Source organism: Bradyrhizobium mercantei (assembly GCF_001982635.1).
GTDB lineage: Bacteria > Pseudomonadota > Alphaproteobacteria > Rhizobiales > Xanthobacteraceae > Bradyrhizobium > Bradyrhizobium mercantei.
The window spans coordinates 399,646-628,917 of the sequence record NZ_MKFI01000005.1 but is presented as its reverse complement, the minus strand read 5'-3'; the positions used below and the strand labels follow the sequence as shown (position 1 = coordinate 628,917).

Sequence of the window (229,272 nt, the reverse complement as noted above, 5' to 3'; positions counted from 1 at the left end):
GGAGCGGCGCGGCCTCAGCGAGGCGATGGGTGCGGTCGAACGCAGCATGGCGGACAGCATGTCCAGGCTCATGAAGGGCGCGGACGGCGCGAGCGAACTGCCGTTCAAGAAATTCGGCGGTCATTTCTCCGGCATTTTCCTGATCGACCAGACGCGGCAGCGCGAGCCGGACCGGCGGTTGCGCGGTGTCAACCAGCAAGCCCTGGAAAAAATGCTCGGCGAGCGCGCCCATGCCCTCGGCATCGAGATCAGGCGCGGCTGCGAACTGATCGATTTCGAGGATACCGGGGACTGCGTCATCGTGCGGGCGAAGGCCGCGTCGGGCGATGCCGAGCTGCACTCAGCCTATCTCGTCGGCTGCGACGGCGGACGCAGCACCGTGCGCAAGCGCGCGGGCTTCGACTTCCCCGGCACCGACCCAACCCTCACCGGACACCAGGCCATCGTCGACCTCGATCATCCCGATCGTCTGCTCCCGGTCGGCTGGCGGCGCACACCGGTCGGCATGATGGCGTATGGACCGATTCCCGGCCGGGTGTTCCTCGCCGAATTCGACGGACCGCCGGCCGATCGCAGCGCGCCCGTGACGCGCGAGGAGATCGAGACCACCCTGCGCCGGATCAGCGGCGTCGATATCAGCGTCACCGCGGTGAAGACCGCCACGCGCTTCACCGACAATGCGCGACAGGCCGCTTCCTATCGCAAGGGCCGCGTGCTGCTGGCGGGCGACGCGGCGCATGTGCACTCGCCGTTCGGCGGACAAGGCCTCAATCTCGGCCTGCTCGATGCGGTCAATCTCGGCTGGAAGCTTGCGGCAGTCGTCTGCGACCGCATGCCCGAAAGCCTGCTCGACAGCTACACCGAGGAGCGGCATCCGATCGCGGCAAGGGTGCTCGCCAACACCCGCGCCCAGGTCGCGTTGATGCGGCCTGACGTCATGACCGACGCGTTGCGCGACATCGTCGCTGATCTGATGAGCCTCGACGAGGGCACCCGCTATTTCGGCGAGATGATCAGTGGTCTCAGGATCCGTTACGATCTCGGCAGCGATCATCCCTTGGTCGGCCGGCTCGCCGGCAATGTCGCGCTCGGCGACGGCGACACGAAAACGACCCTGTTCGATCAGATGGAGGACGGCAGGGCCGTGCTCATCGATGCAACGGGCGGCGCTGCGTCAGCGATCGCAGCGCGCTGGGAGATGTTTGTCCGATGCGTGCCGCGACGTGGCGGCCCCTCGCTGCTGATCCGTCCGGATGCCTGCATCGCCTGGGCGGCCGAGGACACCGACACGACGGGACTCGAAGCCGCGCTGACGCGCTGGTTCGGGCCCGCCATGCATTGACCCCAAGGGAGGGACGCGCCGTCAGCGCGCGCCGAACGTGGTCTTGCCGAACAGCGCCTTCTGCGTCGAGGGCTGCGAGCGCCAATATTGCGGCGGCGCGCTTACCTCGCCGCCGAGCTCGGCGGCCGCGTGCCAGCCCCAGCGCGGGTCGTAGAGCATGCCGCGGGCGAGCGCGATCATATCGGCCTTCCCCGATGTGACGATCTCTTCGGCCTGCTTCGCTTCGGTGATCAGGCCGACCGCCATCGTGGTGACGCCGGTCGCCTCCTTGACCGCCTGCGCCGCCGGCACCTGGTAGCCCGGCCCGAGCGGGATCTTCTGCAGCGGCGACACGCCGCCGGAGGAGACGTCCATCCAGTCGACACCGCGCTTCTTCAGCTCCCTGGCAAACTCGATGGTCTGCGCGAGGTCCCAGGCGCCCTCGACCCAGTCGGTCGCCGATACCCGCATGCCGATCGGCTTGTGATCCGGGAATACGGCGCGCACCGCGTCGAACACCTCCAGCGGGAAGCGCATCCGGTTTTCCAGCGAGCCGCCGTAGCGATCGGTGCGCTTGTTGGCGATCGGCGACAGGAACTGGTGCAGCAGATAGCCGTGGGCACCGTGCAGCTCGAGCGCGTCGATGCCGAGCCGCTCGGCGCGCTTCGCCGACGCAACAAAGGCCTCGCGAATGCGCTTCAGGCCGGAATCATCGAGCGCCACCGGCGCGGTCTCGCTTTCCTTGTGCGGCACCGCCGATGGTGCAACCGTCTGCCAGCCGCCCTCGGAAATCGGGATCAGCTGCCCGCCCTCCCAGGGACGCTGGCTCGACGCCTTGCGGCCGGCATGGGCGAGCTGCATCGCGACCGCCGCCTTCGAATGCTTGCGCACCGAGGCCAGGATCGGCTTCAGCGCCGCCTCATTGGCATCGCTGTAAAGGCCGAGACAGCCCGGCGTGATCCGCCCGATATCCTCGACATGGGTGGCCTCGATGCAGAACATCGCGGCACCCGACAGCGCCAGCATGTTGATGTGGGTGAAGTGCCAATCAGTGGCCGAGCCGTCGACGGCCGAATACTGGCACATCGGCGAGACCATGATGCGATTGGAGAGCTTCAGGTCGCGCAGTTCGATCGGGGAAAACAGGGTGCTCATGCGGGGTATCCGGGATCGGGGAAAGGGCCACGATAAGATAGAGACCGCGGCCGCGATCACCAACGGCAGGCACGGCGGACCAGCCCGGATGCAGATCAGCAATGCGGATACGGCGTCCGTTCACCCTCCCCTGGAGGGGTCGAGACGAGCGGAGCTCGCTCTTGGATCGTATCGCATCGCGCGCAGCAAGATGCGATACGGGGTGGGGTGACGGTCCCTCCACTCGATAACTGTCCGTGTTGAGAGATCACCCCACCCCGGCTCACATTCCGCTGCGCTCCATGTGAGCCCGACCCTCCCCCTCCAGGGGAGGGTGAAGAGAAGCCTCACGCCATCAGCGTGAATTGCAGCAGCAGATTGCGCTGGATCAGGGAGAAATTGTCGTCGGAGATCATGGTCAGCACCGTCTCGCCTTCGGCCGTGACATGGGCGTCGATGCCTTCCATGTTGTCGATCTCGTTGCCGAGATCGGCGTTGAAGATCGCAGGGCCATCGACGATGGCGCCGGGTGCGATGTCGGACAGCGCGAGGCGGCGGATACGGATGCCGACGCCGCCGATCCAGGAGAATTTCCGCTCCAGGATCAAGAGATCGCCCGACGGCAACAGCACCCCATCACTGATGTCGAAATTCTCGGTGCGGCGGACGCTGAACTGACCCGTCGTCTTGCCGCCGACCAGGAAGGCAATCAGATTGCCGTTGCCATCGAGCCCGCGCTCGGAGAACGCGATCAGCGTGCCGGCAAGCGGCAAGCCCTTGGGCACGAAGACCAGCGCCTCCAGCCCCTTGTTGTTGGGAAGCTTGCGCGCCGCCGGCGGCAGCGCAATCACCTCGCCGCGCGCGCGGGTAAAGCCCTTGGCGAAATCGTAGCGCAGCACCTGGTTGACCCGCTCGAGCCCGACATAGGCGAACGAGCCGTCGAGCGCGAGCGATTCCGAATCGTACCAGCCGCGGGTCGAGGTGATCGGCCTGCCGTCGGCGCCGAGCAGCGGCGCTGCCTCGACATCGTCGAGCCCGGCCATCTGGCGGCCGCGGTAGACGATGCGGCCGGTGAACCAGCTACCCTGGTCGCTGACCGCGATGAAGCGCTCGCCCCTGGCATCGAGCCGCAGCGCGGAGAGGCCGCCGAAGCCGGAAAACGACGAGGTCAGAATGAGGCCGCTGCGATATTCCAGCGAGCCGAACCGCGTGCGCGCCCGATCGCGAATGTCGAACGACGGCAGCGGCCGTGCGTTGACCTCGATCGAAACCGGCTCATCGACACGGTAAGGGCTCGGCCTGGCGGCCGGTCTCGGCGTCGGCGGCGGTTGGGTCGCGCCCTGCGCCAGCACGAGACGCGGCAACGCGGCGGCCGACAGCCCCGCCGCCATACTTTGCAGCAAATGGCGGCGGCTAAAAGGTGAGCGCATGTCTCACGAGTGGAGGCGGCGACGGGTGCCCTGCGCAGGCGCCGAGCCGTGGGTCTCGCTGAACAGCTCGGCGAGCTTTTCGGTGATGGCGCCGCCGAGCTCTTCGGCATCCACGATGGTGACGGCGCGGCGATAGTAGCGCGTGACGTCATGGCCGATGCCGATCGCGATCAGCTCGACCGGCGAGCGGGTCTCGATCTCGTCGATGATGTGGCGCAGATGCCGCTCGAGATAATTGCCGGGATTGACCGACAGCGTGGAGTCGTCGACCGGCGCGCCGTCGGAGATCATCATCAGGATGCGGCGCTGCTCGGGACGCGCGAGCAGGCGCTTGTGCGCCCAGTCGAGCGCCTCGCCGTCGATGTTCTCCTTCAGGAGGCCCTCGCGCATCATCAGGCCGAGATTCTTCCGCGCCCGACGCCACGGCGCATCCGCCGACTTGTAGATGATGTGCCTGAGATCGTTGAGGCGGCCCGGATTGGCCGGCTTGCCGGCGGCAAGCCAGGACTCGCGCGACTGCCCGCCCTTCCAGGCGCGGGTGGTGAAGCCGAGGATCTCGACCTTGACGCCGCAACGCTCCAGCGTGCGCGCCAGGATGTCGGCGCAGGTGGCCGCGACCGTGATCGGACGGCCGCGCATCGAACCGGAATTGTCGAGCAGCAGCGTCACCACGGTGTCGCGGAAGGTCGCTTCCTTCTCATGCATGAAGGACAGCGGATGATAGGGATCGGTGACGACGCGGGACAGCCGCGCCGGATCGAGGATGCCTTCCTCGAGATCGAAATCCCAGGCGCGGTTCTGCTGCGCCATCAGCCGGCGCTGCAGGCGGTTGGCGAGCCGCGCCACGATGCCCTGCAGATGCGCCAGCTGCTTGTCGAGATAGGAGCGCAGCCGCTCCAGCTCGTCATGATCGCAGAGGTCTTCGGCGGCAATCACCTCGTCGAACTTCGGCGCGAACGCGTGATATTCCGGACCGCGCGGCTCGTTCTGGCCGCGCGAATTCGGCCGCGTCGCCTCGCCCGGCGTCTCGTCGTCGCCGAGCTCGCCGTCGTCGAACGTGTCCGATGTCGAGGCCTGCGCGCTTTCCATCGCGCTTTCGCTCATCTCTTCCGCAGTGGTCTGGGCCTGGTCGGCGCTCATCTCCTGCGCGGCGTCGGAATCGGGCGAACCCTCGGCACCGGACTGATCGCTCTCGCCGTCCTGGTTCTCGTCCTGATCCTCGTCATCGTCGGAATCCATGTTGCGGTCGTCGCCGAGATCGAGCGCCGTCAGCAGATCATGGACGAGGTCGCCGAACCGCGCCTGGTCCTCGGTGAAGCGGCTGAGCTGGTCGAGCCGCGAGCCGATCTTGTCCTCCAGCGTCGGACGCCAGAGATCGACCATCTTCTTGGCGGCCGCGGGCGGCGCCATGCCGGTGAGACGCTCGCGCACCAGCATCGCCAGCGCGTCCGACAGCGGCGCATCGGCGCGATCGGTGATCTCGTCATACTTGCCGCGATGGAAGTGATCGTCGAGCATCGCGGTGAGGTTCTTGGCGACGCCCGACATCCGGCGCGAGCCGATCGCCTCGACGCGCGCCTGCTCGACCGCCTCGAACACGCCGCGCGCCTGCGGATTGCCCGGCATCAGCTTGCGATGCACCTTGGGATCGTGACAGGCGATCTTGAGCGCGATCGAATCGGCGTGGCCGCGCACGATCGCCGCATCGCGCTTGGTCATCTTGCGCGCCGGCTCCGGCAGCCGCGCCTTGCCGGGCGCGAGCCCGGGACGCTCGGCGGCGAAAGAGATCTCAAGCTCCGGCTTCTTGGCGATCGCCTTCAGGCACGCCGACACCGAGCGCTTGAACGGCTCGGTCGGCGCTTCCTTTGATCCGGGACGGAATTTGATGTTGGAGGTTGTCATAGCGATTTCGTAAACCAGTGACGCGTGACGCCGCCGGGATACCCCTCAATCGAACCGAACTCTTTGTATCCATTGGCGCGGTAGAAGCCCGGCGCCTGGAAGCTCATCGTATCCAGATAGGCTCGCGTCGCTCCGAAGCGCCGCGCCTCGTCTTCGATCGCCTTGATCAGCTTGGCGCCAAAGCCCTTGTTGCGAAACTTCTGCTCCATCCAGAACAGCTGGATGAACAACACTGCGGTCCAGACCTCGCCGACGATACCGCCGACGATCTCGTCGCCTTGCCGCAGCGAGATGGCGAAGCGCTTGTACTTCTGCTTCCCCATCTTCCCGTTGTTGTAGCGGAGCAATCCGCCGAGCACCGCCTTCTTCGTCTGTGTGACTGTGCGCTCGACGGAGATTTTCGGCATGGACTAGCTGAGCGCCACGTTGACCGAGGATTCCGGCAGCTCGACGTTGAAGCAGCGCTGGTAGAACTCGGCGACCAGCGGCCGCTCCAGCTCGTCACACTTGTTGAGGAAGGTGACGCGGAACGCGAAGCCGATGTCGTTGAAGATGTCCGAGTTCTCGGCCCAGGTGATCACCGTGCGCGGGCTCATCACCGTCGACAGATCGCCATTGGCGAATGCGTTGCGGGTGAGATCCGCCAGCCGCACCATCTTGTTGACGATGTCGCGGCCTTCCTGCGTGCGGTAGTGGCGCGCCTTGGCCAGCACGATCTCCACTTCCTCGTCGTGGGCGAGGTAGTTCAGCGTGGTGACGATCGACCAGCGGTCCATCTGGCCCTGGTTGATCTGCTGGGTGCCGTGATAGAGGCCCGAGGTGTCGCCGAGGCCGACCGTGTTGGCGGTCGAGAACAGGCGGAACGCCGGATGCGGCTTAATCACCTTGTTCTGGTCGAGCAGCGTCAGGCGGCCGGAGACTTCCAGCACGCGCTGGATCACGAACATCACGTCCGGGCGGCCGGCGTCGTATTCGTCGAACACCAGCGCGATGTTGTGCTGCAATGCCCAAGGCAGGATGCCGTCACGGAATTCGGTGACCTGCTTGCCTTCCTTGACCACAATGGCGTCCTTGCCGACGAGATCGATACGGCTGATGTGGCTGTCGAGGTTGACGCGCACGCAGGGCCAGTTGAGGCGGGCCGCAACCTGCTCGATGTGGGTCGACTTGCCGGTGCCGTGATATCCGGTGACCATCACGCGGCGGTTCTTGGCGAAGCCGGCGAGGATCGCGAGCGTGGTGGCGCGATCGAAGCGATAGTCGCTGTCGACTTCCGGCACATGCGGATCGACTTCGGAATAGGCGGGAACTTCCAGATCGCTATCGATCCCGAAGACCTGCCGAACCGAAACCTTCATGTCGGGCAAGCCGACGGGTTCTTGCTCTTTGGTCTGGACGGCGGTCGTCATTCATCCTCCGAGGTCCCGGGCATTCCCGAAACCAGATTGTAGGTCATTTGGCTACGGATGGGGTGCTTCGCAAAGCCTAGCAGAGAGCAACGGCCGGCAGAAGCCCGCGGGCAAATCAAAGTTCCGTTGGTGTATCATAAAGATAGGGGCGAAACCCGGTTTTTGGAAGGCTGCCCTGCAAATCCCGCCGTACTTTCGCCGCAGCGCCACGGCGGCCGGCCCGGCCGGGCACTTTTCAGCCCGGCGAGGAGTTGTTAGCTCTCAAGGCGATATCACCGCCAGATGGGAATTTTGTGACTTCACTCCTCGACCCATTGATCGCCTTCGTTTCGGCTCACGCCTGGCTCGCTTATCTGACGCTGTTCCTGGCTGCCCTGCTGGAAGCGGTGCCGGTGGTCGGCTCCCTGGTCCCGGGCTCGACCATCATCCTGGCGCTGAGCGCGCTGGTGCCGGGCGGCGAATTGAAGCTGTGGCCGGTGCTGGCCGCCGCGGCCGCCGGCGCGATGCTCGGCGACGGCACCGCCTTCATGATCGGCTACCGCAGCCAGCGCGAGATCCTGTCAGCCTGGCCGCTCTCCAACTATCCGCGCGTGGTGGCGCAGAGCGAGGCCTTCTTCAACCGCTGGGGCGTGCTCGCGGTGTTCTTCGCCCGCTTCGTGCCGCCGATCCGCGCCTTCGTGCCGATCACGGCCGGCGCGCTCGACATGCCGCCGGTCCGCTTCTACGCGGTCAACATCCCCGCCATCCTGCTCTGGGCGCCGGCGCATGTGCTGCCCGGCGTGCTCGCGGTCACCGCGCTGCACGACTATGCCGGCCTGCCGCATCATGAACATGTCGGCAAGCATCTCTGGATGTTCGCGGTCGCGGGCGCCGCCGTGATCCTGGCACTCGCCGTCTGGACCATCCGCCGCCGCCATGGCGGCGGTCTGATCGAGACAGCAAAGCCCACGAAATAGCTAGATACTGTTGGTCGTGCCCGCCCGCCCGGGTGCCGGCCCGACGTAACGTGCGCGAGGCCTGATCAGCTTGCCGAGTTGCAGCTGCTCGCTGGCATGCGCGATCCATCCGACGCTGCGGGCCATCGCGAACAGCGCGAGCTCACTGCCGGCGGGCATCCGCAGCGCATGCACCAGCACCGCCAGCGCGTAATCGATATTGACGAATTCGCCGGTCGCTTCCGCGATCCGCTCCGGCACTTCCCTGGTGAATTTGCGCGGCGCACCGGCTCGCGTCAGGGCCTCGAGCAGCGAGATCGCGCGCGGATCGCCCTTCTTGTAGACGCCGTGGCCGAAGCCGGCGAAGCGCTCGCCGAGCGCGACCCGCTCGCGCACCACGGGCGCGACGTCATTGTCGATCATCGTCCTGACGAGGCGCGAAGCGAGCACGCCGGCGCCGCCATGCATCGGCCCCTTCAGCGCGACGAGCCCCGCGATGACAGCGTCGTACAGATTGAGGCCGGTCGATGCCGCGCAGCGCGCGGTGAAGGTGGACGCATTCAGCTCATGATCGGCGAGCAGCACCAGCGCGCGGCGAATAAGATCCGGCGCGTGCTTGTTATCTGGTGTCCAGACCCGCGCCACCTGCTCATGCAGCGGCGCGGCCGACGGCACCGCGTTGAGCATGGTCGCAACCAATAGCCGCAGGATGCGGCCGCCGACCATGGCGCGGCCGTCGGGCGCGCGGGTGAAGGCGCCGGGATCGGCACTTGCCGCCAGCGCGAACACCGCAACCGTGCGGTCGATCGGCTGGGCACGGCGCGCGGCGTCCGCAATCGCACGCATCTCATCCGAGACGTGCGGGCAATTGTCCGGCGCGAACGGGTCGACGTCGGTGACGTCCCACAGCAGCGTCGCGGTGTGCTCCAGCGTGTCGCGCTCGGCGAGATCGACGCAGTTCACACCGCGATAGATCGGGCCCTGCTCAGTGATGGTTGCAATCGCCGAATCCATCACCGGCAAATCGGCATCGAAATTGCGGAAGCCGCGCGGCTCCGGCGACGGCACCCGGCGCTCCTTCAATCCCCGGATGTCCTCGGCGCGGTAGCGGTGGCTGCGCGAATCCGGCGACGGCTCGGAGCGGATCAGGCCGCGGCTGACATAGGCGTAGAGGGTCGCCGGCGAGATCGCGAGCTCGGCTGCGGCTTCGCGGGCGGAGAGATAAAGCTCGACGGATTTTTTCATATTGATTTATATAATCAAGATTGATCAACTCGTCGAGAGGCCTGACCTTGAAGGGGTGAAGCAAGGAGATCGGGCCATGAATATGATTCTCACCAAGAGCCAGATCGGTCTGGACGGCGTTCCCGCCGCCGAGACCGTGTTGAGCCATGTCGACGGCGAGCGCGGCGAGTTGATCATCGCCGGCGAGCACGTCGCCAACCTCGCCGGCAAGTCGAGCTTCGAGGGCGTCACGGCGCGGCTGTGGAACGGCGCCACCGGCAAGTCGCTGAGCGAGGCCAATGTCCGCGCCAGCCTCGGCGCTGCCCGTGAGCGCGCCTTCGCGCGGCTGCCGGACCTGCTGCCGCCAACGCGCGGCATGTCGATCGTCGACGGCTTCCGGGCCGCGATCGCGGGCCTCCGCGGCGAGAACGGGCTGGAGCACGAGGCGACCATTGTCGGCGCCTTCCCGGTGGTCGCGGGGGCGTTGGTACAGCAAGCCAAGGGACATGCGCCGATCGCGCCCGATCCGAATGTCAGCCACGCCGCCGACACGCTGCACATGCTGCTGGGCCGCAGGGCCGCGCCGCGCGAGGTCGCAGCCCTCGACGCCTATCTCGTCACGGTCTGCGATCACGGCATGAATGCGTCGACCTTCACCACGCGGGTGATCGCCTCGACCCAGGCCGATCTGTTCGCGGCCATCACCGGCGGCTATTGCGCGCTGACCGGCCCGCTGCATGGCGGCGCGCCGGAGCCGGTGCTGGAGATGCTGGATGCGATCGGCAGCCGCGAGCGGATCAAGCCCTGGGTCGACGGGGCGCTGGCGCACGGCGAGCGGCTGATGGGCTTCGGCCATCGCGTCTATCGCGTGCGCGACCCGCGCGCCGACGTGCTGAAGGTCGCGATCGAGCGCCTGGAGGCCAGCGGTGCCGACCTGCCGTTTGCCGGCGAGGTCGAAGCCTATATCCGCGAGGCGCTGCGGAAGAAGAATCCGGAGCGGCCGCTCGAGACCAATGTCGAGTTCTTCACCGCGATCCTGCTCGACGGGCTCAAGATCCCGCGGCAGGCGTTCACGCCGATCTTCGCAGTGGCCCGTGTCGCCGGCTGGACCGCGCACGCACTCGAGCAGCGCCGCACCGGACGGTTGATCCGTCCGAGTTCGTCCTATGTCGGAGCAGTGCCGAAGGACTGAGACAGCGGGAAACATCCAACGGCGGAGCCACAAACTCCGCTGTCGTCCCTGCGAAAGCAGGGACCCATACGCCGCGGCCCATCAATGGGGCAGTCGGGCAGACATCTTGCGCAGACAATACCGGCCGGTGGTTATGGGCCGCTGCGTTCGCAGGGGCGACGGCGAGAGCTCAGGCCTCGCGCACCACGGTCTTGAGATAGTTATACGCCTTGATGATCTCGATCAGGCGATCCTCGGTGGAGCGGTCGCCGCCATTGGCGTCGGGATGGTGCTGCTTGACCAGCGCCTTGTATTTCGACTTGACGTCTTCCAGCGTCGCCTCGGCGCCGAGGCCCATCACCATCAGCGCCTTGCGCTCGGCGTTCATCACCTTGCGGGTCTCGGGCTTGGGCTCCGCGCCACCCGGTCCGGGGCGCCAGCGGCCGCGGCCGTTGAGCTCGGAGAACACGTGGAACGGATCGGAGGCGGCATCGAGACCGCTCTCCTTCTTGCCGTTGTTGGCGCCCATCTTCCAGGTCGGGCGGTGGCCGGTCAGCGCATCCTTCTGGTAGCGCGCGACGTCGTCGGGATTCATGCCCTGGAAGAAATTGTAGGACTGGTTGTACTCGCGGACGTGATCGAGACAGAAGTGCCAGTACTCGCGCGAATTCTCACGGCCCTTCGGGGCGCGATGCGCGCCCTTGTTCTGGCAACCCGCCCACTCGCAGGTCACAGCCTGCTCGCCGGCCTGCGCCTGGCGCTTCGCACTCACCTTGGTCGGCTTGATGCGAATGGAGTCGAAGAATTTTGATGAATCGATCGGCATGTTCTCTTTGACTACGCAATGCACAAATCTTCAAGTCTTGACATTGCGCAGACCTCGTTTCCCGCTTGTACCATTGACGAAAAGCCGTCGCGAAACTAACTCCGCCGCCATGAGCACCAAAGACGCTATCATAAACAAGTTGCGTGAAGCTTTCTTGCCCGAAAGCCTCGACGTGGTCGATGAGTCACATCTGCATGAGGGCCACGCCGGCCACCGGCCAGGCGGGGAGACGCATTTCAGGGTATATATTGTGTCTCCGGCCTTCGAAGGGAAGAGCCGGATCGAACGCCATCGCATGATAAATGCGACGCTGGCGCAGGAACTCGCTGGCTCGGTGCATGCGCTGGCGATCCATGCCCACGGCCCCGGGGAAAAGCCGCGCTAGGGCCTGCTTGGCTCAAGACGAAGCAGCGGTTTTCCGTTATGAGGATAGTACCTCCGGCGATGGACCTGCTCCATACGTGAGAACTACGGATGGCATCGCCGCTTGATATGGGGCCATTGATGATCCCTTGCTGGCCACGTTTTCGGTCGATTGTCACCGCCGCCGGCCTGCTCCTGATCTGCGCGATGCGCCCGGCCTCGGCGCTGGATATGCCGAGCCCGTTCGTCCAGGAGGTGCTGATCAAGAGCATCCTGGTCTCGCTCAACGACGCGGTGGCCGCGAACAATTTCACCGTGTTCCACGCCAAGATCTCAAAGCCGTTCCGCGACCAGTTTCCGCCCGACAAGCTGAAGACCATCTTCAAGGACCTGGTCGACAAGCACGCGGTGTTCGATGCGGTGGTCGCCAAGCCGATCGTGCTCGATGAGGATGCCAAGATCGACGACAAGGGCGTGTTGCGGCTGAAGGGCCATTTCGACACCACGCCCAAGCAGGTGAAGTATCAGCTCGGCTTCATCCCCTCCGACGGCGCGTGGAAGCTGTCGGGCATCTCGATCGATATCGAGTAACTTCCGGCAGACTGCCAGCCCCGTCATCCTGAGGTGCGAGCAGAGCGAGCCTCGAAGGATGCACGGCCACCGCTCGTGCCCGTCGACCCTTCGAGACGCCGCTTCGCGGCTCCTCAGGGTGACGGTGATAGCATGGGCGTCATTCGCGTCGCCTCAGAACGCCGTTCCCGCCCGCTTCGGCTTCTTCTCGTCGAGTTCGGCGGCCTCGCGCGGGACAGCCACGATGCGCAGCGCGGTGATGCGGTTGCGCTCGCGGCGGAGCACGCGGAAGCGGAAGCCGTGGAAGGTGAAGCTCTGGCCGCGCTCCGGGATCGAGCGCGCCTCGTGGATCACGAGGCCGGCAACCGTGGTCGCCTCCTCGTCCGGCAGCCGCCAGTCCATCGCGCGGTTGAGGTCGCGGATCGGCACCGAGCCATCGACCACGACCGAGCCGTCCGGCTGGGCACGGACACCGGCGACGACGACGTCATGCTCGTCGGAGATGTCGCCGACGATCTCCTCCAGAATGTCCTCCAGCGTCACCATGCCTTCGACCTCGCCATACTCATCGACCACGAGGGCGAAGTGGGTCTTGCGGCGGCGGAACGCCTTCAGCTGCTCGGAGACCGGACGCATTTCCGGCACGAACCAGGGCGGCAGCGCGATCGCCGAGGCATCGATCGCCGACATGTCGCCCTCATTGGCGCGGATCGCCCGCAGCAGATCCTTGGCGTGCAGCACGCCGACGATGTTTTCCGGCTTCTCCCGCCACAGCGGGATGCGGGTGTATTCGCTGGCCAGCACCTCGCGCACCAGTTCTTCCGGCGGCAGGTCGGCGTTGACCATGGTCATCTCGGTGCGATGGACCATCACGTCGGAGACCTGAAGCTCGCTGAGGTCGAGCAGCCCGCCGAGCATGTCGCGGTCCTGCTTCTCGACCTTGCCTTCATGATGCAGCAGATCGACCGCGCCACGCAGACGTTCGGTCGGCGACAGCACCGCCTGATGGGCACCGACCTTGATGCCGAGCAGCTTCATCAGCGCCAGCACGATGGTCTCGATGACGGTGAGCAACGGCCCCAGCACGAAGATCGTCAGCCGCATCGGCCGCGCGACCAAGAGCGAGATGCGGTCGGGCGCGTTGATCGCGATGGTCTTGGGCAGCACCTCGGCGAACACCACGACCATCACGGTCATCACGGCGGTGGCGTAGAGCACGCCGACATCGCCGAACCAGGCGGTGAACACGCCGGTCGCCAGCGCCGAGGCGCCGATATTGGCGATGTTGTTGCCGAGCAGCAGCGCGCCGATCATGCGCTCGCGCATGTTGACCAGCTTTGAGACCACGCCGGCCTCGCTGTTGCCCTGCTTCGACAGCCGCAGCATGCTGGCGCGCGAGGCGCCGGTCAGCGCCGTCTCACTCGCCGCGAAGAACGCGGAGATCAGGAGACAGAGCAGCACGATCGAGAAGGTCAACCATCCCACTGAAATGATCCGTGGCTTATTGATCCGAGGCTTCAGGCCTTGAGCTTGGCTTGCAGGAAGTCGCGCACCGGCTGCGGCTCGACATTGTTGGCGATCACGGCGCGGCCGACCGCCTCGAGCAGGATGAAGGTGAGCTTACCGCGCTTGACCTTCTTGTCCTGCGCCATCAGCGCCAGCAATGCGTCGGCATCGGCAAGGCCTTCCTGCTTGAACCCTGCGATATCCTGCAGGCGCGTCGGCAATCCTACCGCGGAAAGATGACGCGCGATGCGGGTCGCATCGTCGGACGAGATCATGCCGAGCTGCGCGGAGAATTCCGCGGCCAGCACCATGCCGACCGAGACGCCCTCGCCGTGGAACAGGCGGTCGGAGAAGCCGGTCGCGGCTTCCAGCGCATGGCCGAAGGTGTGGCCGAGATTGAGCAGCGCGCGCTCGCCGGTCTCGCGCTCGTCGCGGGAGACGACGCCGGCCTTGGCGCGGCAGGAGGTAGCGATCGCGTGCTCGCGCCCGGCGCCGCCTGCGAAGATGTCGGCATGGTTCTTCTCGAGCCAGGCGAAGAACGCCTCGTCACCGAGGATGCCGTATTTCGCGACCTCGGCGTAGCCGGCGCGGAACTGGCGCGGCGACAGCGTGTCGAGCACCGAGGTGTCGGCGATCACAAGCACCGGCTGGTGGAAGGCGCCGATCAGGTTCTTGCCCTGCGGCGAGTTGATGCCGGTCTTGCCGCCAACGGAGGAATCGACCTGCGCTAGCAGCGAGGTCGGCACCTGCACGAAATCGACGCCGCGGCGCAGAATCGCGGCCGCGAAGCCGGCGAGATCGCCGACCACGCCGCCGCCGAGCGCGATGACCAGATCGTTGCGCTCGATCTTCGCCGCGATCAGCGCTTCGCTGACCTGCGTCAGCGTCGCATAGCTCTTCGAGCCCTCGCCCTCCTCGACGACGATCCGCGACGTCGGCACGCCAGCGGCGGCGAGCGACGCCTCAGTCGGCTCCAGCCAGTGCTTGGCGACGGTACGGTCGGTGACGATGGCGGTGCGCACGCCGGGCCGCAGCGCCGCGACACGTTCGCCGAGCGAGGCCAGTACGTCGCGGCCGATGACGATGTCATAGGCGCGGTCGCCGAGCGCGACGTCGAGGGTAACGGAGGCGGAATGTTTCAGGGGCGCAGTCATGAGGTCGCGTTCAATCCATCAGATGGTGGCCCGTCGGCCGGACGCACGCCGCACAGATGCGCATGCAGGGCCTCGAGGCATTCGTCGACGATACGGTCGTGCGGTACGTCGCGGGAGGCGATCGTCAGATCGGCGGTGCCGTAGAGCGGCTCGCGCTCGCTGAGCAGCCGGTTGACGGTCGCCTCCGGGTCAGGGGTGTGCAGCAGCGGACGGTCGGCGCGGCGGCGGACCCGGCGCATGATGATATCACTGTCGGCCTTGAGCCAGATCGAGACCGCACGGGCGCGGATCCGGTTGCGGGTCTCCTCGCGCATGAAGGCGCCGCCGCCGGTCGCCAGCACGATCGGGCCGCTGTCGAGGATGCGAGCGATCACCCGCGCCTCGCCATCGCGAAAATACGGCTCGCCGTGGGTCTCGAAGATCTCCGGAATCGTCATGCCCGCGGCGGTCTCGATCTCGGTGTCGGCATCGGTGAACGGCAGCTTGAGCCGCGCCGCCATCCGCCGGCCGATGGTCGACTTGCCGGCCCCCATCATGCCGACCAGCACGATCGACCGCGTCCCCAGCGCGGCCGCAATATCGGCCTCCAGGGTCGGGTGGGTGGGCGCCGGGACGGCTGCGTCGGACATCAAAAAGCTCGGATATTGGGACGAATTGTTCAGAATTCGAGCCACCTATACTACCCCCGGCGATACCGTTACCAGCGACTCTTGCAACGGCGCGGGGAACATGTTGGATGATTTCATTGGTTAATTCGCCGCCCGAGTCGCCTCCATGCCCAGCCTGTTCCGCTTCCTGACGGTCGTCGCCGTGATTTTCGGGATCGGCTACGGCATCGTCTTCGCGCTGGCGAATTACGTGCAGCCGAAACCGCGGGAAATGACCGTGACCATCCCGCCGGATAAGTTCCTCAAGAAATAGGCGCTATGATTCTGGCATGCCCGTAGCAGCCAAGATTCCCGCCAAGCCTCAAATCAAGTCCTCCGACGCCAGACTGACCGCGTTGTTCCTCGACATGCTCGCCGCGGAACAGGGCGCAGGCCGCAACACGCTCGACGCCTACCGGCGCGACCTCACCGATTTTTCCGACTACCTCGCCCATGCCGGCGCCGATTTCACCAGCGCCGACACCGAGGCGCTGCGCGGCTACCTCGCCGACCTCGACACCAGGGGCTTCAAGTCGACCAGCGTGGCACGGCGGCTGTCGGCGATGCGGCATCTCTACCGTTTCCTGCTCAACGAGCGGGTCCGCGGCGACGATCCGGCTGCGATCCTGTCCGGCCCGAAGCGCGGCCGCAGCCTGCCCAAGGTGCTGTCGATCCAGGACGTCGACCGCATGCTGACCCGCGCCAAGGAGCTGACCCAGACCGACGTCTCGCCGGCGCAGCGGCTGCGCGCGCTGCGGCTGTATTGCCTGCTCGAGGTGCTCTACGCTACCGGCCTGCGCGTCTCCGAGTTGGTGTCGCTGCCGGTGTCCGCGGCGCGGCGCGATGCGCGGATGATCGTGGTGCGCGGCAAGGGCAACAAGGAGCGGCTGGTGCCGCTCAACGAGGCCTCGCGCCAGGCGATGGCGGATTACCTCGCGGCGCTGGAGGTGATGACACCGAAGGCGAAGAAGGCGGCGCCGTCGAAATGGCTGTTTCCCTCCTCCGGCGAGAGCGGCCATTTGACCCGGCAGCATTTCGCCCGCGACCTGAAGGAGCTTGCGAGCGCCTCCGGACTTGCGCCGCGGCTGGTCTCCCCGCACGTGCTGCGTCATGCGTTTGCCAGCCATCTGCTGCACAATGGCGCCGACCTGCGGATCGTGCAGACCCTGCTCGGCCACACCGATATCTCGACCACCCAGATCTACACCCATGTGGTCGAGGAGCGGCTGAAGAGCCTGGTCCGCGACCTGCACCCGCTGGCCGAGAAGTAAGTCCGGCGCATTCTGATCGCGTCGGGACATCGATACCGCCACCTGATCCGCCTTGACTTCCGCACCGTCTCCGCAGAAAGAGCGGGGCCTGCTTGCGATCCGAAGCGTGCATTCCGCCCGAATGCGCGTTAACCAATTGAAGTTACAAAACTTCTCGTCACACCGCCAAAACCGCTTCGCCCCTCGCACCGTTCCTCCCTATATTGAGTTGATGCCCGACCCGATGCGCAGCTATCTCGACTTCGAAAAACCCGTCGCCGAGCTTGAATCCAAGATCGACGAGTTGCGGGCGCTTGCCGCAAGCGGCAGCGACATCGGCGACGAGGTCGCGCGGATCGAGGACAAGGCGGCGCAGGCGCTGACCGACCTCTATGCCAATCTGACGCCGTGGCAGAAGACGCTGGTGGCGCGGCATCCGCAGCGGCCGCACTTCACCGATTTCATCGGCGGCCTGATCACCGAATTCACACCGATGGCCGGCGACCGCAAATTCGCCGACGACGAGGCGCTGATCGGCGGCTTCGGCCGCTTCCGCGGCGAGAGCATCTGCGTAGTCGGCCAGGAGAAGGGCGCCACCACCGACAGCCGCATCAAGCATAATTTCGGCATGGCGCGCCCCGAAGGCTACCGCAAGGCGGTGCGCCTGATGGAGATGGCTGACCGCTTCGGCATCCCGGTGCTGTCGATCGTCGATTCCGCCGGCGCCTATCCCGGCATCGGCGCCGAGGAGCGCGGCCAGGCCGAGGCGATCGCGCGCTCAACCGACGCCTGCCTGTCGCTCGGCGTGCCCAATGTCGCGATCGTCACCGGCGAAGGCATGTCGGGCGGCGCTATCGCCATCACCACCGCCAACCGCGTCCTGATGATGGAGCACGCGATCTACAGCGTGATCTCGCCGGAGGCGGCGTCCTCGATCCTGTGGCGCGACGGCACCAAGGCGCAGGAAGCCGCCAACAGCATGAAGATCACCGCCCAGGACATGCTGCGCTTCGGCGTGATCGACCAGATCCTGAAGGAGCCCTCCGGCGGCGCCCATCGCGACCCCGCCGCGATGATCACGACGACGGGCGACGCCATCGCCCAGGCGCTCAACGACCTACGAAATCTTGATCCGGACGCGATTCGCAAACAGCGGCGCCAGAAGTTCCTCGACATCGGCCGCAAGCTCGGCTGAGCGGCCCAAACAGCCCGATTTTTCGACCAAATCGGCCAATTTCGCCGTAATTGGGCCCCGAGCCGGGTCTTTAACGTTCCTTGAACCATGCCTGCTAGCGTGAGGGCTGTCAGCCCCGGTTCAGGTTGCGAGCAGGGGTGGTCGAAGGCTAATATTTTACACAATGGCTTCAGGGCATATTCGCCGTGTTGGGGTCGCGAAAATCGCCCGGTGGGTGTGGAGCTCGGACTTGACTCATCGCACGCTCGTACGCGCGCTTCTGACTTCGGCGGTGCTCGCCGCAGGCGTCATGCTCGCCGGTTGTGACAGCGACCAGATCTCGCTCGCGCAGAACGCCAAGGCCAACCAGCCGGTCCCGCCGAAGCTCGTCGCCGCCATGGCCGAGAAGGACATGGACCTGCAGTCGCCGATCCTGGTGCGGCTGTTCAAGCAGGAGGCCGAGCTCGAGGTCTGGAAGCAGACCCGCTCCGGCCAGTTCGCGTTGCTCAAGACCTATCCGATCTGCCGCTGGTCGGGCGATCTCGGCCCGAAGGTCCGCGAGGGCGACCGCCAGGCGCCCGAGGGGTTCTACTCGATCAATCCGAGCCAGATGAATCCGCAGTCGGCCTACTACCTGTCGTTCAACACCGGCTATCCCAACGCCTTCGACAAGTCGCTCGGCCGCACCGGCTCGGAGCTGATGGTGCATGGCGACTGCTCCTCGCGCGGCTGCTACGCGATGACCGACGAGCAGATCGCGGAAATCTACTCGCTCGGCCGCGAATCCTTCTTCGGCGGCCAGAAGGCGTTCCAGTTCCAGGCCTATCCGTTCCGGATGACGGCGGTGAACATGGCCAAGCACCGCAACAATCCGAACATGCCGTTCTGGAAGATGATCAAGGTCGGCAATGATCATTTCGAGGTGACGAAGCAGGAGCCGAAGGTCGACTTCTGCGAGAAGAAATACGTGTTCGACGCGGCGAAGCCGGCGGATGCTGTGCGCGATCCGGTGTTCAATGCATCGGCGAAGTGCCCGGCCTATGTGATCCCCGAGGAGATCGCGAGCGCGGTGCGCGAGAAGGAGCAGCGCGACGACGCCGAGATGACCAAGCTGGCCGCCAAGGGCACGCCGGTGGCGCGCCTCAACACCGGCATCGACGGCGGCATGAACGCGATCTTCGCCTCGAAGATTCCGGAAGGAAACACCGGCCTGTCCGAAGGCGGCGACAGCCAGGCGCTGGCATCGATGTCGCTGGCGCGCGCGCCGGGCACGATCCCCGGCACGGTCAATCCTCCGAAGCCCAATCTCGCGGTCCGGCAGGAAGAGCCCGTGGTGGCGACGACGTCGTCGACCTCGGTCGCGACGACGGCCTCGACCGCGCCGCCGGCCAACACCCGGGTTGCGTCAGCGAATGCGTCCGACAAGTCGGAAGGCTTCTTCTCGAGCTTTGCCCGCAAGGTCGGTATCGGCGGCGCCACCGCCGACGCCAGCAAGGCGACCGCGCCAGCTCCGGCTGCCGCCGCACCGGCCAAGCCGAAGGTTGCCGAGGCCAAGCCGCAATCCGTGGTTCGCGTCGCGCCGAAGGCGGAGCCGAAGCAGGCCGCGAGGCCCGCGCCGAAGCCGCAAGCGACCGACACCGCCGCAGCCGCGCCGGCCGCGACATCGTCGACCCAACTCGCCGGCTCCGCGCCTGTCGTGCAGACCAACTCGTTCGACACCCGCTTCTCCGCGGTGAAGTAAGCGCGGCGACCTCGTCGTCGCGGTGAAAGCCGGCGCGACGCGAGCCGCTTTTCACTGCGCGAATTAAGACGTCAAACAACCCAGTGTCATCACCCGCGAAAGCGAAAGCGGGTGATCCAGTATTCCAGAGGCCGCAGTGCTTGAGCCGAGAGGCCGCGGCGTACTGGATCGCCCGGTCGAGCCGGGCGATGACGAGTGTGAATGGGGATGCAGCTCGTCTCCTGATATCACCGCTGCCACATTCCCCTCGCCAATTGCGCGTACACAATCGTCAGATCATGCACGCACAGCCGGAGGGACTGCGATGGACGATCACACCGTACGCGCGGCGCTGCAACGCCATTGGGAAGCTTCTGACGCCAGCGATTTCGAACGCGAGCATGACATCTACCGCGACGATGCGGTGCTCGATTATCCGCAATCCGGCGAGCGGATCCGAGGCCGGCGCAACATTCAGCAGAGCCGGACGGTCCAGCCGAACAAGAAGCGCTTCGCGATCCGGCGCATGATCGGCGGCGGCGATCTATGGATCACCGAGTACATCCTCACCTATGACGACAGGCCATCCTACGTGGTGAGCATCATGGAATTCCGCGACGGGCTGGTCACCCACGAAACCCAGTATTTCGCCGACCGGTTTGACCCCGCGCCGTCACGGGCGCACCTCGTCGAGCACGTCGACGGGACATCGCCGCACTGAGCCGACGCGTGGCCGCAGCAGCGGCGGCTACATGCCGTGGCTTTCGAAAACCTTCTTGCAGCTTCGGCTCAAACTGTCGCGCTTCATCTGCAGACAGTTCTGGACGGCGCCGTCATTGCCGAGGTCCTTGCGGCAGAAGCGCTGCGCATCGCGCGAGCAGGCGGATTGTTCCGATTTGGTGCCGGCATGCTGTGCCAATGCGGCACCGCTGCTGATGACGGCGACGGCAAAAAGAGCTGCAATCGAGAAATAACGCATCGTGAATTCCTCCCGCTGCCTAAACGGCAGCCGGAGCTCTTCGTTCCCCCGGGAACCCTGGGATTCTACGGCGCAAGATACCGCAGCAGTTCCGGATCGTTGCGCACCTCGCTCGCGCCGCCCTGCAGCGCAACGCGGCCGCGGTCCAGCACATACGCGTAGTCGGCGACGCGCAGCGCGAGATCGAGATGCTGCTCGACGATCACGACCGAGATGGATTTGGCGAGCTCGATCAGCCGCTCGGTGATCTCCTCGATCACGCCGATCCAGACGCCTTCGGTCGGCTCGTCCAAGAGCAGCAATTTCGGATTGCCGAGCATGGCGCGGCCGATCGCCAGCATCTTGCGCTCGCCGCCGGACAGCGTGCCGGCCGGCTGGTCGAGGCGCTGGCCGAGCTTCGGGAAGATCGCCAGCACGCGATCGACCGCACTGGCATCCGAGTTGAACAGCGAGCCGACCGCAAGATTGTCGCGCACCGACAGGCGGGCGAACACCGAATGCTCCTGCGGCACGTAGCCGATGCCGGAGCGCACCCGCTCCTCGGTGCGGCGGCGCGTGATGTCGCGGCCGTCGAAGAAAAGTTCGCCCTGCGAGCTCGCGAGCTCGCCGACGATGGTCTTCATCAGCGTGGTCTTGCCGGCGCCGTTGCGGCCGAGCACGGCGACGCCGCCGCGCCAGGGAATGCCGATGTTGACATCGAACAGCACCTGGCTGCGGCCATAACCGGCATCGAGATGCCTTATATCGAGGAAGGTTTGCTCAGGCACGGCGAAGATAGATCTCCTGGACGCTCTTGTTGGCCTGGATCTCGGCGACCGTGCCCGACGCCAGCACCTTGCCCTGGTCGAGCACGGTGAGGCGGTCGCAGATGTCGCGGATGAAACCGAGGTCGTGTTCGACGATGACGAGCGAGCAATGCTGCTTGATCGGCTGCAACAGCTCGCCGGTGACGCGGCGCTCCTCGAGGCTCATGCCGCCGGTCGGCTCGTCCAGCAGCAGCAGCCGCGGCTTGCCCGCGAGCGCCATCGCGATCTCGAGCCACTGCTGCTGGCCGTGCGACAGCGCGGCTGCGGCATCGTGCGCGCGATCGGCGAGCCGGAACTGGGTCAGCATCGTCATCACCTGGTCGTGCAGCCTGTTGCGGGTGCGCGAGAGCACCAGATCGAACAGCGACGACTGCGCCTGCAGCGCCAGCAGGATGTTGTCATACAGCGTCAGCGTCGGCAGCACCGAGGTGATCTGGAATTTCAGGCTCATGCCGGCGCGGGCGCGCTCGGTCGGCGTGAATGCGGTGATGTCGGTATTGACGAAGGAGACCTTGCCCGTGGTCGGCACCTCGGCGCCGGCGACGCATTTCATCAGCGTGCTCTTGCCCGAGCCGTTCGGCCCGATCAGGCCGTGAAACTCGTTCTCGCCGACGGTCAGATCAGCGCCGTCAAGCGCGGTGAGCTTGCCGAACACCTTGCTGATGCCCTGCGCCTCAAGGAGCGGCATTGCCGGCCTCCTTTGGTGCTTTGCCGAAACGGCCGACCCGCTCGCGCTCGCCGAGCACGAAGGAGATCAGCCCGAGCGGACGGAACATGATGACGAGCAACAGCAGCACGCCGAGGATGATCGGCCAGACGTCGCGGTAATTGTCCGACAGCCAGAACGAGACGCCCTCGATGATGACGGTGCCGATCACGGCGCCGATCAGCGTGCCGGAGCCGCCGAACAGGACGTAGAGCACGACCTGGGTCGAGAACACGACGCCAAGCATGTTGGGCCAGACGAAGCCTTCGTGGAAGGCATAGAGGCTGCCGGCGAGGCCGGCGATGGTGCCGCCGACCGCGAAGATGATCGCCTTCAGATGCTGGGCCTTGTAGCCGAAGAAGGCGATGCGCTGCTCGTTCTCGCGCAGGCCCGCCAGCGCGAGGCCGAATTGCGAGCGGACCAGGAAGCGGCAGAGCAGATAGACCACGACGAGGATCGCGAGCACCATGTAGTAGTAGACCGGCCCTTCCTCGAACTCGTAGCTGCCGAGGGTGAGCGGCGGGATCGACGGGATGCCGTTCTGGCCGCCGAGATAGTACCAGCCGCGCGCCAGCCGGTCCGCGGCATAGGAGCCGGTCAGCGTGCCGAGCGAGACGAAGATCACGCTCGAGGGATAACGCCCGAGCAGCAGGAAGCCGCCGAGCAGCAGCGCCGCGGTGAGCCCAATTAAGGCGCCCGCCGGCAGGATCAGCAGGATCGAGGTGACGTTGAGGTCGCGCGCCATCAGCGCCACGCCGTAGCCGGCGGCGCCGAAGAACAGCGCCTGGCCGAAGCTCATGATGCCGGCATAGCCCCACACCAGATCGAACGACAGCGCGAACAGCGCGAGGATCACCACGCGCGTGGCAAACACCGTCAGATAGTCCTGCAGCACCCACGGCAGGACCAGCGCGATCAAGAGCACCAGCCCTTCCACGATCGGCAGGACCTTCCATCCTGCCGATGCCTGTCTCGCCGGCGCGCTTGCGGCCGGTGCACCCTCGCCCGTCACGACATCCTCGCTGATGCGTGCGACGGCCTCTCTTGCTCCACTCATTGATCGCTCAGCATTCCTTGGGATCAACGAGACCGTCGCTGCGCGCCACGATCTCATAGTTCCCGCCTTTGGCAACAGCGGTGTACATCTTCATCTTGCAGTGACGCTTGCCCGGCACCATTTCGGCCGGTCCGCCGGGTCCTTCGGCGATCTTGGCGTGATCGAGCGCGGCCGCCACCGACTCGCGGTCGACCTTGCCGGCTTCCTTGACCGCGGCTTCCCACAGCTTGAGGCCGCGATAGGTTCCGGTGGCGGCGCTGCCGGCCGCGAACAAAAAGTTGCCCGGGAAATCCTTTTCATAGGCCGCCTGGAGCTTGGCGTCGAACGGATCCTCCTTGGTCAGCACCTTGAAATAGTCGAGGCAGCTCGCCAGGCCCTCGATCTCGTTGGCCTGATTGATGTTGAGCGTGTTCTCGTCATAGTAGACGCAGGCGAGCCGCCCGCCGTTCTTGAGGAAGCCCGCTTCATAGAGCTGCTTGAAGAACGGACCGACGCCCGGCGGGATCACGGTGTTGAAGACGACGTCGACCTTGTTGGAAATAACGCGGTTCACCGTGGCCGAGAAGTCGACCTGGTCGAGCGGATAATACTCCTCGAACACGACCTCGCCGCCATTGTCCTCGATCACCTTGCGGGCGTAGACGTTGAGCGTGTGCGGCCAGACATAGTTGGCGCTCGGCAGCGCGAACTTCTTGCCGCCGTTCTTGATCAGCCAGGGAATGAAGGTGTCGCATTGCTGCGCCGGCGTCGGGCCGGTGCAGAACAGATAGGGCGTGCACTCCTTGCCCTCATAGAGCTGCGGATAGATGTAGAGCGTCTTGCCGCGCGCCACGATCGGGTCCTTGATCGCGTTGCGCATCGACGAGGTGATGCCGCCCAGCACCATGTCGACCTTGTCGCGCTGGATCAGCTTGCGGACATTGCCGACCGCGACCGATTCGTTCGAGGCGGTGTCCTCGATATAGAGCTCGAGCGGCCGGCCGAGCAGGCCGCCGCCGGCGTTGATCTCCTTGATCACCATCTTGGCGACGTTGGCGTCGGCGTTGCCGGCATAGGCGATCGGGCCGGTCAGGTCGGTCGCGATGCCGACCTTGATCGGACCCTCGGCGGCGTTGGCCCAGTCGGGCCTCACCACCCAGCTGCCGACCCCGGTCGCGAGCGCACCGGTCGCGAAGGCGAAATTGCTCATGAAGCGGCGGCGCGTCAGGTTCATGCGTTCAATCGACATGGTGATTAGACCCCTTTCCCAGCAATGAGGCCTTGCGGCCGGAATTTGATGAAGGCGATGGCGAGCACGAAGACCAGCACGTCGGCGACGACGGGCGACATCACCCATGGCAGCGCCGCGCTGAGCGTGCCGATCAGGCCGGCGCCGGCGACCGGACCGATGAAGGAGCCGACCCCGCCGACCATCACGGCGACGAAGCCCTGGATCAGGAAACGGATGCCGAGATCGGCAAACAGGCTGAACACCGGCACGATCAGCGCGCCGGCAAGCCCGGCCAGCGCCGCGCCGAACGCGAACGTCGCGCCGTAGATCAGAGGCGTCGAGATACCGGAGGCGCGCGCCAGCGCCGGGTTCTCCAGCGTGGCACGGACCCGAAGCCCGAACGAGGTGCGCGCCAGCAGCAGGTAGCAGGCGCCCATCACCAGCAGCGTGATCACGATGATGGTGAAGCGCCAGGCCGAGATGTGGACGGAGCCGAGGTCGATCGAGCCGCCGATCGGCTCCGGCACCGTGAGATAGAAGCCGCCGATCAGCCCGCGGACGCTTTCGCGGATGATCAGGCCGAGCGCATAGGTGCCGAGCATCGCCACGATCGGCGCGGCGTAGAACCGCCGGATGATCAGCGCCTCCAGCACGAAGCCGATCGCGCCGACCACGAAGGGCGCCGCGATCATGCCGGCCCAGACCGGCGCGCCATGGGCATACGCCAGATAGGTCACATAGGCGCCGAGCAGGACGAACTCGCCCTGCGCGAAGTTGAAGATGCCCATCATGCTGGCGATGATGCCGAGCCCGAGCACGACCAGCACGATGATCGCGCCGAAGCTCACGATCTCGAACACCGCGGCGAAGGTGCTAGCCATGGTGTTCGATCCCTCCGGCCTGCGACAAGCGGCGCCTCACATCTTCTTCCAGTCGCCGGCCTGCTCGAAGGCATGCGCGGCGCGGTAGATGGTGGATTCCTCGAACATCCGGCCGACCAGCATCAGGCCGACCGGCAGGCCGTCGACCATACCGCAGGGCAGCGACATCGCCGGGTGATGGGTGATGTCGAACGGCGCGGTGTTGGAGATCATCTCGAGCGCGCGGGCGACATATTCCTCGCGGCTGGCATTGGCCTCCGGCAACTTGGTCGCCTTCATCGGCGTGGTCGGCATCAACAGCAGGTCGTAATCCTTGAACGCCTTGTCGTAGGCCGCGGTCAGCCTTCGGGAGATGTTGAGCGCCTTGCCGTAGAAGCGCGGGCCGAAATTGTTGTTGATGTAGGTGCCGAGCATCATGAACAGCTTGGTGGTCTCCGACAACGAATCCGCCTGGCGCCGCCAGCCGCGATGGAAATCCATCAGCGAGGTGGAGTAGAGGTCGCCGCGGCTGAGGCCGTAGCCGTCGCCGAACATCATGGTCTGGGTCAGGCCCTCGGTGCCGATCGGCGTCCAGATCGCGCCGCCCAGCATGTGCATGGGGATCGAGACATTCTCGACCGATGCGCCGAGATCCTTGAGGCGCTTGGCCGCCTCGCGCACGCTCTCATTCACCGCGGCCTCCGCGGTCGGCTGCTCAAAGCCTTCCTTGACGATGCCGATCTTCATGCCCTTGACGCCCTTGCCCAGCGCCTTGGTGTAGTCCTCGACCTTCGGCGCCTTGATGCGCGGATCGTAGCCGTCGTCGCCGGCCAGCACTTCCAGCAGCAGCGCGTTGTCTTCCACCGTCGCGGTCATCGGGCCGGTGTGGTCGACGTAGATCTCGATCGGCATGATGCCGGTGTAGGGCACGAGGCCCCAGGTCGGCTTCATGCCGTAGGTGCCGCAGAACGAGGACGGCATGCGGATCGAGCCGCCCTGGTCGCCGCCGATCGCCATGTCGACCTCGCCGAGCGCCACGACCACGCCGGAACCCGACGACGAGCCGCCGGCCGAGTAGCCCATCTTGTGCGGATTGTGCACCGGCCCGTAGGAGCCGGTGTGGCTGCCGCCCGACAGGCAGAAATGTTCGCAGTGCACCTTGCCTTTGATCTCGGCGCCGGCGTCCAGCATGCGGGTCACGATGGTGGCGTCGAAGTCGGGCACATAGCCCTCCAGCGTCGACGAGCCGTTGGTCATCGGCACGCCGGCCAGCATGATGTTGTCCTTCAGCGCCACCGTCTTGCCCTTGAGCTTGCCGGAGGCGGCGCCCTTCACCGTCGACTTGCGGTACCAGGCGTTGTGCTTGTTGTCCTCCGGAGCCGGGCGATAGCCCGGCGTGCGCGGATACTTCACTTCCGGCAATTCGTCCGGCATCGCGGCGACGAGGTTATAGGCGTCGACCGAGCCCTGCATCAGGCCGCGGAACGAGGCCACGTCCTCATCGGTGAGAGACAGGCCGCACTGCTCGGCGACGGCACGAAGTTGCGTTGGCGTGGGAAGGACGACGGTCACGGCGCTCTCCTGAAGTTTTTGATCTTGGATTTGATCCCTCGACGCAGGGCCGCGGGCAGCGCGTCAAGACGCGCGAACCGCTCACCCCGCTGCTGTATTGAAAACGGAAATATTTTCCTTTTCAAGTATTATTTCGCAAAACCTTCCGACGAGGCTGTCGCACCTCGACTCAGATCGCCTTGATCACCCTGAAGTCGAGGCCATCGGCCTCGGCAAGGTACATCGGCATCCTGGCATGGCCGCTGCGCACCGTGACCGGACCGCGCGGGCCGCGATAGACGAGGTTGTCGGCGGCCGCGAGCAGCGGCCGCGTGTCGAGCGTACCGGCGCGGCTGGCGGCGGCCTCCAGCAGGCAGAAGCCTTCATAGGCGGACTCGCCGCACGATCCGACCGGCGGCGCGAACGCCCCGAACATCGCGCGATAGCGGTCCCGGAAATCATCGCCGGCGCGCGCGCCGACCGAGGGGAAATAGCCGGAGGCGCAGAACAGGTTCTCGGTCTTGTCGGCGCCGACACCGAGCAACGTCGTTTCGTCGACACAGACTGCATAGCGCAACGTGGTGCGGGCGAGCCCGGCATCGGCGAAGGCGCGGTTGAAGGTCACACTGTCGGTACCGATCAGCGAGATCAGCACGACATCGGGCTTTGCCGCACGGATCCGCTCCAACTGCGCCGCGTGATCGTCTTCGCCGACCGGCACGAACTCCTCGCCGACCACCAGGCCCCCGGTCTCCTTGATGTAGCACTTCACCGCGCGGTGCGACTGCCAGGGCCAGACATAATCGCTGCCGATCAGGTACCAGCGCGAGGCGCGCTTCGCCTCGGCCAGCCAATGGATCGATGGCCGGTTCTGCCAGCGCGGCGTCTCGCCGATCGCAATCACGCCCGGCGTCCGTTCGCCCCCCTCGTAGACCGGCGTATAGATGTAGGGGATCTTGCTGCGGGTGATGAGGTTGCGCAGCGCGACGCGCACCGCGCTGGTGTGCATTCCCATGACGAGATCGACGTCGTCGGAGGCGATCGCCTGCTCGGCGCGGTCGAGCACGTCCTCGATCGGCCCGCCGGCGTCGTAGACCTGGAACTCGATCTCCCGGCCAAGGATGCCGCCGCGCTGGTTGATCTCGGCGACCGCGAGTTGCGCGATCGAGGTCGCGGCTGGCCCCCACATCCCGGGCGAGCCGGAGCAGCAGACGAAGCCTGCGATCCGCAGCCGGTTGCGCGCGCCGCGCGGACCGAACCCGCTGCGATCCATCGGCGCCAGCGCGCGATCCGACGCCGCCGACGCCACGTTCCTGAACAGCAGGGACGGCGGGCATGGAAGGCTGGAATAGGCCGAGACGTTGAGCGTCGAATGCACACCTGCTCCTGTCTGGCACCGGCACGGCATCGCCCTCGCGGGCGGCGGTGCCACGCTAGATGGTCTTGATCACATTGAAGTCGAGACCGTCGGCCTCGGCAAGATAGATCGGCATTTCGGCGCGGCCGTCGCGGATGGTGACGCTGCCGCGTGCACCGCCGTAGACGAGGTTGCGCGCCGCAGCAGACAACGGCCCGATCGACAGCGAACGGGCCCGGTTGGCCGCCGCCTCGAGAAAGCGCATCCCCTCGTAATTGGACTGCCCGACCGAGCCGATCGGCGGCGCATGTGCCCCGAACATCGCGCGGTAGCTGGTCCGGAAGTCGTCATTGGCGCGGGAATCGACGCAACCGAAATAGCCGGAAGCGCAGAACAGGTTCTCCGTCGCGTCGGGGCCGATGCCGAGCAGCACGGTCTCGTCCATCGCGCCCGCATAGCGCAGCGTGGTGGCGGCGAGCCCCGCCTCGGCGAAGGCGCGGTTGAAGGTGATGCTGTCGGTCCCGATCAGGGTGATCAGCACGACATCGGGCTTGGCGGCGCGGATCCGCGCCAGATGCGGCTCATGATCGTCCTCGCCGAGCGGCACGAACTCCTCGCCGACCACCTGGCCGCCGGCCTCCTTGATGTAGCGCTTCACCGCACGGTGCGACTGCCAGGGCCAGACATAATCGCTGCCGATCAGGTACCAGCGCTGGGCCTTCTTGGCCTCGGTGAGCCAGTGGATCGCCGGGCGGCTTTCGGCGCGCGGCGTCTCGCCGATCGCCATCACCCCTAGGGTCCGCTCGCCGCCCTCGTAGACCGGCGTGTAGACATAGGGGATGCGGCCGCCGGTGACCTTGCGCAGCGCGAGGCGGACCGCCGAGATGTGCGAGCCCATGATGACGTCGATCTCGTCGAACGCGATCGCCCGCTCGGCCCGGCGCACCACCTCCTCGATCGGGCCGCCGGCGTCGTACATCGACAATTCGACTTCGCGGCCGCGGATGCCGCCGCGCCGGTTGATCTCGGCGACCGCCAGCATGACGCTGTTGGCGGAGATCGGCCCCCAGATCCCGGGCGCGCCGGAGAAGGTGATGAAATTGCCGATCCGAAGCTTGCTGTCGGTACCGCCACGGCGCGAGGAGCCCGGCTTGACGGTCAAAGCGAGATCGGCCGCGCAGGACGACGGGCTTCGAAACAGGTGCGGCGGCGCGACGGGCAAGCCGCCATACGCCTGGTAAGAGACCGTCGAGAGCACGCCAACTCCTGTCTGGGAAGCAAAACGCAACGCAGCCAGCGGGCGGTCGCGGCATCCGCCCCTTGGTTGGGGGAATATCCTAGGGGAAAATATTGAATATTCAACAATTGAAGTGCATATAGAAACGGCATGCGTTGCCGGACATTCATTCACCGGGTCAGGAACCAGGTCTCACGCCGTGGCTAAACCGCCGAAAGAAAATTCCCCGATCACCGAACATCTCACCTACCTGCTCGCGCAAGCGAACCGGGAGATCAACCGGCAGTTGGAGACGCGGCTCGCCAAGGAAGGCGTGCCGGTCGAGCAGTGGCGCATCCTGAAAGTTCTGTCCGACGGCAACGGCCACTCGATGGGTGAGCTTGCCGATGCCGTGCTGCTCAACCATCCGACGCTGACCAAGATGATCGACCGCATGGTGTCGGACGCCCTCGTCTACCGGGTCCAGGATCCCAAGGACCGCCGCAAGGTGTTGATGTTCGTCTCCGACCGCGGCAAGGCGCTGTGCCGGCGGCTGAACTCGCTGGCGGTGAGCCAGGAGGAGCACATCGTCGAGAGCTATGGCGACAAGTCGACCACCGAGCTCAAGCGCCTGCTGGAAAGCCTGATCGGCAGCGCCAATTGAGGCCGCGCCGGCCGGGCGCGCCGCGAGCGAAATCATCAAAAAAGACCGGCAGGGAATGTCGGGATGTGGCCGGTCGGTCCGTCCTCCGAGCGCGCCTGTAGCGCAGCCTTCGCGCGTCGCCGCGCAGGTTCCCCCGATTAGCGAGGACACCCCGCCATGACTTCGATCACGCCGTTCCTCTGGCTCGACAACAACGTCCGCGAGGCCGTCGCCTTCTACAAATCGGTGTTTCCGAACGCCGAGATCGCGACCGTCAGCGACTTCATGGCGAGCTTCGAGCTCGAGGGGCAACGGTTCTACGCGCTCAACGGCGGACCGCAGCACAAGTTCAACGAGGCGGTGTCGTTCTTCCTGAGCGTCGAGACCCAGGAGCAGGTGGATTACTTCTGGAGCAAGCTCACCGACGGCGGCCAGGAATCCCGCTGCGGCTGGCTCAAGGACCGCTTCGGCCTGTCCTGGCAGGTGATCCCATCAGCACTGAGCCGCTACCTCAGCGACCCCGATCGTAAGGCCGCCGACCGTGTCATGCAGGCGATGCTGAAGATGCAGAAGATCGTGATCGCCGATCTGGATAGGGCGTATGCGGGGTGACGGCGAGGCGGCTGTGACGGGCGGGCCGATGGCCCGTCGCATCTAGTGTCGCAGCGGCTCGCGCGTAGCTGCCGGGGAAGACATCACCCCTTCTTATCCCTCGAGAAGCTCACGGTGCAGAGCCGCCCTCCGATTCGTGTTGCCGTTCCGCCCGAATCCGAAAACGTTCCAGTTGCCTTCCAAGTGTAAGGCGTCCTCTCCGGTGCATTGTTCGTGGTCGACTTACTATCGCCGGTCAGCCCGCTCGCTACGAGCTCAAAGCTGCCGCTGGCAGCAATTCTTCCTTCGAACGTTCCCGATCCGGGTTTGCCTTCGCTCCCGAACTTTGCAGTAATTTGGCCGTTTTCAATCTTGCTGCTGGTGGTCCAATTTGCCTTTGCCACGCTTGGCGGAATGGCTGCGCACTCAGCTTCCGTCTGCCATTGTCCATCGAAGCGCCTAACATCTTCCGACTCATGAGCAGACGGTGAAATCTGGGCCCCCTTGAGCACCATGTCGAAGGCCGAACCGAGCCCTTTGAAAGACATCGGTATCCTTTGGTCCTTCTGCTCGGCATCCTTGAAAACCAGGAAGCCCTTCTGGTCGCCCAGCACTGTCAGCTCTCTGAGTTTCTGTTGGTTCACCTCGACGTCTGCCAAGCACCTTCCGGGAATGCACCATCGAAATGCAGCGACTATCCCGTTGTCATCACCAGCTGACATCAGCTTTATGCCGCTCGCTAGCCACACGTTCGGTGGAATCTGCACTGAGATTCGTATGGGCTTTTCCCTGCCGATGCCGCTCAGGGTTATTTGGCTAGCAACGACTAGTTGGCCTTGAGCTTGAGCTTGTTGAGTGGACGTTATTTCGCAACTCTTCGGTACTCCAACACATGCGACAGTCCAGTCGTCGTAAGTCGCCGTGATGCGTTGCTGCGCCTCTGCGGAGGCGAGACAAAGTCCTGCATGAAGAATTCCAATCAATGTCCACTTCGCAGGGATGAGCTTCATTGGACAACCTGTATTAGGGGGTCACTCTATAGACCATGCGGTTCTGGCCATTCGCGGACTGCCACCATAGATTTCCCTGGGGGTCATTAAAGAGATGACCGCTACCGAGGTTGGGGGTTTGGCCGGCTGATCCAAACCATGGGCTGTACCCTACCAGTTTTCCTCTTGTATAACTGGCAGAGGGGATGGGCGGCCCCACTCCCAAGCCAATAGCCACACCGTTTGGTATCCAACTGTCATTGCCGGGCGAGAATGAAACCGAGAGTCCTCCCTTGGTACCAAAGGTTATAGAATCTCCGTTCGCAACTTCTTGCGGCTTCCAAGCCAAGTATCCGGTTATACCTCCAGTCGGAGTACCACTCGAGTTTGCAGGATCGGTGGCGTACTGATGAATGCCGCTGCTATCGTAAGTGAAGGTTTGCCCACCACACTCCATGTTGCCCGTTGCGCTGCAACCACCAATATTGACCATACCACCGAACATCGGTGACGTTTGCTCGGGATCGGTCGAAGAGCTTGCGCTTGCCAGTTGTTGACTGACTGCTTGGGTGTTCTTATCCACTTGAGCCTTAAGGTCCACCAAGCTGACGTCGGAGCTCGCCGAATTGGCGGCAGTCGGGGGAGCCAATGTCCCGTCAGCGAATTGCGGCTGAATGCCTATGTCATTCAAGAGTTTTGGATCGTAGCAGCCAGCTGTGCAGTTCGGATCATCCCAAGATCCAGGTGTGTATGACTTGCCTTTCTCGCTGCCGTCCGTGTCCTGCTGCTCGGCCGGTGAAGCATTAGCCATCTGCTGGTTGCCGCCTTTGGGAGTATCGCCATTCGCTCCACTCCCATCATCCGCCGATTTTGGAAGTTTGGGATTTGGAGGATCATCGTCGCTCGGGTTGTTGCTCCCCTTTGAGGAGTTGGGGTTGCTATCATCGGCGAACACGGCATTGGGCGGCGGTCCGTTAGGATAATAGAACCCGAATGGCAAGACAGGCTGGCTTGAGGCTTCAGACAGAGGACCGTAGTTCGCCAGAACATCCGCGGGCGGCGCAAACCAATACGACTTGTGCCAAACGCCATTTGCGTCCTGAACGTAGATTGGTTGACGGCCGCCACCAGATACCGAGGGCATTTGTATCGCTGGCGTTGAGGTAGAGGCGGTTTGCGAATTGAACTGCAAAAACAGCGTGCAGGTCCCACCACCGCAACCTGTCATATTGCTTTCCATATAGTGCATACCCGGTGGCGGCGGCGGTGGTGTGTCGCCAGAGTATTTGAAGTTCACCTCGTAGAAGGGTTTGCCACCGACGCCGTTGCCGCCTTCATCCACGGTTGAACTGCATTGTTGGACCGGACAGATATTTGAGGGGGGCGTTCCGTAAGTCTTGCCGTTGTTGCCTCCTTGTCCTTGTTGCTGCTGCGCGACCGACATGGGTCCTGTGGAGACACCTGTGTTGGTCGATGGCGCAGCCGCGGCTGTTCCACTGGCAGGCTGGTTGTTGTTCTGACTGTTGGCCATCAGTGGCTTGAGAACCGTCGTGTCGCCGGCGGCTAACTGGTTCATCTGCTGCTTTGTCAGCTTAACGCTGCCAACGTTGTTAGAGAGAGTGATTGTTCCGTCAGAATTCATCACCACCTTGCCAAACGTTCCGTTCGGAAGCCGTAGCTCGGTCACATTCCCCTTCGAATTGACTAAGGATTGCGTCAATCCCTGGCCGGAAGCATTGTTACCATTTGCAACCAGAGGCTTGAGTGCAGACATATCCCCCGCCGCAACTTGATTCATCTGCTGCTTCGTAAGCGTAACCGTACCAAGGTTATTCGACACGGTGATCGATCCGTCTGGATTCAGCACTGCTTTGCCGAATGTGCCGTTTGGAAGGCGAATTTCTGCGCCCCTCGAAGGGGTGATCACCGAAGATGAACCGGAAAGAGAGTTTATCGAATTGCCCTGGCCGTTGCCGTTCAACGAGACGCCGTTTGAACCGCTCGCGGGAGCCGGAGAGGTAGGAGATGGACTTATCGCCGATCCACCGTTGGCAACGTTGGCCTGCGACGGCGATCTCGGCGCAGGGACGGGAGTTTTCGGTGCTGTCGTATCCGGACCGGCGACCTTTGGCGGATCAGTCGTCGTCACCGGTACCCGGGGAGTTTCAGCTATCGGTCTTGGTGAGGGAATGACCGGATCAACCGACTTGGGCGCATTGACGTCCCTACCGCTCTTCGGCGTCCCGCTTACGATGCTCGGAGGAGCCACCGTCTTTGGTATGGTTACCTGAACCGTGGACTTCGGCAGATCCACCTTCGGAGTATCAGCGACCGGCTTATGCACCTCCACCTTTGGGACGTTCACTACTGCTCTAGGTACATCTACTTTGGGGACGTTCGCCACCGGCTTGGGGACATTCACTTTCGGAACACTCACGACCGGCCTTGGTACGTTCACCGTAGGCTTCGGCACGTGTACCGTCACGTTCGGCCGCGGGACGTTAATCGTCGGCCGTGGGACATTGATCGTCGGCCGCGGGATATTCGGCTTTGGGATGTTGATGACAGGCTTGGGTATTTCAACAGCGCTGCAATCGGTCGTGAGGAATGCCGATAGCGCAACAGCAATTGCCGAACAAATCACGAGGCGGGATGCAATGCCCAAGGCAACCTCCCTGCAATGAATATGGCCAATTGCGCCGCGCTGGGCCTAAAAGCCCAAGGATAGCCCCCCTCAGCCAGCCGGTCTTCACCCGTTTGGGTTAAGGCACCGCACCTCAGCCCCTGAGAAACTTCGACAGGACGGCGACCAGTTCGGCCTGTCGGTGGCATCCGGTTTTCGCGAAGATGCTCTTGAGCTGAGTTCTTGACGTCTCCTTGGTAATGCCGAGCTTTTCCGCCACCTTCTCCAACGCCTCGCCAGCTGCAAGCTCAGCGGCGAGACGAGCCTCGGACGCCGTCAGACGGAATGCCCTTTGCAGGGCGATTGTCGGCGGCTGGGGCCCTTGTTCGGTGTCGACAAAGACGACCACCATCTGGCAATCCGCGAGCGCATTTTGGACCAGCTTCGCAAGCTTGAGCGGATAGGCCAGCAATGGACGCCGTCCAGGACGCGCGAACGAGACCGGAGGCTGCATGGCAGCCTTGTCGCTGTTCAGCAGCTTACTGACGGCCTGCTCGAAGGAAGCCGTGGCGGCCGAATCCTGAGCGACGAGGCGCCCCTTAACCACCGTCACGTCTTGCTTCAGAAGTTGTTCGGCCACGCTGTTCAGCCGGAAGATCTTCCCTTCGCGGTTAATGAGCGCCGCTCCCTGTCCGCTGATCTCGAACGCGTTGAGCGCGCCCAAGGCGGCAGATTCTCCAATCGTGCTGGCGACGGCAGCCGTGCCGGACAGTCGTTTCGAAAGATAGGCCAACTGGTCTTTCTCCTCTTCGGAGAACGGTCCCTGGGCAATGGATCGCTGAATGGACAGGCACCACAGGTGGGCGCCGCAGCTGATCGCGATGCCGCCGAACCACCGAAGCCCGTGCGGCGCGAGAAAGTCCTGATAGTAGGGATGTCGCTTGATTTGATCCGGGGTGAATATGTCGAGATCATCGACAATTCCCCTCTGCTTCATGAGCGTTATCCCACGAAATCGTTCGTCGCGGGTGAACCAGCTGTCCTTGGTATAAGTCTCGAACGACCTGCTCATCGGTTCGGTGAAAGGAAGTGCGGAGATCATTCCCCCGGCGACCGGCAGGAGCACCGCGCCATAACTGTCCGTGACAGTCGTGACGACGTCGAGCGCCTTCACCCATTGCGACGGATCGATCGCCGCCTCGACAAATGCTTCTTCGATCAATGATAGATTTCCGAGCGGCATGCGCGTCCCCTTGTCCGCTCTGGTCAAAGGCGGACAAATTGCCGCAGCGTATCAGTAGTTGTCCAGTCAGGATAACTACGGGGCTCGATGTGTCATTTTTGCATCGGACCATTTGAATCGCTTCGCTGTAGCAATTCCTACCCCAAACGGGTGAAGACGCTCGACTTATCGGCTTTTAGCTATGGTCGAACAGTTTATCGATTTGCATTTCGGCCGATCCAGGGGCTGGGACCGGCGGAGAACATTGGGGACGAGCATATGGCCAAGATCGCACGCAATGGCAAAACACACGTTAAAGTAGCATTTCTTGCACTCTCGGCATCGACCCTGATCGCGGCACCCGCAAAGGCGGACTTCATTGCGGACCGGGTCATCCAGAACGTCATTCAGAACGTTTTGCAGAACGTTCGCGATCAGATCCAAAGCCGCCGGCTGGCAACGTCTGCTCCGGGACGGATGCAGTTCACCGGCGAGGATGAAACTGCCGTGTCAGGCTCCGATCCGTTCGCGGCCTTGGCCTATGCGAAGGCTCCGGTCTACACCAAGGCTCCGCCGGCTCCGGTGCAGCCGACTTACATCTATGGCCTCAATCTGACGGGTTCGGCAGACTGGAGCCACTCTGGCGGCGTCACCACCAGCGCCTATGGCGTCACCGGTGCCTTCGACGTCACGAAGATCGGGATCTTCAATCAGTACGACGCGCTCACCATCATCCTCACCGGCGGTGGCGTGTGGTCGAATTCGATCGCGTCCGATGCGGACACCGGTGTTGGTGCCGGAACGATCGCTTACACCAATGGCGGCTTCTCGACTGACTTCACCCTGAGCGGGACCTGGACAACGTCTCGCACCCCGATCGCCGGTGTCGTCACCAGCATGGACAGCACAGGACTCAGCTACTCACCCAACGTGCAGTACAAGTTCGACCTGCCCAATGGCTGGTTCATCGAACCGACGATCGGCGTCAGCTACACTCAATCGTTCGACGCCAACTTCGCAAATCAAACCGGCGACAGCACCGAGGTGCACGGCGGCGTGCGGTTCGGCACGGATACGACGTGGAATGGCGTCCGCGTGCAGCCGTCGCTCAAGCTCGAGGCATTCTCACTGGTTGCCGAAAGCGGCGTCGGCGGCGTGGTGCTGATCAATGGAGTTCCAACAGCAGTTGGCACCGGCGGCGGTGTTGCTGTGGGCGAGGTCGGCGGACGGGCTTCCGGCAAGCTGAACGTGCTGTGGACCCAAAACTTCTCAAGCTTCATCGAAGGCCATGGCAGCAGCGTCACCGGCCTCACGAGCTATGGCACCACGGCAGGGCTTCGCTGGTCATTCTGATCAGTCTATTCGCTGATCAATCACTCGTTTTCCCGAACCTCCAGAGCCGCCTCATCGAGGCGGCTCATTTTTTTGCCAGGAGGTTCAGCACCGCGCATTCGTGGCGGGAAATCGACAAGCATCGCCGGGATCGAGATACTTCCAAGAGCCAGGCGAATTCACCTCCAAGGATGGACGCCTAAGTCGTCCACCTCGGTGATGGCTATGCGTACCTGCCGTGGCAGTGCTTGTACTTCTTGCCGCTTCCGCAGGGGCAGTCCTCGTTGCGGCCGACCTTGCCCCAGCTGGCCGGGTCGTTCGGATTGCGCTCGGCGGCCGGCATCATTCCCGGCGCCAGCGAGGCCTGGGCGTAGGTGGCTTCAGTCAGGCTGGCGCGGGCGAACTCATCCTCGCCGGTGTTGGGATCGAGCTTGTGCGCCTCCATCACCGGCAGCGGCTGCGGCGGCTCTTCCGGCGGCACGATCTCGACCCGCATCAGCTGTGCGGTGACCGCCTCGCGCAGATGCGAGCTCATCTCCTGGAAGAGGTTGAAGGCTTCGGTCTTGTACTCCTGCAACGGGTCGCGCTGGCCGTAGCCGCGCAGACCGATCACCTGGCGCAGATGGTCGAGCATGATCAGGTGCTCGCGCCAGAGATGGTCGAGCGTCTGCAGCAGGATGGTCTTCTCGACGTAGCGCATCACGTCGGGGCCCCATTGCGCGACCTTGGCCGCCATGCGCTCGTCGACATGCGTCTCGATGCGCGTCAGCAATTCCTCGTCGGCGATGCCTTCTTCCTTGGCCCATTCGTCGACCGGCAGATCGACATCGAGCACGCGCTTCAGCTCGTCCTTGAGGCCCGCGGTGTCCCACTGCTCGGCATAGGCGTGCTCGGGAATGTATTTTGCGACCACGTCCTCGACGAAGGCGTGGCGCATGTCGGTCACGGTCTCGACGACGCTGTCGTCCTTCATCAGGTCGACGCGCTGGTCGAAGATCACCTTGCGCTGATCGTTCTGGACGTTGTCGAACTTCAAGAGGTTCTTGCGGATGTCGAAGTTGCGCGCCTCGACCTTCTGCTGCGCCTTCTCGAGCGCCTTGTTGATCCAGGGGTGGATGATGGCTTCGCCTTCCTGCAGGCCGAGCCGCTGCAGCATGCTGTCGAGCCGGTCGGAGCCGAAGATGCGCATCAGATCGTCTTCCAGCGACAGGAAGAACTTCGAGCGGCCGGGGTCGCCCTGACGGCCGGAGCGGCCGCGCAGCTGGTTGTCGATGCGGCGGGATTCATGGCGCTCGGAGCCGATGATGTAGAGGCCGCCCGGCTTCTTCACGGTCTTGGCGGGCTTGTTGCCCTTGGCGGGCTCGACCTCGAAATCCTCTTCCGCCTTCAGCACGATCTCGCGGAAGCGCTCGATGTCGGCCTTGATCTGCTCGATCTTCTTGGCCTTCTCGGCCTCGTCGGTGATCCCGGCGGTTTCCTGCTGGATCCGCATCTCGAGCGAGCCGCCGAGCTTGATGTCGGTGCCGCGGCCGGCCATGTTGGTCGCGATCGTGATCGCGCCCGGCACGCCGGCTTCGGCGACGATATAGGCTTCCTGCTCGTGGAAGCGCGCGTTCAGCACCGCGAACAGTTTTGCCGGCTTGCCGGCGCGGGCCGCGGCGTAGAGCTTCTCCATGCCGGATTCGGACGTGAAGTCGATCTGCTTGTAGCCATGCTTCTTGAGGTAGTCGGCCAGCACTTCCGACTTCTCGATCGACGCCGTGCCGACCAGCACCGGCTGCAGCCGCTTGTTGGCGCGCTCGATCTCGGCAAGGATTGCGGCGTATTTTTCATTCTGCGTGCGGTAGACCTCGTCGTCCTCGTCGAGACGCGCCACCGGCAGGTTGGTCGGGATCTCCACAACCTCGAGCTTGTAGATGTCGAACAGTTCGTCGGCTTCGGTCAGCGCCGTGCCGGTCATGCCGGACAGCTTGGCATACATCCGGAAGTAATTCTGGAAGGTGATCGAGGCCAGCGTCTGGTTCTCGGGCTGGACCGTGACGTGCTCCTTGGCTTCCAGCGCCTGGTGCAGGCCTTCCGAATAGCGCCGGCCCTGCATCATGCGGCCGGTGAACTCGTCGATGATGACGACCTCGTCGTCGCGGACGATGTAGTCCTTGTCGCGGGTGAACAGGGTGTGCGCGCGCAGCGCCTGGTTGACGTGATGCACGACGGAGACGTTCTCGACGTCGTACAGCGAATCGCCCTTGAGCTGGCCGGCGTCGCGCAGCAGATTCTCGAGCTTCTCCATGCCGCCTTCGGTCAGCGTCACCGTGCGCTGCTTCTCGTCGACCTCGAAGTCGGCGGTCTTGGCCAGCTGCGGCATGAAGGTGTCGATGGTGTTGTAGAAATCCGACCGGTCGTCGAGCGGGCCGGAGATGATCAGCGGCGTGCGCGCCTCGTCGATCAGGATCGAGTCGACTTCGTCGACGATCGCATAGAAATGCTCGCGCTGGACCATGTCCTCCAGGCGGTACTTCATGTTGTCGCGCAGATAGTCGAAGCCGTATTCGTTGTTGGTGCCGTAGGTGATGTCGCAGGCATAGGCGGCCTTGCGCTCGGCATCGTCGAGCCCGTGCACGATCACGCCGGTGGTCAGCCCGAGGAACGCATAGATCTGGCCCATCCAGCCGGAGTCGCGGCGGGCGAGGTAGTCGTTGACGGTGACGACGTGGACGCCCTTGCCGGCGAGCGCATTGAGGTACACCGCGAGCGTCGCCACCAGCGTCTTGCCTTCGCCGGTCTTCATCTCGGCGATGTCGCCCTCATGCAGCACCATGCCGCCGATCAGCTGGACGTCGAAATGGCGCTGGCCGAGCGTCCGCTTGGCCGCCTCGCGCACCGTGGCGAAGGCCGGCACCAGGATGTCGTCCAGCGTCTTGCCTTGGGCGAGCTGCTGCTTGAATTCGGCGGTGCGGGCCTTGAGCTCGTCGTCCGTCAGTTTGACGAGTTCGGGCTCCAGGGCGTTGATGGCACTGACGCGGGACTGATACCCCTTGACCCGACGGTCGTTGGCGGAGCCGAAAAACTTGCGGGCGAGCGCGCCGATCATGCGAAATTCCTGTTCTTCGGTCTCGAGTTCGTCTTGGTCTTCGTTCAGTCTTGGTACGGTCTTGAATACAGCCTGAGATGGTCCGCCGGATCGCCTATCAACTCACCGTGACGCGCTACGGTTCGAGCCCCGCCCCGGGGCTCCCTCGCCAATTGAGTGGGAAACAGGCCATCCTGGGTTCAACGGCGAAAAACGCAGCAAAATAAGCGCTCTCACCGCCGAAACGGTTGGCCAGAGATATGGCCCGGTCGGGGGGTTGTCAACGCTGGCAAGATGTCAAGGAATTCATCATTTTGACACGACTTTCGCGTTGCCAATGTAACACGATTGGGCGAGTGTCCGCCCCGCTCGAGCTTCCCCCCTTTGAGACAAGGATTTTGCATGACCACCTCGCCTCCGGAATCCAAGACCGGCCTGCGCCTCGGCCTCGCCACCCTGGCCGCCACGGGCTGTCTTGTCGCAGTGCTGGCTGCCGGCCTTCCGGTCCGCGCCGCGGAGTCCGATCCGGTGCTGGCGAAGGTCAACGGTTCCGAGATCCATGCCAGCGACGTGGCGCTCGCCGAGGAGGAACTCGGTCCCAGCCTGCAGCAGATGGACCCCTCGACCCGCAAGGACAACGTGCTGTCCTTCCTGATCGACATGAAGATCGTGTCCAAGGCCGCCGAGGACAAGAAGATCGAGAACAATGACGACTTCAAGAAGCGGCTCGCCTTCACCCGCAACCGCCTGTTGATGGACAGCCTGCTTGCCAGCGAGGGCAAGGCCGCGACCACCGACGACGCCATGAAGAAGGTCTACGACGAGGCCTCCAAGCAGATCACCGGCGAGCAAGAGGTGCGCGCCCGCCACATCCTGGTCGAGACCGAGGACGAGGCCAAGGCGATCAAGGCCGAGCTCGACAAGGGCGCTGACTTCGCCGAGCTCGCCAAGAAGAAGTCCAAGGACCCCGGCGCCTCCGACGGCGGCGACCTCGGTTTCTTCACCAAGGAGCAGATGGTGCCGGAATTCTCCGCGGTCGCCTTCTCGCTCGAGCCGGGCAAGATCTCCGATCCGGTCAAGTCGCAGTTCGGCTGGCACATCATCAAGGTCGAGGAAAAGCGCAACCGCAAGGCGCCCGACTTCGAGCAGGTGAAGGCCCAGATCGAGACCTATGTAACCCGCAAGGCCCAGGCCGACTATGTCGCCAAGCTGCGCGAAGCCGCCAAGGTCGAGCGCATGGACAAGCCGGCCGAGACCGCCAAGGACGCCACCGCGCCGGCGGATGCCGCCAAGGACGCACCGAAGCCCGCCGACAACAAGATGGCGCCGGCGAAGAAGTAAGCTTCGCGAAGCTGAACTGATCGAAGTTGCGATGGCCGGGTTCGTCCCGGCCATTTGCGTTTGGCGACGTCTTAACCTCCCCTTGAAAAGGGGAGGTCGCTTTGCTCGCCAGAGCAAAGCGGGTGGGGATCTGCTCTCTCCACTAGCGTCGTCGTCCGCGGCTGACCCCCATCCCGACCTTCCCGCTTTCAGGGGGAAGGAGAAGTAGGAATGCGTAGCTCGGATGGAGCGCAGCGAAATCCGAGGCCGCTCTAACCGCGGATGGACTGTCCCGGATTGCGCTTCGCTGCACCGGGCTACGGCTCGTTGCTCTTTGAACGATTCATGACAACCGGCGTTCACGTCACAGCCCTCTCCCGCTTCAGCCGGTGAGATGATATGCAGCGCTTCCCTCCCCGTAGCCGGAAGCTTGCCGATGTCCACCGCCGTCTCCCCCCTCGCCCCGCCTGACGTTCCCGAGATGCCCGTGATCGCGGGGGTGCGGCTTGCGACCGCCGCCGCCGGCATCCGCTACAAGGGGCGCACCGACGTGCTGCTCGCGCTGCTCGACAAGGGCACTACGGTGGCCGGCGTCTTCACCAAGTCGAAATGCCCGTCGGCGCCGGTCGAATGGTGCCGCGCCAAGCTGAAGGGCGGCGCTGCGCGCGCGCTGGTGGTCAATTCCGGCAACGCCAACGCTTTCACCGGCAAGACCGGCAAGGCCTCCACCGCGCTGACCGCGCAGATCGCGGCGAAGGCGGTCGGCTGCTCGACATCGGATGTGTTTCTCGCCTCCACCGGCGTGATCGGCGAGCCGCTCGACGCCACCAAGTTCGACGGCGTGCTGGCGCAGCTCGCGGAGACCGCGACCCCCGACCTCTGGATGAACGCGGCCCGGGCAATCATGACCACCGACACCTTCCCGAAGGTCGCAACCGCGACCGTGAAGCTCGGCAAGGCCAAGGTGACGATCAACGGCATGGCCAAGGGCGCCGGCATGATCATGCCCGACATGGCGACCATGCTGTCCTTCATCTTCACCGACGCGCCGCTGTCGGCTGGCGTGCTGCAATCGCTGCTCAAGGCCGGCGTCGAGGACACCTTCAACGCGCTGACCATCGACGGCGACACCTCGACCTCGGACACGCTGCTCGCCTTCGCAACCGGTGCTGCGGCCGCCAACGGCGCCCCGAAGATCTCGCGCGCCAGCGATCCGCGCCTGAAGGCCTTCAGCAAGGCGTTCCAGCAGATCCTCGCCGACCTCTCCGAGCAGGTGGCGCGCGACGGCGAAGGCGCGCGCAAGCTGGTCGAGGTCGTGGTCGAGGGCGCCACCACCAAGCCGTCGGCGCGCAAGATCGCGATGTCGATCGCCAATTCACCGCTGGTGAAGACCGCGATCGCCGGCGAGGACGCCAATTGGGGCCGCGTGGTGATGGCAGTCGGCAAGGCCGGCGAGCCCGCCAACCGCGACAAGCTCTCGATCTCCTTCAACGGCATCCGCGTCGCCAAGAGCGGCGCGCGCGATCCGTCCTACAATGAGAAGGAAGTGTCGGAGGCGATGAAGGCGCCGAAGATCCAGATCAAGGTCGCGCTCGGCCTCGGCAAGGCCAAAGACCGCGTGCTGACCTGCGACCTCACCAAGGAATACGTCGCGATCAACGGCGATTACAGGTCGTAAGCGCTACCCATCGCCACAACCTCCGTCATTGCGAGGAGCGAAGCGACGAAGCAATCCATCCTTCCGAGCGTGCGGACAGATTGCTTCGCGGAGCCTGTCATCCGGCGGCGCTTCGCGCCGACCGGGTGGCTCGCAATGACGGAATCAGTCCCGTCATCCTGAGGTGCGAGCAAAGCGAGCCTCGAAGGGTGCACGGCCCCGCCGGCGCCGACCGGAGAGAGCCCGGCCGTCGACCCTTCGAGACGGCCGCTGCGCGGCCTCCTCAGGGTGACGGTGAGAAAGCCTCAGCTCGAGATCCGCGCGTCGGCGATCGCCTTTTTGAACAGCGCGTTCATCGCGTCCGCGATGCCCTGGGTCGGGCTGACCTCGAAATAGAAGCCCGGCGACGCGCAGGCCTGCATGTTCTGCGCGACCTGGCTGTTCGGCGACGGGCCGAACGGGCCCTGGTTGAACGGATCGATCCAGGTCATGTACCAGTTGTTGGTCGGCAGCTGCAGGTAGGTAGTGTAGAGCACCGCGATCTTGATGCCGCGGTTCTTGATTGCGGTGCAGAGAGCCGGATTGATCGGCGACTGGCAGCGATTGCTGCCGGTGATCGGCTTCAGGCAACTTGAATTCGGCTCGTCGGCGACCCCGTCGGAGACGAAGAACAGATATTTGAGCGGCGCCGACGAGGTGCCGGCGCCGGGGTTTGCGATCGCATTGCTGATCTGCGGAAAGATCGCGGTGAACTGGCTGTCCTTGTCCGCGGTGTAGGCATCGTTATTGCCGTAAACACCCATCAGGTCGATGTTGCCGGCCGCCGACTTTGCGCTCGACAGGCTCGACGACAGGGTGAACAGGCTGCGCAGGCCATAGGTCTTCGACGACGCGCCGAAGTCATAGATCGCCATCCGGAACTGGTTGGAATAGGTCTGCGTCGCCGCCGCGGTGTCCATCAGCTGCTGGGTCGCGCTGCGCAGCACGTCGATCCGCGTCGTGACGCCGAGCGTCTTCGCCAGATTGTAGTAGTTGTTGGGGTCGTTGTAGTCGTGGCAGGCGAAGGCGCATTGATCGTTCGGCTTGAAGCTGTTGCCGGTGGTGGCCGCGACCAGGGCGGCGACGTCAGTCGGCGTGGCGCCGACGCCCATCGACGGCGAATTGTCGAGCAACAGATAGAAATCGACATAGAGCGGCATGTTCGCGGTCGAGGTCGACGTGCCCGACACGGTCATCTTGCTTTGCCCGATCACGCCCATGAACATGGTCGGGACTTCGGCGGTGAACTGCACCGTCGAGGTGATCGTGCCGCCGCTCTTGGTCATGGTGGGCGTCACGCTCTTCAGCGTGAAGCCGTTCTGGTTGAAGATGTTGCCGTTGAAGATCGTCTTCGCATCGGCTTCGCCCGCCGAGATCTCGCCGTCCGAGGTCATCGCGCCGGCGGCGATGAAGCCGGGCGACGCCTTGGAGACCGATCCGACGCTCGCCGCGTCGGCGGCGGAAATCAGCTTGCTGCGGATCTGGTTGGCGCGGGAATAGTCGACCGCGCATCCGACGGCGACCATGAGCGGCAGCAGAGCGAGGCCAAAGATCATGGCGATGTTGCCGGAGCGATCGCGGCGGAAACGGCGGATGGTCCGGATCAAGGTGTGCATGGGTTATATCGGCAAAGAAGATGATGGGTCGATAAATGAGACGCCTCACTCTGCCGTTGGCGAATTAAGGCCGAATTATCGCGCGCGCAGAAAAGACCCGCAGATACAAATCGTTTGGCTGGCGGCGCGGAGCTGGTTAATGAAAGCTTGCAGACTATAAGGGACATCCGTTGCCGCATGGCTGACATCAAGCTGACTCTCGTCGTCGCCTGCGCGCTGGTCGACGCCGACAAGCGCGTGCTGCTGGCGCAGCGTCCCGAAGGCAAGGCGCTGGCGGGGTTGTGGGAATTCCCCGGCGGCAAGATCGAGCCCGGCGAGCGGCCGGAGCAGACGCTGATCCGCGAGCTGCATGAGGAGATCGGCATCACCGTGAGCGAGCCGTGCCTGGCGCCGCTGACCTTCGCGAGCCACGCCTACGAGACTTTCCATCTCTTGATGCCGCTCTACATCTGCCGGCGCTGGGAGGGCATGGCGGTGGCACGCGAGGGCCAGAACCTCGCCTGGGTGCGGGCCAACAAACTGCGCGACTACCCGATGCCGCCCGCGGACATCCCGCTGCTGCCGCATCTGATGGATCTATTGCTGTGACCTTCTTCGCCTCACCCACCCGGGGGAGGCACGTTGCCAAAATATCGAAAACAACCCCATGCAAAGGAGCCGGCGGCGGCCGGCGCTCGACGATTGCTCCTTGACACGTCGGGCAACTCGCGGGCATATTTCCATTATTCCGAAATCGTGCAGGCAACCGTCGCCCACCTTGTGAGAGAGGTTGGATCGGATCGGCAACTGCGATCAACCGTAAGGGACACACGGTGGACGGGCTCCCTCCCCCCTTGCGGGGGAGGGCTGGGGAGAGGGGTGCCACACGGCGCGCTCTCTCAGCATGCATCTTGAAGACGGGCGGAGAGTTGCGAAAGCGATGATCACGCTCGTATCTCGCCCGGGGCCACCCCTCTCCCCAACCCTCTCCCGCAAGGGGAGAGGGAGCCCTGGCATCCTGCGCCCCTAACAGCTCAACGCTTCAGACCCTTCACCGCAGCTGCCAAGCTCGCCTTCGCGGACCCCGGCCGCAGCGGCTTCGGCTGGCTTTCATGCGGCGCCCAGCCGGACAGCCAGACGATGTCGAAGGTGGCGCGGATGCGGCCGTCGGGATCGGCGAAGCGTTCGCCGTAGATTTGCGCCATGCGCAGCATGGTGGCGCGGCGGGTCGGGGCGTGACGGCGCTCGCGCAGCACATTGGTGGCGCCCATGCGCCTGAGGTCAGCCATCAGCGCGAACGCGTTTGAATAGCGCACCACGACGCGGTCGACGTCGGTCACCGGCAGCGCGAATCCTGCCCGCTGCAACAGCGCGCCGATGTCGCGGAGGTCGGCGAACGGCGCGACGCGCGGCGACACCCCGCCCTCGCACTCCGCTTCCGCCGCGGCAAAGCTTTGCCGCAGCTCGGTCAGCGTGTCGCCGCCGAGCATCGCAGCGAGCAACAGCCCGTCCGGCTTCAGCGCGCGGCCGATTTGCGCCAGCACACCCGGCAAATCATTGACGAACTGGAAGGCCAGCGCCGAGACCACGAGATCGAGCGACTCGGGCGACAGGCCGAGCGATTCGACCTCGCTGAAGCCAAGCAGATCGACCGCGGCGACACGCCCGCGCAGCGCGTCCGCAAGCCCGTCACCCGGCGTCCAGACATCGGCGGCCGCCGAAAAGCTCCGCGACACCGCCTGCAACCGGTCCGCCATGTCCTCGGTGGCGCGTTCGAGCAGGAACGTCGCCGCCCCCGCGGCCTGCGCACGCGCCAGCCGCGCGCCGAGCAAGGCGCGATCGAACAGAATGGGAGCTGAGGCCGGGGTCGTTGCCATCCGCGCTGGTTACGCCGGACCGCCGCCGCAGGCAATGCGCCTTGAGCCCGCGTTGCCCAAACGCTAGCCTCATCAGCCATGGACGCCGAGGCCTCACCGACACGCTCCATTTCCGGTCACCTGCAGCGCGCCCTCGGCGCGGTCGGCGGGGCTTGGCTGCGCACCGCGCGGCTCATGCTCGACATCGCGCTGCCGACGCTGTGCGTGTCGTGCCGCGAGCCGGTTCATGGCGAGGGCGTCTGCGCCGCCTGCTGGGCCAAATTGTCGTTCATCGCGCCGCCATTCTGCCCGCGGCTCGGCATTCCCTTTGTCTACGATCCCGGGCCCGAATTGCTGTCGATGGAGGCGATCGCCAATCCGCCGGCCTATCAACGCGCCCGAGCCGCGGTGCGCTATGACGACGTCGCACGCACGCTGGTGCACGCATTAAAATACCAGGATCGCACCGATCTGGCGCCGACAATGGGCCGCTGGATGGCGCGGGCGGGGAAGGAATTGCTACGGGACGCCGACATGCTGGTGCCGGTTCCCCTGCATTGGCGGCGCGGCTGGAGCCGGCGCTACAACCAGTCCGGCGCGCTCGCCAAGGTGATCGCGCGCCAGAGCGGCGTCAAAATGGTCTCCGAGGCGCTGCGGCGCACCCGCGCCACCGAGCAGCAGATCGGGCTGTCGCGCAAGGACCGCGCCAGCAATGTGCAGGGCGCATTCGGGGTCGCCGGTGAACGCAAGGCTGACGTCCAGGGCCGCCATGTGGTCCTCATCGACGACGTCCTGACCTCGGGCGCGACAGTGGATGCCTGCGCGCGGGCACTGCTGCGCGCCAAAGCGGCGCAGGTCGACGTGCTGGTGTTTGCCCGGGTTGTCGATACCCACCGTGCTCCCATATAATCTGACATTCTGGTTCAACCGAGTGCACCATGACCGCTGCCATTGAAATCTACACCCGCCCGGGCTGCGGTTATTGCACCGCGGCCAAATCGCTGTTGACGCGCAAGAACGCCGCGTTCACCGAATTGAGCGTCGCCAGCGACCCGGCCTATCGCGACGAGATGTACGACCGCGCCGGCGCGGGCTCGACCTTCCCGCAGATCTTCATCGGCAAGACCCATGTCGGCGGCTGTGACGAGCTCTACGCGCTCGATCGCGAGGGCAAGCTCGACGGCCTGCTCAGCAACGGAGGCGGCGCCTGATGACGGACAACATTTTCACCGCCGCCATGGTGCAGATGCGCACCGGTCTGTTGCCCGAGCCGAGCCTCGAGCAGGGCACGCGGCTGATCCGCGAGGCGGCGGCGCAGGGCGCCAAGTACGTGCTGACGCCCGAGGTCAGCAACATGATGCAGCTGAACCGCAAGGCGCTGTTCGAGCATCTGGCGAGCGAAGAGGACGACAAGTCGCTCAAGGCCTACCGCGCGCTCGCCGCCGAACTGAAGATCCATCTGCATATCGGCTCGCTGGCGCTGCGCTACTCGCCGGAAAAGGCGGTCAACCGTTCGTTCCTGATCGGGCCCGAGGGCAATTTGCTCGCGAGCTACGACAAGATCCACATGTTCGATATCGACCTGCCGGGCGGCGAGAGCTACCGCGAATCCGCCAACTACCAGCCGGGCGAGACCGCCGTGATCTCCGACCTGCCCTGGGGCCGGATCGGGCTGACGATCTGCTACGACGTGCGCTTCCCGGCGCTCTATCGTGCGCTTGCCGAGGCCGGCGCATCGTTCCTCACCGTGCCGTCCGCCTTCACCCGCAAGACCGGCGAAGCGCATTGGCACACGCTGCTGCGCGCCCGCGCCATCGAGACCGGCTGCTTCGTGTTCGCCGCCGCGCAAGCCGGCCTGCATGAGAACAAGCGCGAGACCTTCGGGCATTCGCTGATCATCGACCCCTGGGGCGAGATCCTCGCCGAGGGCGGCGTCGAGCCGGGCGTGGTCCTGGCCGAGATCGATCCCGCCAAGGTCGAGACCGCGCGCAAGACCATTCCCTCGCTACAGCATGGCAGGCGTTTCGGCATTGCCGACCCCAAGGCCGGCCCGGAGCATCTGCACCTCGTCCGGGGTTCGGCATGATCCGCTACACGCTGCGCTGCGAGCGCGGCCATCAGTTCGAGAGCTGGTTCCAGAGCTCCGCGGCCTATGAAACGCAGGAGCGACGTCACCTGATCGATTGCCCGGCGTGCGGCTCAGACAAGGTCGAGCGGGCGATCATGGCGCCGCGGGTCATCGGCAAGAAGGGCCGCGAACCGGCTCAGCAGCCGGCGCCGGCGGCCCCTGTCGAGCCGACTGCCAATGAATCGACCTCGCTGATGATGGCGCAGGAGCGCGAACTGCGCAGCAAGCTGAAGGAGCTGCGCGACCACATCGTCAAGAACGCCGACAATGTCGGCGAGCGCTTCCCCAACGAGGCGCGCAAGATGCATTACGGCGATATCGAGCACCGGCCGATCTATGGCGAGGCCTCGCCCGAAGAGGCGCGCGCGCTGATCGACGAGGGCGTCGAGGTCTCGCCGCTGCCGACCCTGCCGGAAGATCGGAATTAGGGCGAACCGCCTCCCCCTCGTCATTGCGAGGAGCGAAGCGACGAAGCAATCCAGCTTCGGACTTGCTGCGCTATGGATTGCTTCGCTTCGCTCGCAATGACGGGTGGGGCCAAACCGGCCGAGCGTCCCAGATGACCCCCGAGACGTTTTCCTCCTGGCAGGCCTGGGCGTTTCTCTCCGCCGTGTTCGCGGCATTGACCGCGATCTTCGCCAAGGTCGGCGTCGAGGGCATCAACTCCGATCTCGCCACCCTGATCCGCACCGTGATCGTGCTGATCACGCTGTCGGCGATCCTGTTCGCAACCGGACAATTCACCCAGCCCGGCCCGATCTCGGTGAGGAGCTGGCTGTTCCTGCTGCTGTCCGGGCTCGGCACCGGCGCGTCGTGGATCTGCTATTTCCGCGCGCTCAAGCTCGGGCCCGCCACACTGGTCGCGCCGATCGACAAGCTCAGCGTGGTGCTGGTGGCGCTGTTCGGCGCCGTCTTCCTCGGCGAGCGTCCCACGGCCTATGGCTGGATCGGGATCGCACTGATCTCGGCCGGCGCGGTGCTGATCGCGGTGAAGGGTTAATTACGCGGCGATCAGGAGCGCGACGCCGATCACGATCAGGACGATGCCGAACACCTCGCGCAGCGAGAACGGCTGCTTGAGCGAAAAATACGCCACACCCTGCGCGAACAGCACCTCGATCAACGCCAGCGTGCGCACATTGGCCGCTGCGGTGAGCGCGAACGCCAGGAACCAGAATTGCGAGGAGAACGCGCCCATGAAGCCCGCGAACATCGAGGGCCGCCACAGCTTGAGGATCGACTTCAGCACGTCGGGCGCGCGCAGCAACAGATAGACCGACAGGATCAGCGTCTGCACGAACAGGCTCCACATCAGCGTGTAGGAGGCCGCCGTGACAAACGAGACTGATGGCACCGCGATGATCGCGCCGCGAAAGCTCACCGCCGAGATCGCAAACACCGCGGCGGCGCCGAGACCGAGCACCGTCGGGCGCAGATCCGCAAAACTCCTCGAGCCGCCCGGCCGCAGCGCGGTGATGACGACGCCGACGGTCGCGATCACGATCGCGATCACCTTTGATGTCGTGAGGTGATCGCCGAGGAAGATGAAGCCGAAGATCGCGGTCTGGATCGCCTCGGTCTTCATGTAGGCCGTGGTCACCACGAAGGAGCGATCGTTCATCGCCAGCAGCATGAAGCCGGTGCCGACGATCTGGCTGAGCGCGCCGGACAACAGCCACGGCCAGAACGACGCCATCGGCCACGGCACGCCATCGCCGGTCGCGATGATCGCGAGCACGAAGAACACCACCGAGAACGGCAGGCCGAACAGGAAGCGGATATTGGTCGCGCCCCAGGTCCCGAGCGGCCCCGTCAGCTGCCGCTGCATCGCATTGCGCGCCACCTGCCCGAACGCAGCGACGATTGTGAAGGGGATCCAGAGCGAGGAGAGCGTGAGCATGCGGGATGAGGAAAGTATACGGGCGGGTATATGCGCGCAGCGTGACGATTGCGGCTGACATGGTCAACTGAGCCAGCGCATGACTGGATTGCGCGAGCGCCCCAAACTCGGTGTCGTCCCTGCGAAAGCAGGGACCCATAACCACAGGGTGTCGTTTGTGGCACGCCAGTCAGACAAGCAGGTCGCTGAGGTCCCGCCACTCCGGGTTATCACGCTCGATCAGCTCGATCTTCCAGTCTCGCTTCCATTTCTTGAGCTGCTTCTCACGTGTGATGGCCTCCTCGGCGCGTTGATATGATTCGACATGGACAAGGCGGTAGACGGCGTAGGTTTTGACGAACGACGAGCCTTTGCCGTTGCGATGCTGCTCTAGCCTTGTCTGAACGGAATTCGTCACGCCGATATAAAGCGTGCCATGGCGTCGGCTGGCGAGGATGTAGACGTAGTACATGCAGGGAACGCAGACCTCGCCCGATTATTCGGGCCGGTGGTTATGGGTCCCTGCTTTCGCAGGGACGACACCTCTCGGGAGGACACAGCGTCTCACATCTCCACCACTCGCGCCACAAGCTCCGCGTCGCCCCTGCGAAAGCAGGGGCCCATAACCACAAGGAGCTGATTGGGGCACACCGGTCAGACAAGCAGATCGCCGAGGTCGAGAATGTAGATGCAGTACGTGCTCGGAACGCGGACCTCGCCCTATTATTGGGGCCGGTGGTTATGGGTCCCTGCTTTCGCAGGGACGACACCGAATGTGTGGGTACGGTGCCCTACATCTCTTCCGCCACCACCATGTAATTCACGTCCATGTCGGTCGAGACTGTCCATTTGTCGGCGAGCGGGTTGTAGACCACGCCGGCCTGCTCGGTGACGGTGAGGTTGACGTCGCCGAGATAGCGCTCGAGCTCGGCGGGGGTGACGAACTTGCTCCACTCATGGGTGCCGCGCGGCAGCCAGCGCAGCACGTATTCGGCGCCGACGATCGCGAGCGCAAAGCTCTTCCAGTTGCGGTTCAGCGTCGAGACCACCATCAGCCCGCCGGGCTTGAGCATGGCGGCGCAGCGCTTGATGAAGGCGCCGACGTCGTTGACGTGCTCGACCACCTCCATCGCCAGCACGATGTCGAAGCGCTCGCGCGCGTCCATGTCCTCCACCGTGGTGCAGCGGTAGTCGATCGACAGATGGCCCTTGTCGGCGTGCAGCTTTGCCGCCGCGATGTTGGTCGCGGACGGATCGATCCCGATCACCTGGGCCCCTAACCGCGTGAACGGCTCGCACAACAGCCCGGCGCCGCAGCCGATATCGAGCAGGCGCAGGCCGGACAGGCAGTTCAGGCTCTTGGCGTTGCGCTCGAACTTGCGGCAGGCGGCGTCGCGAATATAGGTCAGGCGCAGCGGATTGATCTTGTGCAGCGGCGCCATCTTGCCGCGCGGATCCCACCATTCATCCGACAGCTTTGAGAACTTCGCGACCTCGGCCGGATCGACCGAGCTGGCGGAAGCATTGGCGGAGGAACTGGCGGAAGAACCGGAAAGAGTTGTTTGCGTGGCCATGATTGCGCGCGCCCCTATCGCGCGGTGATCGAATTGCGGAACGACAGCGGCGAGGCGATGGTCTTGATGATCTCAATGCCCTCGCCGACGCCGCGGATGGTGACGTCGCCATAATTGAGCAGGCGCCCCATGATGCTCTGGTTGACGTCGACGCTCTCGACCTTGTCGAGGCTCATCTCGAAGGTGCGCCGCTTGATGAAGCCGCTCTTGTGCACCACGCGGAAGTTGGTGACGTCGGTTTCCGTGGTCCAGCGATGGAACCAGGCCGCGCCGGTCCAGTACAGCGCCGCGACCGCGACCACGGCGGCGGCCGCCAGGCAGGCCAGCACGAGCCCGTCGACCGTCGTCATCCGCGACAGGATCAAGAGCGCCAGCACCACGATCCAGGCCCCGATCGCCGGCAGATAGTACATCCAGTGCGCGTTGGTGGAGTACAGCACCTTCTCGCCAGGCTGCAGGATTTCGTCGATATAGCGTCCCATCCAATCCGCCTTCGCGTTACCCCGAGTCGCCCCTGTGCGTCACACTTGCGCCACAGCCCGCCCGCAACCGGTAAAACACCCCCGAAGGACCCCAAATGAGCCCTACCACCGGCTTGCCCCCGGGCGCGGCGCTATGTATACGCGCCTTTCGGTCCCCGCGCTTGCGGTTTTCGGCGTGGGTTAACCTACTTATCCTCTTAAAGGAATAGACGCGTCGTCATGGGCCGCCTCGTGATGAAATTCGGCGGTACGTCCGTCGCCAATATCGATCGCATCCGCAACGTCGCGCAGCATGTGAAGCGCGAGGTCGACGCGGGCCACGAGGTCGCCGTCGTCGTCTCCGCGATGTCCGGCAAGACCAACGAGCTGGTGGCCTGGTGCACCGAGGCCTCGCCGATGCACGACGCGCGCGAGTATGACGCCATCGTCGCCTCCGGCGAACAGGTCACCTCGGGCCTGCTGTCGATCGTGCTGCAGGGCCTCGGCATCCAGGCGCGCTCCTGGCAGGGCTGGCAGATCCCGATCAAGACCTCGGACGCGCATGCCTCGGCGCGCATCCTCGACATCGACGGCACCGAGATCGTCACCCGCTTCAAGGAGCGCAAGGAAGTCGCTGTCATCGCCGGCTTCCAGGGCATCAATCCCGACACCGGCCGCATCACCACGCTCGGCCGCGGCGGCTCGGACACCTCGGCGGTGGCGATCGCGGCGGCGCTGAAGGCCGACCGCTGCGACATCTACACCGATGTCGACGGCGTCTACACCACCGATCCCCGCGTGGTGCCGAAGGCGCGCCGGCTCGACAAGATCGCATTCGAGGACATGCTGGAGCTGGCCTCGCAGGGCGCCAAGGTGCTGCAGGTTCGCTCGGTGGAACTCGGCATGGTGCACAACATGCCGATCTTCGTGCGCTCCAGCTTCGACAAGCCTGAGGATATCGACCCGCACGCCAACCAGCCGCCGGGCACGCTGATCTGCAGCGAGGAGGAAATCATGGAAATGCACGTCGTCACCGGCATCGCCTTCTCCAAGGACGAAGCCCAGATTTCCGTGCGCCAGATCGAGGACAAGCCCGGCGTCGCCGCGGCGATCTTCGGGCCGCTCGCGGATGCCAACATCAACGTCGACATGATCGTGCAGAACGTGTCGGAGGACGGCAAGACCACCGACCTCACCTTCACCGTGCCGGCCACCGACTACAACCGCGCCAAGGATACGATCACCTCGGCCAAGGCCAAGATCGGGTACGCCCGGCTCGACACCGCAACCGACGTCGCCAAGGTCTCGGTGATCGGCAGCGGCATGCGCAGCCATGCCGGCGTCGCAGCGAAGGCGTTCAAGGCGCTGTCCGAGCGCAACATCAACATCCGCGCCATCACCACCTCCGAGATCAAGTTCTCGGTCCTGATCGACGCCGCCTACACCGAACTCGCGGTGCGCACGCTGCACACGCTGTACGGCCTGGACCAGGCGTAACCCATGGAACCCTCTCCCCTTGTGGGAGAGGGTCGCTTCGCGCAGCGAAGCGGGGTGAGGGGTCTGCCTCCGCGGATAGAGACCTCTCATCCGTCTCGCATCTGTCGATGCGAGCCACCTTCTCCCACAAGGGGAGAAGGGAAGGCGGCTCCCCACCCCCGCCCCGGAGTTAGAATTTCTCTTAGCGGGCGCAGCATTGGGCTGACGCAGACGTTATTTGCTACTGGCAGGCGTTTTGCTTGGCAAAGCGAGCCTCGATTGGCTATACGGCCAGTCAGGTAGGCTGTCGCAAACTGTGGCACAGTTTAGTGATCCCGAATCGGCGGGAACTGGCGCGAGCGGCGACACCGAATGACTAAAATTGTTGTTTTTGACGAGATTTGCGCCAGCGGCCGGCCGCACCGGTGCGCCGGCCTCGTGGGGAGGGACTAAAGCACATGCGGAGCGCGTCGGGAGGCCCACGCATCCTGTTGAGACGGCTCCGCGAAACCATGGCGGAGCAAGTCTCCGCCCAGGAGCGCCTCGACAAGATCGTGGTGCTGATCGCGGCCAACATGGTGGCCGAGGTCTGCTCGACCTATGTGCTGCGCGTTGACAACACGCTCGAGCTCTACGCCACCGAAGGTCTGAACCGCGACGCCGTGCACCGCACCGTGCTGAGCGCGCATGAGGGCCTGGTCGGCCTCGTCGCCAGCGAGGCGACGCCGCTCAATCTGTCCGACGCGCAAAGCCATCCGGCCTTCGCCTACCGCCCGGAGACCGGCGAAGAGGCCTACCACTCGTTCCTCGGCGTGCCGATCCTGCGCGCCGGTAACACGCTCGGCGTGCTTGTGGTGCAGAACCGCGCCAAGCGCACCTATGTCGAGGAAGAGGTCGAGGCGCTGCAGACCACCGCCATGGTGCTGGCGGAGATGATCGCCTCCGGCGAGTTGGCCGCGCTGGCGCAGCCCGGCGCCGAGCCCGCCGCGCGGCACTCGCTGCACAAGACCGGCGCGGTGCTCTCCGACGGTATCGCGCTCGGCCATGTCGTGCTGCACGAGCCGCGCGTCGTCATCACCAATTACATCGCCGAGGACCTGCCGAAGGAGATCAAGCGGCTGGACACGGCGCTGGCGAACCTGCGCGCCGATCTCGACCGCATGCTGGAGCGCGGCGATGTCGCCGACGGCGGCGAGCACCGCGAGGTGCTGGAAGCCTACCGCATGTTCGCCAACGACCAGGGCTGGTCGCACAAGCTGCACGAGGCGGTCGCCACCGGCCTGACCGCGGAAGCCGCCGTCGAACGCGTGCAGTCCGATACCCGCGCGCGGATGCTGCGCTCGACCGATCCTTACTTGCGCGATCGTCTGCACGACCTCGAGGATCTCGGCCACCGCCTGATGCGGCAACTGGTCGGCCAGGATCATGCGCCGTCGCGCGAGCAGCTGCCCGACAACGCCATCCTGATCGCCCGCGCGATGGGCCCCGCGGCGCTGCTCGACTATGACCGCAAGCGGCTGCGCGGCCTGGTGCTGGAGGAAGGCACCGCCAATTCCCACGTCTCGATCGTGGCGCGCGCACTCGGCATTCCCGCGGTCGGCGAGGTGCCGAACGCGCCCGGCATCGCCGATCCCGGCGACGCCATCATCGTCGACGGCATCTCCGGCGAGATCTATGTCCGCCCCTCGACCGAGATCGAATCCGCCTACGCCGAGCGCGTCCGGTTCCGGGCGCGGCGGCAGGCGCAATATTCGGCGCTGCGCGACAAGGCCTGCGTGACCAAGGACGGCCAGCCGATCGAGCTTTTGATCAATGCCGGCCTGACCATCGACCTGCCGCATATCGACGACACCGGCAGCGCCGGCATCGGCCTGTTCCGCACCGAATTGCAGTTCATGGTGAGCCCGAACCTGCCGCGCTCGAGCGACCAGCTCGCGCTGTACCGCACCGTGCTCGACGCCGCCGGCGCCAAACCCGTCACCTTCCGCACGCTCGACATCGGCGGCGACAAGGCGCTGCCTTATATGGAGACCGTGGTCGAGGAAAATCCCGCGCTCGGCTGGCGCGCGATCCGGCTCGGCCTCGACCGCCCCGGCCTGCTGCGCGGCCAGATCCGCGCGCTGCTGCGCGCCGGCGGCGGCCGCGCGCTGAAGATCATGTTCCCGATGATCTCCGACATCGCCGAGTTCGACCAGGCCAAGGCGATCGTCGAGCGCGAGCTGACCTATCTGCGCCAGCACGGCCATTCGCTGCCCGAGCGGATCGATATCGGCACCATGGTCGAGGTGCCGGCGCTGCTCTACCAGCTCGACGAGCTCCTGAAGAAGGTCGATTTCGTCTCGGTCGGCTCCAACGATTTGTTCCAGTTCCTGTTCGCGGTCGACCGCGGCAACGCCAAGGTCTCCGAGCGCTTCGACATCCTGTCGGCGCCGATCCTGCGCGCGTTGCGCGACATCGTGCGCAAGGCCAAGACCGCGAAGAAGGCCGCCTCGCTATGCGGTGAGATGGCGTCGAAACCGATCGGCGCGCTGGCGCTGATCGCGCTCGGCTATCGCTCGCTGTCGCTGTCGGCGACCGCACACGGCCCGGTCAAGGCGATGATCCTCGACCTCGACGCCAAGAAGGCGGAGGCGATGATCAATCCGCTGCTCGACGCACCGGTCGGCAGCGTCTCGATCCGAGAGGCGCTGACGAAGTTTGCGGAAACCGAGGGGCTGGCCTTGTAGCGACGCTGCCGTCGCTTCCGCCGCCTCTTTCGCGCTTTCAGCAATTCGAGATACCGCCATGCTACCCGAAGCCAAACTCGACGTCCTGCTCGCCCATCACGCCTCGCTCGAGGCCGAGCTGCTCGGCGAGGTCAAGTCAGACCGCTACGTTGCGATCACGCGCGAGCTCGCCGAGCTCAATCCGCTGATCGATGCGGTGAAGCTCTATCGCTCGGCCCGGTCGGAGCTGGCCGACACCGAGGCGATGCTGGCCGATGCGGGCACCGACCCCGAGATGCGCAGCATGGCGGAGGCCGAGCTGGAAACCTTGCAGGCGCGGATCGGCGAGCTCGAGCAGAAGATCCGCGTCGCGCTGCTGCCCAAGGACGCGATGGACGACCGCAACGTGGTGCTGGAAATCCGCGCCGGCACCGGCGGCGACGAGGCCTCGCTGTTCGCCGGCGACCTGTTCCGGATGTACGAGCGCTTCGCGGCCTTGCAGGGCTGGAAGGTCGAAGTGATCTCGGCAAGCGAGGGCACCGTCGGCGGCTACAAGGAAATCATCGCCGAGGTGCAGGGCCGCGGCGCCTTCGCCAAGCTGAAATTCGAATCCGGCGTGCACCGCGTGCAGCGCGTGCCCGACACCGAGACGCAGGGCCGCATCCACACCTCGGCCGCAACGGTTGCCGTGCTGCCCGAGGTCGAGGATGTCGACGTCGACATCAAGGACACCGACTTAAGGATCGAGACCATGCGCGCCGGCGGCGCCGGTGGTCAGCATGTCAACAAGACCGAGTCGGCAATCCGCATCACCCATCTTCCGACCGGCATCGTTGTCATGATGCAGGACAGCCGCTCGCAGCACAAAAACCGGGCGTCGGCGATGAACATCCTGCGCTCGCGCATCTATGATGCCGAGCGTCAGCGCGTCGAGGCCGCGCGCTCCGCCGACCGCAAGGAGAAGGTCGGCTCCGGCGACCGCTCCGAGCGCATCCGTACCTACAATTTCCCGCAAGGACGCGTCACCGACCACCGCATCAATCTGACGCTCTACAAGCTGCCGCAGGTGATCGCGGGCGAGGCGCTCGGCGAATTGACCGATGCGCTGACCACCGAGCACCAGGCCGCGCAGCTCGCAGCACAGGGTGCGGCGGCGTAACAAGCGCCGCCGGAAAAGCCGTTCATGCCTCGTCGGGCTTCGGCGCAGACCGCAGCAGGCGGCGCAACGCCGGGCTCGCGGCGCGGCGGAGCTCCTCGATGTTCTTCTTCGAGATGGCCTGAAGCTTCTGCTCGCCCTTTGCCGTCAGCTTGAGCTGAACCCGCCGCGCATCCTCAGGATCGGTCACCCGGCTGATCAGCCCGAGCTTGGCCATGCGATTCATCAGCTCGACGGCGGAATGGTGCCGGATCAGCAGGAAGCGGGCGATATCGCCGACGGTCGGAGGGCCGGGCTCGACGAAGCCCTTGATCCCGAGCAGCGCCTGATGCTGCTGCGGCGTCAATCCGGCTTTCCGCGCCCCCTCCTCGCTGAACGCGAGAAACGTCCGCAACTCGTAGCGAAACTGCGCCAGCGCCGGGTAATCCACCGTCGCGGCCGCGGCATTGCGCTTCGCGGTTCCGACTGGCGTTCGTCGCTGCTTTGATGGAGGCATTCCGTCGTCCCGTTGCTCGCTCCGCCGGACGGCGGACGCGTGCGCGACGCTAGCAAGCCCGCGTCCGGCGGACCATCCTACCGGCGAGCTTTGCACTCATGTTTTCAACGGTTTGACGGCCGGGCGGAGATCACGGCTGCGGCCAGTGATCGTAGCTCGAGCTCAATATCTTCAAGAGCACGATCTGGAAGGCGACCGGAATCCGCGGGCTCCTGCGGCGGATCGACTTCTCGAGCGCCTCGGTGATCTCGCTCTTGGTGAGATGCCCGGCCGAGGCGCGCGCGACCAGATCGCCCCAGACCTCCGACAGCGATTTGCCGGTATGGTGCGGCGCCGGGATCGCGATCCCGCGCGCGGCGGCCCAATCGATGATCTCGCGCATGGTCTGCCGCCCGCAATTTCGTGCGGTCGCCAGATGGCGCGCAGTGAGCAGACGCAGCAGATCATCCGGCGGCGTCCAGCCCATTTTCGGCGGCACCTCGTCGAGCAGCTCGACCGAAAGTTCCTTCAGGACATTGACCGCGCGGATGCTCAGCCCGCCCGACGGCTCGGCGCCGCCGTCTCCGGCCGCGGCGTGCTCGGCGGTATTTGCGGTGCGACTTGAAGGCTCCTGGATCATCGCCCCCTCACTTACAGGACCGGCACCCGGGCGGTAAACCCTCGATACATCGTGAACCGATATTAATTCTATCGTAGGCCGATGTGATTCGACGAAAGGTGACATTGACTAAATATGCCGGTGGGGAATTGTAGCCATGACGGGCTGCCACATCGCAGCCGGCGCATCCTGCCGCCGATCGATCCGATCCGGCGACCAATGAACATGCGCGCCAACAATCAAATATAATTGGAGGATAGTAAGCGATGAGCACCAAGGATTTCCGGCCGGGCAGAACACTCAACGTCTCGCGTCGCACCCTGCTACAGGCCGGCGCAGGCCTGATCGGCGGCACCGTGCTGCCGGCCTCGATCGCAACGCGTGCATTCGCCGAGGACAAGCCGGCGATCGGGACGTTTCCCGCCGGCACTTCGGGCTCCTCGGCCTTCATCGGCATCTCGGTGCCGCGCACCGGCACCTATGCGGTGCAGGGCGAGGATGAATTGAAGGGCTACCAGCTCGCGATCGAGCACATCAACAGCGGCCACGATCTGATCAAGAAGATCTCGCCGAAGACCTCAAAGGGTGTGCTCGGCAAGGAGCTGAAGTTCGGCGTGGCGGATTCCGCGGCGAAGCCGAACGAGGCGGTGCAGGCGCAGCAGCGCTTCATCTCGGAGAACAAGGCGGTGATGATCACCGGCGGCACCTCGAGCGCGGTCGCGGTCGCGCTGAACAAGCTGGCGCAGCGCGAGAAGGTGATCTTCGTCTGCGGCATCTCCGGATCCAACGACACCACCGGCAAGGATTGCGTGCGTTACGGCTTCCGCCAGAACTTCTTCGGCCAGACCGCTGCCGCCGCGATCGCGCCGGTGCTGATCAAGCAGTTCGGCAAGGGCAAGAAGGCCGCCTATTTGACGCCCGACTACACCTACGGCCACACCGTCACCAAATCGATGCAGGACTTCCTCGCGCAGGCGGGCTGGACCACCGTCACCAACCAGGTGTCGCCGCTCGGCGCGCCGGACTATTCGTCGTACCTGCTCAACGTCGCGAATTCCGGCGCCGACGTGCTGATCAACGTCAACTGGGGCCACGACGCCGTGCTTTCGACGCAGCAGGCCAAGCAGTTCGGCGTGCTCGACAAGATGAAACTCGTGGTGCCCTACCAGGTGCCGTTCATCGCCCGCGAGACCGGTGGCCTGATGCAGGGCGTCTACGCCGCCACCGATTACTGGTGGACCATCGAGGACAAGTATCCGCTGGCCAAGATGTTCAACGAGACCTTCGAGAAGAAGTTCGGCTACAAGCCGGAATGGGGCGCCGAGAATGCCTATGTCAGCTTCGCGCACTGGGCCCGCATGGTCGAGGAAGCCGGCAGCTTCTATCCGCCCGATGTCATCAAGGCCTACGAGAAGGGCGAGACCATCCCCTCGCTGGTCGGCGACGTGCACTATCGTCCCGAAGATCACCAATGCGTCCGTCCCGTCATCATCGTCCGCGGCAAGATGGAAAAGGAGATGAAGAACAAGGAGGACTATTACGAGGTGGTCGAGATCGTCCCCGGCGACGGCCTGATGCAGAAGCCGGACGCGTTCGGCTGCCATCTCGGCGACTACACCTGATTCACGTGGGAAGACTCGGCGCCGTGGGCGGGGCGACCCGACCCGCGGCGCCGCTTTGTGTCGAACGCCAAGTCCAATAAGCGCCATGTCTATTAATCGGGCCAAGTGAACGCACGCCATGATCAACTGGCCAAATTTCGTTTCGCAACTCTTCAACGGGCTGGCACTCGGCGCGCTGCTCGCGCTGATCAGCTCCGGGCTGACGATCATCTATGGCACGCTCGGGGTGCTCAATCTCGCCCACGGCGCCATGTTCATGATCGGCGGCTACGCCGGATACGTGACCTATTCCTACACCGGCTCGTTCATCCTCGCGGTCATCGCGGGCTCGCTGTTCGTGATGGCGCTCGGGGTCGCGATGGAGCGGATCATCATCCGCCACTTCTACCATCGCCCGCATGAGGACCAGTTGCTGGTGACGTTCGGCCTCGGCATCTGCTTCGTCGAGATCGTGCGGCTGATCTTCACCAGCCAGTCGCAGGTGGTGCCGCCGCCGGCGCTGCTGCAAGGCATCACCTCGCTCGGCTTCCTGTTCTATCCGACCTACCGCCTCGCCGTGGTCGGCATCGTCGCGGTCGCGCTCGGCGGGCTGTTCCTGATCCTGTACCGCACCCGGCTCGGCATGATCGTGCGCGCCGGCATCGAGGATTCGGTGATGGTCGATTCGCTCGGCATCAACGTCTACCGCGTCTTCATGATCGTGTTCGGCATCGGCGCGATGGCCGCGGGCTTCGCCGGCATCATCAACGCGCCGGTGGTGTCGCTGACACCCGGTGTCGGCGACGACATCCTGGTCGAGACCTTCGTGGTGGTGGTGATTGGCGGCGTCGGCTCGTTTCCCGGTGCGATCCTCGGCGGGCTGATCGCCGGCGAGATCATCAGCGTCACCTCGATGTTCAACCCCGGTTACGCCTACGTCATGCTGTTCGCGGCGATGACGCTCGTGCTCGTGTTGCGACCGCACGGCCTGCTCGGCACGCAAGGCCGCGAATGACGACGGATTTTTAGATGCTGAAACAGCGCCCATACTTGATCGAATTCCTGACCGCCGCGGGCCTGATCCTCGCGCCCTTCGTGCTGCCGTGGCTCGGCTTCGCGCCCAACACGGTGAACCGGATCCTGGTCTGGGGCCTGTTCGGCCTCGGCTTCGACATCCTGTTCGGCTTCACCGGCCTGCTGTCGTTCGGCCAGTCGGCCTTCTACGGCACCGGCGGCTTCGTTGCCGCCTATCTCCTGACCCGCGCCGGCTTCCCCAACGTCGTGCTCGCGCTCGTCATCGGCATGATCGCGGCCGCAGCCGCCGGCTACCTGATCGGCCTGATCGCGCTGCGCCGCACCGGCATCTATTTCGCGATGATCACGGTCGCGATCGCCGAGGTGTTCTTCTTCGTCGAATTCAATCCGCTGTCGGACTTCACCGGCGGCGAGAACGGGCTGCCGGGCGTGCCGACCCCGAGCTTCAATCTCGGCTTCACCACGCTGCACTTCACCACCGGCTGGTCGCTCTACCAGTTCCTGGCGCTGTGCTACTTCATCGGCGTCGTGATCGCGCTGCGCATCGTGCGCTCGCCGGTCGGCGCCGTGTTCAGCGCGATCAGGGACAATCCGCTGCGCGCGACCGCGGTCGGCCACAACATCCACGGCTACAAGCTGACCGCCTTCGTGATCGCCGCCGCCTATGCCGGCTTCGCCGGCGGGCTGCTCGGCGTGCTGCAGGCCTTCATGCCGCCCGACGCCTTCACCTTCGACACCTCGGGCCAGCTCGTGATGCAGACCGCGATCGGCGGCCGCGGCACGCTGTTCGGGCCGCTGGTCGGCGCCGCGGTGTGGCTGTCGCTGCAGGACTTCCTGCAGGCGGCGCTCGGGCTCGGCGCGGCCTGGAAGCTCGTGCTCGGCATCGTGTTCGTGCTGCTGGTGTGCTTCCTGCGCCGCGGCATCATCGGCGGCCTCGCCGATCTCTATGGCCTGCTGACCGGGCAGCGCGGCACCCGCGAGCCGGACGAGAGCGAGCCGGAGGTGGTCGCCGTGGCAAGCACGCCGCACGCCGCGGTAGCCGCCGCTGCGCCGGCGCTTGCGCGGCCGCGGCCCGGGGGCAGCCCGTCCGGTCCGATCCTCCAGGCCAAAGGCCTGACCAAGCGCTACGGCGGCCTGCTCGCCAACAGCAACATCGATTTCACGGTCAATCACGGTGAGCTGCGCGGCATCATCGGCCCGAACGGCGCCGGCAAGTCGACCTTCTTCAAGATGCTGACCTGCGAGGTGCATCCGACCTCGGGCAGCATCGTGTTCGAGGGCCGCGACATCACCGGCATGAACGTCACCGACGTCTGCCAGCTCGGCCTGACCAAGAGCTACCAGGTCAACCAGCTGTTCGCCGGCCTGACCGTGCGCGAAAACCTCGTGATCGCGGCGCTGTCGGGGCTGCGCGGCAAGTTCAGGCTCGACCTGTTCCGCAGCATCGAGAGCATTCCCGGCCTGTCCGAGCGCGTGCAGCAGACGCTGGAGCTGGTCAATCTGACCTCGCGGCCCGATACGCCGGTGTCCGAGCTCGCCTATGGCGAGAAGCGGCGGCTGGAGATCGGACTGGCGCTCGCGACGTCGCCGAGCCTGCTGCTGCTCGACGAACCGCTGGCCGGCATGAGCCCGCGCGAACGCGTCGAGACCGTGAAGCTCCTGAAGTCGATCAGCCAGGGCCGCACCATGATCATCATCGATCACGACATGGATGCGCTGTTCGAGCTCGCCGAGCGCGTCACCGTGCTGCAGGAAGGCCGCGTGCTGGTCGAGGGAACGCCGGAAGAGATCAAGAACAATTCGACCGTCCAGGAAGCCTATCTTGGCGGCGTGCATGGAGTGCTCGCTGCATGAGCCTGCTCGAGGTCAACGGACTGAACAGCTATTACGGGGATTCCCACATCCTGTTCGACGTCTCCTTGCGCGTCGAGCGCAACGAGGTGGTCGCGCTGCTCGGCCGCAACGGCGCCGGCAAGAGCACGACGCTGAAGAGCCTGATGGGCGTCGTCACCCCGCGCCGCGGCTCGGTGAAGTTCGACGGGATCGATATCGCCGGCAAGAAGAGCCACAGAATCGCGCAGGCCGGCATGCAGCTGGTCCATGAGGAGCGCCGCATCTTCGGCAGCCTCAGCGTCGAGGAGAACCTCGTGATCGCAGGGCTGACCGCCTCGCAGCGCTGGCCGCTCGACCGCATCTACGAGATGTTCCCGCGGCTGCGGGAGCGGCGCGGCAACCGCGGCACGGACCTCTCCGGCGGCGAGCAGCAGATGCTGGCGATCGCGCGCGCGCTGGTGCGCGATCCCAAGATCATCCTGCTCGACGAGCCGTTCGAGGGGCTGGCGCCGGTGATCGTGCGCGACCTGATGAAGGCGTGCCGCGATCTCGCCGAGGCCGGACAGACCATCGTTCTGGTGGAGCAGAACCTCGCCGCGACGCTGGCGCTGGCGCAGCGCATCTACATCATCAACAACGGGCACATCGTCCACGAAGGCCCGGCGCAGGAGATCAAGGCCCAGCCCGACGTGCTGCAACGCTATCTCGGGGTGTAGAGCGAACCCGCCGCCGCGGGCGCGCGGCCAAAATATCGAAAACAACCCCATGCAAAGGAGCCGGCGGCTGCCGGCGTTCGACAAGGCGGCTTGACTCGTCGGGCAACTCAGGGATATATTTCTAATATTCCGAAATCGCGCGAACACCTCTCGCCCGCAACGGGCGTTTGCGGGGGAAGGAGCGCACCGCTTTCGCGGCTGCCTTTCGATCCAATCCCGTCATGCAGGCGTTCAGCCTGCCAGCGCCGCGATCATGCGCCTGGCATGATCGGCGAGCACGTCCATCTCCTCCTTGCGGGTCTGCGCCGGCAGCAGCGCGATGCCGGCCTTCACCGGCATCACATGCATATGCAGGTGGAAGACGACCTGCCCGCTGACGGGCTCGCTGAACTGCTGGATGATGATGCCGTCGGCGGCAAACGCCTTCATCGCGGCGATAGCGATGCGCTTGGCCGAGCGCGCCACCGCGGCAAGGTCGTCCTCCGCGATGTCGAGGATACCGCGCGCGGGCGCCTTCGGGATCACGAGCGTATGCCCGGGCGAGCGCGGCATGATGTCGAGAAACGCGAAGGTCCGGTCGGTCTCATGGACCTTGAAGCTCGGGATCTCGCCGCGCAGGATTTTTGCGAAGATGTTCTGGTCGTCATAACCCGTCATGGTCGCGCGTTCCGGATCGATCATTTGTGGCTTTGAGCGTGCGCGCCGGCAGCAAACGGCGCAAGCGATATCGACGCCGCATCGACCATCGGCTAACAACGCGCAATGAGCGCATCCGCCGAACATGGCAGCCAGACCGTCGAGAGTGCCCGGCGCACATTGGCCGCACGCCTCAAGGCGGCAGGCAGCGAGGCCGCCGAGCTCGATGCGCGGCTGCTGGTCGGCGCCGTGCTGGGGCTCGATCTGACCGGCATGGTCACCGGCGCCCGGCGCACGCTGACCAAGGACGAAGCGGATCGCGTCGAGGCCCTCGCGCGGCGCCGCCTCGCCGGTGAACCGGTCGCGCGCATTCTCGGCATCAAGGAGTTTTGGGGACTTTCGCTGCAGCTCTCCGCCGCGACGCTGGTGCCGCGCCCCGACACCGAGACCGTGCTCGAGCGCGCGCTCGAGCTGCTGCGCACCGACGGCGCTGCCGAGCGCGCATTGCGGATCGCCGATCTCGGCACCGGTTCCGGCGCGATCCTGCTGGCGCTGCTCTCGGAACTGCCCCACGCGCATGGCTTCGCGACCGACATCTCGGCGGAGGCGCTTGAGACCGCGAGCCGGAATGCCGCCGCGCTCGGACTGAGCGAGCGCGCGACATGGATCGAATGCGACTATGGCAGCGGACTGACCGGCGCATTCGACCTGATCGTGTCCAATCCGCCCTACATCCCCTCAGCCGACATCGCCGGTCTCGACATCGAGGTGCGCGCGCATGACCCGCGCGCGGCGCTCGACGGCGGCGCCGACGGGCTCGACGCCTACCGCGCGCTGATCTCGCACTGTGCGGGTCTTTTGACACCGGGTGGATTTCTGGTTGTTGAAATTGGACAGGGCCAAAGCGGCGACGTTGAAGCCCTGATGACGGCGTCCGGGTTATCCCCAACGGGGCCGCCCAAAGCCGATCTCGGGGGCGTCCCGAGGGCGGTTTCCGGCCGCCGGCTGCCCCGATAAAGTCCTATTGGAACGAAAAAAAACCTCTTGGATTATCCCCCGGGAACGACTACGTTCCGGCCACAACATCGGTGCTGGCCCCGTAACCTGTTACGGGTGATGACCAGGGTTCAGCAAGAGCCCGCCGATCGAAAGGTTCCAGGAACGCAGGTCTCATTGAGCGCAATAGCCGAAGCTGTGCTGCTCTCGACCGCCAAGCGAACGAAAGCCTGTTATTGCGCTTGAAGACTTACGCACGAGAACTGGGCCTGTCTCAACGGGCGGAATGATTTGGTCGCTGGCGCGTTTTGCCGGCGGTTGGGGAACGCGTCTTTGCTGAACGCGATGGTCGGCGACATCGAAGCCACTTCGAACGGTATTGCGATTCCGTGTGCCTAGGCGCGCGCCGAATCGGACTTTTGAGTATCGGACTTCTGAGAATCGCACTTCTGAGAAATCGGACTGTGGACTGCAATCACTTCAGGGCTGGAATAAAAGGCGACAGATGAGAAACGGTCAGAACAACAAGCGGATGCGCAACCGGAACAATAACAACAATAACAACAACAATAACCGGCGCGGCCAGAATCCCCTGACACGGGTGTACGAATCCAACGGACCCGACATCAAGATCCGCGGCACGGCCTCCCACGTGGCCGAGAAATACGTTCAGCTCGCGCGCGACGCACGCTCCTCCGGCGATCCGGTGGCAGCCGAGAACTACTACCAGCACGCCGAGCACTACTACCGCATCATCGCCGCCGCGCAGGAGCAGTTCCGGCAGAACCAGCAGCAGCCGCGCCCCGACGCCGAGCCGGTCGCGACCGAAGACAGCGACGACGACAGCGACGGCTATTCGAGCTTCGGCCAGGAGCCGGGCTTCGTGCCGCAGCAGCAGCAAACCTTCGTCCGCGAGAACGGCCAGCAGCCGTACCAGCGCGAGCAGCAGCAGCCGCGCGAGCATCGCGAGCGCGACCAGCAGCCGCGTGAACATCGCGAACGCGAGCATCGTCCGCAGCCGCAGTATCAGCCGCAGCCGCAGAACCAGCCGCAGCCCGTGATGGCCGACGCCGGCGGTGTCGATCGCCTGCCCTCGTTCATCACCGGCGGCGCGCAGCCGCAGGTCAACGGTGGCACCTATGAAGCCAACAATGGCGGCGCAGAACGTGGCGAACGCAGCGAGCGCTTTCCGCGCCGCCGCCGCCGTCCGCACGGCCCGCGTGCCGACATGGCGGCGCAGCCCGCGCCGAGCGACGACTTCAATCCGGGCAACGAGTAACGCGCACGTGCAGCCACCCTCCCCTGGAGGGGGAGGGTCGTTGCGCATGAAGCGTAGCGGGGTGGGGTGATCTCTCCAATCGGGCTCTGCCCGTGTTGAGAGATCACCCCACCCCGTCTCACATTCGCGCTGCTCATGTGAGCCGACCCTCCCCCTCCAGGGGAGGGTGCGCTCTTACGACTCCGAGTGGCTTGATTTGCGCGTCGCGCTCGACGACGGCACCAGCACCGGCCGCAATGACGGGATCAGTTGCGTGCGCTCGCGGCGCGCGGGGATCGCGCGATAGACCTGCTTGCTCGCTTCCACAATATGCACGCCGGCAAACGGCATCGACAGCGCGGCGCCGACGCGCTCCCACGCCATCGCCGAGCGCAGAAACCAGCTGCCTTGCACCGGCGGCATGAACAGCGCCTCGCCCCATGACGCCGGCGTGAACCAGGTCTGCCGCAACAGTTGGGTGATCTGCGCCCGCGAATAGGGCCGGCCATGGCCGAACGGCGTGGCGTCGGTGCGGGTCCAGACGCCGCGGCGGTTCGGGATGATCGCGATCAGCCGCCCCGACGGCGACAGCACCCGCCACACCTCGCGCAGCAGCCGCTCCGGATCGTCGGACATCTCCAGCGCATGCACCAGCAGCACGCGGTCGACCGCGGCATCCGGCAGCGGCATCGAGAATTCGTCGATCAGGGTCGCCAGCGCCGGCCGGCCGGTCGGCCATTTCAGCACGCCCTGGGCCGCCGGCATGAAGGCAATGCAGCGCTCGCAGGTCTCACGGAACAGGCCGAGATAGGGCGTCGGATAGCCGAGGCCGAGCACGCGCTGGCCGTCCGCGTTCGGCCAGCGCGCGCGGATACCGCGGTTGATCAGCTGCCGCGCCACGATGCCGAGGCGCTGCGAATAGAAATCGCGGAGGTCGATGACGTCCATGTTCGCCAGCCTACCATGCCCCCTGTCACCGGGGTGCGCCGAAATTTGCGTTGCCGCCGGAGCGTTAACGCCATATTTCACACCTATATTGGGCGCGTTAAGAGCATGATCCCAAAAAGTGGGCACCGGTTTTTCGAGAAGATCATGCTCTGAAGTGTCCGTCCCGTTTGTTCGTGGAGATATCATGACCGCCGAAATTCGCACCTTCAGCTGCCTCACCGACAATTTCGGGTACCTGATCCACGATCCCGTAACCAAGGCGACGGCGTCGATCGACGCGCCGGAGGCCGGCCCGATCATCAAGGCGCTGGAGCGCGAAGGCTGGACGCTGACCGACATCCTGATCACCCATCACCATGGCGACCATGTCGGCGGCGTCGCCGAGCTGAAGCAGAAATACGGCTGCCGCGTCGTCGCCCCGCACGACCAGTCGGCCAAGATCGCCAATGTCGACCTGCGCGCCGCCAACGCCGACGTCATCAAGGTCGGCAGCCTGCTGGCCCGCGTGGTCGAGACCCCCGGCCATACGCTCGACCACATCTCCTACGTGTTCGACAGCGAGAAGGCGGTGTTCGCCGCCGACACGCTGTTCTCGATCGGATGCGGGCGGGTGTTCGAAGGCACCTACCCGATGATGTGGGACTCGCTTCTGAAGCTGCGTTCGCTGCCGGACGATTTCCGTCTGTATTGCGGCCATGAATACACCGCCTCGAATGTGAAGTTCGCGCTCACCATCGAGGCCGACAACCCGCATCTCCAGGCACGCGCGGCGGAAGTGACCAAGTTGCGCGCCGAGAACAAGCCGACGATTCCCGTGCTGCTCGGCGATGAGAAGAAGGCCAACGTGTTCCTGCGCGCCGACGAGCCTGCGGTCGCGGCCAAGCTGCACATGAAGGGCGCCGATCCGGCGCTGGTGTTCGGCGAGCTCCGCGAGCGCAAGAACAAGTCGTGATGTCACAGCTCTCGGCTGCCGACATCATCGCGCGGCTCGCGCTGAAGCCGCATCCCGAAGGCGGGCATTATCGCGAGACGTTTCGCGACGAACGCGGTGATGCCGATGGACGCGCGCATTCGACCGCGATCTATTTCCTGCTCGCGCGCGGCGAACGCTCGCACTGGCACCGCATCGACGCGGTGGAGATGTGGCACTATTACGCCGGCGCGCCACTGACTCTGAAGATCGCGCGGGACGGCGGCTCGCAGCAACTGATCACGCTCGGCGCCGATGTCGCGCGCGGCGAGCAGCCACAGGCGATCGTGCCGGCGGACGCCTGGCAGGCCGCGGAGAGCAGCGGCGACTGGACGCTGGTCGGCTGCACCGTTGCACCGGGATTCGAATTTTCGACATTCGAGCTGGCGGCGAAAGGCTGGGAGCCGGCTTCGTCCCCGTCATCCCCGCGCAAAGGCTAAGCCTTTGTCGCTGGAGGTGCGAGCGGAGCGACCTCGAAGGATGAACGGCCCCGCTGGTGGCCGTCGACCCTTCGAGACGGCCGCCTTGCGGCCTCCTCAGGGTGACGGTGAAACAGGCTTCGCTCCACCCATCCTACGTTCTTTTTCCCAGCACCATATCCTTCGCCGCGATCAACCCGCCGCCGGCGATCAGAATCGCGGCGATCGCGATGTTGGCGCTCGGCCTGGCGAAACCCGCAGCGATCAGGAACGCGGTCGAGAGCAGCGGCGTGGCGTAGGACGCAGCGCCGAGCACGCGGATGTCGCCGCGCTTCATGCCGATGTCCCAGGCGAAGAACGCAGCCCCCACCGGACCGATGCCGAGCGCGATGACCGCAAGCCATTGCAGCGGGGTCGCAGGCCACACCGTGGTCTCCACCATGGCGTGCACCAGCGCAGCAAGCACCGCCGTCGCGAGGCAGAAGCCCGCGACCGCATCCGTCGGCACCGCCTTGAGCCGGCGCGACATCACCGAATAGGCGGCCCAGACGAACGCCGCGACGAACGCCGCCGCGAAGCCGGGAATCTGCTCCTTGGTGAAGCTGCCGGTGTTGCCGGCGAACAGCAGCACGGTGCCGGCGAGGCCGAGCAGCGCGCCGACGATGTGATGGATCGCAAGCCGCTCGCCCGGCAGCAGCGAGGAGAACAGCACGATCAGCAGCGGCCAGAGATAGTTGAGCAGGCCCGCCTCGGCCGGCGGCGCGAAGCGCAGCGCCAGGAAATACAGCGCGTGATAGCCGAACAGCCCGCCGACGCCGACGACCCAGGCGACCAGCGGCTGCTTCAAGGCGCCGAAGGCGGCCGGACGCAACAGGAAGCTTGCGAACGCGAACGCGGCGCCGATCGCAAAGGTCATGGCGGCGAGTTGGAACGCCGGTATCGCCCCGGTCGCGACCGTCATGACCGACAGCAGCGACCACATCAGGATGGCGGTCAGTCCGACAAGGGTAGCAGTTCGGGTCGTCATTGTCTTATCGTTGCGAGTCAACAGGCTATCACCGTCATCCTGAGGTGCTCGCGTAGCGAGCCTCGAAGGATGCACGGCCCCGCAGCCGCCGCGAGAAAGACCTTGTGTGCGGAAACACCCGGGCCGTCGATCCTTCGAGACGCGCGTTCCGCGCTCCTCAGGATGACGGATTACAGTTCCGAGTGGCTGCCGACAACGGCCCTGCTGATGAAAAGCGTTGCGAAGCAATCCACGCGGCCTCATACCGGAGTGGATTGCTTCGTCGCTAGCGCAAACGCCTGCATTTGTCGCAGGCAATGAATGTAAAAGCGACTAGGCGTGATACTGGCCGCCGTTCACGGTCAGCGTCGAGCCGGTAATGAAGCCGGCATCGTCGGCCGCGAGGAACACCACCGCGCGCGCGATCTCCTCGGGTTCGCCGAGCCGGTTGACCGGAATCTGCGGGATCACGTTCTTCTCGAGCACATCCTTCGGCACCGCCTGCACCATTTCGGTGTTGATGTAGCCCGGGCAGATCACGTTCACGGTGATGCCGCCCTTGGCGTTCTCCAGCGCCAAGGCCTTGGTGAAGCCGATGTCGCCGGCCTTTGCCGCCGAATAGTTGACCTGGCCGAACTGGCCCTTCTGGCCGTTGATGGAGGAGATCGAGATGACGCGGCCGAACTTGCGGGCGCGCATGCCCTCGATCACCTGGCGCGTCATGTTGAACAGCGAGCCGAGGTTGGTGTTGATGACGGCATTCCACTGCTCGAGCGTCATCTTGTGGAAGGCGGTATCCTTGGTGATGCCGGCATTGTTGACGAGCACGTCGACCGGGCCGAGATCGGCCTCGACCTGCTTCACGCCGGCCGCGCAGGCGTCGAACGACGCGACATCCCACTTGTAGACCGGAATGCCGCTCTCCGCCTTGAACTTCTCCGCCGCGGCGTCATTGCCGGCGTAGCTCGCCGCTACGCTGTAGCCCGCCGCTTTCAGCGCCTTGCTGATCGCAGCTCCAATGCCCCGCGTTCCGCCCGTCACCAATGCAACACGTGCCATGTCCGTCTCCTCCTTGGTCGTCTTTTATAACCGGATAACTCCGGTCTCCGCACTCACAACAAAGCGCGATGAGATCGTCGCGCTTCAGCTCCCTTTTTGAGCATGATCTTTTCGGAAAACCGCTCACACTTTTCCGGATCATGCTCGCCTGAAACAAAAATGCCCGGCGCAAAGCCGGGCATCTTTTCTATCAGCTCGCGCCGTGGTTGACAGATGATCTTTTCATCACCTAGCCGGCCTCGCTGCCTTTTGTTCAGTCGCGTGCAACGCACATAGCGATGCCCATGCCGCCGCCGATGCACAGCGTCGCGAGGCCCTTCTTGGCATCGCGCTTCTGCATCTCGTGCAGCAGCGTCACCAGCACGCGCGCACCCGATGCGCCGACCGGATGGCCGATCGCGATCGCGCCGCCATTGACGTTGACCTTGGCCGGATCCCAGCCGAGGTCCTTGTTGACGGCGCAGGCCTGCGCCGCGAACGCCTCGTTGGCCTCGATCAGATCGAGGTCGGCGATGTTCCAGCCGGCCCTCTTCAGCGCCGCGCGCGAGGCGGGAATCGGGCCGGTGCCCATGATCTTGGGGTCGACGCCGGCCTGGCCCCACGAGACGATGCGGGCGAGCACCTTCTTGCCCTGCTTGGCGGCTTCCTTGGCGGTCATCAGCACGACCGCGGCGGCGCCGTCATTGATGCCGGAGGCGTTGCCGGCGGTCACGGTGCCGTCCTTCTCGAAGGCGGCGCGCAGCTTGGCCATCGCGTCGAGGGTGGCGCCGTGGCGCGGATACTCGTCGGCGTCGACCACGATGTCGCCCTTGCGGGACTTGATCGTGACCGGGACGATCTCGTCCTTGAACCTGCCGGCCTTCTGCGCCGCCTCGGCCTTGTTCTGCGAGCCGACCGCGAACTCGTCCTGCTGCGAACGGGTGATCTGGTACTGCTTGGCGACGTTCTCGGCGGTGTTGCCCATGTGGTAGCCGTTGAAGGCATCCCAGAGGCCGTCCTTGATCATGGTGTCGATCAGCTCGAGGCCGCCCATCTTGACGCCGCCGCGCAGATACTGCGCGTGCGGGGCCATGCTCATCGACTCCTGGCCGCCCGCGACGACGATCGAGGAATCGCCGTTGAGCAGCGCCTGGTAGCCGAGCGCCACGGTGCGCAGGCCCGAGCCGCAGAGCTGGTTGACGCCCCAGGCCGGGCTTTCCACCGGGATGCCGGCCGCGATCGAGGCCTGGCGGGCCGGGTTCTGGCCCTGGGCGGCGGTGAGGATCTGGCCCATGATGACTTCGGAGACCTGACCGCCTTCGACGCCGGCACGCTCCAGCGCCGCCTTGATGGCGATCGCGCCGAGGTCGTGGGCCGGCGTGGTGGCGAAAGCGCCGTTGAAGCTACCGACGGGGGTGCGGGCGGCGCTGACGATGACGACATCGTCTGACATGGACATCTCCTATGGGTTGTAGCTGGGTTTCTCGACGGCGGGCGGCCGGTTTGGCGGGCCTGTCTCTTGGTGACTATCCTGTAAACCTCGTTGAGACATGTCAATCGCGCCGACGCGCAAATCGCGCCGCGGCGCACTCAAAATGACGCCCTTGGCACATTCCTGAGCAAATCCTATGCTTTGGAATTAACCGCACAGCACAAAACTGTAGCCGAAGCGCTTTGAAAATGCTTACCTTTGCTGCGATGCGTTGCATTTAGCCCTGCGGCGATGCCGTCGGGGTCCAGGTTCTTCGGTGTTGAAGTGAGAGCCCATGGCAAAATCTGAACAACCGACCACGATCAAGAAATACGCGAACCGGCGGCTCTATAATACCGGTACGAGCACCTATGTGACGCTCGAGGATCTCGCGGCGATGGTGAAGGAAGGCGAGGATTTCCTCGTCTATGACGCCAAGACAGGCGACGACATTACCCGCTCCGTGCTTGCGCAAATCATCTTCGAACAGGAGAACAAGGCCGGGCAGAACCTGCTGCCGACGACCTTCCTGCGGCAGCTGATCCGCTTCTATGGCGACAGCATGCAGATGGTGGTGCCGAAATATCTCGAACAGTCGATCGAGACGCTGACCAAGGAACAGGAGAAGTTCCGCAAGCAGATCGCCGGCGCCCTGAGCGGGACGCCGTTTGCCCCGCTGGAGGAGCAGGTTCGCCGCAACATGGAGCTGTTCCAGCAGACCTTCTCGATGTTCAAGCCGTTCGTGCCGCCGCAGCGCGGCGGCACCGAGGCCGAGAAGGTGCCGGAGCCGACGCCTGACGACGGCAATATCGACGATCTCCGCCGCCAGATGAAGGACATGCAGGAACGCCTCGAGCGCATGTCGCAGCCGGCGAAGAAGGACGAGTAGGGTTCGATCCCATCACCGGGCGGTCTCGCTTTGACTCCGTCACCCTGAGGAGCGCGCAGCGCGCGCGTCTCGAAGGGTCGACGGCCACCAGCGGGGCCGTGCATCCTTCGAGACTCCGCTTCGCGGCTCCTCAGGATGAGGTGCTAACAGCGGCGATCCAAATCACCCTGCCGCCGGCACGGCCTTCTCCGCCGGAGTATTCCACGGCCGGTCCGGCGAGGCGAGGCCGATCAGGCGGCCCTGGATGAAGTCGCAGCCCCATTCGCGCAGCATCACCGCGGCTTCCTCGTCCTGCACCCATTCGGCGACCGTCTTGATTTCAAGACGGCGCGCCAGATCGATCAGCGTCTGCACGAAGGCGCGATCGTCCGCCGAGCGCACGATGTTCTGCACGAAGGCGCCGTCGATTTTGACAATGTCGACGCCGAGCTTGCGCAGGTTGCGGAACGAGGTGTAGCCGGCGCCGAAATCGTCGATCGCGATCCGGCTGCCGAAATTCTTCAGCCGCGTGACGAAGCCGCGGACGTCGTCGATATCCTGGATCGCGACCGTCTCGGTGATCTCGACGATCAGCCGCTCGCCGACGCCGGGATGCGCGCGCATCAAGGATTCGATGGTGGCCCACCAGTCCGGGTCCATCGTGGTGTCGGGCGAGATGTTGAGGCTGAGCTGCACGCCAGGCGCCGAGGCGAGCTCGGCGATCGCAAGCTCCAGCACGCGGTGATCGACCAGCCGGATCAGGCCGAGCCGCTCGGCGACCGGCACGATGTCGGGCGCCAGCAGCGCGCGGCCGTCGTCCTGCTCCATGCGGACCAGGCACTCGTAGAACGCGGGCTGCCGGAGGCGCGCATCGACCACCGGCTCGAAGCCGATCACGATGCGGCGCTCGTTCAGCGCGGTGACGATCTCGTCGGTGACGCGGATATTGACGCGGCGCTGCGCATCGCGCTCGACATTCGGCTTCCACAGCGCGAACGATCCGGCGCGGCGGCTCTTGGCCGCATCCAGCGTCTCCTGGGCGCGATTGACCGCCTCCTCCGCCGACCTGGCGTGGCGCGGAAGCGTGACGGCGCCGATCGATGCCGTCACCGACACCGGGCCGGACTTGGTCGGCACCACCTCGTCCCGCACCGCGGCGAGGAAACGCTCGGCCGCGACATTGGTGTCGTCGACGGTGCAGTTGCGCAGGATCAGGCCGAACTTGTTGCCGGAGAAGCGGCCGAGCATGTCGCCGCTGCGCAGCCGCGCGCGAATTCGCTTCGCCACCTCGGCGATCACGGCGTCCGCGACATCGAAGCCGAAGGCATCGTTGACGCGGGCCAGATGATCGATGCCGATCAGCATGAAGGCGCAGGAGGTGCGGAAGCGGGCACACTCCTCGATCGTCTCGGCGAGCGAGGCGATCAGGTGGGTGCGGTTGAGCTCGCCCGTCAGCGGATCGTGCCGCGACAGCTTCAAGAGCTGCTCGTCGCGCGCGTGCCGTTCATTGTTGATGCGGACGACGCCCTGCACGCGCGACGGCCGGCCGTCGGCGCCGGCAAACCAGCAGCCGGTCTCCTCGATCCAGATCACCGGTGCCGAGGTGATAGCGCGTACGCCGTATTCGATCCGGTAGGGCACGCCCTCGCCGCTCCGCACCGGCGCGGACTGGCCGAGCGCATCCGATCGCACCGAGCGCTGTGGCTCGATCAGCTTTGCCAGTTCGGCGCCGCTCGCGAGTGCCGGGGCCGGGATGTCAGCGAAGACCGTCGCCGCGTTGTCGCTCCACGCAATCGCGTCCGTCGCCAGATCCCAGGCGAATGTCGCTTGGCCGAGCGAGGCGAGGATGCTGGCAGCTGGCGGGACAGGGGACATCGAACATGTCTCGATTTGGGACGGCGCCCAGTGATTCTACACACTCTCAAGATAGTGGTTCCGGCGAATCCAACGCTAGGAGAAGTTGATAAATAATCTGGAAACCACGTTTTCGACCGCCATGGAACGAACTGGGGATGGCGGGCATGACCCTTGCCATGAGGGTGTTGCAGGGGGCGCAAACGTCCCAAACTATGACGCTCCTACGGGTCGCAGGCGATGCCGGATATCGATCAGTCAGAAATCCTCGACGGCGAGTTCACGGACGCTGCCGCGGCGACCGGCACGGCGCTGGTGCCGCTGACCGCGACCACCCATTGGGCGCCCAAGATCCCGCTGCCGCACGGGGATCCTTCATTTCTGGCTCACCTGATCGCAACTGCCGCGCACGAACCGCAGACGCGCGGGCTGCGGCGTGGGTCATTGGCCGACGCGCAGAGCGCCTATGGCCCACACATCGACGAACGCCGCAGCGTGGCGCGGCGGACAAGGCAAATCATCTAGCCAATCGTTTCGCGATCAACGGGCCTTGACGGGCCGATTGCCGTGGCTGTCCTGCGGCACGCCGCGCCGCAGCGACATGTGGGAATGGATGCCGAGCCAGCGACCGTCAGCCTGACGCGCGAGAATGATCGTCGCCCGCCCCGGCCGATCGAAACGGCTGCCGTCGGTGTGGAAGCCCGTGCTGGCCCAGGGCGTGATCACCGTCGCCATGCCGCCATCGGCGCTGATCAGCACCTCCGTATGCGCGAGATCGAAGGCGAAGTCCGCGGTGCGGGGCCAGACATTGTCCCATTGCATCTCGGTCCAGCGCGCGCGGCCGTGGATCAGTTCCTGATAGGTGCCGAACGAGATGATGCCGGAATGCCAGAACGGCCGGGCGGCGGCATAGTCGACCGCCCTGACGCAGGCGGCGAACCGCTCCAGCCAGTCGAAGATCGATCGGGTCGTCGTCGGATCGGCAATCGGAAGGGGCGTTTCTTCGCTCATGACCTTCCCCGAAAACGCTCTAGCGCTGCGGCGGGTCCGACGGCGGCTGGCCGCCCGGCTGCAAATCCGGCGAAGGCACCGTCGGCTTGGGCGCGGGCTGATCGAGCAGCACGGATTCCGCGACCGACGTCGCCGGCGGAACCGGCGCGGCTGGCGGCGGCGCGGCGACAGGCGCGGGCTCGGGCTCGGGCCGCGGTGCGGGCTGCGCGACCGGCGCAGGCGGCGGGGCCTCGGGCTGCGGCTTGCTGACGCTCGGCGCCGGTGTCGCGACCACCGCACGGCGGCGGGTGCGCAGCGCAATGCCGGAAATGAAATCGACCAGCGCCAGCAGCGTCAGCAGGCAATAGGTGGAATTGCCGAACTTCGGCCAGAGCACGAACTCGGCCGCGGCCGCGCCGAACACGATCAGCGACAGCAGATGATCGGTGAGATATTTCGCGCCGGGTCGCGCGCCCTTGATGACCTCGAGCAGCAACAGCAGCACGCCGGCGGCGAGCAGCATGTCGCTCAGCGTGATCTGCCACTGCTCGCCCGACAGCAAGGTCAGCCTGATCAGCGGGTCCGTGAAGGACACGCCCGGCATCAGGAAGGCGATGATGTTGTAGACCGCGAGCGGAACGAGCAGCAGCGGAAAACCGACCATCGGGGCTTGCGCCTTATTCAGGGAGAACCAGCAATGCGGCGATGCTCATTGGCCTCGCCGCGGACGCGCCCGTCTTGACCACACTCGTTGGCCGAATTCAGGCGCAGCGCCGCACCATTGGAGAGCGTGATCTCCGCGCAAACGTATTTTGCGTTTGTCGCGAGGAAAACCGGATCACGCGCTGCGGCGCGAGCGCCGAAGGTCCGATCAGGACTCTTTCTTGGCCTTCAGGACCTGGCGGCCCTTGTACATGCCGGTCTTCAGGTCGAGGTGGTGCGGACGGCGCAGTTCGCCGGAGTCCTTGTCCTCGACATAGGTCGGGGTCTTGATCGCATCGGCCGAACGGCGCATGCCACGGCGCGACGGCGAGGTTTTTCTTCTGGGAACGGCCATGACGGTGTCCTCTAGGGGTGTTGCGGGGGCATCGTCCGAAATGGGGACGAGCGCACAGCGCTTCAAAGCGCCAGCTGCGATGCCGGTAAGGCCGCGCTTATAGAGGAAGGCACTCCGTAAAGCTAGGGCCGGAGACAGCAAAAAGCGCCCGAAATCGGCTCAGGAGCCGCGATTTTCGCGCCAGCAGCGCGTCACGGAGTTGGCCCGGGCCATATAGGTCCCGGACAGCCTGCGGACCCCCGGCCCCGGGTTCCGGGCGCTCCTTTTGACCGGATTCGGCAGGATCGCCGCCATCAGCGCCGCCTCCCGGGGCGACAGCCCTGCCGCCGACCGGCCAAAGGCATATTCGGCGCCGGCTTCGGCGCCAAACTGCCCGGATGGCCCCATTTCCGCGATATTGAGGTAGATTTCCAGGATCCGCTGCTTGGGCAGCACGAAATCGATCCAGAGCGCCAGCGGCAGTTCCAGCCCTTTGCGGATCACGCTGCGGCCGGACCACAGGAACAGGTTCTTGGCCACCTGCTGGGTGATGGTCGAGCCGCCGCGGGCGACCTCACCATCCTCGGCGTCATCGAGCACCTCGCGCAGCGCGCCCCAATCGACGCCCCGGTGCTTGCAGAAATGGGCGTCCTCAGACCCGACCACGGCGCGCGGCAAATAGGGCGACATGGCGCTGAAATCGATCCAATGCCGCGTGACCGGCGCGCCCGTCAGGGTCCGCCACGCCATCAGCGCCGAAACCGGCTGGCCGGTGCGATAGAACGGCGCCACCAGATAGGGCAGCAACAGCAAGGCCAGCAAAACCAGCAATAAAATTCGGACAATGCGCAAGACGAGGGTTTCCGGGGAGGGCGTCTCCAGGAAGGATTTGGCACCCGCCCGCCAGGACACGGCCGGCGCCGTCAGACGTCTGTGGGATAATTCACGGTTTTTCCAGCACTTTTAAGGCGCAATCGGTCGCAGGGCGGGAATTGACGAAGCCGGTCCCATCAACGATTGTCCGGCCGAAAATCGATCTGGAGCAATTCTTAATGACGACCGGTACTGCAGAGTTTTCCAAGCGGCTGGACCAGACCGCGGAGGATACCGAAGCCCTGCTCGCGAAACTGCTGTCCGATGCGACCGAAAGCGACGAGATCGTGCGCCCGAAGCGACTGATCGAGGCGATGCGCTATTCGAGCCTCGGCGGCGGCAAGCGGTTGCGGCCGTTCCTCGCGGTCGAGAGCGCGGCGGTGTTCGGCATCCCGCGCGACTCCGCGCTGCTGGTCGGCGCCGCGCTCGAATGCATCCACTGCTACTCGCTGATCCATGACGATCTGCCGTCGATGGACAATTCCGATCTGCGCCGCGGCCGCCCGACCCTGCACAAGGCCTATGACGACGCCACCGCGATCCTGGCCGGCGACGCGCTCTTGACGATTGCCTTCGACATCATCACCCGCGATGCGATCCACAGCGATGCCCAGGTCCGCCTGCTGCTGACCCGTGCGCTGGCGCGCGCCTCCGGCGTCGGCGGCATGGCCGGCGGTCAGATCCTCGACCTCGCCGGCGAAGGCCGCTTCGGCGACCGCGAGCCGGTCGACGTCGCCCGCCTGCAGCAGATGAAGACCGGCGCGCTGTTGCGTTTCGGCTGCATCGCCGGCGCGATCCTCGGCCAGTCCTCGCCGAAGGAATACCAGGCGCTCGACGATTACGGCAAAGCGCTCGGCGAAGCCTTCCAGATCGCCGACGACCTGCTCGACGTCGAGGGCGACGCCGCCGCGCTCGGCAAGCCGGCCGGCGCTGACGCCGCACTCGGCAAGACCACTTTCGTCACCCAGCTCGGCATCGATGGCGCCAAGCAGCGCGTGCGCGACCTGCTGGCGCGCGCCGATGCGGCGCTGTCGGTGTTCGGCGATCGGGGCGACGTGCTGCGCGCGGCAGCCCGCTTCGTTGCCGAGCGCAAGAACTAGCCAGCGCGCGACATGAACAAGGAGCTCGACGATCGCCTTGTTCGTTTCCGCAAGCTGCCCGTGCCGGTCCGCGTCGTGGTGGGCCGGCCGCGCACCTTCGTCTCGATCGCGGTCGGCATCGCAATTGCGCTGCTGATCCCCGGCGCGACGCGCGTCGTCACCCGCCTGCTCGCCGGCTGGGACGCCTTCGCCGCGCTCTATCTCGTGCTTGCCTATGTGATGATGCTGCGCTGTGGCGTCGCCCACATCAGGCGCAGCGCCATGCTGCAGGACGATGGCCGTTTCCTGATCCTGCTGCTGACGGCGTTCGGCGCGCTGGCAAGCCTGCTCGCCATCGTGTTCGAACTCGGTGCCTCCAAGGGCAGCCCGGCCGGACTGGCGGTGGCGATCGTCACCATCACGCTGTCATGGACGATGGTCCACACCGCGTTCGCGCTGCACTACGCCCACGAATTCTACCGCGGCAAGACGCCCGGCGGATTGCAGTTCCCGAGCGGCGACGCGCATGCCGACGCCGATTACTGGGACTTCGTCTATTTCTCGTTCGTGATCGGCATGACCGCGCAGGTCTCCGACGTCGGGATCACCGACAAGATCATCCGCCGCACCGCGACCGTGCACGGCATCATCTCGTTCGTGTTCAACACCGCGCTGCTGGCGCTGATGGTGAACATCGCCGCGAGCGCGATCTAGCAACGCAATTTCAATCGCTGTCCCATGGGCTCGTCATGCCCGGGCTCGTCCCGGGCATCCACGTCTTACGTTCCACTGGTTGGGAAGACGTGGATGGCCGGGACAAGCCCGGCCATGACCGTGCGGGCACATCAGCCCCAGCAAGATCGTCGAGGCACCTGCACCTCCCTGACGCTAATTGCAGGCCTCGACGTTGCCGACGCCCATACCGGGACCGCCGCCGCCGCGGTACTCGATATGGCAACCACGCCTGACCGGACGGCACGCATAATTATCGCAAACGATCTGACCGCTGCCGCCGCCCTCGGCCCTCGCACGGCCCTGCGGGCGCGGAATGGCCGCTGACGGAGCCTGCGGTTCGCGCGGTTCGCGCTGGAAGGCGCGTTCGCGCTCACGGCGCGACGGCCGCTCGTCGCTGTCGCGCTTGGCAACCGGCTTCCGCTCGCGCCGCTTCTCGCATTCATTGTCGTCGTTGAGGAACGAGCCTTCGGCGCAGACGATCCTGGTGCAGCGATCGCCGTCAGCCTTGTAGCCGCGCTCGCAGACCAGCGGGCAGACGCGGGACTGCTTCAGCTTGACGGCATCGAGCGTGTCGACGCTCACAGCCTTGATGTCGAGCTTGGTGCCGGCATAGCGGTTGAACAGCGTCAGCGAGCGCTGCGAGGCTGCGTTCCAGTCGCCGTCGACGGCACCGGTCAGGCAGCCGACACGGCGCAATTCGGTCTGCACCGATTTGACGACATCGGCCTCGGGCGACCCGGTGGCGAGCGCGGCCACGGTCGTGGTCTTCTCAGGTGTCGCCGGCGGAGCTTGCGTTGCGACGGCGGCTGGCGCCGCCGCCTGATCGGTCGCCGCCTTGCCCGCTGCGGCACGATCGGCGAGTGCGGCGTCCGCCTGCCGCTTCTGCTCGGCCGCCGCGGCCTGTTCCTGTGCGACCTGCTTGGCCTTTTCCGCGGCAAGGCGCGCCGCTTCGGCGGCCTTGGCGTCGGCCTCCGCCTTGGCCTGCTGCGCCTTCTGCGCGCCCTCGGCGGCGAGCCTTGCGCGCTCCTGCTCGGCCAGACGCGCCTTCTCGGTGGCGGCGACGCGCGCATCCTCGGCCGTGAACTTCTCGAGCTGCAACCTGGCGAGGTTGGCGTAATAACCGCTCGGATATTGGGCCAGGAAGGCGTTCATCGCGCTCTTGTTGCCGATCTGCAGCGCCAGCTCGTAGTCGCGGCGAGCCTCCGACTGCGGCGTCGGTGCCGGCGCGGCCGGCGCGGCGGCAGCGGCGGGCGGCGCCGGCTTGACCGGTGCCGGCACCAGCGGCACGTCCTCGCCGCCGAGCGAGCCATAGACGAACGGCTCCTGGCGGTTGTTGGTGGTCTTCAGCACCTCGTCGCGGACATAGCCGAAGGCGCGGCGGACATCGAGGCCGGGCGTCGGCAGAAACTTCGACAGCGCGATCGTGAACGGGCTGTTCTTGCCGTCGCCGTCAGCCGCGGTAGACCCGGCCTTTGCCGAATAGGCGATCAGCACATTCGGACTGGTCGGTTCGACCTTGGCGAGGCCCTGCCCGATCGCGCGGGTCGCCAGCGTCCGCTTCATGGTCTTGGCGAACGGGTTGTCGCGGCAGGCATCGAGGATCACCAGCCGCAGCTTCCGCGCCGGCTCGATCGCGACCAGGATGCGGTCGAGCGAGAAGGCCTCGTCATAGACGTCGGTGTCGCGCTCCAGCCTGGCATCGACCGGGATCAGGTAATTGGCGCCGTCCACCTCGATGCCGTGGCCGGCGTAGTAGACCAGCGCGATATCGGCATCGCGGGCGAGGTCGGCGAATTCGCGCAGCGCGCGGCGGGTCTCGACCGCCGGCAGGTCCTTGCGGAAATCGACCACGTCGAAGCCCGCATTCTTCAGCGTCGTCGCCATCACCGAGGCATCGTTGACCGGATTCGCCAGCGGCGCGGTGTTCCTGTAGGCGGAATTGCCGAGCACCAGCGCCACGCGCTTCTCGGCAAGGGCCGGCTGGCAGACGATCAGCAGCAAGGCCGCGACGGCAAGCAGCAGTCGGTTCAGTTTCAAGAGCCCAGACCCGTTCATGGCGACACTCTGGCCGTTTTCTAGCATGCAGATCCGTCTACCGGAATTGTACGCGGAGCTTTGTGAGGCGTCTCACGATCCGCGCCGGTGTGGACCAGGCCATCCTGATTGTTAGTCGACGAACCGGACCGCCGGTTCGGATTTGGCCGGTCGGGAGATTTCGTGCACCATCGGAGGCAACGAGAACAAGACACGGAGGACGTCATGCAGGGCACCAGCGCACCGGTTCCATCCGCCCGATCCGGCACGGTCGGCGGCATGGTCCGAAACCTCTTCGTCCTCGCGCTGCTGGCCGGCTGCGCCGCGGGCTGCGGCCTGGTCGACGCCGTGTTCGACGGCTTCAAGCACGCCAAGGCCGTGGAGAACGACCTTTTCGCGATGGTCGGGGTCAAACCGGCGGTCGCGTTCAATTGGCACAATGGCCGGCTCACGTCGGTGACCGTCACCTTTCCGAACCTGCTGCAGGACAAGCCGCTGCAGCAACTTGCCGACGCCGCGCGCACCGCGGTCGGCAAGGAGTTCAAGCAGCGCGCCGACGACGTCGTGCTCGCCTTCTCGCTGGGGCCGTCCGAGACGTCGGCGGCACAAGCGGACCAGGCTCAGGGCAAGAACCTGCCTTGAGCGGATTTATTCCCCGCCATTTATTCCCCGTCTTGCGTCACATGCTCCTGATATTGCGGCAGGTCGTCCGATATCGCGTACCACGGCGCCTTGGAGCCGACGAAGATATGCGCGGTCGGCCGGATCGAAGGCGCGTCGCGCAACGTCCCCATCGTGACATGGACATAGGCGCCGTTGCGGACCCGCGAATACAGCAGCGACCCGCAGCGGCCGCAATGCGCGTCATGGGTCGTCTCATCGCCGTAGATCAGGAGACCGTCGGCGCCGCTGGTGACGGTGAATTTTTCGCGCACGATCCCGGCGAACGGCTTGAACGCCGATCCGGTGGTGCGCCGGCAATTCGAACAGTGACAATTCAGCGCATAGGCAAACGCATCGGCCACCTCGTAGCGCACGTCGCGGCAGAAGCATTCGCCGGTCAGGATGGTTTCATTCGATTTTGCAGATGCGGTCACAACGTGCTCCTCACGCGGAATTTTGCAGCCGGCCATGGCGTAACGCGGCAGTTCGTGGCTAAGCTCTAGCAGTCAAATCCTGCCGGGAGGACCACCAATGAGCCAAGATCGATCCACCGTCGAAAGCGTCGTGCAAACCTATTTCGACGGCCTCTACGAGAGCAATGCCGACAAGCTCGCCGAGGCGTTTCATCCGAGCGCCGATTTGCGCTGGGTCGAGAAGGGCGAACTGAAGGTCCTGACCGTGCCGGACTGGCTCGCGCTGGTGCGCAAGCGCACCTCGGCGAAGGCCGATGGCAAGCCGCGCGAGGATTTCATCGTCACCATCGACCGCTCCGACGACAACACCGCCTTCATCAAAGTGCGCTGCCAGCTGCCGCCGCGCTATTTCACCGACTATCTTGTCGCCATGAAGCTCGCCGATGGCTGGCAGATCGTCTCGAAGTCGTACCGCTACGACCTCAGGGACTGACCGGCGGGACCTGCCGGCCCCACGACGGCTTTATGACATCATGCTCGCGCGGTCCGGCTCCGGCTGGACCGCATTGACTGGCGCTGGTTTCCGGGCGAATTGAGCCCGTTATGGAAGCCAAATTTCAGATCTTTCTCACTTTGCTCGGCGTGCTGGCCGGAACCGCGCTGGTGGCGCGGCGGACCGATATCGCGCCGGCGATCCTGTTGCTGCTGGTCGGCGTCGTGCTCGCCTTCGTGCCGGGCATGCCGTCGCTGGAACTGCCGCCGGAGCTCGTGCTGCTGGTGGTGCTGCCGCCGCTGATCTATTCGGCGAGCGTTGCGATGAGCTGGCGCGAGTTCAAGGCCAATTTGCGGCCGATCATCCTGCTGTCGGTCGGCTGCGTGATCTTCACCGCCTTCATGGTCGCGGCCGCCACCCACTATCTGATCGGCCTGCCCTGGAGCACAGGCTTCCTGTTAGGGGCGATCGTCGCGCCGCCCGACGTGGTCGCGCCGCTCGCGATCGCGCGCAAGCTCGGCATGCCCCGCCGCATCCTGGTGATCCTCGAGGGCGAAGGGCTCGCCAACGACGCGACCGCGCTGATCCTCTACCGCTTCGCGCTGGCGGCGATCACCACCGGCCTGTTCTCGCTGCCGAAGGCAACCGGCACGTTCTTCATCATCGTCGCCGGCGAGATCGCGTTCGGCACCGTGGTCGGCTGGCTCAGCCTGCGCGCCCGCCGCAGAGCCCGCGATCCGCAGGTCGAGATCACGCTGTCGCTGATCACGCCCTACCTCGCCTACTGGATTCCCGAGCATTTCGGCGGCAGCGGCGTGATCGCGACCGTTGCCTGCGGGCTCTATATGAGCTGGAACGGGCCGCTCCTGATCTCGGCCGCGACCCGCCTGCAGGGCATCTTTTTCTGGGACTTGATCATCTATCTGATCGAGGGCCTGCTGTTCCTGTTGACCGGGTTCCAGATGCGCTCGCTGTACGAGAAGTCGAAGGCGTTTCCGCTGCACGACATCCTGACTGCGACCGTGCTGGTCGCGGTCATCGTGATCGTGGCGCGGTTCCTCTGGGTGTTTCCCGGCACCTATCTGCCGCGCTGGATCAGCAGGAAGGTGCGCGACCGCGATCCGCTGCCGTCGTGGCGAGCGGTGTTCGTGGTGGCCTTCACCGGCGTGCGCGGCGCGGTCTCGCTCGCCGCAGCACTGGCGCTGCCGCTGACGCTGCCAAGCGGCGACGCCTTCCCGTATCGCGACCTGATCCTGTTCGTCGCCTTCGGCGTGATCTTCGTGACCCTGGTCGGGCTCGGCCTCACTTTGCCACCGGTGGTGCGCTGGCTCGGCCTCGCCAAGGACGGCCGCAGCGAGCATATCGCCGAGCACGAGCAGGAAATCACGGCGCGGCGCGAGGCGCTGAACGCGGCGCTGAAATCGCTCGACGCCATCACCGACGACCGCGAGCTGTCCGACGAGGTGGTCAAGCTGTTGCGCTCGCGGCACGAGATCCGCATCAACCAGCTGCCCGACGTGCTCGACCCCGACAAGCACGACGTCTCCGCCACCGGCACCGAGCTGACGCGCGAGCTGATCTCTTCCGAGCGCAAATTCATCCATATGCTGCTGCGCGACGGCAAGATCACCGACGAGACCAGGCGCCGCATCGAGCGCGACCTGGATCTAGAGGAAGCGAGCCTCTCCAATCGCGAGTATCGGAGGATTCCGCTTTAGCGCGCGGTGTCCCTTCACACACCTGTCATCGCCCGGCTCGAAGCAGGGACGACGCCGGCGAGCTACTCCGCAGCCGCGTTCTGCCCGGGACCGCCGACGAAGCCCGCGGGATCGCCGAACCGTTCGATCATCACGGCGGTGAGGTCCTTCGCCTTGCTGGTGACGCAGGCGCCGGAGCGCACGGTGTAGCGATCCTGGTGCGCGACATGCGGCGGCGCCTCGCCGTTTTGCAGCGCGCGGGCCGCCTCCATCACGAGCTTGCGGAAATGCATGATGCCGAGATCGGTCGGGCCGAGATGCTCGCGGGTGCGATCGGCGATCGGACCCTGGCTGTCCTGCACCGCGGCGTCCTGCTCGGAGACACCCTTGATGCCGGTGTAGCTCTTGGTCCGCTGCAGCTTGCGGTCGATCAGATAGTCGTTCGCCTTGTTGCGCAGCGGAACATAATTCTCGTCAACGACGGCCATCACGCCGTTGCCGTTGGCGTAACCGTCGCGCTCGGCGTCGGTCAGCGGCCGGTCGGGATTCCAGGCATAGGTGTAGATCCAGCAATTGGTGTCGGTGACCGGCACGAAGGTCTGGCCGAACATGTTCTCGCCCGGCATCGAGCTCGGCGCGTAAGAGTGGAACGGCATCAGGAACTGGGCGATGCGCCAATAAATGTTGTCGCTGCCGGTGAGCCGGCCGCCGGCCACCGTCAGCCCCGCCTCGTGCGGATTGATCTTGATCACCGGCCGCGGATCCTCGGCGATCCAGCGCATGTGATCGGTCGCCACCCGGGTCAGCGGGTTGACGAAATGCTTCTTGATGTCGAGGATCTCGTTCTCTTCCTTCTCGAAGGAGAGATGGGCGAAGGTGAAATGCGCGGTGTCGATCGAGCCTTCCACCGCCTGCACCCAGTTGCAGTCCTGCCATTTCTTGGTGACGAAGCGATGCGAGGCCGGCAGCAGCGCCATTTCCAGCGCCGGCAATTCGGGCACCGCCTCGGCCGGGCCCATATAGGCCCAGATCATGTCGCCCCATTCGCGCACCGGATAGGACTTGATGCGAATCAGGTCCTTGGCGTTGAGGTCGGGATAGGACGTCGGCATGTCGACGCAGCGGCCGTCGGTGTCGAACTTCCAGCCGTGATAGACGCAGCGGATGCCGCATTCCTCGTTGCGGCCGAGCCAGAGATTGGCGCCGCGATGCGGACAGTATTGATCGATGATTCCGACCACGCCCCTGGTGTCGCGGAAGGCGAGCAGCTCCTCGCCCATCACGACGATCTTCTTCGGATCGCTGTCCGGCTCCGGCAATTCCTCCGACAGCAGCACCGGAATCCAGAACCGGCGCAGCAACTCGCCCATCCCTGTTCCTGATCCCGCTTCAGTGAGGAATTTGTTGTCTTCGGCACGAAGCATGGCGTTTCTCCGGGAGTTGTTTTTGATTTTCCCGGAGATTGACGGAGCGGGTACGGCACGTCAATGCGATTGCCGGCGCGAGCGGGCCCTCCAGCTCACGGCTTCACGTAAGCCCACCCCTTCTCCTGCAGTTCCATCACGCGCACGACGCCGGACTTTACGACTTCCGCCTGCTTGATGATCGGGATCGACTTGTTCTCGGCCTTCTGCATCTTCTCCTGGGTGTTGCCGCAGGCCTTGAACGAGACCTCGGGCGTGCTGAGGGCCATTTCCTCGATGCGCGCCTTCACCGGCGACGTGTCCTCGCGCAGCATGTTCAGGCCCGGGCCGAACGTCACCACCTCGATCTTCACCTTTTCGCCGAGACCCTTGTAATATTCGGTCACGTTGGTTGCGTTGTTGAGCGTGAGATTCATGGCGGCAGGWTCGTTGCTGTTCACCTGCAGGACCAGACGATGCTCCTTGCCTTTCGGCGGCGCCGGATCGGGCATGCGCGCATATGCGGCGCGCTTGTGCTTTTCGGCCTTGGCTCGCGGCTTTTCGGATTTCCGAACGTCGCTCGACGGGTACGTTGCGGCCTGCACGCCCGGCACCCAATATTTGCCGCCTTGCTGGGCCGCCGCCAATGACGTGGAAACCAGCACAGCGGCGGCACTCACCGCAACGAATTTCATGGCAGTTTCAAAACTGAACATCGGGTATCTCCATCTCGAGAAATCGGCGAACACACTTTTCAATTGCCCGGCCTTGCGACGGCGAGCGGCCATTTGCAGATCGTGGCCATCCTCGCGCGCATCGCGTCCACCCCCGCGAGCGAGAACGTTGCGTCATGGGCAGCCCCGGCACCGCGTGAGAGGTGGACAGCAAGGACCGCTTTATCGGGAAGCGATTGCACCAGGCGAACGACATCGCCGGCGACGGCGACGCCGGAACCAAGCGCCGACGCAGTGGCCGCGACCTGCACCGGCTGACCGTCATTGATGCGGTAGGAAATCGCATAGCCGTCGCTCCAGCCCGAGATCGCGGCCCCCGCGAACGACAATTCGGTCCGCCCGCCGCGACACCGGATCGACAGCTTCATGGACGCATCGGCTGAATCGGATGTCGTCGCAGTCGCGATCGGTGAATAATCGACGGGAGACGTCGTCTCGCTGATCGTCCAGTTGTCGGCTCGCGACGCTTCGCGGCGGGCCGGCGCGGCGGCGTGCGACAGCTTGTCGAGGCACTCCAGACGCGCGTCACGTCCGAGCTGGGAGCAGGCGCGAAGCTGCGCCATGGGATCTTCCGTCCCCTGCGCCAGGGCAACGCCGTTCATGACAGCGGCCACAGCAAGCAGCGGGGCGGCGAGCCTGGTCATTGCGATGCCCGTGCCGTGGTCGACTGATGATCGAGCCACGCCTGGGCGGCAGGAAAGCGCGTGAGACCGGGCACCGTCGCGCCGAGATTGATCGATTTCCACTTCGGGTCGAAGCCCGGGCCCTGAAGTTTGTCGATGCGCGAGAACAGATGTTCGACGAAACGTTCAACGCGCTGGAAGCGGTTGGTGTTGGCCGGCCAATTGAAGGCAACCAGCGCGGTCGGCACGGCGATCGTGGTCACGCGATCACCCTGCTTGATCAGATTCGGGTAATCGGCGGCATCGAGAGTTGCCGGCAGATAATAGTCCTCGAACTTGCTGTCGTACGGAACCGGCAGGAACTTGAAGCCGGATTCAAACCGGCCTTTCACAAAGGCATCGACCGGCTTCGAGGTAATGAAGACGACCGCCGCCATTTCGCCCTTCCGCATCTGCTCGAGCGCGACCTGGTGCGGAATGAACGTCTTCTCGACCTCGATGCCGAGCCGGCTGAAGATCAGCGGACCCGAATAGGCTGCGGCCGTACCCTGGTTGTTGAAGTTCACCTTCTTGCCCGCGAGGTCGCTCAGGCTCTTGATTTCCGGCCGAACGAAGATGTGCAGCTCGGAGGGAAACAGATTCAGGACATAGGCGATCCGCCGCTGAATGTCCGGCACCTGGCTCTTGTATTCCTCGAGTGCGTCGGAATTGATGATCGCCGCGTCGATGCCGCGCAAATACAGCAGCGAGTTCAGATTCTCCACGGCTCCTCGTGTCACCACCGGCAGAACGTGCAGATTGTCGCCGTCATCGACCACGCGGGCCATCTCCGCGGCTAGGCGGATCGGCGCGCCCTCGAGCAGGCCGCCGGCGAGGCCCACGGTCCAGGCATTCATGGTCAGAACTTCAGGCCTGGGCTGTGGCTGCTCGGCCCGGACCAGGCGAGCCTTGTGAGGCGGGCCTTGTTGCGGCCGCGCATCCGACGGCGGCGGCTGCGGCACCAGGAACAGCGACACCAGGGTCGCAAGCAGGAACAGCGAGCGCAATCCGGCAGACCGTTTCATCGTCCAGCTCCTTTGCACGACATCCCATCAGCGCGTTGGTCCTTTGCGGCAAGGATCAACGCAGCGCCTCGAATCGCGCCTTCGCCTCCTTGACTCCACCGGCCTCCGCCTTGGCGTAGAGATCGCGTGCCTTGGCCGCATCGCCACGCGTGCCATACGTTCCCCAGCTCGAGAGGGTGAGCGGATCGTAGGTTTCCGCGAGCGCGAAGCTTGCCTGGGCGCTGCCGGTCTCGGCGACGCGCTCCAGCACAATCCGCGCACCACCGATGTCTCCCTGCTCCAGCAGCAGGCGCGCCCGCGCCAGCAGGCGCGCCTCTTGCGCCGCGTCGTCAGGAAGGGTCTGGACATTGCCCGCAGGTCGCGGCGCTGCGGCCCGATCATCGATTGGCGTCGCCGCCGCGGCCGCCGGCTCCTCCGGCATGGACCGGCCGGCGTTGCCGGTGGTGGCCACGCGAGAGGCGACGGGCGGCACTTTCGCGGCGAACGCGGCGATGTCGCGGCGCGCCGATGCAAGATCCCGCTCCAATTGCTCGGCCTTGCCACGCTCCCGTTGTAGCTGGCTGCGCTGCTCAGCCGCAGCCTGTTCCGCGGCTTTCTTCAACCCGGCGGCCTGCGCGTTGGCTTCGGTTACCCGCGCGGCCTGCGCATCAAGCTCGCGGCTCTTTGTCGTGAGATCGCGAGCCAGCTGTTCAGCCCGCTGCTGCTCGCGCTGGAGTGATTGCCGCAACTCGGCGGCATCTTTTGACTCCGCCTGCTTGCGCTGTGCTGCTTCGTCGCTGGCTTTGGCCGCCTGAGCCTCGTATGCGTAGATCTTGCTGCGTGCCGTCGAGAGATCCTGCGCCAGTACATCGGCCTTCTCGCGTTCCTTCTGCATCGATCGGCGCAGTTCCGCAGCGCCGGCCTCCGCTGCCAGCTTTGCCTTGGCCAATTCGTCGGTCGCCTTGACCGCTTGCGCTGATTGCGCTTCCACGTCCCGGCGAGCCGCCGCGAGATCCAGCTCCAACCGCCCCGCGCGCTCATGCTCCTGCGCCAGCGACTTCTGCAGGTCCGCGCCGCCGCTTTGCGAGACCTGCTTCAGCTTCGCCGCTTCATCGCTCGCCTTGGCCGCCAACGCGGATTGCGTTTCCACATCGCGACGCGCTGCCGCGAGATCCAGCTCCAACCGCCCCGCGCGCTCATGCTCCTGCGCCAGCGACTTCTGCAGGTCCGCGCCGCCGCTTTGCGAGACCTGCTTCAGCTTCGCCGCTTCATCGCTCGCCTTGGCCGCCAACGCGGATTGCGTTTCCACATCGCGACGCGCTGCCGCAAGGTCCTTCTCCAATTTCGCGGCCCGTTCGTGCTCCTGATCCAGCGACTTCTGCAGGCCCGCCGCACCGCTTTGCGAGGCCTGCTTCAGCTTCGCCGCTTCATCGCTTGCCTTGGCCGCCAACGCGGTTTGCGTTTCCACGTCGCGACGCGCCGCTGCCAGATCCTTCTCCAGCTTCGCGGCCCGTTCGTCCTCCTGATCSAGCGACTTCTGCAGGCCCGCCGCRCCGCTTTGCGAGGCCTGCWTCAGCTTCGCCGATTCATCGYTCGCCTTGRCCACCAGCGCGGTTTGCGTTTCCACATCGCGGCGGGCCGCCGCGAGCTCCTTCTCCAGTTTCGCGGCCCGCTCGTGCTCCTGATCCAGCGACTTCTGCAGGCCCGCCGCGCCGCTTTGCGAGGCCTGCTTCAGCTTCGCCGATTCATCGTTCGCCTTGRCCRCCAGCGCGGTTTGCGTTTCCACATCGCGRCGSGCYGCCGCRAGSTCCTTCTCCAGTTTCGCGGCCCGCTCGTGCTCCTGATCCAGCGACTTCTGCAGGCCGGCCGCGCCGCTTTGCGAGGCCTGCTTCAGCTTCGCCGATTCATCGTTCGCCTTGGCCGCCAGCGCTGATTGTGTTTCCGCGTCGCGACGCGCCGCCGCAAGGTCCTTCTCCAGTTTCGCGGCCCGCTCGTGCTCCTGATCCAGCGACTTCTGCAAGTCCGCCGCGCCGCCTTGCGGGGCCTGCTTCAGCTTCGCGATCTCGTCGTTTGCCTCGACCAGCAGCCCGGCCACCGTTTCCACGTCGCGACGCGCCGCCACGAAGTCCTGCTCCAGCCGCGCGGCCCGCTCGTGCTCCTGCTCCAGCGACTTCTGCAGGCCCGCGCCGCCGCCTTGCGTCGCGTCCTTCAGCGATTTTCTCAGTTTTTCGGCTTCGCTCTGCAGGGCATTCTCGACCTGAACCGACTGCTCGCGCTCCTTGGTCAGCAAGCCCAGCAGCCGTTGGATATCCCGCCGCGCGGTGGCGAGCTCGCGGGCGAGCGCGTCCGCGCTTTGCCCTTGCTCTTTGGCTGGACCGGAATCACCCGCACGGTTGGTCGTTGCTTGTGCCGGTTGCGGGGAATTGTTGGACTGCGCGTACGCTTCGTCGCCGGTACCCGGCACGTTCGCAAGACACATCGCCACAAGGGTTGCTGCGAACCATAGCGAAGTCGCCGGACGCATCGTCCTCGGAGCACATGGCACTTGATCGGATTTGACGCGCAAGCCGGCACTCCGCGCGCCCAGTATCACCTGTCGCATGGTGATAACGCCCATTCTGATGCGGCATCATAGGGCGCAACGGCTCACGGATACTATGACCCGCAAGGATTACCCCTGTTATCCGCGTCAGTTGCGCGAGGCTGATGCATTAGGCTCAGTTGCGGTCGGCGCAGCAGCGCCATGCGGCCGCTGCGCTCACACCGGCCGCTCGCCCTTCACGGTGACGCGGGTGCCGGAGCGGGTGTGCGGCCAGTAATCCCACATCGCGCGGTGCTGGGCGCAGCGATTGTCCCAGAACGCGATCGCGTTCTCGGTCCAGCGGAAGCGACACTGGAACAGCGGGTTCTCGGCGTGCTGGTAGAGATAGGCCAGCATCGCGTCGCTCTCGTCGCGCGGGATGCCGACGAGGAAGCGGGTGAAGCCGCGATTGACGTAGAGCGACTTCTTGCCCGTCACCGGATGGGTGCGGACCACCGGATGCTCGGCGCGGGGGTACTCCCGCTTGTCGGCGACGCCGTAATTGGCGTAGAGCCCACGATAGGTCTGCTCGCCGTCATGCAGCGCGGTCAGCCCGTCGAGATAGGCCTTCATGCGGTCCGACAGCGCCTCATAGGCGGCGTACATGTTGGCGAACAGGGTGTCGCCGCCGCGCGGCGGACACTGCTTGATGTAGAGGATCGAGCCCATCGGCGGCTCGAGATCGCAGGACACGTCGGTGTGCCAGCCCTCGCCATTGGCGCGCGGGGAATCCTTGTCGGCGTAGATCTTCATCAGCGCCGGATCGCCCTCGTTCGGGGCTGCGGGATGCACGTGCAGCTCGCCGAACTTGCGGCCGAAGGCGAGATGCTGCTCGGGGCTGATGTGCTGGTCGCGGAAGAAGATGACGAGGTTTTCGGCGAGCGCGCGATGGATCTCGTCCATCTGGCGGTTGGAGCGTGCATCGTCGCCAACCAGCTTGCCGATATCGACCCCGGATATCTCCGCGCCGATGATCGGCGTCAGCTTCTCGACGCCGATGGTCTCATAGGGCTCGGCTTGGTCGGCGAGGTGGCGGTAGCGCGGACCCTGCTTGCCGGACAACGAGCTCATGGGCGTTCTCCCGATGGTTCTTCATTGGGAGCATGGTAGCGCGCGTCGATGGAAGCGCAATCCGCACGGCAAACATATCTGTCGTCCCGGACAAGCGCAGCGAAGCGAAGCGCAGATCCGGCCCCATAACCACAGGAGAGTGTGTTGCGAAGGCTCGTAACCCCCATCTCGCGCAATAACCACCGGCTGTGGTTATGGGTCCCTGCTTCGCAGGGACGACACCGAGTATGAGGGCACGAGCGGAGTGACGTTACTCCGCGGCGCCGGCCTGCTCCGGCAGCTTGGCGCCGCTGCCGTAACGCTGGTCGATATAGTCGATCACCAGCGCCTTGAAGTCGGCGGCGATGCCCGGACCGCGCAGGGTGCGGAACTTCTTGCCGTCGACGAAAACCGGCGCGGCCGGCGCTTCGCCGGTACCGGGCAGCGAGATGCCGATATTGGCGTGCTTGGATTCGCCGGGGCCGTTGACGATGCAGCCCATGACCGCGACGTTGAGCTGCTCGACGCCCGGATATTTGGTCTTCCAGGCCGGCATCTCGTCGCGGATGAAATCCTGGATCGAGCGCGCCAGCTCCTGGAACGTGGTCGAGGTGGTGCGGCCGCAGCCCGGGCAGGCCGCGACCAGCGGCACGAAGGTGCGGAAGCCCATGGTCTGCAGCAATTCCTGTGCAACCTGCACTTCCAGCGTACGATCGCCGCCGGGCTCCGGCGTCAGCGAGATCCGGATGGTGTCGCCGATGCCCTGCTGCAGGAGAATGCCGAGCGCGGCCGAGGAGGCCACGATGCCCTTCGAGCCCATGCCGGCCTCGGTGAGGCCGAGATGGATCGCGTAGTCCGAGCGGCGCACGACTTCCTGATAGACCGCGATCAGATCCTGCACGGCGGAGACCTTCGCCGACAGGATGATCTTGTTCTTGGGCATGCCGAGCTCCTGCGCGCGGGCCGCCGACAGCAGCGCCGACTGCACCATCGCTTCACGGGTCACCGCACGGGCATCGCGCGGATTCGGCGATGCCGTGTTCTCGTCCATCAGCTTGGTGAGCAGCTCCTGGTCGAGCGAGCCCCAATTGGCGCCGATGCGCACCGGCTTGTTGTTCTTGTTCGCGATCTCGATGATGTCGGCGAACTGGGTGTCGCGCTTGTTCTTGAAGCCGACATTGCCGGGATTGATGCGGTACTTGTCGAGCGCCTCGGCGCAGGCCGGATACTCGGCGAGCAGCTTGTGGCCGATATAGTGGAAGTCGCCGATCAAGGGCGTGGTGATGCCGCGCTTGCGCAGGCCGTCACGGATGTGCGGCACGGCGGCAGCGGCTTCCTCGCGATCGACGGTGATGCGTACCATCTCGGAACCGGCGCGGGAGAGCGCCGCAACCTGGGCGATGGTGCCATCGATGTCGGCGGTGTCGGTGTTGGTCATCGACTGCACGACGATCGGTGCGCCGCCGCCGACGGCAACGTTGCCGACCATGACCTGCGTGGTTTGGTGCCGCGGCGCGGGGCCGGCGACGTCGTCTTGCGGCAAAATCTCGGGCTTGTTCATGGCGTCTCGAATATCAGGTTTTGGTGACATTCACCAAGGGGGCGATGGGCCACGCGCAAGGCGGGCCAAACGGTCAGGTTTCGGTGTGAATTCAACAGCTTATGGCGCCGATTGGAGCCGAAAGCAAGCCATGCAGCGGCGTCCTGCATGCCTTGGCTATATTGGACCGAATTGGGGTGAATCAAAGGGCAAAGTGACAGCTTTTCATGTGATCTGGAGCATCTTAGCATCCACTTAAGATCATACCGGGAGGGCGCGAAATGGCCGACTATGGCGAGCTGATCACCACGGCGGAACTTGCCGAGATCCTGACCCGGCCCGAGCTGCGCCTGTTCGACTGCACCACCTATCTGGAGCCGGCCCCCGCCGGCAGCAACATTCCCTATGTTGTCGTCTCGGGCCGTCAGACGTTCGAGGCCGGCCATATCCCGGGCGCGAATTTCCTCGATCTGCAGGCCGAATTCTCCGATCCCCATACCAATCTGCGCTTCATGATGCCGCCGACAGCCCAGCTCGAGGCCGCGTTCGGCCGCCACGGCATCTCGGCGGGCAGCCGCGTGGTGCTCTATTCGATCGGCACTGCGATGTGGGCGACGCGGTTCTGGTGGATGCTGCGCTCGCTGGGTTTTGAGGGTGCCGCGGTGCTCGACGGCGGCATCGACAAGTGGACCGCCGAGGGACGCGACATCGAGACCGGGCTTGCCGGCGGCTATCCCCAGGCCGCGTTTCCGGCGCGGCCGAAGGCCGGCATGTTCGTCGGCAAGCATGACGTGCTCGCCGCGACCACGGAAAGCGACACCGTGATCGTCAACGCGCTCGGCCCGCAATTCTACAAGGGCCTCGAGCCGAGCCGCTACGGCAGGCCCGGCCGCATCCCCGGCAGCGTCAGCGTGCCGGCGGCAACCCTGATCGATCCCAAGGCCAAGACGTTCGTGCCGCTCGAGGAGGCCGAGGCAACCTTCGCCGCCCAGGGCATCACCAAGGACAAGCGCGTCGTCGCCTATTGCGGCGGCGGCATCTCCGCGACCATCGACCTGTTCCAGCTGCATCGGCTCGGCTACGACAACCTCACGCTCTATGACGGCTCGATGGGCGAATGGGCCAAGGATGCGGATCTGCCGATCGAAGTGGGGTAGTGGGAAGCGAAGGCTCTCTCCCGATGTCGTCACTGCGAAAGCAGGGACCCATACTCCGCGGCGGATATTGTGATCGGGACTCGTCGTTCCGCCATCATGCACCCATAACCATTCGTGGTTATGGGTCCCTGCTTTCGCAGGGACGACGATGAGGATGGTTCTCGATTCAAGATCTCAAACACGCGGCGTCATTACCCGCGAAAAGCGAAAGCGGGTGGATCCAGTATTCCAGAGACAGCAGAGCTTGAGCCGAGAGGCCGCGGCGTACTGGATCGCCCGGTCGAGCCGGGCGATGACAAGTAGGTAGGGACAAGATTCCCTCCACGCGTTGGCGAGTCAAACATCCGCGATCCCAGGATCACGCCGGCACGTTCGGGTCGGGCGTCACCTTCGGGTCGGGCTTGTTGACGAGATAGAGGCCCGCGATCACGAACAGCGCGGCGACGCCGAACACCGGGGTCAGCGTGTCGTGCATGATGAAATAGGCGGCGACGACGCCGAACAGCGGCGTGACGAAGGTGAAGGCCGAGAGCTTGCTCGCCGAATAGGTCTTCACCATCGCAAACCAGATCACAAACGTGCAGCCGACCACCCAGACCGCCTGGTAGGCGAGCAGCGAGATCGACAGCGCGCTCGGCACGTGCTCGATGCGCTCGCCCGCGATTGCTGCGGCAAGGCCGAGGATCGGAATCGAGATCGCGACCTGGTAGCCGAGCGCCTTTTCCGGCGCGGCCTTGCGCAGCTGCGTGCCCTTGGCGACCAGCGTGGTCGCCGCCCACAGCGCGCCGCCGCCGACCACCATGAGGTCGCCGAGCAGAACCTTGGCATCGACATTCGGCTGCGGCACGCCGATCGCGAGCGCGACGCCGGCGAAGCTCAGCGCCAGACCGCTCCACTGCACGCCGGAGAGACGCTCGCCGAGGAATTGATGCGAACCGAGCGCGACAAAGAACGGCGCGGTGTAGAGGAACACCGAGGCGCGCGACGCCGAGGTGAAGACCAGCCCGGTGAAGATCAGCACGAACTCGCAGCCGAACATCAGGCCGGCGATGATGCCGGGCACCAGCGTGCCGTCGCGCTCGAAGAATTTGACGCCGCGCAAATAGCCGACGATCAGCATCACCGGCAGCGCACCCGAGGAGCGGATCAGCGCCTGCAACATCGGCGGCACGTCGGGCAGCGCGAGCTTGACCGCGAGCTGGTTGAAGCCCCAGCTCACGCACAGCATCAGCATCAATGCGATGGCACCGGGCGGCAGCCCGTGGCCGACGCTGACGGGCCGCGTGACGCTGGCAGAGATGGCTTGGGTCGACATGTTTCCTCGCGGGCCGGCTTGCTGCCGTGTTGTTGTGGTTCAGTCTTGATCCAAGCCGTCATTGCGAGGAGCGAAGCGACGAAGCAATCCATGCCTCGGCAAGCGGGTCGATGGATTGCTTCGCTCCGCTCGCAATGACGGGAGAAGACTTCGGAATATCTTGGCGACAATCATTTCTGGCAATGCGCGCAGGTGCCGGCGATCTCGACCACCGAGAGCTTCGGGATGAACCCTGACGCCCGCGCCGCGGCGGTCAGGCTTTGCGCCACCGGCGCGGCGGGGATTTCGCCGACCGAGCCGCAATGGTCGCAGATCAGGAACGCCACCATCGAGGTCTCGTCATGGTCGTGGGCGCAGGCGAGGAAGGCGTTGCGGCTCTCGATGCGGTGCACGAGGCCGTTCTCCATCAGGAAGTCGAGCGCGCGGTAGACGGTAATCGGTGCCGGGCGGGGCATCGTCTTGGCCAGCTCGTCGATCACCTCATAGGCGCCGAGCGGGCGGTGGCTCGACAGCAGCGCCTGCAGCACCTGGCGCCGGATCGGCGTGAATTTCTGCCCACGGCGGGCACACACCTGCTCGGCATGCGCCATCGCGTCCGCGGCGCAGCGGCCGTGATCATGGTCGGGGGCAGGGAATGTCGGCTTGGCCAGGCTCATTGCCCCGATATGTAGCATTTTCGTGCCGGTTCCCATAGCCCGGCCGGACCCAGTCGCTCGTCGCCATGCAGCCATGTGCGCAATGCGGAGCAGCCCTCCGTTAACCCGGTGTGCAGAAATCATAAGCAAGCTTATTATAGCCCAAGCTTATGGAGGCAAAAGCTTATGCGCGGTTCCGTGGACACGGAGTTCATGTTTACGCTGGGCGAATTGTTCCGGCTGATCCGGGTCTATGCGGACAAGGAGGCCGCGCGCTACGGCATCACCCGCGCGCAATGGGCCGTGTTGTTCCGCATCGAGCGCAACGAAGGCATGAAGCAGACCGAGCTCGCCGAGCTGCTCGAGATGCAGCCGATCACGCTGACGCGGCTGATCGACAAGCTCTGCGACAATGGCTGGATCGAGCGCCGCAGCGACGAGAACGACCGCCGCGTCAACCGCCTTTATCTGAAGAAGGCCGCGCGCCCGCTGCTCGGGAAGCTCGCCGGCCTGCGCTCCGAACTCACCGCGACCGCGCTCGAAGGCATCAGCCCCACTGATGCGCATCGCCTGCTCACTCAACTGGAATCGATCAAGGAAAACGTTCGCAATGCCATCCAAAGCCCAGCCGGCGAGCCCTCCCGAAAGGAACAGCGCTATGGCTGAACCCGTCCTCAAGCTGGCTCCCGAGCAGAAGAGCAATCCGGACGTATCAGCGCCGGCGGGCAAGGCCAGCCGCGCGCCGCGCCGCCGCCTGATGGCGGGCCTGCGGCGCTATCGCCGCGTGCTGCTGCTCGTCGTGCTGCCGACCGTGGCTGCGATCGGCGGCATCGTGTTCTATCTCAATGGCGGCCGCTATGTCGGCACCGACGACGCCTATGTCGGCGCGCAGAAGGTGCTGATCACGCCGGAAATCTCCGGCAAGATCGACAAGATCGTCGTCAGGGAAGGCCAGCACGTCAGGAAGGGCGACGAACTGTTCGAGATCGATCCGGTGCCGTTCCGCCTCGCCGTCGCGCAGGCCAAGGCCGCGCTCGACCAGACCAGGACCACCTATGACAATCTGGTCGACAACATCAAGATCAACACCAGGATGCTGGAATTCGCCCAGCAGAGCATCGAGTTGAAGAAGCGCGACGTCGATCGCAAATCGACGCTCGCCAAGCAAAACTTCGGCTCGCAGCTCGATCTCGACAACGCGGCCAACGCGCAGGTGACCGCCGAGAGCCTGGCGCAATACATCAAGCAGCAGATCTCCAAGGACAAGACGCAGCTGCTGGGCGATGTCGAGCTGCCGATCGAGAAATTCCCGCCCTATGCCCAGGCCCAGGCCAAGCTCGACGACGCGCAGCGCAATCTCGACCACACCGTGCTGCGGGCGCCGATGGACGGCGTCGCGACCCAGGTCGACCAGATCCAGCTCGGCCGCTTCGTCACCGCCGGCGCGCCGGTGTTCTCGGTGATCGACGTCGACCATCCCTGGGTCGACGCCAATCCGAAGGAGAGCGACTTTACTTACGTCGCGGTCGGCCAACCGGTGACGCTCGACGTCGACGCGTTCCCGAACCACGAATTCAAGGGCAAGATCGGCTCGCTGTCGCCGGGCACCGGCGCACAGTTCGCGATCCTGCCGCCGCAGAACGCCACCGGCAATTTCGTCAAGGTGGTGCAGCGCGTGCCGGTGCGGATCTATTTCGACGAGAACGATCCGTTCGTGAAGAAGCTGAAAGCCGGCATGAGCGTCTACGCGACGATCGACACCAACCACCGCCGCACGCTGGCCGGCCTGCTCGGGCTGGGCGCGGCCTCGGCGCACCCGGACCATCAGGACTAAGACGCGATGAATGCACCGTCACCATCAGCCGTGCCCGGCATGCGCCGGAACATGGTGACGATCTGCGCGATGACCGCGACGATCATGCAGGCGCTCGACACCACGATCGCCAACGTCGCGCTGCCCTATATGCAGGGCTCGCTGTCGGCCTCGCAGGACCAGATCAACTGGGTGCTGACCTCCTACATCGTCGCCGCCGCGATCATGACCGCGCCGGTGGGCTGGATCGCCAACCGCTACGGCCGCAAGCGCATCTTCATCATCTGCTCGGCCGGCTTCACCATTGCCTCGGTGTTCTGCGGCCTGGCGCAGGACATCAACCAGATGGTGCTGTTCCGCCTGCTGCAGGGCGTGTTCGGCGCCGCGCTGGTGCCGCTGTCGCAGGCGGTGATGCTGGATTCCTACGCGCTGCACGAGCGCGCCAAGGCGATGTCGATCTGGGGCATGGGCGTGATGATGGGCCCGATCATGGGGCCCTCATTGGGCGCCTGGCTGACCGAGACCTATTCCTGGCACTGGGTGTTCTTCGTCAATCTGCCGTTCGGCGCGATCACCGTGCTCGGCCTCGCCGTGTTCATGGACGAGACCAAGCAGGACCTCAATCTGCGCTTCGACTGGTTCGGCTTCGGCGCGCTCGCGACCGCGATCGGCTCGCTGCAGCTCGCGCTCGACCGCGGCGAGCAGCTCGGTTGGCTGGAATCCAACGAGATCGTGATCGAGTTCATCGTTTCAGCGATCGGCTTCTACTATTTCTTCGCCCATTCGCTGACGACCAGCCGGCCGTTCATCCAGTTCGCACTGTTCAAGGACAAGAACTTCCTCGGCGGCTGCGTGTTCATGACGGTCATGGGCCTCGTGCTGTACTCGACGATGGCGCTGTCGTCGCCTTACTTGCAGAACGTGGTCGGCTATCCGATCATCACCGCGGGCCTGCTGCTGGCGAGCCGCGGCGCCGGCACCTTCGTCGCGATGATGCTGGTCGGCCGCTTGATGCGCTACATCGAGGCGCGCACGCTGATCATCTCCGGCCTCGGGCTGACCGCAGCGTCGCTATTCCGGATGACCGGCTGGACCGACATGACGCAGGCGAACGAGATCATCGTCGTCAGCGTTGTCCAGGGCTTCGGCTTCGGCCTCGTGTTCGTGCCGCTGTCGACGGTGGCGTTCCTGACGCTGCCCAACCATCTGCGCACCGACGGCACATCGATGCTGACGCTGCTGCGCAACGTCGCGAGCTCGGTCGGCATCTCGATCGTGATCGCGCAGCTCACCGAAGGCTCGCGGCGGATCTACGCCAAGCTGTCCGAGCAGATCAATCCGTTCAATCACGCGCTGCAGATGCCGGACGTATCAGGCATGATCAACCTCAACACCGATGCCGGCCGCGCGATGGCCGACCGGATGGTGGCGGCGCAGTCGCAGATCATCGCGTTCTCGCACGACTACCAGCTGGTGATGCTGTTCATCCTGGTCTCGATCCCGCTCGCGCTGATGATCGGCTCGACCAGGGCCGCACTGCGCGCGCAGTCAGCGCCGTCGGACCATGCCGCGGTGATGGAGTAGTTTGCAGCGCTCTCGCGTCCGATAGCGCGCTCTAACCGCTTTACTGGTGTCATCGCCCGGCTTGACCGGGCGATCCAGTACGCCGCGGCCCATCGGCTCTAGCACTGCTGTCTCTGGAATACTGGATCGCCCGGTCAAGCCGGGCGATGACAGTCTTGGTGCGGGCCGACCTCGACCAAAGCGCAAGACACAGCCCCCCCGCAATCGCGTTGACTTTCCGACATCGCCTCCCAATACTCCCCGAAAAATAAACACCCGTCACACAACCGACGGTTTCAGGGGAGGACGCGATGCCGACTTCACGCAGGACGCTGCTGAAGACCTCAGCGGCTGCCGCCGCTGCTTTCAGCTTCGATTGGACACGCGCGCAGGCGCAGGCCGAGACGGTGCGGATCGGCGTGATCTACGACCTCACCGGTCCGTTCGCCGCCGGCGGCTCGGTCGCCTCCTCGATCGGCACCCAGATCGCGATCGATCTCGTCAACGAGAAGGGCGGCGTCGGCGGCAAGTACAAGATCGCGCCGGTCAACGTCGATTCCCAGAGCAAGCCTGATGTCGCGATCAACGAGGCCAATCGCCTGATCGACCAGGAGAAGGTCGACATCCTCAACGGCGTGTTCGCGAGCTCGCACGCGGTGCCGCTCGCCGCCAAGGTCGAGCAGCAGAAGCGCATCCTCTGGATCACGACTGCGGTCTCGACCGCCGTGTTCAAGGACAAGAACCTGCAATATGTGTTCCGCGCGCAGATCCATTCCGACCAGTACGGCCAGGCCTTCGGCGGCTTCCTCGGCGAGCACGCCAAGGCGAAGCTCGGCATGGAGCCGAAGGACGTCAAGGTCGCGCTGATCCACGAGGACGGTCCCTACGGCGTCGGCGTCGCCGCCGCCGACGAGACCTTCGCCAAGGAAGCCGGGCTGCAGGTCGTGCTCAAGGAAGGCTATTCGGCCTCCGCGCCCGACCTCTCGGTGCTGGTGACCAAATTGAAGCGCGCCAAGGCCGACATCATCTCGCATGCCGGCTACAACCCCGACATCACGCTGTTCCTGCGCCAGGCGCGCGAGAGCGGGCTGAAGTTCAAGATGTTGTTCGGCGCCGGCGCGGGCTACAGCCAGCTCGACAAGCTGCGCACGACCTTCGGCGCCGACATCGACAATTTCTGCAACATCGACCCCGTTCCGGCGCAGCTGCTCGATCCGGCCAAGCTGGCGCCCGGCGTCGGCGACCTCACCAAGACCATGGTTGCGCGCTACCGCGAGAAGACCAGCGCCACCGAAGTGCCGCCGCACTGCTCGATGGGCTTCAACCAGACCTGGGTGCTGCTCAACAATGTGCTGCCGGTCGCCAAGGAGAAATATGGCGGCTTCGATCCCGAGGCGATCCGCAAGGCCGCGCTCGACGTCGACATCCCGCCGGGCGGCACCATTCAGGGCTATGGCGTGAAATTCTATCCGCCGGGCACGCCGATGTCCGGCCAGAACGAACGCTCAACGCCGGTCGTGATGCAGAACGCCGGCGAGCGCATCACCGTGGTGTGGCCGACGAATATCCGCACCCAGGACCCGGTGTTTCCGTTGCCGAAGGGATCGGTGTACGGGGCGTAGAGATTACGATCTTTGTGCGGCCTGTCGGAGCTATTCCCGTCATCCTGAGGTGCGAGCCTCTTCGGCGAGCCTCGAAGGATGCACGGCCCTGCTCTGGCCGATTCATCCTTCGAGGCTCGCTCCGCTCGCACCTCAGGATGACGGGTCTGGTACAAGCACGAGTGAGACGAGGGCAATCTACTGCCCGTAACCTACAACACCACCCGCCTGCCCTCATCCGCGGCCCAATAGCCGGCGTAATTCACCTTCGTCGTCTCATACGCCAGCGCGAGGCCGGCGAGCGGCTGCCGGCCGGTCGCCACGCATTCCATGAAGTCCTGGATCTCCTGCAGATAGCCGCGGGTCCATTCCTCCTCGAGGCAGACATATTGCCAGCCGGTTTTGCGATCGACCTTCTCGGTAATGTAGACCGACGCGAGCTTCTCCTCTGAGGTCTGGTAGCTCGTCAGATGCGTGTTCGGCGTGATGTTGGCGAACAATGATCCACCTGAGGTGTAGGTCTCGATCAAATTGCGCACGCCGCCCATGATCATGTCGCCGGAAAATACCGTGGCCTTGGTGCCGTCGGAGAAGGTCGCGGTCAGCGTGCCCCAATCCTCGACGTCGACCGGATTGGCCTTGATGTAGGCGCGCTCCTCCGGCTTGAGTCCCGCCGTGACATTGCCGACGTCGCAGGTGACGCTGGCGACAATGATGCTCTCGCCGCGGGCTTTCGCCTCGACCTGCTTGAGATAGAGCACGGCCGACAGTGGATGGCAGCCCATCCGGATCAGCGAGCCGCCGCCGGTCATCGCCCATTGCGCGGCGTGCGCGGCATGCGAGCCGGAATGGCTTTCCTCGCCCTTCATGAACAGGATCTTGTCGCCGGTGGCGCGGACGATCTCCGCGGTCTTGGTCACCGCCGGCGCATAGATCCAATCCTCGGCATACATGAAGAGCTTTCCGGTCCGCTCGATCGCGATGCGGGTCGCTTCCATCTCCTCCATCACGCGCTGGTACATCAGCGCCTTCGGGACGTGTTTGCCGATCGGCGTCTTGTCGCCGGGCTGCCCGAAATAGCCGCTGAACGGCTTCTCGCAGATCACGTGCTTGCCGGCCTGCATCGCCTCGACGATCATCGCGGCATGCAGGTTGGGCGGCGTGCAGATGTCGATGACATCAAGCTCGCGGTCGGCGACCAGCTCGGCAAAGCTGCGATAGGCGTTCGGGATCCGGTGCTTGCGGGCGAACTCATTGACATGATCGCCGCGCGCCGCGACCGCCCGCACCTCGACATCGACGCCATAGACGCGCCGGTAGGCGTACATATGCAGCTCCGACACGAAGCCGCAGCCGGCCAGACCGACCCTGATTTTTGTCATTTATGTCTCCGCCCTTCAGGCGGACGAAGAGTAGCGTGCAGCCATCACGGCGTCGAACGCATTTGCCATCGCCTCAAGCGGCGGCGTCATCCCCGTGAACAGCTTGAATGCGTCGGCCGACGCGTTGATCGCCAACTCGCGGCCGGTGAGGACGCGGGCGCCCTTGGCCTTGGCCGCCGTGAGTAACGGCGTCCAGAGCGGCGTATAGACGGCGTCGGCGACCCACATCGCGGGACGCAGCAGCGCGTCCGGCACCGGCGTGTCGCGGCTCGGCAGCATGCCGACCGGCGTCGCATTGACGAGACCTGCGGCGCCTTGCACCGCGGCCTCGACGCTGGTGGCGTGAGCCGCATGATGATCTTGCAATTGGGCCGCAAGCTGCGCGGCCTTGGCAGCATCGGCGTCGAAGATGCGTAGCCCGGCAACGCCAAGGCCCGCGAGCGCGAAGGCGATCGCCTTGCCGACGCCGCCGGCCCCGATCAGCGCGATCGGGCCGCGCGGCGCGCTGGCGAGCAACGGTTCGATCGCGCGCGCAAAGCCTGTTGCATCGGTATTGTGCCCGACCAGACGCGCGTCATCGACGACGATGGTGTTGACCGCGCCGATCGCGCGGGCGTCCGGTGCGAGGTCATCGATGAGATCGACCACCGCTTCCTTGCAGGGAAAGGTGACGTTGACGCCGGCGAAGCCGAGCCGCCTGACGCCCTCTAGCATCGCGCGCAGCTCGTCACGCCCGGCGCCCTTCACCTCGATGAGCTGGTAGTGACAGCGGACGCCGAGCGATGCGGCGGCCTGCTCGTGCATCGCAGGCGCCGCCGAATGCGCGATCGGATACCCGATCAGACCGGTCAGGAAACGGTCGCGCATTATCCCTCACAGCAATGGTCAGCTCATGCGGTCGAGCCGAGCATAGCTGTCTTCCATGCCGTGCTCCATGCCGGTCGCGAGCATCGCCGCGCGGGTCTCGGCATCCGGCAGCGTCATCCGCATGGTCATCAGGGTGCCGTCGCCGTCGGGTGCGAAGCGCGTCTCGACATGATTGTCCGGTGTCGGGTCCGGCAGATGCATGCGCCCGACATGGACGATGCGGCTGAACGGTTCGAGTTCGAGATATTCGCCGGTCTGATAGAAACCGCGGCCCCGGCCGTCGGTCCATTCGAAGCGGATCCTGCCGCCGGGCCTGAGCTCGCTGATACAGACCGGCATGGTCCAGCCATCCGGACCAAGCAGCCACTGCTGCAGCAGCTCCGGCTCGGTATGCGCGCGATACACCGCCTCGGGCGGCGCAACGAAGCGCCTGGTCACGACGATGTAGCGGTCGCCTTCGGTCTTCAGCGTCAACTTACTCATAGGGCACCTTTCACTTCTCAGGCTTCATGGCGGCCAGCACTCCGTCCAGCCGGTCGTAATTGGTCTCCAGCGCGCGGCGCAGCATGCCGAGCCATTGATCGATCTCGGCGACCGCCGTCGGCGCCAGCCGGCACGGCCGCTTGGTGCCTTCAGCGCGCCGCACGATCAGGCCCGCACCCTCGAGCACCTTGAGATGGCGGGAGATCGCGGGCTGGGTCAGCTCGAACGGCTCGACCAGCTCCATGACCGTCGCCTCGCCGAGCGCGAGACGCGCCAGGATCGCCCGGCGGGTCGGGTCGGCGAGCGCGGAGAAGGCGGCGTCGAGGTTGGCCATACTTGATCTCACATCGGTTATATAACGTATATGTTATATAACCGATGCTGCATGGTCAAGCAAAATCCGCTGCGGCGAAGGCGCGCAGCGGATTTCGGTCGTTCCTTCAATGCTGGATCGGCGTGCCGCCTGGGCTAGACGTCGAAGAATACGGTCTCGTTGTCGCCCTGCAGATGGACGTCGAACGTGTAGACGTTGCCTGCGTTGCGCTTCGCGATCAGGGTCGCGCGGCGATCGGCCGGCACCAGCGCCAGCGTGGAATCAGCCGCATTGCCGGCTTCGTCGTCGAAGTAGATCCGGGTGTAGAGGTGCAGCAGCATGCCGCGCGCGAACACTGCGAGCAGGATGTGCGGTGCCTGCGGCTTGCCGTCGGCGTCGGGCACCACGCCCGGCTTGATGGTGTCGAACGCATAACCGCCGCTCTTGTCGGTGCCGCAGCGGCCAAAACCTTTGAAGCTTGAGTTCGGCAGCGCGCGCTGGTCCTGCGGATCGGAGAAGCGGCCCTGGGCATCGGCCTGCCAGATCTCCAGCATGCAATCCGGGATGACAGCGCCGTCGCCGTCATGGACCTTGCCCTCGACGCGGATCCGCTCGCCGGATGTATCCGGCGTCAGCAGATTGTTGCTGAAGGCGTCGTTCCATTCATACTCGCCGTTCGGCGTCAGGCCGTACTTGAAGTACGGGCCAACGGTCTGCGAGGGCGTGATTCCATCAGGGCGCTGGTTCGACACTTACTTGGTCTCCATCGGCGTGGCGTTGCGGCCGCGCAGCACGATATCGAAGCGGTAGCACAGCGCCCATTCCGGCTGGGTGTTGTCCAGATCGAACGAGGAGATCATCCGTGCCCGCGCCTTCGCATCGGTCACCGAGTTGAAGATCGGGTCGAACGGGAACAGGGGATCGCCGGGGAAATACATCTGCGTCACCAGACGCGAGACGAAGGAATGGCCGAACACCGAGAAATGGATATGCGCGGGCCGCCAGGCATTGTGGTGATTGCCCCAGGGATAGGCGCCGGGCTTGATGGTGACGAACTTGTAGTAACCGCTCGCGTCGGATTGCGTGCGGCCGGCGCCCGTAAAATTCGGATCGAGCGGCGCCGGATGCTGGTCGACGACGTGGATATAGCGGCCGCAGGCATTGGCCTGCCACAGCTCGACCAGCGTGTTGGGCACGCCGCGGCCGTCCTCATCGAGCACATGGCCGTGCACGATGATGCGCTCGCCGAGCGGCTCGCCCTTGGCCTGGATGGTGAGGTCGTTGTCGTTCGCTCGAACCGTCTCATGACCATAGACCGGCCCGGTGAGTTCCGAGAGCGTGTGCCGCATCGGGATCAACGGCTTTTGCGGCGCGCGCTTGATCGCGCTCCTGTACGCGGGCGACAGACGCGCGGGGTGGACGCCGTTCGAGGCGACCGGATAGATCAACGTCATGTGCTTGCTCCGGACAGAATGGACGCACGCGCCCGGTGTCAGGCGGGCGCCTTGAAGTCGTAGGAGATGCGCCCGGCCGGCAGATAGAACAGCGCGATGACGGCGCCGCCCCGCACTTCCGGATAATGCCGGCTGCCGGGATCCGGCGCCGTCCAACCCGGTCCCTGCCAGCCCTGCAATCCCTTCAACTGGGCGCCCTTGTCGAGGGGAACGACGAGATTGAGCTCGCCATAGGGATGGCCGTGATACTGCCCGCGCAGCACATCATGATCGTCCTCGTCCTTGAAGCGGCGCGCATCGATGCTGTTCATGTAGACCGCGGTGATGCTGAACTGGAACGTCTCCGCGACCGGCTCGAGGATGCGGCTGCGCCGATAGTTCGGGCCCTCCACCTCCTGGTTCGCGGCCCAACCCTCCTCGACTCCCATTTTGATGAGGCGGGCGAGATCCTGGTAGAGCGCGCTCGTCTCGCCATAGGTCTCGTTGAGCCATCGCTCCATCGCCGCGCTCGGCGTCATGTCCTTGACTTCGCGCAGAAACGGAATGCTGCGTTCGATCAGCTGTTCACGGCTTCCCATGATCGTCTCCTGTTCTATTTGTCAAAGCCCTTGAAGGAGGTGAACGCCTCCAGATCCGCGCGCGGCATCAGTCGCGCTTTTCCCCGCTCCCTCGGGTGACCGATCGAGATCCCGCAGGCGACCATCTGCTCCGCCGGGATCGACAGCGCCGGGCGCAAGATCCGGTGGTACCTGGCGAAGGTTTCCTGCGGGCAGGATTGCAGCCCGCGCCCCACCGCCGCCAGCATCACGTTCTGGATGAACATGCCGAGATCGAGCCAGCTTCCCATCGCCAGGCGACGATCGATGGTGACGATCAATCCAACCGGCGCGCCGAAGAAGGTGAAGTTCTTCGCGGTCTGCCTGCTCCGCGCCGCAGCGTCGCTTTGCGCGATACCGAGCGAGTCATAATACAATCGGCCGAACTCCTGCCGGCGGCCGAGATACGGCTCCGGAAACTCGCTGGCATAGTATTGATATTCGGAGACGTGCTCGTTCGACTCCGTCTCAAACGCGTGCAGCAGCGCAGCCGACACGTCGGTCTTGACGGCGCCCGCGAGCACGTAGACGTGCCAGGGCTGGATGTTGGCGCCGCTCGGCGCGAACCGCGCCACGCGCAGGATCTGTTCGACGGTCGAGCGCGAGACCGGGCTGCCGGAGAACTCGCGGCACGACAGCCGGCCGGCGATCACGTCGTCGATCGGATTGCGGCAAATTTCGCTCACTGCGTCGGGCTCGATCACGACTTCTTCACAAGCGGACATCCGCCGTCCTCCATCGGTATGAAGGCCTCATCCCCCGGGATCGTCGCCAGCAGCTGGTAGTAGTCGAACTGGTACTTCGACTCGTCCGGAGATTTGACGCGGAACAGATACATGTCGCGGACCAGCCGGCCGTCCTGACGGATCGTGCCGTTGCGGGTCATGAAATCGTTCACCGGCAATTCCCGCATCTTGGCCGCAACAGTCGGTCCATCAAGCGTGCCGGCAGCTTCAACCGCCTTGAGATAGTGCATGACCGCGCCATAGGTGCCGGCATGAATCATCGACGGCACCTTCTTGGTCTTCTCGATGTAGCGCTTCGACCAGGCGCGCGTCTCATCGTTGAGATCCCAGTAGAAGGCGGAGCTGAGCATCAGGCCTTGCGAGCTCTGCAGCCCGAGACTGTGAATGTCATTGATGAAGACCAGCAGACCGGCCAGCTTCTGCCCGTGCGTCACGCCGAACTCGCCCGCCTGCTTCACGGCATTGACGAAGTCGCCGCCGGCGTCGGCGAGCGCGATCACGTCCGCCTTGGAGGCCTGCGCCTGCAGCAGGAAGGACGAGAAATCCGGCGTATTGATCGGATGCTTGACGGCACCAACCACCTTGCCGCCGTTGGCATCGATCACCTTGCGGCTGTCGGCCTCGAGCTGCAAACCGAGCGAATAGTCGGCCGAAACGAAGAACCAGGATTTTGCGCCGAGACGCGAAATCGCCTTTGTCGTGCCCTGCGACAACGCGTAGGTGTCGTAAGTCCAGTGGATGCCGGTCGGCGAGCATTCGTCGCCGGTCAGCCGCGAGGTGGCCGCGCCAGTCGCGAGAAACAGCTTCTTCTTGTCGCGGGTGATGCCTTGCACGGCGAGCGCGACGGCGGAATTCGGGACGTCGAGGATCGCCTCGACATTCTCGTTCTCCAGCCACCGCCGCGCGATCGTTGCACCGATATCGGCCTTGTTCTGATGATCCCCCGCGATGATCTCGATCGGGCGCCCGAGCACCTTGCCCTTGAAATCGTCCACCGCCATCTGCGCCGCGACGACCGAACCCTGGCCGCCATTGTCGGCGTAGAGCGACGACATGTCGGTCAGCACACCGAGCCTGACCGGCCCGTTCTGCGCAAATGCCGAGGTCGCGAGCGTCATGAACGCCAGCGCCAATCCGAACGACCTGCGCGCACCACCATGGTTCGATTTCACCGAGGCACTCATCATGTTGTTTCCTCCCAACCCGGCGCCGGCAATCTTGGCCAGAACGCCGGATTGCGGAAGTGAAAGTCTTGCAGGGTGATCCTGAACCGGCTTCAGAACGCCGATGGCGGCGATGCGCTCGGATAATCCGATCGGTTGCATCAGCCGCGCGCCTGGCCTTAACTGCGAGCGATCGCAGAATTTTGCAGAGGCGCGCGATCCGCTACCGACGGGACTCGCATCGTGTCCGTTTCGTTCAAGACATTGGATTTGAACCTACTCAAGGTGTTCGACGCCGTCATGGAGGAGCGCAGCGTGCTGCGCGCCAGCCAGAAGGTGGCATTGAGCCAGTCCGCCGTGAGCCACTCGCTGGCGCGGCTGCGCGAGATGCTGGACGACGAGCTGTTCGTTCGCACCGCCACCGGCATGCAGCCGACCGCGCGCGCGCTGACGATGGCGCCGCAGGTTCGCCAAGCGCTGCGATCGCTGGAGGCAGCGGTCGAGCTGCCGACTTTCGCGCCGGCGAAATCCACCAAGCCGTTCACGCTCGCCGCCAACGATTTCACGACGATGGTGCTGGCGCCGCCATTGCTTAAGATTCTCGGCCGCGAGGCTCCGGCGATCGACCTGACCATCAAGCCGGTGACGCGGATCGATCTTGCCGAGCAGATCGACCTCGGCCGCATCGACGTCGCGATCGGCGTGTTCTCGTCGCCGCCGAGCCGCTTCCGCACCGCGCTGCTGTTCGAATATGACGACGTGCTGATCGTCGGCAAGAAGCGCAAGCTCGGCCGGCTCGACCTCGCGAAGCTCGCGACCTTGCCGCTGGTCGTCGTCTCCTTCGGCGGCGAGCAGGAGGGCGCGATCGGCGGCTTCATCTCCGAGCGCGGGCTTGCCCGGCGTTCCGAGATGTACGACCGGCCGGCGCTCGAACGGGCACTCTCCGACAGCGACCGGCCGCCACGAATTGCGGTCTCGCTGCCGCACTTCCTTGCGCTGCCCGCACTGCTGATCGATTCCGAGCTGGCCGCGATCGTTCCGCGGCCGCTGGCGCGTGCGCTCGAACAGGCGCATGCGATCACAACGTATGAACTGCCCTACACCACGACGCCCGTGGAGGTCCGGCTGCTCTGGCACGAACGCGTCGAGGACGAGCCGTCGCACGAATGGCTTCACGAGGTGCTGCGCCGCGCGACGGAAGAGCTCAGGCGCGGCGGCGCACGGCCGGCGGCCTAGACGTCGAAGAACACCGTCTCGTTGTCGCCCTGGAGGTGGACGTCGAACGCGTAGGCGTTGCCGCCTGTCTTCTTCGCGATCAGGGTCGCGCGGCGATCGGCCGGCACCAGCGCCAGCACGGCATCGTTAACGTTGCCGGCTTCGTCGTCGAAATAGATCCGCGTGTAGAGATGCAGCAGCATCCCGCGCGCGAACACCGCGAGCACGATATGCGGCGCCTGCGGCTTGCCGTCGGCGTCAGGCACCACGCCGGGCTTGATGGTGTCAAAGGCGTAGCCGCCGCTCTTGTCGGTGCCGCAGCGGCCAAAACCCTTGAAGCTTGAGTTCGGCAGCGCGCGCTTGTCCTGCGGGTCGGAGAACCGGCCCTGGCTGTCGGCCTGCCAGATCTCCAGCATGCAGTCCGGAATGACAGCGCCGTCGCCGTCATAGACCTTGCCTTCGACACGGATGCGCTCGCCCGAGACGTCAGGCGTCAAGAGGTTGTTGGTGAAGGCGTCGTTCCACTCATACTCGCCGTTCGGCGTCAGGCCGTATTTGAAATAGGGGCCGACGGTCTGCGAGGGCGTGATTCCATCAGGACGCTGGTTCGACACTTACTTGGTCTCCATCGGCGTGGCGTTGCGGCCGCGCAGCACGATATCGAAACGGTAGCACAGCGCCCATTCCGGCTTGGTGTTGTCGAGATCGAACGAGGAGATCATCCGTGCCCGCGCCTTCGCATCGGTCACCGAGTTGAAGATCGGATCGAACGGAAACAGGGGATCGCCGGGGAAATACATCTGCGTGACCAGACGCGACACGAAGGAATGCCCGAACACCGAGAAGTGGATATGGGCCGGCCGCCACGCATTGTGGTGATTGCCCCAGGGATACGCGCCGGGCTTGATGGTGATGAACTTGTAGTAGCCCTTGTCATCGCTCTGGGTGCGGCCCGCGCCAGTGAAATTCGGATCGAGCGGCGCCGGATGCTGGTCGACGACGTGGATGTAACGGCCGCAGGCATTGGCCTGCCACAGCTCGACCAGCGTGTTCGGCACGCCGCGGCCGTCCTCATCAAGCACATGGCCGTGCACGATGATGCGCTCGCCGAGCGGCTCGCCCTTGGCCTGGATGGTGAGGTCGTTGTCGTGCTGACGCACCGTCTCATGACCATAGACCGGACCGGTGAGTTCCGAGAGCGTGTGCCGCATCGGGATCAACGGCTTTTGCGGCGAACGCTTCACGGTGGAGCGGTAATCCGGCGACAGCCGCGCCGGATGGGCCGCAAGCGATTGCAGCGGATACAACAGGGTCATGGCAAATTCCTCCGCGGCCCACGCGCCCGGCGGGCTCACATCAGATCATTATAATGCATAACCAAATTGGGGAAGGGCTGTTTTCAACCCTTCCAAGCCATTGGATTAGTTCAGCTTTTCGATCGCGACCGCGACGCCCTGGCCGACTCCGACGCACATAGTTGCCAAGGCAAGCTTCCCGCCCCGCTTCTCCATGCCGTGCACGGCGGTCAAGACCAGCCGCGCGCCGCTCATGCCGAGCGGATGGCCGAGCGCAATCGCGCCGCCATGCGGATTGACGAAATCGGCATCTTCCTTGACGCCAAGCTGGCGCAGGCACGCGATGCCCTGCGAGGCAAACGCCTCGTTGAGCTCGATCAGGTCGAAGTCCGACACCTTGATGCCGAGACGCTCGACCAGCTTCTTGGTCGCCGGCACCGGGCCGATGCCCATGATGCGCGGCGGCACCGCGGCCGAGGCAAGGCCGAGGATCTTTGCGCGCGGCGTCAGGCCGTGCTTCTTCACCGCGGCTTCGGAAGCCAGGATCATCGCGGCGGCGCCGTCATTGACACCCGACGCGTTGCCGGCGGTGACGGTGCCCGGATTGCGCACGATCGGCTTCAGTTTTGCCAATCCTTCGAGCGTGGTCTCCGGACGCGGATGCTCGTCCTTGTCGACCGTGATGGGGCCGGCCTTGCCGCCGGGCACCTGGATCGGCACGATCTCCTCGGCGAAATAGCCCGACGCGATCGCCGCACCTGCGCGCTGCTGCGAGCGGATCGCCATCGCATCCTGATCGGCGCGCGACACCTGGAATTCCTCGGCGACGTTCTCGCCGGTCTCCGGCATCGCATCGACGCCGTACTGCGCCTTCATCAGCGGATTGATGAAGCGCCAGCCGATCGTGGTGTCGTAGATGTCGGACGAACGCGAGAAGGCTTCCGAAGCCTTGCCCATCACGAACGGCGCACGCGTCATCGATTCGACGCCGCCGGCGATCGCGAAATCGATCTCGCCGGCGCGGATGGCGCGGCCCGCGGCGCCGACTGCGTCGAGGCCGGAGGCGCAGAGCCGGTTCAACGTCTGGCCGGGAACCGATTCCGGCATGCCGGCGAGCAGGAGCGCCATGCGCGCGACGTTGCGGTTGTCCTCGCCGGCCTGGTTGGCGCAGCCGAAATAGACCTCGTCGACCTCGTTCCAATTGAGCGTCGGATGCTTGGCCATCAGCGCCTTGATCGGGGCCGCGGCGAGATCGTCGGCGCGCACCTTGGCGAGCGAACCGCCGAAACGGCCGATCGGGGTCCGGACGGCATCGCAAATGAACACATCACGCATTGAATCTCTCCCTGAATGCCGCGACTTAGGCGCTGGATCGGCTGGAACTTGAGATGGGTTTTAGGAGCGTGCCCGCGGCAGGTCAATTGACGCGGCTGCGCGCCCTGCACGCATTACCGTGAGGGCTGACATAAAGGCACCGTGGACAGGGTGGAAAACCCTGGCCTCGCGGATAGGACCGCGGGACGAAATTCTGTAGTTTCCGCCCCTGGAGCCTCGTCGGTTCTGATGAGATCAGAACCGGGCTCCAGATTCTTGTTTGGACGCGTTTTCTTCACGCGAACCGGTGCCCACTTCTCTCGAAAACGCTCTGATGACCATTCAACAGCCGATCCCCGTTCCGCCCGAAGCCAGTGCCGCCGAGGCGCCGTCGCGCGTCACGCCGATGATGGAACAGTACCTCGAAATCAAGGCCGCTCATCCCGGCCTGCTGCTGTTCTACCGGATGGGCGATTTCTACGAGCTGTTCTTCGAGGATGCCGAGATCGCCTCGAAGACGCTCGGCATCGTGCTGACCAAGCGCGGCAAGCATCAGGGCATGGACATCCCGATGTGCGGCGTGCCGGTCGAGCGCTCCGAGGACTATCTGCATCGCCTGATCGGCGCCGGCCACCGCGTCGCGGTGTGCGAGCAGACGGAAAATCCCGCCGAGGCGAAAGCCCGCGGCAACAAGAGCGTGGTCCGCCGCGGCGTGGTGCGGCTGGTGACGCCGGGCACGCTGACCGAAGACACGCTGCTCGATGCCCGCACCAACAATTATCTGATCGCGATCGCGCGGGCCCGCGGCTCGGCCGGCGCGGATCGTCTTGGCCTTGCCTGGATCGATATTTCCACCTCGGAATTCATGGTGACGGAGTGCGCGACCGCCGAGCTTGCGGCGACATTGGCGCGGATCAATCCGAACGAGGCCATCGTCACCGACGCGCTCTACAGCGACAACGAACTGGCGCCGACCTTGCGCGAGCTGCCGTCGGTGACGCCGCTGACCCGCGACGTGTTCGACAGCGCCACCGCCGAACGGCGGCTGTGCGACTATTTCGCGGTCGCGACCATGGATGGCCTGTCGGCGATGTCGCGGCTGGAAGCGACTGCCGCGGCTGCCGCCGTCACCTATATCGATCGCACCCAGGTCGGCAAACGTCCGCCGCTGTCGCCGCCGGCACGCGAGGCCGCCGGCACCACGATGGCGATCGATCCGGCGACCCGCGCCAATCTCGAACTGACCCGCACGCTGGCCGGCGAACGCCGCGGCTCGCTGCTCGATGCGATCGACTGCACCGTGACCGCCGCAGGCTCGCGCCTGCTGGCGCAACGCCTCGCCGCGCCGCTCACCGATGTTGCCGTGATCGCGCGGCGGCTCGATGCGGTCACGGCATTCGTTGCGGATTCCGCGGCACGCGAGGACATCCGGACCGTGCTGCGCGCGGCGCCCGACATGTCGCGGGCGCTGGCGCGGCTCTCGGTCGGCCGCGGCGGCCCGCGCGATCTCGCCAGCCTGCGCGACGGCATCGTTGCCGCCGACCAGGCGTTGGACCTGCTCGCGCAGCTCAGCGATCCGCCGGCCGAGGTTTCGACCGTGATGGCGGCCTTGCGGCGTCCCTCGCGCGACCTCGCACGGGAATTCTCCCGCGCACTGTCAGAGCAATTGCCGCTGATCAAGCGTGACGGCGGCTTCATCCGCGAGAGCTATGAGGCCGCGCTCGACGAGAGCCGCAATCTGCGCGATGCCTCGCGCCTCGTCGTCGCCGCGATGCAGGCGCGCTACGCCGAGGACACCGGCATCAAGACGCTGAAGATCCGGCACAACAACGTGCTCGGCTATTTCGTCGAAGTCACCGCGCAGCACGGCGACAAGCTGTTCGCCCCGCCGCTGAATGCGACCTTCATTCATCGCCAGACCCTGGCCGGACAGGTTCGCTTCACGACGTCAGAGCTCGGCGAGACCGAGGCCAAGATCGCCAATGCCGGCGAGCGCGCGCTCAATCTCGAGCTCGAGATCTTCGAGCGGCTGAGCGCGATGGCGCTCGCGGCGAGCGACGATTTGCGCAACGCCGCGCACGCCTTTGCGATGCTCGACGTCGCGACCTCGCTGGCCAAGCTTGCGATCGACGACAATTACGTGCGGCCCGACGTCGACGGCTCGCTCGGCTTTGCGATCGAGGGCGGCCGCCATCCGGTGGTCGAGCAGGCGCTGAAGCGCGACGGCCAGCCGTTCATCGCCAATGCCTGCGATCTGTCGCCGGCGCCCGCTCAGAAGTCCGGCCAGCTCTGGCTGATCACCGGTCCGAACATGGCCGGTAAATCGACCTTCCTGCGCCAGAACGCGCTGATCGCGCTCCTTGCCCAGATTGGAAGCTATGTGCCGGCGTCACGGGCGCGGCTCGGCATCGTCGACCGGCTGTTCTCGCGCGTCGGGGCCGCCGATGACCTGGCGCGGGGACGCTCGACCTTCATGGTCGAGATGGTCGAGACCGCCGTGATCCTCAACCAGGCCAGCGAACGGTCGCTCGTCATCCTCGACGAGATCGGCCGCGGCACCGCGACGTTCGACGGCCTGTCGATCGCCTGGGCCGCGATCGAGCATCTGCATGAGAGCAACCGCTGCCGCACGCTGTTTGCCACCCACTATCACGAATTGACTGCGCTCTCGGCCAAGCTGCCGCGGATGTTCAACGCCACGGTGCGGGTCAAGGAGTGGCAGGGCGACGTCGTGTTCCTGCACGAGGTGCTGCCGGGCTCCGCGGACCGTTCCTACGGCATCCAGGTCGCCAAGCTCGCCGGCCTGCCGCCCGCGGTGATCACGCGCGCCAAATCGGTGCTGGCGAAACTCGAAGCCCAGGACCGCGGCCAGACCGCACGCGCCTTGGCCGATGACCTGCCGCTGTTCGCCGTCCCCTCCCGCGCCGCCGCCGAGGACAAGCCGCCGAGCGGGGCGGACCTGCTGGTGGAAGCGGTGAAGGCGCTGCACCCCGATGAGATGTCGCCGCGCGAGGCACTGGATGCGTTGTATGCGCTGAGGGCGAAACTGCCGAAGCAGTGACGGTGCCGTAGGGTGGTTAGCCGAAGGCGTAACCCACCATTGTCGCGGCGAGAAAAGCGGTGGGTTACGCTTCGCTAACCCACCCTACGCGGTCTACGCCTTCGCCTTCCTCCGCCCGAGTTGCCACAGCGCCAGATTCCACACGATGCAGGTGGCGAGTGCGCAGCACAGGCCTACGGCCGAGCCGAATTGCGCGACCGCGACGTGCAGCACGGCGATGCCGAGGCCGAAGCCGAGCAGGCCCCAGGCGCTGTTGGCGAGCACGGCAGCGGTGGCGGGGCCGCCGATCCGCGGATGCAGGATCAGCATCATCGAGGAGAACACGATCGGAAACAGCGCGATCACGCCGGTGACGCGCGGGCCGACCCAGGTCGAGGCGGTGACCACGGTGCCGACCAGGCTCGCGACGAGCGCGGCGCGCAGCGGAATGTCGTACCAGCGCCGCGCAATCAGCGGCATCCTGGCGACGTGCCGATACGGCTTCAGCAGCGGAATGCAGATCGCAAAGGCAATCGCATTGAGGATCAGCCCGCCGGCCAGCGTCCAGGCGAACTGACGGATGATGGTGCCGAGCACGAGCCACAACGCGATCGCGCTTCCTGCGCTGATCCACATGCTGAAGCGCTGCGCCAGCACCGCATAGGTGAGGCCCATGAAGATCGTCGCCGCATTGACCGGCAGGCTCGACAGCGCGCCCTCGGCGATGAAGGCGGCGTCATGGTCAAGCGCGAGGAAGGTGTACGACGGCCCGGCCGAGATCGGCAGGGTTGCGATCAGCGCGCCGATCACCGGCCCCGACCGCTCCGTGATGATGGACGCAGAGACCACGAACGCGGCCGCAACCGCCATGCGCAGCACGAGGAGCAGGATGAAGTGGAGTTCGGGGGACATTTCTTCTTTTCTTATCCTCCCCTGGAGGGGGAGGATCGGTTCGCATGCAGCGCAGCGGAATGCGAAACGAGGTGGGGTGATCTCTCAGCACGGAAGACTGATCGGGTTGAGGGACCGTCACCCCACCCCGCCTCGCATCTTGCGATGCGAGACGACCCTCCCCCTCCAGGGGAGGGTAAGAGCGATCACACCCGTTGCATCGTCACCGTCACCTTCGGGCCGTTCTTGATGGTCTGATAGACCACGCAATAGCGCTCCGTGAGCTTCAGCAGGAGGTCGAGCTTGTCCTGCGGCGCGTCGGTGCCGACGTCGAAGCGGAGGCGGATCTCGCGGAAGCCGACCGGGGCCTCCTTGTCGACGCCGAGCGTGCCGCGGAAATCCAGATCGCCCTCGGCGAACACGTTGCCGACCTTCAGCGGCACTTCGACCGCGGTTGCGACCGATTTCAGCGTGACGCCGGCGCAGGCGACCAGCGCCTCCAGCAGCATGTCGCCGGAGCAGAGCTCGAGCCCGGAGCCGCCGGTGGCGGGATGCAGGCCGGCGACCGCGAGCGCGCGGCCGGTTTCGACCTTGCAGGACAGGCTTTCGTTGTCGATCTTGCCCTTGGCCTTCAACGTGATCACGGCGGCCTGGGGGTCGGTCTTGTAACGCTCCTTGATCGGAGCCTGCATTGCGCGGAGTTCGGCGGAGTCCATGGTCTTGTCTCCCGGCTGTTTTTCTTTATTCCGATGTAAGGCCTTGGAGTGCCGATGTCACCACCACATCGCCTCGCCGGCGCTGGATTTGTCGGTGACGTCACGCACCGAACGGTCCAGCGAGCGGTCGAGCGCGGTCAGCACGCGGCGCTTGAAGGTATCGAACAGCTCCGATTTGCGGTCGCGCGGCCGCGCCAGGTTGATGGTGATCGTCTCGAACAGCCGGCCGGGCCGCGGCCGCATCACCAGCACGCGGTCGGCGAGCACCACGGCCTCGTCGACGTCGTGGGTGACCAGGATCAGGGTCGGCCGCGCGTCGGCCCAGAGATCGAGCAGATGATCCTGCAAATCGCGCCGGGTGAAGGCATCGAGTGCCGAGAACGGTTCGTCGAGCAGCAGCACTTCCGGCTGCGGCACCAGCGCGCGGGCGATCGCGACCCGCTGCGCCTGTCCGCCGGAGAGTTCGCGCGGCCAGGCTGAGGCCTTATCAGTGAGGCCGACGCGGGCCAGCGCCGATGCGACCCGCTCGCGCCTGATATCGGCCGGCAGGTCGGCGAGGCCGAAGCCGATATTGTCGGCGACGCTGAGCCAGGGCAAAAGCCGCGGCTCCTGGAAGATGATGCCGATCTTGGCGTGCGGCGAGGTGATGACGGCATTGTCGAGCGTCACGCTGCCGGCGCTGGCGCGATCGAGCCCGGCGATGGCGCGCAGCAAGGTCGACTTGCCGCAACCGGAGCCGCCGATGATGGCGATGATCTCGCCCGGCGGGATCTCCGCCGAGAAGCGTTCCAGCGCGTGGACGCCGTTCGGATAGGTCTTGCCGACGTCTTTGAGTGCGAGCATCACCGGCCTCCCCGCGCGCCGAACGCGTCCTGCCAGCGCAGCAGCGGCGCGGCGGCGACCTCGATCAGCCAGTCGGTCAGCTTGCCGAGGATCGCGAAGATCACGATCGCGGCGAGGATCTGCGCCGGCTTGCCGAGCTGCTGACCGTCGAGCAGGAGATAGCCGAGCCCTTCGGAGGCGCCGATCAGTTCGGCCGCGACCACGAACATCCAGCCCAGGCCAAGACCGACCCGCAGCGCCACCACATAGGCCGGCAGCACGGCCGGCAACAGGATGCGGCGGATCATGGCGGGCCCGGACAGGCGGAACACGCGGCCGACCTCGACGATCTTGCGATCGACCGAGAGGATCGCGCCCATCACGCCGAGATAGATCGGAAAGAACACGCCGACCGCGATCAGCGCGACCTTCGAGGTCTCGAAGATGCCGAGCCAGAGCACGAACAGCGGCACCCAGGCGAGCGAGGGGATCGCACGCAAGGCCTGCACCGTTGGATCAAGCAGGCGCTTGGCGAAATCCCAGTAGCCGGAGATCGCGCCCATGATGGTGCCGGCGATCACGCCGAGCGCAAAGCCCGCACCGACCCGCCACAGCGTCGCCAGAATATGCCGCGCCAGTTCGCCGCTTCTGGCGAGCTCGACGATGGTCTGAAACACTTTTGACGGCGGCGGCACCAGGCGGCCGTTGGAATAGCCGAGGCCAACGACGAGTTCCCAGCCCAGCGCACACACGACCGGCACCAGAAGCCCGAGCGCCGGCCGCGCATACCGCGACCACCGCGCCGGCGCCGCACGCGGCGCGGCCGTCTGTTCCAGCGCGGGCAGGTCAACGGTCATGGCCATAGCAAGAACTATTCTTCTGACGGGATTGCAAGGTGGGGGCGATGACCTCTTATCCTCCCCTGGAGGGGGAGGATCGGTTCGCATGAAATGCGAACCGAGGTGGGGTGATCTCTCAACACGGGCACTGCTCGAGTGGAGAGACCTCCACCCCACCCCGCCGCTCATTTCATTCGCGTCGACCCTCCCCCTCCAGGGGAGGGTGAAGGCGGAGCTAGTTCGTCGGCAGCGGGACCTGATCGTCGATCAACGCGTCCAGCGCGGCCTTCACGTCGGTCTTGGCGTCGATCACGCCGGCCTGCTGCAAGGCGAGACCGGCGGCGAGGATCGACTCGCGCTGTGGCGCGCCGATCCGGCTGTGGGTCAGCTCGGTGCGCTCCTTGAGCTGCTTGTCGACCACCGCGTCCGGCAGTTTCGTCACCGCGATGAAGGTCTTCTTCAGCTCGTCATAGTTGGCCAGCGAATATTTGCGCGCTTCTTCATAGGTCGCAAGCACGCGGCGGACGATATCCGGATGCGCCTTCAAAAACTCCTCGCGGACATTGAGGATGCCCCAGGTGTTGGCGTCGGCCTTGCGGTAGAACAGTCTGGCGCCCTCCTCGACCTCCGCCTGCGCCATCATCGGATCGAGGCCGGCCCAGGCGTCGACGTCGCCGCGGATCAGCGCGGTCTTGCCATCGGCGTGCTGCAACAGCACCGGCGTGATGTCCTTTTCGGTGAGACCGGCGCCGAGCAGCGCGCGGACCAGGAAGATGTGCGGATCGGTGCCGCGGGTCACCGCCACGCGCTTGCCCTTGAGATCGGCGACGGAGGCGATCTTGGAGTCCTTGGTGGTGACCAGCGCGGTCCATTCGGGACGCGAATAGACATAGATCGACTTGATCGGGTTGCCGTTGATCCGGGCGACCAGCGCGGCCGAGCCCGCAGTCGAGCCGAGATCAATCGAACCGGCGTTGAGGAATTCGAGCGCCTTGTTGGAGCCGGCCGACTGCACCCAGACGATGCTGATGCCGTCCTTGGCGAATTCCTTCTCCAGGAGGCCCTTTTGCTTCAGCACCATCGACACCGGATTGTAGGTCGCCCAGTCGATCCGGATCTCCTTCAGCGCGTCGGCGGCGAGCGCTGTGCCGGGCAGCAATGTCGAGACCGCGAAAAGCGCAGCGAAGGCGCGCCGGGAAAATTTATGCATTCGTCGATCTCCTCCAGAGACTTAAGAAACAATCTTTTATTTCAATGAGTTAGCCTTGCGGTCAACGAGAAAATCTCTACCCTTTACGAGATGGCGCGAGAACGATCTTGCTCGAAGCGCCATTGAGAGAGCATGGAGCTGCTGTCGTCATACTTTGGTCAGTGACAGCAACAGCTCCGTCCGATATCGGATGAACGTATGGACAGCGTCGTAGCCGAGGCCCGCCCTGAAGCGGATGATCGTTTCGAGACCGAGCGGATCACCGCGGCGGTCAATGAACTGGCCGAACAGCATGCCGGCCGCGAGGATCAGTTCCGCGCCGCGATGGCCCAGCTGCTCAAGGCCGAGCTGATCGCGGCGCGCGCCACGGCGCAGGCACTGTTGCTGAAGGACCGTCACGGCCGCCGCTGCGCCGAACGACTCTGCTTCGTGCAGGACGAGATCATCCGCATCCTCTACGCCGCGGCGACGAGGCATCTCTACCACTCGCCGATCCCCTCCGGTGCCGAGCGCATGGCCGTGGTCGCGACCGGCGGCTATGGCCGCGGGCTGATGGCGCCGGAATCCGACATCGACCTGTTGTTCATCCTGCCGTACAAGCAGACCGCCTGGGGCGAGCAGGTCGCCGAAGCCATTCTCTATTGTCTCTGGGACATGGGGCTGAAGGTCGGCCACGCCACCCGCTCGGTCGATGAATCGATCCGCCAGGCACGCGGCGACATGACGATCCGCACTGCGATCCTGGAGACGCGCTTCCTGACCGGCGACCAGCCACTCTATGACGAGTTGGTCGAGCGCTTCGACAAGGAAGTCGTGCAGGGCACTGCGTCGGAATTCGTCACCGCAAAACTCGCCGAGCGTGAGGAGCGGCATCGCCGCGCCGGCCAGTCGCGCTACCTGGTCGAGCCCAACGTCAAGGACGGCAAGGGCGGCCTGCGCGACCTGCACACGCTGTTCTGGATCGCCAAATACGTCTACCGCGTGCGCGAGACCGACGAGCTCCTGGAACGCGGCGTGTTCGACGCGCAGGAGTATCGCACCTTCCGCCGCTGCGCCGATTTCCTGTGGTCGGTGCGCTGCAACCTGCACTTTTTCGCCGGGCGCGCCGAGGAGCGGCTGTCGTTCGACATGCAGCGCGAGATCGCGGTCCGCCTCGGCTACACCTCGCATCCCGGCATGCAGGACGTCGAGCGCTTCATGAAGCACTACTTCCTGATCGCCAAGGACGTCGGCGACCTCACCGCGATCCTGTGCGCCAAGCTCGAGGAGGAGCACAACAAGCCGGCGCCGGTGCTGAGCCGGATGGTGGCGCGGCTGCGGCCCGGCACCAAGCGGCGGCGCCTGGCCGGCAGCGACGACTTCATCGTCGACAACAACCGCATCAACCTCGCCGCACCCGACGTGTTCAAGCACGATCCGGTCAATCTGATCCGGATCTTCCGCCTCGCGCAGCAGAACAACCTCGCCTTCCATCCCGATGCGATGCGCACGGTGACGCGCTCGCTGAAGCTGATCAACACCCAGCTCCGCGAGAACGACGAAGCCAACCGGTTGTTCATGGAGATCCTGACCTCCGACAATGCGGAGGTGGTGCTGCGGCGGATGAACGAGACCGGCGTGCTCGGCCACTTCATCCGCGCCTTCGGCAAGATCGTGTCGATGATGCAGTTCAACATGTACCACCACTATACGGTGGACGAGCATCTGCTGCGCTGCATCGGCTACCTGCAGGACATCGAGCGCGGCGGCAACGAGGAGTTCACGGTCGCAAGCGACCTGTTCCGCAAGATCCGCCCCGAACACCGCCCGGTGATCTATATCGCGACCCTGCTGCACGACATCGCCAAGGGCCGGCCGGAAGATCACTCGATCGCCGGCGCCAAGGTGGCACGGCGGCTGTGCCCGCGCCTTGGCTTCTCCGCCGCCGACACCGAGCTGGTGGCCTGGCTGATCGAGGAACATTTGACGATGTCGACGGTCGCGCAATCGCGCGACTTGTCGGACCGCAAGACCATCGAGAATTTCGCCGCCGTGGTGCAGTCGGTCGAGCAGATGAAGCTGCTGACGATCCTGACCACCGCCGATATCCGCGGCGTCGGCCCGGGCGTGTGGAACGGCTGGAAGGCGCAACTGCTGCGCACGCTGTATTACGAGACCGAGCCGGTCTTGACCGGCGGCTTCTCGGAAGTGAACCGCGCCCAGCGCATCGCGGTAGCGCAGGCCGAATTCCGCCGCGCCTTCACCGAATGGCCCGAGGCGGAGCTCAACGCCTATATCGGCCGGCATTATCCGGCCTACTGGCTCAAGGTCGAGCTGCAACGCAAGATCCGCCAGGCGCGCTTCATCCGCGCCAGCGAGCAGGCCGGCCACAAGCTTGCGATCAATGTCGGCTTCGACGAGATCCGCGCGGTCACCGAGCTGACGATTCTGGCGACCGACCACCCCTGGCTGCTGTCGATCATCGCGGGGGCCTGCGCGTCGGCCGGCGCCAACATCGTCGACGCGCAGATCTACACCACGACCGACGGCCGTGCGCTCGACACCATCTCGATCTCGCGCGAATACGATCGCGACGATGACGAGGGCCGCCGCGCGACGCGGATCGGCGAGATGATCGAGCAGGTGCTGGAAGGCAAGCTCCGGCTGCCCGAGGCAGTGGCCAAGCGCGCGGTGCGCAGCAAGGCGCGGCCGTTCATCGTCGAGCCCGAAGTGACCATCAACAACCAGTGGTCCGACCGCTACACCGTGATCGAGGTCTCCGGCCTCGACCGCCCCGGCCTGCTGTACCAGCTCACCACCGCGATCTCGAAGCTCAACCTCAACATCGCCTCCGCCCATGTCGCGACCTTCGGCGAGCGCGCCCGCGACGTGTTCTATGTCACCGATCTGCTCGGCGCCCAGGTCACCGCGCCGACCCGCCAGGCCGCGATCAAGAGCGCGCTGCTGCATCTGTTGTCGAGCGAGGACCAGGCGGCGAAGCCGGCGGCGTAGAATCGTAGGGAGACGTCCGAAGAGGCTGAGCCCGGAATCCATCAGGGCTAGAGGGGACTGGATTCCGGGCTCTCTCGGAGGCTGTTATCGGACCCGTCTTGCGCGACCCTGGCGTGAGCAGCCATCGCTCCGGTCCGGCAGCCTGCCGGGGCTAACTCCTGGTGACCTACGATCCTGGATCCGGCACGCCGGCTTGCGCCTGCAGCGCTGCCAGGCTCGCGCCCAGCAGGGCCAGGTAGCTTGCCTGGTAAACCACAACGCTCAGATCGAACAGGTCGAGCAGATCGATCCAGGCGTTGTCGGCCGGCACGACCGGCGATTGCTTGCCACCGTCAATCACGACGGGCTGGAAGCCGCGGTCGCGTTCCTTGCGCCCTGCATCGTATTCGACGTCATCGGAGCAAAGGATCAGATGCAGGCGAGCGTTCGGCATTTCAATCTCCAGATCGCTGATAGGCGATTGCCAAATCCGGGATGCCTCTAACGTGATCGAGTTACCCAATAAGCGTAGCGGCTGGGAAGAAACCGGCCATTGAACGGAGGTTGATCCGGCCGTTACATTCGGGTGGGGAGAACCATACTTAGGTTTATTCGCAACCTGGGCCTGCGCGCACCGGGCGATTTCGCCTTCCGCGCGACATCGTGCATGCGGGCAGATTGCCCAAGGGCCGCATCATCGATCTCGTCCAAACGTCGAGAAAGCTGCTAGGATGCAGCCTGTTAGGAGGGCGACGTTGTCGCCGCTGATGGTAGCGGTCACCTAGCGACGCAGCGCGGCCCATGATGGCCAAGTGCTCTAGCCAAGCGCTGTGATGGCCAAGTGCTGTGATGGCCAAGTGCTGGTGCTGCCGATGATGCGCATCCCGACCATGAAGTCCTGGTCGGCCGAGCAATGGCTGCTCGGCGGCACGGTGCTGGCCTTGGCGGCAACCTGCATCGGGCTGCTGCTTGGTCCGCAGCCGGCAGCCTCCGCCCACCTGATTGCCCTGGCGTTGCTCGTCGCCTCGCTCACCGCCGCATTGCTGACGATGCGTGTGGCGGGCCGCACCCATCGGCAGCTGGACGCGATCTTGCGCGGCCGAGCCAACGGTGAGGAACGCGCGATCGAGGCGCTGCGCAACAGCGAAGCGCAATGGAAGGAGGTGTTCGAGCACAATCCGGTCATGTACTTCATGGTCGACGCAACCGGCCTCGTGCTGTCGGTCAACACGTTCGGCGCGGCACAACTCGGCTACACCGTCGACGAATTGCTCGGACAATCGGTGCTGCGGGTGTTTGCCGCCGAAGACCACCCGATGGTCCAGCGCAACGTCGCGGCCTGCCTCGACAACATCGGCCAGACCCGCAGTTGGGAAATCCGCAAGGTGCGCAAGGACGGCTCGAGGCTATGGGTTCGCGAAAATGCCAAGGCGGTACGGCGGCTGGACGATCGGTTGATCGTCCTGATCGCGTGCGAGGATATCACCGAGCGCAAGCTCGCCGAAGCCGCGCTGCAACAGAGCGAAATGTACCTGACCGAAGCCCAGCGATTGAGCCACACCGGCAGCTTCGGCTGGCACGTCCCCAGCGGCGAGATCATCTGGTCGGAAGAAACCTTCAGGATCTTCGAATTCGACCGGGTTCCATCGATCAAGCACGCCACGGTGCTGCGACGCGTCCACCCGGATGATCGCGCCCGTGTGCAAAGGACCATCGACCGCGCCTCGCACGACGGCAAGGATTTCGAGCACAGCTACCGCCTGCTGATGCCCGACGGGGCGATCAAATATGTCCACGCCCGGGCGCATGCGGTGACCAACATCTCCGGCGACACCGAATTTATCGGAGCGGTCACCGACGTGACCGCCCGCAAGCGCGCCGAGGCGGAGCTGCATGAAGCGCAGACCAACCTCGCGCATGTCACGCGCGTGACCGCGCTCGGCGAGCTCGCCGCATCGATCGCCCATGAAGTGAACCAGCCGCTTGCCGCCGTGGTCACCAACGCCGCCGCCTGTCTGCGGTGGCTCGACCGGGCGGCCCCCGATCTGAATGAAGCGCGCGGAGCGGTGAGGTCGATCATCAGCGACGGCAACCGGGCAGGCGAGGTCATCCAGCGTGTCCGCGCGCTGGTGAACAAGACCGCCGATCAGAGAGCGGAGCTCGACATCAATGAGGTCATCAACGAGGTGATCGGCCTGGTGCAACATGAGCTGCAGAGGCACCTGATATCCCTGCATCTGGATCTCACGCCCGCGCTCCCGCCCGTTTTCGCCGACCGTATCCAGCTGCAGCAAGTCATCCTCAATCTGGTCCTCAACGGCATCGAGGCGATGCAGCCGGTCACGGACAGGCCGCGCGAGCTCGTGATCCGGACACGCCGCGACGATGCCGGGCAAATCCTGGTCACGGTCAGCGATTGCGGCGTCGGGGTCGCGGCGGAGAATGCCGAGCGGCTGTTCGACGCCTTCTACAGCACCAAGGCCAGCGGCATGGGAATGGGGTTGTCGATCTGCCGCTCGATCGTCGAAGCTCACCGCGGCCGGCTGTCCCTGGTCGGAAATGCCGGGCCCGGCGCGACATTCCAGTTTACCCTGCCACTGCATCAAGAGGATCATGCATGGTGACTGGGCGCGCGGCATCGCCTACCGCTCACGCAAACGCCGAGGACCCGACCGTCTTCGTGATCGACGACGACGCGTCGGTGCGGGATGCGCTGAGCAATCTGTTCCGGTCCGTCGGGCTGCGAACCGTGACGTTCGGGTCGGCTCATGAATTTCTGCAGCACAAGCCGCCTGATGTCCCAAGCTGCCTGATCCTGGACATCAGGCTGCCGCGGTTGAGCGGCCTGGACTTTCAGGCGGAACTGGCGAAGGCCGACATTCACATTCCGATCATCTTCATGACCGGCCACGGCGATATCCCGATGACGGTCAGGGCCATGAAGGCCGGCGCCGTCGACTTCCTGACCAAGCCATTCCGCGATCAGGACATGCTGGACGCGGTCACGACGGCGATCGAGCGCGACAGGAATCGTCGCGACGGGGCCAAGGTCGTCGCAAACCTGCGCGCAGCCTTCGCGACCCTGACCCCGCGCGAGCGCCAGGTGATGACGCTCGTCACGGCGGGGCTGATGAACAAGCAGGTCGCCGCCGAGATCGGTGTGGCCGAGATCACAGTGAAGATCCACCGCGGGCACATCATGCGGAAAATGGCGGCGAAATCGCTGCCTGACCTGGTCAGAATGGCGCAGATCCTCGGGATCGGACCGGCGTCCGGCAGGGCGCAAACCTAAGTATGATTCTCCGGCCCCGATCGGCGACGCACTGTGCCCCTGCGTGATCGCACGAGACCGCCGGCCCCTGCTGCCCGTCCCCAGGAACAACCTTCTTGCCCAACCCGCCAGTGATATCAATCATCGACGACGACTTGTCGGTTCGCACCGCGACCCACAACCTCGTCAGGTCGCTGGGCTATGCGGTCGAGACCTACGCATCGGCAGAGGAATTCCTGCACTCGCCCCACCTGAACGACACATCCTGTGTGATCGCGGATGTCAGGATGCCGACGATGAGCGGGCTCGACCTGCAGAGCCACCTGATTGCCAACGGCCGGCGCTTTCCGTTCATCTTCGTCACCGCCTTCTCCGTCGAGAGCGATCGCCTCCGCGCTTTGCGGGCGGGTGCAATCTGCTTTCTGAGCAAGCCCTTCGACGGCGACACCCTGATCAAATGCCTCGATGCCGCCCTCGCGCGGCACGGCACCGCGCCGGGCGAATGAGCTCAAACCTGCCATGACCGGGCCGGTTATACGCAAGGATGATGCCGCAAAACATCTGGACAAGTTGCGCATCGACGGTGGCGGCGCGAGATTTCGCCGCGCCGTCCTTCGAGACATCGACGGCACGGACAGCATCAGACACTTTGATTGGCAAATGGCAATTCCTCTGAGGGAGGTCGCCATGCGTTCGGAACCGCGCTGTGCCCAGTGTGACAGCGAAGAGCCCAAGATCATCTGCTTGCGAAACCCGGCGGGAGACCGCTACTGCGGACGCCTCTGCCTTTACAAGGGTCAGGAGAACTTCATCCGCTGGTTCACGCGTGCGAATGCGGAGGCAGCGTCATGACGGGCCGTTGCGGAAATCCGGGGTGCAAGCGCCCGTTCGGGCTGATCCGTCACAGCTGGCATTTCGAGCAGTTCTGCTCGGTGAAGTGCCGCGAGATCCACAAGCGGCAATTGGAGCGCGACAAGGCCTATTGGCGATGGCTCTATCCCTGCGCCAGAACCGGCGGCGCGTCGAAGAAACTGGTCTGACGGCAAAAGCCGATAACGCTCAAAGGAGCTGCCATGACGACGGTCGATGCGATGCTGGTAGGAGCGATCCTCGCATGGGTGCCTTCGTTCATCGTATTTCTTTATATCGTGCGTGATCTGCGCAGCATGCCCAGCGAAGATCTGGACTGATTCCTCACAGGCAGATGGAGGGCGCTAGATCTCCACGCCCTCGTGGCGCAGCAGCCAGCGCTTGCGCTCCAGCCCGCCGCCATATTTGACCAGCGAACCGTTGGCGCCGATCAGGCGGTGACAGGGCACGACCACGCTGATCGGGTTCGAGCCGTTGGCATGGCCGACCGCCCGCATCGCGTTCGGCACCTTCAACTTCGCCGCCAGCGCGCCATAGCTCATGGTGGTGCCGTGCGGAATCTTCGGCAGTGCGTGCCAAACCTTCTGCTGGAACGGCGTGCCGGCGACGCGCCATTCGACATCGGTCAGCCGATCAAGATCGCCCTTGAAGTAATCGCCGAGCGCCTTTCGCATCGTAGCCGGCGCGCTTCCGTCCCGCAGCGTCACCGCGCCATAGTGCAGCCGCAGCAGTTCGAGCATCCGTCCTTCATAGTCGTCCCAGTCGAGCGCGCGCAGCACGCCGTCATCATCGGTCACCAGCAGCGCGGTGCCGATCGGCGTCTTGAGTCGGTCGAGATTGAAGGTCTGCGCGGTCTTGCGGTCGGCCATTGTCGTCACTCTGGAAACAGGTCGCTCCGGATACAATTCACCGCCCGCGTGCTAGCGTCCACCCGAATTCCGGTGAGGGGGACCGAACGATGCTTCTGTTTGCGAATATCCTGGTCGCGGTAGTCGCCGCGCTGCACATCTATTTCCTTGTGCTGGAAATGTTTCTCTGGACCAAACCGCTCGGGCTGAAGACGTTTCGCAACTCGATCGAGAAGGCAGCTGATTCCGCGGTGCTCGCCGCCAATCAGGGGCTCTATAATGGCTTCCTCGCCGCAGGCCTGATCTGGGGCCTCGTGCACGGCAATGCGAGCTTTGCGCTCCAGATCAAAACATTCTTCCTGCTCTGCGTGATCGTCGCCGGCGCCTATGGCGCCGCCACAGTCAGCCGCCGCATTCTTTATGTGCAGGCAGCTCCCGCAGCGCTGGCGCTGATCCTGCTCTGGCTGGCGTAAAGCGCGGGCGCGCTTTCGTTTTCTTGCGCATGATCCCCTCGGAAAACAGCTTCACAGTTTTCCGGCTCATGCTCGAACGCGACATCGCGCGCAGGGTGCATCGCCTTGCAATGCTCCCGGCGTTCCTCCATCATCCCTGACAACGGTGACATCCGCTGGCCCACCGCTTGCGGACAAGATCACCGGCAACATGGGAGGTCACGGACATGAGGAGCGTGCAATTGCTCGCTGCGACAGCGCTTGCCATCGCGTTGTCGGCTACATCGGCCGCCGCGCAGAAGAAATACGACATCGGCGCGACCGACACCGAGATCAAGATCGGCCAGACCGTGCCGTTCTCGGGCCCGGCATCCGCCTATGCCGGCATCGGCAAGACCCAGGCGGCCTACCTCAAGATGATCAACGATCAGGGCGGCATCAACGGCCGCAAACTGAACTTGATCCAGTATGACGATGCCTATTCGCCGCCGAAGGCAGTCGAGCAGGTGCGCAAGCTGGTCGAAGGCGACGAGGTGCTGTTCACCTTCCAGATCATCGGCACGCCATCAAATGCCGCCGTGCAGAAATACCTGAATGCCAAGAAGGTGCCGCAGCTGCTCGCCTCCACCGGCGCCTCGCGCTTCTCCGACCCGCAGAATGCGCCATGGACGATCGCGTTCAACCCGAACTACCAGTCGGAGGGACGCATCTACGCCAAATACATCCTGGCCAATCACCCGAATGCCAAGATCGGCATCTTCTACCAGAACGACGATCTCGGCCGCGACTACATCACCGGCCTGAAGAGCGGGCTCGGCGACAAGGCCGCCAGCATGATCGTCGCCGAGGTCTCCTACGAGCTGACCGACCCGACCGTCGATTCCCAGATCGTCAAGCTGAAGGCCGCCGGCGTCGACCTGCTCTATGACGCCTCGACGCCGAAATTCGCCGCGCAGGCGATCCGCAAGGTCGCGGACCTGGACTGGCACCCGGTGCACATCCTCGACATCAATGCGAGCCCGGTGTCGGCGACGCTGAAGCCCGCGGGTCTCGACATCTCCAAGGGCATCATCTCGACCAACTACGGCAAGGACCCCGCCGACCCGCAATGGAAGGACGATCCCGGCGTGAAGGCCTATTTCGCCTTCATGGACAAGTATTATCCGGAAGGCGACAAGCTCAACACCGTCAACACCTACGGCTACTCGACCGCCGAGCTCTTGATCCAGGTGCTCAAGCAATGCGGCGACGACCTCACCCGCGAGAACCTGATGAAGCAGGTGACCAGCCTGAAGAAGTTCGTGCCGTCGCTCGCGCTGCCCGGCATGTCGATCACGACCGGACCGAACGACTACCGCATCAACAAGCAGATGCAGATGATGAAGTTCAACGGCGAGCGCTGGGAGCTATTCGGCCCGATCATCGAGGACACCGGACCGGCGGGCTAACGCCCGCGGCGCAAAACGTCGTTCCGGTTCAACTGGTCAAACACCTTGTTCGGTGTCATCACCCGCGCATGCGCATGCGGGTGATCCAGTATTCCAGAGACGGCGGTTGTTGAACCGATGGGCCGCGGCGTACTGGATCGCCCGGTCGAGCCGGGCGATGACACCTGAGAGTGGGGACAAGATTCTCTCCCCACGTCGTCCCTGCGAAAGCAGGGACCCATACTCCGCGGCGGGACGTGTGAACGGGACTCGTCGTTCCAGCATCTCCCCCCAATGACCATTCGTGGTTATGGGTCCCGGCCTTCGCCGGGACGACACTGACTATGCCGGCCAAGCTGCGCCGGCCCCTTTTTGCACCGCCCCCTACTTTGGTTGACTGAAATCGCTCACCTTTTCGGCATTGCTCGTCTTGCGTCGCAGCAAGCGTTCCGCCAGTATCCCGGCCCAGCGATGGCGACCGCGGGACCTTGAACCCGCGGACAAGATCATCGGCAAATCATCAGTCACGTGAGGGAAACAGCATTATGAGGAACGGGATTTTCCACCTGGTCACGGCAACGGCGCTCGCGATGGCGCTGTCTGCAAATTCGGCCTCCGCGCAGAAGAAATACGATCCCGGCGCGAGCGATACCGAAATCAAGATCGGCCAAACCGTCCCCTTCTCCGGACCGGCCTCCGCCTACGCCTCGATCGGCAAGACCCAGGCGGCCTATTTCAAGATGATCAACGATCAGGGCGGCATCAACGGCCGCAAGATCAATCTGATCCAGTATGACGACGCCTATTCGCCGCCGAAGGCCGTCGAGCAGGTGCGCAAGCTGGTCGAGAGCGACGAGGTGCTCTTGACCTTCCAGATCGTCGGCACGCCGTCGAACGCCGCTGTGCAGAAATATCTCAACGCCAAGAAGGTACCGCAGCTGTTCGCCGCCACCGGCGCCTCGAAGTTCACCGATCCGAAGAACTTCCCGTGGACGCTCGGCTTCAACCCGAACTACTTCGTCGAAGGCCGCATCTACGGCCAGTACATCCTGAAGGAGCATCCGAACGCCAAGATCGGCGTGCTCTATCAGAACGACGACCTCGGCAAGGATTACCTGAACGGCATCAAGGCCGGCCTCGGCGACAAGGCCGCCAAGATGATCGTGGCCGAAGCCTCCTATGAAGTCTCCGACCCGACCATCGATTCCCAGGTGATCAAGATCAAGGACGCCGGCGCCGACCTGTTCTTCTCGGCCTCGACGCCGAAGCAGGCGGCGCAGGCGATCAAGAAGATTGCCGAACTCGGCTGGCATCCGGTCCACATCGTCGACATCAACGCCACCTCGGTCGGCGCCGTGCTGCAGCCGGCGGGCCTGGAGGCCTCCAAGGGCCTGATCTCGACCAACTACGGCAAGGATCCGGCCGACCCGCAGTGGAAGGACGATCCGGGCATGAAGCGCTATTTCGACTTCATGGCCAAGTACTATCCCGACGGCGACAAGAACTCGAACTTCAACACCTATGGCTACTCGACCGCCCAGCTGATGGTGCATGTGCTGAAGCAGTGCGGCGATGATCTGACGCGCGAGAACGTGCTGAAGCAGGCCACCAACCTGAAGAACGTCGAGCTCGACATGGCGCTGCCCGGCATCAAGGGCAACACCGCGCCGAACGACTATCGCGTCAACAAGCAGCTGCAGATGATGCGCTTCAACGGCGAGCGCTGGGAGCTGTTCGGCCCGATCCTCGAGGACGCCGGCCCGGCGGGCTAGCGGTTCGTGCAGGTTTGAAATGCAATCGGCGGCCTCCGGGCCGCCGATTTGGTTTTGGGGAGTGCACACCTGTTCTATCCCCGTCACCCTGAGGAGCGCGTAGCGCGTCTCGAAGGGTCGACGGCCACTAGCGGGGGTGCATCCTTCGAGACGCCGCTTCGCGGCTCCTCAGGATGACGGGATAAGCATCTCGCGGGCTCGCAGCTACTCCGGAATCTCACCGAAATTCTTGCCGACCGGCAACACTGCATGCCGGATCAGCCGCGAATCCTCCACCGCGGCCTGACGGTGCTTCACCGCCTCGCGATAGACGGGATCGCGGATCATCTCGACGAAGGCGGCGACGCTCGGATACTCGGCGATGAAGCAGTGATCCCAGCGCTCCTCTTGCGGACCGATCAGCATCAGCTCGAAGCGGCCCTGCCAGATGATGCGGCCGCCGAGCCGTTCGAACACCGGCCCGCTCTCGCGGCCATACGCGGCATAGGCCTCCGCGCCGGTGGCCTTGCGGCCGTCGGGATAGGCGGCCGATTCGCGCAAGCGCACCAGATTGAGCATGTGGATCGGGCCCGGCCGATCGTTGTCCCGGAACTGCGCAAACACATCTTTGGTCGGATCGATATGGCCCATGCGGTGCTCCCTGCTTCTTGTTCCAGCGTCATATAGCAACGCGCTGCCTCACCTCCTAATCCCCCGTTAAGCTTTGCGTAACCGCCCCTTAAACCGGGAACGTTAGCGTGCACGCCTGTAAGGGTGTGAGCGTTGCGGATGGCCTGGGGAAGTAAAAAAGGCGGTGGACGCAAGGAGCCGCTGTTCGGGCTTCCGGCTGCGCTTGCCGACCTCCGACTATCGCCCTCCGATCGCATTCCCGGCGGCGGCGACGACAAACCCGCCAAATCCAAACCCAAAGGCAGCGACAAGAGCAGCAGCGAGACCGGTAGCGAGAAACCGCGCCCGTCGCGCAGCGGCAGCAAGCGGCGCAGCAAGTCGCGCGGCTTCGGCATCGGCCGGCTGTTCTATTGGACCGCGGTGCTCGGCCTGTGGGCCGGCATTGCAGTGATCGGTGTCGTGGTGTGGGTCGGCGCGCACCTGCCGCCGATCCAGTCGCTGGAAATTCCCAAGCGTCCGCCGACGATCCAGATTGTCGGCATGGACGGCAGCGTGCTGGCGCAACGCGGCGAAATGGCCGGCGCCAACATCGCGCTGAAGGATCTGCCGCCCTATCTACCGAAGGCATTCATCGCCATTGAAGACCGCCGCTTCTATTCGCATTTCGGCGTCGACCCGGTCGGCATCCTCCGCGCGGCGGTGACCAACATCCTGCATCGCGGCGTCTCGCAGGGCGGCTCGACGCTGACGCAGCAGCTCGCCAAGAACCTGTTCCTGACCCAGGAGCGCACCATGCAGCGCAAGCTGCAGGAGGCCGAGCTCGCGCTGTGGCTGGAACGCAAGCATTCCAAGAACGAGATTCTCGAACTCTATCTCAACCGCGTCTATTTCGGTTCCGGTGCCTACGGCGTCGAAGCCGCGGCGCAGCGCTATTTCGGCAAGTCGGCGAAGAACATCACGCTGCCGGAAGCCGCGATGCTGGCGGGCCTCGTCAAATCCCCGTCGCGGCTGGCGCCGAACCGCAATCCGGAAGGCGCCGAGCAGCGCGCACAGGTCGTGCTCGCGGCGATGGCCGATGCCAAGTTCATCACCGAGGCGCAAGCGAAGGCCTCGATCGGCCAGCCTTCGATCGCGGTCAAGCCGGCCGGCGCCGGCACCGTGAACTATGTCGCCGACTGGATCGGCGAAGTGCTCGACGATCTGGTCGGCCAGATCGACCAGGACATCATCGTGCAGACCACGATCGATCCGAAGCTGCAGAACGTGGCCGAAGCCGCCGTGATCGACGAGCTCGCCGCCAAGAGCGTGAAGTTCAATGTCAGCCAGGGTGCGCTGGTGGCGATGACGCCCGACGGCGCGGTGCGCGCCATGGTCGGCGGCCGGAACTATTCCGAGAGCCAGTATAATCGCGCGGTCACCGCGAAGCGGCAGCCGGGCTCGGCGTTCAAACCGTTCGTCTATCTCACCGCGGTCGAGTCCGGGCTGACGCCGGACACCATCCGCACCGACGCGCCGCTCGACATCAAGGGCTGGAAGCCGGAGAACTACACCCACGAATATTTCGGCTCGGTGACGCTGACCCAGGCGCTGGCGATGTCGCTGAACACGGTGGCGGTGCGGCTCGGCGTCGAGGTCGGCGCCAAGAACGTGGTGCGCACCGCGCACCGGCTCGGGATCTCTTCCAAGTTGGAGCCCAACGTCTCGATCGCGCTCGGCACCTCGGAAGTGTCCGTGATCGAGCTGGTCGGCGCCTATGCGCCATTCGCCAATGGCGGCTACGCCGTGTCGCCGCATGTGGTGACCAGGATCAAGACCAGCTCGGGCAAGCTGCTCTATGACCGCCCCAACGATCCGCCCAACCAGGTGATCGAGCCGCGCTATGACGCGATGATGAACAGCATGATGCGCGAGACGCTGATCTCGGGCACCGCGCGCAAGGCCGAAATCCCCGGCTGGACCGCCGCCGGCAAGACCGGCACCAGCCAGGATTATCGCGACGCCTGGTTCATCGGCTACACGGCCAAGCTCGTCACCGGCGTCTGGCTTGGCAATGACGACAATTCGCCGACCAAGAAGGCGACCGGCGGCGGGCTGCCCGTTGAAGTGTGGACCCGCTTCATGAAATCGGCGCATCAGGGCGTGCCGGTCGCGGCGATCCCGAACTCGCAAGGCAGCTGGGCACCGGCCAACCTGATGCAGATCTCGTCGCAGATCTCGGCACCGTCAGCGCCGGCAGCACCGATGCAGATTCAGCCGCCGATACAGGCCGCGCCGCCCGCACCGGTCTCATCCGGCGGCGGCTATTATCGCCAGCCGCCGCCAACGCCGGCCCGCGCCTCGGCGCCGCCGCCTAACCCGCATGCGCGGCCGGAGGCTGCGGCGGGACTCGATGGCTGGCTGGCGGATCGGTTGTTTCGGTAGGCTTTAGACGCACGGTCTCACCACAACGCCAACTGTCATCCCCCGCGAAAGCGGGGGATCCAGTACGCCGCGGCTTATCGGTTGAACACAAAATGTCTCTGGAATACTGGATCGCCCGCTTTCGCCGGCGATGACAGCAGAGACTGGGGCGAAGAGCAGCCCTACTCCTGGATCCCGTAGCGGTGCAGGTCGTTGCCGTGGGTGTCGAGCCAGTTCTTGGCGCGCGTGACCGAGGCACAGAGCTTGTCGACCACCCGCCAGAACCGCGCCGAGTGGTTCATCTCGACGAGATGCGCGACCTCATGCGCGGCGAGGTAATCGAGCACGAAGGGGGGCGCCAGGATCAGCCGCCACGAGAACGACAGCGATCCCGCCGAAGTGCACGAGCCCCAGCGGCTCGACTGATCGCGGATCGAGATCCGGCGCACCCGCACGCCGAGTTCCGCGGCGTGAAGCGCCGCCGCCTTCTGCAGATCCTTGCGCGCCTCGCGCTTGAGGAAGTCATGCACCCGGCGATCCATGTGCTCGACGCCGCCGGCGACGCAAAGAATCTTCTCGCCGCTGTCGCGCGTCTCGGTCCAGACCGTGCCGCGCTCGCCCGAGCGATGCACCAGCCGATGCGGCACGCCGCGCAACGGCACCACCGTGCCGGGCTGGAACGGCGCGGCCTTCGGCAAGCGGCCAAGGCGAGCGGCGATCCAGCCGCCATGGATGTTGGCGAACTCCTTGGCTTCGATGATCGTGCCGCGCGGCGGCATCGTCAGGATCGCTTCACGATCGGTCGGATGGATCCTGAGCGTATAACGGCGCGCGCGCCTGTGCCGGCGCAACCTGACAGTGAAAAACTGGGAGCCGTGTCTGACCAATACGGTCGCGGGTTCGGCAGGCCGCCGATAGAGGAGCGCGCGAGTAGCCATTTCTGAGAGTCCGGGGAGCAGGAGTTCGCCCGAACTTTGCCATATCCGCCGCCAGGGAAAGCGCTCGGCGCAAAAACAAATCATTTGCCCAATATACAGGGGTCGGCCGTTAATTGACCTCTACCGGCAGGGGTCGGAACCGGAATTTTTCTGATGAATCGGAGTCGCGAAAAAGGCCCAAGGGATGAAATTAAATTCACCACTTGGGCCTTGGCTGATTTGAGATTCTTTTAGTTAAATCAGTGACTTGCGCGTTCGCAAAAAACGCGGCCGGGTCGATACCTATTCGGCTGCGGCGACCAAAGAAAGCCGCGTATTGGCCGCTGAGACCATGAAATCGGAGATCCGCGGCACGATTTCGGAGCGGAACCGCGAACCGTTGAACACGCCGTAGTGGCCGACGCCCTTCTGCACATAGTGCACGCGGCGATGGTTCGGAATCGCGGTGCAGAGCGCATGCGTTGCCTCGGTCTGACCGAGACCCGAGATATCGTCCTTCTCGCCCTCAACCGTCATCAGCGCGACGCGGCGGATCTTCGACGGATCGACCGGCTTGCCGCGATGGGTCATCTCGCCCTTCGGCAGCGCGTGCTTGACGAAGACGAGGTCGACGGTCTGCAGGTAATATTCCGCGGTGAGATCCATCACCGCGAGATATTCGTCATAGAATTCACGGTGCTTGTCGACGAGATCGCCGTCACCCTTCACCAGATTGGCGAATAGCGCCTTGTGCGCGTCCATGTGCCGATCGAGGTTCATGCTGATGAAGCCGTTGAGCTGCAGGAAGCCCGGATAGACGTCGCGCATCACGCCCGGATGCGGGAACGGCACCTTGGTGATGACATTGTTGCGGAACCATTCGATGCCGCGCTCTTCCGCGAGGTTGTTGACCGCGGTCGGATTGCGCCTGGTGTCGATCGGCCCGCCCATCAGCGTCATCGACAGCGGCACGAACGGGTCGCTGTTGGCTTCCATCACGGAAACTGCTGCCACGACAGGCACCGAAGGCTGGCACACCGCGATGATGTGCATGTTGCCGCCGAGCGCGTGCAGCATCTCGATGACGTAATCGACGTAATCGTCGAGATCGAACCGCCCTTCCGCGAGCGGCACCATGCGCGCATCGGCCCAGTCGGTGATGTAGACTTCATGCGTCGGCAGGAACGCCTCGACCGTGCCACGCAGCAGCGTCGCATAGTGACCGGACATCGGCGCCACGATCAGCACGCGGGGCTGCGGCGAGCGCAGCGGGCGCGTCAGCTTGCGATCGAAATGCAGTAGGCGGCAGAACGGCTTTTCCCAGACCGTGCGAACCTCGACCGCGGTGCGGATACCGTTGACCTCGGTGGTCGGCAGGTTCCAGTCCGGCTTGCCGTAGCGGCGCGTGGTGCGCTCGAACAATTCGCAGGCCGCCGCGACCGATTTGCCGAACTGGGTGTGCGTCCACGGATTGAGCGGGTTCTCAAACAGGATCTTGGTGGCGTCGGTCACCGCGCGCGCCGGATTGAGCGACGCCTGCGCCATCTCATACATCCAGTACAGCGGCGTCGTGAGTGCCGGGCTGCCTCCTGCCGCCAGTGGCGGTGCACCGCCAAATTCACCGATGGGCATAGTATTTCTTAGACCCCTGTTTGCGCCGCAACATCCTGACCAATGCGTAACAATGCGTCAATGCGCCGCGAGCCCAATCTGGGGGCGATATCGGGTTAAAACACCAAGAATCCACGAGAAAGTGACATTTATTCACCACCCCCGAGCAGCGATCCGTTGCGCTTGGCGCTCTGCAAAAGGGCAAGAAAGACCGCAAAAGAGGCAACGAACAGGACCGCGTTGATGATGAGCGCCCACGCCATCAGGTCGGCGCGGAAGACGTGGTCGGTCAACAGCGACCGCATGCCTTCGAACACATAGGTCGGCGGCAAGGTCCAGGCGACATATTGCAGCCAGACCGGCAGCACCTCGACCGGATAGTAGATGCAGGCGAGCGGCATCACCGCGAACATCAACGTCCAGACGATGCTCTCCGCCCCGAGCCCGTTGCGCAGCACAAGGCCCGAGGCGAACACGCCGACCGACCAGCTCGTGAAGATCAGATTGCAGAAGAACGCGATCAGCGGCAGCCCGATGGCGTAGAAGTTGAAGCCGAAAAAGAACAGCGCCATCAGCGTCATCGGGATCACGCCGATCGCAAGCCGGATCAGGCTCATGATCATCAGCGAGAGCAGGAATTCGATCGGCTTCAGCGGGCTCATCATCAGGTTGCCGAGATTGCGCGCCCACATCTCCTCGAGGAACGAGATCGAGAAGCCGAGCTGGCCGCGGAACAGGATGTCCCACAGGATCACCGCGCCGATCAGCGTGCCGCCCGCCTTGGCGAAGAAGCCGGATGCCTGCGAAATGTAGTTCTGCAGAAAGCCCCAGGTGATGATCTGCAAGGCCGGCCAGTAGATCAGCTCCAGTAGCCGCGGCCATGACGACATCAGGAGATACCAATAGCGCAGCACCATCGCATTGATGCGGTGCAGTGAAATGCCGCGCGGCTGATAGCTGACGATCTCGCTCATGGTGCGTCCTCCCGGAGACGGCCGCGCGCCACATCGAGAAACACCTCTTCCAGCGTGTCGCGGTTGTAGCGCGCCATGATCGCTTCCGGGCTGTCGTCGTCCTCGATCTTGCCGCGCTTCATGATGATGACGCGGTCGCAGAGCCGCTCGACCTCCAGCATGTTGTGCGACGCCAGCAGGATGGTCGCGTTATGGGTCTTGCGATAGGTCTCGAGATGCTGCCGCACCCAGTCGGCGGTATCCGGGTCGAGCGATGCGGTCGGCTCGTCGAGCAGCAGCAAGTCCGGCTCGTTGATCAGCGCTTTCGCCAATGCGACGCGGGTCTTCTGCCCGGCTGAGAGCTTGCCGTTGGAGCGGTCCAAAAATTCCTTGAGATCGAGATCGACAGCGAGCTGATCGATCCGCTCGCGCAGATGCTTCACAGCGTACAGGCGGCCGAAGATGGTCAGGTTCTGCCGCACCGTGAGCCGCATCGGCATGTCGACATAGGGACTCTCGAAATTCATCCGGCCGAGCACGTCGTAGCGCTGCTCGGGAATCTTCGCACCCAGCACGCTGACGCTGCCCGAGGTCGGCAGCACCAGCCCCATGATCATCGCGATCGTCGTGGTCTTGCCGGCGCCGTTGCCGCCGAGCAGGCCGGTGATGCTGCCGCGCGCGATGCGGAAGGAGATATCGTCGACCGCGCGGGTCGTCTTGTAGAGCTTGACCAGATTCGCAACATCGATCGCGGCCGATCCGCCCTGATCGGCCACCGGCGGCTGATTGGGCGCTTGTCCCTGACCCGTCCCGCTCTGTTGCATATGGCCGTCATTGAGCCATTGCGACAATAAGCGCAAGGCTTAGCGGTAATAAAGGCTTGCGCTGCATCCTTGCGCTAAGTCGCGAATTTGTGCGCCGCGTACGGCACAGCTAAGGTCCCTGATATGACCGACATCGCTTCCGATTTCCGCCAACCTCGCCGTTATGTCCGGCTGGATACGATCCTGCGGCTGCGCTGGCTCGCCGCGCTCGGCCAGCTCGTCGCGATCTTCATCGTCGCCCAGGGACTGGAATTCGACGTTCCGATCGTCCCTTGCGTCACCATCGTGACATTCTCGGCGCTGCTCAATCTGGCGCTGCAGATCGCCTTCAACCCGATGCAGCGGCTGGAGCCGGCCTATGCAGCCGCGCTGCTCGCCTTCAACATCGTCGAGCTCGGCGGCCTCTTGTACTTCACCGGCGGCTTGCAGAACCCGTTCTCGTTCCTGTTCCTGGCGCCGGTCCTGATTTCGGCGACCGTGCTGCCGATCCGGCTGACGATCGCGCTCGGCTGCCTTGCGGTGGCCTGCGCCTCGGCGCTGTTCTTCTACCATCTGCCGCTGCCCTGGGATGCCGACGATCCGCTGGTGCTGCCGCCGATCTATCTGATCGGCGTCTGGCTCTCGATCCTGCTCGCGATCGGCGTCACCAGCCTCTACGCATTCCAGGTGACCGAGGAGGCGCGTCAGCTCTCCGATGCCCTGGCCGCGACCGAGCTGGTGCTGACGCGCGAGCAGCATCTGACCCAGCTCGACGGCCTCGCCGCCGCAGCCGCGCACGAACTCGGCACGCCGCTGTCGACGATCTTCCTGATCTCGCGCGAGCTCGAGAAGACGGTGCATGACCCTGCCATCGCCGGCGACCTCAAGACCGTGCGCGAGCAGGCGCAGCGCTGCCGCGACATCCTGAGCAAGATTGCCCAATTGTCATCGAGCGGCGCGCCGTTCGACACTATGAAGCTGTCGACCCTGATCGAGGAGGCGGTGGCGCCGCATCGCGATTTCGGCATCAACATCAAGGTGCGGCTTGCTGTCGCAGCAACGCGTGAACCGGTCGCCGCGCGCAATCCCGCGATCCTCTATGGCGTCGGAAACATTCTCGAAAATGCGGTCGATTTCGCGCACCAGACCGTCGAGGTGAACGCGTGGTGGAACGCCGAAACCATCGAGATCGTCGTCTCGGACGACGGCCCGGGGATCGCGCCCGACATGCTGAAGCGGATCGGCGAGCCGTATTTGTCTCGCCGCCGGGGCGCGGATGAGGCCCAAAATGCGCGTGGCGGCTTAGGCTTGGGCGTTTTCATTGCACGGACGCTGCTGGAACGCACCGGGGCCAAGGTGTCGTTTACCAATCGCACCTTCCCCGATCACGGCGCCGTGGTGCAGATCGTCTGGCCGCGTGAGCGCTTCGAGGAAGCCGCGCCGAGCGACGAGACTGAAGCTTAAGAACGGTTCTTAATCGCAACTCTTAATCGTAATTCCTGGCATTACGGATGCAGCACTCTTTCCAGGGCGGCACGCGACTTTCGGCTGCCTTGGCAGCGCCGCAGTGGGCCCCCATATTGATAGGTGTCTGCCACAGGGAAAAATGGACCGTGAACGCCATCACTGAACTGAATGACCATGCCGACCGCTCGCTCCTCATTGTCGAGGACGACAAGCCGTTCCTGGAACGCCTGTCGCGCGCGATGGAGACGCGCGGGTTCGCGGTGAAGTCATGCGACACGGTGTCCGATGGTCTCGCCGAGATCGGACGCGCCGCGCCCGCTTTCGCGGTCGTCGACCTTCGCCTCGGCGACGGCAACGGCCTCGACGTCGTCTCCGCGTTGAAGCGCAAGCGCCCCGAGGCGCGCGCGATCGTGCTCACCGGCTACGGCAACATCGCCACCGCCGTGACCGCGGTGAAGATGGGCGCCGTCGACTACCTGTCGAAGCCGGCCGATGCCGACGATGTCGTCGCCGCGCTGCTTGCGACCGGGACCGAGAAGTCCGAACTGCCGGCCAATCCGATGTCGGCGGACCGCGTGCGCTGGGAGCACATCCAGCGCATCTACGAAATGTGCAATCGCAACGTCTCGGAGACCGCGCGCCGTCTCAACATGCACCGCCGCACGCTGCAGCGCATCCTCGCCAAGCGCGCGCCGAGGTAAGCGATCGCTTCATTTGGTTTCGCGATGGCCGGGCTTTGCCCGGCCATTTGCTTTTGTCGGGTGGGCTGAGCGCAGCGAAGTCTATCGCCGTCATCCTGAGGTGCGAGCAGAGCGAGCCTCGAAGGATGAACGGCCCGGCTGGTGGCCGATACATCCTTCGAGGCTCGCTACGCGAGCACCTCAGGATGACGGGACACGCGATCTTGCTTTTCTCTAAAACTCATGCCCCTGCGGATCGACCAGCCGGTTGATCCGCTGCGCCGCGGCCATTGCAAAGCGCACCGTGATCGCCTTGCGCGTCGCCGCCGGCAGGCGATGCTCCGGCGCCTCGCAATGCAGATGGGCGCCATAGGCGTCGGCGATGATCAGGCCGGTGTCGGCCGGGAAGATCTCGCACGGCAGGTCCTGCGTGAAGGCGAAGAACAGCCGGTCGCAATGCATCCGGTAGTCCTGCCATTTCTGATCGGCGCGCAGATCTTCGAGCGATGACTTGATCTCGACGATCCAGATCTCGCCGCGCTCGTTCAGCGCCACCAGATCGGCCCTGCGGCCGGACGGCAGCGGCAATTCGCTGATGCAGGAAAATCCCAGCGACCTCAGCAGCCTCGCCGTTCCGCGCGCAATCGCAAGCGCGGTCTCCGACTGGCGTCGGTCGAGCGCGGGCACGAGCGCGATCTGGCGGGCGGGCGATTCCATGCGCCAAGACTAGCCGATTCCATCGAGCATGATCCGGAAAAGTGGAATCCGGTTTTCCGTCAAGATCATGCTCACACGCATAAAGGCCAACGTCAGCGCCGGAATCGGCCGCAAATTCGTGGCCGAGCCGCCTTGATTCTGGCCTCAAGCCACCGCGAAGCCGGTGGAACCTGGGTTCCGAGGGACGAAACCACTGGAGAGACCCATGCGGTCACGCATCACACTTCGCTCGTTCGTCTTCGCTCTCGCAACCCTGCCGCTAACAGCCGGACTGTCCTCGGCCATCGCCAAGCCCGTGGTCGAGGTCGCCTTCGTGCTCGATACCACCGGCTCGATGGGCGGATTGATCGAGGGCGCCAAGCGCAAGATCTGGTCGATCGCAACCGCGATCGTCGATTCCAATCCCGACGCCGATATCAGGATGGGCCTGATCGCCTATCGCGACATCGGCGACGATTACGTGACCAGGAAGGTCGAGCTGACACGCGACATCCAGGACCTCTACGCCAATCTCCTGGAATTGAAGGCGCGCGGCGGCGGCGACTGGCCGGAGAGCGTCAACGAGGCACTCGACGTCGCCGTCAACAAGATGCAGTGGACGCAGGGCCGCGACAGCACGCGCATCGTGTTCCTGGTCGGCGATGCCCCGCCGCACATGGACTATGCGCAGGACACCAAGTACCCAGTCACGCTCGCGGTCGCCAAGCAGCGCGACATCATCGTCAACGCCGTGCTCGCCGGCAACGCGCAGGATACCGAACGGGTGTGGCGCGATATCGCGCAGAACGGCAATGGCGAGTTCATCCCGATCCCGCAGGACGGCGGCCAGATCGTCACCATCGAGACGCCGTTCGACGAGGACATCATCATCCTGCAGCGCGAGATCAACGGCACCGTGATCCCCTACGGACCGCGCGCGCTGCAGAAGCGCACGGAATCCAAGACCCAGCAGTTGTCCAGTGTCGCCGCGGCCTCGCCCGCTCGCGCCTCGGAGATGGCAAGCTTCATCAACAAGCGTGCAAAGGTGACCTCGGAGGCGGTCACCGGCGACGGCGACCTGGTCGCCGACGTCGCAGCCGGCCGCAATGATGTGGCAAAGGTCAAGGAGGACGAACTGCCCGACAATCTCCGCGCCATGAAGCCCGAGGCGCGCAGCGCCGAGATCGACAAGCAGATCGCCCAGCGCAAGGCGCTGAACGAGAAGCTCGCCGCGCTGGTCGCCAAGCGCGACCAATACGTCGCCGAGCACCGCAAGAGCGCGCCGAAGGCGTCGTCATTCGATCGCGTGGTCGAGGACACGTTGAAGGCGCAGATCAAGCGGTAGGCACTCGGCACGAAGTGCCGTCCCGCCACCTCGCGGGACGGCGCTCCCAGCAGGAACCCAGCGCTGCCTCGCCGCTTATCTCCCGGCCCTGCCATGTGCGGACCGGAGAGGATAGCCTGGTGATCGACGACCTCTGGTACAAGAATGGCGTGATCTATTGCCTGTCCGTTGGCACCTACATGGATGCCAATGGCGATGGTATCGGCGATTTCAGCGGCCTGCTGCGGCGTCTGGACTATCTGGACGGGCTCGGCATCACCACGATCTGGCTGATGCCGTTTCAGCCTTCGCCCGACAGGGACGGCGGCTACGACATATCGGACTATTACGGCGTCGATCCGCGCTACGGCACGCTGGGCGATTTCGTCGAGTTTACCCATGGCTGCCAGCAACGCGGCATCCGCGTGATCATCGATCTCGTCGTCAATCACACCTCCGATCAACACGCCTGGTTTCGGTCAGCGCGCAGCGCAAAGGACTCGCCGCATCGCGACTGGTACGTCTGGTCGGACAAGAAGCCCGCCAATGCCAACACCGGCATGGTGTTTCCCGGCGTGCAGAAATCGACCTGGACGCGCGACAAGCAGGCGGGCGCCTGGTACTTTCATCGCTTCTACGATTTCCAGCCGGATCTCAACACGTCGAACCCGCACGTGCAGGCCGAGATCCTCAAGATCATGGGGTTCTGGACGCAGCTCGGCGTCTCGGGGTTCCGCATGGACGCGGTGCCCTTCGTGATCGCGACCAAGGGCGCCTCGGTGCGCAAGCCGACCGAGCAATACGACATGCTGCGATCGTTTCGCGAATTCCTGCAATGGCGTCAGGGCAATGCCATCATCCTCGCCGAGGCCAACGTGCTGCCGGAGACGGACATGGAGTATTTCGGGCGCGACGGCGACCGAATGCACATGATGTTCAACTTCCACGTCAATCAGCACCTGTTCTACGCGCTGGCATCGGCCGATTCGAAGCCGCTGGCGAAAGCCTTGGCGGCGACCAGGCCGCGTCCAGCGACTGCGCAGTGGGGCCTGTTCCTGCGCAATCACGACGAGCTCGACCTCGGCCGTCTCACCAAGGCGCAGCGCGAGACGGTGTTCAGGGCGTTCGGTCCGGACAAGAGCATGCAGCTCTACAACCGCGGCATCCGGCGCCGCCTTGCGCCCATGCTGGGCGGCGACCGCCGGCGTCTGGAGCTCGCCTACAGTGTCATGTGCACGCTTCCCGGTACGCCCGTCATCCGCTACGGCGATGAACTCGGCATGGGCGACAATCTCGATCTGCCCGAACGCACCTGCGCGCGCACGCCGATGCAATGGTCGACCGAGCCGCACGGCGGCTTTACCGAAAGCGACCGGCCATGCGTGCCCGTGATCGACGACGGCCCTTATGGCTATGAGCACGTCAACGCCGCCAAGCAGCGGCGCGATCCCAACTCGATGCTGAACTGGACCGAGCGCATCATCCGTATGCGCAAGGAAGTCCCCGAGGTCGGCTGGGGCGACTTCAAGGTCATCGCAACCCGAAATCCCGCCGTCCTGATCATTCGCTACGATTGGCGCAACAACTCGGTGCTGTTCGTGCACAATTTCGCGGAAAAGCCGCTCGAAATATCGTTCAACGTCGGGTTATCCGACGACGCCGGCAATCTCCTCGTCAATCTCCTGACCGAAGATCACAGCCGTGCCGACGATGCCGGCCGTCACAAGCTCCTGATCGAGGCCTATGGCTATCGCTGGTACCGGGTCGGCGGACTCGACTATCTGCTCAAGCGCAGCGATATCGATACCAAGACGCCCCGCACATCCCGCTAATCATCCTGATGCGGCCCGAGGATCACGCCTTCATTGCCGCGCAGTTCGAGCACGCCTTCGACCTTCTCGCCCTGCCGGTCCATGAACGTCGATAGCAGCACCTCGTTGCTGAAGCCGATGGCACTCGAGGAGACCGACGCGGGGGCCGCGCCGAAATTCAGCGCGATCACCACGACCCCCTCGGCGCTGCGCCGCCGGTAGAGCAGCACGTCGCCATGCGCCGCCGCCGGCTCATAGCTGCCATGGACGAGCTGCGGCAGCTTGCGCCGCAGCGCGATCAGCGCCTTGTAGAGGTTGAGGATCGACGCGGGCTCCGCTTCGAGGCTTTCGACATTGTCGCTTGCATAATCCTGTGCGAGCGGCAGCCACGGCGTCGCCGTCGAAAACCCGGCATGAGGCTCGGCACTCCATTGCATCGGGGTGCGGCAGCCGTCGCGGCCGACGCCGATGCCGGGCACATTCTTCTCGAAGGGATCACACACCTGATCCGGCGAGATCGCGACCTGGCGCATGCCGATCTCGTCGCCATAGTAGAGCGTCGGTGTGCCGCGCAGCGTCAATAGCAGCATCGCCGCGACGCCCGCCTGCGCCGGCCCCACCCGGCTCGCCACCCGCGGCCGGTCATGATTGCCGAGCACCCAGTTCGGCCACGCCCCCGGCGGCAATGCCTTTTCGTAATCGGCGATGATCATCTCGACCGAGCGCACGCTCCACAGGGTCGACAGCAGCGCGAAATTGAACGGCATCTGCGCGCCGCGCAGATCGTTGCCGTAATAGGCGACCAGCCGGTGCAGCGGCAGATAGATCTCGCCGATCAGCACGCGGTTGTCGAACTCCTCGGTGACGCAGCGCATCTCGGTGATGACGGCATGGACTTCGAGCTGATCGGTCGAATACTGCGTCAGCACCTTCTCATGCGGCGGCCGGTCTGCGCGATAATGCGGGTTCGGCGGGTTGTCGCGGAATTCGGCATCCTTGATCAGGTGCCAGATCACGTCGACACGAAAGCCGTCGACGCCCTTGCGCAGCCAGACGCGCATCACCTCGTAGATCGCGTCCCGGACCTCGCGATTGCGCCAGTTCAGATCAGGCTGCTGCGCGAGGAAGGCGTGATAGTAATATTGGCCGGAGGCTTCGTCATACGTCCAGGCGCTGCCGCCGAACTCCGACAGCCAGTTGTTGGGCGGACCGCCATCCGGCGCTCCATCGCGCCAGATGTACCAATCGCGCTTGGGATTATCGCGCGAGCTCTTCGCCTCGATGAACCAGGGATGCTGATCGGAGGTGTGGTTCGGCACGAGATCGAGGATCAGCTTGAGGCCGCAATCGTGGGCGGCCGCGACCAGCGCGTCGAAATCCTCCATCGTCCCGAACAGCGGATCGATGCCGGTGTAATCGGAGATGTCGTAGCCGAAATCGGCCATCGGCGAGGTGAAGATCGGCGACAGCCAGACCGCGTCGACGCCGAGCCGCGTCAGATAAGGCAGCCGCGCGATGATGCCCCTGAGATCGCCGACACCATCGCCGTCGCTATCCCCGAACGATCGCGGATAGACCTGATAGAAGATGCCACGCCGCCACCAGTCCCTGTCGTCCTGATCCATCCGTCCCCCCAAGCTCGCGGCCCGGTCCAGGCCGCTCCGTGCCCCGGGGCGGCCGATCGGTTCAGGGATGACGCAAATCGGGACGGAAAAATGGCGCTGCAGCGCGTCAGTGGCGGGCCATCGCCAGCTGATAGATGGTGATCAGCACCTCGAACAGGATCAGGAAGACGATGATCAGCTCCAGCCGCAGCGAGCGGCTGGTATCGATGATGTCGGTCAGCACCTGCGCGGTTTCGGCAACAACAGCGAGCTTGCGATTGAGCGATTCCGCACGCTCCTTCAACTCATACTCGTCCTCGAGCCGGGCATAGAGGCGCTCGAGCTGCGGCTTGTCCCAGAGGATGTCGGGCTTCTCCGACACCTCGACCGGCCCGGCCACGCGATGCCGCACCGACAGCGCGTTGCCGATGTGCTTGAGGATCGCGGCGCGGCCGCCCAACACCCGGCCGTCCTTGGCGAGCGCGCGCGCGAACGGCTCGGTGGTGTCGAACACGGCCCGGACTTCGCGCTCGTGCCGCGCCAGCACCACGCTCTTCGCCAGCGCCTCGCCGACCAGGATCAGCCGCTCCGGCGACAGGCTTTGCAGATAGATCGGACCGCCCGGCGGAATCTGGTCCTCCCTTTCCGCGGCGACCTCGATGATCGCAGTCTCCTCCTCGCGCCGCGCGAACAGGCCGGTCATGCGCGATTGCAGGCTGCGCAGGAATTCATCCTCCTCCAGCGCGTTGAGACCGATCAGCACGACGACGCCATAGCGAAACAGGATCGCCACACCATTATCATTGACGCGAAACGCCAGCGGCGTCGTGGCCAGCACGTCGCTGCGCTCGAGGCCGGACGTGTTGATGCGGTCCGCGACGAAGAAGGCGCGGGCGGTGGTCCGGGGTCCGCCGAGCGGTGATTTGGGATCCTGGGTCATGAAGTTCCGGACTGCGAGGACGTGAGCCGTGATCGAGGGCAACCGCGTACCGGTCCGCTCACGAACGTGTTGTGCTGGAGGTGACCTTATCACGGTCCGTTTTGGGATCACACGCCAGGGCAGACGCATTTCCCGTGCGTGTTGACGGCGTTTCCCGGAAGCCTATGGTGCCCTGATGAACGAGACAACCGACACCAAACCGAAGGCCGGCGCGATCATCGTGCCGGTGACGCTGTTCGAACAGAACTGCACCATCATCTGGCACGAGCCGACCAAGAAGGCCGTGGTGATCGACCCCGGCGGCGACGTGGAGAAGATCCAGGCCGCGATCAAGCAGACCGGCGTCACGGTCGAGAAGATCTGGCTGACCCACGGCCATATCGACCATGTCGGCGGCGCCGCCGAGCTGCGCGACGCGCTGCAGGTCAAGATCGAGGGCCCGCACATCGCCGACAAATATTTGCTCGACAACGTCGTCTCGAGCGGCGAACGCTTCGGCATGACGGGGGTGCGCAATTTCGGACCGGACCGCTGGCTCGACGAGGGCGATCAGGTCTCGATCGGCGACCTCACCTTCGACATTCTGCACTGCCCCGGCCATTCACCGGGCAGCGTGGTGTTCTTCAACAAGGAGCTGCGCTTCGCGCATGTCGGCGACGTGTTGTTCGCCGGCTCGGTCGGGCGCACCGACCTGCCCGGCGGCAGCCATCCGACATTGATCCAGTCGATCAAGGAGAAACTGCTGCCGCTCGGCGACGATGTCGGCTTCATCTGCGGCCATGGCGCGGGATCAAGCATCGGCCAGGAGCGGATGACGAACCCGTTCCTGACCGGTGAGATGTAGCGCTACTTCATCAACCCCGCGGCGGTCAGCGCCCGCGTGATGACGGCGCCGACGTCGACACCTTTGCTCCGTCGCTTGCGCGGCCGGTCGCTCTTGCGGCCGGATACGGGCTTCGGCTCGGGCTCGGCCGCAGGCACCGGGATCGTCATCGAGATCGTGTCGGCGTTCTCGCGCGGCACCCCCGTCGGCGCGATGTGCGGCTGACGGACCTTGTCGGTCAGGCCGAAGAAGCTCGCGATGTGATAGGACGAGGAGATCCCGGCCTCGATCAGGAACGCGCCTTCCACGCCATAGCGCTCGTCATTGTCGGCCAGCCCGAGCGGCGTGCCATGCGCCATGTCGGTGATGCTATAGGACTCGACCAGCGTTTCGCCATCGGCGTTCCACCACACCTCGCGCGGATGGCCGTCGACATCCGCCTTCGACATCGCAGCGAGCGGCAGGCCGTGGACGTCGAGCCACTGCCGGACGATCGCATCGGCATTGCCGGGATGCACGGTGCGGTCGGCGCTGCCGTGCCACACCGAAATCTTCGGCCACGCACTGCTGTGGGTGGAGGCGTTGCGCACGAGACCGCCGAGTTCGGGCGCGGACAGCGCGCTCGCATGCATCATCGCATGCAGCGCCTCGCGCAGATCGGTAGCGACGCCGAACGGCAGGCCGGCGATGATGGCGCCGCCCGCGAACACATCCGGATAGGTCGCGAGCATCACCGAGGCCATCGCGCCGCCGGCGGACAGTCCCGTCACATAGATGCGGCGCGGATCGATCTCATGCGCGCCGACCATGTGCGCGATCATCTGCCGGATCGAAGCGGCCTCGCCCTGGTCGCGCGCGATGTCCTGCGGATTGAACCAGTTGAAGCAGGTGTTGCCGTTGTTGGCGGCCTGCTGCTCCGGCATCAGCAGCGCAAAACCGTAATGCGCCGCGAGCGCCGACCAGCCGGCACCGTGATCGTAGGACGCGGCGGTCTGGCCGCAGCCATGCAGCACCACGACGAGCGCGGGCGACCGCGCGAGCTGCGCGGGCACGAACGAGAACATCTTCAGTTCGCCGGGGTTGACGCCGAATTCGGTCGTCTCGACGAGCGGCGTCGGCACGGCCGGCGCAAATGCGCTCAAGCCGCTGAACGCGTTCATCTTGGGCAGATGACGCAAGAATTCGACGTTGTTGACCAGGGACAACAGCAACTCCTGAGGTGATTTCGTCTTCTGTGTCACCCGAACAGATAATTGCTGCACTGCGAAATGAAAAGGCCGTGTGCTGTCTTTCCCTGCGGAATTGTGAGAATCGGCGTTAACGCGTGATCGCGCTACGGAACGGTCGAAATAGTTGCCTTAGCACCTTGTTTGAGCATGACCTTTTCGAAAAATACGCGCCATGATCTCCGGATTCATGCGCTGGCGCGGCGCATCCATGACAGAAATGCGGCTGAAATCGATATCGACAGCACAAACAATGCGCATGCTGCAAACAACGCCAGATGCGCCGATGTCGTGCTTTCAACGGCGAAGAACACCGCACCGATCGCAGCGACGCCGGCTGCGTTGCCGATCTGTGTCGTGGTGCCGTACATGCCGGAGCCGGCACCGGCGCTGGCAGGTTTCACGCTCGAGAGCACCGCGCTAGACAGTGGTGCCATCACCAGGCCCTGGCCGTAGCCGAAGATGACAAGCACCAGCGCGAGCAGCAGCGCCGATGGTGCCGCGATGGCTTGCACCGTCGCGACCAGCGCGGCAAGTCCGACGATCTGAACGGCGCAGCCCTCGATCAGCACCAGCGTGCCGCGATGCTTCGCACGCACACCGCTGTGACGCGAGGCGATCACGAACGTCAGCGCCAGCGGCACGAACACCAGCCCGGCCTCCAGCGCCGGAATCAGCAAGCCCTTCTGCATGAACATGGTCATGATCAGATAGAACGACAGGTTGGCGAAGAAGAAGAAAAACACCGCGACCAGGCCGCGCATGAAGGCGAGATCGGACAGCAGCGACAGGTCGATCAGCGGCATGCCGCCGCGGCGCGCGACGCTGCGCTCGAGCCGCACGAACGCCGCGATCACCGCGACACCCGCCGCCATCACCAGCCACACCGCTGCCGTCCAGCCGAGATCGTGACCGAACAGCAGCGGGCCGATCAGGCACAGCAAGCCCACGAACAGCACGATCGCGCCCGGTATGTCGAGCCGCGTGCCGGCGCGGCGCGGCACCGTCGGCATGATCTTCAGCGCGGCCGCGATGATGATGACGCCGAACGGCACGTTGACGAAGAACACCGCACGCCAGCCGAGACCCGCGAGATCGAGCGTCACCAGCACGCCGCCGAGCATGAAGCCCGCAGCGCCCGCGAGCCCCAGCACGATCCCGTAGATGCCGAAGGCCCGTGCGCGGGCGGCATCGGAGAACAATAGATGCAGCGTCGCCAGCACCTGCGGCACCATCAGCGCCGCGGTTGCGCCCTGCGCCAGCCGCGCGATGATCAGCTCCGGTCCGGACTGCGCGAGGCCGCACCACAGCGACGTCACCGAGAAGCCCGCGACGCCCGCAATAAACACGTTCCTGGTGCCGTAGATGTCGCCGAGCCGGCCGCCGGTGACCACCAGCGTGGCATAGGCGATCAGATAGATCGCGATCACGGCCTCGATCTGCGCCGGGGTGGCGTGCAGCTCCGCCGCGATGGTCGGGATCGCGACGTTGACGATGAAGGCATCGACGCCGAACATGAATTGCGCCGACACCACGATCGCCAGCACCCACCAGCGGCGCGAGGTCGCCGCCCGCGTTGAAACGATCTGGTGCATGCCCTGCCCTGCCCGAAATGACGTCACGTCCGACATCAGCAGATTCCAGTCATCGCTTCGATTACCTCGGACGTAAGCGTCGGTTCACGGGTGCGTCATCCATTGGCGATCCCGCACCTGCCCGCGCTCCCCCGCGCAAGTTGCGTTGATGCGCTGGGAAACATTCCGGAGGGCGGCAATCGCCGCCGATTTGCGCAACAACCATGCGGGCGCCGCAACCCCGGAGCATTGCCTTGCTTTCGCCCACCCCGTAGGTTGGCGGAAAGCCCCCATAACAAAAAGCCGGAGAGAACGACCTATGGCGCGCCTCAAGTTCGGAGCCTTCCTCGCCCCGCATCACCCGATCGGCGAGCATCCGATGCTGCAATTCCGCCGCGACCTCGATTTCGTCGAACAGCTCGACGACCTCGGCTATGACGAATTCTGGTGCGGTGAGCATCACTCCTCGGGCTGGGAGACCATCGCCTCGCCGGAGATGTTTCTGGCCGCCGCCGGCGAGCGCACCAAGCGCATCAAGCTCGGCACCGGCGTGATCTCACTGCCCTACCACCACCCCTTCAACGTCGCGCAGCGCATGGTGCAGCTCGACCATATGACCGGCGGCCGCGCCATCTTCGGCTCCGGCCCCGGCGCGCTCGCCTCCGACGCGCATACGCTCGGCATCGACCCGATGACCCAGCGCGACCGCCAGGACGAGGCGATCGCGGTGATCCGCCGCCTGTTCAACGGCGAGCGCGTGACCGCCAAGACCGACTGGTTCGAGATGCACGACGCCGCGCTGCAGATCCTGCCGCTGCAGGAGGACATGCCGTTCGTGGTGGCCTCGCAGATCTCGCCGTCGGGCATGACGCTCGCCGGCAAATACGGCATCGGCATCATCTCGCTGGGCTCGATGTCGACCCAGGGCCTGATGGCGCTGCCGCAGCAATGGCAGTTCGCCGAGGACGCCGCCAAGAAGGCCGGCACCACCGTGAGCCGTTCCAACTGGCGCGTGCTACTGTCCTGGCACATCGCCGAGACCCGCGAACAGGCGCGGCGCGAGGCCGGCGCCGGGCTGATGCGCTGGCACAACGAATATAACGTCGGCACCCTGATGCGGCCGGGCCTGACCGCGTTCGCCTCGCCGGACGAGGCAGTCGACAAGACCGCGTTCGTCGACGGTGCCGCATCCACCATCGGCACGCCGGATGATCTGATTAAGATGATCAAGAACCTGGTCGACGTCTCCGGCGGCATCGGCTCGATCATCGGCTTTGCCCATGACTGGGCCAATCCGGAAAACACCCGCCGCAGCTGGGACCTGGTCGCGCGCTATGTCGTCCCGGAGATCAACGGCTATATCGACGGCCTGCGCAAGTCGCGCCAGTTCCTGATCGACAACCGCGCCGTGTTCGAGCGCGCCGGCCAGGCCGTGATGGCCAAGATCATGCAGAACGACAAGGCCGCCGCCGCCCTCCAGCAAACCGGCACAGGCCGCGTCGCGATCCCGGCGGTCAACGCGCCTGACCTCGCCAAGGCTGCGGCGAAGCAGAAGGTGTGAGGCCAAGAGTATCTTGCCGCGTGCTCATCGCGCAGCTGTCGCATCTGCGAAAGCTGGAATCGATATCGCGCCGAAGCCACAATCGTCTTCCTGGCGAAAGCCAGGACCCATAGCCACGACGCCCGATTGCGAACGGGATCGCGGCCACAGCATCGCGCAACAGTTGAGATTTGGGGTAATGGGTCCCGGCCTTCGCCGGGACGACGCTGAGGAAGGTTCGCGCTTCAAGATATTAAACAACCCGGTGTCATCACCCGCAAATTCCGCGTCACCGGTCCGCGAGCAGCCAGTCGGCCTTCGCGAGCAAAGCGGACGAAGCTTGCACGGACTTCGATTGCAGCGGCCGGATCAGCGCCTCCTGAAGCTCTGCCTTTGGAGCTTTGATAAGCGCGAAACGCACTGCGATGACTTGTGACTTGAACGAATTGGCGATTCTGCTGCGCCAATGCAAAGTGTCGGCAAAACCAGAGTCCAGTTGAAAACGCAGCCCCGTCGCGGATTTTCTTCTCCCCAAGCCACCGTCAAGGCTGATGTCCCTGATCTCCTTCCACGAAATCAAGTCGTCGGAGGCGAAGCTGTATCTGAACCCTTCAGACGATATCGTCAGAGCAGGACCGCCTGCCTTGAGTGTTTTGAACAGACTCGCAAAGGCCGCGCACAGGTAAAGCAGGGCTGCACCGCAGATCACGGCCACCACGAAAAACATGGCGGATTCGCCGACGTGGCGCGGAAAATCCATAGCCAAGCCCAATGAAGTCGCGCTGCACGCCAGGAACATGAACGTAAAAATCAGGATGGCGATCAGGAGCGCGGCCAGCGCGACGGTCGCCCAGAGACGATTTACCGCGAAGCTGCGATCTTGGCTCATTGGACAATCCGGAGCTATTTGCCCTGTCAATACACTGCATCGACAGAATATCTCAAAGGTTGTCCAAATCCCAGCCGTCAACCCGTCCGGCAGTTTGCCGCTGCCGAACGTTGATCGGGCATACGCGGAAGGTGGCGACGCCGCTGCCGCTCCGCTTGGGAGGCCAAAGACTACGCCACCGCCCCGATCCCGACGACATCGATGCCGTCAACGCGGCCGCGGATTTCAAGCGTGCCGAGATCGCTGACCGGAAACGGCGGCGGCGCGGCGAAGCGAGCCATCGCGGCGCGTGAGGCAAGAAAGCCGCCGTCGACCTTGCGGCTCAATTCCTCCAGCCGCGCCGCGGTGTTCATGACATCGCCGTTGAAGACGATTGCGCGCTTGACGTCGCCGATCTCGCCGACGATCACGGGGCCGAAATGCAGGCTGCCGCGGACCTGCGGCACCGCGCCGAATTCGCGCTCGAACTGCGGCGCCGCCTTCTGCAACGTGCGGCGCATCGCCACGAAGCAGCGCAGCGGCCGGCAATCGACCGCGCCGTTCCGCTCGGGCCAGGTCACGATGATCTCGTCGCCGACATAGTTGAGCACTTCGCCGCGATAATCGACCACCGACTGCGTCAGCAAACGGAAGGTGCGGTCGAGGAAACGATGGATGCCGATGCCGCCGAGCCGCTCGGCGAGCCCGGTCGATCCGGCGATGTCGACGAACAGCACGAAGCGCTCTTCCTCGACCGGCGCGTGATAGCGTCCGGTGACGAAGTTCATGAAGGCGCGCGGGCCGATCAGATTGGCGATGCTGAAGCCAAGATTCACCAGCACCGAGACTCCCGCGGAATAGGCGAAGCTCCACCAGAAATCTTCGAACGAAGCCTGCAGCGGCGCGCCTGCGACGCGCTCGCCCGCCTGCAGCAGCTGGATGCCGATGATGATGGCGGCGTAGATGGCGCTGCGCGCGATCAGATTGGAGAGAAAGGACAGGCGGTTGAGCCAGTCCCAATCCTCGAGAACGAACAGTTCGATGGCCCCGATGATGGCGGCAAGCAGGAAGCCGTAGGTGGCGCCGGCGATCAGCGGCGTCGCTCCACCGCTCCCGCGGCTCAGACCGACCGCGACGCCGGACAGGATTCCGACCACGACCACGGCAGCAAGACGTTGCAGCTTCCGCTCGACCCTTGGGCTGACGCGGGTCCGTGATTGGGGAGATCCCTCGGTCGATCCGGTCAATGCGGACATGGCCAACTTACCTTTCCGCGTCACTGCGAGGAGCTCGCGGCCTACGCCCCCTGATCGAACGCCTTGCGCAGCGCGACGTAGCCTGCCTGCTGCTGGCTCCAGTTGCGGCCGCCGGTGATGGCCCCGTCGATGACGAGGTCATGGCCGTTGATGAAGCTCGACTCGTCGCTCGCCAGAAACACCGCGGCGTGCGCAATGTCGTCGGGCAGACCCGCGCGCGGGATCGGCTGCGCCGCCTTGTAGACCTCGCGCATGACGGCCGCCGTCTTCTCGGCGGCGTCGGTCGACAATCCCAACGCCTTGCCGAAAATGCCAGTGGCGATCGCGCCGGGCGAGATCGAGTTGACGCGAATGCCGGATTCGCCGAGCTCCATCGCCACGCATTTGGTGAAATGGATCACCGCGGCCTTCGCCGCGCCATAGACCATCGACGAGGAGAAGCCGGCGAGCCGGCCGGCGATGCTGCCATTGTTGATGATGCTGCCAGAACCCTGTTTGCGCATGATGGGCGCGGCATGCTTCATGCCGAGCATGACGCTGCGCACCAGCGTCGCCATCGCGGCGTCGAACCGCTCGACGTCGAGGCCCTCGATGCCTCCGGTCTGCGCCGGGCCGCCGGCATTGTTGAACAAGCAGTCGAGCCGGCCGAATTTCTCGACCGCAAGCCCGATCAGCGCCTGCATCTGCTCCTCGACCGTGACGTCGGTCTGACGAAACAGGCAGTTGCCGCCGAGCTGTTGCGCCAGCGCCTCGCCTTCGGGCGCGCGGCGCCCGGCGATCACGACCCTCGCACCCTCGGCGACAAAGACCTCCGCCGTGCGCAACCCGATGCCGCTCGTCGCCCCGGTAATGACCGCGACCTTGCCGTCCAGCCGTCCCATGCCGTTCCCTCAACTGATGTTTGATGTTGCCGATATTCCCCAGCCGCTCCGGACAACGCAAGCGCGGGGCATGGTTACCGGTCGACGAGGTCCATCTGTGGCCAGAAGGCCACAACTGCGGTTTTTCGGTCGCAGCGGCCTTATTTTGGTTCGCCTGTTCACGTGAACTGGAACGACAGATGGCGAAGTGGATCAACGATTTCAGGGCTGGTTGGCGGGGCGATTCCCAGCCTTCGCTGCTGCTTGCGGTCGCCTTCGCCGTGCTTTGCCTCGTTTTGGCCACGGCCGCGCGCTTCGGGCTCGCCCAGATCAGACCGGACGTGTTCTTCACGCCGTATTTCCCGGCAGTGTTTTTTGCGACCGCCCTTGGCGGCTTCCGGATCGGGATCGCGACCGCGCTGGCAAGCGGCCTGCTCGGCGTCGTCCTCAATTTCAGCAGCACCCATGCCGATCCGGCGCGCTTTGCACTTCTGATGATCTTCTGGGTGGTGTGCGGCATCGCGATCTGGGGCGTGGAGCACTACCGTTCCCTGGTCGCGCAGCAGCGCGAGGTCTCCAAGCGGCTGATCGAGGAGGAGCAGTACCGCAAGGTCGTGGTCGACGAGTTGCAGCACCGGCTGAAGAACAAGTCCTCGACCATTCATGCCGTGCTGCATCAGGCGCTGCAGGACCGGCCCGACGTCTGGCAGCGCATCGACCATCGCATCCGCGCGCTCTCGGCGACCGACGATCTGATCGCGCGGGTCGATGGCTATGGCTGCGATATCAAGGATTTGCTGCGCTCGGAACTCGGTCCCTACGGTCACGTGCGGTTCAATCTCAATGGCGAGCAACTGTTCCTGCCCGCCAAGCTCGCCGTCTCGCTGGCGCTGATCTTCCATGAGCTCGCAACCAACGCAGGAAAGTACGGCGCCTTCTCCTCGCCGCGCGGATTTCTGCAGGTGTCATGGACGGTCGACGACGGACGTCTCAATGTGATCTGGGACGAAACCGAGGGGCCGGTGGTCGAGGCGATCGGCGAAGCCGGCTTCGGCACCAAGCTCCTGAAGTCGGCGCTGCGGCCGTTCGACGGCAAGACCGAGATCAGTTACCTGAAGACCGGTGTTCATTGCACCATGCAGTGCAAGCTTCCCAACTGTTGATAAGTCGGCTTTCCGGCACAGGCGCATTTTTTGGTGCAACCGCGCGCGCCGCAATCGCTTTCACCGACGGCCGAGGCCGACATTGATACTCTGTTAATGACGATTGCCGCGACGGCTTGCGAAAGCAGCCCGGGTCTCATTCTGTCACGGCATTTCGCAGGTCCGCTTAACCAAAACTACAACGGACTTTGCCAAGGTCGGCGCATGCATAGTTTCACCAAGAACGATTTTCAGGCGGGCGCGGCAGCGACCGGCCGAGACGACATTTCCGGAAATGAACTGCGCATCTTGCGCGATCTCCTCCAACTGCTGCCGGCGGGCGTCACCGTCCAGGACGAGCACGGCCAGTTCATCCTGGTGAATGAAGCGGCAGCGAGCCAGTTGCAGCTGGCCGCCAGCGCGAGCCAGCCGTCGCCGGGCGACGAACGCCACGCCGCCAATCTGGACCTGCTGCGCAGCGGTCGCCCTGTCGTGCTCGAGGAAGTGCTGTCCTGCGGCGCATCGAAATACGTGTTTCTCACCTCGCATCGGCCGGTCCAGATCGCCGGGCGCAATCTCTTGATCTCGACATCGACCGACATCAGCGAGCAGAAGGCATTCGAGGACCAGCTATTCCGCTCGGCCTATTACGACGAGCTGACCGGCCTGCCGACCCGCCGGGTGATCGAGCATCGCGTCAACGGCCTGATCCGCGACACCTCGCAGAGCCATTTCGCGCTCGCCTTCCTCGACGTCGACAATTTCAAGCACATCAACGACTATTACGGCCATGCGATCGGCGACGCGCTGCTGGTCGAACTGTCCAAGCGGCTCGGCCACGCGCTGCGCGACACCGATATCCTGTCGCGCATCTCCGGCGACGAATTCCTGCTGCTGCTGAACCCGATCAGCAGCAATGACGAGGTTGCCGAGTTCATCCATGTCATGCAGGAGCGGCTGAAGGCGCCGTTCTTCATCGAGGACTCCGAGATCTTCGCCTCGACCTCGATCGGCGTCAGCCTCTACCCAGTGCATGGCAGGAGCTACGAGGCGCTGCGCCAGAATGCCGACATCGCGATGTACCGCGTCAAGCACAACGGCAAGGGCGCGATCGCGTTCTTCGACAACAGCATGGAGCGCGAGGCGCTGGCACGGATGAAGATCGAGCAGTCGCTGCGACTGGCGATTCTCGAGAAGCGCTTCTGCTGCGCATTTCAGGCCAAGGTCGATATCCGCACCCAGGAGGTGAAGGGCATCGAGGCGCTGGTGCGGCTGCGCGACGACGAGGGCGTGATCCAGGCGCCGGGTACCTTCATCGACCTCGCCGTGGAGCTCGGCCTGATCGACGAGCTGACGTTCCTGGTGCTGGCGGAAATCGTCAAGTCGATCGACCTGATCAACGACACGTTCGGCCCAACGGCAACGATCAGCATCAACGTCGCGGCCAAGCAGGCCGGCAATCTCGAGTTCATGCGCCGCTTCGCGCGCGCAATCGAGGAGACCGGCTTCCCGAAGCGATTCATGATCGAGGTGACCGAAGACGCGTTCGTGACCCGGTCGCATTTCCAGGATCAGATCCTGCCGATCCTGCGCAGCATCGGCGTCGGCATCTCGATCGACGATTTCGGCATCGGCTATTCGTCGTTGTCGGCGCTCGCCGACATCACCGCCGACGAGATCAAGATCGACCGCTCCTTCATTACCGACATCCATAAGCGGCCGCGCAGCCAGGGCATCCTGCGCGCGATCGAATCGCTGAGCGAGGCGCTCGGCATGACCGTGGTCGCCGAGGGCATCGAGTCCTACGAGGAGCTCGCCTATCTGCAGGCGGCGACCAAGATCCGCTTTGCCCAGGGCTATTACTTCGCCAAGCCGATCTTCCTCGAGGATTTGAAGCCCGCGACGCCGGTCGCCAGCGAGACCCGCGCCAGCATGGCGGCGCGCCCGTCGCAGGAAGGCCGCCAGAGCTATTCGCGCGCCAGCGGTTTTCGGCGGTAGGTCCCCTCGCTTCCGAGCTACCAATCCGACGTCGTCATGGCCGGGCTTGTCCCGGCCATCCACGTCTTTCTTCACGCAGAACCAAAGACGTGGATGCCCGGGACAAGCCCGGGCATGACGAGTTATCGGATCGACCGAGCAAACCCCACTCGCAGGACAACCGCGGCAAGCGCCCTACTTCTCCAGCACCGGCAACGGCGTCACGCCGTTATTGGCGGCGCCTGCCTGCATCGTGATCAGCGTCATCGAGACCAGGTCGTAGTAGCCCATGATGCTGATGATATCCATCATGCCGCGCTCGCCGAATCTCTCCAGCGCGGTCTTGTAGACGGAGTCACCGACCTTCTTGTCGCGATAGAGCGCGATGCCGAGATCGTAGAGCGCAGCCTCGTCATCCTTCATGGCTTCCGGTCGCGTGCCCTTGGCGATGGCGTCCGCGACCTTTGGATCGAGCCCGCCCTTGATCGCCAGCGGATAGTGCGCCGACCATTCATACTGCGCGGTCCAGTGCCGCGCCGTGATCAGGATCGCCATTTCGCTGAGCCGCGCCGGCAACGAGGTATTCCAGCGCAGATACTCCGACAGATTCGACAGCTTCGGCGCCAGATCGGGATTGCGGATATAGGCGCGGTAGGGCGGCGCGGTGAATTTCGCATTGCGCGGCGGCGCGCTGATCATGTCGGCCCAGGCCTTCTGCGCCGGCGAGAGTTCCTCGGCCTTGAGCGGTGCGAAGCGAACGGCGTCCTCGGCTCGCGCAGCAGCCTGCACGGACAACGCCAGCGCCGCCAGAACTGCCGCACCAAGAACGTTTGCCCCGAGAATATTTGCCCCAAGTCTTCTTCTCATTGTCATTCTCCCTTTGCGATGCGGCTGCCTCTGCGACAAGCGTCCGCCGGACGTGAATATCGCCGCCGCGCCGCACCCTACCGCGGCGCCGGCTGCCGGCCTATATTGAGGCGGTCTCACGCGGTGCGAAGGTGTCGGCCATGCAGCCTGTGTCTATCCTCCTGAATATCCTCTGGATCCTGATCGGCGGCGCGTGGATGGCGTTCGGCTGGCTGATCGCCGCTGTCATCATGGCCATCACCATTATCGGGCTGCCCTGGGCGCGCGCCGCCTTCAACATCGCCGTCTACACGCTGCTGCCGTTCGGCTCGCGTGCGGTCCGCCGCGATGAAGTCACCGGCTACTCCGATATCGGAACCGGACCGCTCGGCGTGATCGGCAATCTGATCTGGTTCATCCTGGCCGGCTGGTGGCTCGCGATCGGCCATCTGATCACCGCCGTCCTGCTGGCCGTGACCATCATCGGCATCCCCTTCGCCTGGGCGCATCTCAAGCTTGCCGGCATCGCGCTGTGGCCGATCGGCAAGGTGATCGTGCCGGCGTGACGCGGCGGCCGCTTATCGTCAGCTCGAGCGCGGTGACATTTGGCTAAGCTGTCACCACGCTTAGGTTTTCTGAGGATGAACTCCGCGCAAACGCGTCCCGCGCTCGTCACGCGGGAAAGCCGCTGCGCAGTTTTCCGGATCGTGCTCTAGAGCCAATCCTTCGTCGCCTGCGAGCAGGCCTGGAGGTCGCGCCGCCAGACAAACCCGCCGCCGCCGCATGGCGGCCGCGGGCGCGAGGTCGCCGGGCACTCGTTCCTGACCCGTGGGCTGCCCCATCCGTCAATCACGCAGGCGCCGTTCGCCGTCCTGTGGCAACCGGTGCCACATCCTTCTGCGGCGTTGGCCGGAATCGAGCCGAGGAATGCGCCTGCCGTCAGAACCGCGAGCAAATATGCTCTCATGATGGTCTCCATCAAGCTGTCGGTTGTGATGCTCCATTCGCAGCTGGATCATAGGCGATCTCGATGCGGCCTGCCAGCGAACCGCTGCACATATTCCCGTGTGCGCTGCGATCACGATGCGAAGTATCGCATCATGATCGCATCTCATTGTTTGCGCATGATCTTCCCGGAAAACCAGTCTCCGCTTTTCCGGATCATGCTCAGCGCGCGGCCTCGCAGCCGGGTATGTCGAACACCGCGGTCAGGCCGCAGGGCGAGTTGAGCATCTTGCCGCCCTCATGGCCGACACCGGGCACGTCCCATACACTGTGGTTCGGCGTGCCGCCGTCGCGGGACTGCATCGCGGCGAAGTAGGTATGCCCGCGCGCGTAGCGATACGGCCCTTCGGCCTCGGCCATGCAGGATTTATCGAGCGCGGGATGATCGGGGTTGGTGTCGAGCGTGCCGAGCAGATAGATCACGCGGCGCGCGACATAGGCCTGCTCCAGCGCGGCCGCCGTCGGCTCGGCGAGATAGGGCGGGCGGTCGTCCATGCCGAACTTCCATTTGTTGTAACCATGGCAGTTCGCCGCGATCGCGGGCTCCGGCCGCTCCCTGGTGAAATAGGCATAGGAGGAGGGATTGGCGACCACATAGCGCAGACCGATGCCTTCGCGCAGCAGCACCTGATCGCCCTTCACCGCGATCGCATAGCGCTGCACCACCTGGCCGCCGCCGGAATGGCCGAACACGACGACCTGCTTCAGGTTCGGGAACAGCCTGCGGTCACCGAGTTTTGCCAGGATGGCGTCGAGCGCATCGAATGAGCTCGCCGGGTTCGGCGCGATCGCAGGCTCGCCACCCTGCCAGCCATAAAGGCTCCAGCGCAGCGTCTCCGGAGGCAGCTTGAACGCCTCAACGTCTGATGCGATCAGGAATTGCGGCGCGATCATCAGTGTCGCCTTGCCGACATCGCCGGCCGCGGCCTGCGCGCTCAGCGCGGCGCGGAAATAGTCGTCGGCATTGCGCAGCACCCCGTGCAGCACCAGCACCGCGCGTGTGATGTCGGGCAGCGGATTGGACCAGTCGGCGGAGAGATAAAGCGGAAACGTCGCGCTGCCGACGGCGATCCGCGCGCTGGCGATCTCCTTCACCGGCTTCATGTCGCGCTCGGTCTGCGCCGGCGTTGCCGATGCGACCGGCGCGTGCGCGGCTGTTATGGCAAGCAGCACGAATGCCGCAAGCCAGGGGCGGTGATGCATGATTCAGTCTCCGTGGATGCCGTCGGGCGAGCAGGCCGGATCATGGCGCAGCGCGCGTCGTTTGACGCGTGAATTATCGGAAAGGTCATTCATGTCGCGCCTCAGGCGGCAAGCCGCCCGCGATTGTTCGCGGCAAGGATCGGGCGGATCAGGCGGCCGAACCGCTCGGCCTCCTCGTCATGCAGATAGCCGGAGAGGCAGAAGGAATGGCAGCCGGCGTCGATGAACTGCTGCAAGGTCGCGGCGCATTGTTCGGGATTGCCGACAATCGCGATGCCGGCACCGGGCCGCACCTTGGTGATCCCGGTCCACAGATGCGGCATCAGCAGGTCGCCATAATCGCGCGCGAGCTGCTGCACGCGCTGGTTGGCTTCGGACCTGACATAGAGCGTCTTCATTTCCTGCTTCTGCCGCTCGGTGGCGTGGCGCACCAATTGGTCGGCGGCCTCCCAGGCATCGGCCTCGTTCTCGCGGCAGATCACCTGGAGCCGCATGCCGAAGCCGATCGTATCCTCGCGGTCGTGCGCGCGCGCCATTCGCCTGATCTCGGCGATATTGTCCGCGATGCGCGCGGGCAGATCGCCCCAGAACAGATGGACGTCGGAATGCTTCGCCGACACCTCCCAGGCCTGCCGCGAGCCGCCGCCGAGATAGAATTTCGGAAACGGCTGCTGCAGCGGACGCGGCCGGATATGCGCGCCCGTGATCGTGTGAAACTTGCCCTGGAAGGTCACCGGGCCGCGCGTCGTCCACAGCGCCTTGAGGATCGCGACCTCCTCCTCCATCAGCGCGTAACGCTCTTCCTTCGCATAGCGGACGCCTTCGGCCTCGACCTCGCTCTCGTTCTGGCCGGCGATCAGATTGATGCAGATCCGCCCGCCCGACATCTGGTCGAAGGTCGAGATCATCTTCGCCATCAGCACCGGATTGATATAGCCGGGCCTTGCTGCAATCAGCGGCTTGATCCGCGCCGAGCGCGCCGCCATGAAGGCGCCCGTGATCCAGGCCTCCCAGCACACCGATCCGACCGGGATCAGGAGATATTCAAATCCCGCATCCTCGGCGGCCGCGACCACGCGCTCGCAGAGTTCCGGCGACCCCGCGACTTGCGCCTCCATCAGCCCATAGGCCGTGGTGTCGCCATGCGTGGGCAGATACCAGCCGAATTCCAGCGGACGCATGGGCAAACTCCCTCGAAAGACGGCCCTTTTTTAGCTGGCCTGTCATATTGGCAGAGGCAGCTTACAGCCCAAAACCACCCGGACAACGCCGTTGCCGACCCGGAGGCAATCAGCTAAATGAACCCTGCACGCACCCGTAGCTCAGCTGGATAGAGCGTTGCCCTCCGAAGCTGGACTGGTGACAAAGCAGATCCCTCGAAAACTGCAGGTTCTCTGACGCCCGGAGCGTCATTTCCACGTCCCAGGCACACCCGGGCCACGTTTGGCGATCGCCTGACCGTCCAAGACCATCTGCGGATCTAGCTCGATAGAAGGTAGCACTTCGAATCTTGCGCGAGCTGTGCCAGGGTTAAAACTTCAAATTGCCCGCATTGCCCGCGAAACGACCGGATGGACACGCCAAATCTTGACACACTCATGCGAGTGGCTGCCTTCGAGCGCGTCCGAAGGCTGAATGAAATTCACGACCACCTGACGGCAGCGGAATTGAAGCCCGGATTTCTCTTTCGGGGAGAACGCATCCCACTAATCAATCCCCAACGAGGTATTTTCAAGCCACAACAGATGCGGTTCTTGCTGTCGATTAAGACGGTCTTCCCGAAGCCGGGCGCCAAGGTCTGGTATGATGACCAAAGGGAAGTTCACCGTCAGATATTCGATGGTGACGAGACTGTGGACTATGCCTTTATGGGCAAGAACCCGGATGCGGCGGATAATCGATGGTTGAAGGAAGCTTACGAAAGCCAAATACCGATCATCTATTTTCTTGGAATAGCACCGGGCCGCTACCAAGCCCTCTTACCGACCTTCATTTCGGGCTGGGACGGCCACGCTCTAAAGACCCAAGTGACGTTCGGAGCTAATCCAGAAACTCTGGCTCCCCCAACGGACAACGCTGAACGACGATACGCGCTGCGCACAGTCAAACAACGGCTGCATCAAGCAACTTTCAGAGAGGCGGTGATTGCCGCTTACGACGGGCGCTGTGCATTTTCTGGGCTTCCCGAACCATTGCTTCTCGACGCTACGCACATCATTGCCGATAGAGACGACCACCTCGGTCAGCCGGTGGTCACGAACGGCATCCCACTTTCGAAAATCCATCACGCAGCTTTCGACGCACATCTAATCGGAATTGATCCTGACTTCCGCATGCACGTGTCAAGTCGACTACTCGGCCAAACCGATGGTCCGATGTTGGAAGCCCTCAAACAGTTAAACGGTCGGAACATTCGTTTGCCCGGCCGGACAAGGGACCATCCCGACAGAGATCGATTGGCTGTGCGTTTCGAGCGCTTTAAGTCGGCCGCGTGAGCAATGCGCTTCTCGCCAGGCCAGACTACGAGAAACGATCCCTTGTTTGGCTTAGTGGGGCCAAAGCGGCTCAGCAACACCACTGCACGCCACAGCGTTACCATAATCGAAGAAGAGTATACTCATGGACCCACTTAGTGCGGAGACGTGGAAGCATCACTGGGAGGTGATTGCGAGCGCACCCTACGTTCTGATGCCCTTAGTTGCTTTGGCGCTGATGGTCGGATGGTGGATCGGAAACAAGCTTGCTGGCGCTCGAGTCGAAGGCCTCAATGGCACGATAGAGAATCTTAAATCACATATAGAACTTCTGGAGTCGCGCTTCAATTTTGCTACTGCTCGCGAGGGAGACGTTCATCGAGCTCGCAACGAACTCGAGAAACAACTCTTAGAGCTAAGATCAGAGGTTGCTACTGGCGTTTCAGCTGAAAAGCTGGCCGCCACTTCAGCTAAGGTAGACGCAGCAGTCACCGAGCTTTCGACAGCGAACGATTCGCTTGCTATCGCCCTGACTTCTGAAGGCTCGGAACTCGAATTCTATACTCAACTAGAGCAGCGCTTGCCAGGTCAGACGGAAAGGCTGAAGGAGTTTGTCGGCTCTCTAAAGCCATTGGGCGTCGAGCCGAAGTATGGAAAGTCCCTCTTCTTACGATGGCAAACTGAAGATGGCCTAACACTCTCTGCCGGAACAATCGAACCAACCGGTAGCATCTGGCTTCTCAAGTCCGTAACGGATGCTCGCATGGCAGGAAATCAATCGGCGGGCGAGCGATATCTGAAAACAGTTGCTCAACTGACTAATGGATCAATCAAGCGATACGAAAGCGGACAGATCGACGTCCGAGGGCCGGACGGACGAGCATTGCGTCTGCCCTCTCTAACTAAAATAGCCCCTGCGTGGAAGGAAGCCATTAGCAAGCTGATAAGCGACGTTTCGCCACGAGCGAACGTTTCATGAGGCCTCCCGACCCTTATCTCTCAACTCTTGCATTAGCATCATGAGTCTAGCGATACGATCTTCGATCTCCACGAACTCTAACGCTACAAGCAAGTCTTGGCGCTCCATCATTCCAAGCATTGTCTTGAGCACCTCGTGACTATGACCAGCTAGGACGAGCAAATGTTCGCCACTCGGACCGTATTGACCTGAAAACCAGTTTTTCACTGTCCTCTCGTTGGCGCCCGTCCATCCAGCAACTGTCTTAATTTGCAGGCCGCTTTCGACCGATGCTCGTTGGAGAGCAGCGGCTATTTCCATTGCAAATCGGTTCTCTCGACTTTCCAAGACTCGCACGCCTTTTCGCCGACGCGGAAAGAACTTGCCCAGATTTGGAAACGACATTCAGCCGTTTCGCTCTTTAAGATGGCGCCCCTGGGAGCACGGTTTGAAGCAACCATCAATCGCCAATTTCTCAACAAGGCGTCCGCAATTGATTAGGCGAATCAGTCGCCCAGCTCCGGGTATGGACTCCACTGATAGGCTCGCGCGTGCCGCAGCCTACGTAAGAATGTCCACGGACCATCAGAAATACTCCACAGAAAATCAACTGGAAGTAATTCGACACTACGCAGAGCAGCGTGGCCTCAAAATCTGTCAGATTTACGAAGACTCTGGTCGCAGTGGATTGAAGGTCGAAGGCCGCGACGGGCTACAGCGGCTGATGAGAGATGTGCAGTCTCGGACTTCGAATTTCGAGGCAATTCTCGTTTACGACGTAAGTCGTTGGGGGCGCTTCCAAGACGCCGACGAAGGTGCTTACTACGAACACCTTTGCTCACGAGCCGGCATTCGAGTGCACTATTGTGGAGAGCAGTTCGATAATGATGGGAGCATTGGGTCCATTCTACTGAAGAACGTAAAGCGCGTAATGGCGGGAGAATACAGCCGCGAGCTTTCCGTCAAGGTCTTCGCCGGCCAGTGCCGCTTGGTGGAACTCGGTTTCAGGCAGGGCGGCCCCGCCGGATACGGCCTACGCCGGCAGCTCGTCGATGAGAACCGCGTTCCAAAAGGAGAACTTCACCGCGGCGACCGAAAGAGTCTCCAGACCGACCGCGTCGTCCTTACCCTGGGACCGCAGCAGGAACTCGATCAAGTTCGACGAATATATTCCATGTTCGTCGACAACGGACTCTCCGAACAAGAAATTGCATCGCGCCTAAATGATGACGGAATCATTACGGATCTAGCTAGGCCTTGGAGCCGCGCTTCGGTGCATCAGATCCTGACAAACGAGAAATACATCGGAAACAACATCTTCAACCGCGTCTCCTTCAAGCTCAAACAACGGCGAGTGGTAAACGGTCGCGAGACTTGGGTCCGCGCAGACGGAGTCTATCCGTCAGTCATTTCGCGAGCTCTCTTTGAAAGAGCTCAATCCATAATCGACGCCCGCAGTAATCATTTCTCCGACGAACAACTTCTAACTATGTTGCAAGTTATTCTAAAGGAAGAGGGGTTTTTATCCGGCGTGGTGATCGACGAGCGAACCGATATGCCATCGTCGAGCGCCTATCGACATCGCTTTGGGAGTCTGATTCGCGCCTACAACTTGATCGGTTATATTCCTGAGCGCGACTATCGGTATATCGAGATCAATCGGCACATTCGTGAAGCCCATCCGCGAGTTATGAGCGATATCATCGCTGGATTTAAAGACGCTGGCGGCGAAGTAGCACGAAACGAAGTTAGCCAGCTGATGACAATCAATCGCGCGTTCACGGTGGCGGTTGTCATTGCTCGTGCATTTGCAACGAGCACCGGCTCCTTGCGTTGGCAAATTCGATTAGATACCGGCCTACTACCGGACATAACAGTTGCCGTGCGGTTAGACGCGTCGAACTTGGGTCCACTCGACTATTACATTTTTCCCAGCATCGACATGAGCGCTCCCCGTCTGAAGCTACAAGAGCACAATCATCTTTCTTTAGACGCTTACCGATGCGGGTCTTTGGACCTTCTCTATTCCCTGGCTTCGCAATGCTCTTTCGGAGAGGCAGCATGAACGCAGTGAATCGAGCGCCCCTTGAACAAAGGCACCTTAGGACCATTCGAATAGACGCGATCCGAATCTTAAATCCACGAGTCAGAAATCAAAGGAATTTTGCCGAAATCGTGCGGAGTATTGCACAAGTTGGGCTCAAGCGTCCCATTACTGTCAGTCCTCGCACCAGTGAGGCAGATTCCTTCGAATACGACCTTGTTTGCGGCCAGGGCCGCGTCGAGGCGTTCGTTCAGCTGGGACAATTGGAGATTCCCGCACTGATCATCAATGCGGACGAGAGCCACTGTCTCGTTATGAGTCTGGTAGAAAACTGCGCTCGCAAGCATCACCGCGCAATTGATCTTCTGGAAGACATCGGGACGCTGCGAAAGCGGGGATACGACGACCGAGTGATCGCAGCAAAGATCGGAGTCACTCTCGACTATGTTCGGATGATCAGCACTCTGCTCAATAAAGGTGAGGAACGTTTGGTAAACGCCGTTGAGGTCGGAATTATCCCATTGAACATGGCGATAGAAATCGCCAAGTCCGACGACGACGAAGTTCAGCGCGCCCTTACCCAAGCATACACAGAGAAGAAACTAAGAGGAAAGACGCTAGTTGCCGTTCGTCGCTTGATTGATCAACGCAGGCGTCGTGGCAAGCATCTTCACGGCACGACCTATGGACGACGAGATGCTCCAAAGAGACCCCTGACGAGCGAATCTATGATCAGGGCCTATCGAAAGGAGGTTGATCACCAGCGCCTTCTAATCAAGAAGGCTGAAGTCACTCAAAACAGACTTTTGTTTGTAGTTGAGGCTATCCGATCGCTTCGACGAGACACGGAATTTGCTCGCCTGCTTCAAACCGAAGAGCTGGGCTTGATGCCAGCATTTCTGGAGCAACAACTCACGACGAGAGCGGCCCAATGAATCGGATCGTGGAGCCGGTCGCGTTGGGAGAAGTCATTCAGGCTTTCAGCGCCGACACTTTGATTATCGCAATCGATGCAATCCTTCCGGTGCGAGCTATTGGCAAGACCGTAAAGGCGAGCAGCAAGTATCGACAGATAGCTTCTTCCATTGCGGAGATAGGACTCGTCGAACCTCCTGTTGTTTGTCGAGACCGTCAGGCCGGCTCCTACCTGCTACTGGACGGTCACCTCAGGGTAGAGGCGCTCAAGGAATTGGGGCACATGGATGTCGAATGCTTGCTCTCAACTGACGACGAGGCATTCACCTACAACAAGCGCATAAGTCGGCTATCTCCGATTCAAGAGCAGCGGATGATAGCGAAAGCTATCGAACGAAATGTTTCGAAGGAAGCGATCGCAAAAGCCCTCTGCATAAATGTCCGTAGCCTAGTGCGCAAAGCTACGTTGATTGACGGGATCTGCGAAGAAGCGGTCGGCTTGCTGAAGGATAAGATCTGTCCATTAGCTGTCTTTGATGTTCTACGAAAAATGAATCCGATACGCCAAATCGAGGCCGCGGAACTTCTTATAAATGCGAACAACTACTCAGTCAGCTACGCAACCGCGATCCTCGCCGGAACCCCACAAGCGCAGCTCGCTGACTCTACGACACCAAAGCGAATGAAGGGGATGACCGCGGAGGCACTGGCGCGAATGGAAGGAGAGCTGTCGCGACTGCAGCAATCCATCACATCTATCCAAGAAACGTATGGTGAAGACCATCTCCACTTGACGGTCGTCAAAGGATACCTGGCAAAGCTCGTCGGCAACCCTAAAGTGGCCAGATACCTTGAAGAGCGTCAGCCGGAATTCTTGAGCGAGTTTCGGAACATTGTGCAGATGACGTCAACGCTTCCGGCGGACTAGCTCGGCTGGAGATGGGGACCCGGCCCCAAAAGCGCGGGGACCACAGGAGAAGCCGCACGTTGAGGCGGAGCAATTGTGGCGGTGGGGATGGCGGCGAACCCGTCTGGAGCCCATCAGGCTGGCGAGCTTTCGCCGGCCAAAAGCCGATACACCAGCGCATTGGGGGGGGGAATCGGGCGTGCCCGTATAAGAACCAAGCACCGGCACGCCCACTCCTCAGCTTCAATTCCTTGAAGTGGACCGCAGCCTGGCAGAGCAAATCACCCGCAATTTCAACGATCTGAAGGTAGAGAATCTAGAGGTTGACGGTTCGTCACCGGCGCAGCTGGAACTCTCTGATCTACTTCGGCCGTGGCCGGTGTCCTGACCAAACTCGAATGGTCTAGTGCCGCATCGGCAAAAAGGATCATAGCCAATTGTAGTAGCTACAGATGGCTTCCCCGCAACTAGACGTTGCTCCCGGCTTAAAGCTAACATTAAGAGCTAGACGAATCGCCCGAGGAAACAATCTGATATGAGCGAGATAACGCTGGACGCGCCAGCTGATGACATTTCGTTATTGGAAGAGCAAGTTCACAATGATGATATCGACGCTGCACGAGCGACACTCCGAAAAATGTTGCTGCAGTCCGCGGCCCTGGAATCTGGCTCAACAATTGGCGAAGCACTCGCTGAGCTAACTAAGAACGCCACTCCTCATCGCCGGGAAGCGGCTTTGGTTCTCCGCTGTTTAGCAGTGCAGGGACTGATACCCGACGCTAATTCGACAAATCAGATAGTGCGGTCAGTCGTCACGCTTTGCGGAAATTCATTGCCCGATGTCTTAGATTTTCTAAGAATCGAAAAGCATCAGCAGAACATCGATAAATATCTCTCGCTCTCAGCACTTCACAGCCGCGTTGAGGAGATATTAGCTCCCATCAGGGCTCCTTACGGTGATTTGAACTCCTTGCTCAACGCGCGCAAGGAAATCGTTGGTTCACTCAATCACAGCATTGTAAGACAGTATGCCTCACCATTTTTTCTCAAGGAAGTCAGAGCCACCATTGAGGCAGTTTTCGGCTATCTCAAGCGAGTGGCGGAGATTACGCCCTCCCTACTAACTGATATCGATGAGTGCAATCAATCAATCACGAGGGCGCAATTCGAGCTCAATGCGAGCCCTACCTTTCTAAGTCATCAGTTCCTTGGGCCCTTCTTGCTTACCAGCGCAAGGGTCATCACAGGTTTTCTCACTACACTAAGGGGGCGATTTGCAACGACCATCAGCGTCTTGAACTCTCAAGGAGAGTTACAGAAGCGATACCCACTCCACGAGCCAGAACGTGAAATTCAAGTTGCGGTCCCGTTCCGCAATGCAGGCCCGGGCCTCGCTGTCGATCTGCAAGTTTCAGTTACCGCAATTGGAGATGCAGTTGTGGTCCAAGGCGGGCTGATAAAGCTAGGAAATGTGCTTCCGGGCGACTTCTCTGTTGCCATTGATTCGATGGTTATCGCCCCCTCAGATTCCTTTTCCTTTTTGGCTAACGTCGAATGGGGAGAGATAGGAAGCCCCTCAAGAAGGTCCGAGCTGTTCGAAATCAAAGTGATTGCTCAAGACGCTTCAATCGACTGGCAATCTTTACTCTACGAAAGTCCATACACCATCGGCCCTGCTGAAGGAGATCAATTTCTGGGAAGACAAGATACTGTAGCCGTGCTCTCGGCTAGACTCCTCAGACAACCAATGGAGCCGTTTTATATCACTGGACAAAAGCGCGTCGGAAAGACCTCGCTCGCGCTTGCCGTCGCCAATTTTGCCAAGGCGAAAGCCCAACAGTTCGTCCTCGACTATCACTACATTTTGTGGGGTAATATAGCCCACGCCGATCCTGGAATGTCGTTGCAGTCGCTAGGAGAGAGTATTGAGCAGTTTGTTTGCGATAGCATCCCAGAGCACGTTACTCCTGGCGCCTCCGACTACCGAGGATCTCTGTCAAATCTAATCCGGTTGGCGACACTCGCTTTGAAGGTCAAACCCGAGCATCGCTACGTAATTATTCTGGACGAATTTGACGAAATACATCAGGAGCTCTTCCTCCAAGGCAACCTTGCTGAGACCTTTTTCGCGAACTTACGAGCACTGTCGCGCTGCAAGAACATTTGCATTGTTCTTATTGGCGGTGAAAACATGCCGTTTGTCATGGATCGGCAAGGGCAGAAGCTGAACAACTTCTCAAGAGTCAGCTTGAATTATTTTTCCAGAACCAACGAGTGGAATGACTTTCAGCTGATCGTCAAGCAGCCAACTTCCGGCACTCTTCACTGGCACGAGGATGCAGTCTCTGAGGTATTTAATGCCACAAACGGCAATCCATATTTTGCCAAGAGCGTGTGCGCGCAGATAATGCGGCAGGCCGTTTCAGAGCGCGACGCGGACATCACTGCAAACGAGGTAAATCGCGCTATTGAAAATGAAGTTTCGACCTTTGGAGCGCACGCGTTTGCACACATCTGGCAAGATGGCGTCCCGAAGCCGACCGATGAGCGCGAGCCAGACATACTGAGAAGAATGCGCGTGCTCGTTTCGTTGGCACGATGCATGCGCTTAGGTGTGAGCACCACCATAGAGAACATTCTAGCTAATAAGACTTCCGAAAGCTTGCTAGACGCTGAGATTCCAGTTGTCTTAAACGATTTTGTCAGGCGAGAAATCCTGCGCGAGCGCGATCGCGTTTACAGCTTCAGCCTTCCGGTGTTCGGGCTTTGGCTCGTCAACGTTGGCATTAGTCAACTCTTTGCAGATTCGCTAAATGAGGAACTGGCAAACTTTGTATTGATGAGAGAGAACGCTTCAAACGTTAGGTCAGAAGAAGTCGTCGAGCTTTCTCGCAGTTGGCCGACCTATCGAGGTAGGCATATTGGCACGGATGACATACGGACCTGGTATCAGCAAGTCGATAGCCTTAGAGATCAGCGCCTACTCTTCGAGTTGTTGAAACGAACCAAGGTATTTAGTGAAGCTCTTGTGCGGGAGCGCTTGAAGAATGCACACGGCTTCGTTCGTCCAATCCTACCGGAATTCGTCATTCGAACGAAGGGATCCCGCCGCCGGGATGTCTTGCTTACCTTCATTGATAATGAAGGTAAAAGCGGTGCTAGCTATGCTTCGACGTATGCCGAAGAGAACAACATTGCATCGGAGTGCGTCCTGTCCCGGACAGACTTCATAGAAAGGTTTGAACGACACTCCGCGGAGCATGGCGTTCCGGCTGCGCTAGTCGTCATCGATGATATAGCAGCGACGGGCCGTTCGCTGGCTCGGAACATTGAGGGCTTTATTAAAGATACCGAGCACCTGCTAAAAAACACGAAAGTTAGAATTATAACGCTTGTGGCGACCGAGATCGCTCAAAGAAAAATGCTAACGTGTCTTGCTCAAATGACCGATCTGGATGTCGAATTCCGCAGCTGCGAAATATTGGACGCAGAACAATTCGCGTTTCCTGCGGATCGATCCGTCTGGTCTTCAGATGAGGACGAAGCCAGGGCGAAGGCTCTTTGCGTCGATCTAGGATCACACATTTATCCGAAGGATCCTTTGGGGTATGGCGGTCTAGGAATCTTGGTCGTTTTCCCGACTACGGTCCCTAATAACAGTCTACCGATCTTGCACTCTTATTCGCGAACGAGCAGCCATCAGAAATGGGAGCCCCTCTTTCCGCGCGTCTCCAATTAGTGGCGCGGCATTATTAGCCAGCCTTTCTGCGGGGTTTTCGGGTCTATAGTTCCCTGAGTAAACGCCGAAACTTGAAGAGACCGCTTCGGAACGCGAGGACGGAGTAACACGCGAGGCAACGCGAGTTTTGGTCTCAGATCAGGAACGTCGTGGCCGGGCATCGTTTGGAGAAACGTAATTGACGTCAAAGGGGGTAGTGGCCGTCGAAGCGCTGGATCGGCGATACCGAGGAACAATTGCTTCTGGCCGCTGGACACTTTGCTTGGGCGCCGGTCTTTCACGCGGCCTTGCCCCAACCTGGTTTGATCTCACATTAGAGATCGTCAATCATGCCTTCGGTGCAAGTCTCAACAGCGCAGCTTTTGAAGCACTCGTAAATTCGTCTGGCTGGAGTCTAGACGCTTGGATCCAAGCAGCCGCGAATGAATACACAACATCGGGAAGATCGTTGGATGACTTCAATGATTTGTTGGAGGCTGTGCTTTATCGCGAGGTGCGGAAGGCTGCAACAGGGCTTTCGGTTGAACGCCACTTAATGCGCGTGCTGAATAATCCGACGACAGCAGAAAGGCGACATGTCCTCCAGGTCTGCGAATTTCTAGAGGCAACCTACAAGACATCGTCTCTTCTTGCGTTGGTGCGCATCCTTATTCAGGCAGCTTATGCTGATCAAAAGCCGAACGCGATCATTACCTTCAACGCCGATACGTTCCTAGAGACGTTCATTTATCTTTTTCTGCGGCGAGACCACTATAACGGGCCGCCGCCCCATTCTCATCCCCACTATCACTATAGGACGGTTAGCCGACCGTCTTACTTTGCCAATCATCGGGCGCAAGGCACGACCAGCATATTTCATTGTCATGGCACGATAATGCCGAATGAAGGCTCTGGCACCGCACCTAAGGACACCAGGGACCGATTGGTATTCCTCGAAGCAGAGTATTTAAGAATAGCCGGCACAATGGCGTCTTGGCCGGAAACGCTATTCTTATATCACGCGCAGTCGACAAAGATGGTCTTTGTGGGCCTTTCAATGGCTGACGCTAACATCCGACGCTGGTTGAGTGCTACTGAACTTGAACTCGACGCCGAGCGCGACCTTATCTCGTCCGGCAGACGAATTAATCCTGCTCACCTCTGGTTGACCACTCGGCAAGCGGATCCGGTCATGAACCGCATAAAGTTGGTATCGCTGCTTCACCTTGGAGTTAGGCCGGCACTCATTGACTCGTGGCACGATCTCGAACCCGCGATGAGGAATTTGCTCGGCCTTTGAGCCAGGTTTGTTAAATTTATGCGATCTCGCTTAGGTGTTAGAGCGTTGCCTCACCACGGCAACGCGGCCCGCGTCCGATCCCATCTAGCCCAGTTTGGTCCCTCTTGATCCTAAAGGGGTTTCCGGCGCGATTGAAAAACTGTGGCTCGGAATAGGCACACGAGCGGCACAACCAGATTTCGCTGCACCGCTCCGGGATAGTCCTTGGCACCGAGTCGCCGGCGTCCTTGTATCGAGAAAACAAGGTGATCCGAGCGCTTGGTATGGCGACGATTCGAAAACTCAGGGGACGATGGCAGGCGCAGGTGCGTCGCCGAGGCGTCCCTCCACGCGCCAAGTCATTCGATAGCAAGACTGAGGCAGAGCGCTGGGCACGCGATCTTGAGGCAGAAGCCGACCGATCAGGCTGGGTCGCTGATACGCGCGCTGCCGAAAAGACGACGCTGAAGGAGCTTCTGACGCGTTACCGCGACGAGGTGACACCTGGCAAGCGTGGAGCCGTGTCCGAGAGAGCGCGGATCAACTCAATTGTGCGCTGCGCCATCGGACATCGAACGCTCGCCAAGCTTACCAGCTCGGACGTCGCAACATATCGCGACGAGCGTCTCAAGTCTGTCGCTCCGGCAACTATTGTCCGGGAATTGAATACGATCAGCCACGCGATTGAGATCGCAACCCGAGAGTGGGGACTCTGGCTGCCCCGCAACCCTGTGAAGCTCGTTCGACGTCCCCCAGTCCCTCGAGGCCGCACTCGTCGCCTGAAGGATGGCGAGGAAGATGCACTCTTATTGGCTTGCGATCGGGGACGCACCCCTCTGCTTAAGCCGCTCATCGTGCTCGCCATCGAGACCGGCATGCGACGAGGCGAACTACTCGACCTACGCTGGGAACATGTGGACCTGAAGCGCGGGGTGGCGCATTTACCCCTGACTAAGAATGGTGACAGCCGCGACGTTCCGCTGTCACGTCGCGCTATCGAAACCCTGCATCAGCTGCGCGCCGAGGATCCAAAGGCGGATCGGGCATTCCCCATGACCGGCAATGCCGTGCGACTGGCGTTTGAACATCTTCGCGTCCGAGCTGGCATGTCCGACTTCCACTTTCACGATTTGCGTCATGAAGCGATCTCCAGGCTCTTTGAGAAGGGCCTAAACATCGCTGAGGTCAGCGCCATCTCAGGCCATCGCGAACTCAAGATGTTGCAGCGCTACACGCATTTGCGCGCGGTCGACCTCGTCGCCCGGCTTGGGTAGCCGCCGCTGAACTTGCCTACAACCCAAGGCAAAGGAGAAATGGAAGTGCTACGAACTGCAGTCTTGCTCGCGCTCATGGGGGCTGGGTCGGTAGGAGTCTGCCGTGCAGAAACCCGCCCTTTAGCTGACGGTGAGAAGAAAATCATCAGCGACTCATATGGCGCCGATCTCAAGGACCCTGTCTCGGCGCAATATCGGTGGTCTGATCTGGTCATTGATCCTGCGGCAAAAGGCAACGAGGTGGGATATTGCTTCAGGGTCAACGCCAAGAACAGCTACGGGGGCTATACCGGCTTTCGAACGATCGCCGGCACGGTGAAACGCAATCACGGTAAAGTCGTCAGTTACAGCTACAAAGCGGGCACCTCCGAGGACGCCATCCTGGGGGACCTCGCTGAGCGTATCTGTCGCGTCTGGGGCTACAATATCCATTAGCACTGGCGTGTGCTCCTCACCTACTCTAGGACGTCGGTGATCGAAGTCCTAGAGACCCTTTGAGGGATCCAATCCCATCCCTTCTGAGCCCGCGAACAAAATTTTCACTTAGCCTGGCCCTTTGGTTGACTCTCCGGCAAGTAGGGCGTGAGCGCGATCCGGCTCCTCCAAACCCGAGAGTTGAGGTCGGACAATATGCACAAGCTCACCTGCGGGCGGCTCATCAAATTCTGTAGGCAACGCTCGAACCTATTTGTGAGCATTGCGTGAGCGGCAACGATGATCGGCGATTTTTGCCGAGGCCGCGAGCAGCTCTAGCGGCGTCACGTTCTGGCCGACGGCTCGATCTCGACAGGCAACGAATATCACGGTGACGAGTGCCGCGATCACCTACTGAGCCTCGAGTTTGCTTGCTCTAATGACAAGCAGTGCTTGCTCTTGCTTGCTAAAATGACAAGAAAACAACAAGCTGCTGCTTGCTGTTTTGGCAAGTTTTGACCTATTCGCGGACCTAAATGACAAGCAACAGAGGCCAGATGCCTGTTTAATTTCTACGTTTGATAGGAATTAAACGCGTTTTGCCGGGAAAGAGGCGACTCACGCCACGAAATCCGCTCAGAAAAAGTTCGATGGAAAGAGCAAGGTCCGGCACCCCCAAGAATACCGAACAATAGCTATGACGGAAGTCGGGCGCGCGACCCGCGAGTGTTCGAGAAAGTGCTGATCTATAAGGACGAATGTATATTCTTCCGACTAACGACGGATGCTAATTGCCGACTCCAAGCCGATCGGCATCGGACTTCCAGCGAAGCCAAACTGGTCTACGAGAACCTCGGATCTCGCCAACCAAAAATAGTTAGGCGTCCGTCAGGACGATTGGCGCCACCGGTTTTGCGCTCTGTTTGCTTACCGTATCTTTCTCCGACCCTGCCGCTTAGGTTCGGTGCCATGCACCGACGAGCCCAAGAGGCGTTGGGATGGCTCGCCCGCAGGACAAAGCCGACCGTCACCTATTCAGGGGACCAGACCTAGTTAACGACGGTCCCATCCGCTCACGCGCTCGCTCGCCGAGCACCACGTTCGGCCGCTGACCGCCAACGGGCTTCGACGGCAAATAAAGCCTGTGGTGCTTTGACGGCGAGACGATGAGGCATGATAAAATTGCGTCAACTTTCGTGACTGCGCGCTATAATAGACGTTCAAAAGCGAAAACCCCTCCGCCGAGCAAAGCGAAGGGGTTTTAAGTAGGAAGTCCAAGCCACCCCGCGAAGTGTCTTGGGCCAACGTTCGAACCCTAGAGACCAATCACGTGCTCGAACTGCAAATTGAATATAGCGCGACGACGCCGAACGCGCATGAAAAAGCTGTCGCCGACGACGATTTTTCTGCGATCACCCTGCGGGAGCTTGAAGGGGTCATTGTCCAGCTGGATCGTAAGGATGCTGCGCTACGATTCCGAGCTGAGCTTATCCGAGCCTCGGTCGCCCGGGCCAACGAACGCGCCGCTTATTGGCGGCGGCTGTTCATCGAGGCGAGGGCCCGCATTCACATGCAAGAGCGGCAGGCCAAAGCCGACGCACGCCGCAAATGCGACGTTGCACGCAAGCGGCAGCAGCGCGCGGGCGAGATCACCGACAAGCGGATCGCCGCCCTCGAACGTGTAACCGCGAACCACGGCGGCGATCATCGCCTCGTCAAACTAAAGCCTTACGTGCGAGAGCTGGCCAACTTCCGGGAAGCGCTGACTGAGGCCCGTAACTGGTATGGCCCCCGCGCTTCCCTGACCGAGATCGCGGCGACCTACAGGCGCATGACCGGCGCAGTCATGGGCAAGGATCAGGCGCGCAACCGGCTCCGAAACGTCGGAAACCTAGAGCGACCGGCTGGAGCTTGGTATCGCTGGCGCAACCTTTAGGTGTCGACTTTGTCTGACACGAAAGTTCCATCGCCTACAACGGCCGCAAGACCTGCCAGAGGAACTTTCGTGTCAGACAAAAGCTAGTCAATCAATTGAATATAAAAGAGAAATATCGGAACAAACTCGGCGCGGTTTTCGCAATGTATATGCATGGTAACTTACTAACTTAGATTCTTTTAAGAGTGAAAGACCGCGGACAGGTTTGGAGTCACGTCCAAAACTCGCTGTTCGCCCGGCTGCGCCGGGCTCGCATGCTCGCCGCTCGCAAGCTCGCGCGGGGCCTAGCGGCCCCGGCTTTTGAAGCTCATCACCGGAAGAGAGTCAGAGTTGAGAGGTTGAGGGCTAACATGCTCCCGGCCATCGCCGCCTCCGGCGGCGCACGCCCTAGTAACGGAAGCTGGAGCCTCTCCGGCCACGCGCGCCCTCCGGCGCATGGCCGCGACTGCTAGCGCCGGTCTTTTCGCTCCGCGCCCGCTCTCACCACACTGGGCACTACTTCAAGCGCTCCAAGGATCCGCTGCGCGCTTCCGTGGCGAGTCAAATATCGTAGCCGCGAACAGCGCTGGGAAGAGGAGTCTGACTCATCAGCGGGCTTCTAATCCACTCCTAGGGCAACACCGGGCTTTCACGGTGGTGCGGCTTGTCACGACGGTATTAGACTGCGGTTCAGCCGATTATGCGGAGACGATGTTGACGAAGGAGCAGCGCGCGAAAGAGGCAGCAAATGCATTCGCCTCTTGAAAGCGTTTCGCTCGATCGACGATCGAAGCATCCGGCGACGTGTCGTTGAAACAGTCGAAGCCATGGCGAGAGGCCCAGCAAAGGACATAACGACCGACGTAGAGACGACATCAGTAACCGCTGATCAAATATAAAACTCAATCGGCCAACGCCCTGTTTCAGCTCCGCAACCGTAGTCAGGAATGACTGACACCCAAATTTGGTGCCTTTGCCAGCGCTCCCAAATGACTCATCCCGGTGCCGTGCATCACCATTCTCGGCGAGCACGGCAACATCTGGCCGACCAGCATCTGGCCGCATGTTATGCTCGCTGATCTTGAGGGAGCCACTTCGCTTCAACGTTGCCATTGAGCAACATTCTGGCACGGCATTTCTGAATCTAGGAGCAAACCTTCTCGCTGGCGCTATAAACCCCATGCGGCAAGTAGCTCTTCTGCATCTCTCTGTTGGATCTTAGCTGGCCCGCGTCACTTCGGGCCAGTCAATTTCGGGCAAGAGAGATTTCCACGCCAACAGGTGATTGCCAAATGCCTACGCTTACGCTCGCGCGCCACGACTACGAAATTCTGGTGCGCAACGTCGCCGCCTATCGTGCCAAACATCTGCCTACGACCTACAAGGAACAGATGCTTCAAGTCCGCGAAGCGCTAGTCAAGAGTGGTGTTCACTCTGCAGATCACTGCGCAATCACATTCTCGGCTGCTCGCCGTCGTTCCGAGCGCAAACAAAGCGCAAAAAAGAGAAGTTGAAGCCAGGTCTTGGAGAAAGTTGGATAATGAAAGGGGCGCGATTTCCGCGCCTTTTTGATTGCTCCAGGCCTCTCGCTGCGGTTGAATGCCTATGAACGCCCCGAAGGAGCCTCCCGCCATGAGGATCGTTAAGGACGCAGCGGACAAGGTGCCCCCACCAGCTGCCTTGGTTTGGCTCGACGATAACAATGACACCTGGTTCTCGATGCGATCGAAGTCGGTCACGATTGGTGGCCGCGAATATCCTATCCCGGGAGGGACGATGCGGTTTGAAAGGGACGATGCTGATCTTGCCACCCTTGTCCGCGTCATCCTCCAGCAACGGGATTTATGGAGAGCGAACAACGAAAAAGGTCTCATAGAATACTCTGAGGCGCTGACCAAGAAATGACCGTCACGCTTTATCACGGGCCTCCCGACTCAAAAGTCGAACCGCCCCCGCACCACGGAACAATATGGGCCGAAGGTGAAATTCTCTATCTGCAGTTTCCCGCAATCGAGGAAATCACTTGTGAGGGGAAGCCTCTCTTGCGAATTGCCGGCCACGTGCTTCGATTCCCTGCCAACTCCGAGGGGTTGCGCTCAGCCCAAATGGTCCTTCACATACGTCGCGATATGCTCAAGAAGGAGAACGAGGGTTTGCTGCTGGTTTTCGCGCAGGTCGGCGACGACCTACGCGCGATTCTCGACATTTATAAAAAGATACTTCCGTAGCGACTCGCTAAGCGCCCAAACTCTTCGATCAAACCTTCACTCGATTTTCTTCAGACTCTGCTTGCCGATGCCTCCGAGGCTACCAGTTAGAGGGGCAGGCCCAATTTCTCAGCTGCAAACCGTTTTGCTTCTGCTTTGGCAATTTGAAATAGGAGGTCGAGTCCGACACCCCCGACCTTCTTTGCGGCAGCCTTCGTTTTAGACCAAACTTCAGGGTTCTGAACGGCATCCAGGAAAGCATGACCCGAGGCGGTTAGACTAGAGACTAAACACACAACCTGCTTGCGCACCAGATTCGCGGTATGGCATGGGTCGTGAGTTATATCACGAACGTTGGGTCGAAATGACCGAAGTGCTTCTTCCGACCGTTCTCTACACGACCATCATCGATCGACTGATTCCGGTCGCGGGTAATGGCAACGTCGATCAAATCCACGTCGCGATGGGGTCACTGTTGCTCGATCGCCCGGGCTTGGCCGATCGGCTCGCCGGTCTCGCTCCCTGCCCGGTCACCGGCCGAATGACGGACAACGAGATCACAATCGCGCTGGGCGAGCACGGCGACATTTGTCCGAGCGGCATCCGAGGTCACATCATGGTCGCCGACCTAGAGGAGGAGCTATCGCCGCATTGCCGAAGCAAAACCAGCGACATCAACACCACTCATTCCGACTCTCAGCAGCCTTTTTGTGAGACAAAGGTGGTGGATCAACCCGGAATGACCTTGCCTGCGTATTCGTCTTTTTCCTATGTTTGCCGTCCACTGATTGCCGAGTATTCAATTTCAGCGGGAAGTTTTGCCGCTGAACCAATCCCCCGCACCGGCGGGCCCGCCCTCGGCAGAGTTTAGCCAACCTTGAGGCTCTGCTTTTAGCAGAATCTGCGCTTGGTCAGGCGGGAAAAAGTGAGGCTAGCATGACGATTCCGAGCATATTTGACCTATGCCAGCCACGCGACGACGTGCTGAAAGGAACGACCGCGGACAGCGATTACGCCGCCAATCTGGCGAATGTTCTAACTGGGCGCGCCTCACGCGACTACACGGATCCCCCGACGTTTTTCACCAATACCTATCCGACCGAAGGCCTCAAGGAGCTCTTGGTCAACGTTTGCGGACGACTTTCCGGGAAGGGTGAAAGCGTATCCGCCGTCTTTCGGCTCGACACATCTTTTGGCGGCGGCAAAACGCACGGCTTGATTGCCCTCGTCCATGCCGCAGCAGGGATGAAGAACGTATCGAATATTTCGGAGTTCCTAGATCCAACCCTTGTCCCAAATCACCACGTTCGCGTTGCAGCCTTTGATGGCGAAAATGCCGACCCCGCAAACGGTCGACCGATGGGTGACGGTATCCGCGCTCACACTCCTTGGGGGGAAATTGCCTATCAGCTCGCCGGTAAGGCCGGATACGAGGTCGTCCGCCGCTCCGACGAACAAGGAATTGCTCCAGGTGCAGATACCATAAAGGAGTTATTCGGCGGCGAGCCTGTGCTCGTTGTGCTTGATGAATTGGGCGAATACCTTCGCCGCGTGCAACATATGGGCGGACGCGACCAGCTCACGGCATTTCTCAAGGCGCTTTTGACTGCGATTGAGAGCACACCCCAAGCAGCTGTCGTTTATACGCTTGCCGTCAGATCAGACGGGAAAGGAATAGATGCGTTCGCCGAGGAGAACGAGTTCCTCTCCACCGCGATGTCGGAGCTAGAAAGCGTATCGGGCCGAAAGGCAACCAACCTCAATCCGACAAGGGACGATGAAACCGCGAAGGTGATCCGAAGGCGCCTGTTCTCGTCGGTTGACGAATCTCGCGCGAGTGACGTCGTCGCGACCTATCGAACACAGTGGACAAATCATCGCGACGCTCTGTCAGAGGAAGCTCGCAGATCCGCGACGGGCGGAGAATTCGGCCTGACTTATCCGTTCCATCCCGACGTCCTGGATACGCTCACGGGGAAAACTGCGACTCTTGGGGGATTCCAGCGTGTGCGCGGCATGCTTCGCATTCTTGCAAAGACCGTTGCCGCCGTCTGGGCAAATCGACCGACGGACGCTTCTGCGATCCATTTGCACCACATCGATCTCGGGTCGGATGTAATTCGCCGAGAATTCACGACCCGACTGCAACAAGGCGCGTTCGTTCCCGCCATCATGAACGACATCGCGGGTTCTCCCGAGAAGCCTGCCCTCGCCCAAGAACTGGACGCCAAGCACTTCAAAGGGCTGCTGCCTTACGGCACCTACGTCGCCCGCACAATTTTCATACACACGCTTGCCTTCAACAACGATTTGAAGGGCCTTACCGCCGACCACCTTCGCTACTCGATTCTGAGCCCTTCAGCAGACCTATCTTTCATAGATGACGCCAAGACAAAGTTCCGCGCGGAATCCGCTTATCTTGATGATCGTCCGACAGCACCCTTGCGCTTCAATGCGGAGGCCAATCTAACGCAGGTCATTGGTCGCGAAGAAAAGAATATCGATCCAGGTGAGGCGCGGACCCAGCTTGTCGACCGCTCAAAGACGATCTTCGGCGGCCACGCCTTTGAACTTATCCCCTTCCCCGGCGGACCATGGGATGTTCCGGACGACGTGTCAGATGGCAAGCCCAGGCTTGTGTTGCTGTCGCATGACGCCCTTGAAATAGGGGCAGATCTTCGCGAGATTCCCGAAATCGTCGTTCGCATGTTCGAACGGAAGGGCGCGGATGGAAGCGGCCTTAGGTCGCTGCGAAACAATCTCGTCTTTGTCGTTGCAGACGAAACAAAAGTCAGCGAGATGAAGCGCGCAACCGTGCGCCGACTCGCACTACAAGAGCTTAAGCGGCCGGAGCGCGTCAAGGAGCTTGCCGAGCATCAGCAAGCGAAGGTCTTTGAACTTGAAAAGAAGTCGGAGACGGAAGCCGCAATCGCCATCCAGCAGTGCTACCGTCACATTCTCTTTCCGTCTCGCAACGCACTCGGCGGCACCGGTTCGGTGCAGCTCGCGCATTCCGTCATCGATATTCAGAATGCTTCTGAGCGTCCGGGGTCAGGCCAACTTCAAATCGTTCGTCAATTGCAGAGTCAGAACAAGATTCGTGATGCCTCCGATGCGCCTGATTCTCCCTCTTACATCCGGGATCGAACCCCTTTGAAGAAGGGTCAGATAACAACCCGTGATTTGCGCGACGAGTTTCGCCGCGATCCCTCACTTGCAATTCTTCTTTCGGACGATGCGTTTCGGAAGGCGATCCGGAAAGGCATTGAAGACGGTATCTATATCTACAAGCGTGGCGAATTGATCGCTGGTCCAAACGACCCAATGCCGTCGATCAACATCGATGAAGATACCACGATATTCACGATAGATTTTGCAAAGACGAAGGGGTTGTGGCCACGGCCCGCACTTGCGCCGCCCGCTCAACCCGCAGTGTCGGGTAGAGGCGATTCAATTTCTAGCAGTCCACTTCCCCCACTTGAGGGCGCAAATGCTGCGAGCGCAAATGGATCGTCCGGGGTATTTAGTGAGAAGCAGCAGGGAGACCTTAGCGGCGCCATTTCGAACGCTAGTAATTTCAAGGCGGAGGGCGTCTTGAAGGAGGCCTTACGGAAGGTCGTTGAACAAGCTAGAATTGCCAAAATCGACAAGATTGATCGCGTCATCATCCGGCTGTTCGAATATGGAGATGCCTTTAAGCTAATCCCGGTCGCGAATACGATTGCGGGAGCAAAGAGATCTGTGAGGCTCAGCGGGACATTTATTACGGCGCAAGATAGTGAGATGCAGTTTGAATTCAATGGGACGGCGCAGGACGCGTCTACGATGAAAGACTATCTCGAACCTCAATTTCGTGCAGCAAAAGATACTGACCTTAAGACCGGCATTTCTTTTGCGTTCGATGGCGGGCTCGCACTGGAAGGAGACGTTGCGGAAAAATTCATCGACAAGCTGACGCGATTTGCAAGCGCGGCCGCATATGTTGAAGCAACGGCGCAGGTGGGATAATGCGAGTGCCGCGCCGGAAGGAAGAATTCGCGATGGTCTCAAAGACCCACCCCGTTTACGAACTCCGGGCTCGTCGCCATGGACCGGGGGATACCGAGGTAGAAGTTTGGCAGCTTCCCTCGTTGGCGACGCCGCAGATCACGGCCCCCATCCGGCTCGCCGGCCTGCGCGGGCGAAACCTCGAATTAGCAGAGCACCGAATTCTCAAGCGCTTGAAGGAGAGCGGTATCCGCCTTGATCTCTTGCCGATCGAGGGGATGGGTTCCGCGCTTGTTGAGGAAACCGCTTTGCGCCTCGCCCTTTTATTCCGCACACTTGCCCCGATGCGCAATCGAGAAAATATGCGCCTTGTCGCCGAGGGTATCGAAGTCATGGGCAAGGAAGAGGCGGGCTATTGGCTAGGCATGTCGGTTCATCGTAAGAACCCACGCCGTGTCTTCACTGCGCTCCGTATACTCCTCACCGATCCAGCGAAATGAAGAATGTCGAACGAATGACGGATGTGCGCTTAATAGAGCGGTGGTTACCGATTGCGGCACTTGGTGAAGAAAGTTCGCGTGAACGGCGATCGTTACAAGAGCTTCCCCCCGTCTACTACCTCCATGTTTGGTGGGCACGCCGACCGCTAGTGGCCTCTCGAGCGGCGCTTCTTGCGTCCCTGTTGCCTGCGCATGCCGATCACGATCAGTTCGTGCATGCCTTGGGCATTCATGGCGATCCAGTTAGTGCAAGACGAAAGGTTCTTTCTGCCAAGCGGACCGGGGTGCGAGTAGAGAATCCGTATAGCTATGCTAGAGCATATACATACGGACTAGACGACGCGGATCAGGAATGGCTGAACAAGAATTTGCCTCCACCGAGCAGGCTCGTGCTCGATCCCACCGCGGGTGGAGGTAGCATTCCATTCGAAGCTGCGAGGCTTGGCATTTCGGTTGTCGCCAACGATTTGAATCCGGTTGCCGCGCTCATATTAAGGGCGACTGTGGAATGGCCGATTGCCCTCGGAGAGAAACTGAAGATCGAATATGCCCGAGTCGCTAGTGAATTCCGAAAGGAACTCGCGAATAGACTAACCGGAATCTATTCTCAGCCCGACGCGCCTGATAAGGTCGATCTAACTTACCTATGGGCACACACGGTTCAGTGTCCTCACTGCAGTGGAAAGGTGCCGCTGTCTCCGAATTGGCGCCTATCTCCTGACGGCGCAGGCGTTCTCCTGCGTCCCAAGGTCGTAGATGGGCCAGGAAGTGAGGGGCGCTATTGTCAGTTTGAGATTGTCGCTTCAGCGGCTGAACAGTCACAAGGCACAGTCGCGAATGGCGATGGTATGTGTCCCTTTCCAGATTGTCAGCGCGTCATCGAGGGAGATGAAATCAAACGGCAGGCGCAGGAAAAGCTGGGTAGCCAGCTCTTCGCCGTGGTGTTCAAGCGCCGCACCGCTACTCTGACCAAGGCTGGTAAGCGCGGACGCGATAAATGGATCCGAGATTACCGTGCGCCCAACGAAAACGACGACAACCAAGCACTCATAGACGATCTTCTCTCAGCCAAATTGGTTGACTGGGCAATCTCCGACTGCATTCCCAACGAAGATATACCAATCGGTGCCAAGACAACGGAACCGCGCCGTTATGGTATGCGGAAATGGAGCGATTTCTTCACGCCAAGGCAATTGCTGTGTCATGGCACTAGTGTCGAAGTGTATCATGAAATCTTATCAAGAAATTTATCGAACGGCGAATTGTCGGACTGCACCAAGGCCGCGTTTATCTACCTCGCGCTAGCTCTAGATACGATGTTCAACTATTCGAACCGATCGGGGAGATGGGACGTTCTGAAGCAAACATTCCGCTCCATATTCGATAGACACGACTTTGCATTTTGTTGGTCCTATTGCGAAATGGTGCCTACGGTTGAAGGCATGGGTTACGACTGGTGCATCAGTAAAACCGCAAAGGCTCTCGATGAGCTGATCCAGTTGACCCGTCCGGGGGACAACGAAGGAGATTTACTATCCTTAGGCAAGAAATCATTTTCTCCACCGTCAATCTCAATTAGTTGCCGACCAGGATCATCTTTGGAGAACATTTCAGACGCATCGGTGGATGCAATAGTGATGGACCCGCCCTATGGCGCAAACGTTATGTATTCTGAGCTGTCTGACTTTTTTTATGTCTGGCTAAAGCGCACGGCCGGACTAATTGTTCCTGAGCTCTTCACCCAACGTCTTACTGACAAGCAATCCGAGGCAGTTGCCAACAAGGCGCATTTCGCGGGCCAAAAAGGTGCGGATGCGCTCGCCAATCGCGATTATCAGGAGAAAATGGCCGCCATATTCGGAGAAAGCCGGCGCGTTCTAAAGCCAAACGGCGTCATGACCGTAATGTTCACGCACAAGGACACAAGCGCATGGGATGCGCTAACGAAGGGACTAATTGAAGCAGGTTTCATTATAACAGCGTCTTGGCCAGTAAATACCGAGGCTGAAGGCTCGCTGCATATTAAGGACAAGGCCGCCGCCAATTCTACGATCTTCCTCGTTTGCCGCCCGCGCGCTGAAGGAGAAGGCCACGAAACTACCTATTGGGAAGATGTCGAGCCTATGGTTGCGAAGGCGGTTCGCACCCGCGTCGACGAATTTCAAAAAGCCGGAATCAGCGGTGTTGACCTCTATCTTGCTTCTTTCGGTCCGGCGCTTGAGGAATTTTCTCGTCATTGGCCCCTGAAGCGCGGCACACCCCGCCCCGAACCTTTGGCGAAAAAGCGTCGCAAACAGGCCGAACTCTTCGCAGAGGAATTCGACCCGTATGCGGTGACGCCCGAAGATGCGCTCGACGCCGCCCGCAGGGAGGTGAAGACATGGCGCTTAAACCAACTCACCCAGACCAAGGGCCGCGGCGATCTCGATGCAGTCACATCTTGGTTCGTGCTGGCATGGGATGCGTTCAAGGCCCCATTGTTCAGCTACGATGAAGGCTTGCGCCTCGCTCGCGCTGTAGGTGCCGACCTCGACGGACAGTTGATCGGAAAGATTTGTGAAAAGAAGGGGTCCGATATCAAGCTTTGGGACAGCGCCACTCGCGCCGCTAAAAATGCCCTTGGACCGCCGGATGGTTCGCGGGCGATGATCGACGCAATCCACCACGCCGCTCATCACGGGCGGACCCGCACGTTGGAAGCGGCGATCGATCTGCTCAAGGATGCAGGTGTCGAGAACGACCCGCAATTCCTTGCGGGGCTTGAGGCCGTCCTGGAGGTGCTGCCGCCATCGCGCAACTTCGTCGGCTTCGATGTCGCAGTCGGTGATGCAAAATTGGCTGCGGACGACTTCGACGCCCTAGAGAAACTACGTCGCCTCGCATTTTCCGACAGGATCGGCGAACCTCAGCAGCTATCCCTGTTTGCGGAGGATGCCGCTTGACGCTTCTGCGCGACACTGCGTGGCGCCTCAAATATACACCGGACGACGGTGATCTCATCCGACTGTTTTACATCCCGGCGCTGCGCTCCGCTAACCGCTATGATCGGCTGACTGGATATTTCTCTGCCCGCGCGCTGGCTCTGGCCGCAAGAGGCATTGAGGGACTCGTTGTTAATAATGGCCGGATGCGGCTGATCGTCGGCTGCACGCTAGGTGAAGAAGATGTAGCCGCCATTGAGCGCGGGGAAGCCCTGCGCGACGCGGTCGAGAAGTCTCTAATCAAGATGCCCATCCTATCCGCTGACCCCCGAACAATCGACGCGCTTGAACTAGTCGCCTGGATGGTCACGAACGGCTTCTTAGACGTGAGACTTGCCGTCCCCTGTGATCAGGATCGGCGACCGATCCGCGACGATAGCATCTTCCATGAGAAGACCGGAATCATTGAGGACAAAACCGGCGACAGGCTTGCCTTCAACGGCAGTGTCAACGAGACCGAATACGGATGGACACGGAACTGGGAGAGCTTCAACGCCTTCACCTCGTGGAGCGATGGCCCGCGCGTAGATGAAGAAGAAGCTAGCTTCGCCAGACTTTGGGCCAATAAGGCGCGGCGGGCGATCACGATTGATGTGCCGACCGCGCTGCGAGATCAGCTTCTAACTTTTTTGCCCGATCCCGGCAAACTACCGAAGCGGCTCATCGGACATGCTGACGCGTCGGAGAAATCCCCAATCCGCGGACCGATACCAGCGTCGGACAATAACCCTAGTTCCATGCCGACGTCTTCGCCGCCATTTCTATCGCCGGACGAGGAGCGCCAAGCTGTTTGGGCGCGGATCGCTAACGCGGCCCGTCAGCATGTCGGCGGAGATCGGGTTGGCGAGGCCACCTCGGCGGTTGTGCCCTGGCCCCATCAGGTGCGAGCGTTTCAGCGCCTCTATGATAATTGGCCGCCCAAACTCTTGATTGCCGACGAGGTCGGCCTTGGGAAAACCGTGCAGGCCGGATTGCTCCTTCGACAATCGTGGCTGGCCGGCAGGATTAAGCGGGCCCTGATCTTTGCGCCCAAGAATGTTTGCAAACAGTGGCAGATTGAACTGCGCGAAAAATTCAATCTAAACTGGCCAATTTACGATGGTCATAAACTCTTGTGGCATCGCTCGCCCGCTCGCGAACATGATTTCGAAAAGCTCGTTTCGCGTGACACGTGGCATCGAGAGCCTTTCGTCATCATGTCAAGTCACCTCGCCCGTCGACAGGAACGACATCAAGAGCTATTGAATGCCGCGGATCCGTGGGATCTTATTATTTTGGACGAAGCTCACCATGCACGAACGAAGGGGGCCGGAACGCCGCAGGCCAAAGGTCCAAATCGTCTGCTTCAGTTGATGAGATCTCTCAAAAGCCGCACCGAGGGACTGATTCTGCTAACTGCGACACCGTTGCAGGTTCATGCAACGGAGCTTTGGGATTTGCTCGATCTCTTGGGGCTCCCAGAGGCTTGGTCGCCTGATGCATTCGTTCGGTTTTTTTTGGAGGTCGCCAAGGAACCTGTTACGAACGAGAGCCTCGACTGGCTCTCGGCTCTCTTTCGCGCGAACGAAGCTCGATACGGAGAAGTGTTGAGAGCTGACGCGGAAAAACAAACACGACTAAGCAGCCTCAAGACACGGAAGATTCTGGAGGCGCTCAGAGATCCGGTTGCAATTCCCAGACGCCAACTGTCTCCGGACGAACGTCGGGCCGCGCTTGCTATCCTACAGCGATCAACCCCAGTCCGTGCGCTGGTGTCCAGGCATACTCGAGAATTGCTGCGCAAATACTTCAGAGCCGGAAGGCTCTCGACGGCAGTCGCAACACGCCAAGTCGAGGATCGCTTTATTCCGCTTTCATCAGAAGAAGCCGACCTATACCAACAGGTCGAGAATTACATTTCGGAGACTTATGACGCGGCCGCTCCGGACGCACGCAATGCCGTCGGCTTTGTAATGACGATATATCGGCGACGACTTGCCTCAAGCTTTCATGCGCTTCGGCAAACAATGCAGAAGCGAAAGAGTGGCGTTGATGGATCTCTCACGGTCGCCGACGAGAGCCGAATTGATGAAGACACCGCTGACCAAGTCGAGGCGGGTGAGGAGATTGATGTCGATGCGGTTTCAGAAGATGAGCGCCGCGCGTTTGCTTTTGAGGAGATCGCGACAATCGATAGGATTGTCGATAATATCAGTATCTTACCTACCGATAGCAAAGCGCTAGAGCTTTCCAAAGTTCTTCATGAGCTTAAGGGAAGTGGCTATCCACAAGTGATGGTGTTTACCCAATTTACTGACACTATGGACTATTTGCGCGATCAGACTGTGTCTTCTGGGTATTCCGTGATGTGCTATTCTGGCCGCGGAGGCGAGGTGCGCAATGCAGACGGGACCTGGACCTCGATCACGCGAGATGAAGTCAAGCGGCGTTTCAAGGAAGGGCATTCCGAAGTTCTGGTGTGCACTGATGCGGCCGCAGAGGGGCTCAATTTCCAATTTTGTGGAGCGCTGATCAATTACGATATGCCTTGGAATCCGATGCGCGTTGAGCAACGGATCGGACGTATCGATCGTCTCGGACAGAGGTTTTCTGATATCCGGATTGTCAATTTGCACTATGAGGACACCGTCGAAGCCGACGTCTATCGTGCGCTTCGCGACCGCATATCAATCTTCGAAAAGGTAGTTGGCGGTCTCCAGCCGATCCTCGCGCGATTGCCGAAGCTCATTGAGGAGACTGTTCTATCGAAGTCAACGGGGCCCGAAGGCAAACGCGACGACGCCGTCAAAGCCGTTGAGAGCGCAATCGCTTCCGGCGAAGGAGGTGCCCTCGATCTGGATGACTACGCGGACGAAAGTCTCGACTTTTCGACCCGACCCGACCCGGCAATTTCGCTTAGTGATCTCCGCGCAATCCTCGATCGGCCTAAATTGCTTCCGTTAGGATTGGAGGCAGTCCATCTGAACGACAAAGATTATCGTTTCGTCGATGGATACCTGCCTCAGGCAGTTCGCATCACCGTGGACCGGGAGTTCTACGAAATGCATGCCGATAGCGTCGAGTTTTGGACTCCGGGAAGCCCTACTTTTCCAGATTTGGAGATCTATCGTCGCTAGCGCTCGTTCTTTGGTTCAGTTCCGAAAGCCTTTTGATTCATGACCGTGAGAGGATACGACATCGTTGGCGATATTCACGGGCATGCGGATCCTTTGCACCGATTGCTACAAGAACTCAGCTATACCGAGATCGACGGTGTTTTCCGACATCCCGAACGAAGAATGATCTTTGTCGGCGACTTCATCGATCGTGGCCCGCAACAACGAGAAGTTCTACGGATTGCCCGAGCGATGTGGGAGGCAGAATCGGCCCGCGCAGTTTTGGGAAATCACGAGTTCAACGCCATTGGCTGGGCTGCTCAAAGTGAGAACGGGCACTTTCTCCGAACTCACTCTCCGAAAAATGCGCACCAGCACGCTGAGTTTCTGCGGCAGTTTGAAGAAAATTCGGCCGCCCATCGGGACGCCGTCAATTGGTTCAAGAGTCTGCCCGTTTGGCTAGACTTGCCCGACATCCGGGTTATCCACGCATGTTGGCATGAACCTTCGCGTGAGGCCCTGATACCGTTGTTGGACGAGCGGGGATGTCTCACGGAGACTGGAATCATGGAGAGCTATTCTTATGGAACAGCACCAAACGCCGCTATCGAAATACTCCTCAAGGGCCCAGAACAGCGACTACCCGAGGGTATTCATTTTCTCGACAAGGACGGGCACAAGCGGGAGGAGGTGCGCCTCCGGTGGTGGGACGAGGCCGCCACGACGTTCCGAGGCGCCGCCCTCAGTATGGACGGGCGGGAAGACGAGTTGCCTGATTCAGCTCTCCCCCGAGATTTCCGATACACAGGGAATAAGCCAGTGTTTTTCGGCCATTATTGGCTGCAAGGCCTTCCCCAACTCACCGCCGGCAATGCCGCATGTCTCGATTTTAGTGTCGCCAAGAAAGGCTATTTAACTGCTTATCGATGGTCCGGTGAAGGAGAATTGTCGCCGAAGAATCTAGTTTCCGTGGCGGCGTAGATCTTGAATCATTGTTGCGCGTCCATCCCTCAATAGCGGTTGGAAGCCGGCAGAGAGACAATTGAACGAGCACCAGCGCTGTCAATGCACAAGTGGGCTTCCTATTGGCGGACGGACGAATCGCTGCAACGCAGCGGTTCGAACCGCGCCACAACCCCGGCACCCTCGGCAGGGCCTTTTTGGCGCACCCGACACGATTCGAACGTGTGACCGACGCCTGAAAGAGGGCAACGCACCCTCCAACCGAGCCCTCCCCCAGCCCGGACAACGCCGTTGCCGACCCGGAGGCAATCAGCTAAATGAACCCTGCACGCACCCGTAGCTCAGCTGGATAGAGCGTTGCCCTCCGAAGGCAAAGGTCACACGTTCGAATCGTGTCGGGTGCGCCATTTCTGCCCGCATAGGCTTTCTTGTCGGTCATTTCACCGAGCCGCTCGGTTGCAGGGACAGGAAACTCAGTTTTTCGAACCTTGCTTGCGCCTCTGCATTGGTACCGCCGAGGGCGCAGCCCAACCGTTCATTTGCAGGCAGATGAGGAGTTCGACATAGCTTTGTGCTCCCCCTGTCCCCGCCTCGAGTTCGCAGCTGGCGCGCGGTCCCGCCGGAGCGGTTGACCAGATCGCTTCCAGCTGTTGCCGCGCAATTGTCTCGTCACTCGTGCACTTGCTGGCGTCCTGGGCGAGTCCTGACGCCGTGTCGTCAGCGGACACATCCGCGCAAAGCGTCTTGATATCGTAGTTGGGTACGCTGTCTGATACCGGTACAGGCGGCTGACCAACGAGCGACAAAGCCAGCAATGCTGCCTTCATGAGATCCTCCCTTTGGGGCGTCACGCTTATCCATCGCCAGCGAACAGCGGCGGCAGACCTCACAACGTCGGGAGCAAATGACGCCCATGGTTGCGCAGCTTCCAGTACTTCCGTGGAAGCCCGCTCGGTCATTGACCGCCATGGGCACATCGGCATTGCCGATAGAGCGAACGTACAGCGAGAGCCACGTCTCGTTCAAGAACCGGGGCGTGCCGGCGCAGTGCGCCTGCGGATGCCGACAGCAAATATTTCGAGGTAATCCGCCGCTGCCGCCAGGAGGCTACTTTGCGACCCCGCGCGGCCTGCTGCCGCCTCTCAGCCCCGGTTCAGCAATTGCCAGGTCGATGTGGCAAACGCGATCGGCTCGCCGGCGGCGTTGGATGCCTGCGACTGCACGAAGAAGGTCTTCCGGCCACGCTTCAGGAAGCTCGCGCGGCAGGTCACGCGCCCTTCGCGGATCGCGGCGAGATATTGCACCTTCATCTCGAGCGTGGTGCCGGCACCCGCGAAATGGTTGACCAGATGCCCCATCGAGATGTCGAGCGCGGTCGCGAGTACGCCGCCATGCAGCGAGCCTTGCGGATTGAACAGTGGCTTCTCGACGTCGAAGGACACGATGCAGATTTCGCCCTGATAGGCGATCTCGAGGCCAAAGAAGCGCGACAGGAAGAACGACCCGAATTCCTGCCGCTCGTCGTCGACGGCGCGACGCAGCATCTGCTCGGCGATATCTCTCATGACGATACTCTCGTGACGATATTCAAACGGGTGATCGCACGAAGTTCCGCCCAAACTCTCCGAACGCGCCTTCGCTCGCGAATCTCTCGAGCCGATCGTCGGTCCAGCCGAGCCATTCCGCAAGCACCTCGCGCGTGTGCTCGCCGAGCGTCGGCGGCGGCGTGGAGGGCGCCGGCGGCTCGTCACCGAGCCGCGTCGGCCGGGCGATGAACTTCACGTCTCCCGCGGTCGGATGCCGGACGGTCTGGACCATGCCGCGCTGCGTGAGTTGCGGCGTTTCGCAGACCTCGCCGACCGACTTGATCGCGCCGCAGGGAATGCCGGCCACGCCCAGCGCCTGCAGCCAATCGGCACGGCTTCTCCCCGCGAAGATCGGCGCGAGGATCGCGACGAGTTCGTTCCGGCTCGCGGCGCGCTTGGGGGCGGTTGCGAAGCGAATGTCGTCGCGCAGGTCCGAACGGCCGATGACGTCGCAAAAAGCCGCCCAGAACTTATCGTTCGCGACCCCGACATTGATCCAGCCGTCGCTGGTTTCGAACGGCTCGTACGGACTGATGGTTGGATGCACGTTGCCGCGACGCTGCGGGCTTTGTCCCGTGGCGAAGTACATGCCGGCATTGAACGTCAGGAGCGACGCCATGGCGTCGAGCATGGAGACATCGACCCGCCCGCCCTCGCCGGTCCGGCTCTTTCGCATCAAGGCGGCGAGCACCGAATGTGATGCATAGAGTCCGGTGACGAGATCAGCGATCGACGTGCCGACCTTGGTCGGCGGTCCACCCGGATCACCGGTGATGTCCATCACGCCGGATTCCCCCTGAAGGATCAGGTCGTAGCCGGGACGGGCCGCGTCTGCCCCGGTGCGCCCGAACCCCGAGATGCTGCACAGGATGATGTCCGGCCGGCGGGCCCGCAGCGCGTTGAAGCCAAGCCCCCATTTGTCGAGCGTGCCAGGGCGGAAGTTCTCGATGACGACGTCGGCGACGGATGCAAGATCGAGCACCGCGTCGCGCCCGGCCGGTGACTTCAGGTCGATGGCGCAACTGCGCTTGTTGCGGTTGACCGATAGGAAGTACGCGCTCTCGCCGCCGACGAAGGGCGGCCCGTAACGGCGGCTTTCGTCGCCTTGCCGGGGATCCTCGATCTTGACGATATCAGCGCCGAGATCGCCGAGCTGCATCGTGGCGAACGGACCGGAGACCACCCGGCAGAGGTCGAGAACCCTGATGCCCGAGAGCGGCTCGCGATCAGACGATCGCATCGGCGAGCTCCTTCATCGACGGCACCAGGATGTCGGGCTGGTGCGGCGTGATGCCGAACGGGCGGCTGCGCCGGTCGATGAAGGCTGTCCGCATGCCGGCGGACTTGGCGCCAATGCAGTCGAAGGCATGATTGGCCACGAACAGCACCTCGTTGGGCTTCACGCCCATGATCTCGGCAGCTTTGGTGTAGGTCGCGACATGCGGCTTGAATGAGTTGGCTTCAGCCACCGAGATCACGCGATCGAACGGGACCTTGTGGTACTGCTTCGCGGTCTCGAGCATGTCCGGATCGCCGTTCGAGAGCACGACGAGCTTGTACTTGGTTTGCAGCCGCGCAAGCGCTTCCGGCACCTCCGGAAACGGCACCAGCTTCTCGATCTCGCCGACGAGGGTACGCACGTCATCCATCGTGTAGGCGATCTTTGCGCGATCCATCACGTGTGCAACCGCGCGGTGCCCGATCTCGCGATAGGGCGTGTGCTCGCGATGCAGCAGCGCATCGATCATCGAGTTCTCGAAATGGGTGCGACGCCACCAGGTGACGAACGAATTCGGATCGCCTTTCCAGCCCTTCCTCTCGAGAAACGGCGCCGCGATCCGGGTCAGGCCGCCCTGCATGTCGACGACTGTCCCATACTGATCGAACATGCAGATCTTCACGTCGCGCTTGATCGTCTCAAAGCTCATCATTGCCTCCTTGGTCGGATCGATTGATACGCCCTGCACCGTCATCGATGAAATGGATTTGTGATCTCTCGATATTCACGATATGAATGATGGATGAACCTTCGATCCATCGACCTCAACCTGCTCGTCGCGCTGGATGCACTTCTGACCGAGCGCCATGTCACCAAGGCGGCCGACCGCGTCGGCCTCAGTCAGCCAGCCATGAGCAACGCGCTGAACCGGTTGCGCGCGATGTTCGAGGACGAACTGCTGGTGCGGACGACCGCCGGGATGAAACCCACGCCGCGCGCCACTGAACTGGCGGAGCCGCTGCGCCAGGTCCTGCGCCAGGTCGAGCGCGTGATGGCGAGCGACGCCGGCTTCGACCCAAGCCGGACGGAACGCACCTTCACGATCAGGATGTCGGACATTCTCGCGTGTCTGCTGCTGCCGAGGCTCGCCGCGGCTCGGCCGCCGGACGCACGTATCTCCTACAATATCATCCATCTGCCGCCTTCGCTGACGATCGATGCGCTGGAGCGGGACGAGATCGATGTCGCTGTCAGCATGGGGCTCGAGCATTCCGCGTCGATCCGGTCGGAGACGCTGCTTCGCGACCGCATGGTCTGCCTGATGCGCGGCGGTCACCAGATCAAGCGTGGAAAACTGACCTTCGAGCGCTTCATCGCACAGGAGCACATGAAGGTCTCGATCAGCCCGACCGATCTGCGCTTCGTCGACGAGATGCTCGCCGAGCGCGGTCATCGAAGGCGCATCGTCCTGAACGTGCCGCATTGGCTCGTCGTGCCCCACGTGTTGAAGAGTACCGATCTGCTCGCTGTGATGCCGAGACACCTTGCCGCCGTGCTGATGGACGACGGCCTGAGGATGGAGGAACTGCCGTTCGAGTCCGCAGCCTTCGACTGGATGCTGTACTGGCATCGCAGATACGATCAGAGCAATGCGAACGGCTGGCTCCGCGACCGGATCCGAGCAGCCTGCTCCGGCCTGAGCTAGGCCCCGATATCCGCCGGCCTTCGCGCGATCGACGGCTGGCTTCCCGCCTCGCCCTCCGCGACGGCCGACGCGTCCTCCAGCGATTGTCCCTTGGTCTCGAATCCGAACATGAGAAAGACCACGGCCTGGAACACGAGGATCCCGGCCAGGGTCGTGAGTACGCCGGTCAATCCTTGCCAGGCGAAGATCGCGACCACGACGTACTGGACCAGCGCGGTCGCGATGCGTCCGGACGTGGCGCAGATCGCCGTGCCGCGAAGCCGATAGCGCGTCGGGAACAGTTCAGGGACGTGCATCGCGAACCCGGTCGCCAGCATCACATAGATCGCGGTGACGAGCAGGAAGCCGACGCCTGCGAGCGCAACACCGTCCGGCATGGAGGGATAGGCGATCCCGAGCGCCGCTGCCGCGATCGACGAGCCGACGATCGAGAGCCTGCGTCCGAGCCGGTCTGCCAGCACGAGCCCGATCAATGACCCGATCGGCCCGCCCAGCGCCATCACGGTGGTGTAGCCGAGCGAGGAGACCACGCTGTGCCCGCCCTTGACCATGAAGGTCGGCAGCCAGCCGATGAAGCCGTAAAGACTGAAGCCGACGACGATATGCAACAGGCTGCCGAGCAGCGTGCGCGCAAGATACGGCGGCTGGAACAGACGCCACACCGAACCGGGAGATTCCTGCGTCGGCGCGCTGGCAGCGACCGGAGCAAGCGGCCCCTTGCGCGTCGCCTCCGCCTCGATCGCGGATAGAATCTTTTCGGCTTCATCGGCGCGACCGTTGGCGGCGAGCCAGCGCGGCGATTCCGGCATCGACTTACGAAGGAACCAGACGACCATTGCAAGCAGACCGACAAGGCCGAACATGTAGCGCCATCCGAGCGTCGGGATCACCCACAGGCCGATCATGGACGACGCGAACAGCGAGAAGTTGGTGATCACGGCCAGCAGCCCGATCCAGCGGCCACGCGACGAGGCCGGCACGAACTCGGTCAAGGTCGCATAGCCGACCACGATCTCCGCACCGAGCCCGATGCCGATGATGAAACGCAGGCCGATCAGCACGGTCATGCTGGGCGCGAATGCCGCGGCGATCGACGCCAGGCCGAAGATCGCAAGATTCATCTGGTAGGAGAAGCGGCGGCCGAAGCGATCGCCGAGGATGCCTGAGAACCAGGCGCCAATCGTCATCCCGATAAAAGTCGCGGAGACGAACGCCGCATTGAGCTCGAGCGTGGACCAGCCTTGCTTAAGCACCGCACCCAGCACGCCGCCGGCCAGATAGATATCGAATGCGTCGAGGAACATGCCGGCGCCGATCAGCGCCAGGATGCGCCAATGGAATCCACAGATCGGCAGCCGGTCGAGGCGTGCGCCCGCGTTGATGTCGATGTCGGCGGATCGCGCCATTCCAAACCTCCCTGCCCGTCTTTGTGGGAGCCGGATGCTCCGGCCACCGATTGACGATGCGCAGAGGGTCGCCGTCCAATTCAAAACGAAAATTCGACTATTTGGCGCCGTGATGGTGCCGATGAAATCGCACGATCGCGTTCCATCCTGACACTGAGCTGACGTGCATCTGCTGTCATTAACGATCCCGCCGTCGCGCGGTCTCTTGATCGCGTGTCAGCAACATACATTCACAACGGGTTCATGTCGGCGCGCCTATTCGACTCCGAAGCTGGGGGAAGAAGATTGGAGTATGTGCCATGCGCCGCATCGCCGGACTGCCTTTCGCCCTCGCTCTCAGCCTCTACTGTCTCTCGCCGCCCACACCTGCGCGTGCGCAGCTCGGCATCAGCATCAGTGTTGATGCAGCACCGCCACCTTTGCCCGTCTATGAGCAGCCGCCGATTCCGGGCGACGGTTACATCTGGACCCCCGGCTATTGGGCATGGAGCGACGATACCGGTTACTACTGGGTGCCCGGCACATGGGTGCTTCCGCCTGCGCCCGCATTGCTATGGACGCCCGGCTACTGGGGCTGGAACGACGGCGTCTACGCGTTCCACGCCGGATATTGGGGAGCGACCGTCGGCTTCTATGGCGGCATCTCTTATGGCTTCGGCTACACCGGCGTCGGCTATGAGGGCGGCTACTGGCGCGGCGGCAGCTTCTTCTACAACAGCTCCGTCAACAACATCTCGAACGTCTCGGTCACCAACGTCTACAACAAGACCGTCATCAACAACACGACCAACGTCAGCTACAATGGCGGCACCGGGGGCACCACGGTGAGGCCGACGCCGCAACAGCTCGCCGCCCAGAACGGGCAGCACATGGCTGCGACCGCCGAGCAGACGCGACACGCGCAAGCAGCGATGAAGGATCCGGCGCTGACGCTCGCCAACAATCATGGTCACCCGGCAGTCGCCGCGACCGCGCACGCCGCACGGTTCAGCGGCGCGGGCGTGATCGCCGCGCATCCCGGCAAGCCCATCGCAGCGCCACCGCCGCGACATCCGCAGACTGCGACAGGCCACGCTTTGCCGACGGGAAACGCTCCGCCGGCAGGACACGCCCTCCCGACCGGAAACGCCTTACCGGCCGTGCACGCGCTACCGTCAGAGCATGCCCAGACGACGGGACATACTCAACCGACAGGGACCGCTCCGCCGGCGGGACATGCTCTTCCGACCGGAAACGCTCTGCCGGCCGTGCACGCTCCACCGACCGACCACGCTCAAACGACAGGACACGCACTCCCGACAGCGCACGCGCTGCCCGGTACCGGCAACCATCCCGCTCGGGCGCCTCACGTCGCCGCACCGGCCGTGCATGCGCCCAAGCCGCAGATCGCGCAGCATGCAGCGCCTGCGGCGCGCACGGCCGTGCATCCGCCGGCGCCGCGCGTCGCGCAAGCGGCTGTGCACCGTCTGCCGCCGCGGCCCGCGCCGCATGTGGCACGGCCAGCACCGCGGCCGCATCCTGCGGCAGCGAGGCCGCATCCGGCGCCACACCAGCATCAATGATCCCGTTCATCGGCGTGCCTGCAAGGGCACGCCGATTTCATATGTGAGGCCATCGACGCCTCAATGGTGATGAGCCGACACGCCCTTGACGCATTGGCTCAACAGATCGACGGTGGCGGATTGGCCGACATCACCCAGGCTGATCATGCCGACCATCCGCTTGCTCTTGTTGATCACAGGCAACCTGCGGATCTTCAGCGTCTCCATATGATGCACGGCTTTCGCCAGATCGTCGTCTTCCCGGCAGCAATGAATGCCTTCGGTCATCACGTCCCGCGCGGTCATGCGCGCGGCGTTGAAGTCCTTGCTCGCGAGGCCTTTGCAGACGATGTCGCGATCGGTCACCATCCCAATCAAATGGTCGTCTTTGCCGATCGGAATGCAGCCGACGTCGTGCCCTTGCATCAGTTTCGCGATTTCGGTGATTGGCGTGTCAGGGCTGACCCAGTCGACGCCCTTGTGCATCACGTCCTTGACTTTCATGGAGGACCTCCCTTCAAGGCAACAGCCCCCTTGCTGCCAATCATACAACAGAGCTGGCGCGCCTGCATGCGTGCTGCGCCCTGGTCAGGGCGCGCCGGCAGGTGGTGCGCTATCATGCCGCCTCAGTCGTGCGCACTGAAGCGGCCGTGCAGGGAACCGGCAGTCAAGCGATCGAATTGCGCGCGACCGAGGTGAAGCAACGTCTCATGATCGCCGGCTTCGATATAGAGCTCGGGCTGCATTTGAATGCTGTCATCAACGATAACGTCGAGCCCATAGCAGATGCCTGCGGCGGGAACCGCCCCATGCGCACAGTCGGCGAAGAGCCGATCAATCTCGCCTTCAGTGGCCATGGCGATATCGTCACCGAATCTCGCCTTTAAATCCGCCAGCCTGAGGTGATGCGATGCCGGCAGCACGGCGAGCAGGTAGCCGCCGTTGCGGCGCAGCACGACGGCCTTGGCCAGCCGATCGCCCGGGACGTGACAGGCCTGGGCGGTAAGGGCGGACGACATCGTCAGCACATGCGGGATTTCGTCGTACTCGATGCTTTCGGCAGCGAGATATCTATGCAGAGTGGGGGAAATAGTCATGGCGTCACCTCCGGTGCGACATGCAACCATCCACCGTGATCCCGCCCCGCCGCACGATGAGCGGCTGCGTAGTTCTCGAGACCGAGCATAAATCCTGTCGCTGGACACTGCAATTCGAACCATGGAGCCTCATTCCGATTGAATCGGAACGGGGCCCCCGGATTCTAATTTTGACGCGCTTTCTTCACGCGAACCGGGACCCATCCCGCATCAAGCGCGGGACCGGCTTCGCCGGAAAACGCTCTAACGTTGGCGCCGCGCCAGGTTCAAGTTCCGGGCCTTGTCCAGGTTGCGCGCCTCAGCCAGCGCGGCCGCGCTCGGCAACAGGGCCGACGCTAGGTCGGTCTCAGTGAAATCGGCGCCGGCGACATTGGCATCGGATAGGTCGGCTCCCGCAAGGTCGGCCTTGCTGAGGTTGCAATTCGTCAAATTGGCGTTCTGCAGCTGCGCGAATTCGAGATCGGCGCGAGAGAGATTGGCGCCGCTCAGATCCGCATTGCGGAGATCGGCGGATTTGAGCACGCCACGCATCAGGCCCATCGATTGATTGCGCATATCCGCGCTCAAATCGGCACCCGCAAGCCTGGCCCCGACCAGGCTGGCACCGGAGAGATCGGCGGTTATGCGAGCACCGCTCAAATCGGCGCCGCCAAGCCTGGCGCGATGCATCTGCGTGCCGAGCAGCGATGCCTTCGCGAGAGATGCCTCCGTCAAATCTGCGTCGATGAGCCAAGCCTGGTTCAGGATCGCCCGATCGAAGCGGGCGCCCTTCAGATTGGTCCGGTTGAACTTTGCGAGATGAAGGTTGCCACCGGAGAAGTCGAGGCCCGAGAGATCGAGGTTCGACAGTCGCTTTCCCTCCAAATCCGCAGAGCCCCGGTCCCCTTGAGGCACCGCCTTGAGGAGCGCGTCGACCTCGGCGCGCGTCATCTCCGCCGCCGTCATATCGGGACCGTTGAGATCGACGTCGCGCAGCATGTCCTGCGACACAGCGTCGGTCGGATCAACGAGCAGCGCCGCTATCGACACTAAGGCAAATGCGAGACGAAACGACATCGTCGTCTCTCCGCTTTTCAGCAACCCGGCATTGTCTGTTTCATGCTTCGGGTTGGTCGCACCGTCAGGTCAGCTGATCGCCTCCGGCTTGTACCAGAGTATGAAACCGGATCCTGATCCTGGCAATGCCCACGACCGCTCCACCCGAAGGAACGCCGCCGACGACGGCAAAGGAGGGATCGCGGATCATCGCCCGCGAATCCCGGGCGTCCGGCGACGGAGGCAATTTTACCGCCGCGTGCCCGTTTCGGTCCGGCTACGGGGTGAGCCCGGCTTCGACATTGTGCCAATCCGTGCGCGCGTCTGCCGCGCTCTCGGAGATATGCGCGGCAACGCCGCGCCGCTCCAGCGCTTCGCCGAGCTTGATGCGCAGGAAGCCGGACGTGGTGTAGCGGGAGACGCCGGAATAAAAGCGGTCGGTCAGGCCCTGCACCATCGCCGAATATTCGTCGAGCAATTCGGGAACAATCGAGAAATTGTCGTAGTTGACGATCGCATAGACGCGGCGATCGAGCCCGCTGAGTTGGGCTTCGACGGCCTGCGCGATCGCCTCGATGTCACCCCTGCCGCGCAGCGAGAAACGCTCCAGGTTGACGAAGAACAGGTTCTGCTGCGGGTCCAGCGTGAAGCGTCGATCGAGCGGAAGCGTCAACAGGTCGCCGCGCAGATCCATCGGCCCGTCGCGGAAGATCCGGGCATCCATCAAGGCTGGATCGCGCGGGATCAGCGGCCTGAAATCCATCAGCCTCAAGATGTCGCGCTCGATGTCGATGCCGGGCGCGACCTCGATCAGCTCGAGGCCACCTTCGGTCAGCGCAAGCACGCAGCGCTCGGTGACGTAGTGCACGGTCTGCCCGCGCCTGGCGGCGAAGGCGCCGCTGAACGTCACATGCTCGACCGCCTCGACGAATTTGCGGGCCTGCGCTTCCTCGGCGATGACCAGCCTGCCGTCGGTGACGCCGATGCGCTGGCGTCCCGCGCCAAACGTGCCGACGAAAATCACCTTCTTGGCGCTCTGGCTGATGTTGATGAAGCCGCCGGCACCGGCGAGCTTGGGACCAAATTTGCTGACGTTAAGATCGCCGGCGCGATCGACCTGAGCAAGGCCGAGGAACGCAGCATCGAGGCCGCCGCCGTCATAGAAGTCGAACTGATAGGGTTGGTCGATGACCGCCTGCGTGTTGACGGCGGCACCGAAATCGATCCCGCTCGCCGGTACGCCGCCGATCACACCGGGCTCGGCCGTCAGCGTGATCAGGTCGATCACCCGCTCTTCGTTGGCAACGGCGGCGATCCCTTCGGGCATGCCGATCCCGAGATTGACGACGCTGTTGGCCTTGAGCTCGAACGCCGCCCGGCGCGCGATGATCTTGCGTTCGCTCATCGGCATCGGCGGCAGCGAGCCGGCGCGTAACCTGATCTCCCCGCTATAGGCCGGATTGTAATGCGTGCCAAAGGTCTGCCAGTGGTTCTCCGGTTTCGCCACCACCACGCAGTCGACGAGGATGCCGGGGATTTTCACCTGACGCGGATTGAGGCTGCCGCTCTCTGCGACGCGCTCGACCTGAGCGATGACAATGCCGCCGGAATTATGCGCCGCCATGGCGATCGCCAGCGCCTCCAGCGTCAGCGCTTCCTTTTCCATCGTGAGATTGCCGTCGGTATCGCCGGTGGTGGCGCGGATGATCCCCACGTCGATCGGAAAGGCCTTGTAGAACAGGCACTCCTCGCCGCCGAGCGTGACCAGCTCGACCAGCTCATCGACGGTGCGGGCGTTGAGCTTGCCACCACCCTGGCGCGGATCGACGAAGGTGCCGATACCGACGCACGAAACGTGGCCGGGGCGACGCGCGGCGATATCGCGGAACAGATGGGTGATGACGCCTTGCGGCAGATTATAGGCCTCGATCTGATTTGCGATCGCCAGTTGCTGCAATTTGGGTGCGAGCCCCCAATGGCCGCCGATCACGCGCCGGACCAGACCCTCATGCGCGAAATGGTTGAGCCCGCGGTGCTTGCCGTCTCCCTGCCCCGCCGCATAGACCAGCGTGAGGTTGCGAGGCTTGCCCTGCGCATAGGGCGCGTCCGTTTCGTTGGCGAGATAGAGCTCCTCCAGCGCAAGCGCGATCTCCTCAGCAAAACCGATGCCGACAAAGCCGCCGGTCGCGACCGTGTCACCATCCTGGATCAAACGCACCGCTTCGGCGGCGGTCACGATCTTGCCCTTCTCCGTCGTACGCAGATAGGACAGTGCGGGATGCTGGCTCACATCATTACTCCCGATCTTTGGTGCGTTTTCCGGCTAGACCAGCCCGGTGACGTAATAGACCGCGATCACGAAGAACACCGCCAGCGTCTTCAGGCAGGTCACCGCAAAGATGTCCTTGTAGGACTGTTGGTGGGTCAGCCCGGTCACCGCGAGCAGGGTGATGACGGCGCCATTGTGCGGCAGCGTGTCCATGCCGCCGCTCGCCATCGACGCGACGCGGTGCAGCACCTCGGGCGGGATGTGCGCCGCCTCGGCCATGGCGACGAAATCCTTCGCCATGGCAGCGAGCGCAATCGACATGCCACCCGAGGCCGAGCCGGTGATGCCGGCGAGTGAGGTCACGGTGATGGCCTCGTTGACGAGCGGATTTGGGATGGCCTTCAGTGCATCCTTGATGACGATGAAGCCGGGAAGCGCCGCGATCACGCCGCCGAAGCCATATTCGGACGCGGTGTTCATCGCCGCCAGCAGCGCACCGCCGACCGCGGCCTTGCTGCCCTCGGCGAAGGTCTTTTTCAGCTTTGGAAACGCGAATGCGAACACCGTGAGAATGCCCGCGATCAGTGCGCCCTCCACTGCCCAGATCGCCTTGATGCTGGCGATCGGCGTGGTAATCGCATGGTCGAGCGCAAGCGTCAGATCGTAGCTCGTGCCATACGTCCGCTCGATCAAGCCGCCGAACACGCCGGGAAAGCCTCCGAGCAGCAGGTTGACCGCAAACACCACGATCAGCGGCAGAAAGGCGACCAACGCCGGCGCCAGCTCCGTGGTATCGACCGGCGGCGGCTCATTGCTGTGTCCCTCGCCATAGCCCTCGCCGGCGATAGCCGCCTGACGGCGGCGCCATTCGAGATAGAGTAGGCCGAACACCAGGATGAAGATCGCACCAATCGTACCGAGGATCGGCGCCGCGCCGTTGGTGGTCTTGAAATAGGTGGTCGGAATGATGTTCTGAATCTGCGGGCTGAACGGCAGCGAATCCATGGTGAAGGAAAAGGCGCCGAGCGCGATCGTGCCGGGAATCAGGCGTTTTGGAATATTGCCGGCCCGGAACATCTCGGCGGCGAAGGGATAGGCGGCGAACACCACGACGAACAAGGAGACGCCGCCATAGGTGAGCACCGCGCAGACCAGCACGATCGCAAGCATCGCGCGCTGGCTGCCGACGAGGCCAATCACCGCCGCCACGATCGATTTGGAGAAGCCGGAGAGCTCGATCACCTTGCCGAACACCGCGCCCAGCAGGAACACCGGGAAATACAGCTTCGCGAAACCGACCATCTTGTCCATGAAGAGACCGGTGAAGGCGGCCGGCACTGCGCCCGGATCGGTCAGCAGCACTGCGCCGAGCGCGGCGACCGGCGCGAACAGGATGACGCTGAAGCCGCGATAGGCGACGAACATCAGGAAAACGAGCGCGGCCAGCGCGACCAGAAAGCTCATCTGTTTCTCTCCCGGTAATTGTTCTTTTCGGACGCTTGTTGCGCATTCGAGGCGCGTCTTCCCGGAGGCAGAGCAAGGGGCGGGCCAAATTGCCTCGCAATGCATCAAATGGCTGAAAAGCCGGCAATTCGTCGCCGGCGTGTGGGTGTGCCGGCGGATCGGTTGCTGTCTACGATCTGAGACTCAAGACACCTTGAAGTCTCAGAACTCAGACAGCATCCGATTGGGCGAGACCGAATTTTGCGAGCTTCTTGTAGAACGTTGCGCGCGAGATGCGCAGCATTCGCGCGGCTTCCGAAATCTGCCCATTGGCGGCCTGAAGCGCGCATTCGAGCGTCCGCTTTTCGAACTCCGCTTCGGCCTGCGCATAGGGAATCACCGTCCCGGCGGGCGGCGGCGGCACGGCGGCCCTCCCCTCGGCGCCCACGGACAGGATGCGGGCGAAGTCATCGCCGGCGAGACGACCGGAGTCGCTGAGAATGAGCGCGCGCTCCAGCACGTTGCGCAGCTCACGGACGTTTCCAGGCCAATCGTAGCAGGCGAGCGCGGCGAGGCCCGACGGCGTGAGCTTGGCGTTGAGGTAGTCGCCGGAACGGACGATGTCATCCAGCAGCCTTGCGCAGATTTCCGGGAGATCGCCGGCACATTCGCGCAGCGGCGGCAGGGCGATCGTGAGCACGTTGAGGCGGTAGAAAAGATCGGCCCGAAATGTGCCTTCGTTGACGCGCTTTTGCAGATCGACGTTGGTCGCGGCAATGACGCGAACATCGACCTTCGTGACCTTGTCGGACCCGACCGGCTCGATTTCACGCTCCTGCAATACCCGCAGCAGCTTGCTTTGCAGCTGCAACGGCATTTCACCGATTTCATCGAGGAACAGCGTGCCGCCATCGGCACTCCTGAACTTGCCGTCGCGGCCTTTGCGGTCGGCGCCAGTATAGGCTCCCGGCACCGTGCCGAAGAACTCGGACTCGATCAGCGTATCCGGGATGGCGGCGACGTTGACGCTGACGAAGGGCTTTTCGGCGCGCGCCGAAGCGTTGTGGATCGCCTGCGCCAGCAATTCCTTGCCTGTTCCAGTTTCGCCGGTGAGCAGCACCGTCACGCTCTGGCGTGCCGCCCGGCGGGCGAGCTCCTTGGCCCGCCCGATGCGCTCGGTGTTGCCGACATAGTCGTCGAAGGTAAACCGCGCGCTGCGTGGTTGCGACAATTGCCGTTTCGCCAGCCTGAGGTCGCTTTCGAGCTGGCCCATCCGCGCGATCAGCGGCTTCAAATTGTCGAGACGGTCCGACAGCACGAAGCCGATCGCGCCTATGACGTTCCTGTTCTCGTCCTCGATCGGCATGCGCGTCACGACGAGCTGCTCGCCGCCGAGCTCCATGATATCCAGAAGGATCGGCTCGCCGGTCTCGGCGACGCGGCGCATCAGGCTGTTCGGGATGATCTCCTCGATGGGGCGCCCGATCGCCTCGGAGACGTGGCCAAGGCGAAGCGAGTGAAGGTATTTTTCGTTGACGTAGACGACGCGCCCGTCGCGATCGATCGCGATGGCGCCTTCGCAGAGATCCTCCAAGCGCTCCAGCAGCGTTTCCATGGCGCGTGCGCGGATGGTCGCGGGATCGCTGACGATGGGCTGGCGATCGGACATGGAGTTGCGAATGGTCCTTCAACAATGAGCGAACGCGGATGGTCGTGAACGACCACGCGTCCCGCTCCCCGCTCCACCTGTCTCCGGAAGGACTGGACCTGCGAAGCCGATCGGGTTGCGCCAAATCTAGCAGGAGATCGCATGATTTCACATCAGCGCCGGTCAAAACTTCGAGCCCGGCGGGTGGCGCGGCTGCGTCGTCCGCAGGATAATTATACCGGAATTTCAACAATATAGGCGTTCGACGCTTCGCCCTGGACTGTGGCGTCACGCCAGCTCATCGGCCGCATCCTTGATCGCGGCGTAGATCTCCGCGAGATCGGCCTCCGTCACGCAGTAGGGCGGCATGACGTAGATCGTGTTGCCGAGCGGCCGCAGCAGCAGGTTCCGGCGTTCGAAGAAGGCCTGAAGCTTCGGGCCGATCCCCGCGAGATAGCCGGCGTCGCCGGCCTTCAGGTCAAGGGCCGTGACGGTCCCGGTGCGGCGGACGTTTTCGAAGCGCGCATCGGCGCGGAACGGTGCAATCAGGCGCTCCTGCATCGCGGCAACTGACGCGACGCGCGCGCCCGCACCGTGCTGCCAGAGCTCGAGGTTTGCCCTTGCGGCGGCGCAGGCGACCGGGTTTGCCGTGTAGGAACTGGAATGGAAGAAGGTGCGCGAACGGTCGCTGGAATAATGCGCATCGTAGATGTCGGCGCGGCACAACGTGACCGCGAGCGGCAGCGACCCGCCGGTGAGGCCCTTCGAGTAGCAGGCGATATCCGGGCTGACATCGGCCTGTTCGCAGGCGAACAAGGTACCGGTCCGGCCCCAGCCGGTCATGACCTCATCGGCGATGAACAGCACGTTTGCGGCTTCGCAGATGCGCTTCATCTCCTTCAGCACCCAGGGCGGGTACATCAGCATCCCGCCCGCGCCGAGGATCAGCGGCTCGACGATGAACGCCGCCGCGTCGTCTCTCTTGCAGGCGGCTTCGAGCGCATCGAGCGTTGCCTGCTCGTGACCTGCGGCAGGAAACGGGACCGACGCGACGTCGAACAGCAGCGGCTCATAGGCCTTATTGAACACGCCGCGGGCGCCGACCGACATCGTCCCCACGGTGTCGCCATGGTAGGAATGCTGCATGACGATGATCCGCGTACGCGGCACGCCGATATTGTGCCAATAGCCGAGCGCCATCTTCAGCGCCACTTCGACGCTGGTCGAGCCGGAATCGGAGAAGAACACGTAGTCGAGGCCAGGAGGCGCGAGCTTCAATAGCTGCGCGGCAACCTGCTCGGCCGGATCATGGGTATGGCCGGCAAAGATGATCTGGTTGAGCTGTTCCGCCTGGTCCTGGATCGCGCGCACGATATGCGGATGGCAGTGGCCATGGGTCACGACCCACCAGGACGCGATCGCGTCGATGATGCGACGATCATCCGCGGTGAAGAGATAGGCGCCCTCGCCGCGCACGATCCGGGTCATCTCGCCGTGCAGCGCGTGCTGGGTGAACGGGTGCCAGATCGGCGATTTCCTGGGAGATATCATGGATTGAAATCTTCGCGCCGGAACGAATCCTTGAATGCCGCCTGCAGCGTGTCCGGCGCAAGCGGAGAAAGCAGGGGCAACCGGCCCAGGCGGCGCACTTGGCCGAAGTCGCAGATGGCGCGCTCGCTCTCGGGATTGCTGTCCCCGATGAACGCGATCCCGATGATATCGATCCCGCGCGTGCGCAACGCCTCGACCGACAGCAGCGAATGATTGATGGTGCCGAGCGCCGTGCGGGCGCAGAGCACGACCGGCAGCCGCCATTGCACGAACATGTCGATATAGAGCGTGGTGTCATTGAGCGGCACCATCAGCCCGCCGGCGCCCTCGATCACCAGCGGCCGGTTCCCGACATCCGGCACGTTGAGCGCGGCAGGGTCGATGCGCACACCGTCGATCGCAGCGGATTGATGCGGCGAGGCCGGCGTTCGCAGCCGATAGCGCTCGGGCACGATGCGATCGGCCGAAAGGCCGCCGAGCCGCGCGACCAGCTGCGCGTCGGTCTCCTCCTCGAGGCCGGATTGAACCGGCTTCCAGTAGCTGGCGGCGAGGAAGGAGGCGAGGCCCGCGGAGAACACCGTCTTTCCGATCCCGGTATCGGTGCCGGTCACCACGATCCGGCCGGTCATTGCGACCAGCCGTTTGTCTCCGCGACGAGCGCGTCGAGCAGCGCGCGCACGTCGTCCTCGTCGACATTGAGGGTCAGCGCAATGCGCAAGCGCGCGGTGCCCGCCGGCACGGTCGGCGGTCTGATGCCCCTGACGTCGAAACCGCGTGCCTGCAGCGCCGACGCGAGCCGCATCGCGCGCGCATTGTCGCCGACGATATAGGGCACGATCTGCGAACGCGACGGGCTGCGCCAGCCACGCAGGTCGAACTCGCGATGCGTGAACGCGACCAGCTTTGCCAGGCGCTGTTGATGCTCGGGCTCCTGCTGCAGGATCAAGAGCGCTTCGCGCACGGCAACGGCCACTAGCGGTGACGGCGCGGTGGCGAAGATGAACGGGCGGCAGCGGTTGACCATGAAGTCGCGCAGCACGGTCGGGGCCGTGACCAGCGCGCCCGCGGCGCCCAGCGCCTTGCCGCAGGTATGCACAATCACGAGGTTCTCGCGCCCTTCGTAAGGCGCCGTCAGCCCGCGGCCCTGCTCGCCATAGACGCCGGTGCCGTGCGCCTCGTCCACCATCAGGAACGCGTCATGACGATCGGCGATCGCGATGAGGTCATCGAGCGGCGCAACATCGCCGTCCATGCTGTAGACGCTTTCGACCACGATCCAGACCCGGCCCGCGCCACCCTCGGCGCGCCAGCCGCGAATGGTGTCTTCGACCGACTGAGGACTATTGTGTTCGCTGAACCGGAACTCTGCGCGGCCGGCCCGTGCGCCCTCATGAATGCTGGCATGCACGAGAGAATCGAGCACGAGCAGGTCGCCGCGCTGCGGCAGCGTCGTCAGCACCGCGAAATTGGCGACATAGCCGCCGCCGAAGAACAGCGCGGTCTCGGCCTTGAAGAACGCGGCGGCCTCCGCTTCCAGCCTTTCGTGCTCCTCGCAATTGCCGCGCAACAGCCGCGAACCGCCGGCGCCGATCGGCGTGCCGGCCTCGAGCGCGGCCGCGACCGCATTCTTGATGCGCGGCGCGGTCGCGAGCGCCAGGTAGTCGTTCGATACGAAATCGATGCCCGCGCGCGGCTTGAGGCCGCGCAGCCGATCGTCCTTGCTCAGGGCGTGCAAGGCCGCGGCGTAATCAGCGGCGTTGGCCGCATGGATTGCGCTCATTGCTTCACTCACAGAAGGATGGTTGACCGCGCGCGAGCGGCGCCCATGCGGGCTGACGGTTACGTTCAGGCGAGGGCGGAGTTGATGCCGAGCCGATCGAGCAGATTGGCGTCGCGATCGCGCTGCGGGTTCTTGGTGGTGAGCAGCACATCGCCGATGAAGATCGAATTCGCACCGGCCAGGAAGCACAGCGCCTGCAGCTCGTCGGTCATGTATTGCCGGCCGGCCGACAACCGCACCACGCTGTTCGGCATCAGGATCCGTGCGGTGGCGACCAGCCGCGCCAGCGCGATCGGATCGGGACGCTCCGCGGTGTCGTTGACCGGCACGCCCTTGACCTCGTTCCACAGGTTGATCGGCACGCTCTCCGGATGGCTGGGGAGATTGGCGAGCAGCACCAGCATGCCGAGTCGGTCGTCAACCTGCTCGCCCATGCCGATAATGCCGCCGCAGCAGACCTTGATGCCGGCATCGCGCACATGCGCGAGCGTATCGATGCGGTCCTGCAAGGTGCGGGTGGTGATGATCTTGTCGTAGAACTCCGGGGAGGTATCGACATTGTGGTTGTAGAAGTCGAGCCCGGCGTCAGAGAGGCGTTCGGCCTGGTCCGGCGTCAGCATGCCGAGCGTGACGCAGGTTTCCATGCCCAGCCCCTTCACCGCGCTGACCATGTCGCAGACCTGATCGAGATCGCGGTCCTTGGGGCTGCGCCAGGCCGCGGCCATGCAGAAGCGGGTTGCGCCGGCATCCTTGGCGCGCTGCGCGACCGCCACGACCTCGTCCCGAGGCATCAGGCGGGTGGCCTTCAGGCCGGTGTCGTAATGCGCGCTCTGGGAGCAGTAGCCGCAATCTTCCGGACATCCGCCGGTCTTGATGCTGAGCAGGCTCGCGGTTTCGACGTGGTTCGGATTGAAGTTGGCGCGGTGAATGCCCTGCGCCTGGAACATCAGGTCCGCGAACGGCAGGTTATAGAGCGCCTCAGCCTCGGCGCGCTCCCAGGTCTTGCGGGGCGCAGCGTTGGAGCGGCTGTCGGTCCGTTCGATCTCAACGACATCAACCATCGGGCTTGCCTTCTCGTTTGTTTTGGATCATAGATAATCTTGTATATTATCTATGATTATGGACTTAGAACGATGCTAGCCGAGGCCAGGCACAAGCGCACCCGTTTTTATGATAGATAATCTATGATGGATGACGGCGAGAACACGACGACCGCCGGGCGCATTGCCGAGGCGATCGGCGAGCGCATCATCAGCGGCGCATTGCCGCCGGATGCTCCGCTCCGGCAGGATCATGTCGCGCGGGAATTCCATTCCAGCCACGTCCCGGTGCGCGAGGCTTTCAAACAATTGGAGGCGCAGCATCTCGTCGTCGCCGTGCCCCGTCGCGGGGTGCGGGTCGCGCCTCTCGACACCAACGCGGTGAGGGAAATCGCCGAGATGCGTGCCGCGCTCGAGGTGGTTGCGTTGCGCAACGCCGCGCCGAAGTTCACGCCGGCCCATCTGGCACGGATCGAGCTCGCCATGATCGAGGGCGACAATGCCGAGACCGTGCAGGATTTCGAGATGGCCAATCGCGCCTTCCATCACGCGCTGGTGGCGCCCTGCGCGATGCCGCGGCTGCTCGCGAGCCTCGACGGCCTGCAGCTTGCAAATTCGCGATCGGTGTTCGCGATGGCGCGCAATGCCGGCTGGCGGCCGCGGCCGAGCCAGGATCACCGCGTGATCCTGCAGGCACTGCGCGCGCGCAACGTCGAGCAGGCCTGCAGCCTCCTTGCACGGCACATTCAGACGATCGAGCGGCTCGCCCTGCCGGCGGCGTGAGCGGAAGATGCGTTATGCGATCGCGACGATCTCGAGCTCCTGATCGCCGGATCGGACGACGTCGCCCAACGCCTTCCCCATCAGCGATCTCGCCACCGGCGAGACAAAGGAAATTGAGCCGGCCTTTGGATCGGCCTCGTCCTCGCCGACGATGCGATAGGTCTGCACGCGCCCGTCCGCGCGGCTGAACGTCACCGTGCTGCCGAAGGCAACGGTTTCGGTCGACGCCGGATCAGGCACGACCTGCGCCGTGCGGAGCCGTTCCGTGAGATAGCGCGCATCGCGCAATGGAACCGCCGACTGCCGTCGCCGTTCGTTGACGTCGTCGAGCTGCTGCGCGGCCTCGTAGGCCTCGCGCGCCTCCTGGAGCTGTCGCTCCAGCGCCTTGCGTCCGGCTTCGGTCACCAGATTGGCATGTGGCGAAATCGGACGGTCCGGCAACAGCGTCTCAGACGCAGTCTCGGCACTTTCTTCCTTGGTAAAGGCAACGCTCAATCCGGAACTCCATCGATGAGGCGCGCAGTATAGACCCGCCTCACGTGCCCCGCTAATGCGCGATGGGATTAGGCTGGAACTAATGCGACGTCGGCTGTTCCGCCTTGCGCCTGCGACCGAAGCGATTCTTCGCACCCTCGCGCCAGCCCTGGAAGGTGACAAAGAGCATCGGCACCAGGAAGATGCCGATCGTGCTTGCGGCCAGCATGCCGCCGAACACCGCGGTGCCTACGGCACGGCGGCTGATCTCCGCGGCGCCGGTCGCGACCACCAGCGGCACCAGGCCGAGGATGAAGGCGATCGAGGTCATCATGACGGCGCGGAAGCGCATTTGCGCGCCGGTCGTCGCGGCCTCTGCAATCGGCTTGCCTGCCTCGCGCTGCTCCTTGGCGAACTCGACGATCAGGATGCCGTTCTTGGCGGCGAGCGCGATCAGCACCACGAGACCGATCTGGCCGTAGAGATCGAGGTTCAACCCCGCGAGCTTGATCGCGAGATAGGAGCCGAACACGCCGACCGTGACCGACAGCAGCACCGGAATCGGGATCGTCCAGCTCTCATACAGCGCCACCAGGAACAGATAGGCAAACAGCACCGCGAGCGCGAGGATGATGCCGGTCTGGCCGGACGCCGCCTGCTCCTGATAGGCGGTGCCGGTCCATTCATAGGAATAGCCCGAAGGCAGCGTCGATTTGGAGAGGTCGGCCATCGTCGCGATCGCGGTGCCAGACGACACCCCCGCCGCCGGGCTGCCGTTCACCGTGACCGAGCGATAATTGTTGTAGCGCGTGATCACCTGCGGGCCGGTCACGATCCGCAAGGACGCGATCGAGCGGATCGGCACCATCTCGCCGCCGGTGTTGCGCACATAGATCTGCCAGATGTCGGGGATGTCGCGGCGGTCGGCCGCATCGCCCTGCACGTTGACCTGCCAGGTGCGGCCAAACAGGTTGAAATTGTTGACGTAGATGCCGCCGAGCGTCGCCTGCAGCGCGGTGAAGACGTCGGCCATGTTGAGACCGAGCGCCTGCGCCTTGGCGCGATCGATATCGAGATAAACAGACGGATTGGTCGCGGTGAAGGTCGAGAACACGCGGGTCAGATTCGGATTGCGGTTGGCGGCGCCGATCAACCCGCCCATCACGCTGCTGAGCGAAGCCGGATCCTGCCCCTCCAGCGCCTCGAGCTGATATTCGAAACCGCCTGATGTCGAGAGGCCGATGATCGGCGGCAGGTTGAACGGCAGCACCGAGGCCTGACGGATCTGCGATCCCCCGACGAAGGTCTGTCCGATCGCGGCCTGTACCGATTCGGTGACGGCCTTGCGGTCGGCGAACGCCTTCATGCGCGCCACCATGAAGGCTGAATTCGGCTCGCTCGCACCGTCGAGCAGCGAGAAGCCGATGATCGACAGCACGTGGTCGACCGCCGGGTTCTTCTTCAGCAGCGCCTCGACCTGCTTGGTCACTTCGCTGGTGCGCGCCACCGAGGCGCCGTCAGGCAGTTGCACGGCGATGAAGAAGGCGCCCTGGTCTTCCTCGGGCAGGAAACCGGTCGGCGTGATCTTCGACACGCCGAACACCGCGCCGGCAAACACCAGCACCGCGACCAGCGACAGCACCGCGACGCGCACCAGCCGCTGCACCACGCCGGCATAGCGGTCGCGCACCCAATCGATGCCGCCGAGCACCCGTCCCATGATGCCACGGCGCGGCCCGCCATGGCGCAGGAACACGGCGCACAATGCGGGCGATAGCGTCAGCGCATTCAGCGCCGAGATCACCATCGCGGCGCTGATCGTCACCGCGAACTGGCGGAACAGCGTGCCGGAGATGCCGGGGATGAACGCGATCGGCACGAACACCGAGAGCAGCACCAGCGAGATCGCGATGATCGGCGCCGTGATCTGCGCCATCGCCTTCTTGGTGGCATCGGCCGGCGACAGCTCCGGCTCCTCCTCCATGACGCGTTCGACGTTCTCGACCACGACGATGGCGTCGTCGACCACGATGCCGATCGCAAGCACCATCGCCAATAGCGAGACCGTGTTGGCGGAATAGCCGAGCGCCAGCAGCACCGCGAAGGCGCCGATCAGGCTGACCGGCACCGCGACCGCCGGGATCACCGTGGCGCGCAGATTGCCCAGGAACAGGAACACCACGATCACGACGAGCACGAAGGCCTCGCCGAGCGTCTTCATCACTTCCTTGATCGTATCGGAGACGAAGGTCGTGGAGTCGTACTGCACGAGGTAGGTCAGCCCCGGCGGAAACCGCTCCGACAGCCGCGCCAGCGTCGCTTGCACGGCCTTCGCCGTGGTCACGGCATTGGCGCCGGGCGCGAGATAGATGCCCATCGGCACGCCCGGATTGCCGTCGATCCGCGATTCCGAATCCATGTTCTGCGCACCGATCTCGACGCGGGCGACATCCCTGATCCGCAGCACCGATCCGTCCGGATTCGCCCGCAGCACGATGTCGCCGAACTGCTTGGATGTGGTCAGGCGGCCCTGGGTCTGCACGTTGAACTGGAATTGCTGGTCGTTGCTGATCGGACGCGCGCCGATGCGGCCGACCGGCGCCTGCACGCTCTGGGCACGGATCGCGGCGATCACGTCCGACGGCGCCAGATTGAGGCTGGTCAGGCGCTGGGTATCGAACCAGATCCGCATCGAGTAGTTCAGCTTGGCGAACAGCGAGGCCTGGCCGACGCCGGGCGTGCGCGAGATCGCGTCCAGCACGTTGATGATGGCGTAGTTGGTGATGAACAGCGGGTCCTGCTCGCCGCTCTTGCTGTACAGCACGATGAACTGCAGCACGGCCGAGGATTTCTTCTGCACGGTGAGGCCCTGCGCCTGCACCTCGGTCGGCAATTGCGCGAGCGCGCTCTGCACCCGGTTGTTGACGTTGACGGTATTGATGTCGGGGTCGGTGCCGAGCGCGAACGAGACCGTCAGCGTATAGCTGCCGTCATTGCCGCTGGTCGACTTCATGTAGAGCATCTTGTCGACGCCGACGACCTGCGCCTCCAGCGGCTGGGCGACGCTCGATTCGACCACTTCAGCCGACGCGCCGGGAAACACGGCCGAGACCGTGACCTGCGGCGGCACGATGTCCGGAAACTGGGCGACCGGAATTTGCATCAGCGCCAGCGCACCCGCGATCGTGATCACGAACGCGATGACGATCGCAAGCCGCGGACGATCGACGAAGACAGCGGAAATCATGGGTTGTTGCCCGTCGATTTCTGCGTGCCGCCGGCGCCGCTGTCCGCCGAAACCTTCATGCTCGACTGGATCAGCGCGCTGGCCGGCCCCGGCGCAACCACCTCGCCCAGTCTGACCTTCTGCAATCCCTCGACGATCACCTTGTCGCCGAGCGCGATGCCGCTCGTCACCGCCGCGATCGTTGCGGTCGATTGTCCGAGCTGGATCCGCTTTTGCTCAGCCTTGTTGTCCGCGCCGACGACGTAGACGTACTCGCCCTGCTGGTCCGACAGCACCGCCGAGCGCGGGATCGCCAGCACCTCGACCGGCTGTACGCCTTCCAGCAGGACGGTCACGAACTCGTTGTCGGTCAGCTCGCGGACCGAACCGCCGGCTGCCACGGACGTATATGTCGACGGATTGGGGATGATGCCGCGCAAGGAGATGGTGTCGGTATTCTGCGCGATCGTGTTGTTGACGAAGTTCAGCTCGCCGGTCTGCTCGTAGAGCCGGCCGTCCGGCAGGCGCACACGGATGACGACCGCCTTGAAGCCGCCCCGCGTCGCATAACGGTCACGCAGATCAAGCGCCTCGCGCACCGGCACGGGGAAAGTGACATACATCGGGTCCTGGCTGACGATGGTCGTCAAGGTCCCCGAGCTCGGCGTCACAACGTTGCCTTCGGTGACCGAGGTACGTCCGATCCGGCCATCGATCGGCGAGTGGATCATGGTGTAGTCGAGATTGATCTGGGACAGGTCGACCTGCGCCTGCGCGGCCTGCACCTGCGCCTCGAGGCTCTGTTGATTGGCGACCGCGGCGTCGACGCTGGATTGCTGGCCGGCCGGACCGCCGAGCAGAGACTTGGCGCGATCGGTGGTCAGCTTGGCGTTGACCAGCGTCGCCTGCAACTGGGCGACCTGCGCCTTCTTCGATGCAAGATCGGCCTCGAACGGGCCGCGCTCGAGTTGATAGAGCAGGTCACCGGCCTTGACCTCGGCGCCCTCGACGAAGTTCCGCTTGTCCAGGAAAGCCGTGACGCGCGCCACCACGTTGACGCGGTTGGGGGCCTCGATGCGTCCCAGAAATTCATTGGTCTCGGTGATCGGCCGCTTCACCGCCTCGAATATGCCCACCGCCGGAGGCCCGGGCGGGCCCGCCTGCGCATGGGCCGCCGAAACCCCGATAGCCGTCAACCCTGCCGATACGAGAAGCCCTGCCAATCCACCGAGCATTCGTTCCGTACCACTCATGCTGTCCAACCCTTCGGCTACCAACAAGCTCTACGAGACGGATATGACGTCGAGTTCCCTCAGACCGAGACGATCAGGACGGGCAAGGTGCGTTGCAGGAGATCATAACGCGGCCAATCCGACAATCCTGTAACCTGATCGCGCAGGTTCCGTTGACTCCGGTTGCCGGCAGCTTCGAAAGTCGACGCACCGCTGCAACGCCGCGGCGATCGCAACCGCGCCGTCCGCCTTGGGGCCAGCAGTGAACACCGAAAGCTCCCGTCAATTTGATGGACGCAAGTGCTACCTCGGTACGATCGCGGTCAGGCATGGAGTATGCAAGACGCCGCGTGTGCTTGATGGCGTATCGGAAAGTCGGGGAGCGCGGCCCCTGCGGCCTACAACGCGATGGCGTTCTTCAACCGCGACGTCTCTTGATAGGCGGGCGACGCCAAATGGCCGTACAGCCATGGCCTTGCGCGCTTGCCGCTGACCTCGTGCACGCCGTCAAAGACATCGATGTCGATCAAATGCGCATGGCCTGACGATGCGTAGACGGACTGCATCTCCGCGAATTTCTCATCGCGCCCGAGTTCGGTCGCGTTTGCACCGTCGCGGCTGCCGATCTCGGCGAACAGAGGGCACGGATGGATCAGGTCCGCAAGCTGCCAGCCGGTATACTTGGCACGGCTGTTGGCGAAATGAATATAGGCCGCAAGCTCGATGCCGAGATTCTTGCTGATGACGGACGACATCAGGAACTTCTTCTCGTCACGCATGTAGCCGGAGACGACGGTCGGCCGCATTCGCCCCGTCGCGGCCTCCAGATGCAGCGCGAGAAACGCGCCCCAGGACACCCCGTAGACGCCGACATTCAGACCGGATGCTCCGGTCAGCTTCCGGCAGACGATCTCGCCGGCGTCGAGCGATGCGCAGGACAAATTGTGCGCGGAGATGCCATGGGATGCCAGCATCGCGGCGATGTTGTTCTGGCTTTCCTGATTTCCGATCTGGACGATGTAAGGACACCAGACGACATAGCCGTCCTGGCAGAGATGTTTGCCGAGCGCATTCATGTAATCCTTGTCGGCATCGTCGAAGCACCGCTCCGGCGTGCTCGCCATGCCGTGGCCGAGCAGGATCAATCCCTTGAATTCACCATCGGGAATTCCAAGACATCCGCGCACCGGCACACCGCATTCCAGATCGAACTCGACCTTCACGACCGAGAAGCCATCCGCCGTGCTGCGCCCGAGAATCCGGAGCTCGTCGCGGGATGGCCGATAAAGCCGCCGCGCGCGCAACAAGGACCGCATCTCCCTGCGAATCTCCGGACCGGTTGCAACCGCGCGCAGCTTTCCGGCGGCCGCAATATCGAAGAACGACCGGCAGAACGTATCGTAGCCAAGCGCCGGCAGATCGATATTCGCGCACGATCCCTTGCAATGACTCAGCGCCAGCGTGTTGCCGGTGACGGACGAGGGTCCGACCAGCGTCATCAACAATCCGGAAAGCGCCCTGCGACTGATCATTGGCCCAGCTGGCGCCATGGAATGCGCGGACACAAATTAAAGGATGTTCATGGTCGAAAGATCGCGTCCGGCGTTGCAAATGTGCGACGGTGGCAGGCCTGGCACGCCGGCAATTCACGCGAAAATTATTTCGAGACGCTTCAGAAGATTTCTGTCTGTCGCGCGGGTTCAATTTCATTACACGCGGCGATGATCGGCTCAGGCTTGATCGTCAGGTCTTCGTCAGGTCTTCATCAGGTCTTGGGCTTGATCTCGCCGACCTTGGCATCGGCGGCCTTCGGCGGGTCGCCGAAATCGGTGGCGGCGTGAACGTCCTGAACGGCAACAAGACCAGCGTCTCGGCCAGCCTGCCGATCAGCCTCAAGAACACCAATGGCGTCAGCGCGTCCCTCGGCCAAATTCCTCGCCGCGACATTTCGTCCCGACCAGTGCCATGCCGCGACGCACCGGATGTCCGGCAGGACCAACGAAAGTCGATCATTCATCATGAGTGCCCCGGAATAGCCCGGACTCGTGGCTCGGACTGAATTGCTCTAGGCAATATTTCCGAGGTCGATGGGTTTATCTGTTGGGCAACGAATTTTTCCGGGATGGCCGATGGCGAACGACCTGCACGAGCATCTGATCGAGCTGGCCTATGAGGCCGCGGTCGTTCCCGAACTGTGGCCGAATGTGCTGCATCAGGTCGGAGGCATCGCGAAGGCGCGCGGTATCGTGTTGCTGACGGCAGCCCCGCACGACGTCCGTTGGGTCGCATCTCCCGACATGCACGACGACACGGTGGCCTATGTCGAAGGCGGCTGGCACGAGCGCAACGGGCGGTTGCCGCGCCTGCTCGCGGCCAATCATGCCGGCTTCCTGCGCGACATCGACGTGTTCGACACGCCCGAGGAGGTGCAGCAGGATTACCAGATCCGCGAATTCTTCCGTCCGCGCGGGCTCGGATGGGGCGCCGGTACCGCGATCCCGGTGCCGAGCGGCGACGTGCTGATCTACAGCGTCGAGCGCGAATACCAGCACGGGCCGATCGAGCGGGAAGCGCTCGAGCAGCTCGATGCGCTGCGCCCGCATCTGGCGCGTGCGGCGCTGCTGTCGGCGCGGCTCGGGATGGAGCGCGCAAGGGCGGCAACCGAATCGCTGGCGATGCTCGGCCTGCCCGCCGCGGTGCTGCGGCGCGGCGGCCGTCTGATGGCGGCCAACACGCTGTTCGATCGCCTGGTGCCCGACGTGATGCAGGATCGCGCCGAGCGCCTGACGCTGGCGGCGCCCGCCGCCGACACGCTGTTCGCCCAGGCGCTCGCGGCGCTCGAGCAGGGGCTGATCAGCCTGGAGGTCCGCTCGGTGCCGATCGCCGCGCAGGAGGACCGCCCGCCGCTGATCGTGCATCTGGTCCCGATTCACGGCGCCGCGCGCGACCTGTTCGACCGCGCGCTGGCGATCGTGATCGTGACCCCGGTGGTGCCGGCCGAGGTGCCGACCGCGGAAGTGCTACAGGGCCTGTTCGACCTGACGCCGGCGGAAGCGCGCGTCGCGCGCGGCATTGGCGAGGGACGCACCGTCGACGCAATCGCCATCGCGTTCGGGATCTCCCGCGAAACGGTGCGCAACCAGCTCAAGGCCGTGTTGGCGAAGACCGGGCTCGGCCGCCAGGTGGAACTGGCTGGACTGCTCGCCGGCGCGAAGGTGCCCCCCGGTTCGTCGGCGGAGTAAGACGCAGCAGCCTCTGTTCAGGCCGCGCTCAAGCGAGCCTGGAAGAAGCCGGCCACACGGCTGACCGCATCAATGGTCATTGGATCATTGTCCGCAAAATCGAACCCGTGCGCCTTACCCGGATATCTGACGATCTCCGCTGCAGCGCCGACCGACTTGCCCAGCCTGACGAGCTTCTCACCGCTGGCAAGCGGCACGTTATGATCGGCCTCGCCGTGCAACTCGATCATCGGCGGCAGGTGCTTGACCTCAGGCGCAATCTTGTCGGGCATGCCGCCATACAGCACGGCGAGCGCAGACACCCGCGCGTCACGGGCCGCCGCGGCCGCGGCGACGTAGCCGCCGAGCGAAAACCCAAGCAGTCCGACCCGGCCGGAACTGTCGGCGCCTGCCAGCACCGCTGATAGCACCGACGAGACACGCGCGGCCCAGGCGTCGAAACGCCCGGCTTCATAGGGCGCCCGGCTCTCGCTCGTGTGCATCGTCGCAAGCGCCTGCTCGTCTGCCGGCGTGTAGTAACGAACGAAATAGGCGTCGATGCCGTCTGCCGTCAGCGCATTGGCATAACGCTCATAGGCCTGCGGCCTGAGATCGAAGCCGCGCAAGCCGTGCAGCATCAACACCGCCGGCCGCTTGCCGGCCCGACCGGAGGCAAAACGGTTGAGCGTGACCTGGCCTTCGGCGACATCCACACGCAGCGTCTCGGCGGTTGCGGCCGCAACCGATGGTGATGCGGCCAGCAGGGCAAGGCCACCAAGCAGGCTCCGTCGGCTGATCGCTGGCATCGAATCCTCGATTGGATTGGGCGGCCCTCGGCCCGGCCGCGCCGCTATATCATGCCGAACCGCACGCCGGGCAGCGCGTTCATTGATTTGGCCGGTCCTCGGGGACATCGCAAAAGGATCGCATGTTCAAACCGCGCCGGTTGCGCTAGTGATAGCTCCCCTCCTTCCGTGCGCCGGCCCGGCGCATGTCCAGTCAATGAGTGTATCTGAATGGCCGAAGCCGACCTCGACGCCGTCATCCGGCAAACCGCAAGAGCGCAGACCAAGGCCGTGATGGCGGCTGCCAAGAAGCGCCAGGCCGTCTGGGTCGCCCGCGCCGCCAAGGCCAAGGACAAGGAGACCAAGGCGCGCTTCCGCCACCTCGCCACGAGCACCATCCTGAACGCGACCGCGACCGCCAAGCGGTTGCAGAACTCGGCCGAGAACGCCGCCGACGCCTATGCCCGCGCCATGAAGAAGGCGATGGAGGAGCCGCCGCCGGCCACGGAGTCCAAGAAGAAATCTGAGAAGAAATCCGAGAAGAAGCCGGCGAAGAAGAAAGCGGCGGCCTAACCAGGAGCGCGCATGCTCACCGTTCACCATCTCGGCAAGTCGCAATCGGAGCGGATCGTCTGGCTGTGCGAGGAGCTGGAGATCCCCTACGAGCTGAAGTGCACCACGCGCGATCCGGTCACGATGCTGGCGCCGGCCGACTACAAGGCGCTGCACCCGATCGGCGCTGCGCCCGTCATCACCGACGGCGAGCTGGTGCTGGCCGAATCCGGCGCGGTCGTCGAATACGTCGTCGCCAGATACGGCAATGGACGGCTGACGTTGAGGGCGGACCATCCCGATTTCGCCCAGTTCCTGTACTGGTTTCACTTCGCCAACGGCACCTTGCAGGCGCAGATGGGCCGCAGCATGATCCTGCACCGGCTCAACCTCGCCGCCGACAATCCGTTACTGGTCGCGACCAAAGCGCGGGTCGATCGCTCGTTCGACCTGATCAATGCGCGGGTGCGCGACGCGACCTATCTTGCGGGCGATACGTTCACGACGGCCGATATCATGATCGGTTTCTCGCTGACGACGATGCGCTATTTCCTGCCCTACGACCTCGGCCGCTGCCCCAACATCAGGGACTATCTCGGCCGCATCGCCGCGCGCCCGGCCTATCAGCGGGCGATGCAGAAGGGCGATCCGGGCATGGCGCTGCTGCTGACGTGAGGCCGTGATGCCGCGTTACGTCGCCTTGTTGCGCGCGGTCAATGTCGGCGGCACCGGCAAGCTGCCGATGACCGAATTGAAGGCGATGTGCGTCGACGAGGGGTTCGTCGACGTCGAGACCTACATCGCCAGCGGCAATGTCGTGTTCTCCTCCAAGCTCGGCGCAGCCAAGGTCAAGGCGGCGCTGGAGCAGCGGCTGCAGGCCTATGCCGGCAAACCGGTCGGCGTGGCGGTGCGGAGCGCGGACGAGATCGCCGCGGTGTTGAAGGCCAATCCGTTTCCCAAGGCGCCGCCGAACTTTACGGTTGCGATCTTCCTCGACGAGCCGCCGCCCAAGGATGCGCTGAAGGACATCAAGGGTCAGCAGGACGAACAGGTCAAGCTCGGCAAGCGCGAGATCTATGTCGCCTATGGCAGCGGCATGGGCCGTTCGAGGCTGAAGATCCCCGCCGCCGCCAAGGGCACCGCGCGCAACATCAACACGATCGCGAAGCTCGCGGCGCTTGCGGCGGGGGATGACTAAGCCCGATCGGCGGACCTAAAGCCCGTCATCCTGAGGTGCGAGCTCTTGCGAGCCTCGAAGGATGCACGGCCCGGCTGGTGGCCGATTCATCCTTCGAGGCTCGCTCCGCTCGCACCTCAGGATGACGGGTCGAACAGTTTGCCTATTAGCTCTCCCGTACCGCGAATCCCGCTGCGTTGAGCGCGGCCAGCACGTCTTCCAGATGGGCGCGGTCGCGGGTCTCGATCACGAGTTCGAGCAGCGTCGCCTTCGCCGGCAGATCGGAGAAGGTGCGCTGATGCGAAACCTCGATGATGTTGGCGCCGGCATCGGCCAGCAGGATCGACACTGCCGCGAGCTGGCCAGGCCGGTCGACGATGTCGAGAGCCAATTGCGTGAGCCGTCCCTCGCGCGCGAGCTCGCGGGTCAAGACCGAGGCGATCAGCCTCGTATCGATATTGCCGCCGGTCAGCACCAGGCCGACATTGCGGCCGGCAAAGCGTTCGGGTGCCGCGAGCACCGCCGCGAGGCCGGCGGCGCCAGCGCCCTCGACCACCGTCTTCTCGATCGAGATCAGGGTTGCGACCGCGCGCTCGATTTGGTCTTCGCTGACCAGCACGATATCGTCGACAAGCTCGCGGACGATCTTGGTGGTGATCTGCCCGGGGGCCTTGACCGCAATGCCCTCGGCAAGCGTATCGCCGCGCATCGGCAGCTGCTTGCCTTTGACGGCATTGTACATCGACGGATAGAGCTGGGCCTGCACGCCGACGATCTGCACCGACGGCTTCAGCGCCTTGGCGGCGGTGGCGATGCCCGAGATCAGCCCGCCGCCGCCGATCGGCACCACCAGGATATCGAGCTCCGGCACCGCCGCGAGCATTTCGAGCCCGATCGTGCCCTGGCCAGCAATGATCAGCGGATCGTCATAGGGATGGATCAGGATCAGGCCCTTCTGCGCCGCATGCGTGCCGACGAAGGCGAAGCATTCCTCCAGCGTCTGCCCGGTGATGATGACCTCGGCGCCGTGCCGCCTGGTGTTCTCGATCTTCACCATCGGCGTGCCGATTGGCATCACGATGGTAGCGGGAATGCCGAGCCGCTTCGCGTGATAGGCCACGCCCTGGGCATGATTGCCGGCCGACATCGCGATCACCCCGCGCTTGCGCTCCTCGGCGGACAGCGCCTGCAGCCTGTTCAGCGCACCGCGCTCCTTGAAGGTCGAGGTGAACTGCAGGTTCTCGAATTTCAGGAACAGGCGGCAGCCGCAGATCTCGCCTAGCGTGCGGCTTTCGTTGCACGCCGTGACCATGACCGAATCCCTGATCACGTCGGCGGCACGGCGCACGTCGGCAAGGGTGACTGCGGGTGTATCGGAAGGATGCGGCATCGGATTTCGCTTTGGACCGTTTCGTCAAACGGAACCTAGCGGGTTTCGGCGCCGAAAACGACCGCCCTATTGCGCGGTCAGCACCCGTTCCTCCGGCCTGGCCGGCGCGACCAGCTGGATCTCATCGCATTTGGGGCATACCAGCGCGGTGCGGAAATGCTTGTCGAGCACAATGGTTCGCGTCCTGCCGCACTGGCAGCGCATCGGCTTATCCATGGAAGATCGGCCCGGGTTCGAGATGCAAGGAAAGCGTGCGCTTAGCTATCCCGGTCCGGTTAACCCAATATGACTTGGGGCCTGAAAAAATCAGAAGAAGCCCGCGCTGAGATCGAGGCCGTAGCTCGCCCTGAGCACCGCAACGAACAGCACCGCGAAGCCGAACAGCAGGACATGCCGGGCAATCAGGCTCCGAAGCGAATTGGCCGGAAACACACGTGCGATCGATTGAGCCAAAGCAGTCATTTGCGACCTCCAGAGCCACGTCCCGAAGTTAGGTCGCGCGCAACGCCGCGAGGTTCAACGCGGCTCGCGGAACGGCCGGCGCCGCGGTGATGCGCTCAGTGCGGAATCACGTCGCGCCTTCATCGGATTCCTGAAGCGGTGACCGACCACGATGAGCGCGCCCTCTGCACGGATCGCGGCGTCGCTCGGCGCCGCCGGCGGCAGATTGTCTTGCGTGACGGCCTCCAGCGCGCGGAGGAATTCGCGGCCGGCCGATGTGATCTCCCAGCCCTCGACGTCACGCAGCACATAACCATTGCTGAAGATGTCGAGTTCGGGAACCCGCGACGCCAGCCGCTTGATCCGCGCATGCCAGTCGCCGCCGCTCGATGAGAGGATCGCGAGATCGTGCTTGAGTGAATCGAGTGCGGCTCTGCCGCTGACGTGACTCGCCAATATTTTTAGAATCGCAACCTGTATGCTCAAACTCGACGCCTCGACCGCCACGGTTCTTTTTGTTCTGCGCAGCCGATCTGGAAATTATCGCGCTGACGACTCCAACGTCCAGTCATCAGCGCCAGTTATCCAGAAGACGGCATGACGGTATGAGCTTACGCCGCGCGCGATGTCCCGACGCGGCGCTCGGGCCGGTGCGACGACATCGATTCCTCTTCTGTATCCTGCGGCGCGCCCCAAAATTCCTGCACCGTCGGCCCGTGCTTCAATCTCCTGTCGCGCAGGAAGCCGAGAACCTCGTGCGGCCAGACGCGGCGTCCCATCTGCGTGTACCAGCGCATCGCATGACGAAGCCCGGCGTCGCGATGAAACAGCACGCGGAGCAAGGCCTTCGGCCGGCATTGCAGCACCATCTCGGTGAATTTGAACCAGAGCAGCACGCGCCATGGCGGCATGTGCCGTGTCGCGAGTACCTGATGCTTGTAGTCCCACAGCCTGCGATCAGTCTGAATGACGCGCCGCTCTGCCGCGAGACGGAAATACGGCGTCCAGCGATGCGGCGTGACGTAGAGCATCTGGATCTGGTCGGGATCGTAGGACAACAGCTGCCGCAGGCCGCGCCAATGGTCGCGATCGGTCTCCTCCTCGAAGCCGACCACCCAGGTCGCCATCGACAGGATGCCGTGCTGGCGCATCAGGCGGATCGCCTCGCGGTCGGTCGTGGTGGTCGCACCCTTGCGGATCAGCTCCAGCGTCTTCTCGTCGGTGTTCTCCATGCCGAGCAGGAAGCGCTGCCAGCCGGCCCGCTTGTAGAGATGCAGGATGTCGGCGTCGCGGACGATGTCGTCGGCGCGGGTCGAGCCGACCAGGATCAGATCGACATTCTCCGCGATCAGCGCCTCGAGGAACGCCCGCCACGCCTTCTTCGAGACGGTCGGATTCTCGTCGGCGAAATTGATCACCTTGACACCGTGCTCGCGATGCAGCCGCGCCAGCTCCTTCGCAAAGAGCACGGGATCGCGGTGCCGCCAGCGCGTCCAGAAGCCGCGCTGACCGCAATAATTGCAGAGATGCGGGCAGCCGCGCGAGAACTGCACGACGACGGCACGGAGCCCGCCCCAGTAGCTGTAGCGCGCGTGATCGATCAATTCCCAGCCGATCCGATAGGCATCGAGGTCACGGATGACCGGCGCGGGCGGCGTGACGCGCGGTCCATAGTCGTCGCGGAATGCGATGCCATTGATGATACGAAGATCGTCGCCGGTCTCCAGCGCCCGCATCAGGCGGCGCGCGGTCTCTTCGCCCTCGCCGCGCACGATCGCGGTGACGTAGCGTTCCTCGCGCAGGATATCGCGCCAGTGATAGGTCGGGAACACGCCGCCATAGACGATCCGGACATTCGGCACAGCCTTGACGATCGCCTGCGCCACCTCGGTGATGACGGGATGGCCCGAGGTCGAGCCGGAATGGCCGAACAACACGGCATCCGGAGCGAACCGCGATGCCTCCGCCACGATGGCCGTGAGCGGCATCGGTCCGAACTCGGCATCGAGCAGACGAACCTGGTGGCCGTCGTCGATCAGCGGACCGCCGATCGACAGCAGGCCGAGCGGCGGCAAATGGTCGTCGGGGATCCGGCTGCCGATCGCTGGATGCGGCACGTTGATGAGAAGAATACGCATGGATGATCGCTCCCGCTTTTGGTTGGCGTGATCGGTCGTCCCCGAATGTTGTGATGGAGAGCCCAACCCCCCGGCTGGGCTTTGGAAGAAGCAGCAGGCGCGGCTTGCCGCGCTAGAGGTTCGGCACCTCCGCCGGCGCGATCGCGGTCAGCCCGCCGAAGCGGCGCTCGCGGCGATGGAACGAGGCGAGCGCGTCAGCGAGATCGTCGGCATCGAATTCAGGCCACATCCGCTCGGTGAAGTGCAGCTCGGCATAGGCGCCTTCCCAGAGCAGGAAGTCCGACAGCCGCTTCTCGCCCGAGGTGCGGATGATCAGATCGACGTCGCGGAGCCCCGCTTCGCCGGTGATGAGATCGGCGAAGGTCTCGCGGCTGAGCTCACCTGTGCCGACCGCGCGCGCAGCGGCGTTCAGAATGGCGTCGCGCGCCGAATAGTCGATCGCGATGCGCAGATGCAGCGTGGTGCCGCCGGTGGTCTCGGCCTCGGCGCGCGTGATCGCGGCGGCGATGCCGTCGGGCAGCCGGTCGCGGCGGCCGATCACGGTGAGGCGGACGCCGTTGCGCACGAGGGCCGCGATCTCGTTGGCGAGATAGAATCGTAACAGCCCCATCAACGCCGTGACCTCGGCCTTCGGCCGCCGCCAATTGTCGCTCGAGAATGCGTAGAGCGTCAGCGTGCCGACGCCCTGGTCCGGCGCGGCCTCGACGATGCGGCGGATCGCCTCGACGCCGGCCTCATGTCCGCGCAGCCGCGACAGGCCGCGCCGCGTCGCCCAGCGGCCGTTGCCGTCCATGATGATACCGACGTGGAGCCTGGCGACGGCCACCGGCTCGAGCGCAACGTTACTTTGCATCACAAAGTCTCCGGACAAAAATGGGATGATCAAACCGGCTGGATGCCAAGGCGGCCAGACGCGCCTTCGTCCTTGCCGGCGGCTTTGGCCGCGTCGCGGACCAGCTGCTCGAGCACGGCGAGATAATCGAGGAAACGGCGGCGGCCGCTCTTGGTCAGACGGCAGGTGGTGTGCGGACGATTGCCTTCATAGCCCTTGATGACGTCGACGAGGCCGGCCTCCTGCAGCACCTGCAGATGCCGGCTGAGATTGCCGTCGGTCAGGCCACAGAGCTGCTTGAGATCGGCAAAGCCGAGCCCCTTCGGATGCGCCATCAGCGAGGTGAGGAGCCCAAGCCGCGCCTTCTCGTGGATGACCCGGTCGAGGCCGTCATAGGCGAATGGCGCGGTGGTCACGTCAGTCTTCGGCATCATTGCCTCCGGAAGCGAAATACAACAGTGCCGCGAGCAGCAACTGGCCGATCGCGAATGGCAGTCCCATGGTCCAGGGCGACAGCGCGTGGCTCTGGCTTGCGATCAGGAGCACCGTGAAGCCCGACAGGAAATACCAGGCGCCGCCGAGCGCGATCGTGCGCGGCAAGAGGCGGACCGAAGCGAACACAGCGAGGCTGACCAGCACCTGCCACAGGCCCGGCAGCATCCACAGCGTCTCCGGCGCGAATTTCCATTGCAGGATCGCGAGCAGCACGCCGGCGATAACGGCGGGAACGAACTGCTCGATCGCCTGCTGCACCATCGCGTCTGCGAGGCCCGAATGATGCCGTCGCGAGCGCGCCTGCATCTCGATCCAGATCAGCACGGCCGACAGCAACGCGGCCGCCGCCCAGCCCGCAAGGAATGCGATCGGATGACCGGTGGGATCGGCGAGCCAGAGATATTGGGCAAACGCCGTGACCAGCGCGATGCCGCTGGTGGCAGCAACCGTCGCCGGACCGTAGCCGCGGAATGCGGTTCCCGCCGCAATCTGGCTGCGGATCGCAAGAATATCGGCCAACGCCTTGTCGAGGTCGCGCATGTTTCGCCCGCACTTTGTACTGCAAAGTATACGGGATCACCAAGTAAACGCAAGCGGCATCGCGCCGCTCGCCCCGCAGGATGTTTAACGACCGGTTACTGCGCGGATTGCGGCGAAATCGTGCCGCCTCAGACCTTCACCAGACTCGTGAAGCCGCCATAGATCATGCGCTTGAGATCGAACGGCACGTTGCCTGTGCCCATCGATTCCAGACGCGGATCGGCCATCACCTTGGCGTTGATCCTGTCGCGCTGGGCGCGCGACTTGTAGGTGATCCAGGCGAACACGACGGTTTCGCCGGCCTTCAGCTTCACGCTCTGCGGAAACGAGGTCAGC

The 229,272-nt window shown here is 63.5% G+C and carries 211 protein-coding genes and 1 tRNA gene (2 of these 212 cut by a window edge); 92 read left to right on the top strand and 120 right to left on the bottom strand.

Features of this window, described 5'->3' with window-relative positions; genetic code table 11:
• On the top strand, positions 1-1,342 hold the 3' portion of the coding sequence (locus BI327_RS25595) for an FAD-dependent monooxygenase (RefSeq protein ID WP_210191228.1). Its footprint begins 170 nt before the window's first position; the window shows 1,342 of its 1,512 coding nt (coding positions 171-1,512); its start codon lies off the left edge, out of view; it ends in the stop codon at positions 1,340-1,342.
• Between the two features lie 21 nt (positions 1,343-1,363).
• Here BI327_RS25595 and BI327_RS25590 read toward each other — a convergent pair whose 3' ends face one another.
• The 5 genes from BI327_RS25590 to cobS form a co-directional block, all read right to left on the bottom strand.
• A complete protein-coding gene (locus BI327_RS25590) occupies positions 1,364-2,476 on the bottom strand; it encodes an NADH:flavin oxidoreductase/NADH oxidase (RefSeq protein WP_076864036.1) in 1,113 nt (370 codons plus the stop codon).
• 326 nt (positions 2,477-2,802) lie between these two features.
• On the bottom strand, positions 2,803-3,885 hold the full coding sequence (locus BI327_RS25580; RefSeq protein ID WP_076864034.1) for an esterase-like activity of phytase family protein: 1,083 nt from the start codon (positions 3,883-3,885) through the stop codon (positions 2,803-2,805).
• A gap of 3 nt (positions 3,886-3,888) precedes the next feature.
• Positions 3,889-5,787, bottom strand: a complete 1,899-nt coding sequence (cobT, locus tag BI327_RS25575) for a cobaltochelatase subunit CobT (RefSeq protein ID WP_076864033.1) — start codon at positions 5,785-5,787, stop codon at positions 3,889-3,891.
• On the bottom strand, positions 5,784-6,194 hold the full coding sequence (locus tag BI327_RS25570; protein ID WP_076864032.1) for a GNAT family N-acetyltransferase: 411 nt from the start codon (positions 6,192-6,194) through the stop codon (positions 5,784-5,786). Before BI327_RS25570 ends, cobT begins: the two co-directional genes overlap by 4 nt.
• A 3-nt stretch (positions 6,195-6,197) precedes the next feature.
• Positions 6,198-7,196: a cobaltochelatase subunit CobS gene (gene cobS, locus BI327_RS25565; RefSeq protein WP_076864031.1), complete on the bottom strand. Its 999-nt coding sequence runs from the start codon at positions 7,194-7,196 to the stop codon at positions 6,198-6,200.
• A 293-nt stretch (positions 7,197-7,489) separates the two neighbouring features.
• Between cobS and BI327_RS25560 the strand changes: the two genes are divergently transcribed.
• Positions 7,490-8,152: a DedA family protein gene (locus tag BI327_RS25560; protein WP_076864030.1), complete on the top strand. Its 663-nt coding sequence runs from the start codon at positions 7,490-7,492 to the stop codon at positions 8,150-8,152.
• Here BI327_RS25560 and BI327_RS25555 read toward each other — a convergent pair whose 3' ends face one another.
• Entirely contained in the window at positions 8,153-9,376 is a 1,224-nt protein-coding gene (locus BI327_RS25555; protein WP_076864029.1) for a citrate/2-methylcitrate synthase, read from the bottom strand. It abuts the gene before it with no gap.
• Between the two features lie 76 nt (positions 9,377-9,452).
• On the opposite strand from BI327_RS25555, the gene BI327_RS25550 reads away from it, so the two are divergent.
• Positions 9,453-10,547: a citrate synthase/methylcitrate synthase gene (locus tag BI327_RS25550; RefSeq protein ID WP_076864028.1), complete on the top strand. Its 1,095-nt coding sequence runs from the start codon at positions 9,453-9,455 to the stop codon at positions 10,545-10,547.
• A gap of 169 nt (positions 10,548-10,716) precedes the next feature.
• Here the strand turns inward: BI327_RS25550 and BI327_RS25545 are convergent, their stop codons facing one another.
• Positions 10,717-11,352 carry a J domain-containing protein gene (locus BI327_RS25545; protein WP_076864027.1) on the bottom strand — a complete coding sequence of 212 codons (636 nt, stop codon included), beginning with the start codon at positions 11,350-11,352 and terminating at the stop codon, positions 10,717-10,719.
• A 109-nt stretch (positions 11,353-11,461) separates the two neighbouring features.
• Between BI327_RS25545 and BI327_RS25540 the strand changes: the two genes are divergently transcribed.
• Both BI327_RS25540 and BI327_RS25535 read left to right on the top strand, forming a co-directional pair.
• Positions 11,462-11,737, top strand: a complete 276-nt coding sequence (locus BI327_RS25540; protein WP_028338206.1) for a BolA family protein — start codon at positions 11,462-11,464, stop codon at positions 11,735-11,737.
• An 89-nt stretch (positions 11,738-11,826) separates the two neighbouring features.
• Positions 11,827-12,306, top strand: coding sequence for a hypothetical protein (locus BI327_RS25535; RefSeq protein ID WP_245334927.1), 480 nt, complete (start codon positions 11,827-11,829; stop codon positions 12,304-12,306).
• A 153-nt stretch (positions 12,307-12,459) separates the two neighbouring features.
• Here the strand turns inward: BI327_RS25535 and BI327_RS25530 are convergent, their stop codons facing one another.
• From BI327_RS25530 to BI327_RS25520, 3 genes are read right to left on the bottom strand one after another with little or no spacing between them, the layout of a single operon-like run.
• Complete coding sequence (locus BI327_RS25530; protein WP_076864026.1) at positions 12,460-13,770, bottom strand: HlyC/CorC family transporter; 1,311 nt, start codon at positions 13,768-13,770, stop codon at positions 12,460-12,462.
• A 32-nt stretch (positions 13,771-13,802) separates the two neighbouring features.
• Complete coding sequence (gene aroB / locus BI327_RS25525; RefSeq protein ID WP_076864025.1) at positions 13,803-14,945, bottom strand: 3-dehydroquinate synthase; 1,143 nt, start codon at positions 14,943-14,945, stop codon at positions 13,803-13,805.
• Positions 14,942-15,574, bottom strand: coding sequence for a shikimate kinase (locus BI327_RS25520; RefSeq protein ID WP_076864024.1), 633 nt, complete (start codon positions 15,572-15,574; stop codon positions 14,942-14,944). Before BI327_RS25520 ends, aroB begins: the two co-directional genes overlap by 4 nt.
• 145 nt (positions 15,575-15,719) lie before the next feature.
• Between BI327_RS25520 and BI327_RS25515 the strand changes: the two genes are divergently transcribed.
• From BI327_RS25515 to BI327_RS25495, 5 genes are all read left to right on the top strand, one after another.
• Positions 15,720-15,866 carry a histidine kinase gene (locus BI327_RS25515; protein ID WP_076864023.1) on the top strand — a complete coding sequence of 49 codons (147 nt, stop codon included), beginning with the start codon at positions 15,720-15,722 and terminating at the stop codon, positions 15,864-15,866.
• Between the two features lie 16 nt (positions 15,867-15,882).
• The gene (gene xerD, locus BI327_RS25510; RefSeq protein ID WP_076864022.1) at positions 15,883-16,863 is read left to right on the top strand and encodes a site-specific tyrosine recombinase XerD; all 981 of its coding nucleotides are present in this window, start codon (positions 15,883-15,885) and stop codon (positions 16,861-16,863) included.
• 211 nt (positions 16,864-17,074) lie between these two features.
• Positions 17,075-18,037, top strand: coding sequence for an acetyl-CoA carboxylase carboxyltransferase subunit alpha (locus BI327_RS25505; protein ID WP_076864021.1), 963 nt, complete (start codon positions 17,075-17,077; stop codon positions 18,035-18,037).
• A gap of 229 nt (positions 18,038-18,266) precedes the next feature.
• Positions 18,267-19,757 (top strand): L,D-transpeptidase family protein, encoded by a 1,491-nt coding sequence (locus tag BI327_RS25500; RefSeq protein ID WP_076864020.1) that lies wholly within the window; start codon positions 18,267-18,269, stop codon positions 19,755-19,757.
• A 304-nt stretch (positions 19,758-20,061) separates the two neighbouring features.
• Positions 20,062-20,457, top strand: coding sequence for a nuclear transport factor 2 family protein (locus BI327_RS25495; protein ID WP_076864019.1), 396 nt, complete (start codon positions 20,062-20,064; stop codon positions 20,455-20,457).
• A 27-nt stretch (positions 20,458-20,484) separates the two neighbouring features.
• Here the strand turns inward: BI327_RS25495 and BI327_RS25490 are convergent, their stop codons facing one another.
• The 9 genes from BI327_RS25490 to BI327_RS25450 form a co-directional block, all read right to left on the bottom strand.
• On the bottom strand, positions 20,485-20,715 hold the full coding sequence (locus tag BI327_RS25490) for a hypothetical protein (protein WP_076864018.1): 231 nt from the start codon (positions 20,713-20,715) through the stop codon (positions 20,485-20,487).
• 65 nt (positions 20,716-20,780) lie between these two features.
• A complete protein-coding gene (locus BI327_RS25485; RefSeq protein WP_076864017.1) occupies positions 20,781-21,482 on the bottom strand; it encodes a branched-chain amino acid ABC transporter ATP-binding protein in 702 nt (233 codons plus the stop codon).
• Entirely contained in the window at positions 21,475-22,209 is a 735-nt protein-coding gene (locus BI327_RS25480; RefSeq protein WP_076864016.1) for an ABC transporter ATP-binding protein, read from the bottom strand. The genes BI327_RS25485 and BI327_RS25480 overlap by 8 nt, the downstream gene beginning before the upstream one ends.
• Positions 22,196-23,284 (bottom strand): branched-chain amino acid ABC transporter permease, encoded by a 1,089-nt coding sequence (locus BI327_RS25475; RefSeq protein ID WP_245334926.1) that lies wholly within the window; start codon positions 23,282-23,284, stop codon positions 22,196-22,198. The genes BI327_RS25480 and BI327_RS25475 overlap by 14 nt, the downstream gene beginning before the upstream one ends.
• Positions 23,285-23,291: 7 nt before the next feature.
• Positions 23,292-24,512, bottom strand: a complete 1,221-nt coding sequence (locus tag BI327_RS25470) for a substrate-binding protein (protein ID WP_050423926.1) — start codon at positions 24,510-24,512, stop codon at positions 23,292-23,294.
• A 5-nt stretch (positions 24,513-24,517) separates the two neighbouring features.
• The gene (locus BI327_RS25465; RefSeq protein WP_076864015.1) at positions 24,518-25,375 is read right to left on the bottom strand and encodes a branched-chain amino acid ABC transporter permease; all 858 of its coding nucleotides are present in this window, start codon (positions 25,373-25,375) and stop codon (positions 24,518-24,520) included.
• Positions 25,376-25,411: 36 nt separating this feature from the next.
• Positions 25,412-26,926 (bottom strand): amidase, encoded by a 1,515-nt coding sequence (locus BI327_RS25460; protein WP_076864014.1) that lies wholly within the window; start codon positions 26,924-26,926, stop codon positions 25,412-25,414.
• Positions 26,927-27,095: 169 nt separating this feature from the next.
• Positions 27,096-28,283 carry a substrate-binding domain-containing protein gene (locus BI327_RS25455; RefSeq protein WP_076864013.1) on the bottom strand — a complete coding sequence of 396 codons (1,188 nt, stop codon included), beginning with the start codon at positions 28,281-28,283 and terminating at the stop codon, positions 27,096-27,098.
• Between the two features lie 55 nt (positions 28,284-28,338).
• Entirely contained in the window at positions 28,339-29,520 is a 1,182-nt protein-coding gene (locus BI327_RS25450) for a substrate-binding domain-containing protein (RefSeq protein ID WP_076864012.1), read from the bottom strand.
• 178 nt (positions 29,521-29,698) lie between these two features.
• Here BI327_RS25450 and BI327_RS25445 point away from each other — a divergent pair, with 178 nt between their 5' ends.
• Positions 29,699-30,142, top strand: a complete 444-nt coding sequence (locus BI327_RS25445; RefSeq protein WP_038387042.1) for a MarR family winged helix-turn-helix transcriptional regulator — start codon at positions 29,699-29,701, stop codon at positions 30,140-30,142.
• A 156-nt stretch (positions 30,143-30,298) separates the two neighbouring features.
• Complete coding sequence (locus tag BI327_RS25440) at positions 30,299-30,733, top strand: VOC family protein (RefSeq protein WP_076864011.1); 435 nt, start codon at positions 30,299-30,301, stop codon at positions 30,731-30,733.
• Between the two features lie 83 nt (positions 30,734-30,816).
• On the opposite strand, the gene BI327_RS25435 is transcribed toward BI327_RS25440, so the two are convergent.
• The 3 genes from BI327_RS25435 to BI327_RS25425 form a co-directional block, all read right to left on the bottom strand.
• Positions 30,817-31,722: an invasion associated locus B family protein gene (locus tag BI327_RS25435; RefSeq protein ID WP_076864010.1), complete on the bottom strand. Its 906-nt coding sequence runs from the start codon at positions 31,720-31,722 to the stop codon at positions 30,817-30,819.
• A gap of 13 nt (positions 31,723-31,735) precedes the next feature.
• A complete protein-coding gene (locus BI327_RS41860; protein ID WP_143271692.1) occupies positions 31,736-34,366 on the bottom strand; it encodes a hypothetical protein in 2,631 nt (876 codons plus the stop codon).
• Positions 34,367-34,478: 112 nt separating this feature from the next.
• Entirely contained in the window at positions 34,479-35,567 is a 1,089-nt protein-coding gene (locus BI327_RS25425; protein WP_076864283.1) for a helix-turn-helix transcriptional regulator, read from the bottom strand.
• Positions 35,568-35,825: 258 nt separating this feature from the next.
• On the opposite strand from BI327_RS25425, the gene BI327_RS25420 reads away from it, so the two are divergent.
• Entirely contained in the window at positions 35,826-36,899 is a 1,074-nt protein-coding gene (locus tag BI327_RS25420) for an autotransporter outer membrane beta-barrel domain-containing protein (RefSeq protein WP_076864008.1), read from the top strand.
• Positions 36,900-37,101: 202 nt separating this feature from the next.
• Here the strand turns inward: BI327_RS25420 and secA are convergent, their stop codons facing one another.
• A complete protein-coding gene (secA, locus tag BI327_RS25415; protein WP_076864007.1) occupies positions 37,102-39,969 on the bottom strand; it encodes a preprotein translocase subunit SecA in 2,868 nt (955 codons plus the stop codon).
• Positions 39,970-40,350: 381 nt separating this feature from the next.
• Here secA and BI327_RS25410 point away from each other — a divergent pair, with 381 nt between their 5' ends.
• Both BI327_RS25410 and argJ read left to right on the top strand, forming a co-directional pair.
• Complete coding sequence (locus tag BI327_RS25410) at positions 40,351-41,289, top strand: peptidylprolyl isomerase (protein WP_076864006.1); 939 nt, start codon at positions 40,351-40,353, stop codon at positions 41,287-41,289.
• 415 nt (positions 41,290-41,704) lie between these two features.
• The gene (gene argJ, locus BI327_RS25405; RefSeq protein WP_076864282.1) at positions 41,705-42,946 is read left to right on the top strand and encodes a bifunctional glutamate N-acetyltransferase/amino-acid acetyltransferase ArgJ; all 1,242 of its coding nucleotides are present in this window, start codon (positions 41,705-41,707) and stop codon (positions 42,944-42,946) included.
• Between the two features lie 284 nt (positions 42,947-43,230).
• Here the strand turns inward: argJ and BI327_RS25400 are convergent, their stop codons facing one another.
• Positions 43,231-44,580 carry a TadE/TadG family type IV pilus assembly protein gene (locus BI327_RS25400; protein ID WP_076864005.1) on the bottom strand — a complete coding sequence of 450 codons (1,350 nt, stop codon included), beginning with the start codon at positions 44,578-44,580 and terminating at the stop codon, positions 43,231-43,233.
• Positions 44,581-44,757: 177 nt separating this feature from the next.
• On the opposite strand from BI327_RS25400, the gene BI327_RS25395 reads away from it, so the two are divergent.
• Positions 44,758-45,168: a (deoxy)nucleoside triphosphate pyrophosphohydrolase gene (locus tag BI327_RS25395; RefSeq protein ID WP_076864004.1), complete on the top strand. Its 411-nt coding sequence runs from the start codon at positions 44,758-44,760 to the stop codon at positions 45,166-45,168.
• A 425-nt stretch (positions 45,169-45,593) separates the two neighbouring features.
• Here BI327_RS25395 and BI327_RS25390 read toward each other — a convergent pair whose 3' ends face one another.
• Entirely contained in the window at positions 45,594-46,436 is an 843-nt protein-coding gene (locus tag BI327_RS25390; protein ID WP_076864003.1) for a methyltransferase domain-containing protein, read from the bottom strand.
• A 78-nt stretch (positions 46,437-46,514) separates the two neighbouring features.
• Here BI327_RS25390 and BI327_RS25385 point away from each other — a divergent pair, with 78 nt between their 5' ends.
• From BI327_RS25385 to BI327_RS25365, 5 genes are all read left to right on the top strand, one after another.
• On the top strand, positions 46,515-47,324 hold the full coding sequence (locus tag BI327_RS25385; protein WP_076864002.1) for a ComF family protein: 810 nt from the start codon (positions 46,515-46,517) through the stop codon (positions 47,322-47,324).
• Between the two features lie 29 nt (positions 47,325-47,353).
• Positions 47,354-47,626, top strand: coding sequence for a glutaredoxin 3 (grxC, locus tag BI327_RS25380; protein ID WP_076864001.1), 273 nt, complete (start codon positions 47,354-47,356; stop codon positions 47,624-47,626).
• Positions 47,626-48,501 carry a carbon-nitrogen hydrolase family protein gene (locus BI327_RS25375; RefSeq protein WP_076864000.1) on the top strand — a complete coding sequence of 292 codons (876 nt, stop codon included), beginning with the start codon at positions 47,626-47,628 and terminating at the stop codon, positions 48,499-48,501. The genes grxC and BI327_RS25375 overlap by 1 nt, the downstream gene beginning before the upstream one ends.
• Positions 48,498-48,971 (top strand): DUF1178 family protein, encoded by a 474-nt coding sequence (locus BI327_RS25370; protein WP_076863999.1) that lies wholly within the window; start codon positions 48,498-48,500, stop codon positions 48,969-48,971. The genes BI327_RS25375 and BI327_RS25370 overlap by 4 nt, the downstream gene beginning before the upstream one ends.
• Positions 48,972-49,102: 131 nt before the next feature.
• Positions 49,103-49,543 carry an EamA family transporter gene (locus BI327_RS25365; RefSeq protein ID WP_076863998.1) on the top strand — a complete coding sequence of 147 codons (441 nt, stop codon included), beginning with the start codon at positions 49,103-49,105 and terminating at the stop codon, positions 49,541-49,543.
• Here the strand turns inward: BI327_RS25365 and BI327_RS25360 are convergent, their stop codons facing one another.
• From BI327_RS25360 to BI327_RS25345, 4 genes are all read right to left on the bottom strand, one after another.
• Complete coding sequence (locus tag BI327_RS25360) at positions 49,544-50,443, bottom strand: DMT family transporter (protein WP_076863997.1); 900 nt, start codon at positions 50,441-50,443, stop codon at positions 49,544-49,546.
• A 169-nt stretch (positions 50,444-50,612) separates the two neighbouring features.
• The gene (locus tag BI327_RS25355; RefSeq protein WP_076863996.1) at positions 50,613-50,894 is read right to left on the bottom strand and encodes a GIY-YIG nuclease family protein; all 282 of its coding nucleotides are present in this window, start codon (positions 50,892-50,894) and stop codon (positions 50,613-50,615) included.
• Positions 50,895-51,213: 319 nt separating this feature from the next.
• A complete protein-coding gene (gene ubiG / locus BI327_RS25350; RefSeq protein ID WP_076863995.1) occupies positions 51,214-51,996 on the bottom strand; it encodes a bifunctional 2-polyprenyl-6-hydroxyphenol methylase/3-demethylubiquinol 3-O-methyltransferase UbiG in 783 nt (260 codons plus the stop codon).
• 14 nt (positions 51,997-52,010) lie between these two features.
• Complete coding sequence (locus BI327_RS25345) at positions 52,011-52,478, bottom strand: PH domain-containing protein (protein WP_076863994.1); 468 nt, start codon at positions 52,476-52,478, stop codon at positions 52,011-52,013.
• Between the two features lie 219 nt (positions 52,479-52,697).
• Between BI327_RS25345 and BI327_RS25340 the strand changes: the two genes are divergently transcribed.
• From BI327_RS25340 to prfA, 3 genes are all read left to right on the top strand, one after another.
• A complete protein-coding gene (locus tag BI327_RS25340; RefSeq protein WP_076863993.1) occupies positions 52,698-53,954 on the top strand; it encodes an aspartate kinase in 1,257 nt (418 codons plus the stop codon).
• A gap of 437 nt (positions 53,955-54,391) precedes the next feature.
• Entirely contained in the window at positions 54,392-56,659 is a 2,268-nt protein-coding gene (gene ptsP, locus BI327_RS25335; protein WP_076863992.1) for a phosphoenolpyruvate--protein phosphotransferase, read from the top strand.
• Positions 56,660-56,717: 58 nt separating this feature from the next.
• Positions 56,718-57,797, top strand: coding sequence for a peptide chain release factor 1 (gene prfA / locus BI327_RS25330; protein ID WP_076863991.1), 1,080 nt, complete (start codon positions 56,718-56,720; stop codon positions 57,795-57,797).
• 22 nt (positions 57,798-57,819) lie between these two features.
• Here the strand turns inward: prfA and BI327_RS25325 are convergent, their stop codons facing one another.
• Both BI327_RS25325 and BI327_RS25320 read right to left on the bottom strand, forming a co-directional pair.
• Complete coding sequence (locus BI327_RS25325; protein WP_076863990.1) at positions 57,820-58,290, bottom strand: MarR family winged helix-turn-helix transcriptional regulator; 471 nt, start codon at positions 58,288-58,290, stop codon at positions 57,820-57,822.
• 130 nt (positions 58,291-58,420) lie between these two features.
• On the bottom strand, positions 58,421-58,909 hold the full coding sequence (locus BI327_RS25320; RefSeq protein ID WP_076863989.1) for a hypothetical protein: 489 nt from the start codon (positions 58,907-58,909) through the stop codon (positions 58,421-58,423).
• 245 nt (positions 58,910-59,154) lie between these two features.
• Between BI327_RS25320 and BI327_RS25315 the strand changes: the two genes are divergently transcribed.
• The 4 genes from BI327_RS25315 to BI327_RS25300 all read left to right on the top strand — a co-directional run bounded on the left by BI327_RS25315 (position 59,155) and on the right by BI327_RS25300 (position 64,073).
• The gene (locus BI327_RS25315) at positions 59,155-60,510 is read left to right on the top strand and encodes a substrate-binding protein (RefSeq protein ID WP_076863988.1); all 1,356 of its coding nucleotides are present in this window, start codon (positions 59,155-59,157) and stop codon (positions 60,508-60,510) included.
• Between the two features lie 118 nt (positions 60,511-60,628).
• Entirely contained in the window at positions 60,629-61,504 is an 876-nt protein-coding gene (locus BI327_RS25310) for a branched-chain amino acid ABC transporter permease (protein ID WP_076863987.1), read from the top strand.
• A 14-nt stretch (positions 61,505-61,518) separates the two neighbouring features.
• Positions 61,519-63,378 (top strand): branched-chain amino acid ABC transporter ATP-binding protein/permease, encoded by a 1,860-nt coding sequence (locus BI327_RS25305; protein ID WP_076863986.1) that lies wholly within the window; start codon positions 61,519-61,521, stop codon positions 63,376-63,378.
• Positions 63,375-64,073, top strand: coding sequence for an ABC transporter ATP-binding protein (locus BI327_RS25300; protein ID WP_076863985.1), 699 nt, complete (start codon positions 63,375-63,377; stop codon positions 64,071-64,073). Before BI327_RS25305 ends, BI327_RS25300 begins: the two co-directional genes overlap by 4 nt.
• Before the next feature lie 231 nt (positions 64,074-64,304).
• On the opposite strand, the gene BI327_RS25295 is transcribed toward BI327_RS25300, so the two are convergent.
• The gene (locus BI327_RS25295; protein ID WP_076864281.1) at positions 64,305-64,730 is read right to left on the bottom strand and encodes an HIT domain-containing protein; all 426 of its coding nucleotides are present in this window, start codon (positions 64,728-64,730) and stop codon (positions 64,305-64,307) included.
• Positions 64,731-64,835: 105 nt separating this feature from the next.
• Here BI327_RS25295 and prmC point away from each other — a divergent pair, with 105 nt between their 5' ends.
• Together prmC and BI327_RS25285 are read left to right on the top strand one after the other, a co-directional pair.
• Entirely contained in the window at positions 64,836-65,726 is an 891-nt protein-coding gene (prmC, locus tag BI327_RS25290) for a peptide chain release factor N(5)-glutamine methyltransferase (RefSeq protein ID WP_076863984.1), read from the top strand.
• Positions 65,727-66,210: 484 nt separating this feature from the next.
• Positions 66,211-66,984: a DUF4167 domain-containing protein gene (locus tag BI327_RS25285; protein WP_076863983.1), complete on the top strand. Its 774-nt coding sequence runs from the start codon at positions 66,211-66,213 to the stop codon at positions 66,982-66,984.
• A 174-nt stretch (positions 66,985-67,158) separates the two neighbouring features.
• Here the strand turns inward: BI327_RS25285 and BI327_RS25280 are convergent, their stop codons facing one another.
• Positions 67,159-67,911, bottom strand: coding sequence for a class I SAM-dependent methyltransferase (locus BI327_RS25280; protein ID WP_076863982.1), 753 nt, complete (start codon positions 67,909-67,911; stop codon positions 67,159-67,161).
• Positions 67,912-68,095: 184 nt separating this feature from the next.
• On the opposite strand from BI327_RS25280, the gene gloB reads away from it, so the two are divergent.
• Both gloB and BI327_RS25270 read left to right on the top strand, forming a co-directional pair.
• A complete protein-coding gene (gloB, locus tag BI327_RS25275; RefSeq protein ID WP_076863981.1) occupies positions 68,096-68,863 on the top strand; it encodes a hydroxyacylglutathione hydrolase in 768 nt (255 codons plus the stop codon).
• Positions 68,863-69,321, top strand: coding sequence for a cupin domain-containing protein (locus tag BI327_RS25270; protein WP_076863980.1), 459 nt, complete (start codon positions 68,863-68,865; stop codon positions 69,319-69,321). Before gloB ends, BI327_RS25270 begins: the two co-directional genes overlap by 1 nt.
• Positions 69,322-69,454: 133 nt before the next feature.
• Here BI327_RS25270 and yddG read toward each other — a convergent pair whose 3' ends face one another.
• The 4 genes from yddG to BI327_RS25255 form a co-directional block, all read right to left on the bottom strand.
• On the bottom strand, positions 69,455-70,327 hold the full coding sequence (gene yddG, locus BI327_RS25265; RefSeq protein ID WP_076863979.1) for an aromatic amino acid exporter YddG: 873 nt from the start codon (positions 70,325-70,327) through the stop codon (positions 69,455-69,457).
• Positions 70,328-70,639: 312 nt separating this feature from the next.
• Entirely contained in the window at positions 70,640-71,365 is a 726-nt protein-coding gene (phbB, locus tag BI327_RS25260; RefSeq protein ID WP_076863978.1) for an acetoacetyl-CoA reductase, read from the bottom strand.
• 53 nt (positions 71,366-71,418) lie between these two features.
• Positions 71,419-71,547: a hypothetical protein gene (locus BI327_RS43580; protein ID WP_283807811.1), complete on the bottom strand. Its 129-nt coding sequence runs from the start codon at positions 71,545-71,547 to the stop codon at positions 71,419-71,421.
• A gap of 71 nt (positions 71,548-71,618) precedes the next feature.
• The gene (locus BI327_RS25255) at positions 71,619-72,797 is read right to left on the bottom strand and encodes an acetyl-CoA C-acetyltransferase (RefSeq protein WP_076864280.1); all 1,179 of its coding nucleotides are present in this window, start codon (positions 72,795-72,797) and stop codon (positions 71,619-71,621) included.
• A gap of 313 nt (positions 72,798-73,110) precedes the next feature.
• Between BI327_RS25255 and phaR the strand changes: the two genes are divergently transcribed.
• Positions 73,111-73,704 carry a polyhydroxyalkanoate synthesis repressor PhaR gene (phaR, locus tag BI327_RS25250; protein WP_076863977.1) on the top strand — a complete coding sequence of 198 codons (594 nt, stop codon included), beginning with the start codon at positions 73,111-73,113 and terminating at the stop codon, positions 73,702-73,704.
• Between the two features lie 162 nt (positions 73,705-73,866).
• On the opposite strand, the gene BI327_RS25245 is transcribed toward phaR, so the two are convergent.
• Entirely contained in the window at positions 73,867-75,558 is a 1,692-nt protein-coding gene (locus tag BI327_RS25245; RefSeq protein WP_076863976.1) for a putative bifunctional diguanylate cyclase/phosphodiesterase, read from the bottom strand.
• A 219-nt stretch (positions 75,559-75,777) separates the two neighbouring features.
• Between BI327_RS25245 and BI327_RS25240 the strand changes: the two genes are divergently transcribed.
• Positions 75,778-76,062, top strand: coding sequence for a hypothetical protein (locus BI327_RS25240; RefSeq protein ID WP_076863975.1), 285 nt, complete (start codon positions 75,778-75,780; stop codon positions 76,060-76,062).
• Between the two features lie 15 nt (positions 76,063-76,077).
• On the opposite strand, the gene BI327_RS25235 is transcribed toward BI327_RS25240, so the two are convergent.
• The 4 genes from BI327_RS25235 to mtgA all read right to left on the bottom strand — a co-directional run bounded on the left by BI327_RS25235 (position 76,078) and on the right by mtgA (position 78,415).
• Positions 76,078-76,548, bottom strand: coding sequence for a YybH family protein (locus BI327_RS25235; RefSeq protein WP_076863974.1), 471 nt, complete (start codon positions 76,546-76,548; stop codon positions 76,078-76,080).
• 19 nt (positions 76,549-76,567) lie between these two features.
• Positions 76,568-77,191, bottom strand: coding sequence for a hypothetical protein (locus tag BI327_RS25230; protein WP_076863973.1), 624 nt, complete (start codon positions 77,189-77,191; stop codon positions 76,568-76,570).
• Positions 77,192-77,398: 207 nt separating this feature from the next.
• Positions 77,399-77,584 carry a 50S ribosomal protein L32 gene (gene rpmF / locus BI327_RS25225; RefSeq protein ID WP_021077536.1) on the bottom strand — a complete coding sequence of 62 codons (186 nt, stop codon included), beginning with the start codon at positions 77,582-77,584 and terminating at the stop codon, positions 77,399-77,401.
• Between the two features lie 159 nt (positions 77,585-77,743).
• A complete protein-coding gene (gene mtgA / locus BI327_RS25220) occupies positions 77,744-78,415 on the bottom strand; it encodes a monofunctional biosynthetic peptidoglycan transglycosylase (protein WP_076863972.1) in 672 nt (223 codons plus the stop codon).
• A gap of 200 nt (positions 78,416-78,615) precedes the next feature.
• On the opposite strand from mtgA, the gene BI327_RS25215 reads away from it, so the two are divergent.
• The gene (locus BI327_RS25215) at positions 78,616-79,536 is read left to right on the top strand and encodes a polyprenyl synthetase family protein (RefSeq protein WP_076863971.1); all 921 of its coding nucleotides are present in this window, start codon (positions 78,616-78,618) and stop codon (positions 79,534-79,536) included.
• A gap of 12 nt (positions 79,537-79,548) precedes the next feature.
• The gene (locus BI327_RS25210; RefSeq protein WP_076863970.1) at positions 79,549-80,229 is read left to right on the top strand and encodes a DUF1345 domain-containing protein; all 681 of its coding nucleotides are present in this window, start codon (positions 79,549-79,551) and stop codon (positions 80,227-80,229) included.
• Between the two features lie 174 nt (positions 80,230-80,403).
• Here the strand turns inward: BI327_RS25210 and BI327_RS25205 are convergent, their stop codons facing one another.
• A complete protein-coding gene (locus BI327_RS25205; RefSeq protein ID WP_076863969.1) occupies positions 80,404-82,305 on the bottom strand; it encodes a caspase family protein in 1,902 nt (633 codons plus the stop codon).
• Positions 82,306-82,509: 204 nt separating this feature from the next.
• Between BI327_RS25205 and BI327_RS25200 the strand changes: the two genes are divergently transcribed.
• Positions 82,510-82,926, top strand: a complete 417-nt coding sequence (locus BI327_RS25200; protein WP_245334925.1) for a hypothetical protein — start codon at positions 82,510-82,512, stop codon at positions 82,924-82,926.
• A gap of 20 nt (positions 82,927-82,946) precedes the next feature.
• On the opposite strand, the gene BI327_RS25195 is transcribed toward BI327_RS25200, so the two are convergent.
• The gene (locus tag BI327_RS25195) at positions 82,947-83,381 is read right to left on the bottom strand and encodes a GFA family protein (RefSeq protein ID WP_076864278.1); all 435 of its coding nucleotides are present in this window, start codon (positions 83,379-83,381) and stop codon (positions 82,947-82,949) included.
• A gap of 97 nt (positions 83,382-83,478) precedes the next feature.
• Here BI327_RS25195 and BI327_RS25190 point away from each other — a divergent pair, with 97 nt between their 5' ends.
• Together BI327_RS25190 and BI327_RS25185 are read left to right on the top strand one after the other, a co-directional pair.
• Positions 83,479-83,853, top strand: a complete 375-nt coding sequence (locus BI327_RS25190; RefSeq protein WP_076863968.1) for a nuclear transport factor 2 family protein — start codon at positions 83,479-83,481, stop codon at positions 83,851-83,853.
• A 110-nt stretch (positions 83,854-83,963) separates the two neighbouring features.
• Positions 83,964-85,571 (top strand): Na+/H+ antiporter, encoded by a 1,608-nt coding sequence (locus BI327_RS25185; RefSeq protein ID WP_076863967.1) that lies wholly within the window; start codon positions 83,964-83,966, stop codon positions 85,569-85,571.
• A gap of 62 nt (positions 85,572-85,633) precedes the next feature.
• Here the strand turns inward: BI327_RS25185 and BI327_RS25180 are convergent, their stop codons facing one another.
• The 7 genes from BI327_RS25180 to ispG form a co-directional block, all read right to left on the bottom strand.
• Entirely contained in the window at positions 85,634-86,974 is a 1,341-nt protein-coding gene (locus BI327_RS25180; RefSeq protein WP_076863966.1) for a Rieske 2Fe-2S domain-containing protein, read from the bottom strand.
• 95 nt (positions 86,975-87,069) lie between these two features.
• The gene (locus BI327_RS25175; protein ID WP_076863965.1) at positions 87,070-87,669 is read right to left on the bottom strand and encodes a DsrE family protein; all 600 of its coding nucleotides are present in this window, start codon (positions 87,667-87,669) and stop codon (positions 87,070-87,072) included.
• A 38-nt stretch (positions 87,670-87,707) separates the two neighbouring features.
• Positions 87,708-88,331 carry a hypothetical protein gene (locus tag BI327_RS25170; protein WP_076863964.1) on the bottom strand — a complete coding sequence of 208 codons (624 nt, stop codon included), beginning with the start codon at positions 88,329-88,331 and terminating at the stop codon, positions 87,708-87,710.
• On the bottom strand, positions 88,328-89,374 hold the full coding sequence (locus BI327_RS25165) for a TAXI family TRAP transporter solute-binding subunit (protein ID WP_083742219.1): 1,047 nt from the start codon (positions 89,372-89,374) through the stop codon (positions 88,328-88,330). The genes BI327_RS25170 and BI327_RS25165 overlap by 4 nt, the downstream gene beginning before the upstream one ends.
• A 55-nt stretch (positions 89,375-89,429) precedes the next feature.
• Positions 89,430-91,877 (bottom strand): hypothetical protein, encoded by a 2,448-nt coding sequence (locus BI327_RS25160; RefSeq protein ID WP_143271690.1) that lies wholly within the window; start codon positions 91,875-91,877, stop codon positions 89,430-89,432.
• Positions 91,878-92,111: 234 nt separating this feature from the next.
• Positions 92,112-93,005 (bottom strand): TauD/TfdA dioxygenase family protein, encoded by an 894-nt coding sequence (locus tag BI327_RS25155; RefSeq protein ID WP_076863962.1) that lies wholly within the window; start codon positions 93,003-93,005, stop codon positions 92,112-92,114.
• A gap of 250 nt (positions 93,006-93,255) precedes the next feature.
• Positions 93,256-94,545 (bottom strand): flavodoxin-dependent (E)-4-hydroxy-3-methylbut-2-enyl-diphosphate synthase, encoded by a 1,290-nt coding sequence (gene ispG / locus BI327_RS25150; RefSeq protein WP_076863961.1) that lies wholly within the window; start codon positions 94,543-94,545, stop codon positions 93,256-93,258.
• Between the two features lie 260 nt (positions 94,546-94,805).
• Here ispG and BI327_RS25145 point away from each other — a divergent pair, with 260 nt between their 5' ends.
• Complete coding sequence (locus BI327_RS25145; protein WP_076863960.1) at positions 94,806-95,681, top strand: sulfurtransferase; 876 nt, start codon at positions 94,806-94,808, stop codon at positions 95,679-95,681.
• Between the two features lie 358 nt (positions 95,682-96,039).
• Here the strand turns inward: BI327_RS25145 and BI327_RS25140 are convergent, their stop codons facing one another.
• Complete coding sequence (locus tag BI327_RS25140; protein WP_076863959.1) at positions 96,040-96,996, bottom strand: DMT family transporter; 957 nt, start codon at positions 96,994-96,996, stop codon at positions 96,040-96,042.
• 170 nt (positions 96,997-97,166) lie between these two features.
• Positions 97,167-97,652 (bottom strand): Fur family transcriptional regulator, encoded by a 486-nt coding sequence (locus tag BI327_RS25135; RefSeq protein ID WP_028338147.1) that lies wholly within the window; start codon positions 97,650-97,652, stop codon positions 97,167-97,169.
• Positions 97,653-97,817: 165 nt separating this feature from the next.
• Between BI327_RS25135 and BI327_RS25130 the strand changes: the two genes are divergently transcribed.
• The 4 genes from BI327_RS25130 (at position 97,818) to BI327_RS25115 (ending at position 102,629) form a co-directional block, all read left to right on the top strand.
• Positions 97,818-98,297, top strand: a complete 480-nt coding sequence (locus tag BI327_RS25130; protein ID WP_076863958.1) for a MarR family winged helix-turn-helix transcriptional regulator — start codon at positions 97,818-97,820, stop codon at positions 98,295-98,297.
• Positions 98,290-99,465: an HlyD family secretion protein gene (locus BI327_RS25125; protein ID WP_076863957.1), complete on the top strand. Its 1,176-nt coding sequence runs from the start codon at positions 98,290-98,292 to the stop codon at positions 99,463-99,465. Before BI327_RS25130 ends, BI327_RS25125 begins: the two co-directional genes overlap by 8 nt.
• A 6-nt stretch (positions 99,466-99,471) precedes the next feature.
• Positions 99,472-101,028 (top strand): MDR family MFS transporter, encoded by a 1,557-nt coding sequence (locus BI327_RS25120; RefSeq protein WP_076863956.1) that lies wholly within the window; start codon positions 99,472-99,474, stop codon positions 101,026-101,028.
• Between the two features lie 290 nt (positions 101,029-101,318).
• Positions 101,319-102,629 (top strand): ABC transporter substrate-binding protein, encoded by a 1,311-nt coding sequence (locus tag BI327_RS25115; protein WP_076863955.1) that lies wholly within the window; start codon positions 101,319-101,321, stop codon positions 102,627-102,629.
• 191 nt (positions 102,630-102,820) lie between these two features.
• Here the strand turns inward: BI327_RS25115 and BI327_RS25110 are convergent, their stop codons facing one another.
• From BI327_RS25110 to BI327_RS25070, 9 genes are all read right to left on the bottom strand, one after another.
• Positions 102,821-103,990, bottom strand: a complete 1,170-nt coding sequence (locus BI327_RS25110) for a Gfo/Idh/MocA family protein (protein WP_076863953.1) — start codon at positions 103,988-103,990, stop codon at positions 102,821-102,823.
• 15 nt (positions 103,991-104,005) lie between these two features.
• Positions 104,006-104,857 carry a shikimate dehydrogenase gene (locus tag BI327_RS25105; protein ID WP_076863951.1) on the bottom strand — a complete coding sequence of 284 codons (852 nt, stop codon included), beginning with the start codon at positions 104,855-104,857 and terminating at the stop codon, positions 104,006-104,008.
• 18 nt (positions 104,858-104,875) lie between these two features.
• Positions 104,876-105,340: an SRPBCC domain-containing protein gene (locus BI327_RS25100; RefSeq protein WP_076863949.1), complete on the bottom strand. Its 465-nt coding sequence runs from the start codon at positions 105,338-105,340 to the stop codon at positions 104,876-104,878.
• Positions 105,341-105,350: 10 nt separating this feature from the next.
• The gene (locus BI327_RS25095) at positions 105,351-105,674 is read right to left on the bottom strand and encodes an ArsR/SmtB family transcription factor (RefSeq protein WP_076863947.1); all 324 of its coding nucleotides are present in this window, start codon (positions 105,672-105,674) and stop codon (positions 105,351-105,353) included.
• Positions 105,675-105,808: 134 nt separating this feature from the next.
• Positions 105,809-106,405, bottom strand: a complete 597-nt coding sequence (pcaG, locus tag BI327_RS25090) for a protocatechuate 3,4-dioxygenase subunit alpha (RefSeq protein ID WP_076863945.1) — start codon at positions 106,403-106,405, stop codon at positions 105,809-105,811.
• The gene (gene pcaH / locus BI327_RS25085; protein ID WP_076863943.1) at positions 106,406-107,107 is read right to left on the bottom strand and encodes a protocatechuate 3,4-dioxygenase subunit beta; all 702 of its coding nucleotides are present in this window, start codon (positions 107,105-107,107) and stop codon (positions 106,406-106,408) included.
• A gap of 38 nt (positions 107,108-107,145) precedes the next feature.
• The gene (locus BI327_RS25080) at positions 107,146-107,685 is read right to left on the bottom strand and encodes a 4-hydroxylaminobenzoate lyase (RefSeq protein WP_076863941.1); all 540 of its coding nucleotides are present in this window, start codon (positions 107,683-107,685) and stop codon (positions 107,146-107,148) included.
• Between the two features lie 14 nt (positions 107,686-107,699).
• Complete coding sequence (locus BI327_RS25075; protein WP_083742218.1) at positions 107,700-108,428, bottom strand: nitroreductase; 729 nt, start codon at positions 108,426-108,428, stop codon at positions 107,700-107,702.
• A complete protein-coding gene (locus tag BI327_RS25070) occupies positions 108,404-109,636 on the bottom strand; it encodes an ABC transporter substrate-binding protein (protein WP_245334924.1) in 1,233 nt (410 codons plus the stop codon). The genes BI327_RS25075 and BI327_RS25070 overlap by 25 nt, the downstream gene beginning before the upstream one ends.
• A 219-nt stretch (positions 109,637-109,855) precedes the next feature.
• On the opposite strand from BI327_RS25070, the gene BI327_RS25065 reads away from it, so the two are divergent.
• Positions 109,856-110,848 carry a LysR family transcriptional regulator gene (locus tag BI327_RS25065; RefSeq protein WP_076863937.1) on the top strand — a complete coding sequence of 331 codons (993 nt, stop codon included), beginning with the start codon at positions 109,856-109,858 and terminating at the stop codon, positions 110,846-110,848.
• Here the strand turns inward: BI327_RS25065 and pcaG (BI327_RS25060) are convergent.
• The 3 genes from pcaG (BI327_RS25060) to pcaF all read right to left on the bottom strand — a co-directional run bounded on the left by pcaG (BI327_RS25060) (position 110,845) and on the right by pcaF (position 113,457).
• Positions 110,845-111,441, bottom strand: coding sequence for a protocatechuate 3,4-dioxygenase subunit alpha (gene pcaG / locus BI327_RS25060; protein ID WP_076863935.1), 597 nt, complete (start codon positions 111,439-111,441; stop codon positions 110,845-110,847). The genes BI327_RS25065 and pcaG (BI327_RS25060) overlap by 4 nt on opposite strands.
• Positions 111,442-112,143, bottom strand: coding sequence for a protocatechuate 3,4-dioxygenase subunit beta (gene pcaH / locus BI327_RS25055; RefSeq protein ID WP_076863932.1), 702 nt, complete (start codon positions 112,141-112,143; stop codon positions 111,442-111,444). It lies immediately after the preceding gene.
• A 105-nt stretch (positions 112,144-112,248) separates the two neighbouring features.
• Positions 112,249-113,457 carry a 3-oxoadipyl-CoA thiolase gene (gene pcaF, locus BI327_RS25050; protein WP_050426436.1) on the bottom strand — a complete coding sequence of 403 codons (1,209 nt, stop codon included), beginning with the start codon at positions 113,455-113,457 and terminating at the stop codon, positions 112,249-112,251.
• Between the two features lie 313 nt (positions 113,458-113,770).
• On the opposite strand from pcaF, the gene mutS reads away from it, so the two are divergent.
• Complete coding sequence (mutS, locus tag BI327_RS25045) at positions 113,771-116,497, top strand: DNA mismatch repair protein MutS (protein ID WP_076863931.1); 2,727 nt, start codon at positions 113,771-113,773, stop codon at positions 116,495-116,497.
• Positions 116,498-116,590: 93 nt separating this feature from the next.
• On the opposite strand, the gene BI327_RS25040 is transcribed toward mutS, so the two are convergent.
• The 5 genes from BI327_RS25040 to BI327_RS25020 form a co-directional block, all read right to left on the bottom strand.
• The gene (locus BI327_RS25040) at positions 116,591-117,388 is read right to left on the bottom strand and encodes a hypothetical protein (protein ID WP_076863929.1); all 798 of its coding nucleotides are present in this window, start codon (positions 117,386-117,388) and stop codon (positions 116,591-116,593) included.
• Between the two features lie 185 nt (positions 117,389-117,573).
• On the bottom strand, positions 117,574-118,083 hold the full coding sequence (locus BI327_RS25035; protein WP_076863927.1) for an OsmC family protein: 510 nt from the start codon (positions 118,081-118,083) through the stop codon (positions 117,574-117,576).
• Positions 118,084-118,140: 57 nt separating this feature from the next.
• Entirely contained in the window at positions 118,141-118,926 is a 786-nt protein-coding gene (locus BI327_RS25030) for an ABC transporter ATP-binding protein (RefSeq protein ID WP_076863925.1), read from the bottom strand.
• Positions 118,926-119,762, bottom strand: a complete 837-nt coding sequence (locus BI327_RS25025) for an ABC transporter permease (RefSeq protein ID WP_076864275.1) — start codon at positions 119,760-119,762, stop codon at positions 118,926-118,928. The genes BI327_RS25030 and BI327_RS25025 overlap by 1 nt, the downstream gene beginning before the upstream one ends.
• 217 nt (positions 119,763-119,979) lie before the next feature.
• Positions 119,980-120,954, bottom strand: coding sequence for an aliphatic sulfonate ABC transporter substrate-binding protein (locus BI327_RS25020; protein WP_076863923.1), 975 nt, complete (start codon positions 120,952-120,954; stop codon positions 119,980-119,982).
• Positions 120,955-121,152: 198 nt separating this feature from the next.
• Between BI327_RS25020 and BI327_RS25015 the strand changes: the two genes are divergently transcribed.
• Positions 121,153-123,945 (top strand): [protein-PII] uridylyltransferase, encoded by a 2,793-nt coding sequence (locus BI327_RS25015; protein WP_076863921.1) that lies wholly within the window; start codon positions 121,153-121,155, stop codon positions 123,943-123,945.
• Between the two features lie 166 nt (positions 123,946-124,111).
• On the opposite strand, the gene BI327_RS25010 is transcribed toward BI327_RS25015, so the two are convergent.
• Positions 124,112-124,378 (bottom strand): hypothetical protein, encoded by a 267-nt coding sequence (locus tag BI327_RS25010; RefSeq protein WP_076863919.1) that lies wholly within the window; start codon positions 124,376-124,378, stop codon positions 124,112-124,114.
• A gap of 403 nt (positions 124,379-124,781) precedes the next feature.
• Between BI327_RS25010 and BI327_RS25005 the strand changes: the two genes are divergently transcribed.
• The 5 genes from BI327_RS25005 to BI327_RS24990 all read left to right on the top strand — a co-directional run bounded on the left by BI327_RS25005 (position 124,782) and on the right by BI327_RS24990 (position 128,235).
• Positions 124,782-126,548 (top strand): PAS domain-containing sensor histidine kinase, encoded by a 1,767-nt coding sequence (locus tag BI327_RS25005; protein ID WP_245334923.1) that lies wholly within the window; start codon positions 124,782-124,784, stop codon positions 126,546-126,548.
• A complete protein-coding gene (locus BI327_RS25000; protein WP_076863917.1) occupies positions 126,542-127,216 on the top strand; it encodes a response regulator transcription factor in 675 nt (224 codons plus the stop codon). The genes BI327_RS25005 and BI327_RS25000 overlap by 7 nt, the downstream gene beginning before the upstream one ends.
• A 110-nt stretch (positions 127,217-127,326) precedes the next feature.
• A complete protein-coding gene (locus BI327_RS24995; RefSeq protein WP_076863915.1) occupies positions 127,327-127,701 on the top strand; it encodes a response regulator transcription factor in 375 nt (124 codons plus the stop codon).
• A gap of 13 nt (positions 127,702-127,714) precedes the next feature.
• Positions 127,715-128,047, top strand: a complete 333-nt coding sequence (locus BI327_RS42430) for a hypothetical protein (RefSeq protein ID WP_159450487.1) — start codon at positions 127,715-127,717, stop codon at positions 128,045-128,047.
• On the top strand, positions 128,044-128,235 hold the full coding sequence (locus BI327_RS24990) for a hypothetical protein (RefSeq protein ID WP_076863913.1): 192 nt from the start codon (positions 128,044-128,046) through the stop codon (positions 128,233-128,235). Before BI327_RS42430 ends, BI327_RS24990 begins: the two co-directional genes overlap by 4 nt.
• Before the next feature lie 174 nt (positions 128,236-128,409).
• Here the strand turns inward: BI327_RS24990 and BI327_RS24985 are convergent, their stop codons facing one another.
• Positions 128,410-128,934, bottom strand: a complete 525-nt coding sequence (locus BI327_RS24985; protein ID WP_076863911.1) for a methylated-DNA--[protein]-cysteine S-methyltransferase — start codon at positions 128,932-128,934, stop codon at positions 128,410-128,412.
• A gap of 89 nt (positions 128,935-129,023) precedes the next feature.
• On the opposite strand from BI327_RS24985, the gene BI327_RS24980 reads away from it, so the two are divergent.
• The 3 genes from BI327_RS24980 to BI327_RS24970 all read left to right on the top strand — a co-directional run bounded on the left by BI327_RS24980 (position 129,024) and on the right by BI327_RS24970 (position 132,564).
• Entirely contained in the window at positions 129,024-129,386 is a 363-nt protein-coding gene (locus BI327_RS24980) for a DUF1304 domain-containing protein (RefSeq protein ID WP_083742217.1), read from the top strand.
• Between the two features lie 206 nt (positions 129,387-129,592).
• Positions 129,593-130,813 carry an ABC transporter substrate-binding protein gene (locus tag BI327_RS24975; RefSeq protein WP_076863906.1) on the top strand — a complete coding sequence of 407 codons (1,221 nt, stop codon included), beginning with the start codon at positions 129,593-129,595 and terminating at the stop codon, positions 130,811-130,813.
• Positions 130,814-131,337: 524 nt separating this feature from the next.
• Positions 131,338-132,564 carry an ABC transporter substrate-binding protein gene (locus tag BI327_RS24970; RefSeq protein WP_076863904.1) on the top strand — a complete coding sequence of 409 codons (1,227 nt, stop codon included), beginning with the start codon at positions 131,338-131,340 and terminating at the stop codon, positions 132,562-132,564.
• A 204-nt stretch (positions 132,565-132,768) separates the two neighbouring features.
• Here the strand turns inward: BI327_RS24970 and BI327_RS24965 are convergent, their stop codons facing one another.
• Entirely contained in the window at positions 132,769-133,194 is a 426-nt protein-coding gene (locus tag BI327_RS24965; protein ID WP_076863903.1) for a DUF1330 domain-containing protein, read from the bottom strand.
• A 138-nt stretch (positions 133,195-133,332) separates the two neighbouring features.
• Between BI327_RS24965 and BI327_RS24960 the strand changes: the two genes are divergently transcribed.
• Positions 133,333-135,594: a transglycosylase domain-containing protein gene (locus BI327_RS24960; protein ID WP_076863900.1), complete on the top strand. Its 2,262-nt coding sequence runs from the start codon at positions 133,333-133,335 to the stop codon at positions 135,592-135,594.
• A gap of 161 nt (positions 135,595-135,755) precedes the next feature.
• Here BI327_RS24960 and BI327_RS24955 read toward each other — a convergent pair whose 3' ends face one another.
• The 4 genes from BI327_RS24955 to BI327_RS24940 form a co-directional block, all read right to left on the bottom strand.
• On the bottom strand, positions 135,756-136,595 hold the full coding sequence (locus BI327_RS24955) for a M48 family metallopeptidase (protein ID WP_076863898.1): 840 nt from the start codon (positions 136,593-136,595) through the stop codon (positions 135,756-135,758).
• Between the two features lie 198 nt (positions 136,596-136,793).
• The gene (locus BI327_RS24950; RefSeq protein WP_076863897.1) at positions 136,794-138,122 is read right to left on the bottom strand and encodes a polyhydroxyalkanoate depolymerase; all 1,329 of its coding nucleotides are present in this window, start codon (positions 138,120-138,122) and stop codon (positions 136,794-136,796) included.
• Between the two features lie 128 nt (positions 138,123-138,250).
• Positions 138,251-139,075: an ABC transporter permease gene (locus BI327_RS24945; protein ID WP_076863895.1), complete on the bottom strand. Its 825-nt coding sequence runs from the start codon at positions 139,073-139,075 to the stop codon at positions 138,251-138,253.
• The gene (locus BI327_RS24940) at positions 139,072-139,878 is read right to left on the bottom strand and encodes an ABC transporter ATP-binding protein (RefSeq protein ID WP_076863893.1); all 807 of its coding nucleotides are present in this window, start codon (positions 139,876-139,878) and stop codon (positions 139,072-139,074) included. The genes BI327_RS24945 and BI327_RS24940 overlap by 4 nt, the downstream gene beginning before the upstream one ends.
• A gap of 123 nt (positions 139,879-140,001) precedes the next feature.
• Between BI327_RS24940 and BI327_RS24935 the strand changes: the two genes are divergently transcribed.
• Positions 140,002-141,321 (top strand): ActS/PrrB/RegB family redox-sensitive histidine kinase, encoded by a 1,320-nt coding sequence (locus BI327_RS24935; RefSeq protein WP_076863891.1) that lies wholly within the window; start codon positions 140,002-140,004, stop codon positions 141,319-141,321.
• 149 nt (positions 141,322-141,470) lie between these two features.
• A complete protein-coding gene (locus BI327_RS24930) occupies positions 141,471-142,025 on the top strand; it encodes an ActR/PrrA/RegA family redox response regulator transcription factor (RefSeq protein ID WP_016845514.1) in 555 nt (184 codons plus the stop codon).
• Positions 142,026-142,238: 213 nt separating this feature from the next.
• Here BI327_RS24930 and BI327_RS24925 read toward each other — a convergent pair whose 3' ends face one another.
• Entirely contained in the window at positions 142,239-142,721 is a 483-nt protein-coding gene (locus tag BI327_RS24925) for an MmcB family DNA repair protein (protein WP_076863889.1), read from the bottom strand.
• A 205-nt stretch (positions 142,722-142,926) separates the two neighbouring features.
• Between BI327_RS24925 and BI327_RS24920 the strand changes: the two genes are divergently transcribed.
• A complete protein-coding gene (locus tag BI327_RS24920; protein ID WP_076863887.1) occupies positions 142,927-144,045 on the top strand; it encodes a vWA domain-containing protein in 1,119 nt (372 codons plus the stop codon).
• A gap of 119 nt (positions 144,046-144,164) precedes the next feature.
• A complete protein-coding gene (locus BI327_RS24915; RefSeq protein WP_076863885.1) occupies positions 144,165-145,856 on the top strand; it encodes an alpha-amylase family protein in 1,692 nt (563 codons plus the stop codon).
• On the opposite strand, the gene BI327_RS24910 is transcribed toward BI327_RS24915, so the two are convergent.
• Both BI327_RS24910 and BI327_RS24905 read right to left on the bottom strand, forming a co-directional pair.
• Positions 145,853-147,460 carry an alpha-amylase family glycosyl hydrolase gene (locus tag BI327_RS24910; RefSeq protein WP_076863883.1) on the bottom strand — a complete coding sequence of 536 codons (1,608 nt, stop codon included), beginning with the start codon at positions 147,458-147,460 and terminating at the stop codon, positions 145,853-145,855. The two genes, BI327_RS24915 and BI327_RS24910, sit on opposite strands and share 4 nt — an antisense overlap.
• A 106-nt stretch (positions 147,461-147,566) precedes the next feature.
• Entirely contained in the window at positions 147,567-148,379 is an 813-nt protein-coding gene (locus BI327_RS24905) for an RMD1 family protein (RefSeq protein ID WP_076863881.1), read from the bottom strand.
• A 175-nt stretch (positions 148,380-148,554) separates the two neighbouring features.
• Here BI327_RS24905 and BI327_RS24900 point away from each other — a divergent pair, with 175 nt between their 5' ends.
• Positions 148,555-149,223, top strand: a complete 669-nt coding sequence (locus BI327_RS24900) for an MBL fold metallo-hydrolase (protein ID WP_076863879.1) — start codon at positions 148,555-148,557, stop codon at positions 149,221-149,223.
• A gap of 2 nt (positions 149,224-149,225) precedes the next feature.
• Here the strand turns inward: BI327_RS24900 and BI327_RS24895 are convergent, their stop codons facing one another.
• The gene (locus BI327_RS24895; protein WP_076864274.1) at positions 149,226-150,407 is read right to left on the bottom strand and encodes an extracellular catalytic domain type 1 short-chain-length polyhydroxyalkanoate depolymerase; all 1,182 of its coding nucleotides are present in this window, start codon (positions 150,405-150,407) and stop codon (positions 149,226-149,228) included.
• Positions 150,408-150,616: 209 nt separating this feature from the next.
• Entirely contained in the window at positions 150,617-152,023 is a 1,407-nt protein-coding gene (locus tag BI327_RS24890; protein WP_076863877.1) for an MFS transporter, read from the bottom strand.
• A gap of 298 nt (positions 152,024-152,321) precedes the next feature.
• Here BI327_RS24890 and BI327_RS24885 point away from each other — a divergent pair, with 298 nt between their 5' ends.
• Complete coding sequence (locus BI327_RS24885; protein WP_076863875.1) at positions 152,322-153,563, top strand: LLM class flavin-dependent oxidoreductase; 1,242 nt, start codon at positions 152,322-152,324, stop codon at positions 153,561-153,563.
• A gap of 268 nt (positions 153,564-153,831) precedes the next feature.
• Here the strand turns inward: BI327_RS24885 and BI327_RS24880 are convergent, their stop codons facing one another.
• The 3 genes from BI327_RS24880 to BI327_RS24870 form a co-directional block, all read right to left on the bottom strand.
• On the bottom strand, positions 153,832-154,431 hold the full coding sequence (locus tag BI327_RS24880) for a hypothetical protein (RefSeq protein WP_076863874.1): 600 nt from the start codon (positions 154,429-154,431) through the stop codon (positions 153,832-153,834).
• A 170-nt stretch (positions 154,432-154,601) separates the two neighbouring features.
• Positions 154,602-155,666, bottom strand: a complete 1,065-nt coding sequence (locus BI327_RS24875) for an adenylate/guanylate cyclase domain-containing protein (RefSeq protein WP_076863872.1) — start codon at positions 155,664-155,666, stop codon at positions 154,602-154,604.
• A gap of 41 nt (positions 155,667-155,707) precedes the next feature.
• Complete coding sequence (locus BI327_RS24870) at positions 155,708-156,547, bottom strand: SDR family NAD(P)-dependent oxidoreductase (RefSeq protein WP_076863870.1); 840 nt, start codon at positions 156,545-156,547, stop codon at positions 155,708-155,710.
• Positions 156,548-156,726: 179 nt separating this feature from the next.
• Between BI327_RS24870 and BI327_RS24865 the strand changes: the two genes are divergently transcribed.
• Positions 156,727-157,689, top strand: a complete 963-nt coding sequence (locus BI327_RS24865; RefSeq protein WP_076863868.1) for a sensor histidine kinase — start codon at positions 156,727-156,729, stop codon at positions 157,687-157,689.
• 204 nt (positions 157,690-157,893) lie between these two features.
• Complete coding sequence (locus BI327_RS24860) at positions 157,894-159,666, top strand: putative bifunctional diguanylate cyclase/phosphodiesterase (RefSeq protein WP_076863866.1); 1,773 nt, start codon at positions 157,894-157,896, stop codon at positions 159,664-159,666.
• 174 nt (positions 159,667-159,840) lie between these two features.
• On the opposite strand, the gene BI327_RS24855 is transcribed toward BI327_RS24860, so the two are convergent.
• Positions 159,841-160,512: a carboxymuconolactone decarboxylase family protein gene (locus BI327_RS24855; RefSeq protein WP_076863864.1), complete on the bottom strand. Its 672-nt coding sequence runs from the start codon at positions 160,510-160,512 to the stop codon at positions 159,841-159,843.
• A gap of 140 nt (positions 160,513-160,652) precedes the next feature.
• Between BI327_RS24855 and BI327_RS24850 the strand changes: the two genes are divergently transcribed.
• Positions 160,653-161,057, top strand: coding sequence for a YccF domain-containing protein (locus BI327_RS24850; protein WP_076863862.1), 405 nt, complete (start codon positions 160,653-160,655; stop codon positions 161,055-161,057).
• Positions 161,058-161,203: 146 nt separating this feature from the next.
• Here BI327_RS24850 and BI327_RS24845 read toward each other — a convergent pair whose 3' ends face one another.
• From BI327_RS24845 to BI327_RS24835, 3 genes are all read right to left on the bottom strand, one after another.
• Entirely contained in the window at positions 161,204-161,458 is a 255-nt protein-coding gene (locus BI327_RS24845; protein WP_245334922.1) for a GCG_CRPN prefix-to-repeats domain-containing protein, read from the bottom strand.
• 200 nt (positions 161,459-161,658) lie between these two features.
• Complete coding sequence (locus tag BI327_RS24840) at positions 161,659-162,699, bottom strand: alpha/beta fold hydrolase (RefSeq protein WP_076863859.1); 1,041 nt, start codon at positions 162,697-162,699, stop codon at positions 161,659-161,661.
• 101 nt (positions 162,700-162,800) lie between these two features.
• On the bottom strand, positions 162,801-163,880 hold the full coding sequence (locus tag BI327_RS24835) for an LLM class flavin-dependent oxidoreductase (RefSeq protein ID WP_076863857.1): 1,080 nt from the start codon (positions 163,878-163,880) through the stop codon (positions 162,801-162,803).
• 390 nt (positions 163,881-164,270) lie between these two features.
• On the opposite strand from BI327_RS24835, the gene BI327_RS24830 reads away from it, so the two are divergent.
• Entirely contained in the window at positions 164,271-165,194 is a 924-nt protein-coding gene (locus BI327_RS24830) for an HNH endonuclease (protein WP_076863855.1), read from the top strand.
• Positions 165,195-165,318: 124 nt separating this feature from the next.
• Positions 165,319-166,152 carry a hypothetical protein gene (locus tag BI327_RS41850; protein ID WP_143271689.1) on the top strand — a complete coding sequence of 278 codons (834 nt, stop codon included), beginning with the start codon at positions 165,319-165,321 and terminating at the stop codon, positions 166,150-166,152.
• Here BI327_RS41850 and BI327_RS24825 read toward each other — a convergent pair.
• Positions 166,147-166,536, bottom strand: a complete 390-nt coding sequence (locus BI327_RS24825; RefSeq protein ID WP_076863853.1) for a hypothetical protein — start codon at positions 166,534-166,536, stop codon at positions 166,147-166,149. The genes BI327_RS41850 and BI327_RS24825 overlap by 6 nt on opposite strands.
• A 121-nt stretch (positions 166,537-166,657) precedes the next feature.
• Between BI327_RS24825 and BI327_RS24820 the strand changes: the two genes are divergently transcribed.
• From BI327_RS24820 to BI327_RS24775, 10 genes are all read left to right on the top strand, one after another.
• The gene (locus tag BI327_RS24820) at positions 166,658-168,196 is read left to right on the top strand and encodes a recombinase family protein (RefSeq protein WP_076863851.1); all 1,539 of its coding nucleotides are present in this window, start codon (positions 166,658-166,660) and stop codon (positions 168,194-168,196) included.
• Positions 168,193-169,110, top strand: a complete 918-nt coding sequence (locus BI327_RS24815) for a plasmid partitioning protein RepB C-terminal domain-containing protein (RefSeq protein WP_076863849.1) — start codon at positions 168,193-168,195, stop codon at positions 169,108-169,110. The genes BI327_RS24820 and BI327_RS24815 overlap by 4 nt, the downstream gene beginning before the upstream one ends.
• Complete coding sequence (locus BI327_RS24810; RefSeq protein ID WP_076863847.1) at positions 169,107-170,018, top strand: plasmid partitioning protein RepB C-terminal domain-containing protein; 912 nt, start codon at positions 169,107-169,109, stop codon at positions 170,016-170,018. The genes BI327_RS24815 and BI327_RS24810 overlap by 4 nt, the downstream gene beginning before the upstream one ends.
• A 514-nt stretch (positions 170,019-170,532) precedes the next feature.
• Positions 170,533-173,736: a phosphoribosyltransferase-like protein gene (locus BI327_RS24805; protein WP_143271688.1), complete on the top strand. Its 3,204-nt coding sequence runs from the start codon at positions 170,533-170,535 to the stop codon at positions 173,734-173,736.
• A 178-nt stretch (positions 173,737-173,914) separates the two neighbouring features.
• Positions 173,915-175,015, top strand: coding sequence for an SIR2 family protein (locus BI327_RS24800; protein WP_143271687.1), 1,101 nt, complete (start codon positions 173,915-173,917; stop codon positions 175,013-175,015).
• A 263-nt stretch (positions 175,016-175,278) separates the two neighbouring features.
• On the top strand, positions 175,279-176,268 hold the full coding sequence (locus tag BI327_RS24795; RefSeq protein ID WP_076863841.1) for a tyrosine-type recombinase/integrase: 990 nt from the start codon (positions 175,279-175,281) through the stop codon (positions 176,266-176,268).
• Between the two features lie 63 nt (positions 176,269-176,331).
• Entirely contained in the window at positions 176,332-176,703 is a 372-nt protein-coding gene (locus tag BI327_RS24790; protein ID WP_143271686.1) for a hypothetical protein, read from the top strand.
• Between the two features lie 1,309 nt (positions 176,704-178,012).
• Positions 178,013-178,618, top strand: coding sequence for a hypothetical protein (locus BI327_RS24785; protein ID WP_076863837.1), 606 nt, complete (start codon positions 178,013-178,015; stop codon positions 178,616-178,618).
• 1,611 nt (positions 178,619-180,229) lie between these two features.
• Complete coding sequence (locus BI327_RS24780; RefSeq protein ID WP_143271685.1) at positions 180,230-180,502, top strand: hypothetical protein; 273 nt, start codon at positions 180,230-180,232, stop codon at positions 180,500-180,502.
• Entirely contained in the window at positions 180,499-180,825 is a 327-nt protein-coding gene (locus BI327_RS24775) for a hypothetical protein (protein ID WP_076863833.1), read from the top strand. Before BI327_RS24780 ends, BI327_RS24775 begins: the two co-directional genes overlap by 4 nt.
• A gap of 86 nt (positions 180,826-180,911) precedes the next feature.
• Here BI327_RS24775 and BI327_RS43785 read toward each other — a convergent pair whose 3' ends face one another.
• Positions 180,912-181,100: a DUF2513 domain-containing protein gene (locus BI327_RS43785; RefSeq protein ID WP_394329886.1), complete on the bottom strand. Its 189-nt coding sequence runs from the start codon at positions 181,098-181,100 to the stop codon at positions 180,912-180,914.
• Positions 181,101-181,168: 68 nt separating this feature from the next.
• Between BI327_RS43785 and BI327_RS24765 the strand changes: the two genes are divergently transcribed.
• The 7 genes from BI327_RS24765 to BI327_RS24735 all read left to right on the top strand — a co-directional run bounded on the left by BI327_RS24765 (position 181,169) and on the right by BI327_RS24735 (position 192,737).
• Complete coding sequence (locus BI327_RS24765) at positions 181,169-181,675, top strand: hypothetical protein (protein ID WP_143271684.1); 507 nt, start codon at positions 181,169-181,171, stop codon at positions 181,673-181,675.
• Positions 181,676-181,740: 65 nt separating this feature from the next.
• Entirely contained in the window at positions 181,741-184,812 is a 3,072-nt protein-coding gene (locus BI327_RS24760) for an ATP-binding protein (RefSeq protein WP_076863827.1), read from the top strand.
• A complete protein-coding gene (locus tag BI327_RS24755; RefSeq protein ID WP_076863825.1) occupies positions 184,812-185,291 on the top strand; it encodes a DUF7680 family protein in 480 nt (159 codons plus the stop codon). The genes BI327_RS24760 and BI327_RS24755 overlap by 1 nt, the downstream gene beginning before the upstream one ends.
• Complete coding sequence (locus BI327_RS24750; protein WP_347337680.1) at positions 185,288-188,233, top strand: DUF1156 domain-containing protein; 2,946 nt, start codon at positions 185,288-185,290, stop codon at positions 188,231-188,233. Before BI327_RS24755 ends, BI327_RS24750 begins: the two co-directional genes overlap by 4 nt.
• Positions 188,230-191,388, top strand: coding sequence for a helicase-related protein (locus tag BI327_RS24745; protein WP_076863823.1), 3,159 nt, complete (start codon positions 188,230-188,232; stop codon positions 191,386-191,388). Before BI327_RS24750 ends, BI327_RS24745 begins: the two co-directional genes overlap by 4 nt.
• A gap of 39 nt (positions 191,389-191,427) precedes the next feature.
• Complete coding sequence (locus BI327_RS24740; protein WP_076863822.1) at positions 191,428-192,348, top strand: metallophosphoesterase; 921 nt, start codon at positions 191,428-191,430, stop codon at positions 192,346-192,348.
• Between the two features lie 312 nt (positions 192,349-192,660).
• Positions 192,661-192,737, top strand: a tRNA-Arg gene (locus BI327_RS24735).
• Positions 192,738-192,803: 66 nt separating this feature from the next.
• On the opposite strand, the gene BI327_RS24730 is transcribed toward BI327_RS24735, so the two are convergent.
• From BI327_RS24730 to BI327_RS24715, 4 genes are all read right to left on the bottom strand, one after another.
• Positions 192,804-193,157: a hypothetical protein gene (locus BI327_RS24730; RefSeq protein ID WP_076863820.1), complete on the bottom strand. Its 354-nt coding sequence runs from the start codon at positions 193,155-193,157 to the stop codon at positions 192,804-192,806.
• 315 nt (positions 193,158-193,472) lie between these two features.
• Positions 193,473-193,895 carry a PaaI family thioesterase gene (locus tag BI327_RS24725; RefSeq protein ID WP_076863818.1) on the bottom strand — a complete coding sequence of 141 codons (423 nt, stop codon included), beginning with the start codon at positions 193,893-193,895 and terminating at the stop codon, positions 193,473-193,475.
• A gap of 22 nt (positions 193,896-193,917) precedes the next feature.
• Positions 193,918-195,156, bottom strand: coding sequence for a CaiB/BaiF CoA transferase family protein (locus tag BI327_RS24720; RefSeq protein ID WP_076863816.1), 1,239 nt, complete (start codon positions 195,154-195,156; stop codon positions 193,918-193,920).
• A complete protein-coding gene (locus tag BI327_RS24715; RefSeq protein ID WP_210191227.1) occupies positions 195,143-195,844 on the bottom strand; it encodes a haloacid dehalogenase type II in 702 nt (233 codons plus the stop codon). Before BI327_RS24715 ends, BI327_RS24720 begins: the two co-directional genes overlap by 14 nt.
• A gap of 93 nt (positions 195,845-195,937) precedes the next feature.
• Here BI327_RS24715 and BI327_RS24710 point away from each other — a divergent pair, with 93 nt between their 5' ends.
• The gene (locus BI327_RS24710; RefSeq protein ID WP_076863814.1) at positions 195,938-196,840 is read left to right on the top strand and encodes a LysR family transcriptional regulator; all 903 of its coding nucleotides are present in this window, start codon (positions 195,938-195,940) and stop codon (positions 196,838-196,840) included.
• Here the strand turns inward: BI327_RS24710 and BI327_RS24705 are convergent.
• Positions 196,837-198,246, bottom strand: coding sequence for an MFS transporter (locus BI327_RS24705; RefSeq protein WP_076863812.1), 1,410 nt, complete (start codon positions 198,244-198,246; stop codon positions 196,837-196,839). The genes BI327_RS24710 and BI327_RS24705 overlap by 4 nt on opposite strands.
• A gap of 299 nt (positions 198,247-198,545) precedes the next feature.
• Between BI327_RS24705 and BI327_RS42965 the strand changes: the two genes are divergently transcribed.
• Positions 198,546-199,808 (top strand): YXWGXW repeat-containing protein, encoded by a 1,263-nt coding sequence (locus BI327_RS42965; protein WP_076863810.1) that lies wholly within the window; start codon positions 198,546-198,548, stop codon positions 199,806-199,808.
• Positions 199,809-199,868: 60 nt separating this feature from the next.
• Here the strand turns inward: BI327_RS42965 and BI327_RS24695 are convergent, their stop codons facing one another.
• The 10 genes from BI327_RS24695 to bioB all read right to left on the bottom strand — a co-directional run bounded on the left by BI327_RS24695 (position 199,869) and on the right by bioB (position 211,671).
• Positions 199,869-200,291: a CBS domain-containing protein gene (locus BI327_RS24695; RefSeq protein WP_076863809.1), complete on the bottom strand. Its 423-nt coding sequence runs from the start codon at positions 200,289-200,291 to the stop codon at positions 199,869-199,871.
• 122 nt (positions 200,292-200,413) lie between these two features.
• Complete coding sequence (locus BI327_RS24690; RefSeq protein ID WP_076864271.1) at positions 200,414-200,884, bottom strand: aminoacyl-tRNA deacylase; 471 nt, start codon at positions 200,882-200,884, stop codon at positions 200,414-200,416.
• Between the two features lie 243 nt (positions 200,885-201,127).
• Positions 201,128-201,940: a pentapeptide repeat-containing protein gene (locus tag BI327_RS24685; RefSeq protein WP_076863807.1), complete on the bottom strand. Its 813-nt coding sequence runs from the start codon at positions 201,938-201,940 to the stop codon at positions 201,128-201,130.
• 256 nt (positions 201,941-202,196) lie between these two features.
• The gene (locus tag BI327_RS24680; RefSeq protein ID WP_076863805.1) at positions 202,197-204,209 is read right to left on the bottom strand and encodes an acyl CoA:acetate/3-ketoacid CoA transferase; all 2,013 of its coding nucleotides are present in this window, start codon (positions 204,207-204,209) and stop codon (positions 202,197-202,199) included.
• A gap of 33 nt (positions 204,210-204,242) precedes the next feature.
• Entirely contained in the window at positions 204,243-205,652 is a 1,410-nt protein-coding gene (locus BI327_RS24675) for a GntP family permease (RefSeq protein WP_076863803.1), read from the bottom strand.
• A 208-nt stretch (positions 205,653-205,860) separates the two neighbouring features.
• On the bottom strand, positions 205,861-207,300 hold the full coding sequence (locus tag BI327_RS24670) for a sigma-54 interaction domain-containing protein (protein WP_076863801.1): 1,440 nt from the start codon (positions 207,298-207,300) through the stop codon (positions 205,861-205,863).
• 267 nt (positions 207,301-207,567) lie between these two features.
• Positions 207,568-208,830, bottom strand: a complete 1,263-nt coding sequence (locus BI327_RS24665; RefSeq protein WP_076863799.1) for an adenosylmethionine--8-amino-7-oxononanoate transaminase — start codon at positions 208,828-208,830, stop codon at positions 207,568-207,570.
• Positions 208,827-209,459 (bottom strand): dethiobiotin synthase, encoded by a 633-nt coding sequence (bioD, locus tag BI327_RS24660; protein WP_076863797.1) that lies wholly within the window; start codon positions 209,457-209,459, stop codon positions 208,827-208,829. Before bioD ends, BI327_RS24665 begins: the two co-directional genes overlap by 4 nt.
• Complete coding sequence (locus tag BI327_RS24655; RefSeq protein WP_076863796.1) at positions 209,456-210,610, bottom strand: 8-amino-7-oxononanoate synthase; 1,155 nt, start codon at positions 210,608-210,610, stop codon at positions 209,456-209,458. The genes bioD and BI327_RS24655 overlap by 4 nt, the downstream gene beginning before the upstream one ends.
• A 65-nt stretch (positions 210,611-210,675) precedes the next feature.
• Positions 210,676-211,671 (bottom strand): biotin synthase BioB, encoded by a 996-nt coding sequence (bioB, locus tag BI327_RS24650; RefSeq protein ID WP_076863794.1) that lies wholly within the window; start codon positions 211,669-211,671, stop codon positions 210,676-210,678.
• Between the two features lie 123 nt (positions 211,672-211,794).
• Between bioB and BI327_RS24645 the strand changes: the two genes are divergently transcribed.
• Entirely contained in the window at positions 211,795-212,433 is a 639-nt protein-coding gene (locus tag BI327_RS24645) for a GntR family transcriptional regulator (protein WP_076863793.1), read from the top strand.
• Between the two features lie 12 nt (positions 212,434-212,445).
• Here the strand turns inward: BI327_RS24645 and greA are convergent, their stop codons facing one another.
• The 4 genes from greA to BI327_RS24625 form a co-directional block, all read right to left on the bottom strand.
• Entirely contained in the window at positions 212,446-212,928 is a 483-nt protein-coding gene (gene greA / locus BI327_RS24640; protein WP_076863791.1) for a transcription elongation factor GreA, read from the bottom strand.
• A 79-nt stretch (positions 212,929-213,007) separates the two neighbouring features.
• Positions 213,008-216,154, bottom strand: coding sequence for an efflux RND transporter permease subunit (locus BI327_RS24635; protein ID WP_076863788.1), 3,147 nt, complete (start codon positions 216,152-216,154; stop codon positions 213,008-213,010).
• Entirely contained in the window at positions 216,151-217,269 is a 1,119-nt protein-coding gene (locus BI327_RS24630) for an efflux RND transporter periplasmic adaptor subunit (RefSeq protein WP_076863786.1), read from the bottom strand. Before BI327_RS24630 ends, BI327_RS24635 begins: the two co-directional genes overlap by 4 nt.
• A 494-nt stretch (positions 217,270-217,763) precedes the next feature.
• Complete coding sequence (locus BI327_RS24625; RefSeq protein WP_076863784.1) at positions 217,764-218,864, bottom strand: hypothetical protein; 1,101 nt, start codon at positions 218,862-218,864, stop codon at positions 217,764-217,766.
• Positions 218,865-218,896: 32 nt separating this feature from the next.
• Between BI327_RS24625 and BI327_RS41845 the strand changes: the two genes are divergently transcribed.
• Together BI327_RS41845 and BI327_RS24615 are read left to right on the top strand one after the other, a co-directional pair.
• Entirely contained in the window at positions 218,897-219,424 is a 528-nt protein-coding gene (locus BI327_RS41845) for a hypothetical protein (RefSeq protein ID WP_143271683.1), read from the top strand.
• Between the two features lie 70 nt (positions 219,425-219,494).
• Positions 219,495-220,607, top strand: coding sequence for a helix-turn-helix transcriptional regulator (locus tag BI327_RS24615; protein ID WP_076863781.1), 1,113 nt, complete (start codon positions 219,495-219,497; stop codon positions 220,605-220,607).
• A gap of 17 nt (positions 220,608-220,624) precedes the next feature.
• On the opposite strand, the gene BI327_RS24610 is transcribed toward BI327_RS24615, so the two are convergent.
• Positions 220,625-221,392 carry a dienelactone hydrolase family protein gene (locus tag BI327_RS24610; protein ID WP_076863779.1) on the bottom strand — a complete coding sequence of 256 codons (768 nt, stop codon included), beginning with the start codon at positions 221,390-221,392 and terminating at the stop codon, positions 220,625-220,627.
• Positions 221,393-221,602: 210 nt separating this feature from the next.
• Here BI327_RS24610 and BI327_RS24605 point away from each other — a divergent pair, with 210 nt between their 5' ends.
• Genes BI327_RS24605 through BI327_RS24595 form a run of 3 tightly spaced genes read left to right on the top strand, consistent with a single transcriptional unit; the run spans position 221,603 to position 223,121 of the window.
• On the top strand, positions 221,603-221,944 hold the full coding sequence (locus tag BI327_RS24605) for a hypothetical protein (RefSeq protein ID WP_076863777.1): 342 nt from the start codon (positions 221,603-221,605) through the stop codon (positions 221,942-221,944).
• Between the two features lie 12 nt (positions 221,945-221,956).
• Positions 221,957-222,598, top strand: coding sequence for a glutathione S-transferase family protein (locus BI327_RS24600; protein WP_076863775.1), 642 nt, complete (start codon positions 221,957-221,959; stop codon positions 222,596-222,598).
• A 7-nt stretch (positions 222,599-222,605) separates the two neighbouring features.
• A complete protein-coding gene (locus tag BI327_RS24595; protein ID WP_076863773.1) occupies positions 222,606-223,121 on the top strand; it encodes a DUF1697 domain-containing protein in 516 nt (171 codons plus the stop codon).
• Positions 223,122-223,266: 145 nt separating this feature from the next.
• Here BI327_RS24595 and BI327_RS24590 read toward each other — a convergent pair whose 3' ends face one another.
• The 9 genes from BI327_RS24590 to BI327_RS24555 form a co-directional block, all read right to left on the bottom strand.
• A complete protein-coding gene (locus tag BI327_RS24590; protein ID WP_076863770.1) occupies positions 223,267-224,490 on the bottom strand; it encodes a threonine ammonia-lyase in 1,224 nt (407 codons plus the stop codon).
• Positions 224,491-224,556: 66 nt separating this feature from the next.
• Entirely contained in the window at positions 224,557-224,706 is a 150-nt protein-coding gene (locus BI327_RS42425) for a hypothetical protein (protein ID WP_159450486.1), read from the bottom strand.
• Between the two features lie 90 nt (positions 224,707-224,796).
• Complete coding sequence (locus BI327_RS24585; RefSeq protein ID WP_167386906.1) at positions 224,797-224,952, bottom strand: response regulator; 156 nt, start codon at positions 224,950-224,952, stop codon at positions 224,797-224,799.
• Positions 224,953-225,006: 54 nt separating this feature from the next.
• On the bottom strand, positions 225,007-225,417 hold the full coding sequence (locus BI327_RS24580) for an aminoacyl-tRNA deacylase (RefSeq protein WP_245334920.1): 411 nt from the start codon (positions 225,415-225,417) through the stop codon (positions 225,007-225,009).
• Positions 225,418-225,542: 125 nt separating this feature from the next.
• Positions 225,543-227,069: a magnesium-protoporphyrin IX monomethyl ester anaerobic oxidative cyclase gene (bchE, locus tag BI327_RS24575; protein ID WP_076863766.1), complete on the bottom strand. Its 1,527-nt coding sequence runs from the start codon at positions 227,067-227,069 to the stop codon at positions 225,543-225,545.
• Positions 227,070-227,181: 112 nt separating this feature from the next.
• The gene (locus BI327_RS24570; protein ID WP_076863764.1) at positions 227,182-227,922 is read right to left on the bottom strand and encodes a di-trans,poly-cis-decaprenylcistransferase; all 741 of its coding nucleotides are present in this window, start codon (positions 227,920-227,922) and stop codon (positions 227,182-227,184) included.
• A gap of 29 nt (positions 227,923-227,951) precedes the next feature.
• Positions 227,952-228,332 carry a transcriptional regulator gene (locus BI327_RS24565; RefSeq protein ID WP_076863763.1) on the bottom strand — a complete coding sequence of 127 codons (381 nt, stop codon included), beginning with the start codon at positions 228,330-228,332 and terminating at the stop codon, positions 227,952-227,954.
• Positions 228,319-228,936: a hypothetical protein gene (locus tag BI327_RS24560; protein ID WP_076863761.1), complete on the bottom strand. Its 618-nt coding sequence runs from the start codon at positions 228,934-228,936 to the stop codon at positions 228,319-228,321. The genes BI327_RS24565 and BI327_RS24560 overlap by 14 nt, the downstream gene beginning before the upstream one ends.
• Positions 228,937-229,064: 128 nt before the next feature.
• On the bottom strand, positions 229,065-229,272 hold the 3' portion of the coding sequence (locus BI327_RS24555; RefSeq protein ID WP_076863760.1) for a DUF1428 domain-containing protein. Its footprint extends 149 nt past the window's final position; the window shows 208 of its 357 coding nt (coding positions 150-357); the start codon falls outside the window, past its right edge — the gene reads right to left on this strand; its stop codon occupies positions 229,065-229,067.

What these genes read in the sequence shown, in the direction of transcription:
- BI327_RS25125 (WP_076863957.1), top strand. Translation starts at nt 98,290, where the DNA reads ATGGCTGAACCCGTCCTCAAGCTGGCTCCCGAGCAGAAGAGCAATCCG.
- BI327_RS24715 (WP_210191227.1), bottom strand. Translation starts at nt 195,844, where the DNA reads ATGAGCTTTGAGACGATCAAGCGCGACGTGAAGATCTGCATGTTCGAT.
- bchE (WP_076863766.1), bottom strand. Translation starts at nt 227,069, where the DNA reads ATGCGTATTCTTCTCATCAACGTGCCGCATCCAGCGATCGGCAGCCGG.
- ispG (WP_076863961.1), bottom strand. Translation starts at nt 94,545, where the DNA reads ATGAACAAGCCCGAGATTTTGCCGCAAGACGACGTCGCCGGCCCCGCG.
- BI327_RS25365 (WP_076863998.1), top strand. Translation starts at nt 49,103, where the DNA reads ATGACCCCCGAGACGTTTTCCTCCTGGCAGGCCTGGGCGTTTCTCTCC.
- BI327_RS25145 (WP_076863960.1), top strand. Translation starts at nt 94,806, where the DNA reads ATGGCCGACTATGGCGAGCTGATCACCACGGCGGAACTTGCCGAGATC.
- BI327_RS24965 (WP_076863903.1), bottom strand. Translation starts at nt 133,194, where the DNA reads ATGGGCCATATCGATCCGACCAAAGATGTGTTTGCGCAGTTCCGGGAC.
- BI327_RS25475 (WP_245334926.1), bottom strand. Translation starts at nt 23,284, where the DNA reads ATGAGTGGAGCAAGAGAGGCCGTCGCACGCATCAGCGAGGATGTCGTG.
- BI327_RS25020 (WP_076863923.1), bottom strand. Translation starts at nt 120,954, where the DNA reads ATGCATAAATTTTCCCGGCGCGCCTTCGCTGCGCTTTTCGCGGTCTCG.
- BI327_RS25285 (WP_076863983.1), top strand. Translation starts at nt 66,211, where the DNA reads ATGAGAAACGGTCAGAACAACAAGCGGATGCGCAACCGGAACAATAAC.
- BI327_RS24925 (WP_076863889.1), bottom strand. Translation starts at nt 142,721, where the DNA reads ATGGAATCGCCCGCCCGCCAGATCGCGCTCGTGCCCGCGCTCGACCGA.
- BI327_RS24565 (WP_076863763.1), bottom strand. Translation starts at nt 228,332, where the DNA reads ATGCCGAAGACTGACGTGACCACCGCGCCATTCGCCTATGACGGCCTC.
- rpmF (WP_021077536.1), bottom strand. Translation starts at nt 77,584, where the DNA reads ATGGCCGTTCCCAGAAGAAAAACCTCGCCGTCGCGCCGTGGCATGCGC.
- BI327_RS25185 (WP_076863967.1), top strand. Translation starts at nt 83,964, where the DNA reads ATGGAAGCCAAATTTCAGATCTTTCTCACTTTGCTCGGCGTGCTGGCC.
- BI327_RS24955 (WP_076863898.1), bottom strand. Translation starts at nt 136,595, where the DNA reads ATGATTTGTTTTTGCGCCGAGCGCTTTCCCTGGCGGCGGATATGGCAA.
- BI327_RS25105 (WP_076863951.1), bottom strand. Translation starts at nt 104,857, where the DNA reads ATGCGCGACCGTTTCCTGACCGGTCTGATCGGGTATCCGATCGCGCAT.
- phbB (WP_076863978.1), bottom strand. Translation starts at nt 71,365, where the DNA reads ATGGCACGTGTTGCATTGGTGACGGGCGGAACGCGGGGCATTGGAGCT.
- BI327_RS25215 (WP_076863971.1), top strand. Translation starts at nt 78,616, where the DNA reads ATGACGACCGGTACTGCAGAGTTTTCCAAGCGGCTGGACCAGACCGCG.
- BI327_RS25550 (WP_076864028.1), top strand. Translation starts at nt 9,453, where the DNA reads ATGAATATGATTCTCACCAAGAGCCAGATCGGTCTGGACGGCGTTCCC.
- BI327_RS42425 (WP_159450486.1), bottom strand. Translation starts at nt 224,706, where the DNA reads ATGGATAAGCCGATGCGCTGCCAGTGCGGCAGGACGCGAACCATTGTG.
- BI327_RS25075 (WP_083742218.1), bottom strand. Translation starts at nt 108,428, where the DNA reads ATGTCCGCTTGTGAAGAAGTCGTGATCGAGCCCGACGCAGTGAGCGAA.
- BI327_RS25270 (WP_076863980.1), top strand. Translation starts at nt 68,863, where the DNA reads ATGTCACAGCTCTCGGCTGCCGACATCATCGCGCGGCTCGCGCTGAAG.
- BI327_RS43580 (WP_283807811.1), bottom strand. Translation starts at nt 71,547, where the DNA reads ATGCCCGGCTTTGCGCCGGGCATTTTTGTTTCAGGCGAGCATGATCCG.
- BI327_RS24560 (WP_076863761.1), bottom strand. Translation starts at nt 228,936, where the DNA reads ATGCGCGACCTCGACAAGGCGTTGGCCGATATTCTTGCGATCCGCAGC.
- BI327_RS24780 (WP_143271685.1), top strand. Translation starts at nt 180,230, where the DNA reads ATGAGGATCGTTAAGGACGCAGCGGACAAGGTGCCCCCACCAGCTGCC.
- BI327_RS25100 (WP_076863949.1), bottom strand. Translation starts at nt 105,340, where the DNA reads ATGAGTAAGTTGACGCTGAAGACCGAAGGCGACCGCTACATCGTCGTG.
- BI327_RS24705 (WP_076863812.1), bottom strand. Translation starts at nt 198,246, where the DNA reads ATGGCGCGATCCGCCGACATCGACATCAACGCGGGCGCACGCCTCGAC.
- BI327_RS25400 (WP_076864005.1), bottom strand. Translation starts at nt 44,580, where the DNA reads ATGCACACCTTGATCCGGACCATCCGCCGTTTCCGCCGCGATCGCTCC.
- BI327_RS25505 (WP_076864021.1), top strand. Translation starts at nt 17,075, where the DNA reads ATGCCCGACCCGATGCGCAGCTATCTCGACTTCGAAAAACCCGTCGCC.
- BI327_RS24740 (WP_076863822.1), top strand. Translation starts at nt 191,428, where the DNA reads ATGACCGTGAGAGGATACGACATCGTTGGCGATATTCACGGGCATGCG.
- pcaH (WP_076863932.1), bottom strand. Translation starts at nt 112,143, where the DNA reads ATGACCCTGTTGTATCCGCTGCAATCGCTTGCGGCCCATCCGGCGCGG.
- BI327_RS25420 (WP_076864008.1), top strand. Translation starts at nt 35,826, where the DNA reads ATGGCCAAGATCGCACGCAATGGCAAAACACACGTTAAAGTAGCATTT.
- BI327_RS42430 (WP_159450487.1), top strand. Translation starts at nt 127,715, where the DNA reads ATGACCGGGCCGGTTATACGCAAGGATGATGCCGCAAAACATCTGGAC.
- BI327_RS24775 (WP_076863833.1), top strand. Translation starts at nt 180,499, where the DNA reads ATGACCGTCACGCTTTATCACGGGCCTCCCGACTCAAAAGTCGAACCG.
- BI327_RS25165 (WP_083742219.1), bottom strand. Translation starts at nt 89,374, where the DNA reads ATGAAACGGTCTGCCGGATTGCGCTCGCTGTTCCTGCTTGCGACCCTG.
- BI327_RS25395 (WP_076864004.1), top strand. Translation starts at nt 44,758, where the DNA reads ATGGCTGACATCAAGCTGACTCTCGTCGTCGCCTGCGCGCTGGTCGAC.
- BI327_RS24810 (WP_076863847.1), top strand. Translation starts at nt 169,107, where the DNA reads ATGAATCGGATCGTGGAGCCGGTCGCGTTGGGAGAAGTCATTCAGGCT.
- BI327_RS24600 (WP_076863775.1), top strand. Translation starts at nt 221,957, where the DNA reads ATGCTCACCGTTCACCATCTCGGCAAGTCGCAATCGGAGCGGATCGTC.
- BI327_RS25495 (WP_076864019.1), top strand. Translation starts at nt 20,062, where the DNA reads ATGGACGATCACACCGTACGCGCGGCGCTGCAACGCCATTGGGAAGCT.
- BI327_RS24865 (WP_076863868.1), top strand. Translation starts at nt 156,727, where the DNA reads ATGGCGAAGTGGATCAACGATTTCAGGGCTGGTTGGCGGGGCGATTCC.
- BI327_RS25375 (WP_076864000.1), top strand. Translation starts at nt 47,626, where the DNA reads ATGACGGACAACATTTTCACCGCCGCCATGGTGCAGATGCGCACCGGT.
- BI327_RS24615 (WP_076863781.1), top strand. Translation starts at nt 219,495, where the DNA reads ATGGCGAACGACCTGCACGAGCATCTGATCGAGCTGGCCTATGAGGCC.
- BI327_RS24855 (WP_076863864.1), bottom strand. Translation starts at nt 160,512, where the DNA reads ATGAGAAGAAGACTTGGGGCAAATATTCTCGGGGCAAACGTTCTTGGT.
- BI327_RS25370 (WP_076863999.1), top strand. Translation starts at nt 48,498, where the DNA reads ATGATCCGCTACACGCTGCGCTGCGAGCGCGGCCATCAGTTCGAGAGC.
- BI327_RS24570 (WP_076863764.1), bottom strand. Translation starts at nt 227,922, where the DNA reads ATGCAAAGTAACGTTGCGCTCGAGCCGGTGGCCGTCGCCAGGCTCCAC.
- BI327_RS25385 (WP_076864002.1), top strand. Translation starts at nt 46,515, where the DNA reads ATGGACGCCGAGGCCTCACCGACACGCTCCATTTCCGGTCACCTGCAG.
- BI327_RS24755 (WP_076863825.1), top strand. Translation starts at nt 184,812, where the DNA reads ATGCGAGTGCCGCGCCGGAAGGAAGAATTCGCGATGGTCTCAAAGACC.
- BI327_RS24720 (WP_076863816.1), bottom strand. Translation starts at nt 195,156, where the DNA reads ATGCGATCGTCTGATCGCGAGCCGCTCTCGGGCATCAGGGTTCTCGAC.
- cobT (WP_076864033.1), bottom strand. Translation starts at nt 5,787, where the DNA reads ATGACAACCTCCAACATCAAATTCCGTCCCGGATCAAAGGAAGCGCCG.
- secA (WP_076864007.1), bottom strand. Translation starts at nt 39,969, where the DNA reads ATGATCGGCGCGCTCGCCCGCAAGTTTTTCGGCTCCGCCAACGACCGT.
- BI327_RS24900 (WP_076863879.1), top strand. Translation starts at nt 148,555, where the DNA reads ATGAACGAGACAACCGACACCAAACCGAAGGCCGGCGCGATCATCGTG.
- cobS (WP_076864031.1), bottom strand. Translation starts at nt 7,196, where the DNA reads ATGACGACCGCCGTCCAGACCAAAGAGCAAGAACCCGTCGGCTTGCCC.
- BI327_RS24585 (WP_167386906.1), bottom strand. Translation starts at nt 224,952, where the DNA reads ATGACTGCTTTGGCTCAATCGATCGCACGTGTGTTTCCGGCCAATTCG.
- BI327_RS25000 (WP_076863917.1), top strand. Translation starts at nt 126,542, where the DNA reads ATGGTGACTGGGCGCGCGGCATCGCCTACCGCTCACGCAAACGCCGAG.
- argJ (WP_076864282.1), top strand. Translation starts at nt 41,705, where the DNA reads ATGTCCACCGCCGTCTCCCCCCTCGCCCCGCCTGACGTTCCCGAGATG.
- BI327_RS24960 (WP_076863900.1), top strand. Translation starts at nt 133,333, where the DNA reads ATGGCCTGGGGAAGTAAAAAAGGCGGTGGACGCAAGGAGCCGCTGTTC.
- BI327_RS25570 (WP_076864032.1), bottom strand. Translation starts at nt 6,194, where the DNA reads ATGCCGAAAATCTCCGTCGAGCGCACAGTCACACAGACGAAGAAGGCG.
- BI327_RS25555 (WP_076864029.1), bottom strand. Translation starts at nt 9,376, where the DNA reads ATGAAAAAATCCGTCGAGCTTTATCTCTCCGCCCGCGAAGCCGCAGCC.
- BI327_RS24610 (WP_076863779.1), bottom strand. Translation starts at nt 221,392, where the DNA reads ATGCCAGCGATCAGCCGACGGAGCCTGCTTGGTGGCCTTGCCCTGCTG.
- BI327_RS24850 (WP_076863862.1), top strand. Translation starts at nt 160,653, where the DNA reads ATGCAGCCTGTGTCTATCCTCCTGAATATCCTCTGGATCCTGATCGGC.
- BI327_RS24695 (WP_076863809.1), bottom strand. Translation starts at nt 200,291, where the DNA reads ATGAAAGTCAAGGACGTGATGCACAAGGGCGTCGACTGGGTCAGCCCT.
- BI327_RS25170 (WP_076863964.1), bottom strand. Translation starts at nt 88,331, where the DNA reads ATGACCAGGCTCGCCGCCCCGCTGCTTGCTGTGGCCGCTGTCATGAAC.
- BI327_RS25130 (WP_076863958.1), top strand. Translation starts at nt 97,818, where the DNA reads ATGCGCGGTTCCGTGGACACGGAGTTCATGTTTACGCTGGGCGAATTG.
- BI327_RS25080 (WP_076863941.1), bottom strand. Translation starts at nt 107,685, where the DNA reads ATGGGAAGCCGTGAACAGCTGATCGAACGCAGCATTCCGTTTCTGCGC.
- BI327_RS24840 (WP_076863859.1), bottom strand. Translation starts at nt 162,699, where the DNA reads ATGCATCACCGCCCCTGGCTTGCGGCATTCGTGCTGCTTGCCATAACA.
- BI327_RS25580 (WP_076864034.1), bottom strand. Translation starts at nt 3,885, where the DNA reads ATGCGCTCACCTTTTAGCCGCCGCCATTTGCTGCAAAGTATGGCGGCG.
- BI327_RS25240 (WP_076863975.1), top strand. Translation starts at nt 75,778, where the DNA reads ATGCCGGATATCGATCAGTCAGAAATCCTCGACGGCGAGTTCACGGAC.
- BI327_RS25095 (WP_076863947.1), bottom strand. Translation starts at nt 105,674, where the DNA reads ATGGCCAACCTCGACGCCGCCTTCTCCGCGCTCGCCGACCCGACCCGC.
- BI327_RS25410 (WP_076864006.1), top strand. Translation starts at nt 40,351, where the DNA reads ATGACCACCTCGCCTCCGGAATCCAAGACCGGCCTGCGCCTCGGCCTC.
- BI327_RS24675 (WP_076863803.1), bottom strand. Translation starts at nt 205,652, where the DNA reads ATGAGCTTTCTGGTCGCGCTGGCCGCGCTCGTTTTCCTGATGTTCGTC.
- BI327_RS24625 (WP_076863784.1), bottom strand. Translation starts at nt 218,864, where the DNA reads ATGACGCTGGTCGGACCCTCGTCCGTCACCGGCAACACGCTGGCGCTG.
- BI327_RS24970 (WP_076863904.1), top strand. Translation starts at nt 131,338, where the DNA reads ATGAGGAACGGGATTTTCCACCTGGTCACGGCAACGGCGCTCGCGATG.
- BI327_RS25390 (WP_076864003.1), bottom strand. Translation starts at nt 46,436, where the DNA reads ATGGCAACGACCCCGGCCTCAGCTCCCATTCTGTTCGATCGCGCCTTG.
- BI327_RS25535 (WP_245334927.1), top strand. Translation starts at nt 11,827, where the DNA reads ATGGCATCGCCGCTTGATATGGGGCCATTGATGATCCCTTGCTGGCCA.
- BI327_RS25425 (WP_076864283.1), bottom strand. Translation starts at nt 35,567, where the DNA reads ATGCCGCTCGGAAATCTATCATTGATCGAAGAAGCATTTGTCGAGGCG.
- BI327_RS24590 (WP_076863770.1), bottom strand. Translation starts at nt 224,490, where the DNA reads ATGCCGCATCCTTCCGATACACCCGCAGTCACCCTTGCCGACGTGCGC.
- BI327_RS24845 (WP_245334922.1), bottom strand. Translation starts at nt 161,458, where the DNA reads ATGAGAGCATATTTGCTCGCGGTTCTGACGGCAGGCGCATTCCTCGGC.
- gloB (WP_076863981.1), top strand. Translation starts at nt 68,096, where the DNA reads ATGACCGCCGAAATTCGCACCTTCAGCTGCCTCACCGACAATTTCGGG.
- BI327_RS24795 (WP_076863841.1), top strand. Translation starts at nt 175,279, where the DNA reads ATGGCGACGATTCGAAAACTCAGGGGACGATGGCAGGCGCAGGTGCGT.
- phaR (WP_076863977.1), top strand. Translation starts at nt 73,111, where the DNA reads ATGGCAAAATCTGAACAACCGACCACGATCAAGAAATACGCGAACCGG.
- BI327_RS24975 (WP_076863906.1), top strand. Translation starts at nt 129,593, where the DNA reads ATGAGGAGCGTGCAATTGCTCGCTGCGACAGCGCTTGCCATCGCGTTG.
- BI327_RS24920 (WP_076863887.1), top strand. Translation starts at nt 142,927, where the DNA reads ATGCGGTCACGCATCACACTTCGCTCGTTCGTCTTCGCTCTCGCAACC.
- BI327_RS25315 (WP_076863988.1), top strand. Translation starts at nt 59,155, where the DNA reads ATGAGCACCAAGGATTTCCGGCCGGGCAGAACACTCAACGTCTCGCGT.
- BI327_RS24890 (WP_076863877.1), bottom strand. Translation starts at nt 152,023, where the DNA reads ATGCACCAGATCGTTTCAACGCGGGCGGCGACCTCGCGCCGCTGGTGG.
- BI327_RS25205 (WP_076863969.1), bottom strand. Translation starts at nt 82,305, where the DNA reads ATGAACGGGTCTGGGCTCTTGAAACTGAACCGACTGCTGCTTGCCGTC.
- BI327_RS24835 (WP_076863857.1), bottom strand. Translation starts at nt 163,880, where the DNA reads ATGCGTCCGCTGGAATTCGGCTGGTATCTGCCCACGCATGGCGACACC.
- BI327_RS25190 (WP_076863968.1), top strand. Translation starts at nt 83,479, where the DNA reads ATGAGCCAAGATCGATCCACCGTCGAAAGCGTCGTGCAAACCTATTTC.
- BI327_RS25435 (WP_076864010.1), bottom strand. Translation starts at nt 31,722, where the DNA reads ATGAAGCTCATCCCTGCGAAGTGGACATTGATTGGAATTCTTCATGCA.
- BI327_RS24940 (WP_076863893.1), bottom strand. Translation starts at nt 139,878, where the DNA reads ATGCAACAGAGCGGGACGGGTCAGGGACAAGCGCCCAATCAGCCGCCG.
- BI327_RS25305 (WP_076863986.1), top strand. Translation starts at nt 61,519, where the DNA reads ATGCTGAAACAGCGCCCATACTTGATCGAATTCCTGACCGCCGCGGGC.
- BI327_RS25200 (WP_245334925.1), top strand. Translation starts at nt 82,510, where the DNA reads ATGCAGGGCACCAGCGCACCGGTTCCATCCGCCCGATCCGGCACGGTC.
- BI327_RS24635 (WP_076863788.1), bottom strand. Translation starts at nt 216,154, where the DNA reads ATGATTTCCGCTGTCTTCGTCGATCGTCCGCGGCTTGCGATCGTCATC.
- BI327_RS25040 (WP_076863929.1), bottom strand. Translation starts at nt 117,388, where the DNA reads ATGTCCCCCGAACTCCACTTCATCCTGCTCCTCGTGCTGCGCATGGCG.
- BI327_RS24910 (WP_076863883.1), bottom strand. Translation starts at nt 147,460, where the DNA reads ATGGATCAGGACGACAGGGACTGGTGGCGGCGTGGCATCTTCTATCAG.
- xerD (WP_076864022.1), top strand. Translation starts at nt 15,883, where the DNA reads ATGCCCGTAGCAGCCAAGATTCCCGCCAAGCCTCAAATCAAGTCCTCC.
- BI327_RS25255 (WP_076864280.1), bottom strand. Translation starts at nt 72,797, where the DNA reads ATGTCAGACGATGTCGTCATCGTCAGCGCCGCCCGCACCCCCGTCGGT.
- yddG (WP_076863979.1), bottom strand. Translation starts at nt 70,327, where the DNA reads ATGACGACCCGAACTGCTACCCTTGTCGGACTGACCGCCATCCTGATG.
- bioD (WP_076863797.1), bottom strand. Translation starts at nt 209,459, where the DNA reads ATGACCGGCCGGATCGTGGTGACCGGCACCGATACCGGGATCGGAAAG.
- BI327_RS25025 (WP_076864275.1), bottom strand. Translation starts at nt 119,762, where the DNA reads ATGACCGTTGACCTGCCCGCGCTGGAACAGACGGCCGCGCCGCGTGCG.
- BI327_RS24985 (WP_076863911.1), bottom strand. Translation starts at nt 128,934, where the DNA reads ATGGCCGACCGCAAGACCGCGCAGACCTTCAATCTCGACCGACTCAAG.
- BI327_RS25545 (WP_076864027.1), bottom strand. Translation starts at nt 11,352, where the DNA reads ATGCCGATCGATTCATCAAAATTCTTCGACTCCATTCGCATCAAGCCG.
- bioB (WP_076863794.1), bottom strand. Translation starts at nt 211,671, where the DNA reads ATGGTTGATGTCGTTGAGATCGAACGGACCGACAGCCGCTCCAACGCT.
- BI327_RS24730 (WP_076863820.1), bottom strand. Translation starts at nt 193,157, where the DNA reads ATGAAGGCAGCATTGCTGGCTTTGTCGCTCGTTGGTCAGCCGCCTGTA.
- BI327_RS25320 (WP_076863989.1), bottom strand. Translation starts at nt 58,909, where the DNA reads ATGATCCAGGAGCCTTCAAGTCGCACCGCAAATACCGCCGAGCACGCC.
- BI327_RS24945 (WP_076863895.1), bottom strand. Translation starts at nt 139,075, where the DNA reads ATGAGCGAGATCGTCAGCTATCAGCCGCGCGGCATTTCACTGCACCGC.
- BI327_RS25520 (WP_076864024.1), bottom strand. Translation starts at nt 15,574, where the DNA reads ATGTCCGACGCAGCCGTCCCGGCGCCCACCCACCCGACCCTGGAGGCC.
- pcaF (WP_050426436.1), bottom strand. Translation starts at nt 113,457, where the DNA reads ATGCGTGATGTGTTCATTTGCGATGCCGTCCGGACCCCGATCGGCCGT.
- grxC (WP_076864001.1), top strand. Translation starts at nt 47,354, where the DNA reads ATGACCGCTGCCATTGAAATCTACACCCGCCCGGGCTGCGGTTATTGC.
- BI327_RS24875 (WP_076863872.1), bottom strand. Translation starts at nt 155,666, where the DNA reads ATGTCCGCATTGACCGGATCGACCGAGGGATCTCCCCAATCACGGACC.
- BI327_RS24905 (WP_076863881.1), bottom strand. Translation starts at nt 148,379, where the DNA reads ATGACCCAGGATCCCAAATCACCGCTCGGCGGACCCCGGACCACCGCC.
- BI327_RS25310 (WP_076863987.1), top strand. Translation starts at nt 60,629, where the DNA reads ATGATCAACTGGCCAAATTTCGTTTCGCAACTCTTCAACGGGCTGGCA.
- BI327_RS24805 (WP_143271688.1), top strand. Translation starts at nt 170,533, where the DNA reads ATGAGCGAGATAACGCTGGACGCGCCAGCTGATGACATTTCGTTATTG.
- BI327_RS24665 (WP_076863799.1), bottom strand. Translation starts at nt 208,830, where the DNA reads ATGATATCTCCCAGGAAATCGCCGATCTGGCACCCGTTCACCCAGCAC.
- ubiG (WP_076863995.1), bottom strand. Translation starts at nt 51,996, where the DNA reads ATGGCCACGCAAACAACTCTTTCCGGTTCTTCCGCCAGTTCCTCCGCC.
- BI327_RS24760 (WP_076863827.1), top strand. Translation starts at nt 181,741, where the DNA reads ATGACGATTCCGAGCATATTTGACCTATGCCAGCCACGCGACGACGTG.
- BI327_RS25490 (WP_076864018.1), bottom strand. Translation starts at nt 20,715, where the DNA reads ATGCGTTATTTCTCGATTGCAGCTCTTTTTGCCGTCGCCGTCATCAGC.
- BI327_RS25230 (WP_076863973.1), bottom strand. Translation starts at nt 77,191, where the DNA reads ATGGTCGGTTTTCCGCTGCTGCTCGTTCCGCTCGCGGTCTACAACATC.
- BI327_RS24830 (WP_076863855.1), top strand. Translation starts at nt 164,271, where the DNA reads ATGGACACGCCAAATCTTGACACACTCATGCGAGTGGCTGCCTTCGAG.
- BI327_RS24815 (WP_076863849.1), top strand. Translation starts at nt 168,193, where the DNA reads ATGAACGCAGTGAATCGAGCGCCCCTTGAACAAAGGCACCTTAGGACC.
- BI327_RS41850 (WP_143271689.1), top strand. Translation starts at nt 165,319, where the DNA reads ATGGACCCACTTAGTGCGGAGACGTGGAAGCATCACTGGGAGGTGATT.
- BI327_RS24880 (WP_076863874.1), bottom strand. Translation starts at nt 154,431, where the DNA reads ATGAGCCAAGATCGCAGCTTCGCGGTAAATCGTCTCTGGGCGACCGTC.
- BI327_RS24670 (WP_076863801.1), bottom strand. Translation starts at nt 207,300, where the DNA reads ATGTCCGATCGCCAGCCCATCGTCAGCGATCCCGCGACCATCCGCGCA.
- BI327_RS25340 (WP_076863993.1), top strand. Translation starts at nt 52,698, where the DNA reads ATGGGCCGCCTCGTGATGAAATTCGGCGGTACGTCCGTCGCCAATATC.
- BI327_RS24980 (WP_083742217.1), top strand. Translation starts at nt 129,024, where the DNA reads ATGCTTCTGTTTGCGAATATCCTGGTCGCGGTAGTCGCCGCGCTGCAC.
- BI327_RS24935 (WP_076863891.1), top strand. Translation starts at nt 140,002, where the DNA reads ATGACCGACATCGCTTCCGATTTCCGCCAACCTCGCCGTTATGTCCGG.
- BI327_RS25015 (WP_076863921.1), top strand. Translation starts at nt 121,153, where the DNA reads ATGGACAGCGTCGTAGCCGAGGCCCGCCCTGAAGCGGATGATCGTTTC.
- BI327_RS25465 (WP_076864015.1), bottom strand. Translation starts at nt 25,375, where the DNA reads ATGGCTAGCACCTTCGCCGCGGTGTTCGAGATCGTGAGCTTCGGCGCG.
- BI327_RS25345 (WP_076863994.1), bottom strand. Translation starts at nt 52,478, where the DNA reads ATGGGACGCTATATCGACGAAATCCTGCAGCCTGGCGAGAAGGTGCTG.
- BI327_RS24685 (WP_076863807.1), bottom strand. Translation starts at nt 201,940, where the DNA reads ATGTCGTTTCGTCTCGCATTTGCCTTAGTGTCGATAGCGGCGCTGCTC.
- BI327_RS42965 (WP_076863810.1), top strand. Translation starts at nt 198,546, where the DNA reads ATGCGCCGCATCGCCGGACTGCCTTTCGCCCTCGCTCTCAGCCTCTAC.
- BI327_RS25035 (WP_076863927.1), bottom strand. Translation starts at nt 118,083, where the DNA reads ATGGACTCCGCCGAACTCCGCGCAATGCAGGCTCCGATCAAGGAGCGT.
- BI327_RS25325 (WP_076863990.1), bottom strand. Translation starts at nt 58,290, where the DNA reads ATGCCTCCATCAAAGCAGCGACGAACGCCAGTCGGAACCGCGAAGCGC.
- BI327_RS25280 (WP_076863982.1), bottom strand. Translation starts at nt 67,911, where the DNA reads ATGGACGTCATCGACCTCCGCGATTTCTATTCGCAGCGCCTCGGCATC.
- BI327_RS24860 (WP_076863866.1), top strand. Translation starts at nt 157,894, where the DNA reads ATGCATAGTTTCACCAAGAACGATTTTCAGGCGGGCGCGGCAGCGACC.
- BI327_RS24710 (WP_076863814.1), top strand. Translation starts at nt 195,938, where the DNA reads ATGAACCTTCGATCCATCGACCTCAACCTGCTCGTCGCGCTGGATGCA.
- BI327_RS24765 (WP_143271684.1), top strand. Translation starts at nt 181,169, where the DNA reads ATGACCGAAGTGCTTCTTCCGACCGTTCTCTACACGACCATCATCGAT.
- BI327_RS25120 (WP_076863956.1), top strand. Translation starts at nt 99,472, where the DNA reads ATGAATGCACCGTCACCATCAGCCGTGCCCGGCATGCGCCGGAACATG.
- BI327_RS25030 (WP_076863925.1), bottom strand. Translation starts at nt 118,926, where the DNA reads ATGCTCGCACTCAAAGACGTCGGCAAGACCTATCCGAACGGCGTCCAC.
- BI327_RS25245 (WP_076863976.1), bottom strand. Translation starts at nt 75,558, where the DNA reads ATGTCCCCTGTCCCGCCAGCTGCCAGCATCCTCGCCTCGCTCGGCCAA.
- BI327_RS25010 (WP_076863919.1), bottom strand. Translation starts at nt 124,378, where the DNA reads ATGCCGAACGCTCGCCTGCATCTGATCCTTTGCTCCGATGACGTCGAA.
- BI327_RS25135 (WP_028338147.1), bottom strand. Translation starts at nt 97,652, where the DNA reads ATGAGCCTGGCCAAGCCGACATTCCCTGCCCCCGACCATGATCACGGC.
- BI327_RS24820 (WP_076863851.1), top strand. Translation starts at nt 166,658, where the DNA reads ATGGACTCCACTGATAGGCTCGCGCGTGCCGCAGCCTACGTAAGAATG.
- BI327_RS25295 (WP_076864281.1), bottom strand. Translation starts at nt 64,730, where the DNA reads ATGACGGGTTATGACGACCAGAACATCTTCGCAAAAATCCTGCGCGGC.
- BI327_RS25300 (WP_076863985.1), top strand. Translation starts at nt 63,375, where the DNA reads ATGAGCCTGCTCGAGGTCAACGGACTGAACAGCTATTACGGGGATTCC.
- aroB (WP_076864025.1), bottom strand. Translation starts at nt 14,945, where the DNA reads ATGACTGCGCCCCTGAAACATTCCGCCTCCGTTACCCTCGACGTCGCG.
- BI327_RS25540 (WP_028338206.1), top strand. Translation starts at nt 11,462, where the DNA reads ATGAGCACCAAAGACGCTATCATAAACAAGTTGCGTGAAGCTTTCTTG.
- BI327_RS24595 (WP_076863773.1), top strand. Translation starts at nt 222,606, where the DNA reads ATGCCGCGTTACGTCGCCTTGTTGCGCGCGGTCAATGTCGGCGGCACC.
- BI327_RS25235 (WP_076863974.1), bottom strand. Translation starts at nt 76,548, where the DNA reads ATGAGCGAAGAAACGCCCCTTCCGATTGCCGATCCGACGACGACCCGA.
- BI327_RS25155 (WP_076863962.1), bottom strand. Translation starts at nt 93,005, where the DNA reads ATGAGCTCGTTGTCCGGCAAGCAGGGTCCGCGCTACCGCCACCTCGCC.
- BI327_RS24990 (WP_076863913.1), top strand. Translation starts at nt 128,044, where the DNA reads ATGACGGGCCGTTGCGGAAATCCGGGGTGCAAGCGCCCGTTCGGGCTG.
- BI327_RS24725 (WP_076863818.1), bottom strand. Translation starts at nt 193,895, where the DNA reads ATGAGAGATATCGCCGAGCAGATGCTGCGTCGCGCCGTCGACGACGAG.
- BI327_RS25440 (WP_076864011.1), top strand. Translation starts at nt 30,299, where the DNA reads ATGACTTCGATCACGCCGTTCCTCTGGCTCGACAACAACGTCCGCGAG.
- BI327_RS25590 (WP_076864036.1), bottom strand. Translation starts at nt 2,476, where the DNA reads ATGAGCACCCTGTTTTCCCCGATCGAACTGCGCGACCTGAAGCTCTCC.
- mutS (WP_076863931.1), top strand. Translation starts at nt 113,771, where the DNA reads ATGACCATTCAACAGCCGATCCCCGTTCCGCCCGAAGCCAGTGCCGCC.
- pcaH (WP_076863943.1), bottom strand. Translation starts at nt 107,107, where the DNA reads ATGACGTTGATCTATCCGGTCGCCTCGAACGGCGTCCACCCCGCGCGT.
- BI327_RS25210 (WP_076863970.1), top strand. Translation starts at nt 79,549, where the DNA reads ATGAACAAGGAGCTCGACGATCGCCTTGTTCGTTTCCGCAAGCTGCCC.
- BI327_RS24950 (WP_076863897.1), bottom strand. Translation starts at nt 138,122, where the DNA reads ATGCCCATCGGTGAATTTGGCGGTGCACCGCCACTGGCGGCAGGAGGC.
- BI327_RS25470 (WP_050423926.1), bottom strand. Translation starts at nt 24,512, where the DNA reads ATGTCGATTGAACGCATGAACCTGACGCGCCGCCGCTTCATGAGCAAT.
- BI327_RS25515 (WP_076864023.1), top strand. Translation starts at nt 15,720, where the DNA reads ATGCCCAGCCTGTTCCGCTTCCTGACGGTCGTCGCCGTGATTTTCGGG.
- BI327_RS25480 (WP_076864016.1), bottom strand. Translation starts at nt 22,209, where the DNA reads ATGCCGCTCCTTGAGGCGCAGGGCATCAGCAAGGTGTTCGGCAAGCTC.
- ptsP (WP_076863992.1), top strand. Translation starts at nt 54,392, where the DNA reads ATGCGGAGCGCGTCGGGAGGCCCACGCATCCTGTTGAGACGGCTCCGC.
- prmC (WP_076863984.1), top strand. Translation starts at nt 64,836, where the DNA reads ATGAGCGCATCCGCCGAACATGGCAGCCAGACCGTCGAGAGTGCCCGG.
- BI327_RS24870 (WP_076863870.1), bottom strand. Translation starts at nt 156,547, where the DNA reads ATGGGACGGCTGGACGGCAAGGTCGCGGTCATTACCGGGGCGACGAGC.
- BI327_RS24750 (WP_347337680.1), top strand. Translation starts at nt 185,288, where the DNA reads ATGAAGAATGTCGAACGAATGACGGATGTGCGCTTAATAGAGCGGTGG.
- BI327_RS25140 (WP_076863959.1), bottom strand. Translation starts at nt 96,996, where the DNA reads ATGTCGACCCAAGCCATCTCTGCCAGCGTCACGCGGCCCGTCAGCGTC.
- BI327_RS25180 (WP_076863966.1), bottom strand. Translation starts at nt 86,974, where the DNA reads ATGCTTCGTGCCGAAGACAACAAATTCCTCACTGAAGCGGGATCAGGA.
- BI327_RS25115 (WP_076863955.1), top strand. Translation starts at nt 101,319, where the DNA reads ATGCCGACTTCACGCAGGACGCTGCTGAAGACCTCAGCGGCTGCCGCC.
- BI327_RS25070 (WP_245334924.1), bottom strand. Translation starts at nt 109,636, where the DNA reads ATGATGAGTGCCTCGGTGAAATCGAACCATGGTGGTGCGCGCAGGTCG.
- BI327_RS24825 (WP_076863853.1), bottom strand. Translation starts at nt 166,536, where the DNA reads ATGTCGTTTCCAAATCTGGGCAAGTTCTTTCCGCGTCGGCGAAAAGGC.
- BI327_RS25355 (WP_076863996.1), bottom strand. Translation starts at nt 50,894, where the DNA reads ATGTACTACGTCTACATCCTCGCCAGCCGACGCCATGGCACGCTTTAT.
- BI327_RS25110 (WP_076863953.1), bottom strand. Translation starts at nt 103,990, where the DNA reads ATGACAAAAATCAGGGTCGGTCTGGCCGGCTGCGGCTTCGTGTCGGAG.
- BI327_RS24655 (WP_076863796.1), bottom strand. Translation starts at nt 210,610, where the DNA reads ATGAGCGCAATCCATGCGGCCAACGCCGCTGATTACGCCGCGGCCTTG.
- BI327_RS24885 (WP_076863875.1), top strand. Translation starts at nt 152,322, where the DNA reads ATGGCGCGCCTCAAGTTCGGAGCCTTCCTCGCCCCGCATCACCCGATC.
- BI327_RS24605 (WP_076863777.1), top strand. Translation starts at nt 221,603, where the DNA reads ATGGCCGAAGCCGACCTCGACGCCGTCATCCGGCAAACCGCAAGAGCG.
- BI327_RS25360 (WP_076863997.1), bottom strand. Translation starts at nt 50,443, where the DNA reads ATGCTCACGCTCTCCTCGCTCTGGATCCCCTTCACAATCGTCGCTGCG.
- BI327_RS24645 (WP_076863793.1), top strand. Translation starts at nt 211,795, where the DNA reads ATGATGGATGACGGCGAGAACACGACGACCGCCGGGCGCATTGCCGAG.
- prfA (WP_076863991.1), top strand. Translation starts at nt 56,718, where the DNA reads ATGCTACCCGAAGCCAAACTCGACGTCCTGCTCGCCCATCACGCCTCG.
- BI327_RS24690 (WP_076864271.1), bottom strand. Translation starts at nt 200,884, where the DNA reads ATGACTATTTCCCCCACTCTGCATAGATATCTCGCTGCCGAAAGCATC.